The following is a 230,686-nucleotide window of genomic DNA, read 5'->3' on the forward strand; positions in this document are numbered from 1 at the left end:
GATAGGTGAGCCCCATCTGCTGCAGCCCCGCCAGGACCTTGCCGATCTCCTTGGTGAGCACCAGTCCCGGCAGGTGGATGAGCACCGACGCCCGGAGCCCCGTCCCCGCATTGGTGGGACAGGCCGTGAGAAATCCGAATTCACGGTGGAACGCATACGGCACCTGCCCGCCCAGTTCCGCATCGAGCCGCTGCACGGCCTCGAATGCCTCCGGCACGCAGAACCCCGAGCGCAGCGCCTGCAACCGGAGATGATCCTCCTCGTTCACCAGCAGCCCCACCGACTCACCCAGAATCACCGCCGCCCCACTCCGCACCGGTTGCTGTGGATCGAGGCCGGCCAGCTCTTTGCTCACGAGATGACGCTCGTGCAGGAGCTGTCGTTCCACGGCGGGCATCGATTCGAGCGTGAGCAGCAGACTGCCCTGCAACGACGGCACCTCGGTCAGCGCGTCCCGCACCTGGGCCAGCATGCGCAGGCGTTCGCCATCCCGCGCCCGCCCCGTGAACGCATACCCCGACACGTTCCGGGCCAGACGCATGCGCGTGGAAATCACGATGTCGCTGTGCGGACCGGACGCGTCCAGCCACCGCACGCCGCCATCGGGCAGCAGCGACAGATCGAGTGCCGGCCGCGCGGGCCCCGATCCCGGTCCAGGACGGGGGCCGCTCATTCGAGCACCCGGATGCGGTCGCGCAATTCGGCCGCCAGTTCGAACTGTTCGGCATCGACGGCACGCCGCAGCCGGTCCCGAAGATCATGCACGGTGTCCGCCTTCTCCAGCAGGTGAGCCGCCGGGGGATCGTACCGCTTGCCCACGTGCCGGGAGCTGCCATGCAGCCGACGCAGCAGTTCCCGCAGGCTGTGTTCCATGGCGTCGTAGCAGTGCGGGCAGCCCAGCCGTCCCGTGGCGCGGAAATCGCGCGCCGTGGCGCCGCAGAAACGGCAGCTCAGCGCGTCCTCGCCCGTGGACGCGGCCTGCTGCTGCACCGCCTGCAGAATCTCGCCCAGCGGATGCTGCGGGACCGACAGCGTCGTCTCCACACCCTTCGCCGCGGCGCACTTCTCGCACAGGTGGAGCTGCGTCACCGCGTTCTCCACCACCCGTGTGACATGCACGACCGCATCGCGTTCCTGACAGTTATCGCAGAGCATCAGCTCTCCGTCTCCTCGACGTCCGGTCCGACCGGCGGCATCACCAGTCGTCCTCCCTCCAACAATAGTGTCCGGTCCGCCCTCGCGGCCAGCGACTGATTGTGCGTCACGACCACCAGTCCCAGCGACTCGTCACGCGCCAGCTCGGCGAACAGATCGTGCAGGCGTTCGGCGTTGTGCCAGTCGAGATTCCCGCTGGGTTCATCGGCCAGCAGCAACGCAGGCCCCGTGGCCAGCGCCCGCGCCACCGCCGTGCGCTGCTGCTCCCCACCCGACAGCGCACTGGGACGGTGCTGCAGACGGGATCCCAGCCCCACCCGGTCCAGCAGATGCCCCGCACGCTCACGGGCCCGCCTGGCGTCGATACCCGCGATGAGTTGCGGCATCATCACGTTTTCGATTGCCGAGAATTCCCGCAGCAGATGATGGAACTGGAACACGAACCCAATCACGCGATTGCGCAGCGTGTCGAGCCCCTGCTCCGTGAGTCCTTCCACCGCCTGGCCCGCCAGGGTGATCCGGCCGGCCGACGGCTGCTCCAGCGCGCCCAGCACATGCAGCAGCGTGCTCTTGCCGGAGCCGCTGGCCCCCACGATGGCCACCATCTCGCCACGTCGCACGGTGAGTTCCACCTCATCGAGCACGCGGATGATGCCGCCATCGCCGCCACGGAATTCCTTGACCACGCCTTCCGCCTCGACCACGGTTTCCACCGCCGTGGCCGCACCGGCGACGTCACCCGGCGCGTCAGGCAGCGCTTCAGGCAACACGTCACGCAGCGCGTCACCCCGGGTCTCACGCGTGATGTCCTTCACGACGTCACTCATGACGGATGGCCTCCACCGGATACAGCTTCGCGGCCTGCGAGGCCGGGTAGAGCGTGGCCAGCGTGGACACGAGCATGCTCGAGACCAGCACCGCCGCGATATCGAAGAACTCGAGTCGCACCGGCAGATGATCGATGAAATACACCGAAGGGTCGAGCGAGATCAGTCGGTATTTCTCGAGCAGCAGCGCCACGACGAGTCCGATGAGCAGTCCGCCGAAGGTGCCCACCGCGCCGATCACCATGCCCTGCAACAGGAAGATGCGGCGCACGCTCTTCGCGCCCAGGCCCATGGCGCGCAGAATGCCGATTTCACGCGTCTTGTCCACCACGACCATCGTGAGCGTACTCAGGATGTTGAACGCGGCGACGAGCACGATGAGCAGCAGGATCACTCCCATGCCCAGCTTCTCGAGCTTGAGCGCCTGGAAGAACGAGCGGTTGTTCTCCTGCCAGTCCACGGCACGCACCGGCGCCTGCAGCGCGGCCTCGAGGGAATCGGCCAGTTGTGGCGTCGTCCAGCGATCCCGGGTGCGCACTTCGATGCCGGTCACGTCCTCGCCCAGTCCGGCAAACCGCTGCGCCGCATCGAGGGAGAGGAAGAGGTAGGCGTCGTCGTATTCGTACATCCCGGTCTCGAACACCCCCGTCACGACGACGCTGTCGGCCCGTGGCACGATCGCCCCGGTGGCGGCATTCATCTCGAGTCCGGCGGCCCCCAGCAGCACGATGGTGTCGCCGGGAAACGCATTCAGCTTGGACGCGAGAAACTTGCCCAGGGCGGCCCCAGGCAACGTCACGCCTTCGCGCCGGAACGTGAAGTCCCCGAAGATGAGATGCTGACGGATGCTGGTGACGTCGTCGCCCGGTTCGCCGGTGTTCACCACGCCCACGACTGCCGTCCCTGTCCTGTACCCGCTCAGATTGCGCACCAGCCCCTGCGTGGACACGAACGGCGCCGCGCTCACCACGCCGGGAAAGGCGCGCACCTTGTCGAGCAGCGGCTGCCAGCCGGTCATGCGCATGTCGTCGCCGTAGGGCAACACCCGCACGTCGGGACTGCCCACCAGGATCTTCTCGCGCATGTCGGTCTGCATGCCCGTCATCACGCCCATGATGACGATGAGCGCGCTCACACCCACCAGCACCCCGCCGATGGCGATGACGCTGATGAGCGACAGCAGGCGCGAACCGCGGCGACTGCGCAGATAGCGCCAGGCGATCGAGAGTTCGAGTCGCGTCACGCGGGTCCCGTCACTCGGGACGCATCGTGGGGAACAGAATCACGTCGCGGATGTTGGGCGTGTCCGTGAGATACATGAACAGACGGTCGAGACCGATGCCCACACCGCCGGTGGGTGGCATGCCGTACTCCATGGCCCGCAGGTAGTCGTCGTCCACCCCGCTCGCTTCGTCGTCGCCCGCATCGCGCAGACGCGCCTGCGCTTCGAAACGCTCACGCTGGTCGATGGGATCGTTGAGTTCGGAGAAGGCGTTGGCCAGCTCCTTGCCCTTCGCGAACAGTTCGAACCGTTCGGTGATGCCCTCGGGGCCTCCGCGCTTGGGCTTGGCCAACGGTGACAGTTCCTTGGGGTAGTCCAGCACGAAGGTGGGCTGATCGATCTTCGATTCCACCAGCGCCTGGAACATCTCGTCGAGCACCTTGGGGCGACTCAACGTGTTCACCTTCTGCACGCCGATACGCTCGGCCATGGTGCGAAGTTCCGCGTCGCTCACCTGCATGACATCGACGCCCGCGGCCTGCGACAACGACGGCACCCATTCGATGCGCGGGAACGGCGTCCGGAACGACGGCACCTTCTCTTCCATGCCCGGCAAGGCCCGGATCGCGTCGGCGGCCGCCACGATGAGCGACTCCACCCGCGTCATCATCGTGGTGTAGTCGGCAAACGCCTCGTAGAACTCGAGCATCGTGAATTCCGGATTGTGCGTCCGGTCGATGCCTTCGTTGCGGAAATCGTGGCCGATTTCGTACACACGCTCGAAGCCGCCCACGATGAGACGCTTGAGATACAGCTCGTCCGCGATGCGCAGATAGAGCGGCATGTCGAGCGCATTGTGATGCGTCACGAATGGACGCGCCGCGGCGCCGCCATAGAGCGGCTGCAACACCGGCGTCTCCACCTCGAGATACCCCAGTCCGTCGAGATGGCTGCGGATGGCGCGCGTGAGCACCGAACGGGCGCGGAACAGCGCCCGCACCTCCGGATGCACGGCCAGGTCGGCATACCGCTGCCGCGCGCGCTGCTCGGTGTCGGAGAAGGCGGAATACCGCACGGTCTGTCCGTCCACCACCTGCTCCTTGCCCAGCGGCAGGGGGCGCAGCGACTTCGACAGGAGTTCCACCTGCGTCACTTTCACCGTGGCTTCGCCCGTGCGCGTCCGGATCATGCCGCCGCGCACGCCCACCCAGTCCCCGAGATCGTACTCGGCGAGTTGCGCGAACACGGCATCGCCCAGTTCGTCGCGGCGGAAATACAACTGGATGCGGCCGTCCATGTCGACCAGATGCGCAAACGCCGTCTTTCCCTGTCCCCGCCAGGAGACCAGACGACCGGCCACACACACCGCGGGCCCTTCATCGCCGTCTCCCAGCGCCGCGATGGCCTGCAGCGAGCTGTGCGTGCGATCGAACGCGTACGCGAACGGCTCGACACCCGACGCGCGCAGACGCTCGAGCTTCTCGCGACGGGCCTTCATCACGAAGTTCAGCTCCTGTTTCTGCTCGCTGCCCTCGGCGTCCCCACCGGGTTCCTGTCCGTCGCCCGCAGACGGACGCTGCTGCTCGTCACTCATGACACGTTTCCTTCGGCGCCGGTGGCGCTCTCCTGCTTGAGGTACGCCTGGATGAACGGATCGATATCGCCGTCCATCACCTTCTGCACGTCGGCGATCTTGAGTTCGGTGCGATGGTCGTTGACCATCGTGTACGGCTGGAACACGTAACTGCGGATCTGACTGCCGAACGTCACATCCTGCTTGTTCGCGTCGAACGCCGCCTTCACCGCCTGCTGCTTCTCCACTTCCAGCTGATACAGCCGGTTCTTCAGCATCTTGAGCGCCGTCGCCTTGTTCTTGAACTGCGAACGCTCCTGCTGGGAGCTCGTGACGATGCCCGTGGGGATGTGCGTGAGTCGTACTGCCGACGACGTCTTGTTGACGTGCTGCCCACCGGCGCCCGACGCGCGGAAGACATCCATCCTGATGTCCTCGTCGCGGATCTCGATGTTGATCTCCTCGTTCACCACGGGATACACGAACACCGATGCGAAGCTGGTGTGCCGGCGTGCCTGCGAGTCGAAGGGTGAGATGCGCACCAGGCGATGCACGCCCGATTCGGGGCGCAGGAAACCGTAGGCATACTGCCCCCGGATCTCGAGCACCGCACCCTTGATGCCGGCTTCTTCCCCTTCGCTCAGGTCGAGCACTTCGAGATCGAATCCCTTGCGTTCCGCCCAGCGTGTGTACAGACGGAGCAGCATGGACGCCCAGTCCTGCGCTTCAGTGCCGCCGGCACCCGCCGAGATTTCGAGCTGGGCATCACGATAGTCGTCGTTTCCGCGCAGCAGCGACTTGAGTTCGAACGCATCGAGCTCCGACAGAATGCGCTGCACCTCCTGATCGAGGTCGGCATCCATGGACCTGTCGGATTCGAGCGCGAGCAGCTCATCCATCTCGCGCGCACTCTCGATGCGCGACTGCAGGGTGTCCGCCGGTTCGACCCAGCCCTTGAGGACCTTGACCTGCTGGACGATGTCCCGCGCGTGTTCCTGATCGTTCCAGAAGGCCGGATCGGCCATTTCCTCTTCGTAGGCATTCAACGTCAAGCGCTTGGCTTCGACGTCAAAGATACCTCCGCATGTCCGCGAGCCGTTCTTCCGACCGCGACAGCACCTTCAGGCGTTCACCGTCCTGCATACATCCTCCACGGACCACTCCACGTACGACGAAAGCCGCCTTCCACACCGGAAAGCGGCCCGAGATGTCTCACTGTATCGCCAACATCCGAGACTGGGAAAGGTATCGGGTCGTGGAGGGGGAGAACAGTCGCGTCGGAGGAACTCGAAAGAACGGGGTGAGGACGTCAGAACAACCGACGGCCTCCGGCGAGGATTTCGTTGAGGGCTTCCTGGAAATAGGGTGCCCCTTCGGCGGACTCACGTCCCACCTGTTCGACGTATTCCTCGTAGCTCTTCTTGATCTCTTCCCGGAAGAGCTGCCGGAGCGTGCCGTCGCGCAGCCCCTCTTCGCGCTTCTGCGGATGATAGGCCACGAGATCGGACACCAGCGCGCGGGCCAGCCGACGGGCGCGCTGCGCGGGATCGGCACGCAGGAACGGGTTGATCGGACGGCGGCCTTCGGCGGGGGTTCCCGGGGAACTTCCCGCCGGGGCCCCCGTGGGGACGATGCCCGTGGCCACCGGCGTGGGCGTCCGGGGAGCGACAGGGGCCTGGGGAAGCGCTGGCGTCCGGAGCGGGGTGACGCGCGCGGCCGGCAGGGCGCCCGGTGCCGCAGGTGCGGCGTGGGCGGCCGCGGCAACGGGCGTTCCCCGCAGAGGCGTGGCCCGAACGGGAGACGCTCCGGCCGGTGTGGGCTGTGCTGGAGCGGCCATCGGAGCCTTCACGGCGGGCGCCGCTGCGATGGGTGTTGCCACGCTTCGTGCGGCCATCGGTGTCGCTCCGGACGCCACGTGTGCTCCAGGGGCTGACACGGCCGGCGCGGGCCGAGCCGGTGTCGGACTGGCCGGCACCGCTCGCGCCGGTGTTGGCCGCACCCGTGAAACGGCGGGCATCGCCGCGGCAGTCACGGTCGAGGCAGCCTGCGCAGCCAACGATCCCGCCGCGATCGCCCCGGTGGCCACCGGGGTGACCGACACCGGCAGCGTACCGCCGGCGATGGCGATGATGCCGCCGCACACCGAGCAGCGTGCACGCACTCCGGTGGCGGGCACCTTGGCCGGGTCCACCCGGAACACCGACTGACATTCGGGACACGACACCGTCATGACGCCTCCCCGGCGGCCCGTGCCGTCTCACGCGCGTCATCCAGCCGCGCGTGTTCGACCGCACCACTGGCCGTGGTCGGTGTGCTCTCGTCACGACGCCGGTCCACGGCCCATACCGATCCCGGCAGCGTCTTCGCGTAGCTCTTCATTTCCGTCGCCAACTCGCTGACCTCGATTGCCCGCGTGAAGTGGCGTCGCTGATTGGTCACCACACCCACCGACAGAGTCATCAGCGGGACGCGGTGCAGCTGGCCACGGCGATCCTTCCCGAAGAAATATCCCACGCGGCGATCCTGCTCGGAATACTGCCACGGCACCAGTTCGTCGAAGACGTGCACGATTTCGTCGCAGACCCGCGGCACGGCCGCCAGGGGAATGGTGAACAGGAAGTCGTCGCCGCCGATGTGGCCCACGAATCCCTCCGTGCCGCAGAGCCCCTTCACCACATCGTGCAGAATGCGGGCGAGCAGCCGGATCACCTGATCACCATGATGATAACCGTAGCGATCGTTGAATTCCTTGAAATGATCCAGGTCGGCGTAACAGGCCGCGAACTTCTCGCCCGATTCCACCCTCCGGCTCAATTCGGCACCGATCTCGCGGGCGCCGGGCAGACGGGTGGACGGATGCACGTCGGTGTCCCGATCGCTGCGGTGCAGCATGGCCGAGAGCCGCGCCACGGCCTCCACTTCGTCGACGCCGCTGCGGAGCACTTCGTCGGCACCGGCCGCAAACGCGTCCGCGAAGGCGTCGGACGGCACCACCACGAGCACGGGCACGATGCCGGTGTAGGGATCACGTTTGAGGCGTTCACAGACCTGCAGCGCGGTCGTGGTCCACGGGCCGGATACCGTCATGGCCGTGCCCTGCTCCGTCTGACCCACGTCGGGCTGGCGCGCGTCGATGATGATGAGACGGGGACGATCCTTGAGCGCCGTGGTGATCACCGTTTCGGGGCTGTCCGTGACCAGGCGTTCACCGGGGAATGTCGTCCACCACGACGCCAGCCACGCGGGGTCCGGAAGCCCCGGTGACAGGTGCATCGCACTCTGTTCGATGGTGGTGGTGATCATCCGTGAATCGGCAAGGATCGACAAGGGTACGGCGTCCATCTGGCCTCCCTCCTCACGTCCGACCGCGTGTCGGCAACGTGGGATGAAGAGATGATGGCTCAACCCTCTGACGATCAACTTCGCGGGCAGGGCACGGCGTGCGCTGCGTCACAGAACGTGACGGGCCGGACCGTTTCCGGGCCGGCAGGATTCGTATCGATGCCGTCTCAGGGCCGCTTCAGGGCCGCTTCAGGGCCGCTTCAGGTCGCGTCAGCGCCGGCTCACGCCGTCAGCGCTCCTGCCCACTCCTCGCCGCGCCTCAGCGCGAGCCGCCCACCTGCACGCCGGCGCGCCATTGGCCCTGGCGATGCAGCGGGTCACCGACCGGCTCGTAGCGTGCCTCGATCTTCTGCACCTGCAGCGGTCCCAACCCCGCTCCACCAAAGCGCCGCACACGCACACTCACGTAGGCATCGATGAGCGACACCAGATGATTCACCACCAGCACGCCGGCGTAGTTCACCGCGCGTTGGTAGTTGCGGTTCGCACTGGCGATGGTGTTCTGATACGTGGTCTGCTCGAGCGTGGCATCGCGCCAGCTCCAGCGGAAGTCGTCGGGCACCGCCGTACGCTGATAGAAGGCGATGGCCTTCTGGTATTCACTGCTCGACCGGTCCGGCTCGACATTCGGATCACGCCAGTAGGTGTCCCGGGCATACCGCCAACGATTCCCATTGTAGGTGGACTCGTCGGTCTCGGGTTCGAACGCACCGCTCGGATTGCGATTGTAAGCGCCGCTCTCCGGGAAGTACTCCATGCGTTCGTAGTACTCCCACGGCCCCACCGCGAGGTTGCCACCGAACTGACGACGGGCGACGTCGACGGCGAGTTGCCGGTAGGTATTCCGATCCCGGTTGCCATCACGATGCGCGCCCAGATACTGCAGCAGCAGATACCCCTCGGCGACCACGTAGGCCGCGCTCCGTTGTTGCTTGAGCGCGAACTGACCGGCTCCGGGCACGAGGCCCGACACGATGGGGGCCCACCACTGCGCGCGAAGATTCGACGGCTGGAGCTGAGCCTGAGCACCTCGTGCTCGGCCATGAGCGACCGTCGTGAGCGAGCCATCCCCTTCCGTCATATCGGTGTGCGGCGCGACACTGCCCATGGGACGCAGGGCCACCGGCTGCGGGAATTCGCCCGCCGCAGCCTTCGACACAACCACTGCTTGCGCGTGCAGCGGGGCCGCCGCCAGCAGAAATCCCCCACACGCCACGACCATCGTCCAGTGTCGTCGCACGTTCAAAACCGCGCCCGGAGCATGACATAGGTGGGCGGACTCGAGAGATCGCGTGAGAAGGAGTCGAAGCGGCGCGCGATATCCAGACCGAACCCTCCACTGCGAAATCCAACGCCGATCGATGGTCCGGCCGTGAGATCGGAACCCGTCTTGTATCCGCCTTGCAGGAAGGCGATCTGGCGGTACCCCAACGTGACGCCTGCCCCAACGACCGCCTCGCCCATACTGTTGGTACTGAAAAAATCCGTCGCCAGCTCGAGGGAGGCGTTGTTTCGCTCGAGTGCGGCCAGCGGGACCTGCACCCGGGCACCCACCTGCACGAGGCGCGGCAGCGGGTCTGCCTGAGCGGCGTCCTTGACCTGCATATCCGGCCCGATATTGCGAATGGCCAACCCCAGCGAGACGGGGAGTTTTGTCGGTGTCAGATATTGCACACCAAGATCGACGGCACTCGTCGACGCCTTCCTATCCGTCCAGGTCGGGCCGCAGTAGCCGGAACAGGGGTTTCGGAGCATGATGAATTTGTACGTCACCCCCGCATTGAACCGCTTCCCCATCGGGCTGGCATACGATGCCGCGAGGATGTAGTTGTATACGCCCAACGTGCCGCCCGACGGCGACTCGGGATCGGGGCCCGTCTGGGGCACGCTGCCGAAGTCGACGATCGTTCCGGAGACCGCCAGCGTGCCGAGTACCTTCGACGGCACCGCCAGCGCAATCGTGTTCGCGTCGAACGCGAGGGACTGGGTGTTGTGCACGGCGATCTCCCGCTTGGGCAACCGCGCAAGCAGCGCCGGATTCCACCACATCGCCTCCGTGCCAAGCAAGGTATCGGCCACCGTGGCATCACCCTGCCCGATCGCGCGCGCCCCGGGCGGCATGTTGAGAAAGGCCACGCCTTCGTTCTGCGCCATCGCCCGGTCCGGCGCGAACGCGAAAAGCAACGCCCCCGCCATCGCGAAACGCAGATGACGCCACAGGCTTCCCTGCCTGCCCATTCGTGCGCAGCTCACGCGCGCGTGTTCGGGTCGCCGTAACCGAGCCGCATGACGGCCGCACGATTGCGGCGCCAATTCGGCAACACCTTGACCCAGAGGTCGAGGTACACGGACTGACCGAGGAAGCGCTCGATCTTCTCGCGCGCCACCCGTCCGAGCTTCTTGATCTGCTGCCCGTTCGCTCCGATCACGATGCGTTTCTGGCTGTCACGTTCGACATGCAGGACCGCACGAATGTACAGCGGTGAACTCCCTTCGCGGAACTCCTCGATTTCACACGCCAGCGCATGCGGCAGTTCATCGCCCAGTTGTTCGAGGGCGGTCTCGCGCACGAACTCGGCGCAGAAAAACCGGGTGGGCTGCGTGGAGAGCTCGTCATCCGGATACAGATATGGGCTTTCCGGAAGCCGCTCGGCGATCGCCTGCACGAGGGCCTCGATCCCTTCTCCGGTGACGGCCGAGCAGAAGACGGCTTGGGGATGCAACACCCGCAGCGCATCGCGACGTTCGGCGTCGAGGAGATCGGCCTTGTTGAGCGCCAGCAGCACGGAGGCGCGGGGCGCCTGGTCGAGTTGTGCGGCTTCGGCGAAGGATGTGGGAATGGCCCGCGTCGCGTCGACGACATGCACCAGCACGTCCGCGTCGCGGACGGCGGCCAGTGCGGCGTTGCGCATGGCGCTGTGCAGCGTGTCGCGGGGCTCGAGCAGTCCGGGCGTATCGAGAATCACCATCTGGGCGTTGTCGGCGGTACGGATGCCGACGACGCGGTGGCGGGTGCTCTGCGCCTTGCTGGAGGTGATGGCGAGGCTTTCGCCGACCAGCCGATTGAGGAGGGAGGACTTCCCGGCATTGGGGAATCCTGCGACGGTGACGATACCGGCCCTGGTGGGAGCAGTCATGGGATCACTCATGGGGACTCGGTGTGCGCGCTCGGTGTGCACGCGATGAGCGGGATCGAGTGGCAGGTAACAATGACGAAGCCCCCGCCACCGGGACAGTGTCCAGTGTGACGGGGGCTTCAAAGGGTGCCGGCAACGGCCTACTCTCCCGCGAGCTCTCGCCCGGAGTACCATCGGCGCTATCAGGCTTGACGACCGTGTTCGGGATGGGAACGGGTATGGCCCTGACGCTCTAGTTGCCAGCGAAACTTCAGTTGTCAAAATCGCTGTATGCGACTGCGTAGACGCAGCGCGAATGCAGCTGACAAACGGATGGGAGTGATCATGGGGCTTCGTCGCCGTGCGAGGCGATGCGAAGCATGACGTGCGTGTGCTCTGCGGGATTGCTTAACCATGGAAAAACCATGGGGGAGTCAAGCCGCACGGGCGATTAGGACGGCTGCGCTCGGAACGTCTTGCAACGCTTCCACGTGCCGCCTATCGACGGAGTAGTCTCCTCCGGCCCTTCAGGGAGCTCAAGGCTCCAGGGAGAATTCATCTTGGGGGGCGCTTCCCACTTAGATGCTTTCAGCGGTTATCGCCACCGACCATCGCTACCCGGCGTTGCAGCTGGCGCCACAGCCGGGACACGAGCGGGTCGTCCGACTCGGTCCTCTCGTACTAAAGTCCGCTCCCCTCAATTCTCCAACGCCCACGACGGATACAGACCGAACTGTCTCACGACGTTCTGAACCCAGCTCATGTGCCACTTTAACCGGCGAACAGCCGGACCCTTGGGACCTTCTCCAGCCCCAGGATGTGACAAGCCGACATCGAGGTGCCAAACCGCGCCGTCGATATGAACTCTCGGGCGCGATAAGCCTGTTATCCCCAGCGTACCTTTTATCCGTTGCGCGATAGCCGATCCACACCGGGCTACCGGATCACTACGGCCGACTTTCGTCTCGGCTCGACCCGTCGGTCTCGCCGTCAGGCTGGCTTCTGCCGTTACACTCTATAAGCGCGATTACCGACCGCGCTGAGCCAACCTTCGCGCGCCTCCGTTACTCTTTCGGAGGCGACCGCCCCAGTCAAACTGCCCACCTGCCACGGTCCCGGATAGGGTTTGCCTACCGCGGTGAGGCGTTCACACAGCACAGGGTGGTATTTCACTGATGCCTCCACGAGAGCTAGCGCCCCCGTCTCAACGGCTCCCACCTATGCTACACAGTCCTATGCAAACGCCAATGACAAGCTACAGTAAAGGTGCATGGGGTCTTTTTGTCCTGTCGCGGGGACTCGGAATCCTCACCGAGACTGCTATTTCGCCGAGCGCGTGGTCGAGACAGTGCCCAAGTCGTTACGCCATTCGTGCAGGTCGGAACTTACCCGACAAGGAATTTCGCTACCTTAGGACCGTTATAGTTACGGCCGCCGTTTACCGGGGCTTCGGCTCAAAGCTTCGGGATTGCTCCCTAACCTCTCCCCTTAACCTTCCGGCACCGGGCAGGCGTCAGTGCGTATACGGCGCCTTACGCGGCTTGGCACGCACCTGTGTTTTTGCTAAACAGTCGCTTGGGCCGATTCTCTGCGGCCTCCTCGAGCGACCAGAGCAAGTCTGGCTACCAGAGGGGGCATCCCTTCTTCCGAAGTTACGGGATCATTATGCCGAGTTCCTTGACCACGTTTCACTCGTTCACCTGAGGCTACTCGCCTAGCCCACCTGTGTCGGTTTGCGGTACGGACGTCCTATATCCTCCACAATCAGCTTTTCTTGCCTGCCGACTCTACACGACTTGGTGTTGGGTTGCCCCGCCACCTCGTACTCGGGTCTCGATTGCTCTACACCCTTGAACGGTCATCCACAAGACCGCTCGCGCTTCGTTCCAGGGTCCCTGATTGCTTCAACGGATACAAGACGGGGCCGGAATTTTGACCGGCTGTCCATCGGTTACGCCTCTGGGGCCTCACCTTAGGGTCCGCCTCACCCTGCGCTGATTGCCATGGCGCAGGAATCCTTGGGCTTACGGTGTGCGGGGTTCTCACCCGCATTTGCGCGTACTCAATCCGGCATCCTCACTTCCCTTCGCTCCACGAGTATCGTTTCCACGCTCGCTTCAACGCACAGGGAACGCTCCCCTACCCCTGCAGCAAAGCTGCAAGACCAAGCTTCGGCGGGCCGCTTAATCCCGACCATTCTCGGCGCCATCACGCTGGACTGGTGAGCTATTACGCACTCTTTCAAGGAATGGCTGCTTCTAAGCCAACCTCCCAGTTGTCTCTGCACGACGACATCCTTCGCTATACTCAGCGGCCACTTCGGGGCCTTAGCTGTGGTTCTGGGTTCTTTCCCTCTCGCCGCTGGACATTATCGCTCAGCGACTGCCTCCCGAGGTCCATCAGTCAGGTATTCGGAGTTTGGTAGGGGTTGGTAGGGTCTACGACCCCCCGCGCCCTTCCAGTCGCTCTACCCCCTGCTGACACGCCTCGAGGCTCTACCTCAATAGATTTCGGGGAGAACCAGCTATCTCCAGGCTTGATTGGCCTTTCACCCCTACCCACAAGTCATCCGAATGGTTTTCAACCCACACCGGTTCGGGCCTCCACTAAGTGTTACCTCAGCTTCACCCTGCTCATGGGTAGATCGCCCTGGTTTCGGGTCGTACCCCCAGATACTCATGCGCCCTCGTTACAGGACTCGCTTTCGCTGTGGCTCCGGTGCTGAGCACCTTAGCCTCGCATCTGAGGAGTAACTCGCCGGATCATAATGCAAAAGGCACGCAGTCAGCCGTGACCGGTTGCCCGGTCCAGCCTCCTACCGCTTGTAAGTATGTGGTTTCAGGATCTCTTTCACTCCCCGCACAGGGGTGCTTTTCACCTGTCCCTCACGGTACTCGTCCACTATCGGTCACATAGGAGTCTTTAGGCTTGGAGGGTGGTCCCCCCGGTTTCACGCCCGATTACTCGGGTCGGGCGTTACTCAGGAACTCTACTACAACCAGTACATCGCCTTCGCCTACCGGGCTATCACCGTCTTTGGCGCTCCGTTCCAGGAGACTTCGACTGACTTCGCTGATTGCGTGTGTAGGTCCTACAACCCCGCTCCCACAAGGAGAACGGTTTGGCCTGTGCCCGTTTCGCTCGCCACTACTCAGGGCATCTCGTTTGATTTCTCTTCCTCAGGGTACTTAGATGTTTCAGTTCCCCTGGTTTGCTCCACTTGCGTGGTAACCGAACTCGCGCTCGGTTGGGTTTCCCCATTCGGAAATCTCGGGATCAATGCGTGTGTGCCGCTCCCCCGAGCTTATCGCAGCTTACCGCGTCCTTCATCGCCTCTATGTGCCCAGGCATCCCCCACATACTTTCGTTCGCTTGACTCTTTCCCAACTGTTCAAGCAAAGCACGCGCTTTCGAACGAGTGAGCGTTTACAGAAGCACGCCTTTCGACGTGCAATCGGTACTACGTCTCACTGAGGTTCTTCGTCCTAGCAGCAGTGCGCCCGGCCGATGGCCGCACACATCTGCTGTAGTACCCACGATCACTACCCACATCCGTTGTCAAACAGCATCGACCCTTTCGGATCGAAAGAATCGACAATCGTTGTTGAGATCGAGAATGTGCAGAGCGGACGACTTGCTCCGGGACTTTCGAACCGACGCCCGAAGGCCGTTCTACTCGTCGCTCCGGAAAGGAGGTGATCCAGCCGCAGGTTCCCCTACGGCTACCTTGTTACGACTTCGCCCCAGTCACTGCGCTCGCCTTAGGCGGCTTGGCCCCTTGCGGGTTCCGGCACCGACTTCGGGCGCTCACAGCTTCCATGGCGTGACGGGCGGTGTGTACAAGGCCCGGGAACGTATTCACCGCGGCGTCGCTGATCCGCGATTACTAGCGATTCCAGCTTCATGCCGTCGAGTTGCAGACGACAATCCGAACTGAGGCCGGCTTTAGGGATTGGCTCCAGATTGCTCTTTCGCAGCCCTCTGTACCGGCCATTGTAGCACGTGTGTAGCCCCAGACGTAAGGACCATGATGACTTGACGTCGTCCCCACCTTCCTCCGGTTTGGCACCGGCAGTCCCCCTAGAGTCCCCGACTTTACTCGCTGGTAACTAAGGGCAAGGGTTGCGCTCGTTGCGGGACTTAACCCAACATCTCACGACACGAGCTGACGACAGCCATGCAGCACCTGTGAATGAGCTCCGAAGAGGGGCCCCTGTTTCCAGAGGCTTTCCCATCCATGTCAAGCCTGGGTAAGGTTCTTCGCGTTGCGTCGAATTAAACCACATGCTCCACCGCTTGTGCGGGCCCCCGTCAATTCCTTTGAGTTTCAGCCTTGCGGCCGTACTCCCCAGGCGGGGGACTTAATGCGTTAGCGCCGGCACTCGAGGGGTCGCTCCCCCAAGCACCTAGTCCCCATCGTTTACGGCGTGGACTACCAGGGTATCTAATCCTGTTTGCTCCCCACGCTGTCGCGCCTCAGCGTCAGCTACTGCCCAGCAGGCCGCCTTCGCCACCGGTGTTCTTCCGGATCTCTACGCATTCCACCGCTACACCCGGAATTCCACCTGCCTCTACAGTGCTCTAGTCCACCAGTTCGCACGGCAGACCCGGGGTTGAGCCCCGGGCTTTCACCGCACGCTTAGCAGACCGCCTACGCGCCCTTTACGCCCAGTGATTCCGGACAACGCTCGCACCCTCCGTATTACCGCGGCTGCTGGCACGGAGTTAGCCGGTGCTTCCTCACCCGGTACCGTCAGAGCAGAAAAATCTGCTTGTTCGTCCCGGGCAACAGGGGTTTACACACCGAAATGCTTCATCCCCCACGCGGCGTCGCTGCGTCAGCCTTTCGGCCATTGCGCAATATTCCCCACTGCTGCCTCCCGTAGGAGTCTGGGCCGTATCTCAGTCCCAATGTGGCTGGCCATCCTCTCAGACCAGCTACCCGTCATTGCCTTGGTAGGCCGTTACCCCACCAACTAGCTGATAGGCCGCGAACTCCTCTAGATGCCCCGGAGGTTTCCTCACCAAGTGATGCCACCCGGTGAGCGTATGCGGTATTACCCGGCCGTTGGGCCGGCTATCCCCCACATCTAGGCAGATTGTTCACGTGTTACGCACCCGTTCGCCGGTTGCCCTTGCGGGCCCCCGTGACTTGCATGTGTTAAGCACGCCGCCAGCGTTCGTCCTGAGCCAGGATCAAACTCTCCAATAGTTAAAAACCTTGAAGGTTTCGATAGGCTCTTCGCATGATCCGACCGGATCAACCGGTCGATCGAAACGCGAATCACAGAATCATCAGGTTGATCTCTCGCTGCAGCCCTGAAGAAGCCGCAGGTCATAGAGACCGCCCCGCACATCCGTCGATCTCAACATCGATTGTCAAACAGCGAACCTGCTATGTTTTCGCAACCGCTTGCGGCTGCGTAACTTACATCTTTTTGTTTTGCCACCGTTTCGGCGGCAGTCTCTAAGCTTAACCTGCTGTCTTCGCTTCGTCAAGGCCTCGCTTTCGGTGTCTTTTGTCGCGACGTCAGTCGCACGCAACACACTTTCGAGACCCTCCGGACCGCCGCGCAACTCGCGTCGCGTCGTGCATCGTCCGACGAAGGGGTGGCGAAGTTATGTGTTCAGGGTCAGGAGCGCAAGCCCCAATCGCGATCTTTTTCAGGGATCACCGCCCGCCTTTCGACAGGCCCCACCAACCACATCACCACACCGGAGACAGCAACGGCGGCCAGGGAACCCCTGCCGCCGCGGTCAGGTGGCCGAAGCCACCAAGAAGCATCACCGGGAATCGAACCCGATCACCACCGAGAGAAAACCGTGAAAGCCTCGAAGAGTTGAGATCCGTTCCAGCGAGCACCGAGATCGGCCTGCAGAACCACGACCAACAACACCAAACAGCCTTACCGACTTCACCAGCGTTTGCAGCCCGGCCCGAAGACCCGCCGCCATGCCATCGAAGCAGGACTCAATCGTGACACGATTGCGACCGCGTTTGCTCCGAGTCTCACTATTTAATCGGGCTGGCTTGGAAACACAAGGGGTGTTTCGAAACTTTTTACCCGATCCGTCCGTGAAACTGGACGCCCTGCAGTGCACCCTCTAGGACTCGAACCTAGAACCTACTGATTAAGAGTCAGCTGCTCTACCATTGAGCTAAGGGTGCATGACTCGCGTGTATCCGAGACTTCGACCAACCCAGCGCGCCAGGAGGGATTCGAACCCCCGACCAACAGCTTAGAAGGCTGCCGCTCTATCCATCTGAGCTACTGGCGCCTACCCGTCGCAACTGGTCACCCTCCCGGGCACCTTGCCACCCTGCCGAAGCAGGCCCTGCTCCGCTCGCATGAAATCGAACGGTCCCACCTGCCAGCCGATCGCCGCAGATACCCCGGCGTTCCACCGGCACCGCATGGATCCACCGATTCGACACCACGCCTACGACACCAACGGATCGGGGCGGCCGGATTCGAACCGGCGACCTCCTGCTCCCAAAGCAGGCGCGATACCGGGCTACGCTACGCCCCGTACATCAGGAGCCGCGCAGTATACCTTCGCACCCCGGTCAGGTCAACGGGGGTGCCGCACCGGCTTCGCAGCGCCTGCTCCCAACCGGGCCCGCACCTCCGCCAACAGCGCCCGGAAGGCCGCGCCCCGATGACTCACGGCCGCCTTCTCCTCCCGGGTGACTTCCGCGAACGTGCGCCCGCCCAGTGGGGTCGACGCGAACCAGGGATCGTAGCCAAAACCACCCACCCCCCGCGGCGTCCGCAGAATGGTGCCCGCGCTTTCGCCGATCGTGGTGAAGCCGGTGACACGGCGGCCCGCCTCGCCTTCATGGCCTGGCACTCCCGCCGGCCAGGCGCAGGCCGCGGCACAGACATAGTGCGCGGTCCGTTCCGGACGGCCCCGCGCAGCCGCGTCCTCGAGTGCCGCCAGCAGCAGCCGGTTGTTCTCGGCATCCAGCGCCTCACCCTCGAGATCGGTGCGCCCACTCCAGCGTTTGCTGTGCACCCCGGGACGCCCGTCGAGCGCGTCCACGCACAACCCGGAATCGTCGGCGAGCACCACCCGTCCACTGCGCTCGGCGAACCAGCGCGCCTTGGCGAGCGCGTTTTCCGCGAAGGTGGCGTGCACTTCGAGCCGCTCCTCCTCGGGCGACTCCGCCAGGCCCGCATCGGTCAGCGTCTCCGCGGCGATGCCGGCCTCCACCAGCAACGCCGACAGTTCATGCAACTTGCCCGCACTGCGCGTGGCCAGCAGCACGGGGCGTGTGTGGTTCAACAGCGCATCGCTCATGGTGCATCGCTCAACGACGCGACTCGACACTGAGGGCCTGGCCGAGGATGCGCGACTGCTCGGCGAGCAGCGTCTCGATTCCCGATACCGCGGACCGCAGCAACGCATCGAGTTCCTCACGGGAGAACGTGCCGTGCTCGCCGGTGCCCTGCACCTCCACGAACCGGCCCTCGCTGCTCATGACGACGTTCATGTCCACCGCGGCGCGCACGTCCTCCTCGTAGTCGAGATCGAGGCGCACCTCGCCGTCCACCACGCCGACACTGATGGCCGCCACTCGTCGCTTCACCGGCGACGAGATAATGCGCCCCGTGCTCACCATCCAGGCGAACGCATCGTGCACGGCCACGCAGGCGCCGGTGATTGCCGCCGTGCGGGTGCCGCCATCGGCCTGCAACACGTCACAATCGACCTTGATGGTGAACTCGCCGAAATGGAAATCGTCGAGCATCGCGCGCACGGAACGTCCGATCAGGCGCTGGATCTCCTGCGTGCGACCGCCGAGTTGCTGACGCTCGCGGGAGGATCGCGTGCGCGTCGCCCGTGGCAGCATGGCGTATTCGGCGGTCACCCAGCCTTCCCCGCTGCCCTTCTTCCAACCCGGCACACCCGCCTCCACCGACGCGGCACACAACACCCGCGTGCCGCCGAACGACACGAGACAGGAGCCTTCGGCGTATCGCACCGCGCCACGCTCGAGGGTGACTGCACGCAACGCATCGTTCGTGCGTTCGGTACGCGCACGGGGAATGGAAATCTCAGGCACGCAGTTTCTCGATGATCGAGGTAGTGGACTGTCCCGCCACGAGCGGGACGACGACGACGCGCCCACCGCGCGCCGTCACGAGATCGGCCCCAACGATCGTCTCGGGCGAATAGTCGCCGCCCTTGACGATCACATCCGGCTGCAGACAGGCCACGAGTTGCTGCGGCGTGTCCTCGCCGAACACCACCACGGCATCGACGGCTTCCAGCCCGGCCAGCACCAGCGCGCGTTCGGCGGTGTTGCGCACCGGACGCGTGGGCCCTTTGAGACGCTGCACCGACGCATCGCTGTTGATCCCCACCACGAGCGCGGCCCCTTCACGGCGCGCCGTGTCGAGCACCTGGATGTGCCCGGGATGCAGCAGATCGAACACGCCGTTGGTGAAGACCACCGGTCCGTGCACCTGTTCCCGCCAGGCCGCGGCCTCGTCCCAGCTCATCACCTTGCGTGCCGGATGACGCGGCGTTTCGCCGTCCGCATCACTCGTTGCATCATGCCTCGCTTCACGCATCACCATTGCGACTGCAGCCCCTCGACGATGTCGTTCATGAGACTCTCGAGTGCATTGCGTCGCCCGGTCTTTTCCGAACCTTCGGCGTACTGCCCTTCACGCTGCAGGCCGGTCTTCTTGTACAACTCGCGCCCCGTGGCCTGCTCGATGATCTCCACATCGAGCGAGAGCTGCAGTCGTCGCCTGGTCGTGGTGGTCTGCCGGCCATCGGCGCTCGCACCGGCCGGCAGATCGACGTCGTATTTCGCGACGACGCCACGCACCACGAGATCGGCGCGCGCCTCGGGCGCTTCGCGCAGGTTGAGCCGGTCCCGCATCACCTTGCGCAACTCGTCGAACACTTCGCGTTGCAGTTCGGGTGACGCCGTCTGATTGTCGAAGGGCTGGATGGCCACGGTCTTGATACTGCGCGGCAGGCCACCACCGCCCGAAAAGCTGTAACACGCGGGCAACACACTCAGTGCGGCCGACGCCACCAGCGTGCGCACGGCCATGCCATGCACCGCGCCGGTCACGACGCGCTGCCAGAAATCCCTGCGCGTGATCCGCTGCGCCTTATGATCGGCGCCAGATGGCTGCATCGAATCCCTCGACGAACATGGTATCGGTCACGGCGATCGTCAGACGACGTTTGCCGCGTTCATGAACATACTGCACGCGCCACTGTCCGTCGGCGCCGCGCTGACGATCGAGCCACTCCACGACCTTGCCACCTTCGATGCGTTCCACGCGCTGCAGGTCGGTGCCCGTAATGGCGAGACGCCACGCCCGGCCATCCGCCCCCGACGCGTCCTTGCCACGCAGGACACCGAGGTCGGCGCGCAAGATCGCCCCGTCCATCCGCGCCGTGGTATCGGGGGTGGCCGGCACGGCGAGACGGCCGAGCGATGCCCACAGCAGCGGCGGGGGCGGCAGCAGACGTTTCACGAAATCCGCGCCGGGTGTCACGAGTGAATCACCCAACAGAATGGCATATCCACCGGCCATGCCGTTGCGCAGGAAAAAATCCAGCCGTGCACGATCGGGGCCCTGCACCCGCACGGCCCCATCGCCGTTGGCTTCGAACGTCTCGTCCTTGTACGTCCAGGTGAAGCGCAGCACATGCGGTCGGCTGTCGATCGACAGCGCGGGCAACTTCGCCGGTGTGGGTGTTCCCACCAGGGGCTGCGCTTTTGGCGCGCAGGCCGCGAGCCCCACGGTCAGCATCACCGTCGTGGCCACTCTGATGGTCACTCTCGTGATCACTCCCGTTGTCACCATGTTGCCACCATTACGGAACCCGGACCCGAAGCATGCGATCTCCCTGGACGATGCGATCCATCACCTCGTACCCGTCGATCACACGACCGAACACGGTGTAGCCGCCGTCGAGATGCGGCTGCGAGGAGTGGCAGAGGTAGTACTGACTGCCACCGGTATCGGGCCCGGACGTGGCCAGTCCGAGGCATCCACGTTCATGACGTTTGCGGGTCCAGCTCTCACGAAGCGTGAAACCGGATGCCCCCGAACCATCCCCGCTGGCGTCGCCATCCTGCACGACGAAATTGGGTACCACGCGGTGGAACCAGGTGTTCCGATACGTGCCGTTCTGCGCGAGACGCACGAAGGCTTCGACCACCAACGGCGCCTCCCGTCCGAAGAGTTCGAGTGTGATGGTACCCCGGTCGGTATCGATGAAGGCGCGGGTGGGTGTGCTGTTCAGCACATATCGCCGCACCAGCGCCTCATAGTCGGCCAGTGGTCTCGGCTGCGGCGTCGTGGAACGTGCATTCGCACCGCCCGCGGCATTCGCCGCACCATTGGCCGTGGAGTCACGCCGGCCCAGACGCATGCGCGCCGCGCGCTGTACCCGCGGATCGCGATCGGCGAGCAGACGGATCGCCACGGCCGTGTCCCGGCGCGCGGCGGCCGATTCGCGATCGACGGCGGCGACCGCGGCCACGCGATACTGCCAGTCGGTATTGCCACTCCACTCGGTTTCGATCTCCGGCGCCAGATTCACGTCGAGACGCCGGGCCTGTCCGAGCAGGAGACGGCGCACGGCGAGTGCCGTGTCGGCATTCCATGCCCGTTGCCATCTGGCGAGATCCTTGCCCAGCGGTTCTCCCGCCACTTCCGCAATGGCGACGCGCACATTGGCCGCAGGGTCGCGGAACAACGGGTCGACCTGATCGGCCACCGCGGGTCCGAACGATGCCAGACTGCGTGCGGCGTTCACTCGCACACGTTCACTGCTGTCCCTCACCAGTACGCGTAGCGCTTCACGGGCTGGCGTGGCCAGTGAATCCCCCACCGTGGCCCTGGTCAGCGCGCGTGCCACGTGTTGCCGCACCTCTTCGTCGCGATGCGCACGCACGGTCATGACGGCACGTGCTCCCGCCGGTGCGCGCAATCGTCCGATCACGTAGGCGGCCGCCCGTACGACCTCCGCCGATGTATCGGCCAACCATGGCGTGACGAGCGGGATCGGCGCCGGACGCAGCTTCACCGTGGCCAGCAGCAATGCCGCGCGCACGGCCGGCGCGCGCTGCGCCGCGGTACTCGACACCAGCGGCCGCGCCTGCCCTTCGCCCAGCGCCACCGTGAGCACGGTGCGCGCCGGTTCGCCGATCTCGCCGAGTGACCACGCGGCTTCACGCGCCACGGGATCGGGAGCGCCGGCCACGGCACGAGCCAGCATCACGAGTGCGGCGGTGTCTTTGCCAATGCCGAGGGCATAGGCCGCGTTGGCCGCGATACTGGTGTCGCCATCGACCAGCAATTGCCGCAACACGGGGTAGCGCGCTTTCATGCGCACCTGTCCGATGGCCAGCGCCGTGCGGGCCCTCCGCCCTGCATCGCCATCACGCAGCAAGGCATCGACGAGCAGGGTATCGGCCTGTCGTTGATCGACCATCGACAGAAGACGCGCTTCCCGTCGCACGACGCTCTCCGCGCCATTCTCTTCGCCCGCCCCTGCTCCCGGCCCCATTGCAGCTCGTGCGCAAGCCGAGAACAGGATCCCCACGCAGCCGGTCAGCAGCAGTCCGAGACATTTCCGCATGCGTCACTCCTTGCGAGGTGGTGTCGAAGTGGTCGACGCGGCCAGCGCCGCATCGTCCGTGCCCTCGGAATCATTCGCGGCGGCGGCCAGCCAGTCGCGCACATCACGCGGCAGTGTGGCGAGTCGTCCTTCGACGTTGGTGCACACGAGCGAGGTGGTGGCGCGCACGAGTACGGTCTCCTGCCCGTCGTCGTCCACGCGCATCACCCGATAGGCGAAGGTCATGCCGCGTGATCCGACGGCCGCGATGGTGGTGTACACCCGGATGCGGTCGTCATAGCGCGCCGAGGCGTGAAAGCGGATCGTGGCTTCCGAGACGGCGAGCCGGACGCCGTCACGTTCGAGGTCGGCGTACGAACGTCCGGCCGCACGAATGAAGTCCGTGCGCCCGATCTCGCACCACACCAGGTAGTTGGCATGGTACACCACGCCCATCTGGTCGGTCTCGGCGTATCGCACGCGGAGTTCGGAAATCGTCTCGAGAGGCATGCGGGGAAGATGTCGGCGTAACGGGACGCCGCCAAGCAACGTGGACCGGGCAGCGATACGGTCCAACGTCGATTTGTCCACCGACCGCGGACGGGTTAGACTGCCCTCGTGCTGCCCACCCCTTGCTATGTCGTCGGCGATGCGCATCTCGGCGTGGCTTCCCGAGAGGCCGAGCGCGGATTGCTGCATCTCCTGCGAACGGTGCCGGAGGACGCCCGTTCGCTGGTGATCATGGGCGATCTGTTCGACTTCTGGTTTGCCTGGCGCCATGCGATGCCGCGCGTGGGCTTCCGGGCGTTGGCGGCGCTGGCCGATCTGCACGACGCCGGCATCCCCGTGCTATGGATCGGCGGCAATCACGATTGTTGGGGCGGAGAGGCCCTGCGTGCCGAAACGGGGGCCGAGTATACCCTCGACCCCTGGCGGGGCCTGATCGGCCCGTGGGACACGCTGCTGGCGCACGGCGACGGCCTGCGTGACAAGGAAGACGCGCCCTACCGCCGTTTGCGCACCGTGTTGCGTCATCCGCTGTCGATCACGGCGTTTTCATGGCTGCACCCCAATCTGGCCACCTGGATTGCGGCCCGATCATCCCATACCAGCCGCAAGGCGCGCGCGCGCGACGGTGGCGCAGGACTGCTCGCGGTGGGGAGTGCGGCTCTTGCCGATCCCGATGGCCCTCGGCTGGTGCTGCATGGGCATTCGCACGTGCCGATGCTGCGGCAGACAGGGCGTGGTGTCTACGGCAATGCGGGGGCCTGGTATCTCGATCAGCAGTATCTGGTGATCGATGACGCCGCGATCACCCGGCGGCAGTGGAATGGCGCGACACCGGCGACGGTGCTGGACCGGATCGAACGGCAAGCCCTCTGAGGGCTACCGGGTGATCGCTCCAATACGCCGCTAGAACCGCACCGAAACGACGAACATCGGCCCCTGCGTGGTGGGCGCCGCGCTGAGCTGCACGGGCATATCCCACAGCTGCGCCGACACGAACGCATCGGCACCGGCAAAGAGGTGATTGAAGGCAATCACCGCGATCCAGTCCTCGGCGTGCAGCCGACGCGCCCGCACGAGATCGCTGGTGTACGGCCCCACGATGGTGCCGCTGGCCGTGACTTTCGTTTCCGTACCAGTCCCGGACGTGGACACCACGAATTCGTCGGGAATGGTGTCGGTCAGATAGCGGCGGGCCTCGCGTACATCGGCGGCGGTGCGCCGCAGCATGACCAGCGCCGCCAGTTCGACACTGGCGAACAGGGCACCCGACGATCCACGGTCGAGTCGGGACTGCCCCAGGCCCGGCAGCAGCACCGAGTTCAGAAACGCACGCTTGGGGGTGAGCGGCGCCTTGCCCCGCATTCCCAACGTGGGCGCAACGGTGCGAGCGGGGGGCTGCGCGGGAATGCTGGGCGTCGGCATCGGTGCTCCCGCCGGCGGCGTGGGCGGAGTCACCCGCGCGCTGTCGGTGCGCTGCTGAGCGTGCAGAAGTCGCGGCGCGATCGCCATGGACAGAGTCAGGACGACCGCAGCCACGGCGCGTTCGATGCGCACGCTCGTCCGCCGGAGGCGCATGTTCACGCGGTGGGCAGCGCGGCCACGAGTTCGATCTCCACGCGGACGTTGCGTGGCAGTCCGGCCACGGCCACCGTGGAGCGCGCCGGACGGGCATCACCCAGCACCCGCGCGTAGACCTCGTTCATGGCCGCAAAATCGTCCATGGTGCGCAGAAACACCGTGGTCTTCACCACCGAAGCCCAGGTGCAACCCGCTTCGGTGAGCACGGCTGTCAGGTTGGCCAGAACCCGATCGGTCTGCGGCCCCACGTCCTCGCCCACGATCTCCATGCTCACCGGATCGAGTGGAATCTGTCCGGCGGTGAAGAGAAATCCGTTCGCCCGGACCGCCTGGGCATACGGCCCGATGGCCTTGGGAGCATGGTCGGTGTGAAGCGACGTGACGGTGGTCATCGTGAAGGAATTCCGTTCAGGAAGTGGCAGGCGACCGCAGCGCGGATGCGTCGTCGGACGGCAGAGCAAAAAAACGGCGGGTGTTCCGCAACGTGATCGCCGCGAGGTCCCCGGCGGCTATCCCACGAACCTCCGCCAGGCGCCGCACCGTGAGCGGTACCCACGAAGACTCATTGCGTTTCCCGCGATACGGTACCGGGGCAAGATAAGGGGCATCCGACTCCACCAGCAGACGGTCGTCCGGCACCAGACGCAGCAGCGTTTCGTCGGTCCAGTTGCGGAACGTGATGATACCGCTGAACGACACGTGCCAGCCGGCCGCGAGTCCGGCTTCGGCCAGACCTGGCGTACCGGTGAAACAATGCAACACGCCGCGAACACCGGCCGCCTGCGCGTCGCGCAGCATGTCGCGGGTATCGTCCTCGGCCTCCCGTGTATGCAGCACGATGGGTCGGTCGAGCTCCGCCGCGAGACGCAATTGTGCGTCGAGGGCCTGGCGCTGCGTGGCACGCGGGGAGTGATCGTAGTGATAGTCGAGTCCGCACTCCCCGACCGCCACCGCGCCAAGCGTCACGGCTTCGCGCACGGCCTCGGCATCGCGGACATCGTCCCATGCCGCCGCATCGTGGGGATGCACGCCGCAGGTGTGAAACACGAGCGAGGGATGCCGGGCGGCAATGGCCCGGGCCCGCGCGGCCGCGGCCGGTGACTCCCCGATACAGACGAGGGCCCGCGCTCCTGCAGCGCGGGCCCGTTCGATGATGGCCTCCACGTCGTCCGCGAAGGCCTCCGATGCGAGGTGGACATGACTGTCCGCAAAGTCGAATGCGGAGGCCGATGCCACCTCGTTCATCGTCGCAATGACAGGGGTGCCGACGCTCAGCGCGTCGACACCTTCCCGGTGCCACGCGCCGGCGCGGCGGCCACGGGTTCACCCGCACGCACGGCGCGGGCCGTGGCCGCATCGTCGAGACGCGGCCACTTGTGCTCGATCCAGAGCAGCAGCGGACCGGCCACGTAGATGGACGAGAACGTCGCCATCACCACACCGAACGCCATGACCCACGCGAACGGCCGGATCACTTCACCCGCCAGCAGCAGCAGCGCGAGCGTGGCCGAGAAGGTCGTGGCGTGCGTCATGATCGAGCGCGGCAGCGTCTCGTTGATGGAGCGATCGAGAATGTGCGACAGCGACTCGCCCTTGTGCGGCTTCTTCAGGTTCTCACGCACACGATCGAAGATGATGATCGTGTCGTTGGCCGAGTAGCCGACGAGGGTGAGAATGGCGGCCACCACGGTCAGCGAGACTTCGATATGGAAGATCTTGATGAACGCGAGCGTGATCAGGATGTCGTGCGTGGTGGAGAGCACGGCGGCCAGACCGAAGCGCCAGTCGAACCGGATGGCGAGGTAGATGAGCGTGAAGATGGACGCGATCAGCATCGCCATCGCGGCACCGGTGCGCAGTTCGGCGCCGACCTTGGGGCCGACGGCTTCGGTGCGCACGATCGTCACGGCTCCCGCACCGAACTTGGCGTCGAGCGCCGTCGCGATGGTCTTGGAGATGCCTTCGGCACCGGCAGCCTGGGCTTCCACCTGCTTCTCGTCACGCGCGCGGATGGTGAAGTCGGTGGCGGTACCGTACTGCTGGATTTCCGCGCCAGTGATGCCCGCGGCGTCGAGCGCGCCACGGACCTCAGCCACATCGGGCGGCGTCTTGAACTGCACCTGCATCAGCGTGCCGCCGGTGAACTCGATGCTGTAGTTGACCCCACCGGTCACCGCGAAGCTGATGAACCCGGCGGCGATGAACGCCAGCGTGAGCCCTGCGGCCACACGCCACCAGCGCACGAACTCGTACTTCGTATTGTGAAAGATGCGCAGCATGGTGGCCTCAGATGCTCAGCGCCTGCGTACCGCGCGAGCGGTTCAGCCAGACGAGGAAGAAAGTCTTGGTCACGAAGATCGTCGTGAAGAGCGCGGCCACGAGACCGGCGATGAGCGTAACGGCGAAGCCGCGGACCGGTCCGGTGCCGTACTGGTACAGCACCATGCCGGAGAGAATCGTCGCGGCCGAGGTGTCGATGATGGCGCCGAGCGCGTGCCGGAAGCCTTCGTCGATGGCGAGACGCGTGGATTTCCCGTGATCGAGCTCTTCGCGGATGCGCTCGAAGATCAGCACGTTGTTGTCGACGGCCATACCGATGGAGAGCACAAAGCCGGCAAGACCGGGCAACGTCACCACCGCATTGAAGCCGGCGAGAATCGCCAGGGTATACACGAGATACAGCAGCAGCGCGATCACGGCGAGCACGCCGGAGAAACGGTAGTACACCACCAGGATCACGAGCACCAGCGCAAAGGCGACGCCCAGTGCGAGCACGCCCTTGGTGATGGAGTCGTTCCCGAGGCTGGCACCGATCTGTCGCACTTCGGCGACCTTGAGCGGTACCGGCAGTGCACCGGCGCGCAGGACGAGTGCGAGGTCCTGCGCCGACTGCAGCGTGCCGCCGCCGAGGGTGATCTGGCCGTTGCGGCCGATGGCGCTGTTCAGGATGGGCGCCGTCACGACCTTCTGGTCGAGCACGATGGCCATGTTGTCGCGCACATGCTTGCCCGTTTCGGACTTGAAACGACGCGCGCCTTCGTTGTTCAGCGTGAACTGCACCACGTTGCCTTCCACCGGATCGGTGGCCGGACGCGCGTCGGTCAGCACTTCACCCGTGATGATCGGACGCGCATCGAGCACGTAGAGCGCACGGTAGCGCTGCGTGCCGGAGACCAGCGAATCGACGCCCCAGCGGATCACCTTGCCCGGCGGCACCGCGGCCTGGAGCGCGGGGTTCTGGAGCGCGCGGTCGATGGCCGGATAGGCCGACTCGGGCACAATGTACTGTCCGGGAATCTGACCGGCCTGCACATTCGAACTGAAGAGACCACCGACCGGCGCCTTGGCCGCGCTGTCCGCGCCCGTGGTGCCAGCCACCGCCGTGGAATCCTTCGCACTGTCGCTCTTCTGCGTGAGCAGCGCACCGACCGACGTGGCCTTCGCGGAATCACCCGAGGCCGACGCGGCACCGGACGCCACCGAGATGCCCTGCGCCTTGGCGATTTCGTCGAAGCGCGCGATCACCTTCTCCAGCGCCTGCGTCTTGTCGGTGATCTGGAATTCGAGGAAGGCCGACTTCTGCACGACGTCCTGCGCGCGTTCGGCATCGTCGATACCAGGCAGTTCGACGATCAGCCGTTCGGCGCCCGCCTTCTGCACCACGGGTTCGGCCACGCCGAATTCGTCGATGCGTTGACGCACGACCTTGAGCGCCCGGTCGAGCGCTTCCGATTTGTCGGCGACGGTCTGCTTGGATTCGTCGACTTCGAGGGTGAGATGCATTCCCCCCTGCAGATCGAGTCCACGCTTGAGCGGGACACGGCGTACGGTATCGTAGACGAACACGCCGTCGCGTTTGACGCGCTCGACGACCGTGCGCGGGAAGAGCGCGAACACGGACGCCGCCAGGAGCCCCACAATGAGCAGGATGCGGTACTTCAGGTTTGCCATCGATGCCGGTGGCCAGAGGAAATGTCGACGCGCCGGACCGAAGGGGCGCGGGAAACACGGCAAGCGCACGCGAAGTGCACCAAGCCCCTAAACTTAGGTGCGCTCGACGCGCGGCGGTAGCCAGTCAGGGGCCGTGCGCGGGAAGATCGGGCAGGGATCCGGCAGGAATCAGGCGGGAAATTCCATGGGAGACTCGCCACCGGCCTGACGCAGGGCGTCCCTGGCCTGCCGCTCGTCATCCGCCAACTGCGCCCGCAGCGCGTCGATGCCGGAAAACGGACGGGTGCCCCGCAACCGTCGCACGAAATCGAGCCGGATGTGGGCACCGTACCAGTCCCGGCCCGCATCGAACACATGGGTCTCGATACGACGGCCGGCATCTCCGAAGGTCGGACGGGGGCCCAGGTTCAGCATGCCGCCGAACGGGCCCTCGGGCAGCTGGACCCGCACCGCGTACACGCCGTCCGGCGGCAGCAACTTCCGGGGAGACGGCGCGGACAGGTTGAGCGTGGGATACCCGATGGTGCGCCCCCGCTGATCGCCCCGCACGACCACACCCGACACGCTGTACGGCCGGCCAAGACCGGCGGCGGCCCGATCGAGATCGCCCTCACTGATGGCCTTCCGGATGGTGGTCGAACTGATCGCCGTGCCATCGGCCGCGTGCACCGGCGACAGCACCGTCACGCCGAATCCACGCGCGGCGCCCAGCGCCCGCAGCACCGTGATGTCACCCAGACGTCCGCGGCCGAAGCCATGATCGTGGCCCACCAGCAACTCGGCCATCGCAAAACGTTCCCGCAGCACGTGATCGACGAAGTACTCCGCTTCGAACGCGGCCAGCGTGGGCGTGAACGGCAGGACCGCCACGTACGACACCCCCGACTGCGCCAGCAGCTCGAGCTTCTCCTGATGCAACGTGAGCAGCGGCGGAGCGACGGCCGGATTCACCACTTCGAGCGGATGCGGCTCGAACGTGATCACCACGCTGGGCAATCCACGCGCCGTGGCACGCTGCACCAGACGCTCCAGCACATCGTGATGACCGCGATGCACACCGTCGAACGTGCCCACGGTGACCACCGCGCCTTCCGGCGGCACGGGCAATCCACATTCGATCGGAGTAATGTCGGGCATCATTCGTTTGCTCCGCCGTTCGCGCCGATCAGCACCACGCGTGGCTGCCACCGATCCCCCGCGCGCACGGCCAGTGCGGCGACCGCTCCATCGTACACGAGCGCAGCCTGCGATCCCGGCAAGGTGGCCGGCAACGTGCGACCGAAACGCAGTGCCTGCACGCCGTCATCATCGATGACTTCGCGCGCGATGTCGCCGAGCAGATCGAGTGGCGAACGCAGGGTCAGGTCGCCGTCCGCCACACTGCCGGGAACGAGCTGTTCATAGGGCACGGCCTGCTCCACCGTGGCGGGGCCGCTGGCCGTGCGTCGCAGCGTCGCGCAGTGCGCCGCGCTGCCCAACGCGCGACCGAGATCGCGCGCGAGGGCACGGATGTAGGTGCCTCCGCCACAGGTGATGCGGACATCGAGGGTCTCTTCCGTGGCGCCGAGCCACTCCCAGCGATGCACCTCGACGTCCACCGGCGGCAGGACGACCTCCTGTCCACGCCGCGCCAGATCGTAGGCCCGCTGACCATCCACATGTTTCGCGGAATACTGCGGAGGCACCTGTTGAATGCGGCCCGTGAGCTGGGACTCGGCCGCCACCCGCGTTGCATGTGCCGGCTCACCCAACACGTCGCGGGCGGGCACCGGCGCTTCACGGATGGTCCGACCGGTGCTGTCGTCGGTGTCGGTTTCGCTGCCGAACCGGATGGTCGCCTCGTACACCTTGGGTTCACCGACGATGTACGGCAGCAGTCGTGTGTACGGCCCAATGGCCACGACGAGCAATCCCGTCGCGAACGGATCGAGGGTACCCGCATGCCCCACGCGGCGCGTGCGGGCGGCTCGGCGCACCAGGCCGACCACATCATGAGACGAACGACCGGCGGGCTTGTCGACATACAGAACGCCCGACCGCATCGGAGCGCCGATCATCCCGTGCGCTCCGTTGTCCATGTCATTCGGCTCCGTCGGCGCCATCGGGCGTCTCTGCCGAGGCGTCCCGCTGCTCCCGTTCATCGCGGATCTGCGAGAGGAGCTGTTCGATGCGTGAGGCCCGTGCCACGCTTTCGTCGGTCCGGAAATGGATCTCCGGTGCCGAACGCAGACGCAGGGAACGGCCCAGTCGCGAGCGAAGGTGACTGGCCACGCTGGCCAGCCCCTCCGTCGTGGACTTCTTGTCGGCCTCGTCGCCCATCAGGCTGACGAAGACCGTCGCGTGCCGAAGATCGCGCGTCACATCCACCGCCGTGACGGTGACGAACGCGCGGATCCGCGGATCCTTCGCGCCTTCCGACAGGAAGGTCGCGACCTCTTCGCGGATCGCTTCGGCGACGCGGTCAGGACGCCGCGGTTCGCCCATGATTCCTCCTCAGGACTTCGCGGCCTGATCGAGTGTGCGCGCCACTTCCTCGGTGCGGTAGCACTCGAACACGTCGCCGACCTTGATGTCGTTGAAGTTCTCGATGCCGATGCCGCACTCGTACCCTTCCTTCACCTCGTTGACGTCGTCCTTGAAGCGACGCAGCGAGGAGATCGCGCCATCGTACAACTCGACACCATCGCGGATGACACGCACCCGGCCCTTGCGGTTGATGATCCCCGACCGGACGATGCAACCGGCGATGGTCCCGGCACGCGGCACCTTGAAGGTCTCGCGCACTTCGGCTTCGCCGAACACCACCTCGCGCTCTTCCGGACGCAGCATGCCTTCGAGCGCCGCCTTCACATCGGCCACGGCTTCGTAGATGATGCGATAGAGCTTGATGTCGACGCCTTCGCGTTCGGCCGCCGCCCGTGCGTTGTTGTCGGGACGCACGTGGAAGCCGATGATGATCGCTCCCGATGCCTTGGCGAGCAGGATGTCGCTCTCGGCAATCGCACCGACACCACGATGGATGATGTCCACCTGCACTTCGGGGTTGGACAGCTGCCCGAGTGCGTCGGCGAGCGCTTCCGCCGGACCGCCCTGGTCGGCCTTGATGACGAGACGCAACTGACGCTTCTGGCCAGCCGACGCCTGCGACATGAAGTCCTCGAGCGACACCACACCACGCGTGGTGCGGCGGCTCTTGGCCTCGCGGTCGAGCCGTTCACGACGCTGCGCGATTTCGCGCGCGGCCGTGGCGTCGTCGACCACCAGGAGCTGATCGCCGGCCATGGGCACGCCCGTGAGACCGAGGATCTGCACCGGAATGGCCGGACCGGCTTCCTTCACCTGCTTGCCACGCTCGTCGAGCATGGCGCGCACGCGACCGGAATGGATACCGCAGATGTAGTCGTCGCCCACCTTGAGCGTGCCGTTCTGCACGAGCACGGTGGCCACGGGGCCCTTGCCCTGATCGAGCTGGGCTTCGACCACGGAGCCCGTGGCGCGACGCTTCGGATTGGCCTTGAGTTCGAGAATGTCGGCCTGCAGCAGGATCTGGTCGAGCAGATCGCTCACCCCGGTTCCCTTCTTGGCCGAGATCTCCGAATGCAGCACCGTGCCGCCGAACTCCTCGAGCACGACCTCGTGCTGCAGCAGGTCCTGCTTCACCTTCGGAATGTTCGCCGTCGGCAGATCGACCTTGTTGATGGCGATGATGATCGGCACGCCGGCGCTCTTGGCGTGCGAGATCGCTTCCACCGTCTGCGGCATGACCTGGTCGTCGGCCGCGATGACGATCACGACGATGTCGGTGACCTGCGCACCGCGCGCACGCATGGCCGTGAAGGCCTCGTGACCCGGTGTGTCGAGGAACGTGATCTGTCGCCCACCGGCCACCTGCACATGGTAGGCACCGATGTGCTGCGTGATGCCACCGGCTTCGCCGGCGACCACGTTGGCCTTGCGGATGTAGTCGAGCAACGACGTCTTGCCGTGGTCGACGTGACCCATGATGGTCACGACCGGCGGACGCGGCACGAGATCTTCCGCGCGATCCACTTCTTCCGAATCGGGCAGATCGGCGGCGTAGTCGCTTTCCTTGACGGCCTGGAAACCGAATTCACCGGCGATCAGTTCGATCTGATCGAAGTCGAGACGCTGGTTGATGGTGACCATGAGGCCGAGCGTCTTGAACGCGAAGCCCACGATCTGCGTGGCGGAAATGCCGAGGATCTGCGCGAGTTCGGATACCGTGATGAACTCGTTGACGCGCACGGTCTTCCGTTCGCGCTCGGCCGCGGCCTGACGCTGCTCCTCCATCTCGGCGCGCATTTCGGCACCGAAGCGACGACCGGCGCGGCCGCGCTGCGGCGCACCGCGCAGGGCGGTCATCGTCTTGGTGATGTTGGCCGACACCGCTTCCTGATCGACCGCTCCCCGCTTGTTCTTCTTGCCGCGGCGCTGCTGGTTCTGCCCGCCCTGCTGGGGGGCGCCACCGCCCTGCTGGCCTCCGCCGCCACCGTGACCGCCATGGCCACCCGGACCACCGGGACCTCCCGGTCCCCGACGATCATCGCGGCGCTGACCCTGCTGCAGGCCACCGCCGGGCGCTGCCGACGCGATGGGACGTGCCGACCCGAAGTTGGGCGACGCACTGGCCACCGGCCGGGGCCGCGGGGCACCCGGCACCGCCGGACGCGGACGCGGCCGGTCGGCGGGCAGCGACGCCGTGGGAGACGGGGCGGGCGCCGACGCAGCCGGCGTGGCTCCCGCCGATGCGGCGGCTCCCGGAGCCGATGAGGCCACCGGCGCCGTACCGGCAGAGCCGGTACCCGAAGCGGCTCCGCTGCCGGCCGCGGGGGCCGATGCGGATGCGGCGGGGCGCACGGTCGCGGCGCCAGTGGGCGGCGTCGCGGAGACCGGTGTGCCGGACACCGGCGCAGCCGGAGTCACGGCCGGCGTTCCCGCCGGCGGTGTCGCCGCGGACCGGGCCGTTTCCGCCTCGGGAGCGGCCGACGGTGGCGCCGGGGCCGGCGAGGTGGCCGGTGTTGCGGCCGGGGTCACGACAGGAGCCGTGGGCGCTTCCGCCGGCTTCGTCTCGGCAGCCACGGCCGCGGCCGGCTTGCTCTCCGCCGTCGGTGCCGTGGGAGCTTCGGCGACCGGTGTGGGCACCAGTGCAGGTGCCGATGCGGGCGCCGATTCGACGGCCGGTGCCGCCGAGGCCGTCGAGGCCGCAGGTACCGGCGATGCGGTGGGCGCTTCGGCTGCCACGGTCACGGCTTCCGCCGCCCGGGGCTGCGCGGGAGCAGCCGACGGTGCTTCGGGCGATTCGACCGGCTCGTTTCCGTGCGCGGTGTCGTGGGCCTCGTGCGCTTCGGCCACATCGGCCGCACGACGGCGGCGGACCACCGGTGCGGGCGCGGCCGCCTCCGGTTCCGCGGCGGGCGCCGCATCGGCAGCCCCCGGACGCCGCCGCCGCGGCGCAGCCGCAGGCGCCGGCTGCGCCTTTTCGGCACGCAGTCGCTTCTCGCGCTCCCAACGGGCGCGAATGCGGGATACCTGATCGTCGGTCAACAGCGACAAATGGCTGCGAACCGGCACGTCCATCTGGCGCAGCAGTGCGATCACCTCGTCCGCCGAGATGCCGAACTCACCCGCCATGTCATGCACACGAAGCTTGCTCAACCCGTCCTCCTACCGCGATACGCGCGTCGCGTCGCCCGCCGGGGCTGCCCCGGCCACGGCGCCACGGATTCCGCGCGCCAGCGCCTGATCTACGATCCCGATCGCCGCCGTCGTTTCCCGCCCGACAGCGCCGCCCAGCTCGGCCGCACTTGGCCACTCCACCACTTCAACGTGCCGCGCCCGGAGGAGCGGCACCACCTTCTCCAGCGAGTGCCGCGAGATGTCACTCGCGACCAGCGCCAACTGCACCGTCCCTTTCTGCGCGGCGATCCGCACCTGCTCCGCACCGATCACCACCAGGCGTCCACGCGCCCCCAACCCGACCAGTCCGAGCACCTTCCGGCGCACGGACTCGTCCAGTGGAAGAGGCTCGCGGGCACCATCGGTCACGCGCCGCGACCTCCCTCGCCGTCGTCCTCGGTCGTGAGTTCGTCGATGATGGCCATGATGCGATCGGCTTCCTCCGGCGCAATGCCGGGCAGACGCAACAGGTCATCCCGATCGAGATCGAGAATGTCGTTGAGGGTCCGGTATCCGGCCTCGGCCAGCACGGCCACCGTGGCCGTCTCCAGTCCCTCGATCTCGTTGAGCGGCACATCGGCCTCGGCATCCTCGGGGAGCGGCGCGAAGAGTGGCGCTTCGCCACCCTTCTCCAGCCACTCACGGCTCGAGTAGAGGTCGATCTTCCACCCCGTCAGCTCCGACGCCAGCCGGACGTTCTGTCCGTTGCGCCCGATCGCCAACGACAACTGATCCTCGTCCACCACGGCCTGGATGGTACGCGACGCCGCATCGCTGAACACCCGCGCCACCCGCGCCGGCGCCAGCGCCAGCTTGGCGAACCGCTCCGGGTCGGGCGACCAGGGCACGATATCGATACGCTCGCCCCCCAGTTCGTTGACCACGGCCTGTACCCGGGCGCCCTTGAGCCCCACGCACGCGCCCACCGGATCGACGGCGTCATCGCGCGAGGTCACGGCGATCTTGGTGCGGCTGCCCACTTCACGCGCGGCGGCCTTGATCTCCACGATCCCCTGCTGGATTTCGGGCACTTCGAGCTTGAACAGCGCCTGCACGAACAACGCATCGGACCGGCTCAGAATGAGACGCGGCCCCTTGGGCGTGTCCTCGACCCGCTTGAGCACCGCACGCACCGGTTCGCCCTGATGATAGTGCTCGCGGTGATTCTGTTCACGATACGGAATGATGGCTTCCGCTTCACGGAACTTGTTGAGCATCACCACCAGCTTGCCCCGCTCGATCTGCTGCACTTCACCGGACAGCAGGTCGCCCACCCGGCCCGCAAATTCGTCACGGATGCGCGTGCGCTCACCTTCGCGTACCCGCTGGATGATGCGCTGCTTGGCCGCCTGCACCGCGGTGCGGCCGAACTCCATGAAGTCGACCGGGATTTCCATGACGTCGCCGACCTGGAATTCCGGATCCATGAAGCGCGCTTCCTCGACCGTGACTTCACGGGATTCGTCCGTGACGTCTTCCACGACGGTTTTGAGCAGCACGATCCGGATCTCACCGCGGGCTTCGTCGATTTCGACTTCCGCCTGCACGTTGGCCCCGTGCTTCTTGGCCAGGGCGGCATGAATGCCGTCCTGCAGAAGCCCGTGCAACTCCTCGCGCGTGATCTGCTTGAGATTCGACAGCTCGCGCAGCGCCATGAGAATGTCCGCCGATCCGGCCATCCGTCTCCCCTATCGTTTCCAGTTGAACGCCAGTCGCGCCTGCGAGACCTCACGAAGGGGGACGTGGACTTCCCGTCCCTTCGGATCGCGCACCAACGCCACCTCAGCGCCGTCTTCGCCCGTCACGGCGACGATTTCGACTTCCTGCTTGCCTCCAGCCAGCAACCCACTGGTCACCGTCGCCCGCTGACCCACGAACCGCCGCCAATCGGCCGCATGACGCAGCGGCCGGTCGACACCGGGTGAGGACACTTCGAGCACATACTGTTCGCCGACCAGCGCCGCGGATTCGAGCCGGGCTTCGAGGGCCCGTGAGACGCGCGCACAGTCGTCGATGGTCACTTTGCTTTCGTCCCGCCGATCGATCCGGATATCGAGCACCGGGCGACTCCGCGAGCCCCCACGCCGCAACTCGACCAGATCGAATCCGAGACGGTCAAGTTCCTGTGTGACAATGGGTTCGATCGCCTCGCCCACCTACCGACCTCCAGAGCGTCCACACGGCCGATCCACTCCATGCCCAGCCGCCGGCCCACCCCGCACACCCCCGAACAGGGGCCGACGGAAAGTCCGGAGAACAAAAAAGTGTGGGGGCCATCCCCACACTTCATCACCCGCCGAGGCGGGTGCGGTCACGAAGAGGTTACTTCTGAGATTTGCAACCTAGGGACCGCCAGGGAAGAGGTCAAGATCGGCACTCGTACTTCAGAGTTCCGACCGTCAGAGGGCAGACATCAGAAATCAGAAGGTCAGAACTGAGACGGATATAGGAAGCAGGAGGAAGTGGCCAGATGTCAGAGGTCCGAGCACTGCGTCCGCGGGTGGGGTGCTGACGCGAGAGATCCGCGTGTTGTGGGGCGCTTCGCGCCCCGGGGCCCTGCGGGCGCCCGGCGGCAAGCCCGTGGCGCGACTCCCCCCTCGACCGCCAGTGCTCAGACTTCTGACCTCGTAGTTATCTGATCTCTCATCATTCTATATCCGTCTCAGTTCTGACCTACTGATCTCTGACCTCTGACCCTGTCTGAAAATCTGACATCTGAATCAGGGCCGCAACACGATCACGCCGAGCTGCCTGCCCCCATCTCCTCCCCGGTGACTGAAGAAATGGCTGTCGCACCGCGTACACGCCGTTTCGACCGTCAGCGCTGCCACCTGCCGTGCCCGCGCCTGATCGGCCAGAATGGCACGCACGTCCAGGTGGCCCTTGGCCGAAGCCGGTTTGCCGGTCACGGCTGTCAGCACCTCCGGGCCCACCTCGTAGCAGGGACCGCAGATAGCCGGGCCGAGATGGACCGAGCATTCCTGTGCCGGGAATCCCAGCGAGGCCAGCAGGTCGAGCCCCACATCGAGGATGCGGGCGGCCGCGCCGCGCCAGCCGGCGTGCAGGGCCGCGATGGCGCCCCGGGGGTGACCGATCAGCACCGGCGTGCAGTCGGCAATCGTCACCGCCAGCGCCGTGCCGGGAACGGTGGAGACATGACCGTCCACGCCCCGCTGCCGGAGCCAGCCGTGCCAGTCACCCTCATGCAGTGCTACCGCCGCGCCGTGGACCTGATGGGCACTGGCCAGCCGGTGCACGCCGCGTGTGACCAGCGCCTCCTGCAGCGCCGTCCATCGCGCCATGACCTCCCCCACCGGCTCGGCGGCGCCCAGTCCGAACGATCCCTGGGACCGCGTCGTGGTCCACCCGTGAATGCCCGCCGGCAACCCGGTCGCCGGCCACACGGCGTCGAAGAACGTCTCCGCCGAAAGCGGTTCCCCTCTGTCAGCGCGCACTCAGCTCCACCCGACGGATGCGCGCGCCCAGGGCGCCCAGTCGCGCTTCGATGCGCTCGTATCCCCGCTCGATCTGCTGCGCGTTGTTGATCACGCTGGTCCCTTCGGCACACAGCGCGGCCAGCAGCATCGCCATGCCGGCCCGGATGTCCGGCGACTCCACCGTGCCTCCGCGAAGAGGGGTCGGCCCCGACACGATGGCGCGATGCGGATCACACAACACGATGCGCGCGCCCATGCCCACGAGCTTGTCGGTGAAGTAGAGCCGCGACTCGAACATCTTCTCGTGGAAGAGAATCATGCCCTCGCACTGCGTGGCTGCCACGATCGCGATGGACATGGTGTCCGCCGGAAACGCGGGCCAGGGCTGATCCTCGAGCTTGGCGACATGGCCGCCCAGGTCGTTCTGGATACGGCGCTCCTGTGCGGCCGGCACGATGAGATCGTCGCCGTCGATCTCACAGCGGATGCCCAGTCGTTCGAATCCCATCAGCGTGCTACGCAGGTGTTCCACGCCGGCCTGTTCGATGCGCAGCGTGGAGCGTGTCACCGCCGCGAGCCCGATGAACGAGCCCACTTCGATATGATCGGGACCGACGGTGTGCGTGGCCGCGCCCAGCGGCAACCCGCCTTCGATGGTGTACACATTCGATCCGATGCCCTCGATGCGGGCGCCGAGGGCGACGAGGAACCGCGCGAGATCCTGCACATGGGGTTCACTGGCGGCGTTGCGCAGCACGGTGCGCCCCTTCGCCGCCACCGCGGCCATCAGCGCATTCTCGGTGGCCGTGACGCTGGGCTCGTCGAGAAAGACATCGGCGCCCACGAGACCGGCGGTGTCGAAACGGAAACGGGCCCCGAGTTCGTACGACGCGCCCAACGCCTGCAACACATGGAAGTGGGTATCGAGGCGGCGTCGACCGATCACATCACCGCCGGGCGGGGACAGCGTCACCGACCCACAACGGGCCAGCAGTGGCGCCGCCAGCAGAATCGACGCCCGGATACGGGCACACATCGCCGGATCGAGATCGCCGGCCTGCACCTGTTGCGCGTGAATGCGCAGCGCATTCCCGTCCGTCCACTCGCAGTGCGCCCCGGTGGTGCGGATGAGTTCCACCAGCGTCTCGATATCGCGGATGCGCGGCACATTGTACAGCTGCACCGGCTGATCGGTCAGCAACGCCGCGGCGACGATGGGCAGCGCCGCGTTCTTGTTGCCGGCAGGACGAATACTCCCCTGCAGATGATGACCGCCTTCGACGATGAATTGAACAGCAGACATGCCAGTGGGGTTGAAGCAACGTGCGGCTGTCGAAAAACCGTGAAACAGCCGCACCGCAGCCTTGCAGATGATGGTCCGGTGATTCTCCGGGAAGCGTAGCCGAAGCATAGCCGCAAACACTTGCCCTCGCCTCCCCGCGTCGAAGGCGATGGGCGGGCGAATGCGCGGCGCCCCTTCCCGGTCCGGTCGTGAACCCTTAGATCACATTTCATGCCGATTGCGAGCGCGTGGACTCCATTCCTCCTGCAGGCGATCACCCTGCCGGACACCATCGTGGCCAGAACCATCCCCGACCGGGGGTTGCTGGACTGGACGAACGGCATCCTGCAGTTGGTCGTGCTGCTGCTGGCCGTGGGCACGCTGGCAGTCCTCATCATGCTGCTGCTCACCGTCCGCGAGGCAGTCAGGAGCCTCACCGGCACCGTCGATCGGCTGGCCAACGAAACCCGGCCGCTCGTAGAGAAAGCCACGGCGCTGGTGGGTGATGCCCGCGAGACCGTGAGCCTGCTCCGCGAGGATGTGGAACGGGTCACCGATGCGGCCGCGGCCATCTCCGATGAACTGCTCAATGCGGCGGAAACCACCGCACAGCGTGTCGACGAGGTGAATGCCGTGCTCGACGTGCTGCAGGCCGAGCTCGAGGATACGGCCATCTCGGCCGTGTCGGCCATCCGCGGCGTGCAGGCCGGCGCCAGCGAAGCGGCTTCCCGACTCGCGCCCGGACGCCGGCGCCGATGATGCTGCTGGGCGGGGTGCTCGGCGCGCTCGTCCTGCTCGTGGTGTTTCCTTCCACGGCCTGGGCATGGACGCCGGGCACCCATGTGTTTCTCGGCGACGCGGTGCTGAACCACCTCTCGCTGCTGCCGGCGCATTTTGCCGCGCTGCTGGCCGCACATCCCGCCGATTTCCTGTACGGATCGATCGCGGCCGACACCAGCATCGCCAAGAAATACGCCGAAGTCGGACGCCACTGTCATTCGTGGCATGTCGGAATGGAGATCCACGACGAAGCGGAACCGCCGGCGTTGCAGGCGTTCGCGCTGGGCTATCTGGCCCATCTCGCGGCCGATGTGGTGGCGCACAATTTTTTCGTGCCCCGGCAGCTCGCGGTGACGTCGAGTACCACCGCGCTGGGACACAGCTATTGGGAAAGTCGCATCGATACACACATCGGTGATCCCTGGCCACGCCGGGCGCGCGAACTGCTCTTTCTCGACCATTCGCGCTCCGATCAGCATCTCGACCGGATTCTCAGTCCCACGCTGTTCGGCACGCCCACCAATCGCCGCATTTTCCGGGGCATGGTGTACGTCACCGACACCGATTCGTGGCAACGCATTTTTCAACTGGTGTCCGAGAACAGCCGCTGGGATCTGCACGACACCGATGTGGCGCGCTATCTCTCGCGCTCCTTCGACTACATCATCGACCTCTTCCAGTCGTGGGATCACAGCGAACCGTTCCGCTTCGATCCTTCAGGCGACAAGCCGCTGCGCGAAGCCAAACAGGTGCGCCGCCTCGCCCGTCGCCAGGGCGGCGACATCCGGGCGGCGCTCGAAGCAGACCGCATGTTCGGCATGCCGGCGACGCCACTGCATCACGCCGCCGACTTGTCCGCGCCGCTCTTCACCCCACGCGTGCGCCAAGCAACTGGTTGACCTTCTTCGGATCGGCCGATCCTCGGGACTTCTTCATCACCAGGCCGACCAGCACGCCCTGCAATTTCTTTTCGCCGCCCACGAAACGCGCGGCCTCCGCCGGGTTCTCGGCGAACACTTCGTCGATCCACCCCACCAACGCGGAATCGTCGCGCACCTGCAGCAGGCCCTCACGCTTCGCCAGTTCGAGGGGTTCCCCGCCCTCCTCCTCCATCAACCCGAACACCTGACGCGCGGCCGTGTTGGAGACTTCGCCGGCCGCCTCCAGTTTGATGAGTGCACCGAGGCGCTCCGCGGAGACAGGATGCTCGCCGAGTGAGCGCCCGGAGGCGTTCACCGCCGCGAGCACGGTGCCCAACATCCAGTTGGCGGCGCGTCGCGCATCACCCGACGCGCGCGCGACCAGTTCGTAGTGCGCGGCCAGCGTCTGATCGACGATGAGCTGTTCGATCTCGACATCGCCCAGACCATACTCGGTCGCGAACCGACGCCGCTTGGCTTCGGGCAACTCGGGCAGCGCCGCACGCTGCGTCTCGATGTACGCCGCGGAAAGACGCAGCGGTGGCAGGTCGGGCTCCGGGAAATACCGATAGTCGTGACTGCCTTCCTTGCTGCGTGCCGGCCGCACCTCATTGCGCTTGTCGTCGTACAGCATGGTCTGCTGTTCGATGACACCGCCGCTTTCGAGCACACGACACTGCCGGGCGAATTCGATCTCCACGGCGCGCTCGATGGCCGAAAACGAATTGAGATTCTTGATCTCGGTCTTGGTGCCGAAGGGACTCGTGCTGGACGGCCGGATGGAGATGTTCACGTCCACCCGTAGCGAACCTTCCTCCATGTTCGCGTCGGAGACGCCGGCGTACTCGAGGATCTGCTTCATGCGGCGCGCGTAGGCACCGGCTTCCGCCCCCGAGCGGATATCGGGCTCCGACACGATCTCGACGAGCGGTGTGCCGGCGCGATTGAGATCGATGGCCGAGACATCGCGAAAACGATCGTGCACGGATTTGCCGGCGTCTTCTTCCATGTGCACCCGATGCACACGGATCACCCGCGGCGTCCCGTCGGCCTGCGTACCGATCACCAGCGATCCGTCGGTGGCCAGCGGCCGATCGAACTGCGAGATCTGGTACCCCTTGGGCAGATCGGGATAGAAGTAGTTCTTGCGGGCGAACACCGACGCCTCGTGCACGGTGCACCCCAACGCCAGCGACGCACGCGTGGCAAGTTCCACCGCCTCGGCATTGAGTACCGGCAGCGCGCCCGGCAGACCGAGACACACCGGACAGGTGTTCGTATTCGGCGCCTCACCGAACGAGGTGGCGCATCCGCAGAAGATCTTGCTGCGCGTTCTGAGCTGGCAGTGCACCTCGAGACCGATGACGAGTTCCCAGGTGCCGTTCGTGGTGCTCGTGGCGGTGTTCGCCGCAGTGCTCATGGTGATGCTCATGCCGTCACCCCGGCTGCACCGGCCGTCGCGCCCAGCGCGGCTTCGAGCGCCGCCGCCGCACGCAACATCGTGGGCTCGGCAAAATGCGGCGCCATGAACTGTCCGCCAACGGGCAGGCCGTCCACGAGGCCGATGGGCTGGGACATGGCGGGCACACCAGCGAGGTTGGCGGTCACGGTGAAGATATCGCTGAGATACATCTCGTACGGATCGCTCAACTCGCCAAGCCGGAAGGCCGGCGTGGGCGTCGTGGGAGTGAACAGCAGATGCACGCCGCTCGCGAAGACATCGGCGAACTCGCGCGTGATGAGCGTGCGCACCGCCTGCGCGCGCTTGTAGTAGGCGTCGTAATAGCCGGCGCTCAGCACATACGTACCCAGCAGAATGCGACGGGTCACCTCGTCGCCGAATCCACGGGAGCGCGTCCGTTCGTACATCGAACGCAGATCACCGGCCTCGGCACGTGCGCCATACCGCGCCCCATCGTAGCGCGCGAGATTGCTCGACGCTTCGGCGGGCGCGATGATGTAATAGACCGGAATGGCCAGATCGGTGCTGGGCAGCGACACCTCCCGCACTTCGGCGCCCAGCGCCGCGAGCTGGGCGAGTGCACGCTCGCAGTGCGACGCGATGCGCGGATCGAGATTCGCCGGGAAGTATTCGCGCGGCTTCCCGACCACGAGCCCGCTCAGCGGTTTTGCCACATCGTCGTGCGCGCGCGCCGGCAGCATCGGCGGCACCGGGACATCGGCGCTCGTGGAATCGAGCGGATCATGCCCCGCGATGATCTCCAGCGCGGCCGCCGCCTCGGCGACCGTGCTTCCGAATACGCCCACATTGTCGAGCGACGAAGCGTACGCCACGAGACCGTAGCGGCTCACACGGCCGTATGTGGGTTTGACGCCGACGATGCCGCAGAATGCCGCGGGCTGGCGTACCGATCCGCCGGTTTCCGAACCCAGCGCGATACGCACCACACCCGCCGCAACGGCTGCCGCCGAGCCCCCGGACGATCCTCCCGGCACCCGATCGCGATCGAGCGGATTGCGCGTCGGTCCGTACGCGCTGTTCTCGGTGGACGACCCCATGGCGAATTCGTCCATGTTGGTCTTGCCGATCACCACGGCACCGGCCTCGCGCAGTCTGCGCACGGCCGTGGCTTCGAAGGGGCTCACATACCCTTCGAGAATCCGCGAAGCACAGGTGGTGGGCAGTGTCAGCGTCGCGAGGTTGTCCTTGATGGCCACGGGCACACCAGCCAGCGCGCCCGTGCCTGTCAGTGCGCCCGTGGTCGTCGCGTCACGATCGAGCGACAGAAACGCGTTGAGACCGGCCACGTCGTTGCGGTCGAAGCACTGCCAGGCGTCGGCCACGGTGTGTGTACGCAACGAAGACGGAATGGCCGTCTCGTGCATCGGGGTCGGCGAATTCGTTTCGCTCATGCGGCGTCGCCCTCATCGGCCGAGGCCCCCTGCGCGCCGTGCGTGGTCAATCGCGGCACGAGGAAGAATCCATCACGCATGGCCGGCGCGAACGACTCGCGGGTGCGTTGCAGCGCATCGGCCGGTCGCGCATCCGGGCGCAGCGGTGCCGCCTGGTCGGGCGGGGTGAGCGGTACGCCGGACACATCCACCTGCTGCAGCACATCCATGTGCGCGAGAATGCCGTTCAACTCCCCGACGAGCGCCGGAATGCGCTGCTCGTCGAGTCCAAGGCGGGCGAGTGTCGCCACGTGCCGCACATCATCCGGTGTCACCGACATCAATCCCACCCTCGTTCGAGCTTTGCCTGGGCGAGAACGAGCGTCTTCCGCCCGATCTCCTCATCGTCGAAATCGATACGCACCTTGGTATCACGACCGCTGCCGGTGAGCTCCGCGATGGTTCCGGTGCCGAATCTGGCGTGTTTCACGCGCTCTCCCGGCTGGAAGAGTGGTGTATCCTGCGATTCATCCTCGGGCTCCGGCGGTCCCTTGGGCTGCTCACGACGATTGGGTGTACTGAAGCCGGTGGGTGCCTTGCCAAAGGGAATGTCGCGACTGTTGACGCCTGTACCGGTCCCGCTCCGGTACCCCGCCGAGCCGTAGGGGCCAACCGATCGTCGGCCTCCCGCTCCGCCCGAGGCGCCGGAACCGGTGCCGTTGTAGCCACTTCTCCCCCAATCGTCACCCGAACGCCGGCTGCCGTAGCCACTGCCCGCGCTCCCATAGCCGCCAAATGTCCCGCGCCCCTCGGCCTTGGCGCGCGCCGTCTTGCCGCGTTCGGCCAGCGAGGGGGTGATGACATCGAGGAAGCGCGACGGCATGGAGTACATCAGCTCCCCATTGCGCCGGCGCTGCTCCGCGCACGTGAGGTACAACTTCTCCTCGGCGCGCGTGATGCCCACATAGAACAGCCGCCGTTCCTCTTCCAGCTGCGTGGGTTCCTCGGCCGCGCGCGCAAGAGGAAAGAGACCGTCTTCGAGACCACACACGAACACCAGCGGGAATTCGAGTCCCTTGGCATTGTGCATCGTCATGCAGGTGACGGCATCGGCATTGGGATCGAGCCGATCGACGCCGGCCACCAGCGTGGACGACTGCAGGAAATGATCGAGCGGCGTGAGTCCCACCTCACCGCCCTCATCGGCCACCACTTCGGCCGCGCCGGCGATGAGTTCGCGCACGTTGTCGATACGCTCGATGCCTTCCGGCCCTTCGGCCCGCAGGTGATCGGTGTATCTGATGGTCTGCACGAGTTCGCGCAGCAGTTCGTCGACCGCGGCGTCCGTGGCCATGGTGCGCAACCGCTGCACGAGCGCGACGAACTCGCCGAGCGCCGTCCGCGCGGCCGGCCGCATGTCGGTCACCACGTCGAAACGTCCCGCCATCTCCAGCATCGGTTTGCCTTCGATCTGCGCGCGCTCGGCGAGCAGCGCGATCGTGGCATCGCCCAGGCCGCGCTTGGGGACATTCACCGCGCGTCGGAACGCTTCGTCGTCGGCCGGATTGGCGATCAGCTTGAGATACGCCATGAGATCGCGGATTTCACGCCGGTCGTAGAAACGCACGGCGCCTACGAGACGATACGGCATGTTGCGCCGACGGAAGGCATCTTCGATGGCCCGCGACTGCGCATTGGTGCGATACAACACCGCACAATCGCGCCGCGAGAGATCCGAACGCGCCATGCGCGTGAGAATCGTCTCGGCGATGAAGTCGGCCTCGTCGCGTTCGTCGAGCGACTCGATAAGCGTGACCGCCTCACCGGCCGGACGCGTGGCACGCAGCGTCTTGCCGCGACGTTCGCTGTTCTCGGCGATCACCGCGTTGGCCAGCGCCAGGACATTTGGCGTGGACCGATAGTTTTCCTCGAGACGCACCACGCGCGCGCCGGGGAAGTCGCGCTCGAAATCGAGGATGTTCCGGATATCGGCGCCGCGCCATCCGTAGATGGACTGATCGTCGTCGCCCACCACCATCACATTGCGGTATCCGCCGCCCATGAGCTGCACGAAACGGTACTGGGCGGCGTTCGTATCCTGATACTCGTCCACCAGCAGATAGCGGAAGCGACGCTGATAGTGGGCCCGCAGCGCTTCGTCGGTTTCGAGCGCCCGCACCGGCAGGACCAGCAGATCGTCGAAGGTCACCGCGTTGGCCTGCTGCAGTGCCGTTTCGAGATCGGTGTAGACACCGGCCACGGCCGTCGCGAAGGTGTCGCGTGCCGCCCGTGCATACTCCGACGGGGATACGAGGGCGTTCTTGGCGCTGGAGATCGCTCCCAGAATGGCGTTGGGCGCGAACTGCTTGGGACTCAGACCACGCCGCTCCATCACGCGCTTCACGGCGCCGATGGCGTCGTCTTCATCGTAGATGGTGAAGTTCTGTTCCCGTCCCACGAGCGGCGCCACACCACGCAGCATGCGCGCCCCCAGCGCGTGGAAGGTACCGCACCACATGCCCTTGGGTTCATGTCCCAGGAATCCGGCGATACGCGATCGCATCTCACCGGCGGCCTTGTTGGTGAACGTCACCGCCAGGATCTCGTGCGGCGCCACGCCGTTCGCGCCGATCAGCCGCGCGATGCGTGTGGTCAATACGCGCGTCTTGCCCGAACCGGCACCGGCCAGCACGAGGGCCGGCCCATCATCGTGATACACGGCCTCCCGCTGCGCCGCATTGAGCCCACGCGTGATCGCGTCGAGATCAAGTGCCGGCTTTGCAGGAATGGCATCGAACAGCGAACCCGCCCAACCCGTCGTCGTCATCCATGCAAGATAATGTCGAAGGCCGCGCCACGGTCGGTTTCGGCGAGCAGCAGTTTGCCGTGATGATTCTCCTGCACGATACGGCGGGCCAGCGAGAGACCGATACCCCAGCCGCGGTCCTTCGTGCTGAAACCGGCGTCGAAAATGCGCTTGCGCAGATGCCGCGGGACGCCGGGACCGTCGTCCTGCACACGGATACGGACCCCGCCTTCGGGCAGCGTGCGTGCCGACACCACCACTTCCCCATCGCGGCCGCCGAGCGCGTCGATGGCATTCTTGATGAGCACTTCGAGCACCCACTCCAGCAGCACCCGGTCCCCCCGCGTGCTCACCGGGCCGTCCGGGTGCTCACTGCGGATTTTGACCGTGCGCGAGAGCGTCGGCGCGCGGGCGGCAAAATACGCAGCGAGACGATCCACGAGCGCGCTGCAATCCACGTCTTCGTCGCGCGGCGGCCGGCCGATGCGTTCGAAACGATGCGACACCCGCTCCAGTCGCTGCAGATCCTGCCCCATGGCCTCCACGGCCCGCGCGGCCGTACCGCTGGTGGTCGTCTCGCCGAGCAGTTCGATCCATCCGGCCATCGACGAGAGCGGTGTGCCAAGCTGGTGCGCCGCTTCACGCGCCATGCCCGCCCATACTTTCTCCCGCTCGGCGCGCCCGCGTTCGACGAGCCCATACACACCGAAACCCACGAGCAGGAGGAGGCCCAGGACCTGCATGACCGGAATGACCTGCAGGCCGGTCACGATCGCGCTGTCCCCCAGATGCACGGCCCCCACCGTCGGTTGCACGATGGGCGGGTTCTTGCTGTCGAGCTCGACGAGGAACGTGCGCAGGCGCGCCGTGTCGGCCAGGATCTCGGGCGGAATGTTGGCCGTGCCGGTGATGCGCCCCAGGCGATCGGTGACCACCAGCGGCAGCCCCGATTCGCTGATCTCGCGCGCCAGATCGAGCAGCACGACCGCGGGGTCGGCATCGACCGTCGTGTCCTGCAACGCTTCGTAGATGCGCGCGTACATCCGCCCCTGCACGGCCGCGGCTCCGCGCAACTGGGTCACGATATGGCGGGTGTACAGCACATACCAGCCGACGAGCGCCAGCACCCCCAGCACCATCACGAACACCGGCCACCGGCGACGTTTCATGAGAGGAGGGAGAGAGTGCTGGCGACGCCGAGCGTTGGTGCCCGATCGGCGATCCGATCAGGCCAGAACGGCCCGACCGAAATACGGCTGCAAGGCGTCGGGAATGCGCACCGAGCCGTCAGCCTGCTGATGATGTTCGATGATGCTCGCGATGATGCGCGGCAACGCCAGCGCCGATCCGTTGAGTGTATGCACGAACCGTGGCTTCTCACCGGCGGCGGGACGGTAGCGGATGTTCGCGCGACGCGCCTGGAAGTCGGTGAACACACTGCAGCTCGAAACCTCGAGCCACTTGCCCACCGCCGGCGCGAACACTTCGAGATCGTACGTCATGGCGCTCGAGAAACCGGTGTCGCCGGCGGCCAGCAGCAACCGACGATACGGCAGCTCGAGACGCTCGAGAATGATCTCGGCGTGTCGCGTCATGACTTCGAGTTCGTTGCGCGAATGCTCCGGAGCCGCATACCGCACCAGCTCCACCTTGTCGAACTCGTGCACCCGCAGCAGACCGCGGGTGTCCTTGCCCGCCGCCCCCGCTTCACGACGGAAGCAGGCGCTGAACGCGCAGAAGCCGCGCGGCAGATCGGACGCCTCGAGAATCTCGTCCCGATAGAGATTCGTGACCGGCACTTCCGCCGTCGGAATGAGGAACATCCCCTCTTCCTGGAGGGCGTACATGTCGTCCTCGAACTTGGGCAGCTGCCCCGTGCCGGTCATCGTCGCCCGGTTCACGACCAGCGGCACCCAGCACTCCTCGTAACCGTGTTCGGTGGTGTGAATGTCGAGCATCATGTTCATCAGCGCGCGTACGAGCTTCGCCCCCGCGCCACGGAACACGATGAACCCCGACCCGCTGATCTTCGCGCCACGCGCCAGATCGAGCACGCCCAGTTCCGCGGCCTTGTCCCAGTGCGGCACGAGCGAGGCCCCGTCGTCACGCGGGGTACCCCAGCTCGAGACCACCGTGTTGTGCGTCTCGTCGCCCTCGGGCACTTCGGCCAGCGGAATGTTGGGCAGCTCGTACAACATCGCCTGCACCGCCGACTCGGCTTCGGCGCGCTTCTGGTCGAGCACAGAAATCTGCTCACCGATGGTGCGGCCTTCCGCGATGAGGGCGGTGGCATCCTCACCGGCCTTGCGTCGCTGCGCCACTTCCTGCGTGACCTTGTTGCGAAAGGCCTGCTGCGCTTCGAGATCGGTGATGGCCGCGCGGCGCGCCTGCTCGAGCGATTCCGCGCGATCGAGCAGGGCTCCGAGTTCGGTCAGCTTGCCCCGGCGGCGCATCCCCTCGCGCAACACGTCGAGCTGGTCACGCAACAAGCGAATATCGTGCATACCTGGCGGTGTGAAGATCAGAACGTCAGTGGCGGAACATCAGCTCTCGGGGATCCCTTCGGCGAGCGAGCGGTATCCGCAGTTGCGATTCACCAGCGAGCGGATCACCATGCGCCGTTCGGCCGCGATGATGCTGTCCACGATGACTTTCGCGTAGTAGGGATACCCGTAGACACACCCCGAGCCGTGCAACTGCAGCAGGACGGTCTCTCCCACACCGGCGACGATGGTGGTATCCGCCGCATAGCCCTTGTCGGGCGCGCGGGTCAGATTCGCAAACGGCGTCTCCGATCGCAGCGTGCTCACGGCCGGCGCGCCGAGCGGCGGTGCCGGAACGATCACCCGCACCGGAATCATCGCCACCTTGCCATCGCTGGTCAGATCGAAGGCCACGTCGAAATTCACCGCGCCGTTGGAAAGAACCTGCGGACGCTCGATGCTCTCGGTGACATAACTGTACGCGGCCGGCAACAACCCCGACGCGCCGCTCAGCGCGTACACGGAGTAGGTGCGGGTCGTATTCTCGACCGTTGCGGGCGACAGTAGGTTACTGTCGCCGCAGCCCGATACCACCAGCGCCGCGAGCGACAGGCCACAAAACGACAGAGCGCGCCGAGCTTTGCGGGGCGCGCCGGACAGACGGGCAAACAGGGTCTTCCCCATGACTGGTACCAGAAGGTGCATCGGAACCGCAGTATCATACGACATCGGAGGTTACCGCCCAACTCATGCTGGGGCAAGCGGTTGACACCAGTGTAGCCTGGCCGGGATCGCTTGACTTCACCCGGTGGTCCAGACAGCGTTCCGCCATGCCCACCATCCGCGATCTCGTGACGGCGCTCCGGCGCCGCGATGGCATCGATGCAGCGATCGTCCTCGGCCGGGACGGCCTGCTGATCGATGGCACCAGCAATGGCGCGCTCGACCCGGAGGGGCTGGCCGCGCACGTACCACCCATGGCTCTGGCGGCGGTCGAGATGGGACTGGCCTCACAGCGTGGGGACTTCGGTCTCATGGTCCTCGAATACTCCGGGGGTTCGGTGGTGGTGACATCGCTTTCGCCCGATGCGCTGTTGCTCGTCCTGCTGCGCCCCGAGGCCAATCTGGCCGCCCTGCTGTTCGAACTGCGCCGGCACCGGTCGCAGCTCTCGGCCCTCGTCTGACCTTCACGTCCCTGCCGGAGATGCCCGGGGACGCACCGGCGCAGGTGACGGTGCTGGTCGTGGACGACGAGCCCCACATCGGTCTCATCATTCGGACCCGTCTCGAGCAGGATGGTTTTCGTGTCCTGCTGGCCGAGCATGGCCCGGAGGCCCTGGCCCTCCTGCAGGCCGAGCCCGATGTCGCGCTGCTGGTGCTCGATCTGATGCTCCCCGGGATGTCCGGAATCGATGTGTTGCGTACTGTCCGTCATGACACGCGATGGGCCGCACTCCCCTGCATCGTGCTCACGGCCGCCGGTCAGGATGCCCAGCTCCGGGACGCGGAAGCCCTCGGCGTGGCCGAGATCATGACCAAACCCTTCAGTCCACGCGGGCTGCTGGGGCGGGTGCGCCGCTATACCAACCGCTATACCACGGGCGACCACAGTCCGTGACGGGCGCCAGGGCGATGCGTCCGCTGGATAGCCACCCGGCAATAGCCATCATGGATAGCCATTTTTCTTCCTTTCCCGATCCGTCATGAACCGTTGGAACGTGGTGCTGGCTGGTGGCATTGGCTCCCGATTCTGGCCGTTGTCCACTCCGGCGCGCCCCAAGCAGCTGCTGCCGCTCGTCACCGAGGCGCCCATGCTGCAGGACACGCTCGATCGCCTGCGCCCTTCGGCTCCTCCGGAACGCACGCTGATCCTCACGAATGCGGAGCTGCGCGCTGCCATCCTGGCGCTCGAGCCCACGCTGCCGGCGGAGAATGTGATTGCCGAACCCCGGCCCGCTGGCACCTGCGCCGCACTGGCCTGGGCCGCCGCGCTGATCGCCGAACGGGATGGACCCGACGCGGTCATGGTGTGCACACACGCCGACTGGTCGATCGGTGATGTCCCGACCTTCCGCGCCACGCTCGACCGCGCCGCGGCCACGGCCGCATTCACGCATGCCCTCGTGACCGTGGGCATCGTACCATCACGGCCGGACACGGGCTTCGGGTATATCCAGCCCGGTGAGGCGGTGCCCGATCTCGATGCGGCCCTGGGCACCGTACAGCGCGTGGCGCGATTCGTGGAGAAGCCCGATCAGACACGCGCGACGCAGATGGTGGAGGCCGGATATCTCTGGAACTCCGGCATCTTTGCCTGGCGCGTGGGCGATCTGCTGGACGAACTCGCCGCGCTCACGCCGGAAGTGCATCCGGCGCTCGTCGCCGCAGGTGGCGATCTCGAACGGTTCTTCGCGCAGGTGCAGTCCATCGCCATCGACGTGGGTGTACTGGAGCGGAGCCGGCGCGTGCTGGTGCTGCCCGGTGCATTCGGTTGGGATGACGTGGGCACCTGGGCCGCGCTGCATCGGGTGCGTGCGCACGACGTGCATGCAAACGCGATGTCGGGACCCGCATTCGCGCTCGGTGCCGCGGGCAATGTCGTGCACGCCGAAGGTGTGCAGGTCGTGTTGTATGGCGTGAACGATCTCGTGGTGGTGGCGCGGGACGGCCTGGTGATGGTCACCACGCGCGAACACGCGACGAATCTCAAGACGTTGCTGGATGCACTGCCTGCCGAGGTGCGGGAGCGGTGATCGTCTTTCTCGACGATCACGCAGCGCGGCGTTTCGAGCCGTTTGCCACCACGCGCCCGTTGTGCGAGATGCGCGCCGGTGCACTGCTCATCCGCGAACGATGGGAGCATGTGCTGGGCCTCGCATCGACGGGATTCATCGCAGCCGCCCATCTCGATGGGTTCGCGGAGTTCGACGCCCCACCGGCATGCGCCGGAGAGATCGCCGCCGGCACCTGGGTCGTGAACACGCGGGCTTTGCCGACGTTGCAGCGGGCTCCCGTACCGTCGGTGGCGGGAGCCGTGTTGTTGATAGGCGATCAGGTGGCCGCCGTGTGCCTCGATCGAGCGGTGTCGGTGGAGTCCCTGCGTGATGATCCCGATGCGTGGCAGGCGCTGACCGCCGAGGCCGGGTCCGATGCCGTTGACCACGTCGTTCATCGCATCGACGGACATTGGTTGCGCGAGATCTGGGATCTCATCGGCACGCTCGTGGAGCAGCTCAAGAGCGACATTCCGCTGTTGGGCAGTGCGTGGCATCTGGAGACGTTGCAGGAAACGTTGGCGCCCGGCTCAGCACCAGTTCCCGCACCCGTGGTGTTCGGCGAACATCCCGTGTACGTGGAAGCCGGCGCCACGGTGGAACCGCTGGCCGTCTTCGATGTGTCCATGGGTCCGGTGCTCATCCGCCGCGGCGCGACCGTGCAGGCATTCACGCGGGTGGTGGGCCCATGTTATATCGGCATCGGCAGCACGGTCACGATGGACCGTGTCGCCGCCTCGTCCATCGGTGATGTGTGTCGGGTGCATGGTGAACTGTCCATGTCCATTCTCGTCGGGCATGCGAACAAGGGGCACGATGGATTCGTGGGGCATTCCATTCTCGGCCGCTGGGTGAACCTCGGCGCCGGCACCATCACGAGCAATCTCAAGAACACGTACGGGCCAGTGGCGTTGTGGACGCCCGACGGCGTGCGCGACACAGGCCTGCAGTTCCTGGGGACGCTGTTCGGCGATCACGCCAAGGCCGGTATCGGTCTGCGCATCTCGACCGGGTGCGTGATCGGCGCGGGCGCGAATGTCTTCGACACCATGCCACCCAAGGCGGTGGCGCCGTTCTCCTGGGGCGCGCGTGCGCCCTATGCGACGTTCGACGTGGATAAGTTCATCGACACGGCATCGCGCATGATGGCGCGCCGTGACGTGGCGCTGGAGGCACCGTCCGCTGCGTGGTGGCATCACATCCACGCCATGGCCACCGCCGATCCCCGCTGGCCCAGAAGCTGACACGGGTGCATCCTTCGGGGATGATTCGGGTCACGGTCCTCGGCAGCGGCAGTCGCGGCAACGCCATTCTCATCGACGGAAGCGCCGGCACGGTACTGGTGGACGCAGGCTTCAGCGCCCGCGCGCTCGCGCAACGTCTGCAGGCCGCCCAACGGCAACCCGAATCGATCGACGCGCTGCTGCTCACGCACGAGCACGTCGACCATGCGTGTGGGGCCGCGGTGAGTTCGTCGCGTTGGCAGTGGCCGGTGCTGGCATCACAGCGCACGCTGACGGCACTGGAGGACATGGCTGGCGGTGCCCCCACCCTGACGCAGGCGCTGGCGAGTGAGGCACCCACGGCGGTGGCCGGCTTCTCCATCGAACATCACCACCTGCCACATGACGCGGCCGATTGCCGCGCGTTGGTGCTCACCGACACGCAGAGTGGCGCACGCGTGGGCGTGGTGCTCGATGCCGGACACGTACCCGAAACACTGCCGGCGTTTCTGGCGCGTCTCGATCTACTAGTGCTCGAATCCAATCACGACACCACGATGCTGGCGAACGGCCCCTACCCGCGTGCGCTCAAGGCGCGCATCCGCGGAGGCAGCGGGCATCTGTCCAACACCACGTCCGCCGCACTCGCCGCGGAGTGTGCCCATCGTGGTCTGCGTGGCGTGCTGCTGGCCCACCTCTCGGAAACGAACAATACGCCGGCCATTGCGGTCGCCACGGCGCGTGATGTGTTGCGTCGATGCGGATGGCACGGCGACGCGCTGTGGGCCTGTCCGCAACGCGAGCCCATGACACCGGTGGACCTCGATTCGGCGCGTCCCTCGTGGCACGGCGGCCCTCGAGTCACGCAGTTGGCGTTGTTTTAGGCACGCGGGAACTGGCTCTGGGCCGTTGTCTCGCCACCTCCATCCTGAACAGCTCCCTCCTGCTTTCTCTCCCGTTGTCTCGCGGTCGTCCCAGGCGTCAACAGCAACTGCGTTGACGCGGATCACGCGGATGTCACGGATCCACGCCGATCAGAAATCCTTCGGCGCCTCACGACGCAGTCCCGCCATGGCGCAGGCGCTGCCAGCCACGATGAGACCGATTCCAATCCCTTCCATCAGGAGCTCCCCACGAGGATGGAGGGAGAACCATGCCGACAGACAACTTCCACCAATCAGCGTGGATATTCCCGCGAGCACCAACATCGGCTGATGTCGCCGCCTCATAATTGTCAGGAGCGCAAACGCCGAAGAGATCAGCAACACCCAGAATCCATACTGCACCACACGAGTCACCAACGCGTCCTGCCCCGCCCGAAAGAAGTAGAAGCTTCCCAACATCAGACAGAGAAGGACCAGATGTCTTTGTATTGCTCCAGACATCGTTCTTCCGGCGGCTGCGCGCATTTTTGGTTCTCCGGGATGATCTATCGTTGAAACCCGCGTGATATCCTCGTTCCACGCTTCCCGTATTCCTCAGCAGACCTCGCAATTCCCTCGAGCATGTCACCCTCCGTTCAGAACATCCAATAAATGAAATATGCAAAGCGGGCGCCCCCGAAAGAGAGCGCCCGCTCGCACATCTGCCCTGCACGGAATCCGGGGAGTCGGTCTGCAAACCGCAAAACCCACTCCCCGTAACCGTTGCTCAGTACATGCCGCCCATGCCCGGGCCGCCGGCCGGCGCGGCCGGCTTGTCTTCCTTCTTCTCGACGATGAGCGCTTCGGTCGTCAGCAGCAGACCGGCGATCGAGGCCGAGTTCTGGAGCGCGGTACGCGTGACCTTGGTCGGGTCGATGACACCCGCCTGCACGAGGTCTTCGTACGTGTCGGTCAGCGCGTTGTAGCCGAAGCTCGTCTCCTTGGCCGTGCGGATCTTCTCCACCACGATGGAGCCTTCCCCACCGGCGTTGGCGACGATCATGCGGAGCGGCTCTTCGATCGCGCGACGCACGATGTCGACACCGATCTGCTCGTCGCGCTCGGCCGTCTTCACGTCCTTGAGCACGTGCTGCGCGCGGATGAGGGCCACACCGCCACCGGGGACGATGCCTTCCTCGACGGCGGCACGCGTGGCGTGCAGCGCGTCTTCCACGCGAGCCTTCTTCTCCTTCATCTCGGCTTCGGTCGCGGCGCCGACGTTGATGACGGCCACGCCACCGGCGAGCTTCGCCAGACGCTCCTGCAGCTTCTCCCGATCGTAGTCCGACGTGCTCTTGTCGATGGCCGCACGGATTTCGCGCACGCGGCCTTCGATGTCCTTCTGCTCACCGGCGCCGTCGATGATCGTGGTGTTGTCCTTGTCGATCACGATGCGCTTGGCCGAACCGAGGTCGGTGAGGACCGCGTTCTCGAGCTTGAAGCCGACTTCGTCGGAGATGACCTGACCCTTGGTCAGCGTGGCGATGTCCTGCAGCATGGCTTTGCGACGATCACCGAAGCCCGGGGCCTTCACGGCGCAGATGCGCAGCGTGCCGCGGAGCTTGTTGACCACCAGCGTGGCCAGCGCTTCGCCTTCGACGTCTTCGGCGATGATGAGCAGGGGCTTGCCGAGCTGCGCCACCTTCTCGAGGACCGGGAGCAGGTCCTTCATGGCCGAGATCTTCTTGTCGTGGATCAGGATGAGCGCGTTCTCGAGAACGGCTTCCATCTTCTCCGGATCGGTGACGAAGTACGGCGAGAGGTAGCCGCGGTCGAACTGCATGCCGTCCACGGTTTCCAGCGTGGTCTCGAGACCCTTGGCCTCTTCGACGGTGATCACGCCGTCCTTGCCCACCTTCTCCATCGCTTCGGCGATGAGGTTACCGATCTCGGGGTCGTTGTTGGCCGAGATGGTACCGACCTGCGCGATCTCCTTCTTGCCGCTCGTCGGGACCGAGATGCGCTTCAGCTCCTCGACGATACCCGCGACAGCCTTGTCGATGCCGCGCTTGAGCGCCATCGGGTTGGAGCCGGCGGTCACGTTCTTGAGGCCTTCCCGGAAGATGGCCTGCGCGAGCACGGTCGCCGTCGTGGTGCCGTCACCGGCGAGATCGGAGGTCTTGGTCGCGACTTCCTTCACCATCTGCGCGCCCATGTTCTCGATCGGATCGGCCAGTTCGATTTCCTTCGCGACGGTCACACCGTCCTTGGTGACCGTGGGGGCGCCGAACTTCTTGTCGATGACGACATTGCGACCCTTGGGGCCGAGGGTGACCTTCACCGCCTCGGCGAGCTGATCGACGCCGCGCTTCAGACCCGCGCGCGCGTCAACGTTGAAATGCAGTTCCTTGGCTGCCATGGTAGCTGATTCGGTTGAGGGCGGTTCAGTTGATCACGGCGAGTACATCCGACTCGCGCAGGATGAGGAGGGCCTCACCCTCGATCGTGACTTCGGTGCCGCTGTACTTCCCGTAGAGGATCTTGTCGCCGACCTTCACGTCCATCGGCACACGGGTTTCCTTCTCGAACCGGCCGGGGCCGACGGCGACAACGGTGCCCTGCTGCGGCTTTTCCTTCGCCGTATCGGGGATGTACAGCCCACCGCGCATCTGTTCCGCTTCTTCGAGCGGCTTCACGACGACGCGATCGGCCAGAGGCGCGACCTTCTGGTTGGCCATGAGTACTGGTCTCCTGCGATGTGTCAGGGGATCAACTAAGAAATGACAGAGAGAGTGTTAGCACTCACCAACGATGAGTGCCAGCATGGGAAACCTATGCATATCCGGAAGGCACGTCAAGGCCGGATTTTTTCACCTAAGTCAATACAATGCAACAACTTACAGACGGCCATATTGGCGGGACGCCTGCCGGTCCAGCATCATGCAGGTGTGGTGGCTGCGGTTTTGGCAGGCCTGGCCTATGCAAACACCAGCGAGCCACTGTGTTGTGCATGCAGGATGCCGGCGGCATCACGAATGAGGACCGCCCCGGCCGGAGAAATCCCCTCCACATGGCCGGCCACCGGCGCGGTCACGGCGCGTCCCCGGGCAAAATCGCGTGCCGCCCAGGCTTCACACTCCTCCGCACGCAGTGGGCCCCTGCCCGCCGCCGCACGCCGGAGCGCCGGAACGACCGCCAGCAGGAGTGCATCACGCGACACGTCGCTGCGCACATGCGCGGCCTGATCGAAATGCGTGGGCACGCGGCGATTGATGCCGACGCCGATGGTGACCCACTCCGGACGGCCGTCACGCCAGCGCACTTCGATCAGAATGCCGGAGAGCTTCCGCTGCCGCACATACAGATCGTTGGGCCATTTGACCTGGATGTCGCCATCCACGAGCGGCGACAATGCGTCCGCGAGTGCGAGGCCGATACGTAACGACAACACATCGAGCGCGCGCAGATCGTCGGGGCGCTCGATCAGCGTGAGCCAGAGCCCCGCGTCGGCCTCTGATTGCCACGCGCGCCCGCTGCGGCCACGCCCCTGCTCCTGGCGCGCGGCCAGCACCGCCGTGCCCGCCGCGGCGCCCTGCTGCGCGAGGTCGTGGGCGACGTCCATCGTGGAGGAGACGACGTCGTGGTAGACGAGGGCGGAGAGGCCGGCGGCGGAGATGACTTCGGGAGAAGGAGGCAGAGACACGAAGGGGCTGGGGACTACGGTTGCTGGGACTACGGGGGCTGGGACCACGGGGGCTGGGACCACGGGAGCTGGAACTACGGGAGCTGGAACTACGGGAGCTGGAACCACGGGAGCTGGAACCACGGGAGCTGGAACCACGGGAGCTGGGACTACGGGGGCTGGGACTACGGGACACACGTTTCCGGGTACTCGGTACCCGGTTGTTCACCCCAAACCCACTCTCCCAAACCTACGACTACCCCCGTGCGACCAACGTCGCGAACACGACGATTCCCAGCAGCACACGATAGACGGCGAACACGCCGAAGCTGTGGCGGCTCACATACCGCAGCAGTACGGCGATGGCGAGCCAGCTGCTCACGGCCGCCGCGACCACACCGGCAAGCAGGGGCCATGAGGCACCGTGTTCCCGCACGGCATGGGGGACTTTCACGATCACCGCGGCGAGCGTGATGGGCATGCTCATGAGAAAACTGAAACGCGCCGCGCTCGGGCGGTCGAGCCGCAACAGACGCCCCGCAGTCATGGTCGAACCCGAGCGCGAGACACCCGGTACGAGCGCGAGCACCTGCGCGCAGCCCACGATGATGGCATCACGCAGCGTGATGTCCTCCAGGCCCCGCGCACGCACGCACCACCGATCGACCACCCACAACAGGATGCCCATCACGATGAGCGATGTGGCGATGATGACCGGCGACCGGAACGTGGTCTCGGCCAGATCGTTGAGCAACAACCCGCCGATACCGCCGGGAATGGTGGCCACGATCAGATAGAGCACCCGCCGGTCGTGCACCGACTCGATGCGCCGGGTGGTCACGATGCGCCACGTACTCGCGATCATCTCCAGCCATTCCTGCCGGAAGTACCAGATCAGCGCGAGCAGCGTGCCGAAGTGCAGTGCCACATCGAACGCCAGCCCCGGATCGGACCAGCCGAGGAAATACGGCGTCAACGCGAGATGGGCCGAACTCGATACCGGCAGGGGTTCGGTCAATCCCTGGACGATGCCCAGAACGATGGCTTGCCAGACGGTCATGACTGAAGCGTGCGGAGATAGAGGGATTCGTACTGCGCGACTATGGCGTCTTCGCTGAAACGGCGACGGGCATCCTGCGCTGCGGCGTCACTCATGGCTTGCCAGTGCGCGGGGTTCTGCAGCAGCCGCACACCGGCCGCGGCCAGACCTTCGATGTCACCCACCGGTCGCAAGTAACCGGTGACACCCTCGGTGACGACTTCGGGCAGACCACCGGCATCCGCGCCGACCACGGGCACGCCGCTGGCCAGGGCTTCCAGCGCACTCAATCCGAACGACTCCTTGTCGCTCGTCATCAGGAACAGATCGGCACCGGCCAGGAGAGGCGCGACCGCGTCGATCTTGCCGAGGAACAGCACGGCATCGGCCACCCCGAGTTCCCGCGCCTCGGCTTCGGCCTCGACACGCTCCGGGCCGTCACCGACCATCACCAGCACCGCGGGCACTTCACGCGCGATGCGGGCGAAGGTGCGGACGATGTCCCGCACGCGCTTGACCGGACGGAAGTTCGAGATGTGCATCACGACCTTGCGTCCGGCGATGACCTCGGCCGGGATGGGGCACACGTGACTGGCCCGGTCGAACTGCCGCGGGTCGATGAAGTTTGGGATCACTTCGACATTGCAGCCCACACAACCGAACGCACGATAGGTCTCGTCGCGCAGATACTCGGAGACCGCCGTGACGGCGTGCGACTTCTCGATCGAAAATCTGGTGATCGAAAAGAACGATCGCTCCTGTCCCACGATCGTGATGTCGGTGCCATGCAGCGTGGTCACCACTTTGACGTCGCGGCCTTCCTCCCGCAGCATGGAACGGGCAATCCACGCACTAGTGGCATGCGGAATCGCGTAGTGACAGTGCAGCACATCGAGTTGATGATCACGCACCACCTCGTGCATGCGCACCGCCAGCGCAAGATCGTAGGGTGGGTATTCGAACAGCGGATAGCGACCCACATCGACTTCGTGGAACCAGACCCGCGGCAGAAAGCTCGGCAGACGGAATGGCTGCTGATAGGTGATGAAGTGGACGTGATGCCCACGGGCTGCCAGTGCGATGCCCAATTCCGTGGCCACGGCCCCCGAGCCGCCGTAGGTGGGATAGCAGGTGATACCGATCTTCATGACAGGGGCTCCTCGAGGACGTCCGTGACAATATCCGCGGTGACATCGGTGTCCCACCACGCAAGCACACGTGCCAGTGCGTCCGGGCCGGTGGGATCGATGCGTGTCACCTGTGTCTCCGGCAACTGATGCCGGAACCAGGTGCGTTGACGTTTGGCATACTGCCGCGATTCGACGATGGTGCGTTCGATCGCGGCATCACCCGACATCCGGCCATCGAGCGCATCACGCATGCTTCGATAACCACAGGCATTCCACGCCGGTGCGTCGTCCGGAATCCGTTCGCGCAGCGCGGCCACCTCTTCGAAAAACCCCTCCTGCACCATCCCCTGCACCCGGGCGGCGATGCGCGCGGCAAGTGGCGGCCCGGGGTCGACCACCAGGTACCGTGCCGTCAGCCCGGGCTCCGCCGGATGGCGTGCCGTCGATCCGGTGGCCGGCGCCGAGGTGCGCAGCCGGTCACTGATGCGCGTTCCCGACAGCAGCACCGTTTCGACGGCGCGCAACAACTGCGTACGACCAAGATGCGCACGCGCCGGATCGAGGCGTGTACACCAGCGGATCAACTCCTCACGGTCCAGTGTGGCCAGCCATGGTTCGAGTCGCGCCCGACGCCCGGCATCGAGTTCCGGAACGGGGTCGAATGGCTCCACGAGCGCGCGGATGTAGAGCCCCGTGCCTCCCACGATGACTGGCGGCGTACCCCGGGCCGATGCCACGGCGCACCAGTGAAGCGCGTCCGCTGCCCAGCGATGTGCGGAATACCGTTCCGTGGGCTCCGCGACATCGAGACCAAAATGCGGCACACGGGCCTGTTCGGCACGGGTGGGTTTGGCGGTCCCGATATCGAAGCCGCGATACACCTGCCGTGAATCGGCGCTCACGATGGACAGCCCCCGCTGCTCGGCGAGGGCCATGGCCAGCGCGGACTTTCCGGCGGCCGTGGGGCCGACGATACAGCGCACGCCGCGCATGTCATGCACGCTATTTGCGCCCGAACCGGCGATCGAGTTCATCCCACGACAATCGCACGATGGTGGAGCGTCCGTGCACATCGTGGGCGGGCAATCGCGTGTCCGCGAGCGCGCGATACAATGCCTGCATCTCGCCAGGTGACAACTGATCGCCGGCCTTGATGGCAGCCTTGCAGGCGAACGTGGCGGCGAGGCGTTCGTGGCGCGCGGCCGCGCTGGCGGTGCGGTCCCCCACGAGGGCGGCCAACGTGTCACGCAGGCAGCGTTCGGCGTCGAATCGCGGATGTGGCATCGGCACCGCCTGCACCAGCAACGACGTACCGCCAAAGTGATCGATCTCGAAACCGAGTTTGGCGAATGTCTCCCGATGGGCGTCGAAGGCGTCGGCTTCCTGCGGCCCCAGATGCAACGTCATGGGGAACAGCAGACGCTGCGACGGGGCTTCTCCGCGTTCCAGCATGCCCATGAAACGTTCGTACAGCACCCGTTCGTGCGCGGAATGCTGATCGATGAGCACCACGCCGTCCTCGTGCTCGAACATGAGGTAGGTGCGCCGGAGCTGCACGAGTGGCGGTACGACGAGAACGGAGTCGTGGGTGGTGAGTTCCGTGTCCGGGGTGGAAGCCACCATCGGATCGACGCTCGAATCGGACGGCGGATCGACCGCCGGATCCACATCCGAATCCGCCGCCGCATCGATATCGGCGGCGAACAATCCTGTCGGCTGCGGTGCCACACGCAGCGCCGACGGCTCCAGCGGCACGCTGCCACGCAGCAGTGCGTCATCGCTGGTGTTGCCGGACACACCACCACCCGGTGTCCATGTGCGCCAGCCGATGCCCGCCGAGGCGTCGAAAAGTCCCAGGGCCCGCCGCACGGCCTCTTCGACCGCACGTTCGAGCGGCCAGCGATCCCTGAAGCGCACCTCGGCCTTGGCGGGATGCACATTCACATCGACATCACCGCCCGGCAGATGCACCTGCAGCACGAGCGATGGACGATGACCGCTGGGAATGGTCGACCGATACGCCGCTTCGGCGGCACGGACGATGCCGTGATCGCGAACCACACGTCCGTTGACGATGAGCAGCACGCGGCGCGTGGCCGTGCCCACGTCGGCCGGCCGCTCGGCCAGACCGGAGACATGCACCACTCCCTGCACGTCGTCCACGTCGACGAAGCGGTGCACATCGTCGGCGCCCCAGAGCGCGGCAAGCCGCGCGCGCAACGTGGTCACGGCCGGCCAGTCGAGCATGACCCGTCCATCGTGCCGCACGGTGAAGTGCACATCGCGACGCAACACACCGATGGCCTGCATGGTGTCCACGATGCCGCGCCATTCGGAACGCGCGCTGCGCATGAACTTGAGACGCGCGGGTGTGTTGTAGAACAGCCGATGCACCGACACCGTCGTGCCCCGTCGGCGCGCGACGTCCCGCGTTTCGAGCAATGCGCCGCCCGACACACGCACCAGCGTCCCCGCCCCATCCTCAGACGCGGTCTCGATCTGCAGCTCCGACACCGAGGCGATGGCTGGCAGGGCTTCACCACGAAACCCGAAACTCCGCACACCCACGAGCTGTTCGGCACTCGTGATCTTGGACGTGGCATGACGGGACAATGCCAGTTCGGCGTCGGCACGGTCCATCCCGCTGCCATCGTCGGCAATGCGGATCAGCGCCCTGCCACCCTCTTCAATGGTGATGTCGACGGTCTTCGCGCCGGCATCGAGCGCATTCTCGACCAGTTCTTTCACGACCGAGGCCGGGCGTTCGACGACCTCACCAGCGGCGATCTGGTCGGCTACGGCACTCGGAAGGATGGCAATCCGCGACATCCCGAATGCTATCGAGGCGATCCGTCAGGCACGAGTCGTGTCAGGCGCTCGGCTGGCACCCACCCGAAGCGGCCATCGGCGTGTTCCACACGCGCCCACTGTTCATGCGCGCCGGCAAGGCGCACGATATCACCCGTGGCCAGCCCGCCGGCGGTGTTGGCGTCGGATGCCGGCTGCACACGCATGGCCTCCGGACGTCGGACCACGGCCAGTCCTTCGGGATCGAGCGCACGGGCCCCCCACCACGCGGAGAGCGCGAGCCCCGTGGCCACCAGCATGGCCGCTCCACCCACCGAAGTCCGGAAAATGCCCCGGTCGTTCGTCGAGCCGCGGGTCCATACCACGATGAGCACCACGATGCCCAGGCACCAGCACACCGTGGCGATCACGACCAGCAGGGCCACGGGCACCATGGGGACTTCGGCGATGCCTCCCCGCGCCCCCGGAGGCAACAGGCCCAGTCGCTCCTGCACATCGATCGCCAGCGGTTCGAGCCGCGCGGCACGCTGCCATGCCACCACGGCCGATACCGTATCGCCCGCGGACCAGGCGGCGGTTCCCCAGTTCACGAGCAGATCCACATCGCGCGGTCGGCGCGCAGCCGCTTCGGCAAACCGCTCCGCGGCGGTGGAATAACGACGGGCCTCGTACGCGGCCGTGGCTTCGCGCACGAGCAGCGGCACATCCACGCGGACGCCGGTCTCGACGGCCTGCTGCGCGACACCACGACGCGCCGATGTCATCGATGCGGTCACGGTCGTCAACAACAGCATCGCACGAAGGCCGCGTCGTGTCAGCCAGCGCGAAACCGGAGAGAGCATCGCTTCATCATCGACCAGCTTGAACACCCGTTCCACACGCGCGCGAAGATCGCTGTCGTTCGCGGACGATCGTGACGAGGGTGACGAGAACTGCGATGCCGATCGATCGAGCGATTGCCCCAATGATCGATCGAGCCCTGGCCCGAATCCTTCCACGGCCAGATGATCGAGCAGTTCGAGCACTTCACGTGTGGACTGCCTGGTCACTCCGCGGCGTCGCAGAATGCGCTCCACATCGCGGCGCACCACCAAGGCACCGGCGGGTACCTGCAGACGTCCTGCCAGTTGCCGCAGCAGCGTGCGGCGCAGATCCCGCGCCATCGCACCCGGCGATTCGTCGACGGTAGCAGGCACAGGCGCCGATGCGGTCATCCGCGTATCGCCCCGCATGCGAGCGGCACGCCGACGACGCCAGCCGGCTCCCGCGGCCAGCGCGGTCGTGCCCAACCAGATGCCAAGCAACACCAAACGTTCCGTGGGCGACCAGACATATCCCGGACGTGCCTCGTGCACCTGCCACGAACGCAGCGGCAGTCTGGTGGACTCGTCGATCTCCGAGGGCGCCACCAATGCGCCGTCGGCGATCTGCAGATCGGCGGGCATCGATTCAGCCCACGCATACTCGGCGCGATACGGATCGAAGTACGGGTAGTGAATGATGGGCAGGACCACCGCGCCGGCACGGGTGGGCGTCAGAATGAAATCGAACTCCTTCGCACCACGCACGAGCGCACCGGAGGAGTCGATCTGCACCCGTTCACTGCCCGCCACCACGGAGGCCCACGGCAATTCCACGACGGGCCGCGGCAGCAGCTTCACATTGCCCGTCCCCTCCAGCCGCACGGTGAGCATGAGCGGATCGCCCACCCGCGCCGACGTTTCGTCGAAACGCACCCTGGCCTGCAGCACCCCCACCGCGCCGGAGAAGTCGACGGGACGTCCTTCGTCGGGGAGCGGCTTCACCACGAGCTGTGCGCTCTCGGCGTGCACCACATTGCGCTCCTCACGGCTGAAGTAGCTGGAGGACTGCGACAGGTAGTACGTGAGCTGGGGCGCGGGAACCGTGAGCACACCCGGCGCAATGCCGAACAGCGCCCGCTGGAACACGTGCGCTTCGTATCGTCGTCCATCGTATTCACGCGCGGGCACGCGGCGGGGAGTTCCGAGTTCGTAGGCGAGCAGTCCACGCAACTCCGGTGGCCGGAATTCGGGATCACGCCGCAGACGGGTGCGGGCGTCCTCGCTGAGCAGCACGGCCACCTGATAGGTGATCTGTTGCCCGACATAGACCGATTCCGGAAACGCCGCCGCATGAAAGTCGATGGCACGCGCGGTGTTCACCCGCACACGATCCACGATCGCGGTGGGCGACGGTTGTGCAGCAACACCGTCCGCACGCAGGCACACAGCAATGATCAGGCCCAGCATCATGACGCGGAACGACGTCACCAGTCCTTGCCTCCTGGTGGGACGCGGCTCTGTCGCTGTTTGCGTCCCTGCACATCCCGCTCTTCACGCGCGGCGCTGTTCAGCAGCGCTTCGGCCTGCTTCTGATCCAGGCCGCCCTGTCCCTGCGGTTGCTGCTGTTCGTTCTGCTGATCGTTTCCGCCACCACCACCGCCGCCTCCACCTCCGCCACTCGGTGGCGGCGTTTTCCGCAGCGCGAGTTCGTAGTTCCATTTCGCATCGGCATACCCCGGCCGGTCGGTGAGCAGGGCACGGTAGGCCGCGCGCGCGTCAGCCAGTCGCTGCTCCCCTTCGGGATTGCCGGGTTGCCGGCCGAGGATGAGCGCGGCCAGACCAGCGTTGAAGCGCGCGCGAAAGCGGACTTCCCCATCGGCGCCACGACGCACGGTCTCCAGGCGCTCCGACGCTTCGGACAACGAGTCCACGGCGATGAGCGTGGTGCCGAGATTGTAGGCCGTCTGCATGGTGGTGTCCCCTTGGGCCACCATCTCGCGATACGCACGCAACGCCGCCGGCACATTGCCTTCGGCAAAGAGCGCCGCGGGATCGGGCGCTTTGGCGCACGACCCCAGAAAGCCGGCCAGGACGATGCCGGGAATCTCGGGACGACGGCGCCCCGTGCCACCGCGTCGCACGAGCCGCCAGGAGTCCCAGGCCAGCAGGATGAGCGCCGGCACCACGAACCAGAGGAAACGCGCCACGTGATCTTCACGGGTATCGACCGTGCGACGCGCCGTGCGCAACGAGCGCAGCGCCCCGCGGATGCGCGCCGCTTTGTCCGAGGCTTCGGCGGGAATGAACGTGCCATGTGCCGCTTCGGCGGCCTTGGCGAGCAGATCGGGGGAATAACGCGTCACCACGATCTGCCCTTCGTCATCCCGCTTCTCGCGCACGATCGTCCCCTCACGCACGGGAATGGTGGCACCATTCGGCGTGCCGAAGCCCACCGTGACCACGCTGATGCCCTTGCTGCCGGCTTCCGATGCCGCCGATTCGATATCCTCCACAGAGTCGAACGACTCACCGTCGCTGAGCAGAACCAGGGCACGGTCGGCATCACCATCGCTGGCCATCAGCAATTCGCTGCCCTGACGGATCGCCCGCGACAATGCGCTCCCTGCCTGCCCCACGACACTGGGGTCGAGATTGTCGAGAAAGAGTTCGAGCGCCCCATCATCGGCGGTGAGCGGTGTCAGGATGTAGCTCCGGCCCGCGAAGGCGATGAGTGCCACCCGGTCGGCCGGTGACATCGCGCGCAAACGGCGCACCTCCTGCTTCACGCGCTCGAGACGCGAAGGACGTTCGTCCTGCGCCAGCATCGAGAGCGATGCGTCGATGGCGATGGCCATGTCGATACCGCGCGAACTCATCGGTCCCCGGGCAAGGCCCCAGCGCGGTCCCGCCAGCGCCACACCGAGCAAGGCTCCCACCGCCATCAGACGTACGGTGCGGCGTGTGGCTTCCGCATCCTGCGACACCATCAGCCGCGTGAGCGCCGCCATCGACGCATAACGCGCGAGGCGTTCCGTGCGACGCACCTGGCGCTGCCGACGCAGCCACCACACCAGCAGCGGCAGCACGATGACCAGCACCAGCAACCAGGGTGTATCGAACAGGAGCGGCGGAAGATTGGGGAGCGGAATCGTCATGGCAGCACCCCGCGACGCGCGCGCAGTATCAGTTCGAACACCAACGCCGCCAGCCCGATGAGCAACGGCCAGCGAAACCGCTCGGTGTACCGAATGTAGGCGCGTGCTTCCACCGCCGACCGTTCGAGACGATCGATCTGCTCATAGATGCTCTGCAACGCCGCCGCGTCCCTGGCACGGAAGTATCGTCCGCCGGTGCTGTTGGCGATTTCCGTGAGCAAGGCCTCGTCGATCTTCACGGGGCGGTTTTCATACCGCAACCCGAAGAGCCCACGTCCGACGGGCACGGCGGCCATGCCTTCGGTTCCCACACCGATGGTGTAGATGCGGATACCGAACGTGCCCGCGGCCTGCGCGGCCGTACGCGGATCGATGGCGCCGCGGTTGTTCTCACCATCGGTGAGCAGCACCATGACACGCGAACGTCCGGGGGAATTGCGCAGACGGTTGGCCGCGGTGGCGATCGCCGTGCCGATGGCCGTGCCGTCCTCGAGCTGGCCCACCTGCAGGTTGTCGATCGCCGCCAGCACGACCGGATAGTCGGTGGTGAGGGGCACCTGGGTGAGTGCTTCTCCGGAGAACGCCACCAGTCCCACACGATCGCTGGTGCGCCCCATGACAAAACGTTTGACCTTCTCTTTCGCGACTTCCATGCGGTTCTGCGGCTGGAAATCCTCGGCCAGCATGGAGCTCGAGATATCGACGGTGAGGGCGATATCGATGCCGTCGCTGGACACCCGTTCGGCCCGCGCTCCCGAGCGCGGTTGCGCGACCGCCACGATGAGACCGGTGAGGGCCAACGCACGCAGCCACGGCAACCAGCGCACCCACGCGATACGCGGCTTCGGTCCCCTGGCCAACAGACCGGCGCGCGAGAAGGTGATCGTGCGTTGCGTGGCTTCGCGATGCCACCACCACCAGAGCCACAGCGGCACGGCCAGCAACAACAGCAGCACTTCGGGGTGCGCGAAATTCACACCGAACAGCGACACCAGGGTGGACCGTGCACTCCACCACTCGCCGTTCATCAGCGTGTCCAACCAGCCGCGCCACGTCGTGCCCATCATCGCGCTCCAGCGCGTGGACGTCGTGACGCGCGGCGCGCCTGTTCCTCGGCGTCCTTGCGTTCCCGCTCCACCGCCGCGGCCGCCGCGGCCCGCGCCGCTTCCTCGGCCGCCCGCCGCTCACGATCGGTGCGTTCGATGTGATCGACGATCGCCCGCGCTTCCGCGCCGATCTCCCGGGCGCGTGGTGTCGACACCCGACGCGCTGCGAACTTGATGCCGTCGGCATCGGCCAGCAGCGACACCAGACGATCGCGCGGAACGCGGGGATCGTCGGCCACGGCGCCCAGCAGTTCGGCACTCGTCAACGACAACGTGGCCTCGGGAATGCGCGCCGACACATACAGACGCAACACATCCAGGGCCAATGCGACATACCGCCCGCTCTCTCCGGCTTCGGCCAACGCGAGCCGATCGAGACGTTCGAACTCGTGCACCGCGCGCGCGTACGGATCGGTCGGAGGTGCCGCCACCCGCTCGGCGCCATGACGCCGGCGACGACGCCAGAGCCACCACAACAAGCCCAACGCGGCCAGGACCAGCAGGGCTGGCCACCATCGCTCCCACCATGGATCGACACGCGGAAACAGATCGCGTGCCGGTTTGGGCACGTGCAGGGTGGTGTCGCCCGGCAACACACTCTTCACCTGCACACGCGCATCGGCGAGCGGCACGCGCATGGTGACATTGCCGTACCGCACGACCGCATCACCAAGTCCGATGGGCAGCGCACCGATGTCCCAGGCGCTGAGGGTGTATTCGGCCCGCTCGCGGCGACCGCCCGTCATTCCGCCTTGATCGATGACCTTCACCGGCTCGCGCATCACCACCACGGCGGTGGTATCGGTGATCGTCGGCCACTCCACGCGCGCATCGCTGGGCACCACCACCGTCACGATCAGCCGGAACGGATCGCCGATCTCCACGGTGTCGGGAGACACCACCTTGCCCGCCTGCACACGGGATCCCGTCTGCCGCGTGAACAGCGTGGTGTCGAGAGAAGCCGGCGGTTGCACGGATTGCATGGGCCTCACCGCGTGCCCACCGGCTGCAATGCGGCGTCACCGAGCGTCCCTCGCGGACCGGTGCGCACGGCCCCGTGCGGACGGCGCGCGCGCGCGCGGAAGAAAGCCAGCAACGCATCCACGTACCCGTATTCGGTGTGCACCACGATCTCGTCGAGACCGAGCCGTCCGAACAGTTTGCGTCGCGATTCATCCTCCGCCGCGACCCGCGCCGCAAACGCGCGACGCACCAGCGGATTCGAGGTGTCGATCTCCACGATCTCGCCGGTTTCGGGGTCCTCCAATCGGGCCGGGCCGATGTCGGGCAGTGCCCGTTCCGCGGGATCTTCCAGCGTGATCGCAATGACATCGTGTCGCTGCGCGAGACGCGCCAGCGGTTTCTCCAGATCGTCCGCGAGAAAGTCGGACGCCAGGAAGATCACCGACCGATGCGGCAGGAGTCGCATGAGCCGGTCGACCATGGCCGACATGGAGGTGCCCCGTCCCGCGGGACGCACGGTGAGCAGATCACGAATGAGACGCAAGGCATGTTTGCGTCCCTTGCGCGCGGGGAGGGCATGTTCGACCCGATCGGTGAAGAGCATGAGTCCCACGCGGTCGTTGTTGCGCACCGCGGCCAGCGACAGCACCCCGGCCAGCTCGATGGCGAGATCGTGCTTGAAACGCGCGCGCGTGCCGAAACGCGACGATCCGGAAAGATCCACCGCGAGCATGATGGTGAGTTCGCGCTCTTCGACATATCGCTTGACGAAGGGGCGTCCCATGCGCGCCGAGACATTCCAGTCGATCGAGCGCACCTCGTCGCCGGGCTGATATTCGCGCACCTCCGCGAACTCCATCCCCTGTCCCTTGAACAGCGAGCGGTATTCACCGGCGAATCGCGAGTCCACCAGCCGGCGCGTGCGCACTTCGATGCGACGCACCTGGCGCAGGACATCGGCGGGTGCGATCGCCGCGATGCTCACGGCGCGTTCACCACCGTGAGCAGCCGTTCCACGATCGTATCACTGGTGACGCCCTCGGCGTCCGCTTCGAACGACGTGAGGACACGATGCCGCAACACGTCGGGCGCGATGCTCTTCACGTCGTCGGGAGTGACAAAGGCGCGGCCACGGAGGAAGGCGTGGGCACGTGCCGCCTGTCCCAGGGCGATGGTCGCGCGCGGGGACGCGCCGAACTCGATGAGCGCGCGCAGATCGGGCGCCCCCACTTCCGCCGGATGACGCGTGGCGTGCACCAGTTCGACGATGTAGTCGACGATGCGCTCGTCCATGTACAACTCGGAGATGCGGCGACGGGCTTCCATCAGTTCTTCGGGCGACGCGACCGGCGCCACCGTGATGTTGTCGCCGCCGGCCATGCGCCGCAGAATCTCCTTCTCCTCCGCGCGCGTGGGATATCCCACGCGGAGCTTCATCATGAACCGGTCGACCTGTGCTTCGGGCAGCGGATACGTGCCTTCCTGCTCGATCGGGTTCTGCGTGGCGAGCACCAGAAACGGTTCGGTGAGCCGATACGTGGTGCCACCGATCGTGACCTGCTTTTCCTGCATGGCTTCGAGCAGCGCCGCCTGCACCTTGGCCGGCGCACGATTGATTTCGTCGGCCAGGATGATGTTGGCGAAGATCGGTCCGTGTTTGACGCGGAATTCGCCGCTGGGCTGATCGAAGATCTGCGTGCCGATGACGTCGGCCGGCAACAGGTCGGGCGTGAACTGGATGCGCTGGAAACTCGTGCGCACCGTTTCGGCGAGCGTCCGCACGGTCAGCGTCTTGGCGAGTCCGGGCACCCCTTCCAGGAGCACGTGCCCGCCGGTGAGCAGACTGATGAGCAGTCGCTCCACCATGTATTCCTGTCCGACGATGCGACGGGCGACCTCACGCAATACGCCCTGAACCAGAGCCGCGTCCTGCGAAACGCTCGAGCCGGTGACACTCGTAGTCAACGCTGAATCCCGTGTCTGAGAGAAGCTGTCATGACGCTGTCATACCGCTGGCCTGCCGGGGACATGCCGCGTCATGATGTCGTCATTGCGGCCAGATACCCCATGTGACCCCGATCTGCTCCACGACCCTCACTCCCCCTGCCCGATCAGGGCGTCCAGCACCGTCCGTTCGGTATTGGTGAGGGCACGGGCCGCGCCCGACGGCAGATCGCCGAGCCGCACGGGACCGAATCGGGTACGCACGAGACGCTCCACCTCGAGGCCCAGCGCGTCGCAGATGCGGCGGACTTCGTGCGTGCGTCCTTCGGCGATCGTGAGTTCGAACGCCCAGCGCCGACCGCCAAGCGGATGCGCCAGGACTTCGATGGGCACGACCAGCCCGTCTTCGAGCTGCACACCGCGCCGCGCCTCCCGGGCCGCCGAGACCGCATCGCCGCGCACGGTGGCCACGTAGGTGCGCTCCACCTCACGACTGGGGTGCGTGAGCGCGTGAGCGGCCGTGCCGTCGGTGGTGAGCAGCAGAACCCCTTCGGTCATGAAGTCGAGGCGTCCGACGTACACCAGTCCCGGCGCATCGTCGACCAGATCGAAGACGGTGGGGCGACCGGCGGGATCCTTGCGCGTGGTCATCACGGCGGCGGGTTTGTGCAGCACGATCCACCGATGACTGGTGACCTGCGTGACCACTGGTGTGCCATCGAGGGTGATGCGGTCCCGCGCCGGATCGACCACCTGGCCGATGACCGCGGTGGTGCCGTTCACCTGGACCCGTCCATCCGCCACGGCGCTGTCGGCCTCCCGACGCGACAGCACGCCCGCGCGGGCCAGGGCCCGCTGCACGCGCATGGGCCCTTCCTCGCGGGCTTTGACGGTGCTGCCGCCCCTGGCCAAAGGCGGGCCGCCGGTGGGCCGGGTGGACTTGGCGGACCTCGCGGGGCTGGTTGGCTTGGCAGGCCTGGGGGGCCGGGCGGGCTTGCTGGAATCGGCAGACTTTCGCGCCGACGCCGCCGACGTGGTCTTCTTCGCGTGCGGCGCCTTCGCTTGGGCCTTTCCAGGCGCCTTGCCTTGCGCCTTTCCAGACGCCTTCCCCTTGCCGGCCGCGCTGTCCGGGCGACGCGGCCGCGTCACTCCGGAACGACCGTGGCGTTGCCAGCGCCGCGCAGCGCGATCGCAAGTTCGTCGGCCCGCGGCAGCTCCTCGAGGTGACGCAGCGCGAACTGCTCGAGGAATTGTGGCGTGGTGCCGTACAGCAACGGACGGCCGATGCCTTCACTGCGTCCGACGATGTCGATGAGACCACGTTCGTGCAGCGACTTGAGAACGGATCCCACGGCCACGCCGCGGATCTCCTCGATCTCCGCGCGACCGATGGGCTGCCGGTAGGCCACGATGGCCAGCGTTTCGAGCGCCGCCGCCGACAGGCGCTGCGGACGCACCGCCACCTGCGCCCGCTCGATCGCCTCGGCGAATTCGGCACGCGTGAGGATCTGCCAGCCCCCGCCCTGCTCCACGAGTTCCACGCCGTGACCATCCACGTCGTAGTGCTCACGCAGTTCGTCGAGGGCGGCGCTCACCGCGGCTGGACTCGCCTCCGCATCGAGAGCCGCCAGCGCATCGAGAGAAATCGGTCGGGGCGCGGCGAAGAGCGCGGCTTCAAGCAGCTTCGCTAACGGCGTCACGACGGATCTCCACGGAAGCAAACGGCTGGCGCTGCGCGATGTGCAGTTCACCCAGCTTGGCCATTTCGAGCAACGCCAGCAGCACGGACAACACCTGCCACGGCTCGGCGTCGGCACTCACCAGATCCGACCAGCGGCAGTGACGACGCATCGCGATCACCGAACGGATGGTGGTCATGGCGCCGGCCACGTCCAGCGCCCGCGGCACGACTTCGTGCAGCGTGGGCTCCTTGCTCGTGCGCAGCACGCGGTCCACCGCGGCCAGCAGATCACCCAGCGCCAGCGCGAGCGGCGCGTTGATGGGCGTGATGTCGACGGACGCCGGCACGAAACGTCGCGCGAACTGATGACGGCGTTCCTCCCCACGGTGTTCGAGCAGGTCGACCACTTCCCGCATCTGCTGATACTCGAGCAGACGACGGACGAGTTCGGCGCGCGGATCCTCCCACGCCTCCTCGCCGTCGGCGCGCGGCAGCAGCATCTGCGCCTTGATGCGGAGCAGACGCGCGGCCATCTCGAGATAGTCGGCGGCTTCGTCGAGTCCGAGCGTGCTGATGCGCGCGAGGAACTGCTCGGCGATACGGGCGATGGGGATGTCGTAGATGTCGACCTGTTCATCGCGGATGAGCGACAACAGGAGATCGAGCGGGCCGGTGAACTGGCTCAGCTCGACGACAAACGACGGCCCCGCGGCCTCGACGGTGCGGAAGTTGGGAGCGATCACGCGGATTACGCGAAGGGGTTGGGCAACAAGTATGGAAAGTACACCCGTTCGGCCATGATGCGCAGGACATAGACCGGCGTGAGCCAGGCATTGATCAGCGGCCGACCGAACGAGAGCATGGCGAACAGGATCAGCAGCCCCGCGCCGCCGAGTCGCTGGTATTGCAGCGCCCAGCGCGGGGGGAGCAGGTACTTGAAGACGTGTGATCCATCCAGCGGCGGAATGGGGAGCAGATTGAACGCCGCCAGGAACAGGTTGATGAGAATGCTGACTTCAGCGATCCGCTGCGCGATGGCCAGCGGCCGTTCGAGCCCCGGTATCTGCTGTCCCAGGAATCCAAGAAGGATGATGACCGGGATACAGGCTATGGCGATCATCACATTCGTGGCCACACCGGCCAGCGACACGATGATGTCGCCCTTCTTGTAGTTCCGGTAATTGCGCGGGTTGACCGGCACCGGTTTGGCGCCGCCGAAGATCGGTCCGCCCATGGCCCACAGCACCAGCGGAAGGATCACCGTCATGAACGGATCGATGTGCTTGAGCGGATTGAGGGTCAGCCGCCCGAGCTGATAGGCTGTCGGATCCCCCTGCTTCAGCGCCGCATAGCCATGCGCGTATTCGTGCGCGACCATCGCAAACAGCAGCCCGGGGGCGATGAGGGCGAGTTGCTGGAAGTCCACGATGGAAGGGGCCGGGAGTGGGACGCGAATGCAAGCAAATCCGGACCGGAAGGTAGCCGGCGACGGGAGGGGTGTCAAAAGGCCGTCGGCCACGGGCGCGGACAACGGGCGGTCCGGGCAGGGCTTCTGACGAGTGCTTGTACCGCTTGACCGGCGCCCGGGTCCCGGATATGTTTTTCAGTCTGTTCCGCCACGCGTGTCTAGCGTTGTGCTAGACATATGCTATTGGCGTGGCCCCGTATCGTCTCGTACCATACCAGCAAGCAGGACCAGGAGCTTTTCGTGCCGAATATCAAGTCTGCCAAGAAGGACCTCCGCCGGTCGCGTGCGGCTGCACTCCGCAATCGCGCCCAGCGCTCGGCGTTGCGTACCGCCGTGAAGAAGGCCCGCGTGGCGACTGCAGCTGCGGCCGATCGTCTCGCTGCCGTCTCGCTGCTCGATCGGGCCGCCCGCAAGGGCCTGATCCACAAGAACGCGGCGGCGCGCGTGAAGAGCCGGCTGGCCAAGCTCGGCGTCAGCGCCTGATCCGCACGTCACGATGCGGTGAAAAAGACCGGACTCGATGAGTCCGGTCTTTTTTTGTTGTCTCTAGGCCATCGATCTCCTTCCGCTCGGCTTTCGACGGTTGCGCCGGCGCTTCGAACCGTGAACGCATCCGTAATTACGACAATATAAATCGGTATTAATTCAGAGTTTATCTATCGGCTTTCGCTGCACATCATGCGGCATGAGCCTCCCCATCATCATTTCACGAACGACGACGACGCTCCTGACCGTCGTGACGTTCGTTTCGATCGCGAGCCCGCTCGCGGCCCAGGATCCCACGAAAGTCGACACCACCCGCGCCCAGAAGCTCGAGGGCATGCGCGTTCTTGGAACGGCCGAGGAAGAGAAGAAGCAGGCGCCCGGCGTTTCCATCATCACGGCCAGGGACATCGAGCGACGGCCACCGGCCAACGATCTGTCCGAACTCATTCGCACCATGCCGGGTGTGAATCTCACCGGCAACAGCTCCAGCGGCGCCTACGGCAACAGCCGTCAGATCGACCTCCGGGGCATGGGTCCGGAAAACACGCTCATCCTCATCGACGGCAAGCCGGCCACCTCGCGCAATTCGGTGCGCATGGGGCGGAACGGTGAACGGAACGGGCGCGGCGACAGCAATTGGGTTCCCGCCGACGCCATCGAACGCATCGAAGTGCTGCGTGGCCCGGCTGCCGCACGATACGGCTCGGGCGCTTCGGGTGGAGTGATCAACATCATCACCAAGCGTCCCAGCGAACGCCTGTCGGGCTCCGTCACCGCCTATGGATCGATGGCGGAGAACGGCGACGAAGGCGCAAGCCGCCGCATCGGTTTCAATCTGGCCGGCCCCATCGCCTCCGCGTTCTCCTACCGGCTCTACGGCAATCTGGCCAAAACCGATCCGGACAAGCCGGGACTCAACGCCGAAGCGTCGGGTGTCACCGCCGATTCGGCCACCGTACCCCCCGCGGGACGCGAAGGTGTGCGCAATCAGGACATCAACGCCCTGCTCCGCTTCGATGCCAGTCGCAAGCACATCGTCGAACTGGAGAACAGCTACAGCCGCCAAGGCAATCTGTACAGCGGCGAACGCCTGATCGGCAACGGCACGGTGCTCCTGAGCAGGCTGGCAACGGAGGGCGCGGAGACCAACGTGATGGAGCGACGCTCCAGCGGTCTGACGTATCGCGGCACCTACGCCCACAATCGCCGTGCACGCGTGTATGCGGCCTACGAAGGCACGACCAATACGCGACTCAATGAAGGATTGGCCGGCGGTGTCGAAGGCAGCATTCAGGATTCGGTCTCCTGGTCCACCAGTCGTCTGAAGAATTTCGTGGTGAACGGCGAGTACAACGCGGCCGTGCAATTCCTCGGTTTCTTCCAGACCGTCTCGCTCGGCGCAGAATTCAACGACAGTCGTCTCGACGATCCGTACGCCACCCGTTCCGGCATCGCCGTGTCGGGAGACTCCACGTCGGTCAATGCGGCGAGCACCTCGGCCGTGTATGTCGAAGACAACATCGGGCTGCGGCACGATCTGACCCTGACACCCGGCATCCGCTTCGATCACCACTCGCTGTTCGGCGCCAACTGGAGCCCGAGCGTCAACATCTCCTATGCGATCACACCTGCCTTCACTCTCAAGGGTGGTATCGCCCGGGCATTCAAGGCACCCAATCTGTATCAGTCGAATCCGAACTACATGTACACCACGCGCGGCAACGGTTGTCCATTCCCACCGACTGGTGGCGGCACGCGCGTGAGCGGGCCGTGCAACATCTTCGGCAACGCGGATCTGGCCCCGGAGATCAGCATCAACAAGGAAATCGGCGTGGGTTACAACAGAAGCGGCTGGAATGCCGGCCTGGCGTACTTCCACAACGATTACAGCAACAAGATCATCGCCGACATGGGAACCCAGACAATACCCGACAAGGTCACGGTCGGCGGCTCGACCTTCCGTCCGTTCCGTTGGGTCAACACCGGCAAGGCCGTGGTGCGCGGTATCGAGGGGAACCTCAACATTCCGCTGTATGGAGAGTCCGGCAATATGCTGCGTCTGACGAACAACCTCACGAGCATGTTCGAGAACAAGAACGTAGTCACCGGCCAGCCGCTGTCGATCATTCCCGACTATACGATCAACAGCATGCTCGAATGGAATCCGTCGCGGGTGTTGTCCATCATGCCCACGGCGGCCTTCTACGGCCGGCAGCAACCACCCACCTGGGATACCGGCACGAATGCACAGCGGACCGGTGCTCAGCTCACCAGCGTCGATCCCTATGCCATCGTGGGGATGAATATCGGCTTCACGCTGCGTGGCACCTCGGCGCGCCTCGGCGTGAACAATCTGGCCAACACCCGTCGCTTCCGTGAAGCCGTCGGCAACGCGCAGGGCGCCGCTACCTACAACGAGCCGGGACGTTCGTTCTTCCTCACGGTCACGCAGCGCATCTGAGTCTTCTCACGCCGAGTCTTCTTTCCTTCCATGCAAACAAAAGGTCCGCGTCATCACGACGCGGACCTTTTGTGCTCCGGACTCTCATGCGCCCAGCGATGATCTCAAAACGCGGCCAGCTCTCCCCCGCACCGCTCGCAGTACCACTCCGTGGGCAGGTTCATCGTGCCGCATTCGGTGCAGCGCAGCGTCTTCTGCGGCTCACCACCGGCCTGACGCGCACTCGACGAAGCGGCGGATGAGGACGAAGCCACGGGTGCCGGCGGCACCACATCCGGCGTGCCGCCCGGATCGATGACGGAACGCAGAAACGCGAGATCGTCGAACGGGTCGGCGGTATTGGATGGCGGCGTGGCCGTTGCCGTGGACACATCGGGCACACCCTGCGTCCGGCCCTTGAGCGGTGGATCGATCTCCACTTCGATGCCATCCAGCGACTTCACGAAACCGGGATCGGCCGGAACGCTCTTGTCCGAGAACAACGCGAGCGCGTCATCGTATTCCACCGACGGGGCGCCCAGTTCGGCGGCCGAGGGGGCCGGTGGCGCAGCCGGTGGCATCTCGCTGACGAGGTTGATCTCGGCGGCCGGCAACGAACGCGATGGCAGGGCATCGGGCACATCGAACAGCGCACTCACGTCTTCGAACGATTCTTCGTCCGCTCCGGCATGCTCCGGCATCGCGGGCAGCGCAGTCGGTGTGGGAGTCGCGGGAATCACGGGTGCCATCATCGGCGGCGTGCCGAACGGGCCGATGTCCACCGAGACACGCAACGCGCCTTCGAAACCGGCAGGCGGAGCACCCGCGTCATCGGATGCGACGACGGGCGCGGCATCGATGGGTGTCGGTGCATGCGCTTCCGTCCCTTCGGCAACAACATCAGCGGCATCATCGACCACAACGTCGGTGACGACGGAAGCCGTGGCATCACCTTCCACCTGCACCGCAGACGCCACGATCTCCTCCGGCTCCGGCTCCGGCTCAGGCTCCACGCGCGCACTCGCCAGCAGCGTGCGCACTTCGTCCACTTCGGTGAGCAGGCCATCACGCTCCTGCCCCAGCGACGCGATGCGCTCCTCGACCTGCGTGCGCACTTCCTCCCAGCGATGGTCGTCGAATTCACCGACCGCCGTACGCAGCATCGCTTCCACCCGCTCGTCCTCGAGCGAGGCCAGCGTGCTTTCCAGTTCGGCCAGCCGTTGATCGAGCTGCGTGCTCAGCGTGGTCAATCCGCCGACATGCGTATGCAACCGCGCCAGCACATCGGCCCGTCGGGCGCCATAGTCGGCATACACCCGGTCGAACACCCGCGCCGGCGTCTCCGCCCGCCGCGCTTCGAGGGCCGTCAACCAGTCGTCATAGCGCTGTCGCTCGGCAACGAGGACGCGCACCTCTTCGATGGACACGACGTTCTGCTCCGTCATAGGGAACGGGGGGAAGATCCGGTGGGAAGCTCGTGTGAACGATGCAGTGAGGCAAGCGCCGCCGCCTCTCCTGCGGGCAGACGCTGTTCACCGCCAAGGAGACGCGCCACGGCCACGATCCGGGCCGCCTGCTCGACGCTCTCCATGCGCAACAGGGCATCGGTGAGTGTCCGTCCCACCGCCGTAACACCATGGTTCGCCAACAGAAACACCTCGTGTGCTGCAAGAAAGGGTTGCATCGCGGCCGCCAGCGCCGGGGTGCCAGGACGTCCATAGGGCACCAGCGCCACCGGACCCACCACCACGGGAACTTCCGGCAGCACGTCCGCCGGCAACGGCAAGCCCGCCGTGGCAAACCCCGTGGCCGCCGGGGGATGCGCATGCACGATACCTCGCACGTTCGGACGTGCTGCGTAGCAGGCCAGATGCATCTCCAATTCCGACGAGGGGCGGAGCGATCTGTCACCGTCTTCATGGCCCGTACCGTCATGCAGCGGGCACGCGGAGGTGAGCTCGGGCACACCATGCGACACACCATACGGTGCACCGTCCATCACGCGCCACCACACCCGCAGCACCTGCCCTACCCCGATGCCCGCCTTGTCCACGCCCGATGCCGTCACCAGCACCGTGTCGTCCGACAGGCGCACCGAGAGGTTCCCCTCAGCACCGGCCAACAGCCCACGGGCATGCAAGCGACGACAGGCCAAGGCAAGAGCCTCGGCCTGTTCGGCGATTTCCGCAACCGGCGATGTGATCACGCTCACATCCCGCTCACGTCAGCAAACCTGCCGCACACCGGTCATCCGGCGCGATACACCACACGACCACCCACCACGGTGAGACGCGCCTGGCCCGTGAACGTATGGCCGCCATACGGCGTGTTGCGGCCCTTCGACTTGAACTGCCGGGCGTCCACCGTCCACTGCCGCGACGGATCGAACACCGACACGTCACCCACCGCGCCCCTGGCCAGCGTACCACCGGGCAGATGGAACACCCGCGCAGGCTTGCAACTCATCGCGTCGATCATCTGCGACAGGGTGAGCACGCCGGGATGCAGCAGATACGTGCAATTCACGCCGAGCGCCGTTTCGAGACCCACGATGCCATTGGGCGCGTCGGCAAATTCGCGTTCCTTCTCGTCGTAGTGATGCGGCGCGTGATCGGTGACCAGCAGATCGATGGTGCCATCGGCCAGCCCCTGCTGCAGTGCATCGATGTCTTCCTGCGTGCGCAGCGGCGGATTCATCTTGGCGTTGGTGTTGTAGCCATCCACCGCCGCTTCGGTGAGTGAGATGTGATGCGAACACACCTCGGCGGTCACGTTGACGCCACGCTCCTTGCCCCAGCGCACCAGTTCCACCGAGCCCTTGGTGGAGAGGTGACACAGATGGATATGTCCGCCCGTGCGCTTGGCCAGCAGGATGTCCCGAATGACGTAGATTTCCTCCGCCTCGCCGGGAATGCCCTTGAGGCCGAGCTTCGCGCTCATGAGCCCTTCGTTCATCGAACCGCCGCGGGCGAGTGTCATGTCCTCGCAGTGCTCGGCCACCGGCACGTTGAACGCCCGCGCATACTCGAGCGCCGTGCGCATGAGATGCGCACTTTCCACCGGCTTGCCGTCGTCGCTGAACGCGACGGCGCCAGCCTGCACCATCTCCCCGAATTCGGCGAGGGTCTCACCCTTCTGCCCCAGCGAGATCGCCCCATACGGATACACCCGCGCGAAACCCGCGGCCTCACCCTGGCGCTTCACGAAGCCCACCGTGGCCTGATTGTCGGTCACCGGTCTGGTGTTCGGCATGGCACACACGCCGGTGAAACCACCGGCCACCGCGCTGTGCGCGCCCGTGGCCACCGTTTCCACATCCTCGCGACCGGGCTCGCGCAGATGCACGTGCACATCGATGAATCCCGGCGCGACCACGAGGCCGCTCACATCGACCACCTCGGCACCATCAGGTGTACCGATGCCCGCGCCTGCGTGTTCGATCACGCCATTGCGTACGAGCACATCCCCCACCACATCGATCCCCTGCGACGGATCGACGATACGACCGCCCCGCAGCAGCAGATCACGCGACTGTGCATGTGACGACATCACGCCACCCCCTTCTGTGCCGCGTCGGCGAGTTCCGGCTTGCCGCCGGCCAGCAGATAGAGCACGGCCATGCGAACGGCCACGCCGTTGGTGACCTGATCGAGAATGACCGAGTGCGGGCCGTCGGCCACGTCACTGTCGATTTCCACGCCGCGATTCATCGGGCCAGGGTGCAGGATGAGGAGATCGCGCGAGGCTCGTTCGAGTCGCGCACTGGTGACGCCGAAGACACGGTTGTATTCACGCAGCGACGGAATGTAGCCGGCCTGCATGCGTTCGAGTTGCAGACGCAACACGTTGAGCGCATCGGCCCACTCGATGGCGGCTTCGATGCGATCGAACACCGTCACGCCCATCTCTTCGATGGCGTTGGGCAACAGGGAACGTGGGCCGCACACGGCCACTTCGGCGCCGAGTTTCGTGAGTCCCCAGATGTTGGAGCGCGCCACGCGGGAATGCAGCACATCGCCCACGATGCAGATACGCTTGCCGGCGAGATCGCCCAGCCGGCTGCGCAGCGTGAGCATGTCGAGCAATCCCTGTGTGGGATGTTCGTTCGTGCCGTCGCCCGCGTTGATGACGTTCGATTCGATGCGTTCGGCGAGAAAGCGCGCCGCCCCCGACGCGGAATGCCGGATGACGACCATGTCGATCTTCATCGCTTCGAGATTGCGGGCCGTGTCGACGAGCGTCTCGCCCTTGGACACGCTGGATCCCGCCGCCGCCACGTTCACCGTGTCCGCACTGAGACGTTTCTCGGCGAACTCGAAGGAGATGCGCGTGCGTGTGGAGGCTTCGAAGAAGAGATTGACGATCGTGGCGCCACGCAGCGTGGGCACCTTCTTGATCGCGCGTTCGGAGATCTCCCGGAACGGGATCGCCGTGTCGAGCACCAACCGGATCTGCTCGGCCGACAGCGGCGCGAGTCCCAGCAGATCCTTGCCGAGGGGGCCGGCCATCCGCTCAGCCCTCCTCGTCGCGGCTGGCGATCACCACCTCGTCGCGCCCGTCGAGCTCCTCGACGAACACATCGACCCGTTGTCCGGCCGTGACTTCGATTTTCCGTCCCACGACATCAGCGTGGATGGGCAGCTCCCGTCCGCCCCGGTCGACCAGCACGGCAAGGGCGATGCGCGACGGCCGGCCGAAGTCGGCCAGCTCGTCGAGCGCGGCCCGCACCGTGCGCCCGGTGTACAGCACGTCGTCCACGATCACCACACGCTGGTCGTCGAGGGTCCAGGGCAGCGAGGTGGCGCCCACCACCGGACGCGGACCGACGGTCTGCAGGTCGTCGCGGTAGAGGGTGATGTCGAGGGCCCCGCTGGGCACTTCGACCCCTTCCTGGGCCTTGATGATGCGCACGAGGCGGTCGGCGAGCTGCACGCCGCGGCGCTGGATACCAACCAGAACCAGGTTGTCGGTTCCGGCATTGAGTTCGACGATCTGATCGGCCATGCGACGCAGCGTCCGATCGAGAGCACGCGCATCGAGCACGACAGCAGGCTTCTTGGGCATGGCTGGCAATATAGGGACCGGGATACAAAAAGGGCCCGCGATCACTCGCGGGCCCTTCTGGAATTCTGCGCAATCGGTGGAAGAATCGCCAGCGATTTCAGAACGCGCTTCACCACTCCCGGTGACTGCGCGGCTCCCCGGTCTCGCCGGGCTTTGGCGTGAACAGGCCATGCAACGGCGACAGGTGCCGGGCCGCGGTGCGCGCCGCACGGAGACGGGCGCGATCGACCGGGGGGACCTGACCGGATGCCGCGTACATGGCGATATCCGCCGACGCCTCGAGGGTGGCCGCGGCAAAGCCCTGCGACCAGTCGGGACCGTACGGATGGCTCTCGGCGCGTTCCTCGACGCCGCGGCCGAAGGCCACACACTTGTCGGCCGCCTCACGCAGCGACCGGCTGGACGCCAGATGCGCCACGACCACATGACACCCGTCGCGACGGCCCATGTGATAGTTCGGCGTGTATGCCCCATCGACGGCAGAGGGGTGGACCACCCCGGTGGCGACTCCGGTGAGCATCACACACAGCTGGGAGAAGTAGCTGCGGATGGGATCGACCGAGGGCTCTTCGATGATTCTGGACATGGCGCCTGGTGGGATGGAGGAGCGACGTGGACCGCCCCCCGGCAGTCCACGCCTCCCTGCAAGGGCAAACCGCGTGCCGCGGCTCCGATGCATTCACGCGCCCGGATTCCCTCTATGGCGAGCCCGACCGTAGCCTGGATTGGCGCGGTCCGTTGCAGCGCTCCCACCCCGATTGCTGCGACAACGCCACATGACGGGACATTGCCGCAGCCGCAAGATGCTCCTCAGCCGGCGTACAGGTGCAGGTCGGTACCGACAAAATCGGCCATCGCCTTGGTGGTATCCCAATCCGGGTGCCGGATGGTCACGTATCCATCGGACAGCAGCGTGCTCTTCCAGTCCCGACGGGGCGAACCGATCGGCAGCAGATCGATGGCGCAGATGCCGTCACCGCACCGGGCCTTGATACGATCCAACCCTTCGATGCGCCGGATGCGTCCCTGGCCATGGGCCCGCTTGGTGATGCAGGCGGCGTTGTACTTGCGTTCGATGTCGAGGGAGAACGTTCCGTGCAATTCGGCTTCCGCCCAGCCCGTGAACAGATCGACATCGCTGGCGAAGTTCATGAGGTCCACCGTGCGTGCGCCGGGTGGACGGGCCGCGATCTCGCCGAACACAACTTCCCCGTCGGACTTGCGATACCACTCCATGTGCGTGAAGCCGGTGTCGTACCCCAGCACATCGATGACCTGCTCGCCGAGCGCCCGCCCGCCGGCCACCCACGGATCGTCCACGTGACGATAGCTCAGGGTCTGCGGCGAGATCCATTCGTTGGTACGGGCGGTCAGCGGTCTGGGCCGATAGTAACCCACGTGGAAATACTTGATGTCACCGCCGGCACAGATGGTGTCGTACGTGAACTCCTCACCGTCGATGAACTCCTCCACGTCCACGGTGTCGATGTGCCCGAGCTGCGAGATGGCCGCCTCGACCTGCTTCGCGTTGTCACACCGGAAGGTGTCCTGTGAGCCGGCACCGGCGATGGGCTTGATGATGAGCGGATATCCCACCTGCTCTGCCGCCGCCCACACTTCGGCGGCGTTGGTGGCCACGGCATGGTGCGGCACGCGCACGCCACCCGCGGCCAGGGCCTGCTTCATGAGGTCCTTGTTGCGAAAACGCAGAGCCTGTTCATACGACTGTCCCGGCACGCCCAGCGCTTCGCGGATCTCCGCGGCGACTTCCACACCCGGCTCCCACAGACAACACACCCGATCGAGCGTGCGATTGCCCAGCCATTTGCGGATCTGCGCGATGGCCGATTGGGGATGCGAGAAGAGATCGGCGATCTGCAGATAGTCGCTGAGATGATGGCGCGCCATCTCCGGCAGTTCGTGCGCGGGCCCGTTGGCCACACCCAGCACCGTCGCACCATGCTCGGAAAGACCTCGCGTGAAGTGCGGCATCTCGCCGGGATAACCCGGCGTCAGCATCAGAACGGTCTTGGACATCGATGACAGGGGTTGGAGGAACGCGCCTATGCGCCGAGATGAACCCGGACCGTGGAGACGATGCGGGTGAGTGCGTGTTGCACGACAGCCGTCTCCGGATGCCGCACGATGAGGAAGCCTTCGCCTTCGTAGCTGCCGGTGGGCGTCTGTCCGTGATACGGCAGACGGGCGTCGCACACGAGCGCACCGAGTTCACGCTGCACCGTGTCGAGTCCTTCGATGTGTGTGACACGTCCGCGGCCCTGACCGCGCAGATAGGCCGTGCCCACGGCGTACTTGCGCTCGGGCAGCGCGAACGCACCATGGATCATGAGGCGCATCCAGGCCTGCACAAAATCCATGTCGTTGGCGCGCGACATCATGGTGGTCATGTTCGCGCCCGGCGGACGCGCCGCGATTTCACTGATGGCCACCGACCCGTCGGTGCGGCGGAACCACTCGCAGTGTGAGACGCCGGTGGTCATGCCGAGTGCCACGAGCGCCTTATCGCCCACGGCGCGGATATCGTCGTACTGCGCATCGTCCACTTCACGCGGCAACAGCACCGTCCACTGGATCCATGGATTCTCGATCACTTCGAGCGGTGGGGGTCCGTATCGCGTGAGCGAATGCCACACGGGTTGCCCTCCCACGGACACCGTCTCGAGCGAGTGTTCGGTGCCCTGCAGAAACTCCTCGGCGAGCATGGGATCGGTCCCGCTGGGCGCATGGCGGGCGAGTGCGGCATCGAGTTGCGCGGCATCCCGAATGCGTTCGGTGGCGCGCGCACCGGCTCCGGCCGGTGGTTTGATCACGATGGGGAATCCCACTTCGGCCACGAAGTGGCGGGCGTCGGCCGGCGATGTGATGAGGCGATGACGCGCCACGGGCACACCGGCGGCACGCAGCACGTCCTTCATGCGGGCCTTGTCGCGGAACTGGTGCGCCGCGTGACTGGAAAGCCCGCCGATGCCGAGTCGCTCGCGCACGATGGCCAGGGGCAGTTGTGCCTGTTCGTAGGCACCGAAGCAGCGGGCGATGGCCCCATGCCGTGCCCCAAGCTGGCGGACGGCATGTTCGAGTTGTGCGGCGTCCGTGACATCGTCCACGCGCCAGTGCGCCACGAGTCGATGCGCGAGCGCGGCAGGCAGGTGATCGAGTGATTGTTGGCTGATGACAGCCAATCCGACGTGCGGGATGTTCAGCCCGGCCTCGATCATCTGCGTGGCGGCGGGCGAGAACATCGGAGCAACGAATATCACGAACATGCGGCGGATCCCGGGTGAGCGAAGGACTTCCGCCCGAAATAAGAGGCGTGCACCGCGTCGCGCCACTCTCCGCCGTCATCGAATCGTCCGCTATGGCGCCCGGTATTGTCTCAGCGCGAAGGGACGTAGGTCCTAAGGGCATGGCGCGCCACGTCGGTTTCCGTGAAACGCACCGGCTTGAATTCGCCTCGCGCGAACATCGCCGCCTGATCCTCGTAGTAAGGCGACTGGGGCTTGTTGCTCTGTCCATACGACAGTACCGAATACGCGCGCGGACCCTGCGCGCCGAATTCCACCGCCAGCACCCAGCCATCACCGCTGTTGGCAACACGAATGCCATCCGCCTGCTCCTCGTAGCTCAGGACGCGGAAACATCCGAGGGCCCCACTGCATCCACCGACCGGCACGTCCACCGATCCCCGTCGCACGCGATGGATGTCACCCCAGGCCACGTTCACCGCACCGTATCTGTTCTGCATTTCGGCCAACGCCCACTGGAAGGCCTCGATGGCATGGGCCGGCTGTCCCACGCCCCGCGGCGTCTGTGTCATGCGTGCCCACGACCATCGCTCGGCGAACGCCGAATCCCGCGCCTGCGATTGATAGCGGCGCCACCAGGTCTCGAACAGCAAGCCACCACGACTCGCAGGCGCCACGGTATTGTCCCATCGGTCCAGTACACGCAACGCCTCCGTCATCGCGGGGGGCGTCGTATCCGCCTGCGCGCGCAGAATGCGCAGCAGATCGGGTTTCACACGATCGGCGAGCAGCATGCGCATACTGTGCTTGCGGCGGATCACCTCCTCGAGCGAGAACCGCTCGCTGGTGGCGATCAACTGCAGGGCATGTTGACTGCGCAATCGCAGTTCGCCGCGCTCCACATTGTCGGGATATCGCGCGGTATCGAGCAGCGCGCGGAGATTGCCGAAATGCGGTGCATCGTTCTCGTTGTGCACGTAACCGCCCGGCGGATTCTGGATCTGCGGCAAGGAATCCAGCGTGATGAGCCGTGTCCAGATATCGGCCGAGCCTCGCGCGGGAATGGGCATCGAGTCCCGCCCCGAGGGATGGGGCAGACGCGGAATGCTCGCCATCCAGATCGTGAGGATGTTTCCTGCCCGATCGGCGTACGTGAGATTGGACGTCGAGCGGGCGCGCATGGCGAGTGCGCTGCGCCATTCGGTCAGACTGCGCGCCCGCATCATGGCGAGGAACTGTGCTCCCGCGCGGTATTCTCCATCCGGCCCGGCACGCACGATGTAGAGATGGGTTGCCGTCCGATGGGCGACGGGACCGAGTGGCGTCGTGGCGATCCGTCGCGTGATCTGCACGAGGGTATCACCATCCCGATACGCCGCACGCACTTCCTGCCAGCGAATGGGCACGCTCGTGCTGTCGAATCGATAGTGATCGGGGAGTGCCGGATCGAGCTCGAGCTGATAGACCTCCTCGAGATCGGGCGCATTGTTGGTCGTCGCCCATCCGAGGGCCGCATTGAAACCGCCGACGACGGAGAATGCGGAGCCAATGCGGAAGTCGCCGTAAAAATCGAGTTTTCCGGGAACGGTGACATGGGCCTCCCAGTAGCCCGCGTTCCAGGCGAGATGCGGGTTGCGAAGCAGGATCGCCCGGCCCGAGCTGGTCCGGCTCGGCGCCAGGGCCCAGGCGTTCGATCCGACATCGGCATCGGCGCCCATCCGTGGCAATTCCGCGGCCGCGTCCATGGCGGCCTCGTCCCGCGTGCGCCCTCCGCCGACACCGCGCGTGGAATCGCGAGCCAACCAGCGCGTCACCAGCGTGCGTCCCCCATTGACGTTGGCGGTGCCGATGTCGCCGGCCGCCACATCGTGTCCGTGAAAGACCGGCTGCACCCAGGCCGGCAGATCGGTCCGGTGTGAGACGATGTAGCGATTGACCCCTTCGGCAAATCCATCGTACATCGCCCGGGTGTCGGCATCGAGGAGATGATACGTCTCCTGCACCCGGGCCTGAACGCGCGCGGCATTGAAGTCCGACTCCATGCTGTCGCGACCGAAGGTGCGCCCCATCCACCCCTTGTTCTTGAGCAGCGCCATGATGACGCGCTCACCGTAGTCCTCGGTTTGCGCATAACCGAGTCCGATTCCCACGCCGCGGAAGTTGGTGGCAGTGATGTGCACCACGCCGTATTCGGTGCGCCGGATGACGGGTGACCCATCAGGATCGTCGGCGCGGGCTGCGGTCAGCAGGAGCAGCGCCGGGGCGAGCACGCCGAACAGGACACGTCGGACGGGAGCGGGGAGAGGCATCGTCTGGAACGACGGGAGGGAGGAGGGACGAATCGCTCCGGTACACCCACGAGAGGATTGCCGGAAGTGATCCCATGCGTACGTTAGCCCTGCCCACGCGTTCTTGCACGCGGACGCAACGCCCTCCCACGCCCCGAACCGAGAGGTCCCGCATGTTCATCCGACGTCTGACCCGCATGGCGCTCGTGCTGCTGGCCGGATTTGCACCTCCAGTCAGCGCGCAGACCGGTGGCACGGTGACCGGCAGAATCACCGATGCGAGCAACAGCCAGGGTATTGCCGGCGTGCAGGTGACGATCGTCGGCACGACGATCGGCGCCCTCACCAATCAGGACGGGCAATACACGCTGCGGGCCGTGCCCACGGGCCTGCAGACGGTGCGCGCGATCCGGATCGGCTTTTCCGAAGCGCGGGCGTCGGCCACCATCGTGGCCAGCCAATCGGCCACCGTCAATCTGACATTGCGGGCCGTGCCCGCCACGCTCAATCCCGTGGTCACGACGGCCACCGGTGAGCAACGGCGTATCGAGGTCGGCAATGCCATCGCGCAGGTGAACGCCGCCGAACTGGTACAGACGCGTGCGGTGGCCAACGTGGCCGATCTGCTCACCTCACGCGCCGCGGGGGTGATGGTGATTCCCGGCACGCAGACCGGTGCCGGCGTGCGCGTGCGCATCCGCGGAACGAGTTCGATGGCACTGACCAACAACCCCATCTACGTGATCGATGGCATTCGTGTGGAGGGCACCACGGGCTCCTCGACACTGAGTGTGGGTGGCACCACCCCGAGCCGCGTGGGCGATCTGAACCCCGAGGAGATCGAATCCATGGAGGTCGTGCGCGGTCCGTCGGCGTCGACGCTGTACGGCACGGACGCGGCCAATGGCGTGATCGTCATCAAGACCAAGCGCGGCACGGCAGGGCGACCGCAGTGGACGTACTACACCGAGCAGACCGGCATCCAGGACCGCAATACCTATCCCACGGCCTATCGGGCCTGGCGGACCGGAACCTCGTCCACCACCAACTCCACGCCCGCAAACACTGTGCAGTGCCTCATCACGCAGAAGGCGTCGGGGGCCTGCGCCATCGACAGTCTCACGTCGTTCAACCTGAACGATGATCCGGAGACGACGCCGTACGGCACAGGCTACCGGTATCAGCACGGTCTGCAACTCAAGGGCGGCACCGAGACGGTGCGCTACTTCCTGCACGGCGAGATCGAAGACGAGGACGGGGTCACCAAGGTTCCCGAATTCGAGAAGCGGTATCTCGCGACACGCGGTCTCGTCCTGCTGCCCGAGCAGGAGAGCCCGAATCACCTGCGCAAGATCACGACCCGCGCCAACCTGAACATCGCCCTGTCGCAGAAGGCCGACATGACGGTGAGCGCCGGATACACGAACCAGAATCTCCGGCTGCCCATGAGCGACGACTCGGGCACGGCCGGCATCGCCGCCAACACCTATGGCGGCCCGGGCATGAAGTACAACCTCAATCCGGCCGGTGACACGTTGTACGGCTGGCGACAGTTCACACCGCGCGACATCTACCAGGCCACGTCGGAGCAGGCGATCAATCGCATGATCAGCTCCATCGGCACGAACTACCGGCCGACGAACTGGCTGGCCCTGCGCGGGAATTTCGGCGTCGACTTCATCGACCGGGTCGACCTGCAACTGTGCCGGTTCCAGAATTGCCCCGACATCGGCACCGATCGGCAGGGCTACAAGCGCGACAACCGCGCGAACTTCTTCATCTACACCTTCGACGCGGCGGGCACGGCCACCAAGCGCGTCACGACCAACATCGAATCGAAGACCACCGTCGGCGTTCAGACCTATCGCAACGTCTTCAACCGCAACGGCGCCGTGGGTCTGGTCCTGCCGCCGGGCGCGACCACCGTGACGGCCGGCGCGACGCAGCAGGCCGATGAGACGACCAGTGAGAGCCGCACGCTGGGCGCGTTCGTCGAGCAGAACCTCGGCTTCCGGGATCGGTTCTTCCTCACCGCGGCCGTGCGGTCCGATCGCAACAGCGCGTTCGGTGCCGACTTCAAGACGGTATTCTATCCCAAGTTCTCGGGTTCCTGGGTCGTCTCCGACGAAGGCTTCTTCCCCGACTGGTCGTGGGTGAGTCAGTTCCGCCTGCGTTCGGCGTACGGCGCCTCCGGCGTGCAACCCGGCACCATCGATGCCGTGCAGTACTACTCAGCCACCACCGGCCGGCAGGAAAGCGGCGACACCCCCGCCCTCGTGTACTCCACGCTGGGCAACCGCAACCTCAAGCCCGAGCGCTCGACCGAACTCGAAATCGGCTTCGACGGCACGTACTGGACGGGACGCGTCACGACCGAGTTCACGTACTATCGCAAGCTCTCACGGGACGCGCTGGTGAACAAAGTCATTCCGCCGTCCATTGGTACCGGTGCCACCTCGCGCCTCGAGAATCTGGGCGAAGTCAGCAATCGTGGCATCGAGGCGCTGGTATCGGCGCAACTGATCCAGCGATCGGCGTTCGGCCTGGACATGACGCTCAACCTCTCGCACAACGACAACAAGCTGCTCAGCCTGGGCGGACAACCCACGATCGGCACCACGCAGCAGCAGCGCGAAGGATACCCGCTGTACGGCTGGTGGTCGCGTCAGCTCACGGGCTGGGAGGACAAGAACGGCAACGGTATCATCGAATACAACGCCAACAGCGCGTTGAGCGAGATCACCGTCACCGATACGTCGGTGTTCATCGGCTACTCCACGCCGCGCACCGAATCGGCGCTCACCACCGGCATCGATCTCTTCAACAAGGCCCTGCGCTTCAGCGCGATGGTGGACTACAAGGGCGGCATGAAGGTGTACAACAACACGGAACGCATCCGGTGCGCCAGTCGCCTCAACTGTCGCTCGCTGGCCGACGTCACGGCTCCGCTGTGGCAGCAGGCCCGCACGGTGATGGTGCGTGAACATCCGAGCCGGTCGGTGGCCGGCTTCTTCGAGGACGGGGATTTCATCCGTTTCCGCGAACTGTCCGCGACGTATCAGGTGCCGCAACGTCTCGGCGGCCGCTTGCTGCGCGGCCGCTCGCTCTCCGCCACCGCCTCGGTGCGCAACCTGGGCGTCCTGTGGACGAAGTACACCGGCGTGGACCCCGAAGCGTTCGGTACGACCGGCGATGCCCCGTCGGAGTTCCAGGCGTTCGGCCCGCCCACGTATTTCGCGTTTCGCCTGACCTTCGGCTTCTGAGGAAACCCACCATGATGCCCAATCGTTTCCGATCCGTCGCATCGTGCACGGCCCTCGCCACCGCACTGCTGACCTCCTGTTCCCCCACCGAGTTTCTCGAAGTCACCGATCCGGATATCATCAACCCGAGTGATGTCACGAGCGCCGCGGGCGCCAACGCGGTGCGCATGGGTGCGATCGCGCGCCTCAACGTCGCCACCAGCGGCGGGGAAAGTCTGCTGCTGCTCGGCGGCCTCTTCGCCGATGAATGGAACAACGGCGACTCCTTCATCGCGCGTCAGGAGATCGACCAGCGCGTCATCACGCCGCAGAACAGCTTCCTCACCGACGCCAACCGCGCGCTGCATCGCGCGCGCCTGTCGGCCGAGCTCTCGGTGGACCTGCTGCGCCGATACAACACGGCGGCTCCCGGCTGGCAGCTGGCCGAGATGTACTTCGTGGAAGCCTACGTGGAGAACCTCGCGTCGGAGCATTACTGCAGTGGCCTCAACTTCAGCACGGTGATCGACGGTCAGGAGCAGTACGGCACGCCGATGACCAACACGGAGGCCTACACACGGGCGCTCGCTCATGCGGATTCGGGACTCTCGCTGATTCGCGGCACCACGGCCGACGATATCCGCGTCCGCAGTGCACTGCAGGTCACCAGGGGACGTATCCTGCTCAACCTCAACCGGCCCGCGGATGCAGCCGCCGCGGTGAACGGCGTGGCGACGACGTTCCAGTACCAGATGTATCACTCGTTGAACACCAACAGCAATCAGTACTGGAACTTCAACAACCTCAACGGACGCTACAGCGTGAGCACCGGCGAGGGACGCAACGGGATGGACTTCGCCGCCGCCAACGATCCGCGCATCCCGGTCTGTTCGGGTGGCGATGCCACCTGCCGCGCCATCGGCGTGACCAAGGCCACCAGGGACGACCTCACGGCGCCGTACTATGTGCAACGCCTCTGGCCCGCCCGCGAGAGTTCGGTCGCCATCGTCTCGGGCCCGGAAGCCCGACTGATCGAAGCCGAAGCGCAACTCCGCGTGAACAACACGGCCGGATCACTGGCCACGCTCAACGCGCTGCGGGCAACCTACACCGGCCTCGCACCGCTCGCCGACGCGGGCACCGAGGCAGCCCGTGTCGATCAGTTGTTCCGCGAACGGGCGTTCACGCTCTTCGGGCGTGGTACCCGCACCGGTGATCTGCGCCGCCTGATCCGCCAGTACAGCCGTTCGGCGGAGACCGTGTTCCCAACGGGCGCGTGGCACAAGGGCGGCAACTACGGCACCGATGTGACGCTGCCGTTGCCGCTGGCGGAAACGAACACGCCCATCAGCGGTGCGGGCGTGTGCATCGATCGCAAAGCCTGACGTCACCCGGGATCGGCTGAAGGAACGCCGTCGATGCGGACAGTCCGCATCGACGGCGTTTTTCATGCCGGCGGCCGCCCACGGGGCCCAGGTCGCGGCCCCCCGTCCACCTATCGTTCCAGCCTGAACCCCGCATCGATCGCCGGGCGCTTGGGTGCGTTCGCCACGAACCATCCGGTGAGGTACATCCACTTCGTCATCCGCGTGAGCTTGGCGTAGTCGATGCGTTCGGGTTTGTCGCGCGGTGTGTGATAGTCGGGGTGCAGGTTGGTGCTGTACATGACCGCCGGAATGTTCAGGCGTGCATAGGGCACATGATCGCTGCGGAAGTACCAGCCTTCCGGATGCGTGGGGCGATCCCACAGCGAATCGAGTACGAACTTGCCGGTCAGCGCATTGGCACGCAGGGCCATGTTCACGAGATCGGTGGAGTTGCGATGCGGTGGCTGGATGCCGAGCAGACTCGCCGAGTCGGGGTGATTGCGTCCGATCATATCGCCGTTGAGTACGGCCACGATCCGTTCCCGCGGCACGACGGGATGCGCTGCATGGTAGCGCGATCCGAGCAGCCCCCGCTCCTCGGCGCCATGAAACACGAACAGGATGGAGCGCTTGCCGGGCTGCTTCACGAACGCCCGCGCCGCTGCGAGCAGCGCCACGCTCACCGATGCGTTGTCGTCGGCGCCCGCCCACACCGAGTCGCCATTGATCGCGTAACGCACCCCATCGTGATCCTGATGGGAGCTGTAGAGCACGTATTCGTTGCGCAGCGTGGGATCGGTGCCGCGAACGACGCCCACGATGTTCACCGACGGTGTTTCGAACCGTTCGAGGCGGACCTGCCAACTGCTCGTCGGCTCCGCCCGTAGCGCGGCGAGGCGCGACGCCCGCACCAGAAACGCCGGCGGCGTGCCATTGACCGCAGTGGTGATGCGTCGGACCGCTGGCAGAGGCGGCAGGCGCTCGGGCTGACCGGCAAAACGCGGCGCGGCGCGGTCCACATCGTACGTACCCCGGGCGCGAAGAACCGCCAGATCATCGAACGCGGCATCGGTGATGGAATCGGCCACGAGGATCACCGCCAGCGCTCCCCGTCTGGCAAACCGCTGCTGGGTCGCGATGAGCGCGGCATTGGCGTACCGCACGTCTTCGCTGTTGACCGTCGTGCGAATGGCCGCACGGTCGGGCGTGAGCACCCGCACCGCCACCACGCGTCCCTGTACATCGATGGTGCTGTCGGCGGCATTGTTCACCCACAACACCGGACCTTCGACATCGAGCCCCGTGTTGCCCAGCGGGATGAAGTCGCGCCAGACGCGCAGACTGTCGGTGCCCAGCACCGCAAAACTCGATACCGTGGACACACGGGTGCGCGTCATGTCGAACCACTGGAAGTAACTGCCATCGTCACCGGCAGGCTTCACACCGATCCTGCGCATCTCCTCGGCCACCCATATCGACGCCCGCATCTCGTCGGGCGTTCCGGCTTCGCGGCCGCGCATGGCATCACTGGCCATCGCGTAGAGGTCGCGCTTGAGATCGGCCTGACGAATCTGCGCCATGGCGGCGGGTACGTCTCCCGCACGCGCGGTGGTGCGGGCAGCCGTCTGCGCCTGTACACCGGAAACCGCGGCCGCGAAAAGGACCGTCGCACCGGTGAGTGCAACGAAGGGATGGGATATGCCGAGCATGGTACGTGAAGACATGAGCGGAAACGGAGAGAGTCCGACGACCCGTGGACATCGACCGGATCTTCCGTGGACACCGCGTGGACACCGCACGAAGGCGATGCCCACGTCATTCTTCAAGCTACGTTCCCGTTCAGGACCGTGTTGCCGCCGCGGCGAGTGCTGCGGCCACCGGCACGGCAAGCGGCGTGGTGGGCCGGCCGATCAACGCCGAGAGTTGACGGCTGTCGTCGAAGAGCGCGCCATTGGACGCGTCCACATCCCAGCCGGCGATCGTCTGCGCCAACCCCTCAGGCAGTCCGAAGCTCGTGAGCAGGCGGGCATATTCCGCGGCAGGCAGATCGCGATACGGAATATCCCGACCCGTCTGCTTCGAGATCTCGGCGGCAAGATCGGCGAGCGTGACCGCCGTATCACCGGCCAGTTCGTACACCCGTCCGATATGACCGGCACCGGCGAGCACCGTGGCAGCCGCTTCGGCATAGTCTGCGCGCGTGGCCAGCGCCAGCAGCCCCTGCCCTGCGCTGCCGATGAACGCCCCACCGGCAAGCGCCCCACCGATGGAGTTCGTGTAGTTCTCGGTGTACCAGCCGTTGCGGAGAATGGTGGCGGGGATGCCCGCATCCTGCAGCTCCCGCTCGGTCTGCCGATGCTCCTCGGCGAGATCGATGGGTGAACGATCGGCGTGCAGCAGGCTGGTGTAGACGATGTGTCGCACGCGGGCCCGCTTGGCGGACTCGATCACGTTGTGGTGTTGCGCGGCGCGCTGGCCGATCTCGCTGGACGAGATGAGCAGCAGCGTGTCGATCCCCTGCAGCGCGGCGTCCAGTGCCGCCGGGTCGGTGTAGTTGGCCTGACGCACGGCAACACCCAGCCCTCCGGCCTTTTCCGGATTGCGCACGATGGCCACGAGCTGCGAGCCCAGGTCCTTCGCGACCAGCTTTTCGACGACCAGGCGGCCCAGTTGCCCCGTGGCCGCGGTAATTCCGATGGACATCCCCCACTCCTGTGCAGACGGTGAACGGGATAGATTGTCAATTCACAAACTTTTCGTAAGTACACACACAAAGGTAAGTGTCATGAACGTTGCAGCCGCGATGGAAACGTCGGGGACCCTCTCGGAGAAGATCGCGCGGGGCGATCTGCTGGCAGCCGACTGTCCGTCGCGGGCGGTGCTGATGCACCTCACCAGTCGCTGGGGGGTGCTCGTGCTCATCGCGCTGCAGGGCGGAACGCTCCGGTTCAGCGCCCTCCGGCGGCAGATCGGCGGCGTGAGTGAACGCATGTTGGCGCAGACGTTGCAGGCACTGGAGCAGGACGGGATCGTGCACCGTGAGGCCTTCGACGTGGTGCCTCCGCACGTGGAATATTCGTTGACGCCCCTGGGTGAAGAAGCCGCGGAGCATGTGCGCGCCCTGGCCGACTGGATCGAGGAACATCTGCCGCAGATCGCACAGCGTTGGGAGCGTCGATCGGGACTTCGATCGGAACGTCAGTCGGTTCCGTCCGGCGAGGTGACGGCACGTTCATAGACCTCGAGGATGTGCCCACGGTCGATGATGCCGAGCACGCGACCGGAAACTTCGTCGACGACGGGCAGCGCGGAATGTCCACGCACGCCCATGCGTCGAACCGCGACCTGCAGTGATTCCGAGGGAAGCACGTGTTCGCTGGGCACTGCCACGTCGGCGGCCAGCAGAATCGCATCGAGCGAGGGAGGCGTGCGCGCCATGGCTCCCAGTTCCGCCGACGTCAGCACACCGAGGAGACGTTGTTCCTCGTCCACGACGGGCACGAGGGCGGGCGACTTCGATGCGAAGAGTTCGAGGATCTGGGGCACGGTGGCCGTGGCCGGCAGCAGCGGGCTCTCGCTGGCAAACGCCTGACGCACCGTGAGGCGCTCGAGCGCCGCGTGATCGCTGCCGCGTGAAAGATGTTCACCGCGGCGGCGCAGCCATCCGCTGTAGAGATCGTCGGGACTCAGGCGCCGCAGCATCAACTGACTGATGGCCACCGCGATCATGAGCGGTGGTACGATGGCGTAGTCGCCGGTGATTTCAAAAACGAGAAGCGTGGCGGTGATGGGTGCAGCCGTGGTGGCGGCCACCACCGCCCCCATGGCCACCAGGGCGTAGGCCTCGGGGGCCGATGTGAAACCCGGCAGCAGTTGGTGCAGCAGTACCGCGAACGCACTGCCCACGGCAGCGCCGATGTACAGCGATGGCGTGAAGAGTCCACCCGATCCACCAAGCTGCAGCGTGAGCGAGGTCGCGACGATCTTGCCGACCGCCAGTGCCAGCAAAGCGGGCCATGCCATCTGCGCAAAGGTCGGCAGCGGAATCGCCAGATGGCCCACACCAACCAGCAGCCCATTCGACAGCAGCACCATGGCTCCGACCACGGCGCCGGCCACCCATGGCATCAGCGTACCGAGACGCGCGAGCGCGGGGCGCAGGCGTTCGGCCATCCAGAAGTGCGTGCGTACGAACGCCACGGACATCACACCACAGAGCAGCCCCAGCAACGGAAACGCCCACAACACTTCGAGCGCGTGATCGTAGTTGTAGGTCTTCGGCAATTCGAACGCGGGGTGATTGCCGAAGACCGCGCGTGACATCACCGCGCCCGTGACACTGGCCACGACCACCGGCGCAAAATGTCCGCCACGAAAGGCGCCAAGAATTTCTTCCAGCGCGAAGAACGCCCCCGCCAGCGGAGCATTGAAGGCGGCACTGATACCAGCGGCGGCACCGGCGCCGACGAGCACGCGCACCCGGTCGGGCGAGAAACGAAACACCCGCCCCAATGTCGATCCGGCCGCCGCTCCGAGCACCGCAACGGGGCCTTCGGAACCCGCTGATCCGCCACCGCCGATCGTGATGGCACTCGCTGCCGTCCGGGCGAGTGCGCCGCGCATGGACACCCGTCCGCCACGGTGCACCACCGCCACCTGCACATCGGGCACCGTGATGCCATCGGATCCCCGTCCCACCCGTTGCCACAACCACGCCGCGGCGGCGAGTGCGGCCGCCGTGGCCAGGGGCCGATAGAAGATCCACGGCAGTTTCGCGAGCGCGCGCTCGGGCCAGTGGAAAAACGCCGTGTAGGCGAGATCGATGCTCCAGTAGAATGCAATCACGCCGCTGGCCGAGAGGGCTCCACCAACGGCGGCAAAGAGCAGCAACATGGCCTGCTCGTCCACACCACTCCGATCGAGCCAGACGGGGATGTGCTCCCACAACCCGATCGAGCGGCGCCAGAGGCGCAGGAACCAGCATCGCATTCACCAACATACATCGGGGCTTCGTCCGAGGAACCGGGCGGCCGACCGATGAGTCCCGCGATTCGTCAATGCTGTCCCGTCAGTGGAGACAGTTCAGGCGGCAGGAGGGTGCTGTTGCTCCCCGATCCATCGAGTCCGAAGTACCCGATGCCATCCTCCACGAAATACCGGAGCCGGTCGAGGATGGTATCCGGTTCCACCTCGCTACGGGCGATCGGTGGCAGGAAATAGGCATGCGGCAGATTGCTGGGTGCCCCGGTGAACTGGGCCCGGAAAGCCAGTGTATCCGGTGCGACATCGATCACCAGCGTTCCTTCGGCCGAGGCTCCCTCCGGCCATGTGGTCGGCAGGAAGGAAAGTCTGATGGAATCGCCGGACCGGGTGGTCCGCAGTTGCACGCGGTAGGTGGCGGCACGTTCGTGCGACGTCAGAAACGATCGTACGACCGGCAACGCCTGCTCCCGCAAGACCTGACGATGGGAAAGGGTGCGTCCTCTTGGCATCGGCGCTCCTTTGGCGGAGTCCCCTGTCGGCTGAGCGCGAAGTGAGGGGGTGAACCCGCGTGATGTGCAGCGTCGCACAGAGAGGAATCGACACCCGACGCGGGGTGTGCACCATTTCCCGAAAGGGGTATTTGTGGGTGGTGCTTGGGTGGGGATTGAATTCAATCATCCACTCAGAAGAGCCGTGCTCCATTCGGCACCGGTTGCGCCGGCATGGCCAGTACCACGCGTCCGTCTGCATCCGGGAAACCCAGTGTCAGCACTTCCGATTCGAATGGACCGATCCGGCGCGGTGGGAGATTCACCACGCAGGCCACCTGGCGTCCCAGCAGTGCGTCCGGGGTGTACAGATCGACGATCTGCGCGCTGGACCGCTTCATCCCGATGTCGGGTCCCAGATCGATGGTCAGTTTCCAGGCCGGTTTGCGTGCTTCGGGAAAGGCCTCCACCGCGACAATGGTCCCGACTCTGATATCGACCTCCAGAAACGTTTCGATTCCGATGGTCTTCGTCATCACGCTCTCTGTCGTTGATTGGTCCTGCACGGCGTTTCGTCCGCTCACAATGCAAAACGGGCAACGACCGTGTAAAGTCGTTGCCCGCTCAACGGATGGGGGGGGATTCGAACCCCCGAGACGCGTTAACGCCAACACGCTTTCCAGGCGTGCGCCTTAAACCACTCGGCCACCCATCCAACTTCCACACCTCTCGTGAAACACGACGCGCCGCCGCAGTCCTGCCACGGTGGCGCGCCTCTACCTGCACCGGGTGGAAAGTAGTGTCGGGTAGAGTGGCAATCGACCCGAAAACGCTTCCCCGCCAGTACCGGTCATCATAACCGGGCTGTTTGGACGGCGAAAGTGTTTTCCCGAGTTTTGGGGGATTCACGCATAGTCGGGCGGAAATTCGACCGCCACATTCTCCAGGTCCGGATGGACTGGAGCATGCAACGCGACGCTCCGCCTATCCAGGACAGCACAGCTGACCAATCCATTCAGTTTATTTCAGTGCTCGTCAAGGCTTGTCAGAGCTCGCGAAACCCGCGCCCCGCCTATTCTCAGTGCTGGTCGGGAATCACTTTCGGTTCGGGATTCTTGTCGGGCTCGCCGGCGGTCAACGGCGTGGTTGAAGGTGGATCGGAAGCAGGAAACGAGTCTTCCGATTCACGATCGACGATTTCATCAGCGGTGCTCGGTCCCGGCTCCGGCTTCGATTCTTCACCAACGGGATCTTCGTCCGCTGGCTGATAGCCCGGAAAATCCAGAGGCTCGCGCTTCTCCGTTTCGGGCTGCTGGGGTTTGTTGGGATTGGTCATGACGTACGGTGCAACAACCCATGCATGCGTACCATTGTCCAGAAGAGATATCCGTCGACTCCGCTGTGACCGATGGCGCGGTATCGAGTCATCGGTCATCTACGCCCCCTGCGGTAGATCCAGACCACGCTGACCACTGCCGCGATCAACAGGTACAGTCCGGTCCCGCCCCATTGCAGGAGATTCATGATGCCCGCTCCTCTGTCTGCACGGCCCAGTTTGCGGCCGCCACTGTCTGGTACTCAGTGTGTCTCCCGGGCACCGCGATGATATGCAGGCCATGTGGCGACTTTGCCGCCCATATCAGTCTGGTCATATCGATACCCCTCCTGGGCTATCGCGGGCACACCTCCGGTCACAACGACACAGAACGGCGTCGTTGCACCACATCTCTGTTGGTCGGTGAGGTGTTCCGAAAACAAAAACCCCCGACACTCGTGGCGAGCGCGGGGAAGACGGAACCAGTCCGGGCCTATGCCGAGACGCTATCCACCCCACAATCAGAACGGGAACAACACGCACACCACCACGCCCACCGAGGGCACCGTTCCCGAATTGTGAGAGGTACAGCTTGAACATGAACAATGGCACCAAAGGCCTAGAATAGCAATACGATTCCAATCCGGGTCACTTCGGAACCGCACATCCTGTGCTTCGCAACTGCGAGCGAAGCCAGACTTGCAAGCGGACAGGGTGAGATTCGAACTCACGATACCGTTGCCGGTATGCCGGTTTTCGAGACCGGTGCCTTCAACCACTCGGCCACCTGTCCTCGGGAATGGGCTCCATCCGCGCTTGGCTCACACCAAGGCCGCCAGACGACGCCATGCTCCGGGAGCCGTGATAGGTAACCGGACGCAGCCGCGGGATCAAGTCCTGAGCGACCCGTGGTAGCCCGCCGCGCGCCCGGGCTGACGCCCCGCAAATCGCCGGCAAATCGCCGGTAATTCGCTACTCTTTCAGTACCCTCTCTCCGGCTTTCCGTCCCTCGCCCGCCCGCACTATGCCGCACCCACTGACACTGCCCTTCGCGCCGCGCCGCATCCTGGTTGGCGGTCAGGATCACGTCGCCATCGCCGAGTCCATCCGCCAGGCCCGGCCCGATCTCGAGGTGCGCAACGCGGCGCCGGCGCAGATCACCGCCGCGGACCTCGAATGGGCCGAGTGCTTCGTGGGCTTCCGGCCGCCCCGCAGCACGCAGGCCATGGGCAATGTGCGCTGGGTGCACAGTACGGGCGCTGGGGTCGACGCGTGGCTCAATGACCCCGCGCTCGATCCCGCTGTCCTGCTCACCCGGTCGGCAGAATCGTTCGGACCGATGATCGCCGAATGGGCCGTGGCCCGCGTGTTCGCGATCCAGCAGCAACTGCCGTCGCTGATGCGCGCCCAGCAGGCGCACGAATGGGCGCCACGCGACATCGCCCAGGTGGCCGGCACCAGAGCGCTCCTGCTCGGCACCGGCGACATCGGCCGCGCCATCGCGACGGCTCTGCGTGCACTGGGCTGCGAGGTGATCGGCGTGTCCCGCTCGGGACAATCCACGCACGCCGCATTCACGCGTGTGCACACCACCGACGCCCTGCCCTCCCTGGTCGGTGACGCGGACTGGATCATCAGCAGCCTGCCGGATACGCCGGACACGCGCGGTCTCGTTTCACGCGACGTGCTCTCCCGCTGCCGTGGCGCGGCGTTGCTGAATGCGGGACGTGGAGCGGTGGTCGAGGAGGCGGCGCTGCCGGAAGCGCTCGAGCGCGGCTGGCTGCGGGCCGCCGCGCTCGATGTCTTCGTTCGGGAGCCGCTGCCGGTCGGTTCGCCGCTGTGGGACGATCCCCGCGTGATCGTGTCGCCGCACATCTCCGGCCTCACCACCACGGCCGGCGCGGTGGCGGGCTTCCTCGAGTGCGCGGAGGCGCTGGGCCGGGGCGAGTGGCCGCGGTGGGTGGTGGACCGGGAGCGGGGGTACTAGGAGAAGCGGCTATGGGTTTCCTGGTTGTGGGTTTGGGGATGAACGGCAGGGTTTCGGACACGAGTCCCGTGACGCGCGACCCGCCACTCGGCGGTTCACCCCCAAACCGTAGACCCACAACTCCAAACCGCGCCCACAGCTCACACCCCGGAACCGCCCACAGCCACGGAGTCCTTCCCCACCCGCGCCAGTTCGGCTTCCGACGCGATCGACCCGAACGCGCCCCATTGCCCCGCCCCGACGATCCGCCGCCAGAGTGCGATCGCATCGGCACGACGTCCGTTGTACCAGTGCCAGTTGGCGACCCCGTAGGCCGCCGAGGCATCACTCACCGAGAGCTCGCCACCCGGGCCGACGGTGAGCACCGAGTCGGGCGGCAGAATGCCCTTGTACAGCAGCATCAGCCGATGATAGGCGTGGTTCTCGATGATGTTCATGTCGCGCGACATCGGCGCGATGACCACGGCGGCCGCGGAATCCTTGCCCTGCCTGCGCAGCGCCATGTAGAGCCAGTGACTCATCGACACGCGACGATCGTCGTTGTTCGCGGCGGACACTTCACGCTGCGCCACTTCGGCGGCTTTGTCGAAGTTGCCCTGCAGATAGTACGCGAGAGCGAGATGGTAGCCGATGTTGGAATGCAGTGTGCCGATGGGCGTGTTCTGCGCGTTGGGCTGTCCATCGGGCTCGACTTCATCGGGCTTGCCAGCCACGAGCGCAGCGGCCTTTTCGAGATCGGCCACGGCCGCATCGAAGTCACGCACGGAGATGTAGCGATGTCCGCGGTGACGATAGAGCCACGGATTGTCGGGATACAGCGCGATCCCGCGCGTGTAGATGTCGATCGCCTCCCGCTGCTGTCCGAGATATCCGAGTCGTCGGGCGTACCAGATGATCGAGTCGACATCGGTGGGCGTGTGTTCGTACGCCGCACGCGCCTCGGCGAGTTGCGTCTCGTACTTCGCCCGCGTTTCGGCCGACAATGGCAAGGTGCGCAGCGTGTCGCCGATCAGTGAGATGGTCTGGAACGGTGGTGACGGCGGGGGCGCAGGCGGTCCGGCGGCACGATCACAGGCCGAAGACACCAGAACGGCGGCGGCCAGCGTCGCCGAGAGCACGGTCAGGGAGCGGGACATGACAGGGCGGTGAGTGGGGAGAACAACGGGGCCCCTTCTCTTACCACGATGGGCTTCCACTGTCCACCCCTCAGGGGTGGACCGGCGCACGGCTTCAGACGCACGACCTGAGGCGCTACCTCAGGCACACGACGTCAGCGCCGGTCTTCGAAGAACCGGTGCAGCAACGCGCGGCTGGCGTCGGCCTGCACGCCACCCTGCACGGCGGGGCGATGATTGAGCCGCGGGTGTCGCACGAGATCGCCCACGCTGCCGCACATGCCGGCCTTGTCGTCCCAGGCACCGAACACCAGGGCGCCGATACGCGACAGCACGATGGCGCCCGCACACATGGCGCAGGGTTCGAGCGTCACGACCAGCGTACACTCGCCGAGTCGCGCGTCACCCACCACACGCGCGGCTTCCCGCAATGCCAGCACTTCGGCGTGTGCGGTCGCATCCGCGTCGCGGCGCATGCGATTCTGCGTACGCACGAGAATGTCTCCGGTATCCGATCGCATCACCACCGCGCCCACGGGTACCTCACCGGAAGCGGCCGCCTGCTTCGCTTCGAGCAGCGCCGCCTGCATGGCCTGCGCGATGATGCCGGAAATCGGAGTCGTGCTCACGGTGTCGACTGCCAACCGTAGTGTGTGGCGAGATAGACCCGGAGGACACGCACCAGCGCATCGGCAAAGCGCGCGCGATTCATGTCCGTGTCCCGCACACCGGCATTGGGCGCCTCGATCTGGATGGCGTCGATCGCACCGCCGTTTGACGACCCGTGGCGCTGTGTGTTGTAGCCACCATCGAAATACGGCTCGCCCGGTCCCGGAGCCCGATCGCCGACCGAGGGCACGGCCGCATATCCCTCTCCGGTCAGCAATGTCCCGAGGCTTCGTGGACCGCGCAGCAGGGGCACACCCCGGTCGGACAGACTGTGCGTCTCACGCGCGAGCCGCGCCACGCTGGTGCGTTCCATCGCGCCCGTGAACGACAGCACACTGTCCGCATTGCGCAACGCCGCTCCGTCGAGGAGATAGCCCAGTTCCAAACGGGCGATCGCATGCGCGTGCCCGTGCAGATCGATGACGAGTCCGCGGGTGCCCTGACGCGCGATCATCGCCTCCGCCGAATCGACGGCGGCATGCATCCAGGTCCACGGCGCACGCAACGCCGCGGTGCCGTCGGTGGCCTCGTCGATATCCCGGTTGGCGTCGAACTTCACGCGATGCAGACGATTCACCACGAGATGCGGGCGCGCGCCGGTCGCTGCGTGAAACCGTTCGACGATGAGCCGGGCCAGCGCCTGTGTCTCGAGATCGTTCGTCGTCTCACAGCCGCTGCAACGGCGATCCGGAAGCTCGGCCGGCCGCAGGGTACCGCCGTGCGGCGCGATGATCACCAGTGGCGCATCGCCCGGCGTGTATTCGATGTACGCCGACGCATCGGTCTGCATGCTGCCGACACGCAGCGGCGCCACAGGCCCCGATGGACCTGTGGCACCACTGCCGGGCCCCCCAGGAGACTCGGGTCCGTCCTCATGTCCACTGCCCCCACACGCTGCGGCGAGGAGCAGTGCCAGCGCCGATGGCCGCACCGGCAACCGCAATGCCAACCGCAACGGCGACCATTTCGGCCACCGCGTCGACGCCGGCATTCGATGTCCGATGCGGAGCGGGCTCACTGCGTGTCGGCGCCGGCGACCCGTGAGAAGACCAGCGCGTCGTCTCCATCCTGCACATCGGCCACGATGGTATCCCCATCCTTGAACCGGCCTTCGAGCACGGCGAGCGCCAGTGGATTCTGCAGCAGTCGCTGCACCGCCCGCTTGAGCGGACGTGCGCCGAACACCGGATCGTACCCCGCATCGGCGAGATACTGCCGGGCGGCGTCGGTGAGACGCAGCGACAGTTTGCGTTCGGCGAGCAGCTTGCGCAGATGCGCGAGCTGGAGGTCGACGATGTGATCGAGTTCGCCGCGTCCAAGCGGATGGAACACCACCACGTCATCGATGCGGTTCAGGAACTCGGGCTTGAACACGCCGCGCAGCGCGCTCAACACCTCCTGCTCCACATGCTCCCACGATGTGCCTCCGCCCTGCCCACGTTCGAGAATGAGCTGGCTGCCCACATTGGACGTCATGATGACCACCGCATTGCGGAAGTCGACCGTGCGTCCCTGCGAATCGGTGAGCCGGCCATCGTCGAGCAGTTGCAGCAGGATGTTGAACACATCCGGATGCGCCTTCTCGATCTCGTCGAACAGGATCACCGAGTACGGGCGACGCCGCACCGCTTCGGTGAGCTGTCCACCTTCTTCGTATCCCACGTATCCCGGTGGTGCGCCGATGAGTCGCGCCACGGCGTGTTTCTCCATGTACTCCGACATGTCGATCCGCACCATCGCGTGTTCGTCGTCGAACAGGAACTCGGCCAGCGCGCGCGCCGTTTCCGTCTTGCCCACGCCGGTGGGCCCGAGGAAGATGAACGAGCCGATGGGGCGGTTGGGATCCTGCAGCCCCGCGCGCGAGCGACGCACCGCGTTGGCGACGGCCCGCACGGCTTCCCGCTGACCGACGACGCGTGTGGCCAGCACGTCTTCGAGCTTCGTGAGACGCTCACGCTCCGATTCGAGCATGCGCGTCACCGGAATACCCGTCCACCGCGCCACCACTTCGGCCACATCGTCGGCGCCCACTTCCTCCTTGAGGAACTGCGGACGACCGGCGTTGCTGGCGAGCTGCGCCTCGGCCTCCTTCATCTGCCGTTCGAGTTGCGGCACGGTGCCGTACGTGATCTCGGCGGCCCGATTGAGGTCGCCGCTCCGCGTCGCCTGCTCGGCGGCGATCTTCGCCTGCTCGATCTCCTGCTTGATGCGACCCACCGCACCCAGCGTGTCCTTCTCCTGCTGCCACTGCGCGCGCATGCCGGCCGCCTGCTCCTTCTTGTCGGCCAGTTCGCGCTCGAGATTCTGTCGGCGTTCGAGCGAGGCGGGATCGCTCTCCTTCTGCAGCGCCGCCTTTTCGATCTCGAGTTGCACGATGCGCCGCTCCACCTCGTCGATCTCCTGCGGCACCGAGTCGATCTCGATGCGTAGACGCGACGCGGCTTCATCGATCAGATCGATGGCCTTGTCGGGGAGGAACCGGTCGCCGATGTAACGATTGGAGAGCGTCGCGGCGGCCACCACCGCACCGTCGGTGATACGCACACCATGATGCGCCTCGTACCGCTCCTTGAGGCCACGCAGAATCGCGATGGTGCTTTCCACGCTGGGTTCGCCCACGAACACGGGCTGGAAGCGGCGCTCGAGGGCGGCGTCCTTTTCCACGTGCAGCCGGTACTCGTCGAGCGTGGTGGCGCCGACCACGCGCAGTTCACCACGCGCCAGCATGGGCTTGAGCATGTTGCCCGCGTCCATGCTGCCTTCGGCCTTGCCGGCGCCGACCAGCGTGTGCAGTTCGTCGATGAAGACGATGTAGAGCCCTTCGGCGCTCGTGATCTCCTTGAGCACGGATTTGAGGCGCTCTTCGAATTCCCCGCGGAACTTGGCGCCGGCGATGAGCGCGCCGAGATCGAGGGAGACGAGCTTCTTGTTCTTCAGCCCCTCGGGCACGTCGCCGCTCACGATGCGCTGCGCGAGGCCTTCGGCGATGGCGGTCTTGCCCACGCCGGGTTCGCCGATGAGCACGGGGTTGTTCTTGGTGCGGCGCGAGAGCACTTGGATGACACGACGGATCTCCTCGTCCCGTCCGATCACGGGATCGAGTTTGCCCTTGCGTGCCGATTCGGTGAGGTCCCGCGTGAACTTCTGCAGCGCCTGGTACTGCTGCTCGGGGCTCTGGTCGGTGACCTTGTGTGCGCCGCGCACGAGCTTGAGCGCGTCCAGCAACGCCTGCCGGTGCGCACCGGCGGCCGTCAGCAATCGGGTGCTGTCGGTGCCCTTGGCATCGGAAAGCGCGACCAGGAGATGTTCGGTGGAGACGTATTCGTCGCCGAGTGTCTTGGCCTCACGTTCGGCGGCATCGACCACCTGGGTGAGCTCCCGGCTGAAGCTCGGCTGTGCGTCTGACTGTTTCGCGTAGCGGCCGGCTTCCTGCTCGGCGCTGGCGCGCAGACTGGTGACATTCACACCCACACGCTGCAACACCGGCACGACGATCCCTTCGTCCTGCGCCAGCAATGCGAGCAGCAGATGCAGATCGTACACGAGCGGGTTACCGGCCTTGCGAGCCAGGGCCACGGCCTCGTTGAGCGCTTCCGCGCTCTTCACGGTGAGACGGTCAGGATTGATCATGCTGGAGATGCAGGCAATGGGGATGCCACGCGTGAGATGCCAAATGTGCAGGCGCCGGTGATTGGACGCCCGCATGAATGGTACACGTCGGACAATCCTGCAGTGTCCGCATACAATGGCATACAAAGTGTCAGGCAAAAAAATAAGAAGGCGCGCCGGGTCCGCTCACCCAGCGCGCCTTCTTTCGATGTCAAACGGGTCTCGTGGTGCTCGAGCAGGCCCGAGCTCACTTCATGTTGACCATCTTTCCCACCAGCGGCACGCCATCCACCTCAAGGCGATAGAGATACATCCCTGAGGCGGCCTCCCGCCCGGTTGCTTGGACTTTGCCATCCCAGTAGGCCACGTACTGGCCGCATGTGATGGACAGATTTTCCAGCGGTTGACCACCGGCCACTCCGTTGGATCCACCCTGTAAGACAGGTGTCGCGACGTACCCCGCAATCACGTTGTAGATCTTGAGGGTCACGCGATACTGCCGTGAGGTATTGGAACAGGTGGGCGCATCATCTCCCACGCTGAACGGAATGCGAGTCTCCGGATTGAACGGATTCGGGTAGTTCTGCCCGAGCGTTGCTCCGTTGCGGCGTACCTTGGGGTCTTGCTGCTGGGCCGCCGCGACTCGTGGCATGAACACGCTGAGAGCGAGCACCAGACCCAGTGCTCCCCACAAACGTTTCATGTTGCTTCTCCGACCGACGAATCAGGTTTTGAGTCGAAGTCTCCGTTGAGGGTTCATGAAAGGCCCGCGTGTCGGACCTCTCTATGAACCTAGGACGCACAACGGCATGCGTCAAGCAACATTCCTGCCAGCCCAATGTGACCCGGGACAGCGTCGATAGTCACAAAATCAATTCATCATCAATTACAACAATTACTTACGAGCCTCACTTGAAGTGAAATGTCAACCAAAGTCGCCCTCCCAGGACTGAAAGGCCCGCAAAGGCCGGTTGTCCGGAAGGTATTGCGCCAGGAACTCCCGCAACAATCGCTGATGTGCACGGGCCGCATTGTCCGCCAGGGGAGGCACCTGATTGTCCAGCCAGTGACGCAGGGTGTCCCGTGCGTCGGGGGGCAACAAGCGTCCGCCGGGGTAGTGCCTCGCACAACGATCACACAGGACACCACCCGCCCGGTGATGGAATCGCACCGGCTGACCGGGGTCGAGCGCGACATGGCATTCGGCGCACTGATCGAGGGTGGGTCGGAATCCCACCTCGGCGACCACCTGCCAGAGGGCCCCCAGCGCCGTCGACGCGGCCATCCCTCCCTCTGCCGCGGCCAGCCGATCGAACGCGCCGGACAGACATTCGTACACCGCAGGCGCCGCCTCCTCATGCACCAGCCGCAACACGACCTCGGCGACGGCACTGGCCGCCGCAAAACGCCGGAGATCGAGTGCCAATCCGGCATGCGCACGCGTGACATCAAAACTCACCAGCGTGTGCAAGTCACGCCCAGGCTTGAGCTGGAGCTGGGCCTGCCCTTCCGCGAAGAGATCGACCGCAGCCCCGAACCGTTTGCGCGACGACCGGGCGCCACGCGCGAGCACCGACTGCACGCCGGCGTCCCGTGTGACCAGGCGCAGGATGCGGCTGGACTCGAGATAGTCGGCGACGTGCAATACGATCGCGTCGGTGGCCAGCGTGGTCATGAGTTGGTCCTGTGATGGTGCGGTGCTCCCCGCCTGCCCTACCGACCCCGGCCCCGGAGCGGCAGCAGCGCGGGCGCACCGACCGCCGGGTCGCGTGTCACCACGAGCGGCCATTCGTACACCCGCTCGAGCACTTCGCCACGCATCACCTCTTCCACGTGGCCTGCGGCGGCCACGCGACCGCGGTCGAGCAGCACGATGTGCGCCGCGAACCGGGCCACGAGATTGAGTTGATGGCTGACGAGAAGCACGGTGCGTCCTTCGCGCGCCAGTGTGTCCACGAGTTCGAAGACCGCCATTTCGTGCGCGATATCGAGAAACGTGGTGGGTTCGTCGAGGACCAGCACATCGGTGTCCTGCGCCAGCGCGCGCGCAATACGCGCCCGCTGCCACTCACCGCCGGAGAGCGTGTCGGTGCGACGTCCCGCGCAGTCGTCGATACCGGCCCGGGTCATGGCCTGCTCCACCGCCTCATGATCGGCCGCGGAGAGGGCACCGAACGCGCCGCGGTGCGGGAACCGGCCCAGTCCCACGAACTCCCGCACTTCAAGTGGCATGACAGGCTCCTCCCGCTGCGGCACGACCGCCACCCGCCGGGCCAGCGCCATGCTGTCGAGACGCGCGACGTCGAGATCGTCGAGATGAATGCTGCCCGATTCCAGCGGCACGCGGCGCAGGAGCGCCCGTACGAGGGTGCTCTTGCCGCTGCCATTGGGGCCGACCACCGCGGTGATGTTCGACGGCTTCGCGTGCAACGAGACGCCGTCGAGGGCACGATCGGGGCGACCGGCATACCGCACCCCGACCTCACGAAAGGTCAACGTCGATGCGTGATGCGGGGACGCCGCCGAAGACACGGTGCCGGCCCGGAGTGCGGCGCTCACGTCACCACCTTGCGCAGTCGCAGCAGAAAGAACGGCACCCCGATCAGCGCGGTCAGCGCTCCGAGGGGCAGTTCGACGGGAGCACGCAGGGTACGCGCGGCGATGTCGGCGCCGATCAGCAACACCGCGCCATACAGCGCCGAGAGCAGCAGCATGGGGCGATGCTGTCTTGCGCCCAGGGCACGCGCGAGGTTCGGCACGACCAGCCCGATGAATCCGATGAGACCGGCTGCCGCGACGGTGGCCGCCGCCAGCCACGAGGCCACCAGGAACGTGCGTCGCGCCGCGCGGTCCACGTCCACCCCCAGTGCCGCCGCCGGTTCGGTACCCAGCGCCAGTACATCGAGTTCGCGGGCACGCCACAGCAGCACTGCGCCCAATGCCCCGATGGCCACGGCACTGCGTCCCACGGCCCCCCACGAGGCATCGGCGGCGGACCCCATCATCCACCATAGCGCGCCACGCAATCGTTCTGGCGGCGCCCCGGCCAGCGCCACCAGAATCGCGGCATTGGCAAAAGCGCCCACCACCACGCCGGACATGAGCAGCAAGCGGGTGTCCCCACTGCCGCCGACGATACGGGCCAGAGCGGCCACGAGCACGGTGGCCAGCGCCGCACCGGCAAACGCCGACGCGGTGACCAGCAGCGGTGCGCTGATGCCCATCGCCATGGCCAGCACCGCGCCCACGGCCGCCCCACCCGAGACGCCCAGCAGATACGGTTCCGCGAGTGGATTGCGCAGGGTGCCCTGCAGGGCGCCGCCGCTCATTGAAAGACCGACACCCACCAGTCCGGCCAGCAGCACCCGCGGCAATCGGAGGTCGCGCACGATGGCCACGGTGGAGGGATGCCCCTGCCCCTGGATCGCCGCCACGACATCGTGCACCGAGAGCGGAATGGCACCCACCATGACGCCGAGCACCATGACCACGACGAGCGCCGCAATGCCGGCGCTCCAGACCCACACGCGGCGCGTCACCGCTCAGCGCAGTGAATCGGTGAGTGAATCGGCGAGCGAAGGGTGCATCAGTCGCGCGAGATGCACCGCGGCCATGCCCAGCATCACCGACGGTCGTCCCGTCAGCACATTGTCGATGCGCAGAAAATGGCCGTCCCGCACCGCCGGCAGTACGCGCCACGTCGGCGCCTGCTGCAGCACGGACACCCGATCGGCGCTCGTGACGATGAACTCCGGGGCGCGCCGCACGATCTCCTCGATGCTCACCGAGGGCGACGAGGTGGAGTCGTCGTGGAAGACATTGCGCGCGCCGGCGATCGTGAGCAGTTCGTCCATGTAACTGCCACCGCCGATGACCATCGGCGGCGACTCCCAGACCGGCCACACCACGGTCGGATGCGTCGTCAGCGGTGCGGTGAGCGCGCGCACGCGTTCCAGCGTGCCTCGCACACTGTCCACCACCACCCGGGCCCGCGCCTCGGCGCCCAGGGCCGTGCCAAGGCGACGAGTGAGCGCGTAAAAGCCCGCGATGCGATCGGCCCGCAATGCCACCACACGCACGCCGGCGCGGGTGAGTGCTTCGGCGGCGGACCGATTGTCACCCGTGGCATACAGGATCACCAGCGTCGGCCGTACCGACAGCACCGTTTCGATGCTCGGACGGATGCCGTCGCCCACCGGCATGATGCGCTCGACGCCCTTCGGAAATTCATCCCAGCGGGAGCGGCCCACGAGCAGACTGTCGGCCCCGATGGCGAAGATGATCTCGGTGGCTGCCGGATTGAGCGACACCACCCGCTGCGCATGACGCGCGTCGATGGGCAACGGAACGCCAAAATCGTCGGTGTCCGCCGGCGCGATCGGCGCATTCGCCGACACCTGACCGGAATCGCTTCCGGCACGGTCGCCATCCGCCCGATCGGCCGACGGTGCTCCACACGCTCCCGCGACGACGCTCAGACACAAGGCGGCGGTGAGCACCACCTGCCTACGTGCGGGCATGAAGCGCACCGGCCGCGGGTTGGACGTCATCGATCGTCGACGGGTCGCCCCAGGGCTTCGCCGAGTGCGGCGCGCAGTTCGGTGCGGCGGGCCGCGTAGGCCTGCTGCACACTTTCCGAAGGGTTCTGCTGTCGCGCATACGTGGCATCGAGCGCCGAGATCTCCTGCGCCAGGCGATCCGCCAGCGGGACCGCCGGTTCCTGTGGACGCAGCGTCGGTACCACCGGCGCCCCGACGCGCTTGTTCGCCGCCCGCTGCATGGAGCGCGAGAGCACCAGCAACATCAGAAATCCGATCGCCGCCAGCAGTGCCGCGATGTAGAGATTGCGTCCCGGGGTGCCGGTGGACGGCAACTCGATCACGATACGGGTGTCCGGCTTCACATCCTGCGCGAGGAACCGCCGGAAGTTACGTCCTTCCAGCGACACGGGATCGACCGCCGTGAATCCCTGTCCACTCACCGTTCCCTGCGGTTCCTCCAGCAGCACCTCAAAAACCACCGCACCGGCTTCACTGGTGAGCGCGAGCGGGAAACTGCTGTTGGGCAGTTTGTAGGTGAACGCCACCTGTTTGATGCCCGGTGCGATCGGCGAGTAGATGGACGCCCGTCCATTCGACGCCACGAAGGCGTTGGGGGAGATCTCTTCGCCGTTCACGCGCACGTCGAGCGCGGTGGCCGGAATGCTCACCGACCAGGTGGGACGCAACACCGTCGTATCCACCGAGACGAGCGCCAGGAGACTGTCGTTCGACAGTTCGAACACCTCCACCACCGTGCGCCGGTCGGTGCTGTCTGGGCGGCTCACGATCAGATGGCGTCCCTTCACGCTCAGCGGGAACGTGCGCGACGTGGTATCGAACACCGTGATCTCGGCATCGTCACCGCGGGCATCGACGGCCCGGAGCGGCGCCGTGAAATACGCGATGCCATGCCAGGTGCTCGAAGCGAAATACACCGCGTCGGCAGCACCGAACGTGGTATAGCGCATCGTGTAGCGCCCCGCGGCATCACTGCGTACCGAGTCGACCGGACCGGCCGTGTCCTTGCCCACCCGATGCAACGTCACCCACACCCCCGGCACCGGTCCCATGCCGGTGGTATCGCCTCCGCGCTCCATGGGACGCCGCACCCGGCCTTCCACCGTGCGCGCCGCCGAAGCAGCCGCCGGGGCGGGCGCAGACGCGGTCTGCGCGTGCGCCTCGACGATCGGCAGCGACAACACGGCAGCGAGGAAAGCAAGAACGAAACGAAGGGTACGCATCGGGGAGGGAGAATCGGACACAGGGGCGTTCACGGCAGGTGCTTCACGGCTGAAACTTACCGAAGTCTTCGGGACGCAGTCGTTCGAGATAGGCTTTGAGTTCGTCGGCCGCGAGTTCGGACGATTCGCGGGATCTGGCCCAGGGCGGCGTGCCGGATGAACTCCCCGATGGGTCTTCGGACGCACCGTCGTCGTCGTCATCCTCGTCGAATTCGCTGAGCAGCGATTCGTCCGCGAAGATCGGCGCCGACAGCCGCAGGGCGATGGCGATGCTGTCGGAGGGGCGGGCATCGAATTCCACGATCCCCCGCGGCCCTTCCACCTGCAGCGCCGCATAGTAGGTGCTGGCCCGTACGTGGGTGATGTTCACCCGCCGCAGCGTGCCGCCCATGCCGGTGATGAGCACCTTGCAGAGATCGTGCGTGAGCGGCCGCTCGTGCGTCACGTGATTCATCTGCATCACGATGGACTCGGCCTCCGGACGGCCGATCCAGATGGGAAGGATGCGGTCTCCATCACGTTCGCGCAGCACCACCACGTACGCATTGGTCCCGCTGTCGATCCCCAGGCGGGCGACCGTGACTTCCACCAAGGAGGGTTGTACCATGGGCCGCTCCGCGTCGTGGGTCAGGAGTGCAATGTCCGGGGAACGTACGGCGTGCCGTTGTCCGGGACGTATCCCGGCGGCCGCGCCGTACGCTCTCCAATCATACTCCCGAACCGCTCAGCGGATCGCCTTCCGGAGCGCGGTGACCCGATCGGTGCGCTCCCAGGTGAAGGTCGTACGGGCCCCACGGCCCCGTCCGACGGTTTCCGGCTTGCGACCGAAGTGCCCGTAGGCCGCCGTGGCCTGATAGATGGGCTTGCGCAGATCGAGTGCGGTGGTGATTCCGCGCGGTGTCAGATCGAACACCTCCTTCACGGCCGCTTCGATCACCCGATCGGGAACGGCGCCCGTTCCGAACGTCTGCACGTACACCGACACCGGTTCCGCGACGCCGATCGCATAGGCCACCTGCACTTCGCACCGCTTGGCCAGCTTCGCGGCGACGATGTTCTTGGCCACCCAGCGCGCGGCATAACACGCCGAGCGATCCACCTTGGACGGATCCTTGCCGCTGAAGGCCCCGCCGCCGTGGCGTCCCATGCCGCCATACGTGTCGACGATGATCTTGCGGCCGGTGAGACCGGCATCACCCTGCGGACCGCCGATGACGAAGCGCCCCGTGGGATTGATGTGCGTCTTGAGCTTGCGCCCGATCATTTCCTCGGGCAGCACCGCATGAATGACATCGTCGAGAATCGCGCGACGCAGCCGCGTGTTGCTCACCTTCTCGTCGTGCTGCGTGGAGATCACGACGGTGTCCACCGCGATCGGCTGGTTGTCTTCGTACACCACGCTGACCTGCGCCTTGCCGTCGGGGCGCAGCCACGGATAGGTGCCATCCTTGCGCAACGCCGAGAGCTGATACGTGAGCGCATGCGCGAGCTGGATGGGCATGGGCATGAGTTCCGGCGTCTCGTCGGTCGCGTAGCCGAACATCATGCCCTGATCACCGGCGCCGCCCGTGTCGACACCCTGAGCGATGTCGGGCGACTGACTGTCGATGGTGCTCACCACCGCACAGGTCTTCGAATCGAAGCCGAAGGCCGCGTCGTTGTAGCCGATCCCGTCGATGGTGCGCCGCACGATATCCGGCAGATGCACATACGCGGAGGTCGTGATCTCTCCGGCAATGACGGCGAGACCGGTCGTCACCAGCGTCTCACACGCCACCCGCGCCTTGGAGTCTTCGGTGAGGAGGGCATCGAGCACGGCATCGGAGATCTGATCCGCGATCTTGTCCGGATGTCCCTCGGTGACGGACTCCGATGTGAAGAGATGGCGATCGGCCACGCAAACACTCTGCTTTGAAGGTGATGACACGACCCACCGGCACATGACCGGCATCGCCCGGGCCACGCCAGGGCAATGCCGGTGTCCACCGGTGGATCAGGAACGGTATTCGCGCTCGAGCTCTGCGCGCAACCGACGACGCAGCAGGATCTCGGCTTCACGGGCCGTTCCCGCCTGCATTGCGGCCCGGACGGCGTCTTCGGCCGCTTCGGCCCGGACCCCGCGAATGATGCGCTTCACGTCGGCCACGGCCCGCGGGGCCACACTGAGCTGACGCAACCCGAGCCCCAGCAGCGCGAACACCGCCAGCGGCTGGGAGGCCATCTCGCCACACACGCACACATCGATGCCGTGTGCGGCGCCGGTGGATTGGACCTGCGCCATGAGACGGAGTACGGCGGGATGAAAGGGCGTGAAGCGCGGCGCGAGGTTGGCATTGCCCCGATCGACGGCCAGCGTGTACTGCACGAGATCGTTCGATCCGAGGCTGAAAAAATCGACATCGCGCACGAGCGTGTCACACGCCACCGCCGCGGCCGGCGTCTCCACCATCACGCCCAGGGGCACATCGTCGCGGAACGGCACGCGACGGGCCGACAGTTCGGCCACTGCCTCCTCGAGGAGCTGCCGGGTTTCCCGCACCTCGTCGACAGTGACCACGAGCGGCAGCATGATGCGCAGGTCGCCGTGCACGGCGGCCCGCAGCAGCGCGCGCAACTGCACCTTGAAGAGATCACTCTCGTCGAGACACATGCGGATGGCGCGCCAGCCCAGAAACGGATTGGCCTCGCTGGGGAAGCCGCCGACAGGCAGCTTGTCGCCGCCGATGTCGTAGGTGCGGATGACCACCGGGCGGCCATCGAAAGCCTGCAATACCCGCGTGTAACTGCGGTACTGCTCTTCCTCGTCTGGCATGCTGGCGCGCCCCACCACGAGGAATTCCGTGCGCATGAGGCCCACGCCATCGGCGCCACTGCCGGCCGCGAGGTCGGCGTCTTCGGGAATGTCGACATTGGCCCGCACCACCAAGCGGATGCCGTCGCGCGTGACGGGTTCGCTGAGTGCGAGTTCGCGCAGGGCGGGCGCCTGTCCCTCGGCATCGGCAATGCGACGACGGGCCGCGCCGATCTCGCCTTCGGACGGACTGACGACGAGCGTACCGTCGGTGCCGTCGAGAATGACCGTCTCGCCGCCATGCAGCACCGACAGCGCGCTGCGCAGACCCACCACGGCGGGCAGCCCCAGCGAGCGCGCCAGGATGGCCACGTGCGCGGTGGCGGTGCCCGCCTCGGTGGCGATGGCGGCGATGCACTCGCGGTCGAGTTGCAGCGTGAGCGACGGCGTGAGATCGTGCGTGACGAGAATGGCGTTCGCTCCACGCGGCACGTCCACCGGATCGTGATCGGGCAGATGCAGCAGGATGGACAGCACACGGATGTGCACGTCCATCAGGTCGCCCACCTTCTCGCGCAGCATGGGCGCGCTGTGGCGGGCGAAGTGCTGACGCCATTCGAGCAGCACGAGGTCGAAGGCTTTTTCGGCGCCGAGGTTCTGTCGCACGAGCGCCGTGGCGCTGTTCATCAGCTCCTGATCGTCGAGGATCGAGAGCTGCACGTCGAAGATGCCGGCTTCCTCTGGTCCGGCCTGCACTTCCGCGCGGGCGCGGAGCGTGCGCAGACGCTCACGCGCCTGCTCGACGGCTTCGTGCAGGCGCGTGACTTCGGCTTCGATCTCGCTGTCGTCGATGAGCCGATGGCGAACCTCCGGCACCTCCCAGCGCAGGAGATGCACCGGACCCACGACGATTCCCGGCGAGGCGGGAATGCCGCGGAGGATGGAATCCACTAGGCCTCTCCGAACCGCGATGCGACGAGCATGCTCAACGCCTCGAGCGCGTCGTCGGCATCGGGGCCGGTGGCGCGCAACGTGATCGTGGCACCGTATTCCGCCGCCAGCATCATGACGCCCATGATGCTCTTGCCGTTCACTTCGAGATCGTCACGGCAGATGGTGATGTCGGCCTTGAAGCGCGACGCCGCCTTCACCACTTCGGCCGCGGGACGGGCGTGCAGCCCGTGCTTGTTGACGATTTGGACGGAGCGTTCAGCCATCAATGACCACCGAGTAGAGGACGAAAGCCGCGAGCAGCCACAGGACCACACGCCAGCCCTCCGTGCGTCCCTGCATACGCACGAGGAGCACGGCAAGAATCGGCGTCGCCACCGCAACGCCCATGGGAATGGGCGTCAGTGGAGGCTCGCCACCGATGGCGCGATGCACCGCCAGCGGTAATGCCAATCCTCCCAACACTGCCGACACCCGACCAATGTAGCGTGGACCGTGCTGCAACACCGGATGTCCCAGTGCCGTCGCGACACGCAGGCCGTGATGCCACCCGGCGCGCAATGCCCAGTCCCGAAGCCCCAAGTGGCCCAGGTTGTAGAGTATCAGGAACCCCGCCACGACTCCAAGCGGCGACCAGCCGAAGCCGAACAGCAGGATGGCCACCAGGGAACACGCCGGCAGCCATGCCGCCCACACCAGCCGGTCGCCCACGCTGCCCAGCGGTCCGCACAACGCCGTCCGGAATCGTTCGATCCGGGCGGGCGGCACCTGTTCGAGCTCGGCCCGGGCCAGCGCGCCGACGGCCAGACCGGCCAGGTACGGGTGCGCATTGAAGTACACCGCCTGCCGCGCAAGCGCACTGCGATAGGCTTCACCGTCCACCCCGCCGGGCAGCCGGCGCAGTGCCGGTTCGATGCAGAACCCCATCCCGTTGCCCACGAGGATCTCGTAGTTCCACGACCCCTGGATGCCGAGCATCCGGAGGTACATCGACGCGTGCAACGCGGGATCCAGGGGCGGGGCTTCGCCGACCATCTGATGCGCCCCGCTCATCCCGGGCAGGCCGGCGTCCGTAGCGCCGCCAGGCAGAGATTCAGGCGCCAAGGATCACCACCACCGTACCGATGGCCAGCGAGATCAGGAACAGCCGCCGCGTGCCCGAAATCGCGTGAAAATCCTTCCAGACCGATGCCGCCGCCACCGCGGCCACGCAGGTGACCACGATGGCCCGCGACAGATCGTCGCGTACCGACCAGCGGGCATCCACCACCGCCACCACCGGAGCCGCCACCAGCAGCATGACGAGCCCCACCAGGGCGCCACGCAGCAGGTCCGCGGTCATGCCGAACACCTGCAGACCGATGACCGTGCTGCGACTGCCCGCCGCGAGCTGACCCAACCGTGGTCTGGCCACCCGTGCAATGAGCTGCCGGTGTTTGACCATGCTGATGCCACCCAGCCACGACGCGAGGATACCGACCACCACGGACATGGCGAAGGGCCCCACGGCGGGCAGACCCGTGGGAGTGACGTGACTGGCCGCCACCGCTCCGGCCACCACCGACGCACTGCCCCATTCGGGATAACGGGACGCACCCACCGGCAAGGATTCCAGGGCGAGACACTCCAGCGCCGCGCCGCAGGTGAGGCCGGCCAGAGGCTCCCCAACGAACGCCCCTCCCAGCGTGGCTCCCACGATGGGACGGGAGAACATCGCCTGGGGAAAACTCACCACGTCGAGACCGACCACGCCCGCCAGCAGCACCAGCGGCAGCAGATCACCAATCGACCAGGAGAGCACGCCTGCTTCCAGCATGGGAATCAGACGCCCACGGTGGAGGCGAGCAGTTCGTCGAGCGGCACCGGGCGTGCCGAGGGCACATCCTGTGCCGTGACGTCCACCCCCTGCGCGGCGATATCGCGGAGCCCCTGCTCTTCCTCCGGCGTGAGGTAGACATAACGCAGGCGTCCGCTGCGTCCGGGCACATGGTGGACGCCGCCCACGTTCACGGTGCGGATCCGTCCACCGGCCCCCGCCACGAGACGCTGCATGGTGGGAATGTCCCCCACCAGCACGATGCCGGGCTCTCCGTGGCTTTCGAACCGCGCGAGATTGGCGGCCGCGTCCTCCACCGTCGAAAAATGCACGGTCATCTCGGGAGGTACGCCCATGCGATAGAGCTCCTGCTCCCACTCGCTCGCGGCCACATCGTCGTCCACCAGCACGATGAAGCGCATTTCGAGCGGTTGTCCCCAACCCACGACCACCTGCCCGTGAATGAGGCGGTCATCAATGCGATAGAGCGCGATGGGCATGCCGGCGTGCGAGAGCGGGAGCGAAAGCGAGTGGAGAGGAACGAACCAGGGCGGGGAGCGGACTGCGAACGTGGCGGGGCAACACCAGAGGGGCAATACCAGAGGGGCAACACCAGAGACGATAGCGCGCCTCTCAGGCGCCGTACACCGCCATCGACGCTTTTCCGCGATCGAGCGCGCTCTGGACCGCCAGGGCGGGTTCGACATCGTCCTGCATGGCAAAGTCGAGGAGGAGCGAGAGATTCGCCCCGGTGACGAGCAACACCCCCGGCCGTTCGCGGATCATGCGCCGGACCGCCATCGTGCAGCTCCCGGCCGGCAGATCGGTGAAGATCACCCGGGCTCCGGTTTTGTCGAGCGCCTGCGCCAGAGTGCCCTGGATGTCGTCCAGGCACAGGCCGGCATTGGAGATGGGCAGAAACACCGCGCCCCGCCCCGTGATCTGTTCGACGGCCGAAATGATGCCCGCGGCAAAGGCTCCATGCCCCGCCACGATGGCACGCACTGCCGGGTCCGCCGCGTCGGTATCCACCACGCTGCGGCCCGAATCGCTTCCGGGGTTGTCGGCGGGACCGCGGTCTTGATGGTGGTCCTGATCGCTCACGGCGTGGTCCCCACTACTCGTCATCCTCCTGCAGATACCGCTGGACATCCGATTTCCGGCGCATCCGGTCGATCAACTGTTCGTTGAACGCGGTGGCCGTATCGTATCCGCGATAATATCGCAGGAGATGATTCATCGCGATGACTTCGGCGATCACCGTGATGTTTTTGCCGGGATTCAGATGCACCGTGATTTTCGGGATCTCCACACCGAGGATCTCGATGGTCTGCACGTCCAGTCCGGTGCGGTCCACCTGGGCGTTGCCGTCCCATTCCTCGAGGATCACCATGACCTCGAGCCGTTTCTGCTGACGCACGGCATGGATGCCGAAGATGGCCGGGATGTCGAGCAGCCCGACTCCGCGGATTTCCATGAAGTGGCGCTGCAGTTCGTGTCCGCGTCCGATGAGCACATCGTTCCCTCGACGGGAAACGAACACCAGGTCGTCGGCCACAAGCCGATGACCGCGCTCCACCAGATCGAGCACACACTCGGACTTGCCGATGCCGCTCTTCCCTGTGAAAAACAGCCCCACGCCGTACACGTCGGCCAGCGATCCGTGCAACGTGGTCGTGGGCGCGAACTGATCGGCGAGAAAGGGCTTGATGAGCCGGTAAAACTCGGCCGTCTTGAGCCGCGAGCGCAGCACGGCCACACCGGCTTCATCGGCCAGACGCATCAACGGCGCCGGGGGTTCGAGCCCCTTGGTGATGAACGCACAGGGCAGCGGAAACCCGAAGAACTGTTCGAGGTTGGCCGTGCGTTGTCCCTCACTCAACGACTGCAGGTAGGTGATCTCGGTTTCGCCGAGCACCTGGATACGCTGGTACGGAAAACGATTGATGTAGCCGGCAAGGACGAGCCCCGGGCTGGATGCCTCGGGGCTCGTGATCTCACGATCGAGACCGGTGGTGGGGCCCAGCAATTCGAGTTCGAGCGTGTCCTTCATGCGTTCGAACAGGGTACCGACCGTGAGACGCCGATTCACGCGGTCAGTCTCCTGGGCGAATATCGGTACGAGAGGCGCGCCGCGAGCGGCGCGTGCGGGCTACCTGAGTTTCGAGTCGCTGCACAGCGGCAGACAGGGCGGGAGCAAATGCGCGGGCATCGGCCTGGGCGAACAGTTCGCCATGGCTGCCGGCGCGGAGCACGATTTCGACCCGACGGGTGGGCCCGTCTTCGACGAATCGGACGATGGCATTGACCACGCGTTTGACCCGCGAGGCAATGCGTTCCACAGCGGCCTGTGCCTGCGCACGAAGTGAATCGGTCACTTCGGCGTGATGCGCGTGCAGGATGATCTCCATCAGCGACCTCCCTCCTTTCCCACCACCTCGCGGAGATGGGCTTCGGTCTGATCGGCGGCGTTCGCCCAGGTGAATCCTTCGGCGAATCGTCGCGCCGCGACGCCCAGGTGTTCGACGAGCGCTCGCTCGCCGCTGAGACGTCGCATGGATGCAGCCATGGCAGCCACGTCCCCATGTGGCACGAGGAAACCGGTCTCGCCATCGCGGACCGACTCGCGGATTCCGGGAGAGTTCGACGCAATCACCGGAGTTCCACTCGCTGCTGCCTCCAGATTCGTGATGCCCCAACCCTCCTTTGGAGATGCAAAGACGGTCGCCCATGCCCGTCGAAGCAGGGCGCACTTCTCAGTCTCGTCAATACGACCTAGAAACCGTACCCGCGACCCCACCCCAAGGGTTCCGGCCAGCCGTTCGAGTTCGGGACGGAACTCCCCCGCTCCCGCAATTTCCAGCGTGGCTTCGGGAACCCCGCAGGCAGCGAATGCCCGGACGACGAGATCCACCCCTTTATACTTCTTCAGACGACCGAGGTACGCAAACAGGGGCTGATCCGCCCGTTGCGAGGGATCGGGCGTGTAGTGCGCACTGTCGATGCCGGGAAAAATCACCCGGATGTGTTCCCGGGGGATGCCCCGTCGCACCAGATCGTCGCGGGTGCTCTCGCTGATCGCTTCGAAGGCATATCGGCGATAGAACCACGGAAGCGGCTTTTCAGCCAGCCAGACGGCCGTGGCCAGCGGCGCCGCCAGTTCCTGAAACGCGGTGCCGCCGAAGAGATGCGGAACCAACCCCACCAGCCGGGGCACCCCCTCGGGCCTCCGCCAGGTGGGCGTGAACAGCGGGACTTTGTTGATGTCCTCCACCAGCACGTCGAATCCGCGCGGCGCGAGCGTGGTGTGCCAGTAGCTCCGGGCCAGGAATGGGAACGACTGTCGGGTGCCCACCCGATGCACGTCGATGCCATCGAGCGTGGCGCGGGGAGGACATCCGGGCCAGCCGCCACACAGCAGCACGACCTCGTGCCCGGCCTGCGCCAGGCGTCCGAAGATTTCGTGCAGATGGATCTCGGCCCCACCAGCCAGCGGATTCTCGCGGCACTGCCAGTTCACCACGGCAATGCGCATCCGTGCGCGGCCCTGATGATCCGTCACAACCGTCCGAGACGACGGGCGTAGGCGTCGAGCACGCCATTCACGAAACGCGCCGACCGCTCGGTGCCGTACCGCTCCGCGAGTCGCACCGCTTCCTGCAGCACCACCTTCACCGGCGTTTCCTCGCGCGCCAGTTCGGCGGCGGCGAGCCGCAGCACACTGCGTTCGATGGCGCCGAGCCGCTCCAGCCGCCAGTTGGCCGTCACGTCGGACAGCGCGGCATCGAGCGCCGCACCACGATCGGCCACCGTGGCCACGATGCGTGACGCAAACAGCCGTTCGGCCGGATCGATGGCCAGATCGTCGAACACGGTGGTGGCGATGCGCTTGATCTGTCCCAGGTCGCGCAGATCGGCGGCGTAGAGGGCCTGCAGCGCGCGCGCGCGGCCCCGTGTTTCCAGGCGCTCCTCGCGCGTGGCCGGACGGTTGCGGCCACGGCTGCGGCGTCCCTGCCGGGGCGCCAGCGGCTCCTGCATCGGCGCTTCCCAGAAGGCATCATCACGAAGATTCGCCATCAGCCGAGTTCCTCGTCGTCGAACTCGGACATGGGCAGCGCCCGATCGAACAGATCGAGCAGTTCCAGCGCGGCCAGTGCGGCGTCCACGCCCTTGTTGCCGTGCGCGCCACCCGCCCGCGCCTCGGCCTGTTCGAGCGTATCGGTGGTGAGCAGGCCCAGTGTCACCGGCACGTCGAAATCGCGCGAGGCTTCCATGAGCCCGCGCGCGGCTTCACCGGCCACGATATCGAAGTGCGGCGTTTCCCCACGGATGACCGCGCCCAGCGCCACGGCGGCATCGTAGCGTTCACTGCTCAGCGCCCGCCGCACAGCCACGGGCAGTTCCCACGCCCCGGGCACCCACAACACGTCGACGTTGTCGAACGCCACGCCCTTTTCGACCAGCGTGCTCACCGCGCCCTCGGCCAGCGGCACGGTCACACCTTCGTTGAAACGACTGACGACCACCACGATGCGGCGTCCGGCACCGCGCGGTTCTCCACTGAACTCGGCCACGTCGATCTCAGACGGCGAAGAGGTGTCCAAGCTTGGTGCGCTTGGTTTCAAGATAGGAAGCGTTCTCATCGGTCGAAGGCGCCTCGATGCGGACCCGGCCGGCAAATGCCAGCCCGTATCCTTCGAGCCCCACCAGTTTGCGGGGATTGTTGGTCATGACACGGATGGAGCGCACGCCCAGGTCGAGCAGAATCTGCGCGCCGATGCCGTAGTTGCGAAGGTCGGCCTTGAAGCCCAGTTGTTCGTTGGCTTCGACGGTGTCGGCCCCACGATCCTGGAGTTCGTAGGCCTTGAGTTTGTTGAGCAATCCGATGCCGCGCCCTTCCTGATCGAGATACACGATCACCCCGCGTCCTTCGGCCTGGATCATGGCCATCGCGGTCTCGAGCTGCCAGCCGCAGTCGCAGCGACGGGAATGGAACACATCGCCCGTGAGACACTTGGAATGCATGCGCACCAGCGTGCTGCCATCTTCGGCGACATCGCCGAACGTGATCGCGATGTGCTCGCGGCTGTCGACGTCGTTGCGGTATCCGTAGATCCGCCACTCACCGAACTCGGTGGGCAGGCGCGCTTCGGCCACCCGATGCACCAGACGCTCGTGCTTGAGCCGGTACGCCACGAGCTGCGCGATGGTGATGAACGTGAGACCGTGCTGACGGCAGAACTGTTCGAGCTGCGGCCGGCGCGCGGTGGTGCCGTCCTTGTTGAGCACCTCGCAGATGACACCGACCGGACGACATCCGGCGAGACGCGCGAGATCCACTGCGGCCTCGGTGTGTCCCACGCGCTGCAGCACCCCACCGTTGCGTGCCCGCAGCGGATGGATGTGGCCAGGCACCCGGAGGTCGGCGTCCGTGGAGCCGGGATCGGCAGCCACACGAATGGTGGTCGCCCGATCGGACGCACTGATGCCGGTGGTGACGCCATACTTAGCCGCCGCGTCGATCGACACGGTGAACGCGGTGCCCATCGCTTCGGTGTTCCGCTCCACCTGCATGCCAAGCCCCAGGCGGTCGGCCCAGGCATTGGTCATGGCCAGACAGATCATGCCCTTGGCTTCGAGCATGAAGTTGACCATCTCCGGCGTCACCAGTTCGGCGGCGCAGACGAGATCGCCTTCGTTCTCCCGGTCTTCGTCATCGGCCACGACGATGAACTTGCCCGCCGCGATATCGGCCAGCGCCTGTTCGACGGTGCCAAATACCGGCCCGCCGGCATCTGTGGCCTCCGCGGTCGCCTCTGCCATGACATCGGCTGTCGCGCCTGATGTGGCGCCCTGCTCTGTAGTCTGCATGACGTGTAGTCGTTCGGTGTCACTCACGGTGTTACTCACGGTGTCACTCAGTAGTGGGCGCGTTCGCCGCCGGGCACGCAGACGTCCGCGCCCGCGGCGTCACCGACGATATGGCCAGCACCGTTGCGCACGGCTTTGCCCGCATGGGCCGTCATCAACCGCTCGACGTGCTTGGCCAGGATATCGGCTTCGATGTGCACACGGTCACCGGGCGTCAATTCTCCCAGTGTGGTGTGACGCTTCGTGTATTCGATGATCGAGAGTTGAACGCCCGTGGCCAGCATCTCGTTCACGGTGAGGCTCACGCCATTCACGGTGATGGAGCCTTTATCCACCGTGAGCGGCCGCAACGCTGGCGGCAGTTCGACGTCGATCAACCACGCATCACCCGCCGTGGCGGTGCGCAACACGACGCCCAGATCGTCGACATGCCCGAGCACCAGGTGCCCGCCGAGGCGGTCCCCGAGGCGCATGGCGCGTTCGAGATTCACGCGCTGACCGACGGTCCAGTGCCCGATGGTGGTGCGGCCCAGCGTGGTGCCGATGGCGCCGACGGTGAACCAGCCCGCGAAGGTGTCGCCGGCATCGGGGTGCGCCGCAGAATGTGCGGTCCCACCACCGGCCTCCAGACGACCGTGCTCGCGCACGGTGAGACAGGCGCCGTTCACGGCAATGCTCTCGCCATCGATCAGGTCGGTATACCGCGTGCGGATGCGCAATTCGCGCCCCGCCGGCGTATCCGCGACAAGCTCGATGAGGCCGACGTCATCCACGAGCCCCGTGAACATCCGTTCTTCAGTCTCCGGAAACAGCGTAACGGGTCATCAGGTCGGCGCCGAACACGCGGCGCTCGAGCACCCGCAGTCGTGGCGCCCTGGCGGCTTCCACGGAGGGGTATGCGGCAAACGCCGGTACGGCGCCTGCCCCCAGAATGACCGGAGCCTGAAAGATAATCAGGTGATGGACGAGTCCGGCGGCGAGCAATGTGCTTCCCAGCTCCGCGCCCCCTTCCACCAGCACGTGCCGCACGCCCACCGCGCCAAGTTGCAACAGAGCGTCCCGGGCGGAGGTCGCCTCACTCACGGTCACGCCGGCCTCCTCCAGAGCCGCCACCCGACTGGGAGACGCCCGATGGGTCATCACCCGCACCGGCACATCCCGCGCGGTCCGCACCAGGGTGGAATCGAGTGGCAGGCGGGCCTGCCGGTCGAACACCACCCGTAGGGGAGCTATCCGCGGCGCCGGCACCAGGCGCACGGTGAGCGATGGGTCGTCCGCCAGCGCCGTGCCAATACCCACCGCCACCGCGTCGGCCTCGGCTCTCAGCGCGTGCACCGCCCGATGAGCTTCGGGTCCCGTGAGCCAGCCGCGGCGATGCGAGGCGTCGACGATGGCGCCGTCGATCGAGACGGCCAGCTTGAGCACCACGAATGGCAGTGCCGCATCCGCGCCCTTCGACGCGTGCGCCGGTTGGGGCTGATGCTGGCCGTGATGTTGTTCCTGATGTTGCCCCTGGTGTGGTTCCTGGTGTTGCGCCTGCCACCGCGCGTGGTGAAAGAACGCCGCGTTCGCGAGCAACGCGTCCTCCTCACAGACACCGGTGTGCACCACGATGCCGGCCGCCTGCAGGCGTTCCATGCCACCCGCGGCCTTGGGGTTGGGGTCGCGGACGGCACAGACCACGCGCACCACGCCGGCCTCGATGAGAGCCTCGGTGCACGGGGGGGTCTGGCCGTGATGATTGCAGGGCTCGAGGCTCACGTATGCCGTCGCCCCACGCGCCGCGCGGCCCGCCGCCTGCAAGGCATGCACCTCCGCATGCGGCCCGCCGTAGCGCTGATGCCATCCTTCCCCGACGATGCGACCGTCCCGGACGATGACGGCGCCCACCTTGGGATTCGGGGCCACCTGCCCCGCCCCCTGCTCGGCCAGCTCGAGGGCACGACGCATGAAGCGCACGTCATCGGCGTCCACCGACACGTGCGCTCCCTGGCGACTGCCACCACGCGATGTGGACATCACGACATCAGAACCTGGCCGTCACTCCCAACGAGGCATACCGATACGCTTCGTTGGCGCGTCGACCGCCGAACTGATTGATGGTCTGTTCGATCGTGCCCGCACTGGACCAGCCGTACTCGCCGACGATGCGCGCCGCCGAGATGCCGAACGATGCATTCACGAATGCGGTGTTCCGCCTGGTCTTGGTGCGTACGTCGGAGAGCGTCACGGCGCTGCGCAACGTGGCCCCGCCGAGCGATTCGTTCACCACGCCGCTCATGCTCGACGTGCCTTCGATGTCGTCGCGCCCCACACCCGCGGCCAGCCCCACCACGGCAATGCGCTTGCTCGCCACCAGCCGCCACGTGTTGGACGTGATCGCGATGTTGTTCACGTTGAGCGTGTCGTTGCCGGGCGTGTAGGCGATGTTCTCCGTGGGCAGCTTGCGGCGCATGTAACTCAGGCTCACGCCGGGCACGAGCGAGGATTCCTGCAGCGCTCCCACGCGGAGGCCGTAGGAGAACGCAAACGCCGACGTCGTGGGCTCGATGCGGAAGGTGCCCTCCGATGCCTTGGGCACATACGTCACGCCCAGCAGTGCATCCACACCGCCCACGTTCGTGAGACCGGCGGGTACTCCGGAAAAGACACCGACCGCCACATCGGCCGAAGGGATCGGTACGTAGGTGCGTTCGGCACCGAAGTCGCCGGGTTGCGGATTGAGTGCCGTGGTGATCGGCACCGAATTGCGCGGCAGATATCCCTCGACGGCCGAAAGCCTGAAACTGAGCGCGCGCCTGCCCCAGCCGCCCATCGTTCCACCCTCGCCGAGAATCGGATTGCCCGCCGACAGTGCGACACCCACCTGCGGTGCCACGAAGGCAAACAGATCCCGTCCCTTCTGACAGGCATCGGCCGCGGAGCCGTTGAACGTGGCCATGTGGCACTCGCCCACCGTTGTCTGCGCATACCCGACCGATGCGGCGATCATCGCGGCAATGGTCGCGGCGGTCACGATGGCCCCCCGCCCCGCGCGCATCACGCGGACAGTCCTTCGAGACGGACTTCACCCGTACCCTTCACCACGGAACCCAGCTCCCACGCTTCGATGCCACACGACGACGCGCGCGACAGCAGTGCGGACACCTGGTCCTTCGATGTGATCACCACCATACCCACCCCCATGTTGAAGGCACGGAACATCTCCATCGGGCTCACCTGCCCCGCTTCCGCGAGTACCCGGAAGACGGAGGGGATGGTCCACGTGGAGGTGTCCACGGCGGCATCGAGGGTGTGAGGCAGCGCACGATTCAGGTTGCCCGGCAGCCCGCCACCGGTGATGTGCGCCATCGCATGAATCGAACCCAGCAGTGGTTCGAGACAGGTGAGATACGAGCGGTGCACCTTGAGCATCACGTCGGCCACGGTCGCGCCGTTCGCGTCGGGAAACGCATCGTGCACGCCGAGCTTCATGCGGTCGCTGATGATGCGGCGCGCAAGCGAATACCCGTTGGTGTGCAGTCCATCGCTGGCCAGGGCCACCAGCACATCGCCTTCCTGCACGCGCGCACTGCCCAGCACCTGGTCCTCTTCCACGATGCCGGTGATGAAGCCGGCGAGATCGTAATCGGGCGGCGTGTACACCCCGGGCATCTCGGCCGTTTCTCCGCCGATCAGCGCGCACCGATTTTCGCGGCACCCCGCGGCCACACCGGCCACCACGCCTTCCACGACGGGCGGTTCGAGTTTGCCGAACGCCACGTAGTCGAGGAAGTAGAGCGGCACCGCCCCCTGCACGAGGATGTCGTTGGTGCAGTGATTGACGAGGCAATGCCCGATGGTGTCGTGACGGCCCGCTTCGATGGCGATCTTGATCTTCGTGCCCACGCCATCGGCACTGGCCACGAGCAGCGGCGCCTTGTACCCCTCGGGCACACGGAACATGCCGCCGAATCCACCGAAGGCCCCACGCGCACCCGACGTCATGGTCGACTGCACCAGTTTTGCGAGCCGGTGCTTGGCATCGTCGGCCGCCTCGATGTCGACGCCCGCCGAGCGGTAGTCGAGCGGCGTGCTGTTGGGACCCGTCATCAGGTCAGCTCCGTATCGAAGGCCACGAGCTGACGGAACTCCTGCACGCGGGCGTCGATGTCCCCGCGCGTGATTTCGAGCAGACGGGCGTTGGAGAACTTCTCCACGGCGAACGAGCCCATGGCCGATCCCACCACCACGGCACGGCGCATCGCGCGTTCGCTGATGTCGCCGGTGGCCGCGAGGTATCCCATGAACCCGCCGGCGAACGAATCACCGGCGCCCGTGGGATCGAACACCGTTTCCAGCGGATACGCAGGCGCGTAGAACACACTCTCGCGATTGAACATGAACGCACCGTGTTCGCCCTTCTTGATGAGCACGTGCTTCGGCCCTCGGTCCAGGATCCAACGCGCGGCCTGCACGAGATTGGTGTGTTCGGTGAGCTGCCGGGCTTCGGCGTCGTTGAGCGTGATGAGATCGACGTGCTTGAGCAATTCGACGATGTCGGGGCGCCGCGATTCGATCCAGAAGTTCATCGTGTCGCAGGCCACCAGGCGCGGCTTCTCCACCTGCTCGAGCACCTGGAGCTGCAACCGCGGATCGATGTTGGCGAGGAACACGAACGGCGCGCGGCGGAACTGCTCGGGGATCTTGGGGCGGAAATGCGAGAACACACCGAGATGGGTCTCGAGCGTCTCCGCCGAATTGAGATCGTGCCGGTACCGGCCGCGCCAGCGGAAGCTCGACCCTTCGGTCTTCTCGAGACCGGTGAGATCGACCCCACGCGCGGCCAGCGGTTCGAGTTTGTCCACCGGATAGTCGTCACCCACCACGCCCACCAGTTGCACGGGCGCGAAGTGCGACGCCGACGACGAGAAGTACGTGCCGGATCCGCCCAGCACTTCATCGGCCTTGCCGAACGGCGTCTCCACCGAATCGAGCGCCACCGAGCCGACGACGAGCACGGGGCTCGCCGGGGAAGAAGAGGATGTCACATGCGCTCCGGCGCGGTCAGTCCGAGGATGCGCAGGCCGGCGGCGATGCCGAGCTGCGTGGCACGCGCAAGCACGAGACGCGCGCGCGTGATGGCCTCGGGTTCACCGAGGACGTGATGCTTGTGATACCAGGTGTGGGCCGTCCGGGCCGTTTCGAGCAGCCAGCCGGCGATGCGATGCGGCTCGAGGTTCTCCGCCGCGCCTTTCACGATCGCGGGGAAGTCGAGCAGCTGCTTGATGAGTTCCTGTTCGGCGGGCTCGCTGAGCACCCCGAGATCGACGCCGTCTGGTGTCACCGACAACGGATCGATCTCACCCACGCGGAAGATGCCGCACATCCGCGCGTGTGCCATCTGCACGTAATACACGGGGTTCTCTTCCGACTGACTGCGCGCGAGATCGACGTCGAACACGAGCTGCGAATCGCCCTTGCGCATCAGATAGAAATACCGCACCGCATCGCGTCCCACCTCGTCGATGAGATCGCGCACGGTCACGTAGGAGCCGGCGCGCTTGGAGATCTTCACCTCCTCGCCGCTCTTCATCACGGTGACCATCTGATGCAGCACGTAGTCGGGATAGCCCTGCGGGATGCCGATGCCCAGCGCCTGCAGACCGGCACGCACACGCGTGGTGGTGCTGTGATGATCGGCGCCCTGCACGTTGATCGCGCGGTGATACCCACGTTCCCACTTGGTCACGTGATACGCGACATCGGGCACGAAGTAGGTGTAGTCGCCACCCTTGGCGTCGCTCTTCTTCATCACGCGGTCCTTGTCGTCGCCGAAGGCCGTCGTGCGCAGGAAGACCGCGCCATTCTCCTCGTAGGTGTACCCCGACTGCTTCAGTGCCTCGACGGTCTTGTCGACCCGCCCGTCGGTGTAGAGCGAGCTCTCGAGATAGTAGGTGTCGAACTTGACACCGAAGGCCTGCAGATCGAGGTCCTGCTCGTGACGCAGCGCGGCCACGGCAAACTGCCGCATGGCATCGAGGTCGTTGCCGTCGCGGTCTTCCGGGTGCTCCTGCACGTAGCGTTCGGCGATCTCGCGGATGTACTCCCCGTGATAGCCGCCGTCGGGAATCTCGAGCGCGTGGCCACCGAGTTCACGCACCCGTGCCTGCGTGCTCTTCGCGAGATTCGCGATCTGCGCGCCAGCGTCGTTGTAGTAGAACTCCCGATCCACGTTCCAGCCGGTCCATTCGAGCAGCGTGCTGATGGCATCTCCCAGCGCCGCCTGACGACCATGCCCCACGTGCAGCGGACCGGTGGGATTGGCCGAGACGAACTCCACCACCACCCGCTCCCCGCGGCCGAGGTCGTGACGTCCCCATTGTTCGGGCGCAGCGAGAATCTGCAGCAGCCCGCGCGCCTGAAATCCCGGATCGAGACGGAAGTTGATGAAGCCCGGCCCCGCGATCTCGGCGGCCTTGATGCCTACCCGCGTGGTATCGAGCGCGGCGATGAGCGCCTCGGCCAGATCGCGCGGCTTGCGTCCCAGCGGCTTCGCCAGCGTCATGGCCAGATTGGTGGCCCAGTCGCCGAACGAGGGATCGCGCGGACGCTCGAGCACCGGGTGTACATCGTCGGGCGCGCCAAGGGTACGCGCCGCGCGCACGAGTTCGGCGCGCAGCGCGTCGGCGTGACTGACCGGTTCGCTGGTGGAAGGGCCTGTGTTCTGGCCCGCACTCTGGCTCGCGTCCGGCGGCGTGCCGGACGCGTCACCGTCGACCGCGCTCACTCGGACTTCGTCGAGGACGTGGAACCGCCTGAGGAGCCGCTGGTCGAAGAACCCGACGAGGCACTGGAGGAGCCACCGGACGCCGAACCCGACTCACTCTTGGCCGCGCCGCTCTTGCCATCGCTCTTGGCATCGCCAGCCGCGCCACTGGCCGCCCGCTGGTCCTTCTTGCCGTCCTTGCCGTAGTCGGTGATGTAGAAGCCCGACCCCTTGAAGAGCAGACCGGCTCCTCCCGAAATGATGCGCGTGGCCATGCCATCGCCGTTGGGCGAAGGAATGGCGTCGGGGACTTCGGAGATCTTGAAGATGCGCTCGATGATCGTCCCGTCCGGACAACGGAACTCGTATGTCGGCATGGCTACTGCGGGCAAAAGGGAGCTAAGGTCAAACAGCCCCTCAAGTTAGCGGTGCCGACGGAGGCGGACAACATGAACGGCGGTGGAGGGTGGTGGGTTTGGAGTTCCGGGGGGGTGAACAATTGGGTGGTGGGTCGCGCGACCCGGGACTCACGTCCCGTAACCCGGCTTTTCACCCCCGAACCCATATCCCCACCACTACCCAAAACCGCCCCTCAGGACACCACCAGCGTCCCCGCCCCCGGCACATAGGTGACCGTGAGCGGCGTCAGATTGTCGGTGAGCTGCGGTGAACTGGGCAGGTTGTTGCCGGCATTGTCGAAGAGCGCGCCGTGGTTGGGGCAGCGGAAGCTGCTCCCGTTCACCACCTGGACGATCCCGCCCTGATGCGGACAGCGCATGGAGAACGCGGCAAAGCTGCTCGTGCCGGTACGCACCACGGCCACCGGTCCGCCGTTCACATTGCCGACGCTGCCCGCCGCACCGCCGATGTTGGCGAGCGCCGGCCAGGCGCCGATCGTGACCTGGAGCCCCGGTGGATTCACCGTCAGGGTGACCGTGATGGCGCGCGAGGCCACGCCATTGGCCGACACGGTGACCGTAGCGGTGTAGGTGCCCACGGCCAGTCCGGTCAGCGTCGGACGCAGCGTGAGGACGGCGGGCGCGCTGGTCTGGCTGAGTGAGGCCGTCAGCCAGCCCGAGCCGCCGGCGCCATAGCTGATGGCCGCGGCGAGCCCCAGCAGGGCTCCCCCGCCCCCGTTGTTGCACTGCACCGTCTGGGCAACCGGCACGATTCCCTGCGGTGCGACGAACGCCAGGGCATTGGTGGAGAGCAGCAGCGACGCGGGCGAATTGGGATCCTGTACGAGCAGCGTGACGGCCACGGTCTGCGGACCATTGGCGAGACCGGCCGCGGACACCGTGACCGTGGCCGTGTACGTGCCGGCCGGAATGGTCCCGCGCTGCGCCGTGAGGGTGAGCCTGGCCGGCGCCGAGGCCTGATCGAGCGCGACATCGAGCCACCCGCTGCGCTGATTGGCGCCGTAGGTGAGCGACACCTGCAAACCGGTGATGAGCCCGTCGCCGTCGTTGCCGATGGCCACCGTCTGCGGGGCCATGGCGCCTCCGGTCGTGCTGGTCACGAAGACGGCGGACGTGGCCCCCAGCGCCAGCAACGGCGGCGTCGGAACGCCCCCGATGGTCAGCGTGCCATCGGCGTTGCGGCGAACGGCCACCGGGGCGAGGCTGCCGGTGTCCTGTCCTCCGGCCCATGCCCCGTCCAGCGCGAACCGCGCGCCATGGTTGGGGCACACGAACCCCGACGAGGTCACGTCGACGATGGTGCCCCGGTGCGGACAGACCAGCGACAACGCCCGGTATTGCGTGGCGCTCATCCGCTCCAGGAGGATCGGCGACGTGAGCCCCGAACTGACCACCACCCGGCCGCCGATCTGCTGCAGCGCCGGGACCGCCCGGGGGTCGAACGCAAAGGGTCCGGTCGGGAACTCCGGGATGACAGCCGGTCCCGAGATGACCCCGTCACCGCAGGCCGCCGTCATGAGCGCGCCCAGAGACAACACGGACGCCGACGCAAGGAAGCCGCGCCGGTCCACGCCCGGGAGCCCACCCGGCGGGCCGGCGGACGTGCAGGAACGGCAGGAGGTGTGGCAGATGCGGTCGGAGGAGCACGCGGGCGACATGGCGGACGTATGGCCGAAGCGGGGGAGTGAGGCACACAGCGGGATTTCCGAGGACCATCCGGCTTTATCCTACCGGCTTGATCGACGGGGCGGGTGTGTCCGACGTCACGGTCGCGCGCAATTTGCCGATGGCCAGATTGTGACGAAATGTGACTGGCCCTGAGAATGTCACGACTGAGACACCGGGGACATCGTGAGGCCGACAGCAGACGAAACATCGCAGTCCCGGGGTCCCGCCTGTTGTCCCAACCATTCGCGTGACGCCACCTGTCTCTGTGCTGTTCCCTGTTTACCTTTGCGTCATCCTCGACGGTTCTGTCACCATCCTGTCACGGCCGACTCCCGCAGCGCCTGTGACGGGCGGTCCGTCCTCGGTGACGGAATGGTCGAGAGACCCCGCCGCAGTAATCCCCTCCATCGGAGACCCTATGGGTAGGTTCTTCAAGTTCGTGGCCGCGGCCGCCATGGTTGCCCTCCTGCCGTTCCGTGCGGACGCGCAGACCCGTGATGTCACGGGCAAGGTGACCATGATCGGTACCGGTCAGCCCCTTCCGGATGTCACTGTCAGCATCGTCGGCCAGCAGGTCGGCGTGCGTACCAACGAGCGCGGCGAGTATCGCATCCGCGTCCCGGCCGGCGAAGTCTCGCTCATGGCCCGCCAGCTCGGCTACAAGCGCGGCACGGTTCGAGTCGGTCCGAACGAAACCACGGCCAACTTCGAGCTCGACAAGGACGTGCTGCAGCTCGAAGGCGTGACCGTCACGGGTCAGGCGACGACGGTCGATCGCCGCGTGGCCGCCACGGCCGTGGCCTCGGTGAACGCGGAAGAACTCAATCGCGTGCCGGCCCGCTCGGTCGAAAGCAACCTGGCCGGCAAGGTGGCCGGTGCCCGCGTGTTCGAAAACAGCGGCGCGCCGGGCGGTGGTGCCCAGGTGCAGATCCGCGGCGCCACGTCGGTGCTCGCGCAGGGCGATCCGCTCTACGTCGTCGACGGCGTGATCATCTCGAACCAGGGTTATTCCTCGGGCGCCAGCGCCGTGTCGCGCGCCTCGGGTTCGACCGGTTCCAACCAGGACCAGGTGGTGAACCGTCTGGCCGACCTCAACTCCAACGACATCGAGAGCATCGAAGTCCTGAAGTCGGCGGCGGCGACGGCCATCTACGGATCGCGCGCCACGAACGGCGTGGTCGTGATCACGACCAAGAAGGGTCAGGCCGGCCAGACGCGCTGGAACCTCACGCAGCGCGTGGGCACGCAGCAGATGTCGCGCTCGCTGGGCCAGCGCACCTATGCCACGCTCGACGATGTGCTGCCGTGGGTCGATGGCCCGATCGGTGAAGCCGCCGCGCGCGCGGTCTGCACGCCCAACTGCACCAACTACGACTGGCAGGGGCAGCTCTACGGCCGCACCGACCCGTCGTGGGAAACGCTGCTGTCCGCCTCGGGCGGCGCCGGCAGCACCCGCTTCTTCGCGTCGCTCAACGACCGTCAGGAATCGGGCATCATGATCAACACCGGCGCCCGTCGCACCGGTGGTCGCATCAACCTCGACCAGACCATCGGCTCGAAGCTCACCGCGAGCATGGGCCTCGACGTCACGCGCAACTTCCTGCAGCGTGGTATCGGCAACAACGGCAACGCGGGTATCAGCCCCACGTACGAACTGGGCTACACGCCGGCCATCATCGATCTGCAGAAGCGCGGTGAAGACGGTCTGCTGCCTCGCATGCCGTTCCACGGCGGCGGCGCCAACACGGCCAATCCGTTCGACGTGATGGAAAGCGTGCAGGGCGACGAAACGGTGTACCGCCAGGCGGGCAACCTCCGCCTGGGCTACTCGGCCATCAGCTCGGCGCACCACAGCCTCCAACTCTCCATGCTGTCCGGTGTGGACCGCTTCCAGCAGGAAGGTGTGGTCTACTCGCCCAACCGCATGCAGTTCGAGCCCGCCGACGGTTACAACGGCACGGCGGCCGAGAACAACATCACCAGCCTCCAGACCAACGCCGGCCTCAACGCCGTGTGGACCTGGACGCCGGGCAATTCGCTGTTCACCTCGTTCACGACGTCGGTCGGTGGCACGTACGAGCGTCAGTACGTCTCGATCTATCGCATCCGCGGCCGCGGCCTGATCCCGGGTGTGCGCGTCACGCCGAACACCGGCGCGCAGGACCTCGCCGTCGAGGATACGCGCACGGAATTCCGCGACCAGTCGCTGTACGTCAACGAACAGGCCCTGCTGCTCGACGAAAAGCTGGCCCTGAACGTCGGCTTCCGTGCCGACCGTTCCAGCGCCAACGGTGACCGCGAGAAGTACTACCTGTTCCCGAAGTACTCGGGTTCGTACCGCTTCGTGAAGCCGTTCACCGACAAGCTCGACGAAGTCAAGATCCGCGGCGCGTGGGGTCAGTCGGGCAATCGCCCGCGTTACGGCGACCGCGACGTGTTGTACGCCGTCCCCGGTCAGATCGGTGGTCAGGGCTCGCTCACCTCGGCCAGCCTCGTCGGCAACCCGGCCATCAAGCCGGAAATCATGAACGAGCTCGAATTCGGTGCGGACGCCACGCTGTTCGGCGGCCGGGTCGGCATCGAAGCCACGCGCTATCAGCGCAAGATCACCGACCTGCTGCTCACCTACCCGCTGCCGCCGTCGTCCGGTCTGGCGAACAAGATCATCAACGGTGGTCAGCTCTCGGTGCTGGGAACGGAAGGCGTGCTCTCGCTGGTGCCGATGCGTCGCGGCAGCTTCGAATGGACCAGCCGCATCATCTACAACACCAACAAGCAGTACACCAACAGCCTGCCGGTTCCCAACTTCTTCGCCGCCGGCAGCTTCGGTTCGGCGTACGGTCGCAACAAGATCGGTTCGAACAGCATCTCGACCAAGATCTGGTCGAATGCGCCGCTGCGTTGGAACAAGAGCACGAACGCCTATGTGGTGGCCGACACCATCACGGGCGACGCCAACCCGATCCACACCACCACGTTCAACAACGACTTCTCGTGGAAGCGCCTCACGGTGTCGGTGCTGCTCGACTGGCGTGCGGGTGGTGCCGTGTCGAACATGACGAACAACCTGTGGGACGAAGGTGGCAACTCGCGTGACTTCGACGATCCGGCGCCCACGCAGATCATCGCGCCGAGCGGCTCGGGCAATCCGGGCGATGCCTCGTACATCCCCGGCTCCATGCTGTGCGGCAACCGCACACTCGGCGACTGCCGCTACGAGACGTTCAACGGCAACGACACGCGCGTGTACATGCAGAACGGCTCGTACGTGAAGGTGCGCGAAATCACGCTCAACTATCAGGCGCCGGATTCGTGGGCGCAGAAGTTGAAGGCGAAGTCGATGCGCTTCAACGTCAGCGGCCGCAACCTGTTCATGTTCACGGATTACTGGGGCTTCGATCCGGAGTTCAACAACTTCGGCAACCAGAACTTCAACCGGTTCATCGACCTCGCGCCGTATCCGTCGAGCCGGCAGTTCTTCCTCAGCGTCGACCTGGGGTTCTGATCCCATGACGACTCCCTTCAACGCCGATTCCCGGATGACCCGGTCGACTCTGCGCACCGTCGGTGCGCTGTCCCTCGCGTCCCTTGCGCTGGCGGCCTGCAGCCAGGACACGCTGAACATCACCAACCCGAACAGCCCCACCGTCGCGGGAGCCAGCGCCGATCCCGCGGCGCTGCAACTGCAGGCCAACGGCCTGCTGCGGCAGCACCGTGGCGACATGACGTCCTTCATCAGCAACGCGGGCGTGTTCGGGCGTGAGCTGTACAACTACACGCCGGCTGAAGGCCGTAACACGTCGGCCTATCTGATCGGCATCCCCGGTCAGAACCGCCTCGATCCGTCGGGCTTCGCCAACGGCAACTGGGGTGGCCCGTACGGCAACCTCCGTGACGTGTTCAACTTCAAGAACACCGTCAGCAGCTCCACCTCGCTGTCGGAAGCGCAGAAGAAGGCCGCCATGGGCTTCGCGCGGACGATCGAGGCGATGGAGTTGCTGTACGTCATTGCCTCGCGCGATTCGCTGGGCGGTATCGTGCAGATCAACGCCGATCCGCAGGAGCTGGCGCCGTTCGTGTCCCGGGATTCGATGTACAAGTACATCCTGAACACGCTCGACGGCGCCCAGACGGATCTGGCCGCAGGTGGTGCGGCCTTCCCGTTCACCATGCATTCGGGGTTCGCGGGATTCAACACGCCGGCCAACTTCATCCGGTTCAACCGGGCGATCGCGGCGCGTGCGGCGGCCTACTATGCCACGGCGGAAGGTGGCGCCGCGGCCTGGGCCCGGGCAAAGACCGCGCTCGATGCGTCGTTCATCAACACGGCGGCGACCACGGCAGCGCAGCTCAACGCGGGCCCGTTCCATATCTTCGCGGCCGCCCCGGACACGCCCAATCCGTTCTCGCAGTCGAACAACACCACCGCCTACGCGCACATGTCGATCCAGGCCGACGCGCCGCGCAAGGCCGATGGTTCGTTCGACAACCGCTACCTGGCGAAGATCGGTTCCCGTCCCCAGGGCAACGCGCCCCAGGGTCTGGGTATCCCGTCGACGCTCGGCTTCAACCTCTACCCGACGATCACGTCGTCCATCGGAATCATCCGTAACGAGGAGCTCATCCTCCTCCGCGCGGAGATCCTGCTCGCCACCGGCGACAAGCAGGGTGCGATCGACATGATCAACGTGATCCGCGTGAATTCGGGCGGCCTGGCGCCGACCACGCTCACCGCGGCGTCGGCGAACAACGACATCCTCACAGAGATCCTCCTCCAGAAGCGTTACTCGCTCCTGCTGGAAGGTCACCGCTGGGTGGATATGCGTCGGTATGGCCGTCTCAACTTGCTGCCGATCGACATCACGGAAGGCGTGAACAAGCACTTCGTGGCGAAGGTCCAGCCGATCCCGCAGGCCGAGTGCCTGCAGCGCGTCGGTCTGACGGGCGCTCTCGCGGGCCCGGGCTGCTGATGCAGTCGATGTGACGGGTGGTGCGTTGGATCCATCGACGCACTGCCGGTCACGGTGGGTTTAGTCCTGATCCAGCATGAAAGAGGTATGACAAAGGCCCCCGGATGCTTTCGCGTCCGGGGGCCTTTGTCATCGGTGTCGCTGTTCGACGTCCTGTTTGTCGCTACAGCGATCTCAGTTGTACCCATCCCGCGTCCAGACCGCGACCACACCACACCGGCGATCGGGACCACCGAATTGCGGAGGGATCGTGGCCGCACCGGAATACACTTCGATGCCTGCAACCTGCTTGGGCGGTGGCAGCAGATCGAGATTGAAATTCTTCGGCAGAATGATGCCGTCCAACAGCACCTGCATCGCGCATCGCGAGCCTGTCCCGTCACTCAGACCGGCGCCTTCCCGGCGCGAATACACCTGCGTGCCGGCAAAGAGATTCGACGTCACCTGTGAGACTTCCACGCCGCGCATGTAGCGCAGGAAATCGGACGTGGCGATTGAACCGCGTCGGTCGATTTCCTCCTGCGTGATGAACTGTCCGATCCCGAGCTGACGCCGGTGGTCGAACTCGCGCATGCGCATGGTGACCCGCGTGCCGCGCACCTGCACGGTGTCGAGGATATTGCTGGAGCGATCGAGCACATAACTCAACCGCAACGTATCGCGCGCCGGCACCTCGATCATGCCCGAGGTCGGCGCGTAGCCGATGCGGCGGACGATGAGCAGATACTGCCCCGGGGGCACTTGCAGCATGCGGAAACGACCATTCTCGCCGGTCACCACCCGTGCGCCCGTCCCCACCACCGTGACGTCGGCGGAATTGAGCGGCCGGAGCAGCGAATCGGTGACCACGCCATCGAGCACCGAAAAGCGCGAGGCATCGGTGGTGGCTTCGCGCACCGCTTCCTGACGGGCGCGGTCGCGGATGGTGGTCTTGCTCTGGGCGGCGAGCACGCCGGGCAACAGCAACGGCGCCAGCCCCGCCAGTACCAGTGGCCGGAGCCCGGTGCGCGGGAAACGAACGGCAGCGCCGGTGGCAGAACGGGCGTCAGCCACCATGCGGCGCCGCCCGGGAGGCAGTGAAGTGTTCATCAGGGAAATCTACACAGGAGAGGGAGCACAGTTTCGGTTTCCACCGAATACCCGTCTCCCCCTGCAGCCCGTGACATCATCCGCACCCTACCCCATCTAGTGTTTCGCCAGATCCCCGCACGCCACGACGATGCCCATCGCCGCCGCCGAGTCGTGGATGTTCACGTTGTACGACCCCGTGTCGGCGGGCACTGCGGGCACGGTGACTTTCGCCTCACCATGGCCCTTGGCGTCGATGGCAATGGGCGTATAGGCGCGCGGTCCGCCGAAGACGGCGATGCCATTGGCACAGGTCCCGGTATGGATGTGCCAGGGACGGGTGGCGCCGGGTGTGTCTCCATCCAGCGTCACATGCACATCGATCCCCTTGCCGTCCGCCGTCGGCTTGACGGTGGCCGAGCCGGTGACCTTGCGACCCTCCTTCCCGGCAATTTTGGCGGTCCATTCCGTGAGCGGTACGCGGGTCGCGGCAATGGAGGAGATCAACACGGCCGGAATCAGCAGTCCGGCAAGGCGGGAGGTCGAGCGCATGACGACTCCAGATGGCGCAGAGATGATGCGTGTGGTGGGAGGCCGGGGCGCCGCGGGCGCTGGCCGATCGATGCGAGTGTCAACGTGATATGCTATGATATGCAGAGAACCCGTTCCAGACCAAGGCGTTCCCTGCGTCCCGCCAATTCAATGGCCCGTTCGCGATCGTCCCCGACTCGTGCCTGCGCCTTCCTTCTGGCGCTTGGCGTCCCCAACACGGTCCTCCACGCGCAAGCCGGGCTACTCCGCGGTGTGGTGGAAGACAGCATCGGTGTGCCGGTGTCGGGTGTCGATGTCTCGGTGGCGGGGTCCTCACGGAAACTGCGTACCGACTCGCTGGGACGTTTCACGCTGACCGCGCTGGGTCCGGGCACCCATCGCGTCACGCTCCGCCGTTTCGGTTTCGAATCGCTCACCTCACCGGTCGCGATGACGATGGACGACACCCTGGCGCTGACCTTCGAGTTGCGCGCCATGCCGGCCCTGCTCGGCGAAGTCCGCGTCAATGCGTCGCCTACCACCCCCAAACTGCTCGCGGTGGGCTTCGATCGCCGGCGAAAGCTGGAGGGGGTTCCGAGCCGGCAGTTCGTCACGCGCGCCGAGATCGAGCGCCGCAATCCGGTGGTCGTGAGCGACCTGATGAAGCGCATGAGCGCTCGCGCCAGCGGCGCATCGTGCATGGACCCGGTGCTCTTCGTGGACGGGGCGATCCGCCCCCGTCTGGGACCACCGACGCAGATGCGACGTCTCATCACCTCGCGGGGCGAGGCGCTGACCTCCGTCACCGGTAGCGTCAGCTCCTTCCGCCCACCGGTGGACGACATCGATCCGTCGGAGATCGAGGGCATCGAGGTCTATACAGGGCCCGCCCAGATTCCCGCGGAATTCAAGGCGGCAGGACGGGGCTTCGAGTGTGTCGTGGTGATCTGGACGCGGAGTGGTCCGGGATCGTAGCGACGCGTGCCGGGCCTCCACTTGGGGAGGGAGCCGAGAGTTGTGGAGGGCGCCCCGCGGGCGGCCCCGTACAGTCAGTGAATAGCCTCAATCCGTGGGAGTCCCATGGCGATTTACTGCCGCTCCACGATGCGGTCGATCAGGAAGCTCGACTGTTCCAGCGCTTCCGCCGTGAAGTCGCCGAAGAATCCGCGCACGTCCTCGAACAATCGCGTGAACGCGGCCTGATCCCCGTCGGCAATCACCCCCGCCAACTCATCCACGGCAGCGCCGAAGGCGGCCGTGACTTCGCCGGTGCGTGGATTGCGCATCTCGATCGATCCGTACAGCGCCGGATCCTGCGCAAAATGCCGCGCGGCCACGTACAACTCCAGCAAATACGCCGGAGACGTGAATGGCAGCGTTTCCGACAGCGGTACACCCATGCGTGCGAGCGTGAGTCCCAGCACCTGGGTCTGGAAATGCGTGAGGACCTGCACCACCGACATCGCCCGGTCATGCTGTTCGGCCGTGGTCTCGGTCACGACGAGTCCACGCGCGGCAAAGGTGCGCGCCACCCAGTCGGCCCACACATCCCCACGCCCGCGACACAGCACCAACCGCTGCCCCTGCAGCGTGTGCACGCTGGGGCCGAACATCGGATGCGTGCCCACCACGCTCGCCGTCGTGGATTCGAGCATGGCGCGCATCGGCGCTTCCTTGATGCTCGTGACGTCCATGAGCAGCGCATCCGCGCGCACATGCGGCCCCAGTTCGCGAATCACCTGCTCGGTGCGTTCGATGGGCACACTCACCACCGTGACATCGGCGACCCGCGCCGCCTCGGCGCCGCGCAACGCCGTGTCGGTATCGACGATGAGCAGACGATGCCCGAGGTCGGCGAACAGGCGGCCGACGAGTCGTCCGATCTTGCCGTGCCCGCCGATGATGGCCACCGTGCGCGGCGTCTGATCGATGGGCACTTCCGCCCGCAACGCGGCCTGCTGGTCGCGGCTCGCGCGCAGCAGCAGCCGGAAGATCGACTCCACTTCGCCCACCGGAAGTCCGAGTTCTTCCGCATGCTCCTGCCGGTCACGCAGCACCTGCTGCTCACGGGGCAGGTCGCGGATACGCATGCCATGCTGCCGCTTCCACGCCGCCACTTCGGCCACGAGCGCCTTGCGCCGCGCCATGATCTGCAGCAGGTCGCGATCGAGCGCGTCGATCATGGCCCGCACGACGGACAACGGCCGCGGATTTCCCGCGGCGGTGGGATCGGAGGGTGTGCTCAGGGGTTCCTCTGGTCTTGTAGTTTCTGATCCCTGGCCTCTGGGTCTGGCTTCAGATTTTCAGACGGAGTCAGAGGTCAGAAATCAGCCGGTCAGAACTGAGACGGCAATAGAGGTAATGAGAAATCAGACAACTACGATGTGAGAGGTCAGAGCACTTCGTCCGCAGGCTGGGTACTGACGCAAGGGCTCGCTGTCTTGCGGGGCGCTTCGCGCCCCGAACCCTGCGGGCGCCCGGACGGCAAGCCCGTGGCGCGCACGAACGGTCGTCGTCGTCAGCGCTCAGATTTCTGATCTCGTGGTTGTCTGATCTCTCATCATTCGATCGCCGTCTCAGTTCTGACCAACTGATCTCTCATCTCTGACTCCGTCTGAAAGTCTGACCTCTGAACGGTGATTCACCCACCCGGCTGATATCTGCCCCACACCTTCTCCAGCGTATCCGCGATTTCACCGACCGATGCGCGGGCTCTCACCGCGTCGATGATGAGCGGCATCAACTCCGCGCGCGGACCGCTGTGGCCGCTGTCGTATTGCGGCGCCACTTCGGCGAGTCGTTGCAGTGCCGTTTCCACCGCGTTCGGATCGCGCTGTGCCCGCACCGCCGCCAGCCGCGCAACCTGGTCGCGCTCGAGGGCCGTGAAATCGGGAGCGGGAATGATGGGCGGGTCCTGGCCGTCACCGAAGCGATTCACGCCCACGACCACCGTTTCTCCTGCTTCCACCCGCAACTGGTATTCGTACGCGCTGCGTCCGATCTCCTCCTGGAAGAACCCGGCGCGGATGGCCTCGGCGGCACCACCCAGTTCGTCCACGCGCATCAGCAGTTCGAGCGCGCGCCGTTCGATTTCATCGGTGAGCTGCTCCACGTACCAGCTGCCGGCCAGCGGATCGACCGTCTGTGCCACGCCGCTTTCATAGCCCACGATCTGCTGCGTACGCAGGGCGAGCGTCGCCGCTTCGGCCGTGGGCAGGGCGAGCGCCTCGTCGTACCCGTTGGTGTGCAGCGACTGCGTGCCGCCCAGTGTGGCGGCCAGCGCCTGCACCGTCACCCGGACGACGTTGTTGAGCGGCTGCTGCGCCTGCAATGTCACACCACCCGTCTGGGTGTGGAAACGCATGCGGCAACTCGCATCGTTGCCATCGAACCGTTCACGCAGCAACCGCGCCCACAACCGGCGCGCCGCGCGGAACTTGGCGACTTCCTCGAACAGATCGTTGTGGGCCGCGAAGAAGAACGACAGCCGCGGTGCGAACACATTCACATCGAGCCCCGCGGCCACCGCCTGCTTCACGTATTCGAGCGCATCGGCGAAGGTGAACGCCACCTCCTGCACCGCCGTCGACCCGGCTTCGCGGATGTGATACCCGCTGATGGAGATCGGATTCCACTGCGGCACCTCGGTGGCGCAGAAGCGGAACATCTCCGCCGTCAGCGCGAGCGACGGCACGGGCGGATAGATGTACGTGCCACGCGCGATGTATTCCTTGAGGATGTCGTTCTGCACCGTGCCCGACACCTTCGCGCGCGGAATCCCCCTCTCCTCCGCCACCACGATGTACATCGCCAGCAGCGTGGACGCGGTGGAGTTGATGGTCATGCTCGTCGACACCTTGTCCAACGGAATGCCGTCGAGCAGGACGTGCATGTCGTCGACCGTGTCGATGGCCACCCCTACACGTCCCACCTCGCCCAGCGCCCGCGGCGAACTGGAGTCGATGCCCATCTGCGTGGGCAGATCGAAGGCGACCGACAGACCTGTCTGTCCGGCGTCGAGCAGCAGTTTGAAGCGCTCGTTCGTGGCCTTGGCGGTACCGAAACCCGCGTACTGCCGCATGGTCCACAGACGCCCGCGATACATCGTGGGCTGCACGCCGCGCGTGAATGGGAATTGCCCCGGATCGCCGAGGTCGCGCGGATAGTCGGTGGTGACATCGGTGGGACGCACCACCGCTGCCACGGGGATTCCTGAGGGGGAGAGTCGGTCGCTCATGCCGACAATGTAGCGGACCGGCGGTTATGGGTCTTGGGGTGGTGGGTTTGGAGGTGAACTGCGCAGTGGTTATGGGCCCTGGGTGGTGGGTTGGGGGTGACCTGCCGGATCACGGGACTCGTGACCTCTGACCTACGACCCGGCTGTTCATCCCCAAACCCATCCCCCCGAAACCCACAACGGCGCAGCCTCAGGAAAGCGGCGCCGGGGGCGTGGCCCGATTGCCCGAGCGCCGCTCCGGAATGCCCGGCGCCACGAACCTGGGCAGCGGGAACTCACTCACCAGCTCCACCTCCTCTCGACTGCCGATATACAGCGGCGTGCGCTGATGCAGTTCCGTGGGCTCCACATCGAGAATGCTGCCGTAGCCGTCCGTGGCCGCACCGCCGGCCTGTTCGGCGATGAACGCCAGCGGATTGGCCTCGTACAGCAGACGCAGCTTGCCACGAGGCGACTTGGCGTTCGCGGGATAACAGAACATGCCGCCACCCAGCAGGTTGCGATGGAAGTCGGCAACGAGTGATCCCACATATCGCACGTTGAGCGCCTTGCGTTCACCGTCCAGCCCGCGATACCGACGCATCAGCGCCCGGGTGGGCTCGGGCCAGTCCTGCTCGTACGCATCGTTCACCGACAGATACCGCGCATTTTCGGGGATGCGGATGTGCGGATGCGACAGCAGAAACTCCCCGATGGACGGATCGAGCGTGAAGCCGTGGACGCCCTGGCCCGTGGTGTACACCATCATCGTGCTCGAGCCATAGAGGATGTAGCCGGCCGCGACCTGACGGCGACCCGGCTGCAGCAAGTCCTCCATCTCACCGTGCGAACCGCGCGTGATCTTGCGGAACACCGAGAAGATCGTGCCCACCGGCACGTTCACATCGATGTTGGACGATCCATCGAGCGGATCGAAGAGCAGCACATACTTGCCCGGACGGAATCCCTCCGGAATGTGGATGATGTTCTCTTCCTCTTCCGACGCCATCGCACACAGACGTCCGCCATGATCGAACGCCTTCACCACGATCTCGTTGGCGATCACATCGAGCTTCTGCTGCACCTCACCCTGCACATTGGTATCGCTCGTGGCACCGAGGATGTCGGCGAGCCCCGCGCTGCGCACCTTGTTGGCGATCATCTTCCCCACGAGGGCCATGTCATAGAGGATGCCGGACAACTCGCCGGTGGCATCGGGAAACAGGCGCTCCTGTTCGATGATGAAACGCTCGATGGTGACAACGGACGTCGCTGTATGCTTGACCACGGCAGACTCCCAGGTGAGGACATCGGTGGGACTGTCGGGCCGTCACGGGACGAAGGACGGCTGACAGTTCCCATAAGCTCGCCCCGCGCTGCAAGCTCGGGCAAGAGCGTGCGCGGGGGGAAGTGGTTCGAGCGCAGGCAATGTCCATCGCTCATCACCGGATTCCACTTCCAACGTGCGTCCGTTGGAACGGACGATGACCGTGCCCTCGTGGTCGGTGCGCAACAGCGGCACGCCGCGTTCGAGGAACGCCTCGACCGTTTCGGTAGCGGGATGGCCATACCGATTGCCGGCCCCGAGCGATACCACCGCCACACGCGGCATGACCGCGTCGAGAAACGCCGCCGAAGAACTCGTACGGCTGCCATGGTGCCCCACCTTGAGCACATCGGCCCGCAGCATCTCCGGCGGCCATCGTGTGCCGAGCCACGTCTCCTCTTCACGTTCGGCGTCCCCCGTGAGCAGGAATCGATGGGCGCCATAGTCGACACGCAACACGACCGACGTTTCGTTGGCATCGTGCTGAGCCGCCGTCCATATCGAGTCGGGCGCGAGCACCGTGAACGTGACGCCGTCCAGATGCAGCGCCGCACCCGGCCTGACGCGCTCCCAGCGTGTGCCCGATTCGGCGACGGCCTCGAGGGCGTCGCGATACCCCGGACTCGTGGTCACGAACGCCGGTTCCCACCAGAGCGTGGGCCGCAATGCCCGCACGAAGGTCGCGGCGCCGCCCGCATGATCGTCGTGGGCGTGCGAGAGCACGAACAGCGCCACCTCACCTCCATGTCGTCGCACCCAGGGAATGATCACGCGGCGCGCGGCATCACCACCCTGCCACCGCGGACCGGCGTCCACGACCACCCATCGTCCACGTGGCGTACGCAGCGCAATGGCATCACCCTGGCCTACATCGAGCACGTGCATTTCCAGCATGCCAGAACCACCGCGCAGCAGCGACAGCCAGAGCGACATCACCAGCGCGGCCGCGCCGCCCAACCACCATCGCGTGGCGCGCGGAGAAGCGGAGCCACGTACGAAACAGGCCGCCGCCGCGCCCGCCCCGATCACCGTGGTGAGGGAGGGTGTGACGGGCAACACGGCGCCCGGCACCGCGGCCGTGAATGCCGCCAGACCATCGAGCAGCGCCATGAGCGGTTGCGTGGCATCGGCCACGAACGCCGCGGCCCCGGGAATGGGCGTGACCAGGAGCGCGAGAAACAACGCCGGCTGGAGCAACGCGATGATGGCCCCACCGGGGAGATTCGACAACGGTGCGATGAGACTGAGGCGCCCGAATGTCCATGCGATCACCGGCGCCGTGACCACCGTCGCCACGACGCCGGTGAAGATCTCCTGCACGAACCAGCCGCCGACACCGCGTCGTCTGCCCAGCCAGGCGGCGATGTTCATCACGATGTTCATGACGATGTTCATGACGGTGCGCATCGCGGTGTTCATGATCGATGCCGGCCATCGCGACGCGATACCGGCGCCATGGGGTGAGTGACCCTCGCCATGTATGTGCCTCTGCGCAGGCGAAGCACGACCGGAGCGATGTCGCATCGCCCACCGCCGCCATCGGCGTCGCAGCGCACGGGCAGCGACCAGCGCGGCCATGCCGCCCACACTCAACTGCCATCCGAGGTCGGTCACGATGAGCGGGTCGATGGTCGGCACGACGGCGCCGAGCGCGAGTGCCGTCCATTCGTGGACAGGACGCTGGAGTTGTGCGGCGATCGCCACCACACCCAGCATCACCGCACTGCGCACCGCCGGCGCGGGAAAACCCAGGAGCGCGACGTACAGCGCGACGATGACCAGCGCCACCGGTTCCAGTGTGGCGCGCGGAAGACGCAGCAGGCCGCCGAAGGCCAGCAACGCCGAGGCGATGATGGCCACATGCATGCCCGACACGGAGAGCATGTGCACCAGCCCCGCATCGGCGTAGCGGTCGCGCAGCTCGACGGGAATGCCATCCTGATCGGCAATCAGCAGGGCCCGCACCAATGGAGCGCGTGACCGGAACAGGGTGTCGATGGTGCGCCCGATGTCCGCACGCCACCCCAGGAGACGATCGTGCCCCGCGGCCTCGTGCAGACGGACCTGTTCGACACGAAGACCACGACTGGTTGGCATGGCGACGCCCGTGATGGCCGCCATCATGCCGGCGCGCACGTCGTCTACAGGATGGAGGCGGCGTTCGTGCAGGCCGGGCGCATTTCGGGGCGCGGCGAATTTGAGCCATCCCGGCACACGACAATGTGGATGCTCCGGCCGTTCGGACAACACGGCGCGGACCGATGAGATCGTACCGGACGAGGCTTTTCCGGACGATCCCGTCCGCGGTTCACCCAGACGCGCCCACACGACGACGGAATCGCTCATCCTGCGCAACAGCAGACGTCGACAGGCATCCTGCTCGCGCGCGGCATTGCCGGCCGCCACGAGCCCGGCCAGCGCCAGCAATGGTGCGAACGACACGGCATTCGACGACCCCGCGGACGGAGACCGGCTTCGTCCGGCATGGACACGGTCTTCCCGCGACCTCCAGGCCATCCACCACACGATTGCCCCGACCACGGCGAGCCACGACCAGGCCCACGCGGGCATCCAGGCAGGCGCCCGTGCAGTGCCCGCGTAGAGCCCCAACAGCCACCAAGCGGACGCGTGAACGAGAAGAGGCATGCCACACACTAGAACCGTGTGGTCATGCCTCCGTCATCGAATCACCGCAGACATACCCGAAACGTCGCGCGACTTCACACCGCCAGCGGCAGCGGTTTGCGCTCGGGCTGGCGTGAGACCGGCGTTCCCGTGAACGTCGCCCCCGTGGTACCGGTGAGCTGCACGGTGAGATAGTCGCCGATCTTCGCCGCATCGGCGGGCACCATGATCGTCTTGAAATCGCGAGAGCGGGCCTGCAGCAGTTCCCCGTCGCGCGCGACCTTCTCCACCAGCACTTCGAGCGTGTCGCCCAGTCGCTTGAGATTGTTCTCACGCGAAATGCCGCGCACGGTCTGCACCAGCCGATCGAACCGCTCGGCCATCACCTCGTCGGTGATCGTCCATTCGGGTGGCATGCGCGTGGCCGGCGTGCCTTCCCGCGGCGAGAACTTGAACATGAAGGCATCGTCGAAGCGCACCTCGCGGCACAACGACAGCGTGTCCTCGAATTCGGCGTCGGTCTCACCCGGGAATCCGACGATGATGTCGGTGGTGAGCGACAACCCCGGAATGGCCGCGCGCATGCGGGCCACACAATCGAGATACTCTTCGCGGGTGTAGCGGCGCAGCATGCGCTTCAGCATGCTCGTCGATCCACTCTGCATGGGCAGGTGGATGTGCTCACACACCGTGGGCACCGACGCCATCGCGTCGATCACGCGGTCACTGAAATCGTTCGGGTGCGGACTCGTGTAGCGCACGCGGCGGATGCCGTCCACCGTGCCCACCGCACGCAGCAGATCGGCAAAATCGTGCTGGCCATCGTTGTACGAGTTGACCGTCTGCCCCAGCAACACCACCTCGCCGAGCCCCTGCTCCACCACCTGCTGCACCTCGCGCACCACGTCGCTCAACTTGCGGCTGCGTTCGGGGCCGCGCGTATACGGCACGATGCAGTACGTACAGCGATAGTCGCAGCCACGCTGCACCGGGATCCAGGCTTTCACGCCTTCGAACCGGCGGGCCACCACGTCTTCGTAGTGTTCCTCGAGATCGAAGTCGGTGGACGAGAATTTCTCCCCGCGCCGTGCGCCATCGAGCAGCGAAGGCAGTGCGCGATACCCGTCCGGTCCGACGACCAGCGAGACATGCCGCGCCTGCTCCAGCACGCGGGCACCGAGTCGTTGCGCCATGCACCCCGTGACGCCCACGATCGTGTCGGGCTTCATGTAGCGCCGCAACTCGCCCAACCGGCCGATCACCCGTGTTTCCGCGTTCTCGCGGATGGCACAGGTGTTCACCAGAATCACGTCCGCGCCTTCCGGTGCATCCACCGGATCGTAGCCATGCGCGGCGAGCTTGCCGTACATGAGCTCCGAATCGGCCACGTTCATCTGGCAGCCGTAGGTCTCGATGTAGACGGTGGGTTTTGGCATCGTCGTATTCGCCCCGGCGTCAGCTCCGGACATCAGCGCATCCCCGTCGGTCACGGGCGGATCTGCAGTCCGATCCCGAACAGCCATGCCGACTCCTTCACGTTGGCGCTACCCAGCACCCGATTGGCACGCTGCAGGGAGAGGTCGAGTGACGCCGCATCGCGCGCCACCGGCAAACCGATGCCGGCGGAATACCGGGTCTCCTTCACTGGATCGCTCGTGACACTGAAGGGCAGTTCGTTGCGCGCATAGCCGCCGCGGAACGAGATGGGCACGCCGCGGAACTGCGGCCCCTGCACCTCGATGCCGGCCCGCACGTTGAGTGCATCGTGGGCGGTGGTGAGTCCCGTGCCGAGTGCGGCCATCTTCGACCAGTTCACCTGCTCGATCCCGAGGGAGAACGTGGAGCCGGCGATGCCATCGTACCGCAGCGCGGCCCCCAGACGATCGGGCACATGCGCCGTCGTGCGGACGGTGTCACGGATCCGCGCATCGAGCGATTGTCCCACACGATACGAACCCACCACCGCGAGTCCGGGAAGCAGGCGCACCTCCCCTCCGATCGACAGCCCGGTGCCGAAATACGTCACCCGCGACGAATCGAGCACGCTGCCGAAGAGCAGCGTGTCGGCGAAGATGCGGGAACGCACGGCGATATTCTCGCCGGTGAAGAGATGACCGCCCACACCGACCTTGAAGCGCGGGTTGATCTGCCAGCCGACCGCGGCACGCATCTCACCGATCCCGCCACGAATGTCGAGACGATCGTTGGTCGCGACCGATTCGCCATCGAGGATGGCGGATCCGGTGGTCAGCAATGAGTAGGAACGATCGAGAAAACTCGACGCACTCAGCCCGAGCGCCAGACCGCTGCGGAACGGAAAGAGCACCGCCAGCAACGGAATCCGCTGAATGGTGGTCCGCTCGTTCGTGCCGTTGGCCAGACGCAGGCTGCGGTACTCGGGTTCGGCCTGCACGCCCATCACGATGCGCTCCAATCCCCCGATCGAGGCCGGATTGAGGGGCGAGAGCGCATCAAAATCGCCGAAGGCGCCGGCCGTGCCGGCCGCGCGGGTACTCATCCCGCCCACCGGATAGCCGAACCCGAGACTGCCCAGGGAGCCCTGGGCACCGAGGGGAGCGGATGCGGCCAGCGATCCGAGCACTCCCGCCATCAGCGCCGACGTGAACAACGAAGAACGTGGCATCACGGCAGGGCGAACTCCGAACGCGGGAGATAGGTGATACGCAGACGCGGACGCAGCGACGGCGTGGACGTCTTGCTGCTGAAGAACCGCAATTCGGCCGCCTGGGCACCTTCGCGGTTGATCCGGAACGCCAGCGCCCGCGGCACATTCCCGGGCAACAGCCTCCAGTTCCGCGCGAGGGTCAGCACGTTGATGGCCTTGAGCCCGCTGTCCCGCGGTACCAGACGCGTCGTGTCGATGGACGCAAACACGCCGTCGGCCGACAGGTCGAGCACCCGACGCATGTCGGTCACGGATTCGGTGGTCGTGGGCACGAGCGCCGCGATGGCCACCGAATCCCCCGCATCGGCAAACGTGCTCGGACGCTGCGTCAGCAACAGCTCCGCGCGTACGATGGTGCTGGAGTCGGTGATGTACGACGGAATACGGAACCGCAGGTACGATCGGTAGGCGGGAAATCCGCCCACCACGAGCGCGTCGGCACCGACGGCGGGCGACGTGTGGTCGATGATCGAATACACCTGATAGGCGAGATTCACATCGGCGATGGCGTTGGCCAGCGACGTGTTCGTCCCCACCACGATCTGCGAATAGACGGTATCGGAAGACGCGTCATAACGCAGCGTGGGCGCGCCCGCATCGTAGGTGAACGCCACGATGCGCAACTGTCCGGTGCCCCCCGTCATGCGGAGTCCCACCCGCAGCGGCGCCTTGTCGGCGATCTTCCGTTCGAGCACCGTCCGACTGAGCGGGATGCGCAGCGTGTCCGAGGTGAGACTCGGAACCACCGTCATCGATCCGATCCGGCGATCGGGGCGGAACAGGGAGGACACCACCGCGGTCACCGTATCGCTGGCCGTTGTATCGACATCGAACACCTCGATGGTCACCGGCGCGCTGCCGCGTCGTCCGGTCGTGTCGAGCGGCAACGTCAGGTAGACGGAATCGACGGTGGTGATGGAATCGAGCGGCCCCACGCCATTCGGCAAGAACGACGTGGCCAGCACATCGAAACGCAGCACCCCGCGGGTCACCAGCGTATCGGGCCGGTTCGCCAGCAGCATCATCGCGGAGAGTCCGAGACTCGGGAAACCCGACACCGACGTATCGAGCATGACTGCCTCGAACGTGGTGTCGCGGAAATTCTGGGTCTGCGATGGACAGAGCGATGGACAGGCGGCACCGCCATCGAGGGATTCACCGCAGGCAGCCGCGGTGACCATCGTGGCGATGAGCGTGAGCAACAGCATCGGGCCGCGCCAGTGCGGGGCCTTCGAACGGACGCCCTCAAACATTCTCGAGCGAAGCAGGCGTGAACGGCGCTGGCAACAACTCCGCCAGCGACCAACGGGCCGCGCGTCCATCGGGCGCGACGGCAAAGATTTCCAGCGCTGGGGCGAATTCCACCAGTGCCTGACGACAGATACCACAGGGCGGCGTGGGATCCTGCTGCTGCGACGTGATCACGAGGCGCACGAACTGCCGCGCGCCGGTGGCAATGGCCGTGCCGAGGGCGACGCGCTCCGCACAGGTGCCCGCCGGATACGACGCGTTCTCGACATTGCATCCCGCAAAGATGCGTCCGTCGTCGGTTTCCAGTGCCGCGCCCACGGGGAAATGGGAATACGGCGCCCAGGCATGCGCCCGCGCGGTTTCCGCGGCGCTGAACAGCGGAGCGTGCGCCGATGGCAAATGGTCCAGCACCATACTCACGGGTGCAGCAACTCGGGCAGGAACGACGTGCCGCGCCCGCGCCAGTCGAGACCGAACCAGTGGGCCACCGAGGCCCCCAGATCGGAGAACGTGTCGCGAACGCCCAGGTCGCCGCCACGGACACGCGCGCCCACCGCCAGCAGCGGCACACGCTCGCGCGCGTGATCCGTGGACGGGGTGGTTGGATCGTTGCCGTGATCGGCGGTAATGAACAGCAGGTCGTCCTCCTTCAGGGCAGAGAGCAACGAAGGGAGCGCACGATCGAACGCCTCGAGCGCCCCCCGGAAGCCCGGCACATCATTGCGATGGCCGTACAGCTGATCGAAATCTACCAGATTGGCGAAGCAGAACCCACGTGGGGCCGTGGCCAGCCACTCCTGCAGGGCCGCCACGCCCGCGGCGTTGTCCGCCGTGTGCTGCGAGGCGATCCCGCGTCCGGCGAACAGATCGTCGACCTTTCCGATTCCGTGACGGGGCACGCCCGCTGCTTCCAACACGTCAAGCAGCGTATCCCCCGGCGGTTGCAGCGAAAAATCCCGCCGGTTGGCCGTCCGTCGCCAGGTTCCGGGCTGTTCCCCGTCCACGAACGGCCGGGCAATCACCCGCGACACATCGTGCGGCGCCACCAGCTGCCACCGGGCCAGCTCACAGGCGCGATACAACTCGTCGAGGGGAATCCACGCCTCGTGCGCCGCCACCTGGAAGACGGAATCGGCCGATGTGTACACGATCCAGGCCCCGGTCTGCCGCTGCATTTCGGCAAATTCCGCGATGACGGCCGTCCCGCTGGCCACGCAGTTGCCGATGACCGGCCGCCCCGTATTCCGCGCGAAGGTGTCGATCACCTCGGCCGGAAACCCCTGCGGATAGGTCGGAAACGGGCGCGCGAGATGCAACCCGGCGATCTCCCAGTGCCCGGTGGTTGAGTCCTTGCCGCACGACCGCGGCAGCATCACGCCGAACCCGCCCACCGGATGCGCCACCGGAGCCACCCCCGGAATGGGCGTGGCATTCCCCAAGCCAAGTCGTTGCAGATTCGGAAGATCCAGCCCGCCGACCGCACGCGCGAGATTCCCCAGGGTATCACTGCCCTGATCGCCGTACGCCGCCGTATCCGGAGCCTCCCCACAGCCGACTCCATCGAGCACGACGATGAGCGCGCGCTTGGTATCGGTCATGATTCGGACGACCCGGATGACGAGGTGGAAGGCAAGATGCTATGGTAGATTGGTGGAACCCTCAGGCGGAGACCGACCAGCAGTTCGTACGGAGACACGCCAGCGCGCGCCCCCACCGCCTCGGCAGTCAACGTGCTCCCGCCATCGGTGCCGAGCAGCGTGGCGACGTCCCCGGGCACACAGGATACCCCGCTGACGTCCACCATGGTCATGTCCATCGTCACCCGGCCGACCACCGGACAACGTGTCCCCCCGATAAGTACCTCGCCGACGTTGGAAAGATGCCGTCGATAACCATCCGCATACCCGGCAGAGAGCGTCGCGATGCGATGGGCCCCCGGCGCGGTCCAGGTGGCGCCATAACTCACCGACTCGCCGGGCAGCACGTCGCGCACGTCCACCACCCGGGCCCTCAGATGCGCCACCTGCCGGAGCCCCAGCTCGGCGGTGAACATACCCGCGTAGAGGGCGATGCCGGGGCGGGCCAGATGCCCGGGCGATCCGCCAGTGCGACTCACGATGCCGCCGCTGTTGTCCCGGTGCAGCAGCACGCCCGGGGGTAGCACGTCGTGCAGCACCCCCAGTGCCTGTTCGAAACGCGCGTCCTGCTCGTCACGGGAAGGGAGTGACTCGTCGGCGGAGTGAAAATGTGTGAACACGCCTTCCGGCGGCGCCTTGGCCACGGCCTCACGCAGCGACGCGACGGCGTCCCAGCGGATACCGGCGCGGGCCATGCCCGTGTCGATCGAGAGATGCCAGGGCGCATGCCGGGGCGTGCGTCCCTGGCCCAGCGTCCACCACTGCGCGATGTCGTCCGGACGATGCAGCGCCGGTCGCACATCGAGCGCCAGAGCGCGCGGCAGTTCATGGGCGAGCAGCGGCGTGGCGCAGAGAATACGACCGGCACACCCGGCCTCCCGGAGCGCCTCCGCCTCGTCGAGCGAGGCGATGCCCACGCCCCAGGGCGCATCGGACGGCGGCGCCGGCGACTCCGCCCGGGGCGTCTCGTGCGGCCCGCGGAACGGCACTCCCAGCGCCCGGGTCACGGCGACGGCGCCGATGCCGTAGCTGTCCGCCTTGACCATCGGCAGCAACGGCACGCGGGCGCGCTGCCTGAGCGCCGAAAAGTTGTGTCGCAGCGCGTCGCCATCGACATCGAGCCACGCGCGGTCCCGGTGAGTCATGCCCAATGGTAAACGCGCCGGCGGGGGTGGGCCACTGTGCGAACGGGGAATCGGCGTGAAGGGTATCGGGAGGTACCCCGGTAACGCGATTCATACCGTATCGCCGCACTGGAATGATGCGTTGCTGACGCCTCGGGACAATCGTAGGTTCCAACATACCCCTTCGCTCATCTGCCCAAGGAGCAGCCATGGCCAAGCCTATTCCCGCCACCCCTCCTGCCTATGGTCAGGATGCTCGACGTATTCGTGAAGAGATGAGTGCGGACCGTCCAGCGAGTGAAGCGCAGATCGAGCACAACCGAAGGGCATTGGAGGTGGCGAAGACCATGTTCCGCGACCTCAGCAAGCCGCTTGCGCGGAAAGTGCCCCCGGCACGCTGAGACGTCGCATGTCAGCGTCCCCTCTCTTCACGATCGAACCGATGCCCCCGGGATTCCGTCTCGGGGGTTTTCGTTGCGAGCCCGACGGGATTGAAGACGAGATCGGCGAGTATCTCGCAGATGGTGACGCCGCGCGTGACCAGGAGGTCGGCTATTCCCGCACCTATCTGGTGCGCGACGATGCATTCGAAGTCATTGCCTACTTCACACTGCTGGCCGATGCCATTCGACTCGACGACGGAGAAGCCGACTCGACGTGGGCCTACAGGAGTGCTCCCTGCATCAAGGTCGCGAGATTGGGGGTTCGCATCGATAGAAGACGCCGAGGGATCGGAGAACGGCTCCTTCAGCTCATCAGGGTGCACGCGTTCGAAATCGGCGAGCGCATCGGCGTGCGATATCTTACGCTGGACGCGATTGGCCCACGGGTAGGATGGTACCAGAAACAGGGATTCGTATTCACACAGCTCGCGGACCAACCCAGCACGGAAGCAGACAAGGCCAACGGTGATCGCGGCCTGGATCTCGGTCCGATTTCCGCACGCCCCTCTCTCGACTCCTAGTCCGCTCGCCTGCGGCTTCTCCAGACCCCCAGCCAGCGTCTCACGTGAACGTTCCCCCGGAATCATCTGCGCCCGCACCACGCTCGCTGGACGACGCGCTCGCTCTCATGCGTGATCTGCGCGCCCGCTGCGAGTGGGATCGCGCGCAGACGCATGCCTCGCTGCGGCCCTACCTCATCGAAGAAGCGCACGAGGTGGACGATGCGATCGCCTTGGGCGACGATGCGGTGCTGCGCGACGAGTTGGGCGATCTGTTCCTGCAGGTGCTCTTTCACAGTGTGGTGGCCGAGGAACGCGGAGCATTCGGCATGCAGGATGTGGCGGGAGCATTGATCGCGAAGATGCATGCGCGGCATCCGCATCTCTATGGCGACGGTGTGAAGCGTCCGTGGGAATCGATGAAGGCGGCGAAGGCCAAGCGGTCCACGCTCGAGGAGGGCCTGCCCGCGGGCCTGCCTTCCCTGCACCGCGCGCATCGTCTGCAGGACCGGGCGGCAGGCGTGGGATTCGACTGGCCCGACGCCCTCGGGCCGCTGGCCAAAGTGCGTGAAGAGATGGAAGAGGTGGCCCGCCTGATCGATCCGTCCACCGGTGCCGTGGCCGATCAGGACGCGCTCGAGGCCGAACTCGGCGATCTGCTCTTCGCGGTGGTGAATCTCTGCCGGAAGACAGGGGTGCACGGAGCGCTCGCGCTCGATCGCACCAATGCCAAGTTCGTACGCCGGTATGCGGCGATGGAGCGCTTGGCTGAAGCCGATGGTCGCACACTCACGAACCTCACGCTCGAAGAGCAGGACCGGTACTGGGACGCGGTCAAAGCCGCCGAAAGCGGTGAGGACAGACGGTCAGAAATCTGATGTCAGAGATCCGAGGTCAGAACTGAGACGGAGATAGGAAGCAGGAGGGAGTAGTCAGAAGTCAGAAGTCCGAGCACTTCGCTCGCGGGTTGGGTGCTGACGCGAGGAACTGGTGTGTTGCGGGGCGCTTCGCGCCCCAAGGGCCCTGCGGGCGCACGTCCCGCAACCCGTGGCGCGCACGTCCCCTCGACCGCCAGTGCTCAGATCTCTGATATCTGACCCCTTCCTCCTGCTTCCTATCTCCGTCTCAGTTCTGACCTCCGATCTCTGACATCAGACATCCGACCTCCGACGCCATCAGGGCGCCAGCCGCCCCATGAGCCTCGGAAACGGAATGCACTCGCGGATATGCTCGATCCCGCAAATCCACGCGATCGTCCGCTCCAACCCGAGCCCGAAACCGGAATGCGTGAACGTTCCGTAGCGGCGCAGGTCGAGATACCAGCCGTACGCCTCCACCGGCAGGCCTTCGTGCGTGAGACGGGCGAGGATCTTGTCGTAGTCGTCTTCACGCTGTGATCCACCGATGATCTCGCCGCGGCCTTCCGGCGCGAGCAGATCGGCGCACCGCACGGTTCGCGGATCGGCGGGGTTCTCCTTCATGTAGAACGCCTTGGCTTCCTTGGGATAGTTCACCACGAAGACCGGGCGCTCATGATGGTCCACGATGAGCGCTTCGTCGGGCGCGCCGAGGTCGTCGCCCCACTGGATGTCGCTGCCCTTGCTCTGCGCGAACGCGACGGCGTCGGTGTAGTCGAGACGCACGAACGGCTGCGACACACAATCGAGCTTGCTGGTGTCCCGCTCCAGCACCTTCAGTTCCTCCTGCCGACGCTCCAGGACGCGCTCCACGAGATAGCGCACGAACTCTTCCTGGAGATCCATGTTGTCGTCCTGATCGTACCAGGCCATCTCCGGCTCGATCATCCAGAACTCGGTGAGATGCCGGCGCGTCTTGCTCTTCTCGGCGCGGAACGTGGGGCCGAACGTGTAAATGCGTCCGAGAGCGGCAGCGAGCGCTTCGCCGTACAACTGCCCCGTCTGCGCGAGATATGCCGTGCCTTCGTCGAAGTATTCGGTGCTGAAGAGCCCCGCCCGTTCGCCGATGGCAGCCGTGAGAATGGGCGTGTCGCAACGGACAAAATCGCGCGCGTAGAAAAAGTCGTGGATGGCCTGCTCGAGTTCACTGCGCACACGCATGATGGCCACCTGACGCTGACTGCGCAGCCAGAAGGTGCGGTTGTCGAGCAGGAAGTCGATCCCGTGTTCCTTGGGCTGAATGGGGTAGTCCTGCGGACTCGTGCCGATCAGCTCGAGCTGCGTGACACCCATTTCATAGCCACCGGGAGCCCGGGCGTCGGCCCGGACTTCTCCCGTGAGCGCCACGCTGCATTCCTGCGTCAACGTGCCGAACACCTCCCATGCCGCTTCGGAGACTTCGGCTTTCACCACCACGGCCTGCAGGATCCCGGTGCCATCCCGCACCACGGCAAAGCCGATCTTCCCTTTCGAACGCAGGTGGGTGATCCAGGCACGAACGGTGACGGATCGACCTACGTGGTGTCGCAGGTCGGCAATACGGGTGGAGTCGAGTTGCATGAGGCGTGGGTGGAGGTCCGAGACGAGGCAAGCTACGAGCGGCACCGGGACACTTCAACGCAACTTTGCAAAATAAAGGACTTGCAACCAGGATCGCCCACCGTCAGCTTCCCTCCATGGCTTCCGTGTCCTCGCTGGGCGGCCGGGCCGCCGACGATCTCGCGTACGTCCGCCAGGTCCTCGAACGGACCGAACACTTCTCCGCCGTGCCGGGCGCCGGAGGCATCGGCATGGGCGGTATCGCCTTCGTCGCAGCCTGGCTCGCGCATCGGCAGCCCTCGTTCGAACGCTGGACGCTGGTGTGGGTCGGCGCTGCCGTGCTGGCGTTTGTGATCGGCGCCATCACCCTGGTGCGCAAGGCCCGCATTCACAACCTGCCCCTCGACGGGGTGGCCGCCCGACGCTTCACGCGGGGCCTGTTGCCGCCGCTCGCCCTGGGCGTGGTGCTGACCATCACCGCCATGCGCACCGACAGCTGGTCCATGCTGGTCCCGCTCTGGCTGGGGTGCTACGGCGTGGCCATTCTCGCCGCCGGTGCCGTATCGGCGGTGCATATCGTCCCGCGCTTCGGCGCATCACTGCTGCTCCTCGCAGGACTCGCGGCGGCGCTGCCACTGGCGTGGCGCGACGTGGTCATGGCACTCGGCTTCGGCGCAGGACATCTGATCACCGGCGAGATCGTCCGTCGCCGGTATGGAGGCTGATCATGGGCGCACGCGCCAATCGCAAACCTTCGCGGCCCCCCGTGTCCGTCGTCGAGACACCATCCGCGCCCGCGCTCGAAGCCATCGCCGGTGAGGCCGCCGGACAGATTCCGGCCCTCGATGCGCTCATTCACGAACGGGCGCGACTGGCCATCATCACGGCGCTCGCCAGCGGCGAACCGCGCACCCACACCGAATTGCGCGATCTGCTGCAACTCACCGACGGCAATCTGAGCGTGCATGCACGCAAGCTCGAGGAGGCAGGCTATCTCACCTGCACCAAGGAGTTCGCCGGTCGTACGCCGCGCACGTCGTACAAACTGACGGCCGCGGGTCGTCGCGCCTTCGATCGGTATCTCTCGCACCTCGAACATCTCGTCACCGCGCTGCGACGGCGGTGAATCGGGTCGGAGTCCGCGCATCGCGGATCACGCATCGCAACTTGAGCATCACGCCAGGCGCGACAGCGGGAGATGTCGTGGATATCGCGCCCGTCAGATGCGCGTGACGAGCACCTTCCGCACGCGCGACACCAGCGCCTCCGGCGTGAACGGCTTGCCGATGAAAGCGTGTTCCTCGTCGTCGGGCAGCTCCTCACCGGCCTGATAGCCGGACATGAAAAGCACGGGAAATTGCCAGCCGTGTTCGACGATCGCGTCGGCAAGTTCGCGGCCCCCCATGCGCGGCATCACCACATCGGTGAGCACGAGATCGGGTGTGAATCCCGCCGCCAACTGCTCGAGGGCGTCCGCCCCATCCTGCGCGACCTGCACCTGATAGCCCTTGCGGCGAAGGATCTCCGACACGAGGCGGCGCAATCCCGCTTCGTCTTCCACGACCAGAATGACCTCGCCATCCGACGTGCCGGTCACGGGCGGCGCCTCCACGACATCACCAGGCGTATGCGCCAGCCGCGGCAGCGCGACGGTGACGGTCGTGCCCCGCCCCGGGGTGCTGTCGCAGAACACATGTCCACCCGCCTGGGTGACGATGCCGTACACCGTGCTGAGGCCAAGTCCCGTCCCATCTCCCAGTTGCTTGGTCGTGAAAAACGGCTCCCACATGCGGGCCACGATGTCGGCCGGCATCCCGATCCCATCGTCTTCCACCGACAGCAACACCCACTGCCCGGCCGGCAATCCACCCAGGAGCCCCTCGGACACGGTATCCGTATCGAGCGCCGTCGTGGTCACCCGGATGGTACCGCCATTGGGGAGCGCATCCCGGGCGTTGACCACGAGATTCACCACCACCTGGGCCAGTTGACCACCATCGGCCATGACCGGTAACGGCTGCGGAGTGGCTTCCGTCACCAGCAGCACCTGCTCGCCGATGAGACGGCGCAACATGCGCTGAATGTCGTGGACGATCCCGTTCATGTTCACCCGAGAGGGGGTGATCGTCTGCCGTCGGCTGAACGCCAGCAACTGCGCCGTCAGCAACGACGCCCGGTCGGCGGCCTTCAGAATCTCCGTCAGATCCTGACGCAGATCGACCAGACTGCGGGACTCCGCGGAGCCGGCCAGTGCGTTCTGCAATCCCATCACCTGCTGCTCGGACAATTGCGCGAATCCGACGATTGCCGTGAGCAGATTGTTGAAATCGTGCGCGATCCCCCCGGCGAGGGTGCCCACGGCTTCCATCTTCTGCGAATGCAGCAGACGTTCCTCGAGTTGCAGGCGTTCTTCGCCTTCGCGGCGCAGATCGTCGTTGGCCCGCGCCAGCTCGCGTGTCCGTCCCGTCACCGCTTCACGCAGCGTCTCCTCGCGGCCGACCACCCCGAAGGCGAGTGACGTCAACAACACGATGATGACGAGGGTGGCCGCGCGCGTGGGACGCAGATCCGCCTCGACCGATTCGCCCCACCCGCCGACCGGCGACGCGAGAACGGTCCAGTCTCCGTCACCGATACGCACCGGGGTCATGGTGGGCTCACTGACGTCCGCGGGCTCTCCCCGCATCGACTGGCCCCGACGATCGAGCAATACGGTGCGCACCGTGGCCGGCACCGCCGCCCCGTCCGCTTCTTCGAACACCGGACCGAGGTCGAGCACCATCGTCACCAGATCGGGGAATCCGGCGCGCACATTGGACACACGCTGACGCAGGATGAGTCCGGTCCCTCCTTGCAACAGTGCGATGGGCCCGGTGATGATCATGTGTTCGGCGTCCATCGCCCGCTGGACGCCATCACGAATCTCGGCGCGCGGATCGCTCAACAGATCGTAGCCGAGCAGGCGGAGGGAATCTGCCGCGGGATAGGTGGCGACGATGCGCCCTTCGCGATTGAGCTGGATCGCGCGTAAACCGGTGGCCGCCGTGCGCAATCCTTCGGCGATGGTGGGGAATGCCGTGCGCATGGCCTCCACCGACGGCTGGGCATCGACGAAGGCCACCAGCCCCGCGAGGCGCCCCACATGGCGATTGAACACGCCTTCGATCGCGACGGCATACGGCGCGACATACGAGCGCACGCGCTCCCGTTCCCGCTCGATGAGCGATTCGCGATACCATCGGTCGAACGCGATGCCAAGCAGCAGCGCCCCGACAAACGTCAGCAACGCTGCCACGATCGATCGCTTTCTCAACGCGGACGGAACCGACACAAGCCCTGGGACAACCCCTGACACAACTCCTCAGATCGCGCAATTCGTCGTTCCGTGAGCGAGCGACATCGCACGACTCAACTGGCACGCCAGCAGCCCCGCAGTACGGGGTGAAGCGGGCTAAGCAGGCAGCCCGCTAATTTCACCCCCGGCACCCGGGTCCGCCATGGCTGGCTTCCCGACAAGGACGACTGGCCGCACAAAAGGTCTTCCCGCCCCCTCCCCTCGCGGTGAGGATCGTCACCCCACCCGGAACAGGTCGAGCGCGCGGGCATAGCCCACCGTGAGCAGATGCCGCAGCCCTTGGTGGGCCGGCCGTTCCAGTTCGGGGTCGGTTGCCAGGAGTTCATCGGCCAGCGCACGGGCGGTGTCGTTCAAGGCCTCGTCGCGAAGCAGGTCAGCCACCCGGAACGCCGGGTCCCCGTGCTGACGGGCGCCGAACAGGTCGCCCATGCCCCGCAGCGCCAGATCGGCACGGGCGATGGCAAACCCGTCTTCCGTGGACGCAAACAGCTCCAGGCGCTCCGCCGCTTCGGCGCCGACGTCGCCCAGCAGAATGCACCAGGAGCGCGCCTGCCCCCGCCCCACGCGCCCGCGCAACTGGTGCAGTTGCGACAGTCCAAAACGCTCCGGGTGTTCGATGATCATCACACTGGCATTGGGCACATCGATGCCCACCTCGATGACGGTGGTGGACACCAGCGCGTCGAGATCGCCATCGCGAAACCGACGCATGATCCCGTCGCGCTCCTCGGCCGGAATGCGGCCGTGCAGCAACGCCACCCGTCGGCCCGCCAGCGGACCGGCCGTGAGCGTCTCGAACATCGTAGTGGCTGCCTTGAGATCGATCTTCTCGCTCGTTTCGATGAGCGGGTACACCACGTACAACTGCCGGCCGGCATCGAGTTCACCGGCCGCAAACGCGAAGACCTTCTCCCGCGCGCTTTCGCGGCGCACCACCGTGGTGACCGGCTGTCGGCCGGGTGGCCGTTCATCGAGCATGCTGACGTCGAGATCGCCGTGCAACGTGAGCGCGAGCGAGCGGGGAATGGGCGTCGCGCTCATGAGCAGCACATCGGTGGCCGCACCCTTGTCGCCGAGTACGGCACGCTGCTCCACCCCGAAGCGATGTTGCTCGTCGATGATGGAGAGGCCGAGGTTTCCGAACTGCACATCCGACTGCAGCAACGCGTGCGTGCCGATGACGAGCGCGGGTTCGGTGCCGGCGATGACCGCGAGCGCCGCACGACGTTCGGCCGCCGACAGACGTCCGGTGAGCAGCACCGGCGTGATGCCCATGGGTGCGAGCAGCGCGCCGATGCTGCGCGCGTGCTGCTCGGCGAGCAGTTCGGTAGGCGCCATCAGTGCCACCTGCGCGCCGTTTTCCATGGCCACGAGCGCCGCGAACAGCGCCACCACCGTCTTGCCGGCACCGACATCGCCCTGCAGCAGACGATGCATGCGCCAGTTGCTGCCCATGTCGGCCACGATCTCGCGGATGGCGCGCACCTGCGCACCCGTGAGTGCATACGGCAGCTGTTTGCGCAGCGCCGTGGTGAGTGTACGCCGGCTCCGCATCGCGCGTCCCGTGCGCGCCTGCCGCGCGAGTTGATTGGCCCGACGATGCAGCAATTGCACACACAACAGCTCTTCGAACGCCAGACGGGCGCGTCCGCGCACGGCTTCCGCCACCGACGACGGACGATGCACCATGCGTAGCGCTTCCCGCAGCGGTGGAACGTCGGCCGCGGCCAGCAGCGATGCCGGTAACGGCTCCTGCACCTGCGTCAGCAGTGCATCCAGATGCTGCTGCACCAGCGCCCGCAGCATCCGCACCGACAACCCTTCGGTGGTGGGATACACCGCGAGCACCCGCCCACCGGTCGTTCCCTCCTCTTCCGGACCGAGGTTCACATACTCCCGCGGTTGCAATCGCCGGCCGTGAAAGAAACGCACGGGTCCGGTGCACAACAGCCAGTCGCCCTTGTCGATGGTGCGATCGAGGAACGGTTGCCCGGGCCAGGCAATCTCGATCATCCCCGACGCATCCTGGATGACGGCCTGAAAAACACGCAGCCCCTTGCGGGTGGGCAGGACGCCCTTGGCGATGACCTGGCCCAGCACGGTGACATCGGCACCGATGGCGGCATCGTCGATGGGCGTGACGGTGGTCGCGTCTTCGTACCGATGCGGCACATGACGCAGCAGATCGCCCGCCACCGAGATGCCCAGCCGCGCGAGCATGAGCGCACGCGCCGGCCCGACACCTTTGAGGTACGTGACCGGCGTGTCGAGTGTCAGGCGGGGAGCACGCGATGTGGTGTTGCGCGATGCGCTGTTGCGCGATGACGACTCCCCCACGGTGACTCCGGAGATCAGGCCTCGACCAGTTCCTGCGCGTACACGTCGGCGTCGAACGGTTCGAGATCCCCCACCTGCTCGCCCACGCCGACGAACTTGATCGGCACATCGAGTGCTTCGTGCACCGCCACGACGATTCCGCCCTTGGCCGTGCCATCGAGTTTGGTGACCACCACGCCGGTCACCGGCACGGCCTTGGAGAACGTGCGGGCCTGTGACAGCGCGTTCTGCCCGATCGTGCCGTCCAGCACCAGCAGAATCTCATGCGGTGCCGACGGCATGCGCTTGCCGATGACCCGATGAATCTTGCGCAGCTCCGTCATCAGATCGTCACTTGTGTGCAGACGTCCCGCCGTGTCGACGATGATGAGATCGACATTGCGCGCGATGCCGGCATCCACGGCATCGAACGCCACCGAGGCGGGATCCGATCCGGGCAGTCCGCCCACGAACTCCGCACCGGCGCGTTCGGCCCACACCCGCAACTGATCGATCGCGCCGGCGCGGAACGTATCGGCCGCTCCCACCAGCACCCGCTTGCCCTGCGCGCGATACTGCGCCGCCAGTTTGCCGATGAAGGTGGTCTTGCCCGCACCATTCACACCGATGACCAGCAGCACCGTCGGCCCCGAGGGGGCCACGGCCATCCGCGGATCGGCATTGCCGGTGCGCAACGCATTGGCCACCCCGTCAGCCAGCGCCTGACGGAATTCCGCCTCCGTCTTCACCTCGCCGCGCTTGTGCCGACGTTCCACCTCGGCCACGAGCGCCAGCGACGTCGGCACGCCAAAATCGGATTCGATCAGCAGCGTTTCGAGCGCTTCGAGCGAGCCCTCGTCGACGCCTTTGAACAATACCGTGACATCGGTGCGGACCAGATCTTTGACACGTTGCCAGAGCGAACGTTTGGGAACGTCATCCTTGCGGCGAAAAAGGCGAGACACGGGAGAGAGTTTGGAGTTTCAGGTTTGGGGTCGTGGGGTGAACAACCGGGTTGCGGGACCCGGGACTCGTGACCCGGCTGTTTCTCCCCAAACCCACAACCCCGAACCCACGACTGCGGTTCAGCTCACCGCTGGCCCGTCACACGACGCCCGATCCACTCGGCGCACAACAGCAACAGCGCCAGCACGAACGGCCAGCCCGAATCGACGAGGCGGGGGGCATCGGACGCGGATGCGGTGCGCGAAGCAGGCCCCGCGGTGACGGCCGGCGCACGCGGCACCCATTCGCGCGAGGCGTTCACCACGAGCACGCTTGGGCCGCCACGCGTCTCCACATCGTACACCCCGGGCGGCAAGGTGGACGACGTGGTTTCGAAGCTGCGCGACGCAAACGCCAGTGTGATGGAATCACGCGCGCGCGCGGCAGAGGGACTGCCTGCGACCCGACGGGAAATCGTGGCTGCCACCAGCGTGTCCGCCCCACCCCGTCGCCACGACACGGGGTCACCGGCGCGTACGAGACCGGCCACCGGTCGTGCAGCCCTCGCGTCTCCACGGCCGGCGGCGACCCAGTCGAAGATGGCTCCCCACAGCGCCGTGAAGGCCTCTTTCGGACGCCCGCCCCGCAGCGCCCATCCGGCATAGCCCGAGCCGGAGATGATCACTGCCCGGGTACCGCGCTCCTCACGGGCGGCAATGGCAGCGACCGGATCGCCACGCTTGCCCAGGCGGGCCGTGAGCACGGCGTCGACGGTGCCGCTCGATGTACCGGCATTCGCCGCGGCATTCGCGCCAGTGGCCGGCCCGGCCAGTGTGATCGGTGGCAGGGAGTCGAACGGCAATGCCACCAGCGCCGACATGAGCGGCGACGCCGGGGCGCCGGCCACATACCACTCGGCCGTGCGCGTGAGTTCACCCGCGCGCGCGACCAGCGTCGGTGGCGCTGGCACCCACAGGGCGCGCGCCGCCGCCGACGTCACCGTCGCCGATCCCGTCGAGACGCCGGGGGCCGCACGTGGGGACATCCAACTGGTGTCGCCGTGCAGAATGAGCATGCCCGCGGCGGCGGCGCGCGCCCGCACCTCCGCTTCACTGATGGGCGCCAACGTGCCTTCCACGCGCCACACGTTGGGAGCGACCCGCAGATACGCACGCGTCGGCACGTCCAAGGCACCGCGCAACACTGTGAGCACCTCGCGCACATCGAGGTCGGGCGAGGTGGACACGAACACCGCCGTGGGGCGGTCACCCACATCGATGGCCACGGTGAGCGTATCGTTGCGCGGTTCGGCGTCAGCGGCCACACGCACCACCGATTGCAACAACACGATGCGGGCACCGCGAGGCATCGTCACCCCCGCCGTGACGCGCGTGCTGGCATACGGCGCCAGCGCGGGCACCGGTACGGTCGCGACTTCGGCGCCATCGAGCAGCACGGCCATGGTGCCATCGGGCGTGGCCGTACCACCGGCCACCAACGTCGCCGACACCGATATCGTATCTGCCGCCGTGGCCGACGCCGGCACCGACAGATCCGCCATCGCGACGTCGCGTCGCGCCGCGCTGCCTGCCACATCGGCCATGGTCACCACGCGCGAACCGGCCGGCGCTTCCGTCAGTACGTCCGCATCATCGAGTTCACCATCGGTGACCAGCACGAGCGCCCGTCCCATCGATGCCGCGCGGTCGACGGCGGGACGCACACGCGATGCCATATCGCCGGGCACCCAGTGCGTGAGATCGTCGCGTGTCCCGTCGCGCAGTGAGTCGCCGACCAGCACGAGCGGCGCGTCGGCACCAACGGTCGGCATCACGCTGTCGACGAGTCGCTGACGCCATCCTCGCACGGCCGTGCTCTCGTCACCCACGGCCCGTCGCCACGACGCCGAGGCATCGATGGCCAGCAGTGGTGGCAAGGGACGCGCGCGTCCCGACGGTGCCCCGAGCATCAACGCGGCCACGATGGTCACCGCCAGCATGCGCAGGACCGCGAGTCCCCATGCGCTCGTGCGCGATGACGAACCCGCTCCGACACCGCGGCCCCGCCCATAGGCGAGCCACGCGGTCAGAAGACCCAAGGCGATGGCGATGACCCAGCGAATCACGCAGGTAAGCTCACGAGGAGAGCGGTCGGATAAAAGGGGATGGGGCGGGAGTTGAACGTCGCTCCCGCCCCATCCGATGAATTACGAAGTCTGTTGGAACATCGCGTGGCGCGCTACTCAATCCTACTCAATCGCCAGTGATGCGCGCTCCATCGCTCCGGACGGCGATGCTGGGGATCGCCGCGTCGAGTTGCGCGAACAGACGCGCCTTGAGGGCGGCAAACTCCGCCCGCTGCGCAGCGGCCAGCGGCTCGCCGGTCACATTGCGCAGAGCCACCCGCGGATCACGATGCTGTCCGCCCACCAGCACTTCGAAGTGCAGATGCGGGCCGGTGGCGAGGCCGGAGGCGCCGACATATCCGATGGTGCGTGAAATGGGCACGGACACACCGGCCTTGATCCCACTGGCAAACCCTTGGAGATGCCCATAACGCGTCACGTACCCGTTGGTGTGCCGGATCTCGATGACGCGTCCATATCCGCCCTTCCAGCCGACAAAGACCACGCGGCCATCGCCGAGCGCCCGCACCGGCGTACCGGCGGCAGCCGCGTAGTCCGTGCCCTGATGCCCGCGCATGATGCCGAGAATGGGATGCCGCCGCTGTCCGAACACGCTGGAGATGCGCCGGAAGGCCAGTGGGGCGCGCAGGAAGGCCGCGCGCATGGACTTTCCTTCGCCATCGAAGTAGGACACTCGCGTGCCCTGCGCGAATCGCATGGTCTCGACCGAGCGGCCATCCACCTTGAGACGTGCGGCAATGATGTTGCCGGGCCGCACCAGTCCATTGGGAGCCACCTGCCGCTCCACGAGCACACGCACCGAATCGCCCTTCTTGAGATCGCGGCTCAGATCGACGCGATATTCGAGGATGTCGGCCAGCGCGTACGCCAGCTCCACACGCACGCGCTCGGGGAAGGCTTCGGCACCGGCGGCAATGGCTTCGGTGAGCGTGGCATTGACCACACCGCCCACGACGACCGTATCGGTCTGCCAGGGGAGCAATTCTTCTTTCTCGACCCAGGCCCGGGAACCAGGCTCCGCACGCGTCAGCCGGACGATGCGATCGATGGCCAGCTGGAAGATGATCTCCGACGTGCCCGAATCGGGCTCCACCCGCGTCGTGATCTGGGTGCCCGCACGGATGCGGCGGGAATCGATGGCCGAAGCGGCCTGCAGGGCCTGCGCAGCTTCATCGGGCGAGACACCGGCGCGTTGCAACGCGACCGAGAGCGCCTCGCCCTTGCGCACCGTGTCGACCATGGTGCGCCACCGGGAGGAGACACGAGGCCCCGCGGCCAGCACTTCAGCAGCGGGGCGCTCTTCGACGACGGGACGTCCCAGCGCGATGACCGCCGCTCCGATCCCCAGACACCCAGCGGCAACGAGCAGCGTACGCGTGACGGTCAATCCATCTGTCTCCGTATGAACGTCGGGATTTCCATGTCGTCGAGTTCAGCGCTGGACGATGCGGCTGGCGGCTGAACCCGTGGCGGGCGGGGTGCGGCCCCCTCCCAGGCGGGACGCGCCGGCGGCTGCACCGGAGGCCGGACCGTGGGTCGTTCGCGGGCCGGGAAGGGGAGCACCGACGGCGCCTTGTGGGCAGCCGCAGCATGAGAAGATGCGGCCGATGGCGCGCCAGCGGAAGGGGCAAATGTGCTCTGGGACGACCCGTGACCGGCGACATGTCCACCCTGGACGATCCGGTCGAACCCGGTGGCGATGACCGTCACCCGGATCTCGCCCATCATGGCCGGCTCGTGCACCGCACCGAAGATGATTTCGGCTTCGTCACCCACGGCATCGTGCACGATGTCATTGATCTGGTGCACTTCACCCAGCGTGAGGTCCTCGCCGCCGGTGATGTTGACCAGCACGCCCGTGGCGCCCGACACCGATACGTTGTCCAGCAGCGGCGAGGCGATGGCCTGCTGCGCGGCTTCGCTGGCCCGGTTCTCCCCGCGGCCGATGCCGGTGCCCATGAGCGCCGAGCCCCCGTTCTGCATGACGGTGCGCACGTCGGCGAAGTCGACGTTCACGAGGCCGGTCTCGGAGATGAGCACCGAGATGCCCTGCGTGGCGTGCAGCAGCACTTCGTCGGCCTTCTTGAGGGCTTCGTGGAACGGGATGCCCTTGCCCACCACCGCCAGCAGCCGCTCGTTGGGCACGATGATCATCGTGTCCACGTGCTTGCGCATCTCGGCGATGCCCTCTTCCGCCTGCCGCATGCGCTTGCGGCCTTCGAACAGGAAGGGGCGGGTCACGATGCCGACGGTGAGCGCGCCGGCTTCGCGGGCGAGCTGGCAGATGACCGGCGCGGCGCCGGTCCCGGTGCCACCACCCATGCCGCAGGTGACGAACACGAGGTCGGCGTTGCCCAGGACACGCTTGGTGTCCTCGCGATTCTCTTCGATGGCCTGGCGTCCGATCTCCGGCCGCGCACCGGCCCCGAGGCCGCGCGTGAGCTTCTTGCCGATCTGGATCTTCACATCGGCCTTGGAGTTCATCAGCGCCTGCGCATCGGTGTTCACCGAGATGAACTCCACACCCTCGAGGTGCTCCTCGATCATGCGGTTCACGGCGTTACCGCCGCCGCCTCCCACACCCACCACTTTCATGCGGGCGTTCTGGGAAGCGCTCTCTTCGAACTCGAAGGTCATCCGGGGGAGCTCCATACGGGGCTTTGGCGGCACGGGGTGAAAGTCGCAACGCTCCCGGGCGGTACGGAAACGCTGGTAGTCGAGTGCCGCGAGCACCGCCGGCATTGGCGGTCCGCGCTCCCGACCGATGTGCAAATGTGGATCAAACCGGAACTGATGCCGTTACTCCCCTAGAATACACTTTCGACGGAATCCCGCAACCCGTGGATTCCTTTACACTTGTGACGTCACAGTCCGCTCCGCGAACGCTCCGCGTTATCCACATTTGAGCCGGCCGGCGCGAGGATGTGAGATCCCAGAGCGAGGATCCTGCCAATGGGCCGGAAACGCCTATTGAACTGCTTCCTGGAGGCTCCTTCCGGCTCTCTCTTGATATTGTGACACGGTGGAAGCGGACGGCGGGACCGCGCCTGCGGCGCGGTCCCGCTTTTGTATCAAGAGGGAGCAGGAGGGAGTGTCCAGGGAGCAGTGCAATAGCTGAGGGCTCGACTCTTCGTTGTTTCCCCGCTGCCTTCTGCCCTTCGATTCTTCACTTCCCCGCCAGCCGCGGCTTCACCACCACGCGGCCGGCGGCCTCGAAACGACTGTCGTCGTCGAGTACCGGCCTCGTCACCCCCTCCCAGGGCTCGCGCGGGTCCCCGGCCACCGCTTCTACCACGAACTGTGCCCGCGGGACACCGCAGAGGATGAAGTGTCCCGTCGGACCCGTGACCGATTGCGCCTCGTGAGTGGTGGCCGAGAGTCGGTCGCCGCGTTTGGTGGTGGGCAGCCGGACACTGCTCACCCACTTGGCCGAGACTGCGGCGCCCGGAATGGGCTTGCCCAGCGAGTCCGTCACGATGCCCCAGACGGCCGCCTGACGCAGGCGGGCCGGTTCGGCGCCGCAGAGGTGCTTCAGCAGCTGGTCACCCGTAGGCGTGCGCAACCGGTCGTCGCCGGTATCGGTACGGGTCGCGACGGCGGTGGCCAACGCCCAGGGCACGATGTCTCCTGCCCCCTCGGCACGACCAAAGGGGAAACGGAGCACGACATCATACCGCCCCTGCGGCACCGGAATCACCGTGCGGCCCGCGCTGTCGATGGGCGTATCGATATCCGTGCCCTTCACCGACACACGGGCCGCGGAAAACCATTCGGCGCGGCGATCGAATCGCATGCGCAGCGTGGGCAGCACGGCGTGATAGGGCGGTGTACCGGGTGTCTCCGCGGCCAGCACCACTCCGCCCTCCTCCTGCACTTCGGCAACCGCCCGTTCTTCGAGAGCAAACGTGGTACGCCGCAGATTGTCGCTGCTGCGACGTTCCCGGGCCCCGATCCGCGGCATGCGCAGCGTCCACTGCGGAATGAACCAACTTCCATCGGACAATTGCGCGAAATGCACACTACCCCGGGCCTGGGTTTCGGAGACGAACGCCGGCAGTCCGACATAGCGGAACTGCACACTGTCGAGACGCGCGGTGCGACGGTCCACCCAGAAGCTGCCGGCAATGTCCACCACACGGTCGCGTGGAGACGCCGGTTCGAACCGCACGATCAGTCGATCACGATTGCCATCGGGCCGATCGACGAGCTCGAAACAGTGGGTGCGCAGAAACGACGGGGAGATCAGGGTGCTGGCCGTGGGCGCGTAGAATGTGCTGCCCGTTTCGTCTTCGTGCAGATATCCATGCAGCGCCAGACTGTCGGCGTCCCACGCGCGATAGCTGTTGATGGACGTGCCACGTGTGCGTTGCTGCGTGATGCCCCGCACCACGCGCCCATCCGCATCGAGACGGCGCACGAAGGCGTAGCGTTCGAATTCCCGCGGCGTGGCTGGTGCGTCGTTCGTGACGCCGAGTGCCGTGCCGATCTGCTCCCAGACCACGGCCAGTGTGGCGCCCTGTGCGCGTGTGAGATCGCAGTTCTGCCGTTCGCGGGTGATGACCTGGGGCAGTGCCACCGGCACGCCCTGCCATCGGATCGACACGGTGGTGCCGGCCTCGGGGAGCGTGATCGACCCGGCATCGAAGGGCGCGAATCCCACGCGCAAGACACGCAGCCGATAGCGCCCCGCCGGCAGTGGCACCGCGAAACGGCTGCCCGCGTTCACCACCACGCGTGCCCGCTCGATCTGCTGTTCATCGAGCACCACCAACACCGATGGCCCGGCGGCGCGTCCCCCGTCGACAGTGGTCACGGTGCCGGACAATGTCTGCGCGGCCGCGCGCTGTGGAGCACACACGGCGCCCGTCGCCAATACCATTGTCATCAGACCCGCGAGGGTGGCCCGGTATCCGGTCGGTCCCATAACGCTCGAATTTAACTCGGAACCACGCGCACCACGGAACATGCAATCCGTCCCGATGGGGCGCGCATTGGCAGGTGGTTTCGGGTCACCCGTAACGGGTTCGGGGGAGAACAACCGGGTCTCGAGTCGTGGGTCGCGTGTCACGTGACCCGGTACTCACCACCCGGCTGTTCCCCCCCGAATCTGTTACGCGCTACCCGGAACCCTTACGGTACGATCGGCTGCGTCGGCTTCTGTTCCTTCGCCCCACCCGCGTCGTTCCAGTTGATGATGCTGTTGAAGATCATCCCGAACTCGCCGTGGTTCTGCCAGCGGTACACCGGATTGTTCGCGAACATGATCACGCGTCCCTTGCCCTTCACGGCATTGGGCACGTCCACGGCGAACGGCCGCGCCTTGAGCGAATCGGCGCCGGTCATCAGACCGGAGATCACCGACTTCTCGCCACCGACGTAGCGGGCCAGCACGTTGTTCTCGTTCGCGATGCCCACCTTGAACGGTGTGCCGCCCACGTACTTCACGGGGATGGTCGTCTTGCCGAAGCCGTAGAACACGGGATGCTCGGGGCGCGTGATCTCGGCTTCCACCAGCGGACGCTGCGCCGTGAGACCCGGCACCGGCGTCTTGTCCACCGTTCCCGCCCAACCGAATTCGATGGGCAGACGCGCCGATTCACCCACCGCGATCAGCGTGCCACCGCCTTCGAGGAAGGCCTGGAACGCATCCACGCCCTTCTGACCGAAACCGCCGGTGATGTCGGGCGACGATCCGTACACACCCAGGAACTTGTACTTGGCACTCTGCTGGTACGGCACCGGCCGTGCGGCCGGGGCCTGCATGACCGTCTGCCGCGACAGATTCTGCTCGGCGATCAGGATCACGTCGTAGTCGCGACGCAGATTGCCCTGCACCACGCGTTCCTTGTAGATCAGATCGTACGGGATCTTGAACTCGTCGAACGTGAGACGGTACCAGCCCAGCGTCTGGGTTCCCGTCCACTGCGTGTAGATCGCGATGCGCGGCACATCGGCATCGTGCATCGTCACCGACGGCGCGCTGGGCAGCATGGTCGCGGTGAGTCCGAGCGAATCCACCAGACGGCGCACCGCCGAGGCGTGCTTCGCGTCGATGATGAACGAACCGGCGGGATACGTGGTGTCACCGGCGGCAAAACTCTGCTGCGCCACCTTCATGGGCACATTGCGCAGCAGATAGCGGAACGTGACCATGTTGTTCGAGCCGAGGTGCGCGACGGCGATGCTCGAACCCGACGCGCCCTTGAGCGTTCCCTTGAGCACGACCTTGTCCACCGGCGTGACCGGTGCGTCGAGGATGGACTTGTCGGCCACTTCGACCACGTCCACGCCCATCGCGAAGCCCATCGACCAGCCGCTGTCGTCGTACGTGTTCAGCCGCGCGTCGGGATAGTCCTGCTTCTCGAGCAGGTTCTTGGCCAGACGGCCGTACGGCTGGTTGCGCTTGATGATGTACGAACCCGCGGGATACGTCACGTTGCCGACCTTCACCGGCTGCGTGGCCTGACCGATCTCGATGCGCTGGATGCGCAGCAGGTTGACCATCTCGGCCACGCGCGTCATGTCCTTCTGCAACGGCAGCACGAACGCGTAGGGGGCCTTGGTGCTGCCCTCGTCGATGCTGTTCTTCGTCTTGATGTAGAAGTTCTCGAGCACCGTCTGCGGGAACATGCTGGCGAGCTGCAGGGCGGAGAGCACGCCCGACTGCATGTAGTTGGCGTTCGCACGACGCGTGAATGTCGCGAGATCGTTGAAGCCGATCGGATTGCCGCGATACCATTCACGATCCTGTCCACCACCCTTGCCGGTGGGGATCGGACCACCGCGGCCTCCGCCGAAGCCACCCGGGCCACCACCCGCGCTCACTTCCTGACCGGCGCGCGCCTTGGCCATGGCGGTGCTGTCGAGATCACGGCCCGACTGCGTCTCGTACATCTTCATGAGGCCGTTGTGATTGTACGCCACCGAGCCGAGGTAGCCGGGCGACCAGCCGTCCATGAATGCGTGCGTGTAGACGCCGGGCATCCCCCACTTCGTCATCTGCGCCATTTCCCAGTTGCCGAACCACGGCAGTTCGGCGAAGAGAATGGGATCGAGGTTGGGATTCTGCGGCGGACCGCCCGTGTACGTGTACATCAGCGGCATCGCTTCATGCAGATCGTGCATGATGGGCGGATACGCGGTGAAGTACCAATCGATGATCGCGCGCATCTGCACCAGCTTGATGTTGATGTCGCGATTGTTGTCGTGATACACGTACTTGCCCCAGTACGGCACGGCGCCACCGGCCCCCGGACCACCCTGCGGCGGCGCGGCCGGACGGCGCGTGGTATCGCCCGGCGCCGACGCACTCGGCGCCTGCGGCGTGGTGTTGGCCTGCTGGGCTTCGAGACCGCGGAAGAACCAGTCCACATTGCGGTCACGTCCGTCGGCGTCGGCCGCCGGCGTGATGGACACGTAGAGCTGATCGCGGATCTGGTTGATGATCGGCGACGTCTCGACCGCGAGACGGTACGCCAGCTCCATCAGCGTTTCCGACGGGCCGGTCTCCCCCGAATGCAGACCACCCATGAGGTGATAGTGCGGCTTGGTCTGCGAAAGCAGCGTCTTCACCTGCGCTTCGCTCATGCCGCGGGGATCGGCGATCTTCGCCAGATTTTTCCGGTTCTGCTCGAGCTTCGCCATGTTGGCTTCCGACGAGATCCAGACGACCACGAGTTCGCGGCCTTCGTCGGAGGTGCCGATGGTTTCGATCTTCACACGCGGCGACGCGGCCGCGAGCGCCCGATAGTACTTGAGCTGATCGGCGTAGTAGGTGAGCTGACGCGGGGCGCCGATGTGATAGCCCAGGACATCACGCGGCGTGGGCACCCCCGGCACGACCGGCAGGTGATCCACCAGCGGACTGCCGTGGCGGGGCGTGGCGAGCCACTCGAGGTAGTTCTTGGCGTAGGTCTCGTCCTGCTTCTGGTTGGGATCACGCGTGTCGAGCGAGGACTGCTGCGCGGACAGGTGTCCCGGCAGGAAGGCCGGAGCGAGGGCGAGCGCCGTCAACAGGCGTCGGGCGGTTCGTCGCATGGGGTGACCGTGGGAAGGCCGGGGGCCAGCGTGCATCACTGAGCAACTCCGAAGGGTCGGGTCCGGGAATCGGGAAGATGGCAAACTACCACGCTTACGCAGCACGGGGATGAGCCGTTCGGCAAGGCTGCCCGACCACGGGTCGACGGCAGTTTTGACGGTTTCCGGACATTCCGGCCTCCCGGCCGGGCAACGAGGCGGTGCTAATTGCAGCAGGGCCCGAATGGGCCGACCTGTGCGGAGAGATCATGCTGGTTCCGAGAGCCCAACCGACCCGTTCCCCCGCGGCCGACTTCACGGTGCTGATCACGCTCGTGGTCGGCCTGCTGGTGTGGCTCGTCCTGGCCTGCTTCGGCGTGGCGAGGGCGCAGCGCGAGGCGACGGCGCGCCTGCAGCGCGAAATGGCCCACCTGGTGGCCACACAACTCGCCACACGCATCGCGACGCCGGATACACCTGCCCGCGGCGCCACCGCCCAAGCCGGCACCCCGCAGGGCGGCACCCAGCAAAGCACCGCTCCACCCGGGGAGCCCCTCACCCCCGCCCTCTCCGCGGCGTTTCACGCCTCGCCCGAACTGGCGCGCCTCGTGGACAGCGCGGGGCTCGCCGTGGAGCTCGTCCGCGCGCACCCGGTACTGGCACCGGCGCTGGTGGAGGTGTCGACTCTGGTGGACGGAGCGCCGGCGCTGATCGCGGTGCGGGCCCGCAACGACGCGCGTATCCCCCCGGTGCTCCTGGCCATCGTGGTGGCGCTGCTCGCCGTGACTACCGCCCTCACGGGCGTGCTGCTCTGGCGCCTCCTGCGGGAACACGCGGCGTCTCACCAGCGGTCCGCATTTGCGTCCACCGTCTCCCACGAACTGCGCACCCCACTGGCGCAGATCCTGCTTTTTGCCGAGACGCTGCAACTGGGTCGTGCACGCACGAGCGGCGATCGCGCGCTCGCCCTCGGCGCCATCGTGCAGGAAACCCGCCGTCTCATGCGACTGGTGGACAATGTCCTCCGGTTCACCCGTCTCGAGCAGGGGGCACCGCAGTTGCGACAGGAGCCCGTGCACGTGAGTGCTCTCGTCGTCGAAACCGCGGCGCAGTTTGCGCCACTGGCCCAGACGTCGCAGGTGTCCATTGCCGTGGAGTCGAACGCCGCGGCCGTGGCACTGGCCGACGCCGACGCGGTGCGTCAGGTGTTGCTCAATCTGCTGGACAATGCGGTGAAACACGGCCCTCCCGCGCAACACGTGACAGCACGCGTGGAGGATGACGGTGTGCAGGTGCGTCTCATCGTGGAAGACGAAGGTCCCGGCATTCCGCCGCAAGACCGGGAACGCATCTGGCATGCGTTCGAGCGGGACATCGGACGCGACCCGTTCCGGCGTGCCGCGCTCCCGACCGATGCGCAGCCCATGCCCCGTGGTGGACAGGGCGGCGGAGCGGGCCTCGGTCTCATGATCGTGCGGGCACTCACCGAAGCCATGGGAGGAGATGTCCGCTGCGAGCCCGTCGACGCGAGTGGACGCGGCGCGCGATTCATCGTGGGACTGCCCGCCCTGCATCAGGAACCGGCATGACGACATCCGCGATGTCGCCATCGTCCGCCAATCCCTGTGGCGTCACCCGCATTCTCGTGATCGAGGACAATGCGCTGCTGGCGGCGGGTGTGCGCAGCAATCTCGAATTCGAAGGCTATCAGGTGGAAGTGGCCAGTACCGGAGGCGAAGGACTCCATCTGGCTCACGACCGCACGTTTGCCCTCGTGGTGCTCGATCTCATGCTTCCCGACATCGATGGTTTTCGGGTGTTGCGCGAGTTGCGTGAACAGGGCGTGGAGACACCCGTGCTCATTCTAACGGCGCTCGGCGATGAGGCCGACAAAGTGCGGGGATTCCGGTTCGGCGCCGACGACTACGTGACGAAGCCGTTCGGACTGATGGAGTTCCTCGCGCGTGTCGAGGCGCTGTTGCGCCGGAGTCGTCCGACGCCCGCAGCCGCACTCCCGCTCACGTTCCGGTTCGGGGCGGTGATCATCGACACCACCACACGCGCGGTGACGCAGAATGGTGCGCCCGTGACACTCCGCCCACGTGAATACGATCTGCTCGTGGCCCTGGCGCGTCGCGAAGGCGCGATCGCATCGCGTGAAGACCTGCTGCGTGAAGTGTGGGGCTACGACGACTCGGTGGTGAGTCGCACGGTGGACACGCATATGGCGGAACTCCGACGGAAACTCGAAGTCGATCCGTCGGAGCCCCGCTGGTTGCTCACGGTGCGGAAGACGGGATATCGACTGGCGCGGTGAGTCCGCTCGCGTCGGCGCGTTGTTGCCGACGCGCACCCGCCGCGCGCTGCCGGCTGTAGGCGAAATACACCACGAATCCCAGCGCCAGCCACACCACGAGACGTACCCACGTCTCGAAGGGCAGACTCACCATCTGCAACAGACAGGTGGCCATCGCTCCCATCGGCACCCAGGGTACCCACGGTGTGCGGAACGGTCGCGGCACGTCCGGTGCCGTCCGGCGCAACACGATCACGCCGAGCGACACGAGCGTGAACGCCAGCAGCGTGCCGATGCTGGTGAGTTCTCCGAGCTTGCTGATGGGCGTGAGTCCCGCCACCAGGGCCACCACACAGGCGGTGAGCGACGTGCTCAGATGTGGCGTGCGGAACTTCGGGTGCACCCGCGCGAAGAGCGGCGGCAGCAGCGCGTCGCGGCTCATGCTGTAGAAGATGCGCGTCTGTCCGAGCATGTTCACCAGCATCGTGCTGAAGAGACCGAACAACGCACTCACCTTGATGAACGGGCTGAGCCAGCGGGCGTCCGTGGCGTCGATGCCCACGGCCAGCGGATCGGCCACATTGAGTCGCGCATACGGCACGATACCGGTGAGCACGATGGCCACACCGATGTAGAGCACCGTGCAGATGGCCAGCGATCCGAGCATCCCCAGTGGCATGTCCCGCTGCGGATTCTTGGCTTCCTGCGCGGCTGTGGACACCGAATCGAAGCCGATGTACGCGAAGAACATCACACCAGCCCCACGCAACACACCGCTGAGACCGAACTCCCCGAAGTGTCCCGTGTTGGGCGGAATGAACGGCGTGAGATTGGCGCGTTGCACATACCCCGCGCCCACGCCGATGAAAATCACCAGCACCGTGCACTTGAGCAGGACGAGCGCCGTGTTCACCCCGGCAGACTGGCGCACACCACGAATGAGCAACGCAGCGACAGCCATCACGATCAGCGCCGCCGGTGCATTGAACAGCGCCACCGTGGTCCCGCCCAGTCCATCGGGCACGATGGTTCCCGGCGACGCCGTGAGCACCGGTGGCACCGGCATCCCGAGATCCCGCGTGAAACTCGCCAGATATCCTGACCACCCCACGGCCACCGTGGCCGTGCTCAGCGCATACTCCAGCACGAGATCCCAGCCGATCACCCAGGCGAAGAGTTCACCGACGGTGGCATAGGCGTACGTGTATGCGCTGCCGGCCACGGGCACCATGGCCGCGAACTCGGCGTAGCAGAGTCCCGCCAGCGCACAGGCCACGGCCGAAAGCACCATGGACAGCACCAGCGCCGGCCCGGCGTGCTGCGAGGCCGCGACGCCGGTGAACACGAAGATGCCGGTGCCGACGATGGACCCGATGCCGAGCGCCGTGAGATCGAGTGGACCGAGCGAGCGACGCAACAGACCACGGTCGGCTTCGGCCGTGAGCTCGGCGATGGACTTCCGATGCAGAAGGGACACGGGGCTCCTGAGTGGAGGAGATGCCCCGTGACCGATGCGTCACGGGCGCCCTCGCATGGTCTGCAAAAGGCGCCCGTTGGAACAGCGATGGGATGTGCGCGTCGCGTGAAGAACGCGCGCGGAACGTGGATGTTCCGTCAGCGTGTGTCAGAGTTTCGTGAAATCCCGTCGAGTATCGCGAAGTCTCCTGAAACGTCCGGCCAAGCGAAGACGGAACGTATCAGAAGAAATCCTGCAGCCAGGTCTTCACGCGGTTGGCCAGCTTGTCCACACCGCCGCCCCCGAGACCGGTGCGGCGTGTCACCGCGCTGCCGCTCTGCGCCAGACGATGCGCGCCGTACAACGCGAGACCGGTCACCGTGGCGAAGCGCGGATCGGATACCGACTCCACGAGTCCATCGAGCTTGCCGCCGGGCACACCCACGCGCACCCCGAGTCCGAAGACATCGACCGCGAGTTCGGTGATGCCTTCCAGTGACGCGCCGCCGCCGGTGAGTACGATGCCGCCATTGAGCTTCCCGGTGTAGCCGGCACTCCGGATTTCGCGCTGCACCTTGTCGAAGATCTCGTCCATGCGCTGATGGATGATGTGCGTCATCAGCTCACGGGAAATATGACGCTCGCCATGGGAACCCGACGCCGGCATGGCGATGACCTGTTCCGGATCGACCAGCGGCTCGTAGGCGCAGCCGTACACTTCCTTCAACTGTTCGGCGTCGTTCTGCGTGATGCCGAGCCCCTGCACGAGATCGCTGGTGACGTTGTTCCCACCGTATGCGATGGTACCCAGATGCCGGATCTTGCCTTCGTGGAAGATGGCGAGATCGGTGGTGCCGGCGCCGAGTTCGACGAGCACCACTCCCAACTCCTTCTCTTCGTCGGTGAGCACCGAGAGCGCACTGGCCAGCGATTCGAGCACCAACTCGCGGGTCTTGTATCCAGCCCGCTCGATCGCTTTGCGCAGGTTCATCGCCGGCGAACTGCCGATGGTCACCAGGTACATCTCGGTTTCCAGGCGCGTCCCGATCATACCGACCGGATCGCGGATCCCTTCGGCCTTGTCGACCCGGTATTCCTGCGGAATGGCGTGCAGGAGTTCGCGGTCCTGCGGAATGGCCATGGCCCGCGCGACATCGTTCACACGGTCCACGTCCGCGCGCGTGATCTCGTCGCCACTGATGGCCACGACGCCGCTCGAGCCCATGGCCCGCACGTGCTCACCGGCGATGCCCACGTACATCGCATCGGGCACGACACCCGCGACCCGCACGGCCTCCTCGACCGCCGCCCGGATGGACCGGGTGGCCTCCTCGATGTCCGAGACCACACCGCGCCGGAGTCCCATCGTGCGCGTATGCCCCAGTCCCAGGATTTTCAGACGTGGTGCCCGGGGCAGATCGCCGTGCACCGCCGCCACGAGGGCCGTGGTGTGCGCGGTGCCAATATCGAGGGCTACGACGATGGGGTCTGCTGTCATGGCTGTCGGGCGATCACCTGGTCACGAAAACGCAGATCGAGTTCCACCGCGCGCAGGCCGTTCCGCGCGAGATCTGCTTCTACTGGTAATATGTCCTTGAAGCGCGCTGCGGTCACGTCGGGAGTGGTCCGGATCGTGACATCTCCCAGCATGAACTGCAGTTCGTTCTGGCCGGCGCGTGCCGCGGACGTGACTCGCGCATACAGCGACGCGGCCGACTGGCGCAGTCCTTCCAACGCCCGCATGAGTGCGCTATCGGGGCTGGCGGCGATGGGGATGTCGAGCGGCACACGCGATGGATCGATGGGCAGCGCATGGCCGCTGCCGTCGGTGGGTTGCAGGCGCCCCTTGGTCTGCACGAGTGCGACCGGCTCCCGTTCCACCACACGCACCACCAGGGTGGACGGCAACCGGCGCGTCACTTCGGCCGTGGTCACCAGCGCGTGGGTGGCCACACGCTCGGCGAGTGGTTCCAGCGGTTGCCACACCGACTGCAGGGTGTCCACCGCCAACAGAGCGACCAGCTCACCGGCGCGCGCATACCGCACCCCTTCGAACTCGACGCGCCGCACGTGGAAAAAATCCAGCCGCGAAAGCGCCGGTGGCCCCCACCAGGGTGAAGCCACGACGGTGATCACGCCGAGGGCCAGTGCGAGCGCGCGCAGCCACCGCACCCACCGCGGACGCTCCGCAGGCCGAGCCACCGAACGGGTCTCTGAACGGGCCACCGGGCGGCTCGGTGCCGACGCCTGCCCCTCCCGACCGGCCGGCCCGGAGGCGCCGGTTATTTCCGGTGGGGTCAATGCGACGACGCGCCCCGCAAGGCATCGAGCAGCGCCGGACCGACCCGGGTGATGTCACCGGCGCCCATGGTCAGCACCACGTCACCTTCCCGCACGATGGTCCGCAGCGCATCGACCACTTCGGTGCGCGGCCCCCGCCACTGCACGATGTCGCCCGGAATGCGATCGGCGATGAGCGCCGAGGTCACCCCCGGCTCCGGCGTCTCGCGGGCCCCGTAGATGTCGCACAGCATGAGAACATCCGCTTCACGCAACGCGTCGGCAAACTCCTGCTGCAGATCGCGGGTGCGCGAATAGAGATGCGGCTGGAAGGCCAGCACGAGACGACGGCCCGGAAAGGCATGACGGGCCGCGGCCAGCGTGGCCCGCACTTCGGTGGGGTGGTGGGCATAGTCGTCGACCACGTCCACACCGGCGGCCTGTCCGAGACGCTGAAAGCGACGCTCCACGCCCCGGAACGCCGCGAGCCCCGGCGCCATCTGCGGTACGGTGCAGCCGAGCGCGAGTCCGGCACCGATCGCGGCGAGCGCGTTGCGCACATTGTGCACCCCGGGCACGGCCAGTGTGATCTCTCCCAGCGATTCTCCGTCGAACACCACCGTGAAGCGCGATCCCGACGCGTCGAGCGTGAGATCCCGCGCCACGAGACGGGCATCGGAGGCATGTGCCGACGGAGCGCTGCCCGGTGCGGTCGCCGAATAGGCGATGATCTCCCGGCTGCTCGCCACACGCAGCGCCATCGCGCCGGCGTCGTCGGCGCATCGCACCAGCGTGCACGCCTTCGACACGTACACTTCGAACGTGCGTGTGATGTCGTCGATGTCGCGGTAGATGTCGAGATGATCGGCTTCGACGTTGAGTACCACGGCCACGGTGGGATCGAGCGCAAGGAACGACCGGTCGTACTCGTCGGCTTCGACCACGTACGTGTCACCGCCCAGTCGCAGATTGCCTTCCCATCGCCCTACGCGCCCACCCACCACGCCCGTGGGATCGCGGCCCGCGCTGCTCAACGCTTCGGTGGTCATCACGGTGGTGGTGGTCTTGCCATGCGTGCCCGCCACGCCGATGAGCGTGCCGCCACTCACCGCATCGGCCAGCGCTTCGGCCCGACGGATGATGGGAATGCCCGCCGCGCGCGCGGCCGCCATCTCGGGGTGGGTGGCTGGAATGGCCGACGAATACACCAGCGCCCGCGCATGGGCCACCATCGCGGCGTCATGTGCCGACACCCGAACACCGAGCGCCGCGAGATCGGGCGCACCGGCGGGATTGGCATCGGTGCCCTGCACCGCCACACCCCGGCGCACCAGCAGTTCGGCCAGCGCGCTCATGCCCGCACCCGCGATACCGACAAAATGCACGGGCCGGGGATCATCGGTGGCGAGCAGCACCAGGCGCGACGCCGGAGTGCCGGCGTCGGCATCATCCGCGACGCGTTGGCTGTCCGGACGGACGTCGTTGGCTACATCGTTGGCTGCGCCTCTCGCTGCGTCTTTCGCTGCGTCCTGCGCCGCGTCGCTCATTGCGTCGCTCGCCGCTTCGTTTGCTGCGCTGTTTTCTGCGTCGTGGCCGGTCATACCTGCAAATATGGCGAAACGGCCGTGTCGAGCGGGGGAATCCCCGGCATGGGAATGCCCAGTATTCCGAGCAATGAGCGGGCGATGGCCTGGGCGGCATCGGGACGCGCGCGGTCCAGCATCGCCGTACGCATGTGCTCGAGACGCGCCGGATCGGTCATCAGCGCGCGCACCTCGCTGTCGAGACGCGCCACCGAGAGTTCGCGTTGCGGAATGTGCAGCGCACCGCCCGATTGTGCGGTCGCGCGGGCGTTGTACGTCTGATGATCCTGCGCCGCGGTGGGCAATGGTACCAGCAACGCAGGAATACCCCAGGCACAGAGCTCGGCGATGGACATCGCCCCGGCGCGGGCCACCGCCACATCGGCCACCGCATAGGCCTCGGTGATGGGCGAGAGATAGGGGCGCACCCGCACCCGCGCGCTCTCCCGATCAAGCCACGCGGCGGCCTGCTGCCGGCCCGTGGACCAGACGAGACACACCCGCTCCGGCAGCCCCAGGTCGATCCATGCGGCGATGATCTCGTTGATCGCGCGCGCCCCCTGACTGCCCCCCATCACCAGAACGACAAACGCATCCTCCGGCAGCGCCCAGCGCGCACGGGCCTCGGCGCGCGTCGGACGAATCGCCGGCGGCGGTTCGATGGGGCATCCCAGTGGCAGAACCTCAGTGCGTGTGCCGGGCGAGAGACGTTGCCGCGCCTCGGGAAACCCCAGATAGATGGCCCGTGCCCCATGTGCAAACGCGCGCGTGGTCAATCCGGGATGACTGTCGGGCTCGTGCAGCATGGTGGGGATGCCGTGGGCGCGTGCCCACGCGAGCGCCACGCCGGCGGCATATCCTCCCGTGCCCACGACGGCGCGGGGTGGCTCACTGCGCGACAGCGCGGAGATCGCGCGCCACGCACTCACGGCACCCACCAGCGTGCGCCAGTTGTTCCACGGCGTACGTCGATACAGCGGATGCAGATCCAGCAACGTGTGGGCGAACTCCGTGCCGGGCAGGATCTCACGCTCGATGCCCCGCTGAGCGCCGATGAAATGCGGCACCACCTGCGGTGCGAGCCGGACCACGGCGCGCGCGATGGCCAGCCCGGGGTAGAGATGTCCTCCGGTGCCACCACCCGCGAAGTAGATACGCGTGGACTCCGACGCGGTCATACCGCCGTCACGGCGCGGGCGGTGAGGTCATGATCACGGCGCATCGCGATGTCATCGCGTGCTCATCGTGCAGTCATGACCGGATCACCGGCGGGGACCGACACCAGCGGATCGGTGGCCGATGTACCGAAGACCCGCTCCCGCATGCTGCCGATGTTGACGAGAATGCCCGTCATGGCCAGCGTGAGCACGAGATTGGACCGGCCGTACGAAACGAACGGCAACGTCAACCCGGTGTTGGGCAACAACCGGATCACCACCCCCAGGTGGATGAACGCGGTGAACACCGTGGTGAAGGTGAGTCCGATGGCCAGCAAGGTCAGATACGAGGATCGTGCCTGTCGGGCGATGCGGAAGCCCAGCCATCCGTACAGCGCAAACGCGAGCGTGAGACCGGCCACCCCGATGAAGCCGAACTCCTCGCCCACGATGGATCCGATGAAGTCGTTGTACGCCAGCGGCAACCAGCCGCGCTGCTGATTCCCCTGACCAAAACCCACGCCCACGAGTCCGCCGGCACCCACGGCCACGAGCGACTGATACTGCTGATCATTCACCGGAGAGCTGCGTGACTGATCGCGCCCGTCGTCGTGCAGAAAGCTCTCCACGCGGGCACGCACGTACGCGCTCTGTGAGGCCTGATATCCCACCAGCAACAGTCCTACGATGCCGAACAGCAGGAAATGCGACACCCGGGCTCCACCCACGAACAACAGCACGGCCATCAGGAGACAGAACATCATCGCCACCGACAGATCCGGCTCGAGTGCGGCCAGCACACTGAGCGCGCCGATGACCACGACGAAGGGCAACAGTCCCTTGCCCAGTCGCCGCACCATCGTGCCCTTCTTCACCAGCAGCATCGGTGTCCACACGAGAATGGCGAACTTCGCCAGCTCCGATGGCTGGATGGATCCGCCGAACAGATACCGACGCGAACCATACACCCGCGTGGAGATGCTTTCGGTGCCCGGCAGGATGATCACGAGCATCAGCAGCAGACTGATGCCCATGATGGGCCACGCCCACCCGCGCCATCGTTCGGCGTCCATCTTGGCGAAGATCGCGAAGGCCACGATGCCGGCCACCACACCGGTGGCCTGACGCAACACGAAAAAATGCCCCGGGCTACCGGCCGACAGCGCCTGCAGCGCACTGGCGCTGTACAACACGGCCAATCCGAAACACACCAGCACCGCGGTCACGAGCAGCAGGGCACGGGCTTCGAGGCCCATGCGCCAGCGTTCACGCACGCCTGCCTGGATGGCCGGTGCCGTCACGTCAACGACTCCGCGAGCCGCGCGAACTCGCGTCCGCGTTCCTCGTAGTTGGTGAACATGTCGTAACTCGAACAGGCGGGTGACAGCAGCACCACATCGCCCGGCGCCGCCAACGCCCGTGCCCGTGCCATCACGTCGGCGAACGACGCCGAGGGCATCGCTTCCACCGGGACGGTGCTGGCGAGCGCCTCACGCAGATCGCCCACGATATGACCGGTGGCCTCACCGTAGGCCAGCACCACCTTCGCCACACGCTGCAGTTCGGGCACCAGCGCCGTGTACGGTTCTCCCTTGTGACGTCCGCCCAGCAGCACGATGGTGGGACGGGTCATGCCCGCCAGCGCCACCAGGGTGGATGCCACATTGGTGGCCTTGGAATCGTCGAGCCACAACAGCCCATTCCGATCGACCACCGGTTCCAACCGGTGCGGCGGTGCGCGGAAGGTGCTCACGGCCTCGGCCAGTTGCGCACGCGCCTGCGGTGTGGTGTGCGCGGCATCGGCCACCATGACCGCGAGCACGGCGGCGAGTACGTTCGCGACATTGTGATCACCCGTGAGCGTCACCCGATCGCGCGGCATGAATGGCGCGCCGAGCACGTGCAGCATGCCGGTGTCACGATCGTACCAGGCGTCCACGCCCGTGGCCTGCTGCGTGGAAAACCGGTAACACGTCCCGGCAACTCCCTGCATCATGAGCCGCACGGCGTCGTTGTCCGCGGTGACGACCCATCTGGACTGTGGCACGGCATTGAGAAAGAGCCGTTCCTTGTCGGCGTAGTACTCGTCGACGTCTGTGTACCGATCGAGATGATCGGGGCTCAACGTGGTCAGCACGCCCACGTCGGGATAGAGCCCCGGCGTGTCGTGCAGTTGAAACGACGACATCTCGAGCGCGGCCCAGGCAGGCGGCTTGTCCTGCAATGCCAGCGCCGACACCGGCGTGCCGATGTTGCCCACGTCGGCCGCATCGAGCCCCAGGGCCCGCAACAGATGACCGATGAGCGCCGTGGTCGTGGTCTTGCCGTTCGTGCCGGTGACAGCGATGTAGTGCAACGCCGGCTGCAGCCGCAGGGCGATCTCCACCTCGCCCACCACCGGCACGCCGGCAGCACGCGCGGCCTGCAACGGCGCGGCCGTGGGTGGCACCCCAGGGCTGGCCACCACCACGGCCGCCTGCGCGATGCGCGCCAGATCGTGCGTGCCCACATCCACGTCGACACCCTCGGCACGCAATCGTTCCGCGTCCCGCTGCACCGCCTCCCCCGACGATCGGTCGGAGGCGTAGACACGCAATCCCCCACGTCGCAGCAGACGCGCGGCCGCCACACCACTGCGACCCAATCCGATCACGGCAAACTCGCCCGTGTGTTCGGCCAGCCGGAGGGCCACCACCTGAGCCACCGTGCGGGCTGCCGACTGCACGGCGGCACGTGTTTCTGCACGTGTCTCTGCACGTGTTTCGGTACGCGCCTCGGCATGCGTCTCAGCACGCGCCCCGGCCTGTGCCGAAGTCCCTGGCGACGACGTGGAATCGATGGTCATCGGACGCGTGAGCCGGTCAGCGCAGCTTGAGCGTGCTGAGCGCCAGAATGGCGCACAGGATGCCGATGATCCAGAAGCGCACCACCACCTGCGTCTCGGGCCAGCCGATCATCTCGAAATGATGATGCAATGGCGCCCGCCTGAAGACGCGATGTTTCTGCGCATACTCGAGCCCGTAACGCTTGCGGCGATACTTGAACACACTGCGCTGCAGAATCACCGACACCGTTTCGGCGAAGAACACGGCGCCCACGAAGAGCAGCAGGAATTCGCTCTTGAGCAGAATGGCGATGGCGCCCACGGCACCGCCGAGTGCCAGCGAACCCGTGTCGCCCATGAAGACCTGCGCGGGGTGGGCATTGTACCACAGGAAGCCGATGCAGGCTCCCACCACGGCCGCGCAGAACACGGTCAGTTCGCCGGCGCCGCGCAGATAGAACACCTGCAGATACGCGCTGGTGTCCACACGACCCAGGAGGTAGGCGAACAACCCCAGCGTCAGCACCGCGATGGCGACGAGTCCGGAGGACAGTCCATCGAGTCCATCGGTGAGATTCACGGCGTTGCTCACACCGGTGAGAATGAACGTCACCCAGGGAATGTAGAGCCACGCCGCCCAGGCCACGGCCGGCACCACGAGCACGTACTTGAAGAATGGCAGGGTCGTGCTCGCGCCAGGCAACGTGGAAATCGGCGACAGCAGGAGGTACGTGCCCAGACCGAGTCCACAGAGCACCTGTCCGGCGAGCTTGTAACGCTCCACCAGGCCTTCGTTCTTCCGGCCCTCGCGCTTCTGCTTGAGCTTGAGATAGTCGTCGAGAAAACCGATCACCCCCATCCACGCCGTCACGGCCAGAGCCAGCAACACATAACGGTTGCTGAGACGGGACCAGAGCAGCACGGGCGCGAAGGTCGCGGCCAGGATGATGAGTCCACCCATGGTGGGTGTCGTGCCTTTGCCGGCGTGCGTGTCGGGTGTGCCTTCACGCACCACCTGGTGCACGGCCATCGCCCGCAATCGTCGGATGATGGCGGGACCGAGAATGAAACAGACCAGCAACGCCGTCACGAAAGCCGCGGCGGCGCGGAACGTGATGTAGTTCAGGAGATTGAACAGGCGCACGTCGCGCGCCAGCGGCTGGAGCAGATAATAGAGCACTAGGTCGTGGCCCAGGTGGTGAGCTGGGGGAGAAGACGCTCCAGACGCACGCCACGCGAGGCCTTGAGCAGAATGACGGCATTGCGCGCCAGTCGCGGTTGAGCAAGCTGCCACGCCCGTTCGGGATCGTCGGCCGTGATCACCCGGGCGTTCCCGGTGTTCACAGTGATGTTTCCGTCGGTGCCGGCGATCGCGTGGAACGCGGCATCGAACTCGCCCACGCCCACGATGAGATCGGCCGACGACGCGAGCGCGGCACGGGCGATGGCTTCGTGCTGCGCAGCGGCGTGTGCCCCAAGTTCCCGCATGGTGCCCAGGATGGCCACGCGCTGACGTCCGGCACCCACCCCATCCAGCAACGCCAGCGCGGCCCGCATGGAGGGTGGGTTCGCGTTGTAGGCATCGTTGATGATCGTGGCCTGTCCGATGGTCTCCCAGACCCCGCGCATGTTGGGAACGGGCATCGTGGCCATGCCGGCCGCCGCGCTTTCGAGCGACGCGCCACAGGCGCGCGCAACAGCCACGGCCAGCATCGCATTGGCCGCCTGATGCGCGCCACGCAACGGGAGCGTGAAGTGCACACCGTCCACATCGAACCACGGACGACCTTCGTCGTCGAGCCCCCACGCACTCGGCATGACCTGTGCATCGGTCAGTCCGGCCGTGACCACGGCCTGCGCACGGTCTCCGGCGAGTGTGACCACCTCGGGGTGTGCCGCAGGTGCCACGGCCAGGGTGACACCGTGAAACACCTCGCACTCCTCGCGCAGCACGCCCGACAGATCACCCAGCCCTTCGAGATGCTCCTCGCCGATGCTGGTGAGGACCGCCACGTCCGGTGCGGCGATCGCGCGCAACGTGGCCACTTCGCCGGGTGCATTGGTGCCCAGCTCCACCACGGCGATGTCCGCGTGTGAAGAAATGGCCAGCAACGTGAGCGGCACGCCGATGAGATTGTTGAGATTGCCCGCCGTGGCGTGCACCTCGAACGTGCCACGCAGTGCGGCCCGGAGCAGTTCCTTGGTGCTGGTCTTGCCGTTCGATCCGGCCACGGCAATGACACTGCGTCCCCACGCCTTGCGCCAGGCGGTGGCCAGCTGGCCTAGTGCAACCAGCGTATCCGGCACGACATAGACCGGCAGCCCCAGTCCCACGGCCGGGAGTGGATCGCTCACCACGAACGCCGCGGCACCGGCATCACGCGCCTGCGCCAGGAAATCGTGCGCGTCGAACCGCTCGCCGCGCAGCGCAACGAAGACATCGCCACGGACCAGATGCCGCGTGTCGGTGGAGACACCGGCGAGAGGCATCGGCATGGAAGGACCGGTGCCCAGCGCCGCGGCCACGCGCTCGAAGGTCCAGTAGGGATGCGCCCGTTCCGGCGCAATCGCAGGGACCGCCGCGAAGGCTGTCCCCGCCATCGTGAACGGCGTCGTGCCTGATGTCATGTGGCGTTCATCCCGGGTTCGCGGGCAGAGTCCCGAGCGGATTCATGGACCAGCTCCTGTACGATTTCCTGCACGATCTGACGCTCGTCGAACGGATAGGCCGTGGTGCCGCGGATCTGATATGTTTCGTGTCCCTTGCCGGCCAGCACCACCACGTCGTGCGGTGCGGCGAGACGCAACGCGGCAGCGATGGCTTCGCGCCGATCGACGATGCGCAGATGATCGGTGCGGGTCATGCCGGCTTCGATGTCATCGAGAATCTGTCCGGGATCTTCCGTGCGGGGATTGTCGCTTGTGACGATGGTCACATCGGCGAGCCGTTCCGCGATCGCGCCCATCACCGGCCGTTTTCCGCGATCCCGGTCGCCTCCACATCCGAAGAGCACGATCAGACGGCTGGGTGCCCCGTCGGGACGCGTCGTGAACGGGCGGACCGCTTCCAATGCACGCTCGAGCGCATCGGGAGTGTGCGCGTAGTCGCGCAACACGGTGGGCGCGGTGTGCAGACGTTCGAGACGGCCCGGCACCTGCGGAGCCTGTGACAGCTTCATGGCGATCTCGGCAACCGTCAGGCCAAGCGCTTCCGCCGCGGCGGCGGCGCCCAGTGCGTTGGCGACGTTGAAATCGCCGATGAGTGGCAGCGACACCTCGTGCTGTCCCATCGGGGTCGTCAGTGTGAAACGGCTGCCCGTCGCGCCGAACACCACATCGCGTGCACGCACATCGGCATCGGCTGCGGTGCCGAACAGGACCCGCCGAACCGGTCCGTTCACGCCGCGCCACGCGGGATCATCTCCGTTGAAACAGGCCACGCCATCCGGAGCCAGCAGCGCCAGCAACTCCAGCTTGGCGTCACGATAGGCGTCCATCGTGCCGTGATAGTCCAGATGATCGCGTGTGAGATTGGTGAACACGGCCGCGGCGAACAGCACACCGTCCACACGATGCTGATGGAGCGCATGCGAACTCGTCTCCATCGACACGGTCTTCACGCCGCGATCCACCAGGAGACGCAACAGCCGCTGCAACTCCACCGGCCCCGGTGTGGTGAGTCCCTGTCCGCCGGGCACTTCCACGCCGACGCTGCCCAGCAGCACCCCCAGCGTACCGATCGATGCCGCCGGTCGCTCCGCGCTGTCGAGAAGATGCCGCAACAGCCCCACGGTCGTGGTCTTGCCGTTGGTACCGGTCACCGCCACCAGGGTGAGCGATCGCGCGGGCCAGTCGTGAAAGGCGGCCGCCGCGATCGCCGCACTGCGCCGTCCGTCCTGCACCACCAGGGCGGGCACACCTTCCGCCAGCGCGGCATCGCGGTTCTCCACGATGAACAGGGTGGCGCCGGCTTCACGTGCCTTCGGCAGCCAGGCATGGCCATCCTGCGTGGCCCCCTGCACCGCCAGAAACGCCGATCCGGGCGTGACACGCCGGCTGTCGTCGACCAGATCGAAGACGGCGTCGGGTGGCGTACCGACGATCCCGTGCAGCTGACCGGCTTCACGCAGCGCATCGACGAGCCGGGACACGGGCACTGGCCGCATGCGGGCAGCGGTGGCGGATGGGGAAGCGGATGTCGTCGCAGTCATCGTGAGGGCTTCGTGGATTTTGCTGCGAGTTTCCTCACGGATTTTTCCGCGGACTTCTCTGCGGGCCGCACCTCCGTTCCCGCACCGGTCGTCAGTCGCGGCACTTCGAGTTGCACCGTGGCCCCACTCCGGAGCGCCGTGCCGGCCGCGGGACGTGTGCGCACATCGGCGCCACGCACGACGCTCACCTGGAACCCCGCCGCGTACAGTGTGCGTGCGGCCTGACGCGCATCGAGCCCGTACACCGAGGGCACCAATTGCAGATTCCCCTCCTCCGTCACGCGCCGACCCGGTGCCCGCTGCGGATCGAAGGGCAGATCCACCACCACACGCGCCGGTTCCGCCAGCGGTTCGGCCTTGGGAGGCGGCGCGGCGCGCAACGAATCCCGGCGCGCCGAATCCCGCGCCGCAAGACGCTGGGCTTCGGGAGAGAGGGGCCGTGGTGGCGTCACCGGCATCGGACGCGCCACCCGGGCGAGCGCACCACGATCGAGCGAGGCGTCACGCGTGGCCAGTGCGTTCTGCAGAATCATGTTCGCCATGGCGCCCGAGACGATGCCACCGAAGTAGGTGCCTTCGGGATCGATCAGACGCGCCACGATCACGTACTGCGGATCTTCCGCCGGGAACATGCCCGCGAAGCTCGCGTTGTATCGACCGCGCACATATCCCTGCCCCGGCACCAGACGACGCGCCGTGCCGGACTTGCCCGCCACGTCGAAGGTGGTGAGGTTGGCGGCACGCGCCGTGCCGCTGTCCACCACACTCTTGAGCATCGTGCGCATGAGCGCCGCCGTGGCCGGTGACACGACCTGCCGCACCGGACGCTTGCGATGCTGGAACACGACACGGCCTTCGCTGTCCCGCACTTCCCGCACGAGCACCGGCTGCAACAGTTCCCCGTCGTTGGCGATCGCCGCATAGGCCGTGGCGATCTGCAGGGGCGTGGCCATCATCTCGTAGCCGATGGCCACCGAGGCCGGCGTCATCTTGCTCCATTCCGTGGGCAACGACAGACGCCCGCGTGATTCCGCGGGATACGGCACACCGGTGAAGTTGCCGAAGCCGAAGTCGCGCAGGGCCGCATACTCTTCCTGCTGATTGAACCGCAACGCGAGCTTCGCGGTGCCGATGTTGCTCGAGAACCGGATGATATCGCGCACCGACATGCTCGCGGCCTTGTGTTCATCGCTCAACGTGCGTCCCGATATCGACCAGGTTCCGTTCTCGGTGTTGAGCACCTCATCGGGGTTCGCACGCCGCGCGTCGAGCAATCGCGACACCACGAACGGCTTCATCACCGATCCCGGCTCGTACGCTTCCGCCAAGGGCGTGCTGGTCAACGCGGCGCGGCCGTCGCGCACACCGGCCAGGGCCAGAATGGCCCCGTCGCGTGGGTCGAGGATGACGACATCCCCTCCGCTGGCGCCCGTACGTTTGCGCGCGTCGGCCAGCGCCTGCTCGGCGATCTCCTGCAACGACTGATTGATGGTCAGCATCACGGTGTGACCGGGACGGGCTTCCACGGGCGTCAGCATGGGCGAACCGATGCGTCCCCCGCGTCCGTCAAGCACCACCGGGTTGTGTCCCGCTTCCCCACGCAGAAACGGATCGAGTTCCATCTCGATGCCACCCACCGGCGCGCCATCGGCGTCCAGTGCTCCGACGATCCCGCGCAGGCCCTCGGGCGTGGCATTGACCCGCGTGAGCACCGGCAGCGTCTTCACACCGGGCAATCCCTTGAACCGATCGAGATCCGCCGGCAGAAAACGGTACGGCAACTCCACCCAGCGCGCCTTCGGATTGTTGAAGACCCGACGCAGGTTCGCATCGGACACGCGCAATTCGCGCAATCCACGCCGCACGACGGCCCGCGTATCGATCGTACGGATCTCGCCGTCCTTCCCCTTGCGACGCACGGTCGTCAGGTTGTGCGGCTCGATGACGAGCTTCACCTGCTCGCGGGTTTCCACGAGCACGTTGCCGGTGGCATCGAGAATGGCGCCCCGCGGTGGCGCGACCGTGAGGTCTTTCACATGCTGCCGTTCGGCGACACGCTGCCACGTGGCCCGCTCGACGAGTTGAATCTGCGCGGCCCGTGCCACGATCGCGGCGGCGAAGAGCACCAGTGTGACATGCACGAACGCCGCGCGCCCGCGGCTCACCGGCAGCGGACTCGCCTCCTCGGCGGTGGACGACATGCCTCCCGTGGCCAGCCCGGGCTCCAGTCGCGGATCGGCGCCCGGACGCGGAGGCATCGACTCCGGCATGCGTGGGGACATCATGGACATCACGGCTCGCGCGGCTCCGCGAGGAAGCGCGTCTGCGCTTCGGTGGCGACATGCATGCCCAGTCTCCGCTCGGCTTCCTGCACGACCTGCCGGCGACTCATGGCACGCCGGAGATCGTTCTCCAGCGTCACCCGCTCCGAACGCAGCGCGCGGCGCTCCGCTTCGAGTCGCTGCATCTCACGCGCCGTGCCCACGCCCACACTGCGGCGCCAGACCACGAGGGCCGTCACGACCACGAACACGCCCAGGGCGATCGCGACCAGCGAGCGCCCGGCGAGCGCCCGCTTCGAACGGCGCGTCGCGGCCATCACTCCCCGCCAGCCGCGGAACGCCAGGCGCGCAACCGCGCACTGCGAGCCCGCGAGTTCACTTCGATCTCTTCCTCACTCGCGCTCACCGGCCGCCGGGTGAGCGTCTCACCGAGCGGGGCGCCGCGACACGTGCAGATCATCTGCCGGGGTGGGCAGACACAGGCCGCGCTCCAGTCGCGGAAGGCATTCTTCACCAGTCGGTCTTCGCCCGAATGGTAGGAGATGATTGCCAGGACCCCACCGGGCGTGAGACGATCGCGCAACGCCGGCAGCGCACGCTCCAACCCCGAGAGTTCGTCGTTCACCGCGATGCGCACGGCCTGGAAGATGCGCGCAAAATCGGGCGCACCGCTGCGCGGACCGAGCACGGCACGGATGGCATCGACAAGATCGTCCGCCGTGGCGAACGGCCGACGCTCCCGGCGGCGGGTGATTTCCCGCGCCAGACGCGCCGCACGCGGTTCGTCGGCATAGGCACGCAGCAACGCCGAGAGATCGATCTCGTCGATGGTGTTGAGCAGTTCGGCCGCATCGATATCGGCATCGGTGCCCATGCGCATGTCGAGCGGCGCACCTTCGCGGAACGTGAAGCCGCGGGACGGATCGTCGAATTGATGCGAGGACACACCGAGATCGAGCAGAATGCCGTCGAATTTCTCGGCGTCGGCGAGACCGGCCACACTCAGTTCGGCGTAGTTGCCGAGCAGTGCGCGGAACTGTCCGGAGCGTTCGTAGTCGGCCAGACGCTCACGGGCGGCCGCGAGCGCGCGCGGATCCCGGTCGACACCGGTGACCCGCATACCGCGTTCGAGAAATGCGGCCGTATGTCCACCGCCACCCAGCGTGCAATCGAGCACGGTCTGAGCGTTAACCAGCATCGCCTCGATCTCGGCGAGCAGGACGGGGACGTGGTACGTACCGACGCGACCCGTAGGGGCGGAACGAACCGGGGTCACGTGCTGACGGGAAACACGTTGTGGCGCCACATGGACGAAAGATGCAACGGGCAGCGCGCGAACGGAGCGCGTCAGTGGGGGGTCATGTTAGCGGAAGCAGTGGAGCAGCGTCAAGCGAAGCCATCACGCGCGGAGATGTGCATTATTCGCAACCCGGCACGGATGTGATACCTCCGTCGTACAGCGAAGGCAGAGAGGTGAAAACAAGCGGGCCCGCCGTCCAGGAGGACAGCGGGCCCGCTGCGGTCTCACGGTGTGTGAAGCGTTACTTGCAGTACGCCTTGACCATCTGGTCGGCAGCCGGGTCGAGCTGCATGACGAAGCCCATGTACTGACGCATCGCATCGGGGGCGAACGAACCGCCCTTCGGCAGCAGGATCTGCGCTTCGACGAACATGTCCTTGGCCTTCTTGGACAACGCGCAGTCCTTCGACGCCTGCGCGTTGGTCAGCAGCATCTGACCATAGGGCACATAGGCCGCACCGAGCAGGAACTGCGACTGCGCCTTGAGTTCGTTCGGCACCACGGAGTCGGCGTACTTCAGGGCGTCGATGGCCGCTTCGTAGTCCTCGGGGGTCTTCGAAGCACCGGCCTTCTTGGTGAGGTCGTTGGCCGTCTGGAGCGCCAGCACCTTCAGGTTGGACGAGGTGTCACCGGCCGCGATGGAGCTCTTGATGGCCGGCATGATCTCTTCCGTGCGTCCCAGATCCTTGAGGAGCAGGATGCGCATGGTCGAGCTGTTTTCGACCGGCACCTTGGCCGCGAGCGCCTTGTCGAGCGCTTCCAGCGCCGGCTGGAGCTGGCCGGACTTCTGGAGCGACAGGATGTGCTCGTACACGAGCGCCGGCTGGTTCGGGAACTTCTGGAGGCCCTTGGCCGCCGTCTCCGCCGCCTTCTGCGCCTGGCTGTCGGCGGCGTAAGCACGCGACGTGCGGATGAAGTAAGTCGTGTCGGCGAACGAGGTGTCGAGCTTCACCAGCTCATCACCCTGCTTGAACGCCTCCTTGAAATCGCGCTGCCCGAGCAGGATGAACCAGCGCGCGCGGAGGAGCTCCGGGTCGCCCGGGTTGCTGGCCACGGCTTCGTCGATGATGGGACGCGCGATGGCCGGGTTGGCCATGGCCGTCAGGGCGTCGACGACGTCCTTCTGCAGACGCGGGTTCTTCGGATCGGTGGCCAACAGACGGGTCAGCGTCACCACCGACGAGTCCTGCTGGTTCAGATCGCGATATGCCTGCGCCAGGATGGCGAGGCCCTGCTTGTTCTTCGGATCGAGATTCACGATCTCGCGCGACACCTCGAGCATCTGCTGCGCGGGAGCCTTCTGCGAAATCAGCACCTGCGCCCAGCAGGTGCGGGCCAGCGTAGCCTTGGGATAGGCAGCGATGCCTTCCTTGGCGGCCGCGATGGCCTGATCGTACTGGCCCTGGCGTCCGAGGCTGGTGCACTTCTTCTCGAACTCGAGCTGCTTGCGGGCTTCCTTCAGTTCGCGCGAGATCTCTTTGGCGGCGTCGCCGACGCTCTTCGCCTCGTAGGTGCCGAGGGGCTGCACCAGCGTGTTGTCGCGGGCCAGCACGAGCTGCGCGTCCACCTTCACGCCCGTGGCCGTCTTGGATACCGTGCCGGCGAGATACTCATCGGCGCGGAGAATGGTGGCCAGGGCCTTCTGGTCATGCGGTTCGAGCGCATCCGCCACCGGGAAACCGGAGGCTTCGAGCGTCGCCACGATATCCTGCTTGGGCAGGACATACACCTGCTTGAACGGGAAATCGCTGCCCATGCGCGAGCGCAGTGCGTCCGCAGCCTGCACCCCCAGCCCCTTTTCGGCGGAGCGGAACACCGCGACCATCACGCGCGTGGCGTTGGGATCGGGAACGCGATTGTACTGCGCCGAAGCCACCGAAGGCACGAGCGTGCCACCGAGGGCCAAACCGATCCCAGCCAACGCCTGGAAATGCCGTGACATCAAAGTCGTAACCTCCGCACCGTGAACCGTGGGACCCGGGATATCCGGGCATCGGAAACCCGTTGGCCGTGCGCGAGCCACGCGGGTCTGGGGGGACAAACGAAGGGGAAAGAACGAAAGTGCGACATCCGACCCGTGGTGGCAAGCAGTGCTCGTCACAACGACCCGGACAGTATGGGCGAAGAGGGATTCGAACCCCCGACCCCCTGTGTGTAAGACAGGTGCTCTAACCAGCTGAGCTATTCGCCCGCAGCTACGCCCTGTCCGAACCGTCCGTTGAATAAACTACATCGGTTCGGCAACGCCGTTCCTGCCGGTACGAGAAATTAACCGGAATATCACGTTCGACAGAGACATGGTCCCTGGTCGAGTCCGGTTCCCGCGCCGTGTGGCCGGGCCTGGTCTACCCTTTCAGGATGGCCAGCGGCACCAGCACCACGTAGCCGATCACCAGCAGCAGCGGAGCGATGGTCTCGCCCCCACGCCAGAGATCCAGATAGCCCAGCAGCAGCGAGAGCGCAGCCGCCCCCCAGTACAGGAGGGCGCGGGAACGGGGATTGTCGGTCGCGGTCATTGCGCAGGATACCGAACGTCGGGGGCGGGCGGCAAGGGTTGGTCGCCCGATCTCCGGTTTCTTGCCCCATTCTCCGGCGGACCAAGGCTCCTCGTCGTGCCGATGTCCTCCAAGCCACTGAAACGCCATCCCTTTTTCCCGAACAGGTCGCATCCCATGCCTCCGAATCCACGTCCAAGACTCGATCCTCTGACGGTGGAGCAGCGCAGCGAGCGAATGGCGAGCATACGGAATAAAAATACCGGTCCAGAACTCACGGTCCGGCGTTTGGTTCACCGACTGGGCTATCGCTACCGCCTTCACAGCCCTCAATTGCCCGGACACCCCGATATTGTCTTCACGAAACGCCGGAAAATCATCTTCGTACACGGATGCTTCTGGCACCAACATGGTTGCGGAAAGTACAAGATGCCGCGAACTCGTTCGGCGTTCTGGGGGGCGAAGCTCGGCCGGAACAGACAAAGGGACCGGGAAGTGCGCCGTCGCCTTGGTGCACTGGGCTGGAAAATCCTTGTCGTTTGGGAATGTCAAATCAAGAATCTGGTGCGCTTGGAAGAGCGGCTGGATACTTTTCTGGGAACCCCCAACTGAGACCATGCGATCGATAGAACTGTTCACGGGCGCCGGCGGACTGGCTTTGGGCCTCGAGAGAGCGGGATGGAGGCACGATACGTTGATCGAGCGCGATGTCCATTCGTGCTCCACCATCCAGATGAACCAATCCGGCGGCCATCCCCTGACGGCTGGTTGGCGGTTGTTTCATGAAGATGTTCAAAATGTGGACTATTCGAAGCTCAAGAAGACCGTGGAACTGGTCGCGGGAGGCCCACCGTGTCAGCCCTTCTCCTTGGGCGGGAAGCACCGTGCGAACATGGACCGACGTGACATGTTTCCGGAGGCGGTAAGAGCCATTCGCGAAGTGAAGCCACGGGCATTTCTGTTCGAAAACGTCAAGGGGCTGCTCAGGCAAAGTTTTGCCACATACTTCAACTATGTGTTCCTTCAGCTCAGCTATCCGCTGGTTGGAAGGCTGAAGTCCGAGGATTGGGAGTCTCACCTCGCTCGACTCGAGCGCGTTCACACCAGTGGCAAGGACGAAGGTACTTCGTATCGGGTGGTGTATCGTCTTTTGAATGCTGCGGACTATGGGATCCCACAGAATCGATATCGGGTCTTCATGGTCGGCTTCCGATCAGACCTGGAAAAGGAATGGTCATTTCCCAAACCCACGCATTCGCTTGATCGTCTTCTTTGGGAGCAGTGGGTGGAGGGCTCATACTGGGATGTCCATGAGGTTCCCCAAAAGCGGCGACCGGCGCCCGCGATGCGCTACAAGGCACGTATTGACCGCTTGGCCACTGATCATCGTCTATCCGCACCGGATGGAGTGCGCTATGAGACGGTTCGAGATGCGTTCGTTGGACTTCCGGATCCACGAAGCAAGCGGCACGCCTTCTTCAATCACGAATTCAGGCCCGGTGCACGCGCATACCCCGGCCACACGGGCAGTTCACTTGATGAGCCTGCGAAGGCCCTCAAGGCGGGCGATCATGGAGTTCCCGGGGGGGAAAACATGGTTGCATTGCCTGATGGATCGTGCAGATACTTTTCGGTCCGGGAGAGTGCGAGGCTACAAACATTTCCTGATGACTACCGCTTCTCCGGCTCATGGACGGAAGCCATGAGACAAATTGGCAACGCAGTGCCCGTGGAACTGGCCAGAGTGGTAGGCCAGAGCGTGCTTGAACAAACGTTGCCGAGGCGCAAATGAGCAACGAGATGCCACTGCGGCCCGCACCATTCAATCCGCTCGACAAGAAGAATCTCGGCACGAGCGTCGCGGAAGCGCTGCTGGCTCAGCCAATAGGTCCGTTGCCACCCACATCGGCATTCATTGGAGCCGGCGTATACGCGCTCTACTATACCGGTGAATTTCCGCACTATGAAGCGATTTCGGCTCTCAACAAGAGGAAGCCCAGCAGTTGGCCCATCTATGTCGGAAAAGCCGTACCTGCTGGGGCCCGAAAAGGAGGATATGGTCTTGGAGATGACGCAGGTCCGGTCACGTTTCGTCGACTCGTTGAGCATGCAACGTCAATCCAAAGTACAAAAAATCTGTCAGTGAGCGACTTCCAATGCCGTTTCCTGGTTGTCGATGATATCTGGATTCCTCTCGCCGAGTCGTTGCTCATCGAGATGTTCTCACCATTGTGGAACAAGAAGATCGACGGGTTTGGCAACCATGATCCCGGGAGAGGCCGACATGGACAGAAACGGTCTCCTTGGGACGAACTTCATCCCGGAAGACCATGGGCGGAGATGTTGCAACCAGCCCATGTCCAGAAGGTCAAGGAAACGACGCAGGAGTATCTGGCTCGTATCAGGTCCGTTCTGTTCCCGGACCTCCCACCAGACATGGGGAATCATTCGTAGCCTAGCAAAGTTCGACCTGACTCATTGCGCAGGATACCGAACGTCGGGGGCGGGCGGCAAGGGTGGGTCCTCGTCCGTGACGTCGGGGGCATGGGTGACATCGGCCATTTGCTCACCCGCTTCGGCCCGCTCGGCGGCATCGAGCAGCGCCTGGAGGGCACTGGCCCGTGCGGCGGCCTCCTGCTGCGCGTCCACCACCCGCATCGCCTCCAGCCGGCGCCGGTCGCGGCGGCGTTTGCTGATGAACAACGGCACGAGAAGGATCGCGAAGAGGCCCACGGCCGCCGAGACGTTCGTCACCACCGACAGGGCCCCGTAGCGTCGCCGCGTCTGCTGTTGCCAGTGTTTCTCGAACGCCTCGCCCGTGATGCCGTAGGCCTCACGTACGGCCTTTTCGAAAGAGCCCGTGGCCTTCCAGTACCGGAAGAAGTGATCGAGCCCCTGAGGACCGCCCAGCGTGGTGAGTTCACTCACGATCCGATGGGCCATGGCATAACTCCACGAGGCCTCCATGCCACCGCCCTGAAAACCGTGTTCCAGCGCTTCGAGGGACGGCAGGGTGCGCCACACCATCCCGATGGACGTCTCGAAGATCTGCTCCCGCGTGAACTCGCCCGCGGCCACACTGGCATACCCTTCATCGAACCAGCGCGGAGGCAGTGGTCCCATGGCCTCGTGCAGTGCGAGATGGGCCAGTTCATGGCGCAGGACCACCAGAGGGTCGCCCGCGTCCGCGCCGGCAAAGCTGCCCTGCATGATCACGCGCTGCTCGTCGGGGATGGCGATGGCCGCGCCCCATTCGGGAGCAAACGGCCCCACCCAGGCGCGGAACGTGGCCTGATCGGGGGCGACGGCCACCAGCACGTGCGCCGTCGGACGTGGCAAACCCGGAAAACTGTCGCGGGCCTGCGCGGCGGTCAGGAGCGACCGGGCCAGCCGCTCGTCGCGCCGATCGGCCACCACCGTGAAACGACCGGCATCGAGACGTACGCCCGCGGAAGGCGTCGAGGGGACCGGCTGCGCCATGGCCGGCTGCGCCATGGCGGGTTGTGTCATGCCCACGCCGGCCATCAGGAAGCAGAGGCACCAGAACAGGCGCAACGGACGGCGCCACCGGGCGATCAGTCCTCGCGCGGTGGTGCGCCTCCTCCCTCGATGATCACCAGCATGTTCGCGCAGCGCTTCCCCCATGGGCTGAACTTGTTGGCCGCGGCGCCACTTTTCCACGCCGCCATGGCCTCAGCCTGGCGTCCGCCGAACCAGTACGTCCGTCCCAGCTCATACCAGGCCTGCAGCAGATTGGGTCCGCGCTCCAACGCGCTCCGGAAATGGCGTTCGGCGTCCTCGTACCGGGCCTGCTCACGATGCACCATCCCGAGATAGAGCAACGCATACAACGTGGCTTTGCGGTCGGTATCCTGGCGAACCACGGCGGCGAGATGTTCGATCGCCGCCTCGAACTGCCCCTGTCGCAGGCACACATAGCCGACATTCGTGCGGGCCAGCGCGTGCTGCGGATCCCGCGCGAGCACCCGCTGCAGCGTGGCCAGCGCCGTGTCGAGCTCTCCCTGCAGCATCTGCGTCCATCCCAGCAGGGTCTCCGCCTCGTTGCTGCCGGGCGCGAGTTCCAGCGCACGAAACAAGGCGGCCTCCGCCCCATCGAGATCGCCCAGTGACAACCGCGACCATCCCTTCTCGATGAACGTCGACGCGCCGAGGTGATCCACGCGTGCACTCGCCGCACGGGCACGCGTCGGTCCGGCAGACGACGGAGAGGCTGACGCCGAGGCCGACGAAGGCGACCGCCCGCCATCGAGCTGTTTCCACTGCTCGGCGAGGCCCTTCACCGCGTCCTTGAGCGCCTGCGCTTCCTTCAGCGCGACATCCGCATCGCGAAAGAGCGCGATGATATCCGCCTTGAGCTGCTCCTGCGCCGGACGGGCGACGCCGCCGGCGGTGGCACGGGCCTCTTCGAGCAATGCCTGCAACGCGTGCAGACGCTCGCCGAGGCGGCCCGTGTCCGTGTGTGAAGACACCTGTGTGTTCATGGGGGCGTTCATGACTTCGCGCCGATGGACGTGCGACACCTCCGCCATCTCCGGCACCTCACGTGCGGGCACGGGCGGCCGCCGTGCGCGACAGGATGCCCAGCGCGTCGATCACCGGGATGGTGTGCTCCTGTCGTGCGAAACAGCCAGGAACCCCTGCAACATGCGCATCGGGATGTTCGACGGGAACGGGCAACACGAGAGCCGTTTCCACCGTCACGACTTCGTTCACCGCATCCACCGGGGCGGCCCAGCGTCGTTCCCCATCGGTCAGCACGAGCACCCGACGCTGATCTCCCTCTCCCAGGCGCAGCGTGCGTCCCAGAGGGCGGGCGAGATCGGCAAAGGGCAACTGCCGCCCTTCGTAGAGGATCACCGGCAGACTGCTGAATGGACGGACCACGCGTTCGACGCCCTCAACGGGCAGGGCCATGCGATCGCCGCCCAGTGACACGATGACGAACGTGCTGCGTTCGACGAGCGGACGCGCGCGCCGTCCCCCACGACGGGTCCGGGCATCACCCGCGATCTCACGAACCGAACGAAAGCGTGATGTGTTCATGAGGAGGTCATGGCATGCTCATACGTGTGGAACGCGGGTGGAACGCACGCGGCGCGTCGGCACATGGGCGGCGATCACACCGGCAAGGTCCTTCAATGTCGCAGTGGCATCGGCGCCCGCCATACGGCTGGCCGCATCGGGCATGCCCGACACCACGCAACTCGACGCCTCCTGCACGATGCCCACGCCGCCCGCCGCGCGCAGTTCGCGCAGGCCTTCCGCGCCATCACGCCCCATGCCCGTCATCACCACACCGATCGTGGCCGCACCGAAGCAGCGTGCCGCACTCGTGAACAGATGATCCGCAGCCGGACGCACGCCCCAGAGCGGCGCGGCGGCGTCGAGCACGATTCCGGGTGCCTCGGGGGTCCCGGCGATGCGGAGATGCAATCCGCCCGGCGCCACATAGACCTGTCCGGCGCGCAACGGTTCCCCATCGACCGCTTCGTGCACCGTCAGTGCCGCGCGGGCATCGAGACGCCGTGCGAAGCTGGCCGTGAATCCGGCCGGCATATGCTGCACGATGAGCACCGCCACGTCACGCCAGGCGGGCAGACGCGGGATCACCTCGGCGAGCGCCGCGGGCCCTCCGGTCGACGCCGCCATCACCACCACGATCTGCGGCGGTTGCGTTGCCCGCGCACCGCTGGCCCGGCGACCGAGTGTGGAAAGCGGCTGCGGAAACACGTCGGTCGCTTCGTGGTGCATCGCCGGCGGATATGTCGCATGCGAATGTGCCGACGGCGAATGTGCCGACGATGGCAGTTGACGCGGCGCGGACCGCAGCGCGCGCGATTGCGCGAGCAATTGGGCGGGCGCGACCACCGCCGCGGCACGCAGTGCGTCGAGCAACTGATCGCGCACCAGATCGAGATCGAGGCTGATCGCTCCCGACGGTTTCCGCACGAAGTCCACGGCCCCGCGCTCCAGGGCCCGCAGCGTGGCGTCCACACCACCATCGCTGCCGCCGGCGCTGAGCATGACGACGGGCCGCGGCGCGTCCCGCATGATGGCTTCGAGAGCCGCCAGACCATCGAGGCCCGGCATGTCGACATCGAGTGTGATCAGTTCGGGATCGAGCAGCGTCAACTGTCGCAGGGCATCATGTCCATCGCGTGCGGTGCCCACCACCTCGAACTCACCGCTCGAGGCCACGATGTCGGAGACGAGACGACGCATGAAGGCGCTGTCGTCCACGACGAGCACACGCCGGCGCGGTCCACCCGATGCCACCGGCCGCCTGCCGAATTCCCGCTCAGAGGACGACATCGGCGCTCAGCACGGTCCGCACCTGAATGCGTCCGGTGCGCACATCGAAGTAGACGGATCGTCCAACTTCTCCCCCCACCGCCTCCGCGGTCACCGGGATCTCGTGTGCGGCGCAGGCCAGCCGGCAGGCCTGCACATTGCGCGCGCCCAATCCTACGGCTCCCGACGGCAGCAGCGGAGCGAACATCGATGCGCCGCCCACGAGACGTGCGCGCAGTTCACCGGTCGATCCCATGGCCCGCATGCGCGCCACCATGGCTGGCACGGCCGATGACGGCACCTTGCCCGGTGGGACGGGGCCGGCACTGTGCGCGGGATGCGGCAGCAGAATGTGCGCCAACCCGCCGATGCAGCACTCCGCATCGTGCAGCGCGATGGCCACGCAGGAGCCCAGGCCGATCGTGATGAGCGTCAGATCTCCCGCGCCCACGGCGAAGTCCGCGATGCCGACGGCGATCTGACTCATGACTGGCTCATGACGGACTCATGGCTGTTCATACCCGCTCGTGTTCGACTCGCGCGCTCATGCGGACACGGCGCTCAGTCGCTCGTCGGCGGACGTCAGAACATCACATGCGACCTCGCCCGGCCCATCGCCCGACACCTCCCGCGTCGGCAAGGCCGCAAGATTGGCCAGCACGATGCGATTGTCCGGTTCGAGGGCGATGGCCTGTTCCCAGGCGGCACGGGCGTCGTCGAGCGCACCGCGGCGGTAGTGCACGTTTCCGAGTTTGAGATACACATCGGGGCCATGCCGCGGCGCGAGTCTGACCACACGCATGAAGGCATCGAAGGCTTCGTCGTACCGCTGCGCGCGATAGAGATAGTCGCCGAGGTTCTTGTGCAGATGGGCGCAGTTGGCGTCCTCGAGCAGGGCATGCTCGACGGTGCGCGCCGCAGCCTCGTAGCTCCCGCGCCGTTCCTGTACCACCGCCAGATTGTTGTGCAGTGTCGCCGCATGCGGATGCAGGGCCAGTCCTTCGTCCAGAATTGCCATGGCCCGCGCACTGTCGCCACCGATGGCGGCGCACAAACCGGCCATGTGGAACCACGCCGCGGACGGCTGACGGGCGCCCCACTGCGCGCGCGCGCGAGAGAGATGCTGTTCCGCATCGTGCACATCACCATCGGCGAGCGCGAACTGGGCCGCCGTGAGCGCGAGGCGTGGATCGGGGCTGTTGCCCGCGCGTCGCTCGGCTTCGGCGAGATATCCGGCGGCCTGCGCCAGATCGCCCAGACGCGCCGTGCAGAACGCCAGATTGTGAAACACGGCGGCCGGTGCTTCCGGCGCTTCGGCGGCCCGCATGAATGTTTCCGTGGCTTCCCGCCACGCTCCGCGGCGGGCCTGCACCAGGCCGAGGTGGAAACGCGCAATACCATCGCCTTCGCGCAGTTCGAGTACACGACGGAACTCGCGTTCGGCTTCGTCGAGCATGCCCGTACGATAGAACGCCACGCCAAGATTTCGATGCTCCGCCACCTGGCTCTCGGGCGGCGCCTGCCGACGGGCGGCGCTGCGTCCCACCCGCTGGACGTAACCGGCCGTGAGCAGACCGTACAACGCCTTGCCCACGTCGAACTCCCCCAGCCCCGACCGTTCGACGATGGTGGCCACATCGTGTGTGCCATCGAGCATGGGCAGGAGACGCTCCTGCACTTCGCTCAGCGGCACCTCGCGCTGCGCCACCCGCGGGCCATCCACCTCGAAGATGAGGTCGAGACTCGGAATCTTCTTTTCGATCAGCGCCCACTCATCGACACGGCGGGCGCCTTCAAGCAGCAGCGAATCGGCACTGACGGAGAAGAGTGGCGACTCGCCCCGCGTGTCCTCGTCGGGCTCGAACGTGAACGTACCGTGCGTCCATCCGAACAGATGGTAGACGGCTTCCTCCACCTGTTGATGATACTCGGCCAGCACCGTGTCCCGCGGAATGGTGCCCAGGGCGAGCAGGGCGTGCGCCAGTTCACGATCGTCGTGCGACGAAACGCCGGCCTGCAGACGCGTGAGATCGTCAGCCGCGATCACCCCCAGGCGCACGAGACGATCGCCCAGCCGGTCACGACGATTGACCAGGGACGCATGCACGACACGACCGTCGGCGAAGTGGATGGTGCCGAAGCTGCCTTCCCGCGCGATGCTGAGGCAGCCCGTCTTCTGTCCGAGCGCGAGCAGTTGCAGGACATCCGCGAGGCTCGCTTCACTGAGATTGCCACGAATGGCCATTCAGCAGATCCTCATCAGCGGTATTCCTCGATGAGGCGTCCGCCGAGTTCGGGCCAGTCCCACATCGTCTTCTCCCGATCCTCGTAGAACCGATCGAGTTCCCCCGGAGCACGGGTCACGAGTTGTTCCACGCGCATGCGTTCACGCGCCGGCAACGCCACGACCAGCCCACCTTCGAAGCGGGAACGCAGCCGATCGGCGAGTCCGGCAAGATCGCGGGGCGCCCGGTCGCTGGTGAGCACCACCTGGCTGCCGCGGCTCACGAGATGATTGAAGAGATGGAACAGCTCGTCCTGGGTGCGTTCCTTCCCGACGAGATGCTGAATGTCGTCGAGAATGAACACGTCGGCCGAGCGATACCGGTTCCTCCAACGCTCCATGCCGCCCTCCTGCATGGCGGCCACGAGTTCCTCGACGAATACCTTGGCCGACAGGCAGGCCACGACACGCCGCGCCGTCGTGTCCTGCTTCATGGCGTTGCCGATGGCATGGGCCGTATGCGATTTGCCGCTGCCTGCGGGACCATGCAGCAACAGGGGGTTGTACCGTCGACCGGGTTCCTCGAGCACGGCATCGACGGCCCGCAGCGCCAGTTGATTGCCGGCGCTGATCTCGAGTCCCTCGCGGGTGAATGCAGGCGACGGCGCCGGCAGCGGAATGGCCGCCGCCAGCGTGTCCTGCACCAGTGTCTGCGCGGCCGGAATGGCCTCGGGATCGCGGAAAGCGGCGTGTCCACGCAGTGCGGCATCGACGGCCACCGCCTGCATCTCGAGCTGACGCAGACGTTCCACCGCCACCGCGTAGGCGCGCAGCAGACCGTCCACATCGGGCGCGGTGGGCAATGCCATGGCCCGTTCCAGCACACTCACCACATACCCCTGCGGCCGCCACTGGGCGATGGCTTCGCCGAGCTTCACCCGCCACGGCTCCACGCGCGATTCGACTTCCTGCAACACATCGGCGAGGAAACCATCGTAGTCGGTGCCGGCGGGAATGATGGCTTCGATGCGCCCCCGCAGGGGAGACGGACGACGCTCGACGGCCAGCGATCCACCGGGCGTACCGGCAGCACCGGCCCGTTCGCCGAGCACGGCGCGCACATCGGCGGCTTCCACCGGCTGCCCTTCGAGTTGCTGATAGGCCGACAGTTTGTTCAGCGCGCCTTTCAGTTCCCGCACATTCGCAAACGCCAGACGCGCGACTTCGTCTAGCACCCCCGGTGCGAACTCGATCTGCCGCCCGGCCGCCACATTGCGCAGAATGGCGAGGCGCATCTCGAAATCCGGCGCGCCGACGTCCACCACCAGGCCACCCGACAACCGCGAGAGCAGACGCTGGTCGACGTCGGGGATGTCGGCGGGCTGCCGGTCACTGGTGAACACCAGTTGCTGACCGCCGCGCATGAGCGCATTGAGCAATCGCAGCAGTTCACTCTGCGTCTCGCGTTGCCCGGTCAGGAATTGCACATCGTCGAGGATGAGCAGACCGGCCTGCTGATAGTACTCGAGAAACTGCTGCGGCTGCCCCGACGCGATGGAGCGATGCAGATGTTCGGCGACCTCCTCTCCCGAGGAGAACAGCACCCGCGTGGCCGGCTGCATCTCCTGCGCGCGATGTGCGATGGCCGCCACGAGATGCGTCTTGCCGCGACCCGATTCGCCGTAGACGAAGAGCGGGTTGTACGCCTGCCCGGGCGCCTCGGCCACAGCCCGCGCCGCCGACACCGCCAATCGATTGGATGCCCCCACCACGAACGTGTCGAAGCGCAGCGCCTGGTCCACCGCAACGCTCATGCGGCGGCTCCGGCCGGTACTTCGGCGGGGCTCGCGGGTGCCATGACGGTCGTCATTTCTGCCGTCATGCCTGCTGCCTGCACCGGGGTGTGGAGGGGCGTGCGCATCGCAGCCGCGGCGCGCTGACCCGCGGGGGTGCCATCGTCCGCACCCAACCGGCGCAACACCCGCATGCCCAACGATCGCAGCGTATCGAACACCCCCATGCCCGTGAGGGCATCGGCCGCGAACTCGGGCACGGCGCGGAAGTTGAGCGCCACCGACAGCTCGGCCACACTCGCCGCCAATGACGGTGGCAGGTCCTGTTTGTTGTACTGCATCACGATGGGCAGATCACGCGCATCCACGCCGTGTTCGGCGAGATTCGCATGCATGTCCTGGAGGCTTTCGATGTTGTCGTCCCAGCGATGCCGCTGGCTGTCCGCCACGAAGGCCACACCGTCGGCACCCTGCAGCACGAGCTGTCGGATGGCCCGGTAGTACGGCTGCCCCGGCACGGTGTAGAGCTGAAAACGCACGCGATATGCGCCCACCGTCCCCAGATCGACCGGGAGATAGTCGAAAAAGAGCGTGCGATCGCGGCGGGTGGCCAGGGATGTGAGCGAGCCCACCTGCCCGCTCGGCAGCGCCGAATGCAGATAGGTGAGGTTCGTCGTCTTCCCGGACCGTCCCGGACCGTAGTAGACCAGTTTGCAGGTGATCAGCCGCGTGGCGTGATCGACAATGGGCATACGCCCGCTCCTCTTCGGTGCTACGCCTTCGCTGCTACGCTTTTGCTGCTACGCAGTCGCTTCCACGCCTTCGCGGTTTCCGGGTGCGGTCGATGCGGCCGGCCACAACAGGTCGTGCAACCGATGCGCGAGCGCGATTCGCTCCCGCAACCGGTCGGCATCGTCGCCGGAGATGGTCACATCGAGCGCACGAACCCACTGTGCGATCGCTCCCGGCAGGTCACCGCGCCGGGCACATTCATCTCCGAGGCGCTGCAGCATCAGCCCGTTCCGCGCCTCTGCCACATCACCCGGCACCCTCCCGTCCAAGGACGGCTCAGGAAGTGGTGGGGCAACGCGCGGCGGCGGCCAGGGCGTGGCACGTCGAGGCAGACCTTCAGCGGTGAGAACGCCCCACTGCACTGGATCGAAGACCTGATCCTCGTCCTCATCGAGATAGCCGGCATCCAGTCCGGCGTCTTCCCCGTCGGGAATCCAGAGATCCCCGGCCGGTGGGATGGCCGGGCTCACGGGCGGCGTGGGATTCCGTCGCGGAGCGGCCGGAGCGTCCCGCAGCACGAGCAGTCCCGCCACGATGAGATCGTGCACGAGTTCCGCGACCTCGGTGAGCTCCTTCTGCATCGCGTCGGCCAGCGCGATCAGATCCCGTTGTCCGTCGACACCGGTGAGGATCTCCCACTGCGGTGGCGTGAGCCGCAGCAGCGGCAGTTGCTGCGGTTCGATGTCCGCGAACGCAGGCACCACGCGGGCATGCGGCACCCGGGCTTCGATGCGCGCCCAGACCTCGGCCTGCTGCGCCCCGTCCATCAGAATGGGTTCGACGGCCAGGCGCAGTGGTGATGCCGCGTCGGGCACATCGGCAGGGGCAAACCGGAAGGTGCCGTCCCGCCAGCGCAACATCTCCTGCACCACCTCGCGCACCTCGGTGGTATCGGCGACGGGGGACGCACTGTCGTACATGGTGGCCTGCACGATCATGCCCTGCAGGAACCCGATGCCACCGCGCCGGCCGAGCAATGGGGCCTCACAATGCAGGGTGCCGTTCTTCCGGCCCACGGCAATCAGTTGCAGGACCTCGGTCAGCCCCAGGTCACGGAGTCGTCCTTCGATACCCATGGCGTGCGACTCAGGCGACCTGACAGGTCGCGTCCTGCTCGACGTGCGCCTGCGCGGTGTGCGCCTGCGCCATGTGCGCCTGCGCGGCATGTATCGCAGGCACGGGCGCAGCGTGCGTCTGCCCGGTCGCGTTCTCGCCGACCGTGTCAGGCGATGTCGGATCGTCACGCAACGTGCGGGCCCGCTGCATGGCCTTCCGTGCCCGGTCACCCCAAGCGCCCGCTTCCGGATCGTCCGCCACCTGGGCCCAGCGCGCGAGCGCCTCGCGCAGGCGCGCCTGACGCACCAGCAGGACGCCGTCATACCAGCGAGCGGCGGCACGCGACGGATCGTGCCGCAGCAGACGATCGACCGCCACCCGGGCATCGTCCGCACGCTCTTCCGTCACCAGCACGCCGGCGAGCAATTCGAGCGCGTCGAGATCGGTGGGCACTTCGGCGAGGCAGGCGACCAGCAGCACTCTGGCTTCGTCCGGACGACCGGCATCACGATGCAGCCGTGCCAACTCGAGACGCGCTTCGCGCCAGGCAGGCGCCGCGGTGAGCGCCGCCACGATCTCCAGGCGGGCCGCGAGCAGGTCGCCTTGTTCCCGCAGCAGGCGTGCAATAGCAATGCGCGGGGTGGGGCGCATCGGATCGCGGGCCAACGCACGTCGATAGAATCCGAGGGCGAGCACCCGATCGTCGATCTTCATCGCGACATCGCCCGCGAAGTGCAGGAGCGCGGCGCTGTCGACCTGCTGGCCCAGCAGACGCAGCAAGGTCGAGCGCGCGGCGGCGGTGTTGGCAGCGATGTCACCGCCCGGTGCGCCATCGCCCAGGCTCGCGGCCATGAGCGCGAGCACTTCGGGATCTTCCGGAGATACCGTGGCGAGCGTCTCGAGCAGAACGCGGGCCGATGCCGCCTGATTCAGCAGACAACGCGAGCGCGCTTCGCCCACCGCCGCACGACGCCACAACCGGCGCATCACGTCTTCGGCGGGCGCCGGGGTCACCGGCTCGTCCTGCATCAGATCGCGCGCCCGCTGATACCGCTCCACCGCTTCACCATGCAGCGTGCGTTCGGCAAAGGCATCGGCCTCCTCACAGGCGGCAATGGCCCGCTCGATGATGCTGCGTGGCGCGACCGCGCTCACCTGCTCCGGCAGCAGATGGTCCACCGCGGCCGCGTCCAGCGCCACACCAACCAGCGGCGCCCCGCCCACCAGACGCAGCAGGTCCACCGGTCCCACGGCATCCGGGCACTCCCGCTGCAGATCGATACCCACCGCCAGTCGCGCCTCGGCCCGCACCGGAGCGATGGCCAGCGCCTGCTGCGTTTCACGCAGTGCCCCGTCGTGATCTCCCAGCCGATCGAGTACGGCCGCCAGCGCGAACCGGGCTTCGGCGTGCGCGCTGCGCTGCTCGATGGCCTTCACGAAGGCATCGCGCGCGTCCTCGAAACGTTCGAGCGCCGCGAGCACCGTGCCAAGGATGTGCCACGCCTCGGCATCGCGCGGATGGAACTCCACGAGTTCGCGCAACAGCGCCAACGCCGCCATGGCTTCACCGTGCCAGGCGAGCAGGCAAGCGAGATTGCGACGGGCCCGCACGAGCGTAGGATCGAGTTCGGCAGCGCGGGTGAGTGCCTCGCGGGCCGCTTCCACGTCACCTCGATCGGCCAGGGCCACGCCGAGGTTGTTGTAGGCCAGCGCATGACGCGGATCGATGCGGAGCGCGCGCCGGTAGCTGTCGGCAGCCGCGGCGACATCACCGGCCTGATGCAACGCGACCCCGTGCTCGTTCCACCAGCGCACCGTTTCCTGACTGGTGAGCAGTTGTTCGTAGCGATGCCGGGCACCGGCGGAGTTGCCGTCGAGCAGATCGAGTTCGGCCAGCGCGTGCTGCACGAGGCGCTCGTCTTCGCCCTGGGCCAGCGCGCGCTCGAACTCGCTGCGGGCCTCACGGAAATAGCCACGTTGCCGGAACGCGAGCCCAAGGCCATACCGCGCCAGGGCGCCCGCGGGATCGACTTCCATCACCGAAGCGTGACCGGCAGGCACATGTGCCGCGATGGACAGATCGCTCTGCACCGTCTCGAGCGCGGGATTGAGTTCGGCCGCACGGCGTGTGGCCTGCATGGCGAGTTCGTGATGCCCCATGTCGCCCAGCAGGAAGCCGCGCAGCAGGTGCGCGTCGGCATGGCGCGGCGACTCGTCGAGCAGATGATCCAGCAGATCGAGTGCCTGTTCGTTCTGTCCGCGCTGATAGAGTACTTCGGCCAGATGCAGACGGGCGTCGGATACCGCACCCGCATTCACCGCGCGTTCGAACCAGCGCTGCGCCCGGCGCAGATCACCCGCCCGCTGCTCGATGAGCCCGCGCTCGAACAACGCTTCGGCGTCTTCGGGATCTTCGGCGATCAGGGCATCGAGTTGGCGGATGGCCTCGGGCAAACGGCCGATCAGTCGGGTGAGATGCGCGCGCGCCCGGATCGCCTGTCGGTCGTCGGGATCGGCGGCGATGCGCGCTTCGAGTGCCGCGAGGCGTTCGTCACACGCGCCCGGGCACGTGGCCGCCACTTCGAGATTGCGCGCCGCCGTACGCATGCGCGGATCGAGCGCGAGCGCGCGGAGAAAGGCATCCACCGCCTCGGCGTGCAGTCCACGCGCATGATAGAGCACGCCGAGATTGTTGAACGCGCCCGGATCCTGCTGGTCGATGCGGTCGCGCATCGCGCGCAACAACTCGACATCGCGGCCTGCCGATGGCGGAGTTCCCTCCGGTGTTACCGTGGGCCGGGAAGACACACCGGGTTCCGCGAACATCGCCTGCGTCCGCCTGCTCAGGCGAGCCGCAGCGCGCGCAGCATCACCTGCAACGACGCCGGATCGGGCAGCAGCAGGAAGAAACCGCGCAGCGTCTGCGCCATCTCGGTGAGCAGAAACTCGCTTTCCACGCAGAGCACGGCATCGGGATCGACGGCGAATTCGCCGAACGCGCTGGTCAGCACGGCCGTCGACATGTCCACCACCATCGTGGGCGGGGACGGCAGCAGCAGCATGCCCAGAAAATCGCTGAGCGCGTTCATGTACGCACCGCTCAGGATGTTGCCGGCTTCCTTGATGGCCGATGTCTCGAGTTCACTGAACGCCACCGACGATCCCACGGGACGGCGCAGCATCAGTTCGGCCAGGCGCATGACCGTGGGCTTGGGAAACACCAGCAGTGTGCGTCCCGACAGATCGCCGAGCATGTGCATCATGACGGCGGCCACGGGCTCTTCGTCGGGCGTGAACTGCGTGGGCAGTTCCTCGATACTCGCCACACTGATGGCGGGCACCTTGATCATGATGGTGCTGCCCGTCATCTGCGACAACGCCGTGGCTGCGTGACCCGCGCCGATATTGGCCGTTTCACGCAGGGCGTCGAGCTGGATGGTCTTCAATGACCGGATGACACTCATCTCGATCCTACCGCCGTTTCGTCTCGTTGCACTGCCGGATCCCGGAAAGGTCGTGTCGTCGCGTTTCGGCTACACGACACTCGATACATCGACGATGAGCGCCGGAGTCCCGTCACCCAGCACGGTGGCCCCGCTGAACCAGGGTGCGGCCCCCTGCACGGTATCGAGCGGCTTCACCACGATGTCCTGCTGCGCCACCAGCGTGTCCACCAGCAGCGCGGCCCGCCGCCCACCGGCCTCCACGATGGCGAGATGCTGCTCGGTTTCACGCTCCCGTTCACGCTCGTCGTCCCACTCGCCTCCGGCTGTTGACGATCGATCGAGACGGAAGTACTCCGCCAGCGCCACCAGTGGAACGACCTCGTCGCGGACGGTGACGGCGCGGGTGATCGCGGCCGGTCCGCGGGGTGCGGGGACCTCCAGCGATTCGTGAAAGGCCATCGCCTCCTCCACATTCACCGCCGGCAGCGCGAAGGTGATGCCCTGCACTTCCACCAGCAGCGCCCGGGTGATGGCCAGCGTGGCCGGCAGGCGCAGGGTGAATACGGTGCCCTCGCCTTCGAGCGTCTCGAGTTCGAGCTGTCCACCCAGTGCCCGCACACGAGTGTTCACCACGTCGACGCCCACACCACGGCCCGACAGATTGGTCACCGCCCGCGCCGTGGAGAAACCCGCACGCGACACCAACGGCAGCAGTGCCTCGTCGGTGAGTGTGGTGAGATGCGTGGGCACCAGCCCCTGATGCTGCGCACGACGCAGGACGGCCAGGCGGTCGATGCCGCGCCCATCGTCCTGCACCTGGAGCACGACCGACGACCGGTCGCGCGCCGCTCGCAGAATGAGTTCACCGGCCGCCGGTTTGCCCGCCGCGCGTCGCGTTGCGGCGTCCTCGAACCCATGATCGAGCGCGTTCCGCAGCAGATGCAGAATGGGTTCGCTGATGGCATCGAGCAGGGCGCGATCGAGCTCGATCTCGCGTCCTTCCATGGAGAACACGACGTCCTTGCCGAGTTCGTGGGCCACATCGCGCACCAGTCGCGGAAACCGGTCGAACACCTGGGACACCGGCTGCAGACGGGTCTGCAGCACTTCATCCTGCAGTACACCCACGAGTCGCGCGGCGTCGCGCGCCGCCGCTGTCACCGCCCGATCGGGCCGTTCCATCGATTCGATCGCGCGCAGCAGACGATCGCGCGAAATCACCAGTTCGCCCACGAGATCGAGCAGCGTATCGAGTCGATGGGCATCGAGCCGCACCGTGCGGACCGGCGCGGTGGTGACCGGTGCTTCGGGGGCCTGTGCCCGCACCTGCACCCGCGCCACGTCGCCCGCGCTCTGCACGGCATCGATCAGCGCAGCATCGGCCGCCTCGGTGGCGATGTGCACCCGGAAGGCGCCATCGAACGTGTCGTCCTGCCAGCGCGCTTCGGGAGGTTCGATGCGTTGCACATCGCCCAGCGCACGCAACCTGGTGACCACGATCAGCGCCCGCACCCCCTTGAGCGGACAATCATCGGCCAGACGCACATCGACGACACGCGCCGGTGCGGCGGTCGATGTCGCAGCAGGAGCATGTACCGAAGCCAACGCTGGCGTGACACTCGCAGCGACGGACGACGCTTCGTCATTCGCGCGCAGGTCATCGGTTCCCGATTCCTGCGTGGATCCCTTCGCGGACTCCTGCAGCGGGACCGTTCGCGCCAGCCGTTCAATCAGGGCCTGGGTGGCGTCATCATCGATCGCGGTGCGGCCGAGCGCCGCGTGATCGATGGCCTGCCGCAGTGCGGCCGTTCCGTCAAACAATAGTGCCAGCACATCGGCGCGCAGCGGCTCGATGCCACTGCGCAGCGGTTCACACCGCGACTCCAGGGCATGCGCCAGCGCTTCCACACGCGTATAGGCCATGGCCGCGGCCATGCCCTTGATGGTGTGCATGCTGCGGAACAGCGTGGCCAGATGGCCGATGGCCTCGGCGGAATCCGGCGCCTGCTCGAGCGCGAGCAACGCCACATCGAGTTCGTCGAGATGCTCGCGCGATTCGCTCTGAAAGAGCGCGGCATACCGCGCCGCGTCCATGAGACCGGAGCTCTGCGATGACGGGAAAGATGCCGCGAAACCTGACGACGTGCGTCAGGCCGCGAGCACGCGGTTCACCGCCTCCAGCACACGACTCGGCTGGAACGGCTTGACCACGAAGTCCTTGGCGCCCGCCTGAATGGCTTCCACGACGAGGGCCTGCTGTCCCATGGCGCTGCACATCAGGATCCTGGCCGTGGGGTCGTGCTTCGTGATTTCGCGGACCGCGTCGATGCCGCCCATGTCCGGCATGACGATATCCATCGTCACGAGATCGGGACGCAGGTGCTTGTACTTCTCCACGGCCTGAATCCCCGTCTCCGCCTCGCCCACGATCTCATAGCCCGCCTGCGTGAGGATGTCCCCCACCATCGTGCGCATGAAGATCGCGTCGTCGCAGATCAGTACTGTCCGGCTCACCGTTTCCTCTCCTCGCATGTGCTTCGTGTCGCCTTCGCGTACGCTTCGCACCTGCCTGACATGTGCTTCACATGTGCCGGGCGCACAGCGCGACGGCATCCAGCGGCTCGATGGAGTCGATCGGCGTGAGTCCCTCCGGCCCGGAAGCGGAAGAGTCCCCGACGACCTGACGCACGTCGTGCACGGCATCGACGGTCAACCCGAGCATCCGGGCACCGTACTCGAGCAGGACGATCGAGGCCGGTGCGACGGCACGCACGCCGGTCCGGAGCGCCAGCAGGTCCAGGACGGTGACGATGGCGCCCCGCACATTGACGATGCCGGCCTGGATGACCGGCGTGCCCGGCACGGGGCAGATGCCGGCGGCCCGCACCACCTCACGAACCTGCGCCACGGGAATTCCCAGCAGGGCACCTCCCGAACGCACGACCAGCCATTGCGGATGCGGGTCGTCGTCGAAGGTGCGGGCGTCAGTCGTCGTGATAGAAGTGGAAGACATCGAGCGGGTCCTGGTGGGTCGCCAGTTCGGGCATGTCACTCAGCGCGGCCAGCGAAGTGCGCAAGTCCGCTGGCAGCGGGGAGCGGAGATCGAGGACATCGCCGGACATCGGGTGCCGGAACCGCAGCCAGGCGGCATGTAGGAAGTGCCGACGTGGTGGCAGCGCGGCCAGTCGCCGCCCACCGCCCCCGCCATAGGTATCGTCACCGATCACCGGATGGCCCGTGGACGCCAGGTGCACCCGGATCTGATGCGTGCGTCCGGTATGCAGGTGCGCGCGCAACAGATCCACGGCATCGAAACGGGCCAGTCGCATGAAATCGGTGCGTGCCGCCTTTCCCGTCTGGACGATTGCCATGCGCGTCCGGTCTCGCGGATCCCGCGCAATGGGTTTGTCCACCGTGATCCGGTCCTCCGCCAGGTGCCCCCAGCACACGGCGGCATACCGCCGGGTCACCTGACGCGCGGCGAGCGCGCCGCTCAGAATGCGGTGCGCGGCATCACTCTTGGCCACGACGAGCAATCCCGACGTGTCCTTGTCGAGACGGTGCACCAGCCCGGCACGGTCTTCACCGCCGCCCTCGGCCAGCGGTTCGCCACGACCCAGCAACGCGTTCACGAGGGTGCCCGTCCAGTTGCCGGGTGCCGGATGCACCACCATCCCGGCGGCCTTGTCCACCACCAGCAGATGTTCGTCCTCGTACACGACGTCGAGGGGAATCTGCTCGGGGATGATGTCCCGGCCGGGCGGCGGCGGAATGGTCACGCGGATGACATCACCGGACTCGCCCTTGTACGAGGCCTTCTCGCGTCCGCCGTTCACCAGCACATGCCCATTGGCGATGAGCGTGGCCGCCTGGGTGCGGGACAGCGACGCATGATCAGCGACGAGCAGATCGAGTCGCCTGCCCGCCGCAAATCCGACGGTGAATTCGGAGACCGAGGCCCGTTCGTCCGACATGATGGAGCTATGGTCCTCAGGATGTCGAGGCGGCCTGCTGCTGCCGGTCCTGCTCCCACAATGCCAGAATGAGACACGCCGCGCCCACCGTCACCGCGGTATCGGCCACGTTGAACGTCCAGAAGCGTGTCGTGCCGATACCGATGTCGATGAAGTCCACCACACCTTCACGCATGCGGATGCGGTCGATGAGATTGCCGATCGCCCCACCGACCACGATGGGCACACCCACGGCGGCGAGGCGCGACAGGCGCGTGAGATCGGCGGTCGCCTTGAGCAGCACGGAGACGATGACCAGCGCCAGCGTGGCGAAGATCCATCGCGATGCCGGCCCCAGATGCATGCCGAACGCCGCACCGGGATTGTAGGCGAGCGTGAATCGCACGACATCGCCGATGATGCGATGCGGGATGTGCCGCGGCGTCAGATGTTCGACGGCGAGCGACTTCGTGACGAAGTCGATGGCCACCACGACGGCCACGATGATCCAGAAGGGCAGCGTGGTGGCCGCCACGGGGGCGTCGGAAAGCACCGCCGATGCCGCGGCGGCTCTGGGATGGGGCTTCATGCGCAATGCCTGGGAAACGACCTACGACACGTTGGCCGACACGTCGGCGAGGGCCGCATGCTCGCGCTCTTCGCGCCACAACACCAGCGCGAGCAGCAATGCGCCGCTGCTCACGGCCATGTCCGCCACGTTGAACGTGGGCCAGCGATGCACACCCACGCCGATGTCGATGAAATCCACGACACCGAGTTCCGAGCGGATCCGGTCGATCACATTGCCGATCGCTCCGGCGGCCACGAGCGAGATCGCCAGCAGCCGACGGATGTCCTGATCCGCCGATTGCCGGAAGAGACGCCACAGCACCACCAGCGCCACGCCGGTGAGGGCCATGAACAACCAGCGGGAATACTCTCCGAGATGCAGCCCGAAGGCCGCCCCCGGATTGTACACCAGCGCAAAACGGAACCACTCCCCGATCACGGGCACCGGTGCGCCGGACGGTGCCAGGACGGACACCGCCACGGCTTTGGTGATCAGATCGAGGATCAGCACGACCAGAAAGACCGGAACCGCCACAAAAAGCTTCACGTCAGCTCTTCTTGGAGTCTTCCTCACGCTGCTTGCACGCGATGCAGTACCGCGCGTTGGGCAGCGCATCGAGTCGTTCGAACGCGATGTCCTCGCCGCACTGATGACACTTGCCGAACGTCTCCGGCGCCTTGTACAGCCGCCGCAACGCCTGATCGATGTGCCACAGGAACCGGCCTTCCTTCGATGCGAACAGGAAAGCCTTTTCGCGTTCCATGGCATCGGTGCCCTGATCGGCCATGTGGAACGAATAGGCGCTGGTATCGCCGCTGTCCGATTCCCCGTTGGGTCCGAACGCCTCACCGTGATGCCCGAGTTCCTTCAGGACGCGCTTCCGTTCGTCGAGCAGCCGCTTCTCGAAGTACTGGAGCTGCTTCTTCGGCATCGGCTTCGACTTCTTCACGTCCTTCGTCGACGTCGTCTTCGATTCAGCCATCACGACCCTTCCTTGGTAAGCGCCAGCCGCAACGGATGTCCATCGACATCCGCGGCGAGCGTTGCAGTCCACGTGCTGCCGTCCCCATCCGCGAGGAACGGCGATCCGGGTTCCCCGCCGAGCAGCAATCGCACGGCGAGCACTTCCTGGGCGATGTGCTCGCGATGCGCGAGCACAGCACCTTCCAGCTCCTCGTCACCGGCCACGGCCACCGCAATGCGGTCGCTGACGGCCAGTTGCGCTTCCTTCCGCAAACGCTGCACGCGGCTGACGACCTCACGCGCCAGTCCCTCGGCACGCAGTTCGGGTGTGATGGTGGGATCGAGCGCCACCCCATACCCCGCATGTTCCTGCACCACGGCGGCTCCCGAAGCGCGCCGGATGATGGTCACGTCCTCGGGCGCAATCAAGCGCGCGCTCCCGCCGACCTCGATGGACACCGATGCGCCGGCCGCCAGCTGCCGCAGCAGCTCCGCCGGCATCACCGCCACCGCCTCGGCCACGAGCGGCGTTTCCTTGCCGAACTTCTTGCCCAGCGTACGGAAATTCGCCTTCGCCTCCAACGAAACGAGCGCGTCCGTGGAGGTGACGAATTCCACCTGTTTCACGTTGAGTTCCGCCGCCAGCAGGGCTCCCAGCGAGGCCACCGCCGCGGCGTCTCCCGGCACCACGCACTGCAGCGACGGAAGCGGTTGACGCACCTTCACATCGGCCACGTCACGCGCCGCATGGGCCAATCCCGCCAGCGTACGCAGGTCGTTCATGGCCGTCTCGAGCGTTTCGTCCACCGGTGTCGGTGACTCCCGCGTGTAACTCGCCAGATGCACGGAGGTTCCCGTGAGCGGGCGATGCAGCGCATCGGTCATGAACGGGGCGAACGGGGCCAGCAGGCGGCAGGTGACCACGAGCACCTCGTGCAGCGTGGCAAATGCGGCCCGGTTGTCGGCCCCCTCCACCTCGTAGAAACGCGCCCGCGACAGACGCACGTACCACTTGGAGACATCGTCGTCCATGAACTGCATGACCCGACGGGCCGCCAGCGTGGCGTCGTAGTTGTCCATGTGCGCGTTCACCTCACGCTCCACCTGCGTGAGACGCGAGAGCACCCATCGATCGAGCGCGGGCCGGTCTTCCACTTTCGGATCGAGCGCACCCGGCTGCCATCCGAAGTTCGCGTACTGCGCGAAGATGCCGTTGTAGACATTGCGCAGCGTGAGCAGGAAGCGACCCGCCGTCTCACGGATGGCGTTCTCGTCGAAACGGCGCGGCACCCACACCTGACTCGAACCGATGAGGAACAGACGCACCGCGTCGGCCCCGTGGCGTTCGAGCACCTCCCACGGGTTCACGACATTGCCGCGACTCTTCGACATCTTCTGCCCCTGGGCATCGAGCACCAGGTCGTTCACCACCACGTTGCGATACGGCGCGGCCTGCCCTTCGGCGTTGTTGGGCAGCGCGTCGCCCAGCGTGGTCGCGATCGCCAGCAGCGAATAGAACCAGCCGCGTGTCTGATCCACACCTTCGCAGATGTAGTCGGCCGGATACTGCGCCTGCACCTTGTCGTGGTTCTCGAACGGGAAGTGCCACTGCGCGAACGGCATCGAGCCCGAGTCGAACCAGGTGTCGATCACCTCGGGCACCCGACGCATCGTGCCCTTCCCGCTCGGCGCCGGCCACGTGTATTGATCGACGTGCGGCTTGTGCGGATCGAAGTCGTCGGGCAACGGCCGGCCGATGCGCTGCGCCAGATCGGCATAGCTGCCGATGACATCCACTTCGGACGGATCCTCGTCGTTGATCCACACCGGCAACGGCGTGCCCCAGTACCGATCGCGCGAGATGGCCCAGTCGACGTTGTTGGACAACCATTCGCCGAACCGTCCGGACCCCACTTCGGGCGGATTCCAGTTCACCTGCCCGTTGCGCGCCAGCAGTTGCTCCCGCACCGCGGTCGTCCGCACGAACCACGATCCACGCGCGTAATACAGCAGCGGCGTGCCGCAGCGCCAGCAGTGCGGGTACGAGTGCGTGAACGCGCTCGCCTTCCACAGCACGTCGCGCTCCTTCAGCACTTCGATGATGCGTGCGTCGGCCTGCTTCACGAACACGCCGGCCACTTCGGGCACCCCGTCCACGAACTCGCCGCGCGCATTCACCGGCTGCAGGAACGCGAGCCCGTGCCGCTGTCCCGCGGCGTAGTCGTCGGCGCCGAACGCCGGCGCCATGTGCACCACGCCCGACCCGTCTTCGGCCGAGACGAAATCCTCACCCACGATGATCTCGTGCCGCCCCTCGTCCGGGTACGGCACCCAGTCGAGCGGGCGACGATACCGCCGGCCCATGAGGTCGCGGCCGCTGAGCGTCTGCACCACGTCCCAGCGATCGGCCCAGTCGGCGCCGAGCACACCGGCGGCCCGCGCTTCGGCCAGGATGATGGTCCACTCCGCCCCGCTCTTCTTGCGCAGCTCCACGTAGGCGAGATCGGGGTGCACGGCCAGCGCGGTGTTGGACACCAGCGTCCACGGGGTGGTGGTCCACACCAGGATGCGGCGACGCATCGCCGGCGCATTGCCCGCTTCGTCGAGCAGATCGAGTGCCACGTAGACGCTCGGGTCCTCCACGTCTTCGTAGCCCTGGGCAACTTCGTGGCTCGACAACGCCGTGCCGCAGCGCGCGCAGTAGGGCAGGATCTTGTGGCCGCGCGTCAACAGTTGTTTGTCGTGCAGCGTGCGCAACGCCCACCACACACTCTCCACGAAATCGTGGGAGTACGTGACGTAGGGGTGCGCATAGTCCAGCCAGTATGCCGTGCGCTGCGACAGCTTTTCCCACTCGCCGCGATACTTCCACACGCTCTCGCGGCAGCGGCGATTGAACTCCGCCACGCCCACCTGTTCGATGAGCTGCTTGCCCCCGAGCTTCGCGATCTCGCTGGGATCGACCCCCAGACGCGCGGCCTCTTCACGCTGCAGTTCCTTCTCCACCTCGATCTCGACCGGCAGGCCATGCGTGTCCCACCCGGCCTTCCGCGGCACGAAGTATCCCTGCATCGCACGATGGCGGCAGAAGAGATCCTTGATCGTGCGCGAGAACACGTGGTGAATGCCCGGACGTCCGTTGGCCGTCGGTGGGCCCTCGAAGAACACGAACGGCTTTCCGTTAGCACGCGCAGCCTGCGTCTGCTCGAACAACCGCTCGGATTCCCACTGGGCGAGCAGGCCGGTTTCGAGCGCGTCAGCGCTGGTCTCGGGGAGCAACGGAAACAGTACGGCGTCCTGCGGCACGGTCATGTACGCTGGAGATCCTGGAGATCGATGAAAGGCGGAACTGCAGAAATGGTGATCGGGGAAACTACAACGGCGAGGAAGGCGCGGACGTTCGTCGAGATCAGAGGCGCGCCAGCACGCCGGCCACCACGGCCGAGAGTTTGGGCTCGGCCCCACGCGCCACGGCGATGATGTCCTCGAGACTGGCCGGCTGCAGCGCATCGGGGAGGCAGCTGTCGGTGATGATCGACAGGCCCAGCACCTTCATGCCGCCGTGTACGGCCACGATCACTTCCGGCACCGTGGACATCCCCACCACATCGGCACCGATCCCGCGCAGGAAGCGGTACTCGGCACGCGTCTCGAGATTGGGGCCCTGCACCGCCACGTAGACCCCTTCGCGCAGCGTCACGCCGTGCGACAACGCCACCTCACGGGCCACGATGCGCAACCGCGCATCGTAGGGCTCGGACATGTCGGGAAACCGCGGCCCGAGCGTGTCGTCGTTGGGACCGATGAGCGGATTGTCGCCGAGCAGATTGATGTGATCGGCGATGAGCATGAGGTCACCCGGCGTCCACAACGGATGCATGCCGCCGCAGGCGTTGCTGACGATCAGCGTTTCCGCCCCGAGTGCGCGCAACACGCGCACCGGAAACGTCACCTGCTGGAGTGAATATCCCTCGTACCGATGGAATCGCCCCTGCATGGCGATCACCGTCTTGCCACTCAGCGTGCCGCACAACAGCCGTCCGCGATGCGATTCCACCGTGGAGAGCGGGAAGTTGGGCAGGTCGTGATAGTCGATGACCTGTTCCACCTCGATCTCGCTGGCGAGCGCGCCGAGACCGGTACCGAGGATGATGGCCGCATCGACCGTGCGCGGGAAACGCTTGCGTACCGCCTGGGCGCAGGCTTCCACACGCTCGCGCGCATGCAATCCCAGCGCGGGGTGCGACAGCGAGACCGCCGTGTGCTCCTGCGTGTACTGCAGCTGCGGGCGCGCACCGGGGGTGAGCGTCACTGGCCTTCCTCCACGGCATCGAGCCACGAGGGCGTCGGCGCGGCCGGACGCGGCGGCATGTCCCGCAGATCGCGGAGTTCGCGCGCCACGGGTGGATCGTTGCGCTGCGTCGTGGTCGACCGCGGCGTGGAGAAGTCGGGCATGGCCTCCGATTCGGCCGCATTGAGATCGCTCAGCTGCCGCTCGAGATGATGACGCAACTGCGCGAGATAGCTGCGACGGGTGCGCCAGAGCGCCTGCAGTTCCTCCTCCGCCCGCCGCACTTCGTCGCGGACAGCCTGCAACTGGCGCTCCGCCTCCCCCTGCGCTTCACGCACGATGAGCTGGGCCTCGCGCTCGGCCTGCTCGCGGATCTCCCCACGCAACTGCTGCGCGCTCACCAGCGCCTCGTTCAGCGCCTTGTCGCGATCGCGGAACGACTTGAGCTGCTCGTGAAAATTGCGCGCCTTGGTCTCGAGTTCCTGATTCACCCGCGCGAGACGCTCGAACTCCTCGGCCACCTGCTCACGGAACTGATCGACACGCGCGCGATCGTACCCACGCAACGCATTGCCGAAGTCGTAGCGTCGCACGTCGAGTGCCGTGAGGTGAAATCCCTGGAAGTGCTCGTCGGTCATTCCCGATCCCGTACTGGGTATGCTTGCGTGTGCTCTTGCGCGCGTTCAGGTGCGGCTGCCGAAGAGCACCGTTCCCAGCCGCACATGGGTGGCGCCTTCCTCGACAGCGATTTCGTAGTCGCCGGACATCCCCATACTCAACCACTCGGCCGGATGGCCGCCCTGCTGCAACGCCGAGCGCGCCGCGCGCGCCCCGCTGAACACGGTCCGCAACGCCGCCTCGTCCGCTTCGAACGGCGCCATGGTCATCACGCCGCGCACCCGCAGCCGCGACAGACGCTGCAGTCGCTCGGCCAGCGCCGGCACGTCGGATGGCGCCACACCGCCCTTGCTCGCTTCACCACTCACGTTCACCTGCAGCAACACCTCGAGCGACTGGTCGGCCTTCTCCGCCGCGTCGTGCAGCGCCACGGCCAGCCGTTCACTGTCCACGCTGTGGACGAGGTCGAAACGCAACGCGTTCCGTGCCTTGTTGCGCTGCAGATGTCCGATCAGATGCCACCGCACCGGCACCGAGACCTGCGCCATCTTGGTCTCGGCCTCCTGCACCTTGTTCTCGCCTACATCGGCCACTCCCGCCGCCCAGGCGGCTTCCACCGCCTCAGGACCGTGCGTCTTGGTCACGGCAATGAGCGTGACCTCCTGCCCGTGACCGCCACGCGCCCGGGCCCCGGCGATGCGCGAACGCACCTCCAGGACTGCCTCCCGGACGTCCGCCAGAAACTTCGGCGGAAGGCCCGGAGAAACGTCCGGATGAAGCTCCGCATGACGCTGCGAATCGGAATCTGGACCGGGTGTCACGATGTGGCCCGAAATTGGCATAGCACATAAGGTTAGAACCCGTTACACCCCGACACAAGTAACGAGTCCGTCAGGCGCTCTATAGTATTGCAGCGCAGCAGTTCCTGGGTGGTCTGTTGGGCCGCATCGGCACCGGCCGGCAGAGGTGCCAGCGCTGAGCGGGGGGTGGCGTCACGGCTGCGTTGCATGGCGGCGAGATCCAGTCCGGTCGCGCCCGGGGCCAGCTGCTCCGACGGCGCATACACCAGCCCCTCCAGCGCCCAACCCCGCGTGGGGTCCAACCGCAGGCGCTCATGCCGCTCGAGCAGCGTACTCACCCGTACCGGACGTTGTCCCCGTTCGGCGTGCGCCATCACCGATCGCAGGGCCACGGACAACCCGGGCCAGACTTGCACGGCGTCCCGTCCCAGCAATTCCTGTCCGGCCAACTGGGCCCGATACCACTCCGCGCCCAGCAGCGGGACGGTCACCACCGTGACATCGGCCCGATAGTCCTCCACCTGCTGCAGGTACCACAGCGGGAAGGTGTCGTTGTCTCCCGCGGCCACCAGCACCCCGTGTTGAGGCACCGCATCCAGCAGCAGCCGGGCGTAGGTGCGCGGCATGGTGGCCGCCGGCTCGCGGGTGCGATCGATGACGGCGCGGTTCACCACCATGGGGATGGCCGCGGCCAGCAGCGGCAGCATCGCCAGGCTGTCGATCACTCTGTCGATCACTCTGTCGATAGACACCCCGGACGGCCTCGCACGCCGCAAGGCGGCACTCACCGCCGTCAATCCGACTCCGGCCAACATCCCCCACGCCCAGAACGCCAGCGCGAAAAAATAGTCCCGCTCGCGCGCTTCATGGATGGCGTTGGCGGGAATGAGATCGCCGCCGTAGGTGGGGCCGAGGCGCATGTTGAGCCACACCACCACGCCGAACGACGCCGACAGCACCAGCAGCAACATGGCGCGCCCCACCCGGGCTTCATGTCGCCACAGACGGCGCACCCCCAGTATCGCCAACCACACGAACAGCACGGTCAGTCCTGTCCGCGCCAGCGACGGGACGGGTCGGGGCTGCACTCCGAAGCCCACCTGCCAGTCGGCCCACTGCAGCACGTTGCCGAATTGCAGCCAGAGCGGCGCCTGCCTGGGCCACATTCCGGCCACCTGATACTGCTCGCGACGCAGCACGGCGAGCACCGCATCGAGCGTGACCGGATTTCCCGAGTTGAGCGCCGGGTCGTGCATGGCCATCAGCGGCATCGCCATCACCGCGGACGCGCCGAGCAGCGCCAGCAGCACCCACCCGACGAGTTCACCACGGCCCGGACGGACGCCGGTCGATGCGTGGCTCTGCGATGAGCGGCCCTCCGTCCTGTCGCTCGACGAGGCTTCCCCACGCCGGACGCCGGGCCAGGCAAACGCCACCGCCGCCGGCAGCGCCACCCACACGCTGAGATGCAGCGGGATCGCGAGCCCCACGACAAACGCCATGACGCCACGCAATCGCCGACGCTGCGTTTCGTCGATATCCGCGCGGCCGGCGCGTTCGGCCACCAGCAGCAGCAGCACGCTCGCCAGCAGCGTCACGGCGTACACTTCGGTCTCGGTGGCGTTGTTCCACACGGTGTAGAAGCTGCCCGCCAGCACCGCCGACACCACCGCGCCCCGGGCGCCCACCCAGCGGGTGGCGAGCCACGCGCCCACGCCGCCGGTGAGCGCGCCGGCCACCACCGACAGCATGGTGATGGCCCGCGCCGGATTGACCGACTGAAACACCAGGGCGCATACGTGGCCCAGCAACACCCAGAGCGGCGTCCCCGGAGGATGGGGAATGCCCAGCGTGTGCGCCGCGGTCGTCAATTCACTGGCGTCCCAGAATGTGAGATCGGGCGCGGCCGTGGCCAGGTACAGCGTGAACAGCACCATCGTGGTCACGCCGGCCGCCACCGCCGACGAGGGCAATCGCACACCCCGACGACGCCGTCCGCCGCGCGCGCCTGCGGTCACCCGGGCTCCCGCGGTATGCGATAGGTGCCCGAATACGTGCCCGACGACACCCCACTGCGTGTACCGGGCGGCACCCCCATCACCAGCTCACGCACCTGCATGGGACTGAGCCCCGACTGCATCTCGCCGTGCTGCGCCACGGAAATCGTGGCGGTTTCCTCCGACACCACGATCACCAGCGCATCGGTCTCTTCGGCCAGCCCCAGTGCGGCCCGATGCCGCGTGCCCATCGAACGGGAACTCACGTTCCCCTGCGACAGCGGCAGAATGCATCCGGCTCCCACGATCCGGTCACCCCGCACGATCACCGCGCCATCGTGCAGCGGCGAATACGGCGTGAAGATCGTGGCCAGCAGATCGGTGGTGAGACGCGCTTCGAGCGATGAACCGCTCTCCACGTATTCATCGAGCGGCAGCTCCCGCTCGATGGCGATGATGGCGCCCACGCCACTGCGCGAGAGGCGCTCCACCGCGTCGGCAATCTCGTCTTCGGGTTTGCCCAGCGACTCTTCGCGGCGAAAGAGTTTTGTCACCGGCGCCTGACCGAGGTGCGCCAGCGCGGCCCGCAACTCCGGCTGGAAGATGATGACGAGCGCGAAAAATCCGTACGTGAACAACAGACCGAGCAACTGCCGGATCATCGTCAACTGCAGCCAGTTGGCGAGTCCGTAGATGGCCACGAGCACGATCACGCCACCCAGGATCTGCAGGGCACGCCGGCCCTGCACGAATCCGAGCAGCCGATAGAACACCAGCGCGACGACCCCGATTTCGAGACCGTCGCGCCAGGTGAACGTGAGCGGAACGCTCAACGGGTCGATCACGCCACGTCCGTGGCGGCCACGTGCGTGGCGCGAGCCGCCCGCGCCTTACGCAGGGGCGACCTCGGGACCGCCGAGCAGCGGCGGCGTCACCGGACGCGCCGTGCTCTGGGTCGGATTGGCGGCCTGCGCCGGAGACGAGGGCAGCGTGGGTTCGATGCGCGGGGGCAACGGCTTGCCCTCCTTGAGCAGCAGAATGTCGTCACGCGTGAGCGTTTCCCGCTCCAGCAGCGCGCCGGCCACGGCATCGAGTAGCGGACGATGCTCGGTGAGCACCGACACCGCACGGGCATGCGCTTCGAACGCCACGCGCTTCACTTCAGCGTCCACCACCTGCGCCGTCTGCTCGGAGACTTCGCGACGCGACTGGATCTCACGACCGAGGAAGAGCTCCTGCTCGTTGTCGCCCACGAGGATCGGCCCGATGGTATCGGACAGGCCCCACTGCATGACGTAACGTCGGGCGATGTTCGTGGCCTGCTGAATGTCGCTGGCCGCGCCGGTGGTCACGCGATTGTGGCCGAACACGATCTCCTCGGCCGCACGTCCGCCGTACGCCATCACCAGTCGCGCTTCGAGCTGTTCACGTGTCACCGAGACACGATCGTCCTCGGGCAGTGTGAAAGCGATACCCAGCGCACGACCGCGCGGCACGATGGTGACCTTGTGCAGCGGATCGTTGCCCGGCACCATCATCGCGCACACGGCGTGACCGGCTTCGTGGAACGCGGTGAGACGGCGCTCTTCGTCCTTCATCACCAGCGACTTGCGCTCGGCGCCCAGCATGACCCGATCCTTGGCTTCCTCCAGATCGCTCATCCAGATCTTCTCGTGATTCTTGCGCGCCGCGAGCAGCGCGCCTTCGTTCACGAGATTGGCCAGATCGGCGCCGGCCATGCCCGGGGTGCCACGTGCCAGCGACGTCACGCTCACGTCGTCGGCGATGGGCTTGTTGCGCAGATGCACCTTGAGGATGCCTTCGCGGCCGCGCAGATCGGGCGCGTCGACCACGATCTGCCGGTCGAAACGGCCCGGACGCAGCAGCGCCGGATCGAGCACGTCGGGACGGTTGGTCGCCGCAATGAGGATCACCCCATCGTTGGACTCGAAGCCGTCCATCTCCACGAGCAGCTGATTGAGCGTCTGCTCGCGTTCGTCGTGCCCGCCGCCCAGGCCGGCTCCACGATGGCGACCCACGGCGTCGATTTCGTCGATGAAGATGATGCACGGCGCATGCGCCTTGCCCTGTTCGAAGAGATCGCGCACGCGCGAGGCGCCCACGCCGACGAACATCTCGACGAAGTCGGAGCCCGACATGCTGAAGAACGGACGGCCCGCTTCACCGGCCACGGCCTTGGCCAGCAGCGTCTTGCCGGTGCCCGGCGGGCCCACCAGCAGCGCGCCCTTGGGCAGACGACCACCGAGCCGCGTGAACTTCTGCGGGTCCTTGAGGAACTCGATGATCTCCTGCAGTTCGACCTTGGCTTCGTCGGCGCCCGCCACATCGGCGAACGTGATCTTCGGCGTGTCGCCGCTCAGCAGCTTGGCCTTGCTCTTGCCGAACGAGAAGGCCTTGTTGCCGCCCGCCTGCATCTGCCGGAACAGGAAGACCCAGAAGCCGATGAGCAGGATGTAGGGCAGCATCGTGATGAGGAAGCTGCCGGCGTTGAAGCGCGGTTCCTGCGACGCGGTGCGCACACCGCGGGCATAGAGACGATCCTGCTCCGCCGCCAGCGAGCCCTGCACCATGCGCACGGTGAAGCGCTTGGCCTCGTGGTTCTGCACCCGCACGGGCTGATTGAACTGCCCGACGAGCACGTTGTCCGACTGGAACGTGGCCGACTTGATGTTTCCCGCCTCGAGCTGCTGGCGGTAGTCCGAATAGCCGATTTCCGGAGCCTGCGCCTCGCGTCCGTTCCCGTACGACAGGAAGGCCACGGGGATCAGGATCACGAGAATCCAGAACGAGAGCGTCTTGGACCAGCGCCCCCAGTTGTTGGGCTTCTTCGGCGCGGGCGTCATGTTGGATGCCATGGGTGACCGCCTTACTGCAGACTGGCGACGTACGGGAGATGCCGAAAATTCTCGGCATGATCGAGCCCGTAGCCGACGAGGAATTCATGCGGGGCGTCGAACCCGACGAACCGCGTGGGATGACGAAGCTCGATGGCGATGTGCTTGTGCAGCAAGGCGCAGATCTCCAGCGAGCGGGGATGACGTTCGCGCAGCAGCTCGACGAGCCGGTTGAGCGTGCGACCGGAATCGACGATGTCCTCGACGAGCAGGATGTGCTTCCCTTCGAGTTCGGTTTCGGGATCGTAGAGCAGCCGGACCACACCGGTGGATTCCATCGCGTCGCCGTATGACGAGGCCACGAGGAAATCCACCTGCAGCGGACGATTGATGTGGCGCACCAGATCGCTCAGGAAGATGAAGCTCCCCTTGAGCAGTCCGAGCACCAGCAGATCGCCATCGGGATAGGCGGCCGTGATCTCCGCGCCCAGCGCTTCGACGCGTGAGGCGATCGCGGGGGCGTCGAAGACCACGCGCTTCATGGCGCGGCCATCGAGCCGGGGATCCGGACGGACATCCTGTCGCTGTTCAGTCAAACTCGCGCTCACACCGATACCAGATCAGTTCCGATCGACCGGATCGGGACGGGACCGCGAGGCCGCGGCACACTCCTGGAACCCACGCCAACTCATCGTCGACGAGTACCACCGGCCACTGCGACCGATCGGGGACGGGAACCCGGAACTCCGTAAAATACCGCGTCACCCGTCTCCCTGCTGGAGCCCCCGCACTGCGAATGCGGTCCCCGTCTCTCCATGGGCGGACGACGACCGGCATGCCGGCGGGCAACCCGAAACACCAGACATCGGGTGCCGACGGCGGCGTGGTCAGACGACGGAAGCGCCAGCGACCGATCCGACGCGGCACCGCCGCCGCATCACCGGCCCATTCTCCCGCTGTTGCAACGGCAGCCGGGGATCGCACGGCAAACACGTCCACGCCGCCTTCGCGTGTCCGCATGATCGTCGCTCCCCCGGCTATCGTGATGTACGCCCCCCGACGTTGGCTGCTGGTAAACCGGACCGCGGCACGGGTTCCGTGGGCGTCGAGCGTCACGCCTGCCCGTGCACACAGCGCCGGCCAGAGCACGCCCCAGCCGTCTTCGGTGGTCCGTTCGAACACCGCCACCGGCAGGCTCGCGCGGTGTCCCGATTCCCCGACCTGCACGCCGCAGCTGTCGAGATACCGCTCCACCTCCCGCCGCCACCGGGCGGCCCGCTCGCCCAGCTCCAGCATGGCGTCGCGGAAGCCGGGCGACGCGCTCTCGAGAGCCGGCAGCAGCTCATGCCGGACCCGCGCGCGCAGGAAGTATCGCGACGCGTTCATGGGGTCTTCGAGGAACGGGAGCCTCTCCCCTTCGAGCCATCGCGCCAGTTCGTCGCGCGACACGCCGAGCCAGGGGCGCACCACCGGTGAGGGCGCGGCCAGCGCGGCCAGCCCGCGGGCCCCGCTGCCCCGCAGGAGACGCATCACGATCGTTTCGGCCTGATCGTCGCGGGTGTGCGCCGTGGCCACGCGGGCGTGAAAGCCCCGCGCCACCCGATGCAGGAAGCTCCAGCGCGCCTCCCGCCACGCGGCCTCGCTCGACCCGATGCGGCGGGCCCGCTCGCGGATGACCGTCAGCCCCAGCCGCCGGCCTTCGGCCGCCACCAGCGACGCGGCGTCCGTGGCGTAGCTCCCGGTGCCATGATCGAAGGTGGCCACGGCGGCGATCCGCGCGGGCGCCCAGCGCACCATGGCAAAGAGCAGCGCCATCGAGTCGCTCCCACCCGACACGGCCAGCACCAGTGGCTCCGCCACGCCGTCGAGCGCCACCTCGATGGACGCGCGCAACAGATCGTCAGCCGAAATGCGCTCGGCCGGCGCCTCGAAGGCGACGTCGTCGGGGAAGGCGTCAGGGAAGTCGTCGCGGGCGGACCTCATCTCCGGACTGATGCCTTGAGGCTGCTGCTTCGTCAACACCCCACGCGCCTGCGAAAAGAGAAGCGGTGTCCACGGACCGCCGCCCATTCCCTTCGCGGGTCGCGTCGACTACTCTTGTAGCGCGTCGTACAGCGTCGCAGCAGGTCTGTTATGCACCGGGCGACCGCCTGATCGCTGGTCGCTCACTTTCGTCTCCGGAGAACCACTGTGGAATCACACGGCACGCTGGGAACCGTCTGGGCTTCCCTCGGCATGACCGCCTACTGGATGGCGCTCATCTGGATCAACATCCTGCTGGGGTTGTTCCTCTCGCCGTTGTTCATGATTCCGGTGACCTGGGTGCAGGACGCCCTCAAGAAGCGTTGAGGCGCGGGGCTGGCTCCGCGGTAACCGAGATGTCAGAAGCGCTCACCGAACGGTGGGCGCTTTTTCTTTGGGGGTCGGAGGTCGGCGCGTCTCCGGCGAGAGAGGGGCGAGTCACCGGCCGTGAGGGGCCGCCTGCGGCGGCGATACCTGCAGGATGAACGGCAGGATACCAGCAGGATTGGTACGAGGCGGGCGGCGAGGATGTCGAGGACATCGGAGACGTCACCGTCGTCGGGGCACGACGATCATCACGGATTGGGGAAATGGCGCCTGGGGCGGAGGGGCAACGTGCACCCAGACGGGTTGTCGATTTGCCTGCCGCGAACCGTCGGGGAGGGTGTCCGCGACGCGCATGGACGTGGCCTGGAGCACGCCCGCCACGGAATCGCCCGGTAACCTGGCAGCACGCTGCTCGACGGCAACCAGAAACTGGCCATCGCGCCCGGTCTCCGAACTCCGGACGAAATGGAACGCGAAGGGCGACGCGATCTGTACCGTCACGTGAAAGGAATCCCGCGGCTGCTGCAGGCTGTCGACGACCATACCGGAAAGGGAGGCCCGTCCCGTCACCCCAAATTCTCCGGTTTCGGTCACGCCTGGATCGCTGTTGTTGCACCCCAGGGTCGACATAATGCCGATGGCGAGGATTCCACGCACCGCTCTGGCCGGCTCAGGCATTTTTGCACCTCCCATGTTCTGCAATTCTTGCTGGTTGCCGACACCACGGTGCAATCTCACTGAGATGCGTTTCGCGATGCCCACATGCGAGCCGAGAACGTCTCATGAAAACGTCTCATGAAAGCGTCCCATGAATCGGAAGAATACTATGCGGGAGAGTCGACCACGTTCCTCCCGGCGCGGGCAGAGGCAGGGCGTCGTCGTTCCCCAGGCCGGTGGGGTGCTCGCATTGGTGATCATCCTGATCACGCTTGCGGCCGTCGTGCTTGTTGGACGCGGCGTGCAGCCGACGATCGTGGAGACCGCCGATTCGCTGACGGTGCGCGCGTGGACCTACCGGCGATCGATCGCGTACGCC

At 66.2% G+C, this 230,686-nt stretch carries 196 protein-coding genes, 6 tRNA genes, 3 rRNA genes and 1 pseudogene (2 of these 206 only partly in view); 29 read left to right on the top strand and 177 right to left on the bottom strand.

From position 1 onward, the window contains the following. The 24 genes and pseudogenes from WG208_RS07535 to WG208_RS07650 all read right to left on the bottom strand — a co-directional run. Positions 1–673, bottom strand: partial view of a protein arginine kinase gene (locus WG208_RS07535; RefSeq protein WP_337170725.1) — the 5' portion only. 455 nt of this gene lie to the left of the window's left edge; only the first 673 of its 1,128 coding nucleotides appear in the window; its start codon is at positions 671–673; its stop codon lies off the left edge, out of view. After that, positions 670–1,155: a UvrB/UvrC motif-containing protein gene (locus WG208_RS07540; protein ID WP_337170726.1), complete on the bottom strand. Its 486-nt coding sequence runs from the start codon at positions 1,153–1,155 to the stop codon at positions 670–672. The genes WG208_RS07535 and WG208_RS07540 overlap by 4 nt, the downstream gene beginning before the upstream one ends. Beyond that, a complete protein-coding gene (locus tag WG208_RS07545; protein WP_337170727.1) occupies positions 1,155–1,982 on the bottom strand; it encodes an ABC transporter ATP-binding protein in 828 nt (275 codons plus the stop codon). The genes WG208_RS07540 and WG208_RS07545 overlap by 1 nt, the downstream gene beginning before the upstream one ends. Then, on the bottom strand, positions 1,975–3,225 hold the full coding sequence (locus WG208_RS07550; RefSeq protein WP_337170728.1) for an ABC transporter permease: 1,251 nt from the start codon (positions 3,223–3,225) through the stop codon (positions 1,975–1,977). Before WG208_RS07550 ends, WG208_RS07545 begins: the two co-directional genes overlap by 8 nt. A gap of 10 nt (positions 3,226–3,235) precedes the next feature. Further along, the gene (gene lysS, locus WG208_RS07555; protein WP_337170729.1) at positions 3,236–4,798 is read right to left on the bottom strand and encodes a lysine--tRNA ligase; all 1,563 of its coding nucleotides are present in this window, start codon (positions 4,796–4,798) and stop codon (positions 3,236–3,238) included. Then, positions 4,795–5,920 (bottom strand): peptide chain release factor 2 gene (gene prfB, locus WG208_RS07560; RefSeq protein ID WP_337170730.1). Its coding sequence is split into 2 segments (ribosomal slippage): positions 4,795–5,856 and positions 5,858–5,920, totalling 1,125 coding nucleotides; the frame shifts between segments, so codons are not numbered across the junction. Before prfB ends, lysS begins: the two co-directional genes overlap by 4 nt. Before the next feature lie 166 nt (positions 5,921–6,086). After that, positions 6,087–7,007, bottom strand: a complete 921-nt coding sequence (locus tag WG208_RS07565; protein ID WP_337170731.1) for a zinc-ribbon domain-containing protein — start codon at positions 7,005–7,007, stop codon at positions 6,087–6,089. Then, positions 7,004–8,119 carry a GGDEF domain-containing protein gene (locus tag WG208_RS07570; protein ID WP_337170732.1) on the bottom strand — a complete coding sequence of 372 codons (1,116 nt, stop codon included), beginning with the start codon at positions 8,117–8,119 and terminating at the stop codon, positions 7,004–7,006. Before WG208_RS07570 ends, WG208_RS07565 begins: the two co-directional genes overlap by 4 nt. Positions 8,120–8,378: 259 nt before the next feature. Next, positions 8,379–9,359 carry a hypothetical protein gene (locus WG208_RS07575; protein WP_337170733.1) on the bottom strand — a complete coding sequence of 327 codons (981 nt, stop codon included), beginning with the start codon at positions 9,357–9,359 and terminating at the stop codon, positions 8,379–8,381. A 2-nt stretch (positions 9,360–9,361) separates the two neighbouring features. Continuing rightward, the gene (locus WG208_RS07580) at positions 9,362–10,372 is read right to left on the bottom strand and encodes a PorV/PorQ family protein (RefSeq protein ID WP_337170734.1); all 1,011 of its coding nucleotides are present in this window, start codon (positions 10,370–10,372) and stop codon (positions 9,362–9,364) included. After that, positions 10,369–11,268: a GTPase Era gene (gene era / locus WG208_RS07585; protein ID WP_337170735.1), complete on the bottom strand. Its 900-nt coding sequence runs from the start codon at positions 11,266–11,268 to the stop codon at positions 10,369–10,371. Before era ends, WG208_RS07580 begins: the two co-directional genes overlap by 4 nt. Positions 11,269–11,383: 115 nt before the next feature. Further along, a 5S ribosomal RNA gene (gene rrf, locus WG208_RS07590) occupies positions 11,384–11,500 on the bottom strand. 165 nt (positions 11,501–11,665) lie between these two features. Further along, positions 11,666–14,613 (bottom strand): 23S ribosomal RNA (locus WG208_RS07595). Positions 14,614–14,923: 310 nt separating this feature from the next. Beyond that, positions 14,924–16,447: ribosomal RNA gene (locus WG208_RS07600) — 16S ribosomal RNA — on the bottom strand. Together the 16S, 23S and 5S rRNA genes form the textbook arrangement of a ribosomal RNA operon. An 885-nt stretch (positions 16,448–17,332) precedes the next feature. Next, positions 17,333–17,404: transfer RNA gene (locus WG208_RS07605), tRNA-Lys, on the bottom strand. 36 nt (positions 17,405–17,440) lie between these two features. Beyond that, positions 17,441–17,514: transfer RNA gene (locus WG208_RS07610), tRNA-Arg, on the bottom strand. A 178-nt stretch (positions 17,515–17,692) separates the two neighbouring features. After that, positions 17,693–17,766, bottom strand: a tRNA-Pro gene (locus tag WG208_RS07615). 42 nt (positions 17,767–17,808) lie between these two features. Then, positions 17,809–18,537: a non-canonical purine NTP pyrophosphatase gene (locus tag WG208_RS07620; RefSeq protein ID WP_337170736.1), complete on the bottom strand. Its 729-nt coding sequence runs from the start codon at positions 18,535–18,537 to the stop codon at positions 17,809–17,811. A 10-nt stretch (positions 18,538–18,547) separates the two neighbouring features. Next, complete coding sequence (gene rph / locus WG208_RS07625) at positions 18,548–19,303, bottom strand: ribonuclease PH (protein WP_337170737.1); 756 nt, start codon at positions 19,301–19,303, stop codon at positions 18,548–18,550. After that, positions 19,296–19,694: pseudogene (rfaE2, locus tag WG208_RS07630) on the bottom strand (D-glycero-beta-D-manno-heptose 1-phosphate adenylyltransferase); the annotation flags it as partial. The pseudogene rfaE2 and the gene rph, both read right to left, overlap by 8 nt. Before the next feature lie 119 nt (positions 19,695–19,813). Next, complete coding sequence (locus WG208_RS07635) at positions 19,814–20,395, bottom strand: LptE family protein (RefSeq protein WP_337170739.1); 582 nt, start codon at positions 20,393–20,395, stop codon at positions 19,814–19,816. Further along, complete coding sequence (locus tag WG208_RS07640) at positions 20,370–21,047, bottom strand: hypothetical protein (RefSeq protein ID WP_337170740.1); 678 nt, start codon at positions 21,045–21,047, stop codon at positions 20,370–20,372. The genes WG208_RS07635 and WG208_RS07640 overlap by 26 nt, the downstream gene beginning before the upstream one ends. Positions 21,048–21,084: 37 nt before the next feature. Beyond that, positions 21,085–22,857 (bottom strand): peptidylprolyl isomerase, encoded by a 1,773-nt coding sequence (locus WG208_RS07645; RefSeq protein ID WP_337170741.1) that lies wholly within the window; start codon positions 22,855–22,857, stop codon positions 21,085–21,087. A gap of 3 nt (positions 22,858–22,860) precedes the next feature. Continuing rightward, a complete protein-coding gene (locus WG208_RS07650) occupies positions 22,861–23,346 on the bottom strand; it encodes a thioesterase family protein (protein ID WP_337170742.1) in 486 nt (161 codons plus the stop codon). Between the two features lie 108 nt (positions 23,347–23,454). Here WG208_RS07650 and WG208_RS07655 point away from each other — a divergent pair, with 108 nt between their 5' ends. Then, positions 23,455–24,219, top strand: a complete 765-nt coding sequence (locus tag WG208_RS07655; protein WP_337170743.1) for a UDP-2,3-diacylglucosamine diphosphatase — start codon at positions 23,455–23,457, stop codon at positions 24,217–24,219. Between the two features lie 30 nt (positions 24,220–24,249). Here WG208_RS07655 and WG208_RS07660 read toward each other — a convergent pair whose 3' ends face one another. The 14 genes from WG208_RS07660 to murA all read right to left on the bottom strand — a co-directional run bounded on the left by WG208_RS07660 (position 24,250) and on the right by murA (position 39,312). After that, positions 24,250–24,927, bottom strand: coding sequence for a hypothetical protein (locus WG208_RS07660; RefSeq protein WP_337170744.1), 678 nt, complete (start codon positions 24,925–24,927; stop codon positions 24,250–24,252). After that, positions 24,924–25,316 carry a RidA family protein gene (locus tag WG208_RS07665; protein WP_337170745.1) on the bottom strand — a complete coding sequence of 131 codons (393 nt, stop codon included), beginning with the start codon at positions 25,314–25,316 and terminating at the stop codon, positions 24,924–24,926. The genes WG208_RS07660 and WG208_RS07665 overlap by 4 nt, the downstream gene beginning before the upstream one ends. 16 nt (positions 25,317–25,332) lie before the next feature. Continuing rightward, positions 25,333–26,169: a TatD family hydrolase gene (locus WG208_RS07670; RefSeq protein ID WP_337170746.1), complete on the bottom strand. Its 837-nt coding sequence runs from the start codon at positions 26,167–26,169 to the stop codon at positions 25,333–25,335. 26 nt (positions 26,170–26,195) lie between these two features. Then, positions 26,196–27,203: a protein translocase subunit SecF gene (secF, locus tag WG208_RS07675; protein WP_337170747.1), complete on the bottom strand. Its 1,008-nt coding sequence runs from the start codon at positions 27,201–27,203 to the stop codon at positions 26,196–26,198. A 7-nt stretch (positions 27,204–27,210) separates the two neighbouring features. Beyond that, complete coding sequence (gene secD / locus WG208_RS07680) at positions 27,211–28,875, bottom strand: protein translocase subunit SecD (RefSeq protein ID WP_337170748.1); 1,665 nt, start codon at positions 28,873–28,875, stop codon at positions 27,211–27,213. A 168-nt stretch (positions 28,876–29,043) separates the two neighbouring features. Next, a complete protein-coding gene (locus WG208_RS07685; protein ID WP_337170749.1) occupies positions 29,044–30,012 on the bottom strand; it encodes a bifunctional riboflavin kinase/FAD synthetase in 969 nt (322 codons plus the stop codon). Then, positions 30,012–30,932, bottom strand: a complete 921-nt coding sequence (gene truB / locus WG208_RS07690) for a tRNA pseudouridine(55) synthase TruB (RefSeq protein ID WP_337170750.1) — start codon at positions 30,930–30,932, stop codon at positions 30,012–30,014. The genes WG208_RS07685 and truB overlap by 1 nt, the downstream gene beginning before the upstream one ends. Before the next feature lie 22 nt (positions 30,933–30,954). Continuing rightward, positions 30,955–31,359, bottom strand: coding sequence for a 30S ribosome-binding factor RbfA (gene rbfA, locus WG208_RS07695; RefSeq protein ID WP_337170751.1), 405 nt, complete (start codon positions 31,357–31,359; stop codon positions 30,955–30,957). Positions 31,360–31,368: 9 nt separating this feature from the next. Further along, a complete protein-coding gene (gene infB / locus WG208_RS07700) occupies positions 31,369–34,551 on the bottom strand; it encodes a translation initiation factor IF-2 (RefSeq protein ID WP_337170752.1) in 3,183 nt (1,060 codons plus the stop codon). Between the two features lie 9 nt (positions 34,552–34,560). Next, positions 34,561–34,941, bottom strand: coding sequence for a L7Ae/L30e/S12e/Gadd45 family ribosomal protein (locus WG208_RS07705; protein ID WP_337170753.1), 381 nt, complete (start codon positions 34,939–34,941; stop codon positions 34,561–34,563). Then, positions 34,938–36,251 (bottom strand): transcription termination factor NusA, encoded by a 1,314-nt coding sequence (gene nusA / locus WG208_RS07710; protein ID WP_337170754.1) that lies wholly within the window; start codon positions 36,249–36,251, stop codon positions 34,938–34,940. Before nusA ends, WG208_RS07705 begins: the two co-directional genes overlap by 4 nt. A 9-nt stretch (positions 36,252–36,260) precedes the next feature. Further along, on the bottom strand, positions 36,261–36,728 hold the full coding sequence (gene rimP / locus WG208_RS07715; RefSeq protein WP_337170755.1) for a ribosome maturation factor RimP: 468 nt from the start codon (positions 36,726–36,728) through the stop codon (positions 36,261–36,263). A gap of 564 nt (positions 36,729–37,292) precedes the next feature. Further along, the gene (locus WG208_RS07720; protein WP_337170756.1) at positions 37,293–38,027 is read right to left on the bottom strand and encodes a polyphenol oxidase family protein; all 735 of its coding nucleotides are present in this window, start codon (positions 38,025–38,027) and stop codon (positions 37,293–37,295) included. Further along, positions 38,017–39,312 carry a UDP-N-acetylglucosamine 1-carboxyvinyltransferase gene (gene murA, locus WG208_RS07725; protein WP_337170757.1) on the bottom strand — a complete coding sequence of 432 codons (1,296 nt, stop codon included), beginning with the start codon at positions 39,310–39,312 and terminating at the stop codon, positions 38,017–38,019. Before murA ends, WG208_RS07720 begins: the two co-directional genes overlap by 11 nt. Before the next feature lie 210 nt (positions 39,313–39,522). On the opposite strand from murA, the gene WG208_RS07730 reads away from it, so the two are divergent. Together WG208_RS07730 and WG208_RS07735 are read left to right on the top strand one after the other, a co-directional pair. Beyond that, on the top strand, positions 39,523–40,050 hold the full coding sequence (locus tag WG208_RS07730; RefSeq protein WP_337170758.1) for a hypothetical protein: 528 nt from the start codon (positions 39,523–39,525) through the stop codon (positions 40,048–40,050). Further along, positions 40,047–40,970 carry a zinc dependent phospholipase C family protein gene (locus WG208_RS07735; protein ID WP_337170759.1) on the top strand — a complete coding sequence of 308 codons (924 nt, stop codon included), beginning with the start codon at positions 40,047–40,049 and terminating at the stop codon, positions 40,968–40,970. The genes WG208_RS07730 and WG208_RS07735 overlap by 4 nt, the downstream gene beginning before the upstream one ends. On the opposite strand, the gene gatB is transcribed toward WG208_RS07735, so the two are convergent. Genes gatB through WG208_RS07770 form a run of 7 tightly spaced genes read right to left on the bottom strand, consistent with a single transcriptional unit; the run spans position 40,939 to position 49,817 of the window. Beyond that, complete coding sequence (gene gatB, locus WG208_RS07740; RefSeq protein ID WP_337170760.1) at positions 40,939–42,411, bottom strand: Asp-tRNA(Asn)/Glu-tRNA(Gln) amidotransferase subunit GatB; 1,473 nt, start codon at positions 42,409–42,411, stop codon at positions 40,939–40,941. The genes WG208_RS07735 and gatB overlap by 32 nt on opposite strands. Before the next feature lie 8 nt (positions 42,412–42,419). Next, the gene (gene gatA / locus WG208_RS07745; protein ID WP_337170761.1) at positions 42,420–43,865 is read right to left on the bottom strand and encodes an Asp-tRNA(Asn)/Glu-tRNA(Gln) amidotransferase subunit GatA; all 1,446 of its coding nucleotides are present in this window, start codon (positions 43,863–43,865) and stop codon (positions 42,420–42,422) included. Further along, the gene (gene gatC / locus WG208_RS07750; RefSeq protein ID WP_337170762.1) at positions 43,862–44,185 is read right to left on the bottom strand and encodes an Asp-tRNA(Asn)/Glu-tRNA(Gln) amidotransferase subunit GatC; all 324 of its coding nucleotides are present in this window, start codon (positions 44,183–44,185) and stop codon (positions 43,862–43,864) included. Before gatC ends, gatA begins: the two co-directional genes overlap by 4 nt. Continuing rightward, positions 44,185–46,671 (bottom strand): UvrD-helicase domain-containing protein, encoded by a 2,487-nt coding sequence (locus WG208_RS07755; protein WP_337170763.1) that lies wholly within the window; start codon positions 46,669–46,671, stop codon positions 44,185–44,187. The genes gatC and WG208_RS07755 overlap by 1 nt, the downstream gene beginning before the upstream one ends. Beyond that, positions 46,668–47,819 (bottom strand): HAMP domain-containing sensor histidine kinase, encoded by a 1,152-nt coding sequence (locus tag WG208_RS07760; protein ID WP_337170764.1) that lies wholly within the window; start codon positions 47,817–47,819, stop codon positions 46,668–46,670. Before WG208_RS07760 ends, WG208_RS07755 begins: the two co-directional genes overlap by 4 nt. Before the next feature lie 57 nt (positions 47,820–47,876). After that, complete coding sequence (gene serS, locus WG208_RS07765; RefSeq protein ID WP_337170765.1) at positions 47,877–49,154, bottom strand: serine--tRNA ligase; 1,278 nt, start codon at positions 49,152–49,154, stop codon at positions 47,877–47,879. A gap of 39 nt (positions 49,155–49,193) precedes the next feature. Continuing rightward, positions 49,194–49,817: a hypothetical protein gene (locus WG208_RS07770; protein ID WP_337170766.1), complete on the bottom strand. Its 624-nt coding sequence runs from the start codon at positions 49,815–49,817 to the stop codon at positions 49,194–49,196. A 146-nt stretch (positions 49,818–49,963) separates the two neighbouring features. Between WG208_RS07770 and WG208_RS07775 the strand changes: the two genes are divergently transcribed. From WG208_RS07775 to WG208_RS07795, 5 genes are all read left to right on the top strand, one after another. Beyond that, positions 49,964–50,317, top strand: coding sequence for a roadblock/LC7 domain-containing protein (locus tag WG208_RS07775; protein ID WP_337170767.1), 354 nt, complete (start codon positions 49,964–49,966; stop codon positions 50,315–50,317). Between the two features lie 20 nt (positions 50,318–50,337). After that, positions 50,338–50,751, top strand: a complete 414-nt coding sequence (locus WG208_RS07780; RefSeq protein WP_337170768.1) for a response regulator — start codon at positions 50,338–50,340, stop codon at positions 50,749–50,751. A gap of 85 nt (positions 50,752–50,836) precedes the next feature. Continuing rightward, positions 50,837–51,886, top strand: coding sequence for a sugar phosphate nucleotidyltransferase (locus tag WG208_RS07785; RefSeq protein WP_337170769.1), 1,050 nt, complete (start codon positions 50,837–50,839; stop codon positions 51,884–51,886). Further along, positions 51,883–53,151 (top strand): putative sugar nucleotidyl transferase, encoded by a 1,269-nt coding sequence (locus WG208_RS07790; protein WP_337170770.1) that lies wholly within the window; start codon positions 51,883–51,885, stop codon positions 53,149–53,151. The genes WG208_RS07785 and WG208_RS07790 overlap by 4 nt, the downstream gene beginning before the upstream one ends. 20 nt (positions 53,152–53,171) lie before the next feature. Beyond that, positions 53,172–54,014: an MBL fold metallo-hydrolase gene (locus WG208_RS07795; RefSeq protein WP_337170771.1), complete on the top strand. Its 843-nt coding sequence runs from the start codon at positions 53,172–53,174 to the stop codon at positions 54,012–54,014. 150 nt (positions 54,015–54,164) lie between these two features. Here WG208_RS07795 and WG208_RS07800 read toward each other — a convergent pair whose 3' ends face one another. From WG208_RS07800 to WG208_RS07885, 18 genes are all read right to left on the bottom strand, one after another. After that, positions 54,165–54,539, bottom strand: a complete 375-nt coding sequence (locus WG208_RS07800) for a hypothetical protein (protein WP_337170772.1) — start codon at positions 54,537–54,539, stop codon at positions 54,165–54,167. Between the two features lie 241 nt (positions 54,540–54,780). Next, the gene (gene groL / locus WG208_RS07805) at positions 54,781–56,412 is read right to left on the bottom strand and encodes a chaperonin GroEL (RefSeq protein WP_337170773.1); all 1,632 of its coding nucleotides are present in this window, start codon (positions 56,410–56,412) and stop codon (positions 54,781–54,783) included. 25 nt (positions 56,413–56,437) lie between these two features. Beyond that, positions 56,438–56,731: a co-chaperone GroES gene (locus WG208_RS07810; RefSeq protein WP_012683024.1), complete on the bottom strand. Its 294-nt coding sequence runs from the start codon at positions 56,729–56,731 to the stop codon at positions 56,438–56,440. A 239-nt stretch (positions 56,732–56,970) separates the two neighbouring features. Further along, entirely contained in the window at positions 56,971–57,696 is a 726-nt protein-coding gene (locus WG208_RS07815) for a biotin--[acetyl-CoA-carboxylase] ligase (protein WP_337170774.1), read from the bottom strand. Positions 57,697–57,931: 235 nt separating this feature from the next. Continuing rightward, entirely contained in the window at positions 57,932–58,735 is an 804-nt protein-coding gene (gene uppP, locus WG208_RS07820; protein ID WP_337170775.1) for an undecaprenyl-diphosphatase UppP, read from the bottom strand. Further along, entirely contained in the window at positions 58,732–59,862 is a 1,131-nt protein-coding gene (gene bshA, locus WG208_RS07825; protein ID WP_337170776.1) for an N-acetyl-alpha-D-glucosaminyl L-malate synthase BshA, read from the bottom strand. Before bshA ends, uppP begins: the two co-directional genes overlap by 4 nt. Then, the gene (gene miaA / locus WG208_RS07830; RefSeq protein ID WP_337170777.1) at positions 59,859–60,878 is read right to left on the bottom strand and encodes a tRNA (adenosine(37)-N6)-dimethylallyltransferase MiaA; all 1,020 of its coding nucleotides are present in this window, start codon (positions 60,876–60,878) and stop codon (positions 59,859–59,861) included. The genes bshA and miaA overlap by 4 nt, the downstream gene beginning before the upstream one ends. Beyond that, positions 60,847–62,673 (bottom strand): DNA mismatch repair endonuclease MutL, encoded by a 1,827-nt coding sequence (gene mutL / locus WG208_RS07835; RefSeq protein WP_337170778.1) that lies wholly within the window; start codon positions 62,671–62,673, stop codon positions 60,847–60,849. The genes miaA and mutL overlap by 32 nt, the downstream gene beginning before the upstream one ends. 8 nt (positions 62,674–62,681) lie before the next feature. Continuing rightward, on the bottom strand, positions 62,682–64,943 hold the full coding sequence (locus tag WG208_RS07840; RefSeq protein WP_337170779.1) for an SH3 domain-containing protein: 2,262 nt from the start codon (positions 64,941–64,943) through the stop codon (positions 62,682–62,684). Next, positions 64,940–66,610, bottom strand: coding sequence for a VWA domain-containing protein (locus tag WG208_RS07845; RefSeq protein WP_337170780.1), 1,671 nt, complete (start codon positions 66,608–66,610; stop codon positions 64,940–64,942). Before WG208_RS07845 ends, WG208_RS07840 begins: the two co-directional genes overlap by 4 nt. Then, positions 66,607–67,674: a VWA domain-containing protein gene (locus tag WG208_RS07850; RefSeq protein WP_337170781.1), complete on the bottom strand. Its 1,068-nt coding sequence runs from the start codon at positions 67,672–67,674 to the stop codon at positions 66,607–66,609. Before WG208_RS07850 ends, WG208_RS07845 begins: the two co-directional genes overlap by 4 nt. Further along, a complete protein-coding gene (locus tag WG208_RS07855; protein WP_337170782.1) occupies positions 67,674–68,699 on the bottom strand; it encodes a hypothetical protein in 1,026 nt (341 codons plus the stop codon). Before WG208_RS07855 ends, WG208_RS07850 begins: the two co-directional genes overlap by 1 nt. Positions 68,700–68,704: 5 nt before the next feature. Beyond that, a complete protein-coding gene (locus WG208_RS07860; RefSeq protein WP_337170783.1) occupies positions 68,705–69,664 on the bottom strand; it encodes a DUF58 domain-containing protein in 960 nt (319 codons plus the stop codon). Next, positions 69,661–70,644 (bottom strand): MoxR family ATPase, encoded by a 984-nt coding sequence (locus WG208_RS07865; RefSeq protein ID WP_337170784.1) that lies wholly within the window; start codon positions 70,642–70,644, stop codon positions 69,661–69,663. The genes WG208_RS07860 and WG208_RS07865 overlap by 4 nt, the downstream gene beginning before the upstream one ends. A gap of 129 nt (positions 70,645–70,773) precedes the next feature. After that, positions 70,774–71,490, bottom strand: coding sequence for a pseudouridine synthase (locus WG208_RS07870; RefSeq protein WP_337170785.1), 717 nt, complete (start codon positions 71,488–71,490; stop codon positions 70,774–70,776). 278 nt (positions 71,491–71,768) lie between these two features. Beyond that, positions 71,769–72,323, bottom strand: a complete 555-nt coding sequence (scpB, locus tag WG208_RS07875) for an SMC-Scp complex subunit ScpB (RefSeq protein WP_337170786.1) — start codon at positions 72,321–72,323, stop codon at positions 71,769–71,771. Next, positions 72,298–73,047: a ScpA family protein gene (locus WG208_RS07880; protein ID WP_337170787.1), complete on the bottom strand. Its 750-nt coding sequence runs from the start codon at positions 73,045–73,047 to the stop codon at positions 72,298–72,300. Before WG208_RS07880 ends, scpB begins: the two co-directional genes overlap by 26 nt. A gap of 5 nt (positions 73,048–73,052) precedes the next feature. Next, entirely contained in the window at positions 73,053–73,835 is a 783-nt protein-coding gene (locus WG208_RS07885) for a site-2 protease family protein (protein ID WP_337170788.1), read from the bottom strand. Between the two features lie 177 nt (positions 73,836–74,012). Here WG208_RS07885 and rpsT point away from each other — a divergent pair, with 177 nt between their 5' ends. Together rpsT and WG208_RS07895 are read left to right on the top strand one after the other, a co-directional pair. Next, positions 74,013–74,255, top strand: a complete 243-nt coding sequence (gene rpsT, locus WG208_RS07890; protein ID WP_337170789.1) for a 30S ribosomal protein S20 — start codon at positions 74,013–74,015, stop codon at positions 74,253–74,255. 202 nt (positions 74,256–74,457) lie between these two features. Then, positions 74,458–76,719, top strand: coding sequence for a FepA family TonB-dependent siderophore receptor (locus tag WG208_RS07895; RefSeq protein WP_337170790.1), 2,262 nt, complete (start codon positions 74,458–74,460; stop codon positions 76,717–76,719). Between the two features lie 104 nt (positions 76,720–76,823). Here the strand turns inward: WG208_RS07895 and WG208_RS07900 are convergent, their stop codons facing one another. The 9 genes from WG208_RS07900 to WG208_RS07940 all read right to left on the bottom strand — a co-directional run bounded on the left by WG208_RS07900 (position 76,824) and on the right by WG208_RS07940 (position 87,334). Further along, a complete protein-coding gene (locus WG208_RS07900) occupies positions 76,824–78,143 on the bottom strand; it encodes a hypothetical protein (RefSeq protein WP_337170791.1) in 1,320 nt (439 codons plus the stop codon). Beyond that, the gene (locus tag WG208_RS07905) at positions 78,140–78,904 is read right to left on the bottom strand and encodes a class II aldolase/adducin family protein (protein WP_337170792.1); all 765 of its coding nucleotides are present in this window, start codon (positions 78,902–78,904) and stop codon (positions 78,140–78,142) included. Before WG208_RS07905 ends, WG208_RS07900 begins: the two co-directional genes overlap by 4 nt. 41 nt (positions 78,905–78,945) lie before the next feature. Beyond that, a complete protein-coding gene (locus tag WG208_RS07910) occupies positions 78,946–80,247 on the bottom strand; it encodes a dihydroorotase (RefSeq protein WP_337170793.1) in 1,302 nt (433 codons plus the stop codon). Then, on the bottom strand, positions 80,247–81,206 hold the full coding sequence (locus WG208_RS07915; protein ID WP_337170794.1) for an aspartate carbamoyltransferase catalytic subunit: 960 nt from the start codon (positions 81,204–81,206) through the stop codon (positions 80,247–80,249). Before WG208_RS07915 ends, WG208_RS07910 begins: the two co-directional genes overlap by 1 nt. A gap of 4 nt (positions 81,207–81,210) precedes the next feature. Beyond that, positions 81,211–81,762, bottom strand: coding sequence for a bifunctional pyr operon transcriptional regulator/uracil phosphoribosyltransferase PyrR (gene pyrR, locus WG208_RS07920; RefSeq protein WP_337170795.1), 552 nt, complete (start codon positions 81,760–81,762; stop codon positions 81,211–81,213). Between the two features lie 109 nt (positions 81,763–81,871). Then, entirely contained in the window at positions 81,872–82,348 is a 477-nt protein-coding gene (locus WG208_RS07925; RefSeq protein ID WP_337170796.1) for a hypothetical protein, read from the bottom strand. Between the two features lie 224 nt (positions 82,349–82,572). Further along, positions 82,573–83,799 (bottom strand): ATP-grasp domain-containing protein, encoded by a 1,227-nt coding sequence (locus WG208_RS07930; protein ID WP_337170797.1) that lies wholly within the window; start codon positions 83,797–83,799, stop codon positions 82,573–82,575. A 26-nt stretch (positions 83,800–83,825) separates the two neighbouring features. Continuing rightward, positions 83,826–85,046: an ATP-grasp domain-containing protein gene (locus WG208_RS07935; protein WP_337170798.1), complete on the bottom strand. Its 1,221-nt coding sequence runs from the start codon at positions 85,044–85,046 to the stop codon at positions 83,826–83,828. A 110-nt stretch (positions 85,047–85,156) separates the two neighbouring features. Then, the gene (locus WG208_RS07940) at positions 85,157–87,334 is read right to left on the bottom strand and encodes a penicillin acylase family protein (RefSeq protein WP_337170799.1); all 2,178 of its coding nucleotides are present in this window, start codon (positions 87,332–87,334) and stop codon (positions 85,157–85,159) included. 152 nt (positions 87,335–87,486) lie between these two features. On the opposite strand from WG208_RS07940, the gene WG208_RS07945 reads away from it, so the two are divergent. After that, the gene (locus WG208_RS07945) at positions 87,487–90,576 is read left to right on the top strand and encodes a SusC/RagA family TonB-linked outer membrane protein (protein WP_337170800.1); all 3,090 of its coding nucleotides are present in this window, start codon (positions 87,487–87,489) and stop codon (positions 90,574–90,576) included. An 11-nt stretch (positions 90,577–90,587) separates the two neighbouring features. Next, positions 90,588–91,940 (top strand): RagB/SusD family nutrient uptake outer membrane protein, encoded by a 1,353-nt coding sequence (locus WG208_RS07950; protein ID WP_337170801.1) that lies wholly within the window; start codon positions 90,588–90,590, stop codon positions 91,938–91,940. 110 nt (positions 91,941–92,050) lie between these two features. Here the strand turns inward: WG208_RS07950 and WG208_RS07955 are convergent, their stop codons facing one another. Both WG208_RS07955 and WG208_RS07960 read right to left on the bottom strand, forming a co-directional pair. Continuing rightward, positions 92,051–93,646: a M28 family peptidase gene (locus tag WG208_RS07955; RefSeq protein ID WP_337170802.1), complete on the bottom strand. Its 1,596-nt coding sequence runs from the start codon at positions 93,644–93,646 to the stop codon at positions 92,051–92,053. A 115-nt stretch (positions 93,647–93,761) separates the two neighbouring features. After that, a complete protein-coding gene (locus WG208_RS07960; protein WP_337170803.1) occupies positions 93,762–94,625 on the bottom strand; it encodes an SDR family oxidoreductase in 864 nt (287 codons plus the stop codon). 82 nt (positions 94,626–94,707) lie between these two features. On the opposite strand from WG208_RS07960, the gene WG208_RS07965 reads away from it, so the two are divergent. Beyond that, on the top strand, positions 94,708–95,160 hold the full coding sequence (locus WG208_RS07965) for a helix-turn-helix domain-containing protein (RefSeq protein ID WP_337170804.1): 453 nt from the start codon (positions 94,708–94,710) through the stop codon (positions 95,158–95,160). On the opposite strand, the gene WG208_RS07970 is transcribed toward WG208_RS07965, so the two are convergent. From WG208_RS07970 to WG208_RS07995, 6 genes are all read right to left on the bottom strand, one after another. Further along, positions 95,121–96,911 carry a chloride channel protein gene (locus WG208_RS07970; RefSeq protein WP_337170805.1) on the bottom strand — a complete coding sequence of 597 codons (1,791 nt, stop codon included), beginning with the start codon at positions 96,909–96,911 and terminating at the stop codon, positions 95,121–95,123. The genes WG208_RS07965 and WG208_RS07970 overlap by 40 nt on opposite strands. A gap of 65 nt (positions 96,912–96,976) precedes the next feature. Next, a complete protein-coding gene (locus tag WG208_RS07975) occupies positions 96,977–97,414 on the bottom strand; it encodes a hypothetical protein (protein WP_337170806.1) in 438 nt (145 codons plus the stop codon). Positions 97,415–97,587: 173 nt separating this feature from the next. Continuing rightward, positions 97,588–97,929: a tRNA-binding protein gene (locus WG208_RS07980; RefSeq protein WP_337170807.1), complete on the bottom strand. Its 342-nt coding sequence runs from the start codon at positions 97,927–97,929 to the stop codon at positions 97,588–97,590. Between the two features lie 92 nt (positions 97,930–98,021). Further along, positions 98,022–98,108 (bottom strand) — tRNA-Ser (locus WG208_RS07985). 363 nt (positions 98,109–98,471) lie between these two features. Beyond that, positions 98,472–98,729 (bottom strand): hypothetical protein, encoded by a 258-nt coding sequence (locus tag WG208_RS07990; RefSeq protein ID WP_337170808.1) that lies wholly within the window; start codon positions 98,727–98,729, stop codon positions 98,472–98,474. 685 nt (positions 98,730–99,414) lie between these two features. Further along, a tRNA-Ser gene (locus WG208_RS07995) sits at positions 99,415–99,501 on the bottom strand. Between the two features lie 231 nt (positions 99,502–99,732). On the opposite strand from WG208_RS07995, the gene WG208_RS08000 reads away from it, so the two are divergent. Further along, on the top strand, positions 99,733–100,695 hold the full coding sequence (locus WG208_RS08000; protein ID WP_337170809.1) for a D-2-hydroxyacid dehydrogenase: 963 nt from the start codon (positions 99,733–99,735) through the stop codon (positions 100,693–100,695). A gap of 140 nt (positions 100,696–100,835) precedes the next feature. Here the strand turns inward: WG208_RS08000 and WG208_RS08005 are convergent, their stop codons facing one another. The 32 genes from WG208_RS08005 to WG208_RS08160 form a co-directional block, all read right to left on the bottom strand. Next, on the bottom strand, positions 100,836–101,831 hold the full coding sequence (locus tag WG208_RS08005; protein ID WP_337170810.1) for a hypothetical protein: 996 nt from the start codon (positions 101,829–101,831) through the stop codon (positions 100,836–100,838). 134 nt (positions 101,832–101,965) lie between these two features. Then, complete coding sequence (locus tag WG208_RS08010) at positions 101,966–102,400, bottom strand: nucleoside deaminase (protein WP_345786974.1); 435 nt, start codon at positions 102,398–102,400, stop codon at positions 101,966–101,968. 35 nt (positions 102,401–102,435) lie between these two features. Beyond that, a complete protein-coding gene (locus WG208_RS08015) occupies positions 102,436–103,470 on the bottom strand; it encodes a hypothetical protein (RefSeq protein ID WP_337170812.1) in 1,035 nt (344 codons plus the stop codon). Between the two features lie 23 nt (positions 103,471–103,493). Continuing rightward, positions 103,494–106,109, bottom strand: a complete 2,616-nt coding sequence (gene clpB, locus WG208_RS08020) for an ATP-dependent chaperone ClpB (RefSeq protein WP_337170813.1) — start codon at positions 106,107–106,109, stop codon at positions 103,494–103,496. A 226-nt stretch (positions 106,110–106,335) separates the two neighbouring features. Further along, the gene (locus WG208_RS08025) at positions 106,336–106,791 is read right to left on the bottom strand and encodes a hypothetical protein (protein WP_337170814.1); all 456 of its coding nucleotides are present in this window, start codon (positions 106,789–106,791) and stop codon (positions 106,336–106,338) included. Between the two features lie 222 nt (positions 106,792–107,013). Beyond that, entirely contained in the window at positions 107,014–107,763 is a 750-nt protein-coding gene (gene recO, locus WG208_RS08030) for a DNA repair protein RecO (protein ID WP_337170815.1), read from the bottom strand. A gap of 38 nt (positions 107,764–107,801) precedes the next feature. Beyond that, positions 107,802–108,647: an ABC transporter ATP-binding protein gene (locus WG208_RS08035; RefSeq protein WP_337170816.1), complete on the bottom strand. Its 846-nt coding sequence runs from the start codon at positions 108,645–108,647 to the stop codon at positions 107,802–107,804. Next, positions 108,644–109,627: an iron ABC transporter permease gene (locus tag WG208_RS08040; protein ID WP_337170817.1), complete on the bottom strand. Its 984-nt coding sequence runs from the start codon at positions 109,625–109,627 to the stop codon at positions 108,644–108,646. Before WG208_RS08040 ends, WG208_RS08035 begins: the two co-directional genes overlap by 4 nt. 3 nt (positions 109,628–109,630) lie before the next feature. Then, positions 109,631–110,608: a helical backbone metal receptor gene (locus WG208_RS08045; RefSeq protein ID WP_337170818.1), complete on the bottom strand. Its 978-nt coding sequence runs from the start codon at positions 110,606–110,608 to the stop codon at positions 109,631–109,633. Between the two features lie 26 nt (positions 110,609–110,634). Continuing rightward, a complete protein-coding gene (locus tag WG208_RS08050; protein WP_337170819.1) occupies positions 110,635–111,870 on the bottom strand; it encodes a hypothetical protein in 1,236 nt (411 codons plus the stop codon). Between the two features lie 43 nt (positions 111,871–111,913). Then, positions 111,914–112,477 carry a bifunctional nuclease family protein gene (locus WG208_RS08055; RefSeq protein WP_337170820.1) on the bottom strand — a complete coding sequence of 188 codons (564 nt, stop codon included), beginning with the start codon at positions 112,475–112,477 and terminating at the stop codon, positions 111,914–111,916. A 117-nt stretch (positions 112,478–112,594) separates the two neighbouring features. Then, complete coding sequence (gene metK / locus WG208_RS08060) at positions 112,595–113,767, bottom strand: methionine adenosyltransferase (protein ID WP_337170821.1); 1,173 nt, start codon at positions 113,765–113,767, stop codon at positions 112,595–112,597. Between the two features lie 96 nt (positions 113,768–113,863). After that, entirely contained in the window at positions 113,864–115,612 is a 1,749-nt protein-coding gene (ptsP, locus tag WG208_RS08065; RefSeq protein WP_337170822.1) for a phosphoenolpyruvate--protein phosphotransferase, read from the bottom strand. After that, complete coding sequence (locus WG208_RS08070; RefSeq protein WP_337170823.1) at positions 115,612–115,878, bottom strand: HPr family phosphocarrier protein; 267 nt, start codon at positions 115,876–115,878, stop codon at positions 115,612–115,614. Before WG208_RS08070 ends, ptsP begins: the two co-directional genes overlap by 1 nt. Next, positions 115,871–116,716, bottom strand: a complete 846-nt coding sequence (locus WG208_RS08075) for a PTS system mannose/fructose/sorbose family transporter subunit IID (protein ID WP_337170824.1) — start codon at positions 116,714–116,716, stop codon at positions 115,871–115,873. Before WG208_RS08075 ends, WG208_RS08070 begins: the two co-directional genes overlap by 8 nt. After that, entirely contained in the window at positions 116,706–117,428 is a 723-nt protein-coding gene (locus tag WG208_RS08080) for a PTS sugar transporter subunit IIC (RefSeq protein ID WP_337170825.1), read from the bottom strand. The genes WG208_RS08075 and WG208_RS08080 overlap by 11 nt, the downstream gene beginning before the upstream one ends. A 5-nt stretch (positions 117,429–117,433) precedes the next feature. Further along, positions 117,434–117,928 (bottom strand): PTS sugar transporter subunit IIB, encoded by a 495-nt coding sequence (locus WG208_RS08085; protein WP_337170826.1) that lies wholly within the window; start codon positions 117,926–117,928, stop codon positions 117,434–117,436. Between the two features lie 133 nt (positions 117,929–118,061). After that, positions 118,062–118,532, bottom strand: coding sequence for a hypothetical protein (locus WG208_RS08090; RefSeq protein ID WP_337170827.1), 471 nt, complete (start codon positions 118,530–118,532; stop codon positions 118,062–118,064). A gap of 13 nt (positions 118,533–118,545) precedes the next feature. Next, on the bottom strand, positions 118,546–119,520 hold the full coding sequence (hprK, locus tag WG208_RS08095) for an HPr(Ser) kinase/phosphatase (protein WP_337170828.1): 975 nt from the start codon (positions 119,518–119,520) through the stop codon (positions 118,546–118,548). Positions 119,521–119,524: 4 nt separating this feature from the next. Further along, complete coding sequence (locus tag WG208_RS08100) at positions 119,525–119,839, bottom strand: HPF/RaiA family ribosome-associated protein (protein ID WP_337170829.1); 315 nt, start codon at positions 119,837–119,839, stop codon at positions 119,525–119,527. Continuing rightward, on the bottom strand, positions 119,839–120,963 hold the full coding sequence (locus WG208_RS08105) for a glycosyltransferase family 4 protein (RefSeq protein WP_337170830.1): 1,125 nt from the start codon (positions 120,961–120,963) through the stop codon (positions 119,839–119,841). The genes WG208_RS08100 and WG208_RS08105 overlap by 1 nt, the downstream gene beginning before the upstream one ends. A gap of 23 nt (positions 120,964–120,986) precedes the next feature. After that, positions 120,987–121,505: a transcription antitermination factor NusB gene (gene nusB, locus WG208_RS08110; protein WP_337170831.1), complete on the bottom strand. Its 519-nt coding sequence runs from the start codon at positions 121,503–121,505 to the stop codon at positions 120,987–120,989. After that, on the bottom strand, positions 121,505–122,002 hold the full coding sequence (gene ribH, locus WG208_RS08115) for a 6,7-dimethyl-8-ribityllumazine synthase (protein ID WP_337170832.1): 498 nt from the start codon (positions 122,000–122,002) through the stop codon (positions 121,505–121,507). The genes nusB and ribH overlap by 1 nt, the downstream gene beginning before the upstream one ends. 7 nt (positions 122,003–122,009) lie before the next feature. Continuing rightward, on the bottom strand, positions 122,010–123,338 hold the full coding sequence (locus tag WG208_RS08120; protein ID WP_337170833.1) for a bifunctional 3,4-dihydroxy-2-butanone-4-phosphate synthase/GTP cyclohydrolase II: 1,329 nt from the start codon (positions 123,336–123,338) through the stop codon (positions 122,010–122,012). An 8-nt stretch (positions 123,339–123,346) separates the two neighbouring features. Further along, positions 123,347–124,087 carry a riboflavin synthase gene (locus tag WG208_RS08125; protein WP_337170834.1) on the bottom strand — a complete coding sequence of 247 codons (741 nt, stop codon included), beginning with the start codon at positions 124,085–124,087 and terminating at the stop codon, positions 123,347–123,349. A gap of 7 nt (positions 124,088–124,094) precedes the next feature. Beyond that, positions 124,095–125,318, bottom strand: coding sequence for a bifunctional diaminohydroxyphosphoribosylaminopyrimidine deaminase/5-amino-6-(5-phosphoribosylamino)uracil reductase RibD (ribD, locus tag WG208_RS08130; RefSeq protein WP_337170835.1), 1,224 nt, complete (start codon positions 125,316–125,318; stop codon positions 124,095–124,097). A gap of 7 nt (positions 125,319–125,325) precedes the next feature. Next, positions 125,326–126,339 (bottom strand): hypothetical protein, encoded by a 1,014-nt coding sequence (locus WG208_RS08135; RefSeq protein WP_337170836.1) that lies wholly within the window; start codon positions 126,337–126,339, stop codon positions 125,326–125,328. Continuing rightward, a complete protein-coding gene (gene purM / locus WG208_RS08140; RefSeq protein WP_337170837.1) occupies positions 126,339–127,391 on the bottom strand; it encodes a phosphoribosylformylglycinamidine cyclo-ligase in 1,053 nt (350 codons plus the stop codon). Before purM ends, WG208_RS08135 begins: the two co-directional genes overlap by 1 nt. Further along, the gene (locus WG208_RS08145; RefSeq protein WP_337170838.1) at positions 127,391–128,329 is read right to left on the bottom strand and encodes a PfkB family carbohydrate kinase; all 939 of its coding nucleotides are present in this window, start codon (positions 128,327–128,329) and stop codon (positions 127,391–127,393) included. Before WG208_RS08145 ends, purM begins: the two co-directional genes overlap by 1 nt. Beyond that, a complete protein-coding gene (gene argS / locus WG208_RS08150) occupies positions 128,326–130,068 on the bottom strand; it encodes an arginine--tRNA ligase (RefSeq protein ID WP_337170839.1) in 1,743 nt (580 codons plus the stop codon). The genes WG208_RS08145 and argS overlap by 4 nt, the downstream gene beginning before the upstream one ends. After that, positions 130,065–130,424 (bottom strand): hypothetical protein, encoded by a 360-nt coding sequence (locus WG208_RS08155; RefSeq protein ID WP_337170840.1) that lies wholly within the window; start codon positions 130,422–130,424, stop codon positions 130,065–130,067. Before WG208_RS08155 ends, argS begins: the two co-directional genes overlap by 4 nt. Positions 130,425–130,639: 215 nt before the next feature. Further along, positions 130,640–132,004, bottom strand: coding sequence for a Rieske 2Fe-2S domain-containing protein (locus tag WG208_RS08160; protein ID WP_337170841.1), 1,365 nt, complete (start codon positions 132,002–132,004; stop codon positions 130,640–130,642). A 548-nt stretch (positions 132,005–132,552) separates the two neighbouring features. Between WG208_RS08160 and WG208_RS08165 the strand changes: the two genes are divergently transcribed. Both WG208_RS08165 and WG208_RS08170 read left to right on the top strand, forming a co-directional pair. Next, positions 132,553–135,639, top strand: coding sequence for a SusC/RagA family TonB-linked outer membrane protein (locus tag WG208_RS08165; protein ID WP_337170842.1), 3,087 nt, complete (start codon positions 132,553–132,555; stop codon positions 135,637–135,639). Between the two features lie 34 nt (positions 135,640–135,673). Beyond that, positions 135,674–137,104, top strand: coding sequence for a RagB/SusD family nutrient uptake outer membrane protein (locus WG208_RS08170; protein ID WP_337170843.1), 1,431 nt, complete (start codon positions 135,674–135,676; stop codon positions 137,102–137,104). Between the two features lie 174 nt (positions 137,105–137,278). Here WG208_RS08170 and WG208_RS08175 read toward each other — a convergent pair whose 3' ends face one another. Together WG208_RS08175 and WG208_RS08180 are read right to left on the bottom strand one after the other, a co-directional pair. Continuing rightward, on the bottom strand, positions 137,279–138,193 hold the full coding sequence (locus WG208_RS08175) for a carboxypeptidase regulatory-like domain-containing protein (protein ID WP_337170844.1): 915 nt from the start codon (positions 138,191–138,193) through the stop codon (positions 137,279–137,281). Positions 138,194–138,289: 96 nt separating this feature from the next. Next, positions 138,290–138,724: a hypothetical protein gene (locus WG208_RS08180; protein ID WP_337170845.1), complete on the bottom strand. Its 435-nt coding sequence runs from the start codon at positions 138,722–138,724 to the stop codon at positions 138,290–138,292. Between the two features lie 252 nt (positions 138,725–138,976). On the opposite strand from WG208_RS08180, the gene WG208_RS08185 reads away from it, so the two are divergent. Beyond that, positions 138,977–139,678 carry a carboxypeptidase regulatory-like domain-containing protein gene (locus WG208_RS08185; RefSeq protein ID WP_337170846.1) on the top strand — a complete coding sequence of 234 codons (702 nt, stop codon included), beginning with the start codon at positions 138,977–138,979 and terminating at the stop codon, positions 139,676–139,678. Positions 139,679–139,791: 113 nt separating this feature from the next. Here the strand turns inward: WG208_RS08185 and tyrA are convergent, their stop codons facing one another. The 10 genes from tyrA to alr form a co-directional block, all read right to left on the bottom strand. Continuing rightward, entirely contained in the window at positions 139,792–140,895 is a 1,104-nt protein-coding gene (tyrA, locus tag WG208_RS08190) for a bifunctional chorismate mutase/prephenate dehydrogenase (protein WP_337171254.1), read from the bottom strand. Positions 140,896–141,344: 449 nt separating this feature from the next. After that, the gene (locus tag WG208_RS08195; RefSeq protein ID WP_337170847.1) at positions 141,345–142,940 is read right to left on the bottom strand and encodes a methylmalonyl-CoA mutase family protein; all 1,596 of its coding nucleotides are present in this window, start codon (positions 142,938–142,940) and stop codon (positions 141,345–141,347) included. A 190-nt stretch (positions 142,941–143,130) separates the two neighbouring features. Continuing rightward, positions 143,131–144,207, bottom strand: a complete 1,077-nt coding sequence (fbp, locus tag WG208_RS08200; RefSeq protein ID WP_337170848.1) for a class 1 fructose-bisphosphatase — start codon at positions 144,205–144,207, stop codon at positions 143,131–143,133. A 42-nt stretch (positions 144,208–144,249) separates the two neighbouring features. Beyond that, positions 144,250–146,892, bottom strand: a complete 2,643-nt coding sequence (locus tag WG208_RS08205) for a ComEC/Rec2 family competence protein (RefSeq protein ID WP_337170849.1) — start codon at positions 146,890–146,892, stop codon at positions 144,250–144,252. A 74-nt stretch (positions 146,893–146,966) separates the two neighbouring features. Next, positions 146,967–148,340, bottom strand: coding sequence for a tRNA (N6-isopentenyl adenosine(37)-C2)-methylthiotransferase MiaB (miaB, locus tag WG208_RS08210; RefSeq protein WP_337170850.1), 1,374 nt, complete (start codon positions 148,338–148,340; stop codon positions 146,967–146,969). 17 nt (positions 148,341–148,357) lie between these two features. Continuing rightward, positions 148,358–149,515, bottom strand: a complete 1,158-nt coding sequence (locus WG208_RS08215) for a hypothetical protein (RefSeq protein ID WP_337170851.1) — start codon at positions 149,513–149,515, stop codon at positions 148,358–148,360. Beyond that, entirely contained in the window at positions 149,515–150,765 is a 1,251-nt protein-coding gene (locus tag WG208_RS08220; RefSeq protein WP_337170852.1) for a hypothetical protein, read from the bottom strand. The genes WG208_RS08215 and WG208_RS08220 overlap by 1 nt, the downstream gene beginning before the upstream one ends. A gap of 37 nt (positions 150,766–150,802) precedes the next feature. After that, on the bottom strand, positions 150,803–151,222 hold the full coding sequence (gene cdd, locus WG208_RS08225) for a cytidine deaminase (protein WP_345786975.1): 420 nt from the start codon (positions 151,220–151,222) through the stop codon (positions 150,803–150,805). Between the two features lie 2 nt (positions 151,223–151,224). Continuing rightward, the gene (locus WG208_RS08230) at positions 151,225–152,406 is read right to left on the bottom strand and encodes a phosphopentomutase (protein WP_337170854.1); all 1,182 of its coding nucleotides are present in this window, start codon (positions 152,404–152,406) and stop codon (positions 151,225–151,227) included. Further along, positions 152,403–153,590 (bottom strand): alanine racemase, encoded by a 1,188-nt coding sequence (alr, locus tag WG208_RS08235; protein WP_337170855.1) that lies wholly within the window; start codon positions 153,588–153,590, stop codon positions 152,403–152,405. The genes WG208_RS08230 and alr overlap by 4 nt, the downstream gene beginning before the upstream one ends. 188 nt (positions 153,591–153,778) lie before the next feature. Here alr and WG208_RS08240 point away from each other — a divergent pair, with 188 nt between their 5' ends. From WG208_RS08240 to mazG, 3 genes are read left to right on the top strand one after another with little or no spacing between them, the layout of a single operon-like run. Continuing rightward, complete coding sequence (locus WG208_RS08240; protein ID WP_337170856.1) at positions 153,779–153,970, top strand: hypothetical protein; 192 nt, start codon at positions 153,779–153,781, stop codon at positions 153,968–153,970. A 41-nt stretch (positions 153,971–154,011) separates the two neighbouring features. Continuing rightward, entirely contained in the window at positions 154,012–154,533 is a 522-nt protein-coding gene (locus tag WG208_RS08245) for a GNAT family N-acetyltransferase (RefSeq protein WP_337170857.1), read from the top strand. Positions 154,534–154,577: 44 nt separating this feature from the next. Continuing rightward, positions 154,578–155,390, top strand: coding sequence for a nucleoside triphosphate pyrophosphohydrolase (mazG, locus tag WG208_RS08250; protein ID WP_337170858.1), 813 nt, complete (start codon positions 154,578–154,580; stop codon positions 155,388–155,390). A gap of 297 nt (positions 155,391–155,687) precedes the next feature. Here the strand turns inward: mazG and asnS are convergent, their stop codons facing one another. Beyond that, on the bottom strand, positions 155,688–156,989 hold the full coding sequence (gene asnS, locus WG208_RS08255) for an asparagine--tRNA ligase (protein ID WP_337170859.1): 1,302 nt from the start codon (positions 156,987–156,989) through the stop codon (positions 155,688–155,690). A gap of 116 nt (positions 156,990–157,105) precedes the next feature. Between asnS and WG208_RS08260 the strand changes: the two genes are divergently transcribed. Together WG208_RS08260 and WG208_RS08265 are read left to right on the top strand one after the other, a co-directional pair. Then, entirely contained in the window at positions 157,106–157,693 is a 588-nt protein-coding gene (locus tag WG208_RS08260) for a hypothetical protein (RefSeq protein ID WP_337170860.1), read from the top strand. Between the two features lie 41 nt (positions 157,694–157,734). Beyond that, positions 157,735–158,094, top strand: coding sequence for a transcriptional regulator (locus WG208_RS08265; RefSeq protein WP_337170861.1), 360 nt, complete (start codon positions 157,735–157,737; stop codon positions 158,092–158,094). Between the two features lie 93 nt (positions 158,095–158,187). Here WG208_RS08265 and WG208_RS08270 read toward each other — a convergent pair whose 3' ends face one another. From WG208_RS08270 to WG208_RS08305, 8 genes are all read right to left on the bottom strand, one after another. After that, on the bottom strand, positions 158,188–160,263 hold the full coding sequence (locus WG208_RS08270; protein ID WP_337170862.1) for an ATP-binding protein: 2,076 nt from the start codon (positions 160,261–160,263) through the stop codon (positions 158,188–158,190). A gap of 276 nt (positions 160,264–160,539) precedes the next feature. Further along, complete coding sequence (gene recG / locus WG208_RS08275; RefSeq protein ID WP_337170863.1) at positions 160,540–162,660, bottom strand: ATP-dependent DNA helicase RecG; 2,121 nt, start codon at positions 162,658–162,660, stop codon at positions 160,540–160,542. A gap of 14 nt (positions 162,661–162,674) precedes the next feature. Continuing rightward, positions 162,675–163,604, bottom strand: coding sequence for a signal recognition particle-docking protein FtsY (gene ftsY, locus WG208_RS08280; protein WP_337170864.1), 930 nt, complete (start codon positions 163,602–163,604; stop codon positions 162,675–162,677). Between the two features lie 125 nt (positions 163,605–163,729). Then, positions 163,730–165,709, bottom strand: a complete 1,980-nt coding sequence (locus tag WG208_RS08285) for a 5'/3'-nucleotidase SurE (protein WP_337170865.1) — start codon at positions 165,707–165,709, stop codon at positions 163,730–163,732. A 127-nt stretch (positions 165,710–165,836) separates the two neighbouring features. Next, positions 165,837–167,117, bottom strand: coding sequence for a M23 family metallopeptidase (locus WG208_RS08290; protein WP_337170866.1), 1,281 nt, complete (start codon positions 167,115–167,117; stop codon positions 165,837–165,839). Continuing rightward, positions 167,114–168,472 carry a cell division protein FtsZ gene (gene ftsZ, locus WG208_RS08295; protein ID WP_337170867.1) on the bottom strand — a complete coding sequence of 453 codons (1,359 nt, stop codon included), beginning with the start codon at positions 168,470–168,472 and terminating at the stop codon, positions 167,114–167,116. The genes WG208_RS08290 and ftsZ overlap by 4 nt, the downstream gene beginning before the upstream one ends. A 424-nt stretch (positions 168,473–168,896) precedes the next feature. After that, positions 168,897–170,615 carry a carboxypeptidase-like regulatory domain-containing protein gene (locus WG208_RS08300; RefSeq protein WP_337170868.1) on the bottom strand — a complete coding sequence of 573 codons (1,719 nt, stop codon included), beginning with the start codon at positions 170,613–170,615 and terminating at the stop codon, positions 168,897–168,899. A 245-nt stretch (positions 170,616–170,860) separates the two neighbouring features. After that, complete coding sequence (locus tag WG208_RS08305) at positions 170,861–173,767, bottom strand: M14 family zinc carboxypeptidase (protein WP_337170869.1); 2,907 nt, start codon at positions 173,765–173,767, stop codon at positions 170,861–170,863. Positions 173,768–174,015: 248 nt separating this feature from the next. Between WG208_RS08305 and WG208_RS08310 the strand changes: the two genes are divergently transcribed. Beyond that, complete coding sequence (locus WG208_RS08310) at positions 174,016–175,335, top strand: HAMP domain-containing sensor histidine kinase (protein ID WP_337170870.1); 1,320 nt, start codon at positions 174,016–174,018, stop codon at positions 175,333–175,335. Further along, positions 175,332–176,063: a response regulator transcription factor gene (locus WG208_RS08315; RefSeq protein ID WP_337170871.1), complete on the top strand. Its 732-nt coding sequence runs from the start codon at positions 175,332–175,334 to the stop codon at positions 176,061–176,063. The genes WG208_RS08310 and WG208_RS08315 overlap by 4 nt, the downstream gene beginning before the upstream one ends. Here the strand turns inward: WG208_RS08315 and WG208_RS08320 are convergent. The 16 genes from WG208_RS08320 to WG208_RS08395 form a co-directional block, all read right to left on the bottom strand. Next, positions 176,026–177,519 (bottom strand): amino acid permease, encoded by a 1,494-nt coding sequence (locus WG208_RS08320; protein ID WP_337170872.1) that lies wholly within the window; start codon positions 177,517–177,519, stop codon positions 176,026–176,028. The genes WG208_RS08315 and WG208_RS08320 overlap by 38 nt on opposite strands. A gap of 220 nt (positions 177,520–177,739) precedes the next feature. Beyond that, positions 177,740–178,996 (bottom strand): cell division protein FtsA, encoded by a 1,257-nt coding sequence (gene ftsA / locus WG208_RS08325; protein ID WP_337170873.1) that lies wholly within the window; start codon positions 178,994–178,996, stop codon positions 177,740–177,742. Then, positions 178,993–179,724, bottom strand: a complete 732-nt coding sequence (locus tag WG208_RS08330) for an FtsQ-type POTRA domain-containing protein (RefSeq protein WP_337170874.1) — start codon at positions 179,722–179,724, stop codon at positions 178,993–178,995. The genes ftsA and WG208_RS08330 overlap by 4 nt, the downstream gene beginning before the upstream one ends. Before the next feature lie 71 nt (positions 179,725–179,795). Further along, positions 179,796–181,379, bottom strand: coding sequence for a UDP-N-acetylmuramate--L-alanine ligase (murC, locus tag WG208_RS08335; protein ID WP_337170875.1), 1,584 nt, complete (start codon positions 181,377–181,379; stop codon positions 179,796–179,798). Beyond that, positions 181,376–182,539: a UDP-N-acetylglucosamine--N-acetylmuramyl-(pentapeptide) pyrophosphoryl-undecaprenol N-acetylglucosamine transferase gene (locus WG208_RS08340; RefSeq protein ID WP_337170876.1), complete on the bottom strand. Its 1,164-nt coding sequence runs from the start codon at positions 182,537–182,539 to the stop codon at positions 181,376–181,378. The genes murC and WG208_RS08340 overlap by 4 nt, the downstream gene beginning before the upstream one ends. Positions 182,540–182,601: 62 nt before the next feature. Beyond that, positions 182,602–183,819: an FtsW/RodA/SpoVE family cell cycle protein gene (locus WG208_RS08345; RefSeq protein ID WP_337170877.1), complete on the bottom strand. Its 1,218-nt coding sequence runs from the start codon at positions 183,817–183,819 to the stop codon at positions 182,602–182,604. Then, positions 183,816–185,243: a UDP-N-acetylmuramoyl-L-alanine--D-glutamate ligase gene (murD, locus tag WG208_RS08350; RefSeq protein WP_337170878.1), complete on the bottom strand. Its 1,428-nt coding sequence runs from the start codon at positions 185,241–185,243 to the stop codon at positions 183,816–183,818. Before murD ends, WG208_RS08345 begins: the two co-directional genes overlap by 4 nt. Before the next feature lie 136 nt (positions 185,244–185,379). Beyond that, entirely contained in the window at positions 185,380–186,522 is a 1,143-nt protein-coding gene (gene mraY / locus WG208_RS08355) for a phospho-N-acetylmuramoyl-pentapeptide-transferase (protein ID WP_337170879.1), read from the bottom strand. Further along, positions 186,522–187,970, bottom strand: coding sequence for a UDP-N-acetylmuramoyl-tripeptide--D-alanyl-D-alanine ligase (gene murF, locus WG208_RS08360; protein ID WP_337170880.1), 1,449 nt, complete (start codon positions 187,968–187,970; stop codon positions 186,522–186,524). Before murF ends, mraY begins: the two co-directional genes overlap by 1 nt. Then, entirely contained in the window at positions 187,967–189,553 is a 1,587-nt protein-coding gene (locus WG208_RS08365) for a UDP-N-acetylmuramoyl-L-alanyl-D-glutamate--2,6-diaminopimelate ligase (RefSeq protein WP_337170881.1), read from the bottom strand. Before WG208_RS08365 ends, murF begins: the two co-directional genes overlap by 4 nt. Beyond that, a complete protein-coding gene (locus WG208_RS08370) occupies positions 189,550–191,844 on the bottom strand; it encodes a penicillin-binding transpeptidase domain-containing protein (protein ID WP_337170882.1) in 2,295 nt (764 codons plus the stop codon). The genes WG208_RS08365 and WG208_RS08370 overlap by 4 nt, the downstream gene beginning before the upstream one ends. Continuing rightward, positions 191,844–192,152 (bottom strand): hypothetical protein, encoded by a 309-nt coding sequence (locus WG208_RS08375; protein WP_337170883.1) that lies wholly within the window; start codon positions 192,150–192,152, stop codon positions 191,844–191,846. Before WG208_RS08375 ends, WG208_RS08370 begins: the two co-directional genes overlap by 1 nt. Then, on the bottom strand, positions 192,152–193,141 hold the full coding sequence (rsmH, locus tag WG208_RS08380; protein WP_337170884.1) for a 16S rRNA (cytosine(1402)-N(4))-methyltransferase RsmH: 990 nt from the start codon (positions 193,139–193,141) through the stop codon (positions 192,152–192,154). Before rsmH ends, WG208_RS08375 begins: the two co-directional genes overlap by 1 nt. Before the next feature lie 235 nt (positions 193,142–193,376). Then, on the bottom strand, positions 193,377–195,077 hold the full coding sequence (locus tag WG208_RS08385; RefSeq protein WP_337170885.1) for a hypothetical protein: 1,701 nt from the start codon (positions 195,075–195,077) through the stop codon (positions 193,377–193,379). Between the two features lie 175 nt (positions 195,078–195,252). Beyond that, positions 195,253–195,326, bottom strand: a tRNA-Val gene (locus WG208_RS08390). Between the two features lie 154 nt (positions 195,327–195,480). Further along, positions 195,481–195,651, bottom strand: a complete 171-nt coding sequence (locus WG208_RS08395; RefSeq protein ID WP_337170886.1) for a hypothetical protein — start codon at positions 195,649–195,651, stop codon at positions 195,481–195,483. 156 nt (positions 195,652–195,807) lie between these two features. Here WG208_RS08395 and vsr point away from each other — a divergent pair, with 156 nt between their 5' ends. From vsr to WG208_RS08410, 3 genes are read left to right on the top strand one after another with little or no spacing between them, the layout of a single operon-like run. Further along, positions 195,808–196,242, top strand: a complete 435-nt coding sequence (gene vsr / locus WG208_RS08400; RefSeq protein ID WP_337170887.1) for a DNA mismatch endonuclease Vsr — start codon at positions 195,808–195,810, stop codon at positions 196,240–196,242. Positions 196,243–196,246: 4 nt separating this feature from the next. Further along, complete coding sequence (locus tag WG208_RS08405) at positions 196,247–197,422, top strand: DNA cytosine methyltransferase (RefSeq protein WP_337170888.1); 1,176 nt, start codon at positions 196,247–196,249, stop codon at positions 197,420–197,422. Next, positions 197,419–198,084 (top strand): Eco29kI family restriction endonuclease, encoded by a 666-nt coding sequence (locus WG208_RS08410; protein ID WP_337170889.1) that lies wholly within the window; start codon positions 197,419–197,421, stop codon positions 198,082–198,084. The genes WG208_RS08405 and WG208_RS08410 overlap by 4 nt, the downstream gene beginning before the upstream one ends. A 21-nt stretch (positions 198,085–198,105) precedes the next feature. Here the strand turns inward: WG208_RS08410 and WG208_RS08415 are convergent, their stop codons facing one another. The 27 genes from WG208_RS08415 to tilS form a co-directional block, all read right to left on the bottom strand. Beyond that, entirely contained in the window at positions 198,106–199,185 is a 1,080-nt protein-coding gene (locus WG208_RS08415) for a hypothetical protein (protein ID WP_337170890.1), read from the bottom strand. 20 nt (positions 199,186–199,205) lie between these two features. Next, positions 199,206–200,144 carry a tetratricopeptide repeat protein gene (locus WG208_RS08420; protein ID WP_337170891.1) on the bottom strand — a complete coding sequence of 313 codons (939 nt, stop codon included), beginning with the start codon at positions 200,142–200,144 and terminating at the stop codon, positions 199,206–199,208. Positions 200,145–200,190: 46 nt separating this feature from the next. Beyond that, positions 200,191–200,694 carry a chemotaxis protein CheW gene (locus WG208_RS08425; RefSeq protein ID WP_337170892.1) on the bottom strand — a complete coding sequence of 168 codons (504 nt, stop codon included), beginning with the start codon at positions 200,692–200,694 and terminating at the stop codon, positions 200,191–200,193. 18 nt (positions 200,695–200,712) lie between these two features. Further along, positions 200,713–201,963 carry a chemotaxis-specific protein-glutamate methyltransferase CheB gene (cheB, locus tag WG208_RS08430; protein WP_337170893.1) on the bottom strand — a complete coding sequence of 417 codons (1,251 nt, stop codon included), beginning with the start codon at positions 201,961–201,963 and terminating at the stop codon, positions 200,713–200,715. Beyond that, entirely contained in the window at positions 201,950–202,429 is a 480-nt protein-coding gene (locus WG208_RS08435) for a chemotaxis protein CheD (RefSeq protein WP_337170894.1), read from the bottom strand. The genes cheB and WG208_RS08435 overlap by 14 nt, the downstream gene beginning before the upstream one ends. Before the next feature lie 57 nt (positions 202,430–202,486). Beyond that, entirely contained in the window at positions 202,487–204,187 is a 1,701-nt protein-coding gene (locus WG208_RS08440) for a DUF4388 domain-containing protein (protein ID WP_337170895.1), read from the bottom strand. Positions 204,188–204,201: 14 nt separating this feature from the next. Next, complete coding sequence (locus WG208_RS08445) at positions 204,202–205,980, bottom strand: DnaA/Hda family protein (protein WP_337170896.1); 1,779 nt, start codon at positions 205,978–205,980, stop codon at positions 204,202–204,204. Beyond that, on the bottom strand, positions 205,977–206,711 hold the full coding sequence (locus WG208_RS08450; RefSeq protein ID WP_337170897.1) for an ADP-ribosylation factor-like protein: 735 nt from the start codon (positions 206,709–206,711) through the stop codon (positions 205,977–205,979). The genes WG208_RS08445 and WG208_RS08450 overlap by 4 nt, the downstream gene beginning before the upstream one ends. Positions 206,712–206,759: 48 nt before the next feature. Beyond that, positions 206,760–207,827: a DUF4388 domain-containing protein gene (locus tag WG208_RS08455; RefSeq protein ID WP_337170898.1), complete on the bottom strand. Its 1,068-nt coding sequence runs from the start codon at positions 207,825–207,827 to the stop codon at positions 206,760–206,762. A gap of 10 nt (positions 207,828–207,837) precedes the next feature. Beyond that, a complete protein-coding gene (locus WG208_RS08460; protein WP_337170899.1) occupies positions 207,838–210,615 on the bottom strand; it encodes a tetratricopeptide repeat protein in 2,778 nt (925 codons plus the stop codon). Positions 210,616–210,650: 35 nt separating this feature from the next. After that, the gene (locus WG208_RS08465; protein ID WP_337170900.1) at positions 210,651–211,271 is read right to left on the bottom strand and encodes a chemotaxis protein CheC; all 621 of its coding nucleotides are present in this window, start codon (positions 211,269–211,271) and stop codon (positions 210,651–210,653) included. Between the two features lie 69 nt (positions 211,272–211,340). Further along, positions 211,341–213,347 carry a chemotaxis protein CheA gene (locus WG208_RS08470; protein WP_337170901.1) on the bottom strand — a complete coding sequence of 669 codons (2,007 nt, stop codon included), beginning with the start codon at positions 213,345–213,347 and terminating at the stop codon, positions 211,341–211,343. Between the two features lie 54 nt (positions 213,348–213,401). Next, entirely contained in the window at positions 213,402–213,767 is a 366-nt protein-coding gene (locus WG208_RS08475) for a response regulator (protein ID WP_337170902.1), read from the bottom strand. Between the two features lie 67 nt (positions 213,768–213,834). Next, a complete protein-coding gene (locus WG208_RS08480) occupies positions 213,835–214,266 on the bottom strand; it encodes a chemotaxis protein CheW (RefSeq protein WP_337170903.1) in 432 nt (143 codons plus the stop codon). Beyond that, positions 214,238–215,227, bottom strand: a complete 990-nt coding sequence (locus WG208_RS08485; RefSeq protein WP_337170904.1) for an RluA family pseudouridine synthase — start codon at positions 215,225–215,227, stop codon at positions 214,238–214,240. The genes WG208_RS08480 and WG208_RS08485 overlap by 29 nt, the downstream gene beginning before the upstream one ends. Positions 215,228–215,243: 16 nt before the next feature. After that, the gene (gene lspA / locus WG208_RS08490) at positions 215,244–215,795 is read right to left on the bottom strand and encodes a signal peptidase II (RefSeq protein ID WP_337170905.1); all 552 of its coding nucleotides are present in this window, start codon (positions 215,793–215,795) and stop codon (positions 215,244–215,246) included. Positions 215,796–215,816: 21 nt separating this feature from the next. After that, complete coding sequence (lspA, locus tag WG208_RS08495) at positions 215,817–216,323, bottom strand: signal peptidase II (protein ID WP_337170906.1); 507 nt, start codon at positions 216,321–216,323, stop codon at positions 215,817–215,819. Between the two features lies 1 nt (position 216,324). Continuing rightward, positions 216,325–216,759, bottom strand: coding sequence for a TraR/DksA C4-type zinc finger protein (locus WG208_RS08500; RefSeq protein ID WP_337170907.1), 435 nt, complete (start codon positions 216,757–216,759; stop codon positions 216,325–216,327). Further along, the gene (gene ileS / locus WG208_RS08505) at positions 216,759–220,052 is read right to left on the bottom strand and encodes an isoleucine--tRNA ligase (RefSeq protein WP_337170908.1); all 3,294 of its coding nucleotides are present in this window, start codon (positions 220,050–220,052) and stop codon (positions 216,759–216,761) included. Before ileS ends, WG208_RS08500 begins: the two co-directional genes overlap by 1 nt. A 97-nt stretch (positions 220,053–220,149) precedes the next feature. After that, positions 220,150–220,950, bottom strand: a complete 801-nt coding sequence (locus WG208_RS08510) for a purine-nucleoside phosphorylase (protein WP_345786976.1) — start codon at positions 220,948–220,950, stop codon at positions 220,150–220,152. A gap of 98 nt (positions 220,951–221,048) precedes the next feature. After that, positions 221,049–221,669 carry a DivIVA domain-containing protein gene (locus tag WG208_RS08515; RefSeq protein ID WP_337170910.1) on the bottom strand — a complete coding sequence of 207 codons (621 nt, stop codon included), beginning with the start codon at positions 221,667–221,669 and terminating at the stop codon, positions 221,049–221,051. Positions 221,670–221,714: 45 nt separating this feature from the next. Then, positions 221,715–222,359, bottom strand: coding sequence for a YggS family pyridoxal phosphate-dependent enzyme (locus tag WG208_RS08520; protein WP_337170911.1), 645 nt, complete (start codon positions 222,357–222,359; stop codon positions 221,715–221,717). 143 nt (positions 222,360–222,502) lie between these two features. Continuing rightward, positions 222,503–224,467, bottom strand: a complete 1,965-nt coding sequence (locus WG208_RS08525) for a DUF2723 domain-containing protein (protein ID WP_337170912.1) — start codon at positions 224,465–224,467, stop codon at positions 222,503–222,505. Then, on the bottom strand, positions 224,464–225,291 hold the full coding sequence (cdaA, locus tag WG208_RS08530; protein ID WP_337170913.1) for a diadenylate cyclase CdaA: 828 nt from the start codon (positions 225,289–225,291) through the stop codon (positions 224,464–224,466). Before cdaA ends, WG208_RS08525 begins: the two co-directional genes overlap by 4 nt. 45 nt (positions 225,292–225,336) lie before the next feature. Next, the gene (ftsH, locus tag WG208_RS08535) at positions 225,337–227,322 is read right to left on the bottom strand and encodes an ATP-dependent zinc metalloprotease FtsH (RefSeq protein ID WP_337170914.1); all 1,986 of its coding nucleotides are present in this window, start codon (positions 227,320–227,322) and stop codon (positions 225,337–225,339) included. Between the two features lie 11 nt (positions 227,323–227,333). Continuing rightward, positions 227,334–227,909: a hypoxanthine phosphoribosyltransferase gene (gene hpt / locus WG208_RS08540; protein WP_337170915.1), complete on the bottom strand. Its 576-nt coding sequence runs from the start codon at positions 227,907–227,909 to the stop codon at positions 227,334–227,336. Then, the gene (gene tilS, locus WG208_RS08545; protein ID WP_337170916.1) at positions 227,890–229,284 is read right to left on the bottom strand and encodes a tRNA lysidine(34) synthetase TilS; all 1,395 of its coding nucleotides are present in this window, start codon (positions 229,282–229,284) and stop codon (positions 227,890–227,892) included. The genes hpt and tilS overlap by 20 nt, the downstream gene beginning before the upstream one ends. Before the next feature lie 207 nt (positions 229,285–229,491). On the opposite strand from tilS, the gene WG208_RS08550 reads away from it, so the two are divergent. Then, positions 229,492–229,650, top strand: coding sequence for a hypothetical protein (locus WG208_RS08550; protein WP_337170917.1), 159 nt, complete (start codon positions 229,492–229,494; stop codon positions 229,648–229,650). Between the two features lie 222 nt (positions 229,651–229,872). Here WG208_RS08550 and WG208_RS08555 read toward each other — a convergent pair whose 3' ends face one another. Beyond that, the gene (locus WG208_RS08555; protein ID WP_337170918.1) at positions 229,873–230,412 is read right to left on the bottom strand and encodes a hypothetical protein; all 540 of its coding nucleotides are present in this window, start codon (positions 230,410–230,412) and stop codon (positions 229,873–229,875) included. Between the two features lie 46 nt (positions 230,413–230,458). On the opposite strand from WG208_RS08555, the gene WG208_RS08560 reads away from it, so the two are divergent. After that, a protein-coding gene (locus tag WG208_RS08560; RefSeq protein WP_337170919.1) for a PH domain-containing protein crosses the window boundary here: on the top strand, positions 230,459–230,686 show its beginning. 264 nt of this gene lie beyond the right edge of the window; only the first 228 of its 492 coding nucleotides appear in the window; the start codon lies at positions 230,459–230,461; the stop codon falls past the right edge of the window.

This window comes from Gemmatimonas aurantiaca, assembly GCF_037190085.1.
GTDB lineage: Bacteria > Gemmatimonadota > Gemmatimonadetes > Gemmatimonadales > Gemmatimonadaceae > Gemmatimonas > Gemmatimonas aurantiaca_A.

What these genes read in the sequence shown, in the direction of transcription:
- WG208_RS07540 (WP_337170726.1), bottom strand. Translation starts at nt 1,155, where the DNA reads ATGCTCTGCGATAACTGTCAGGAACGCGATGCGGTCGTGCATGTCACA.
- WG208_RS07545 (WP_337170727.1), bottom strand. Translation starts at nt 1,982, where the DNA reads ATGAGTGACGTCGTGAAGGACATCACGCGTGAGACCCGGGGTGACGCG.
- lysS (WP_337170729.1), bottom strand. Translation starts at nt 4,798, where the DNA reads ATGAGTGACGAGCAGCAGCGTCCGTCTGCGGGCGACGGACAGGAACCC.
- WG208_RS07565 (WP_337170731.1), bottom strand. Translation starts at nt 7,007, where the DNA reads ATGACGGTGTCGTGTCCCGAATGTCAGTCGGTGTTCCGGGTGGACCCG.
- WG208_RS07570 (WP_337170732.1), bottom strand. Translation starts at nt 8,119, where the DNA reads ATGGACGCCGTACCCTTGTCGATCCTTGCCGATTCACGGATGATCACC.
- era (WP_337170735.1), bottom strand. Translation starts at nt 11,268, where the DNA reads ATGAGTGATCCCATGACTGCTCCCACCAGGGCCGGTATCGTCACCGTC.
- WG208_RS07620 (WP_337170736.1), bottom strand. Translation starts at nt 18,537, where the DNA reads ATGAGCGATGCGCTGTTGAACCACACACGCCCCGTGCTGCTGGCCACG.
- WG208_RS07635 (WP_337170739.1), bottom strand. Translation starts at nt 20,395, where the DNA reads ATGCAGCCATCTGGCGCCGATCATAAGGCGCAGCGGATCACGCGCAGG.
- WG208_RS07645 (WP_337170741.1), bottom strand. Translation starts at nt 22,857, where the DNA reads ATGCGGAAATGTCTCGGACTGCTGCTGACCGGCTGCGTGGGGATCCTG.
- WG208_RS07650 (WP_337170742.1), bottom strand. Translation starts at nt 23,346, where the DNA reads ATGCCTCTCGAGACGATTTCCGAACTCCGCGTGCGATACGCCGAGACC.
- WG208_RS07665 (WP_337170745.1), bottom strand. Translation starts at nt 25,316, where the DNA reads ATGACCACCGTCACGTCGCTTCACACCGACCATGCTCCCAAGGCCATC.
- WG208_RS07670 (WP_337170746.1), bottom strand. Translation starts at nt 26,169, where the DNA reads ATGAACGAGGTGGCATCGGCCTCCGCATTCGACTTTGCGGACAGTCAT.
- secF (WP_337170747.1), bottom strand. Translation starts at nt 27,203, where the DNA reads ATGCTGCGCATCTTTCACAATACGAAGTACGAGTTCGTGCGCTGGTGG.
- secD (WP_337170748.1), bottom strand. Translation starts at nt 28,875, where the DNA reads ATGGCAAACCTGAAGTACCGCATCCTGCTCATTGTGGGGCTCCTGGCG.
- WG208_RS07685 (WP_337170749.1), bottom strand. Translation starts at nt 30,012, where the DNA reads ATGCCCGACATTACTCCGATCGAATGTGGATTGCCCGTGCCGCCGGAA.
- truB (WP_337170750.1), bottom strand. Translation starts at nt 30,932, where the DNA reads ATGATCGGCGCTCCGATGCGGTCGGGCGTTCTGTATGTCGACAAGCCC.
- rbfA (WP_337170751.1), bottom strand. Translation starts at nt 31,359, where the DNA reads ATGGGCGAACCGCGGCGTCCTGACCGCGTCGCCGAAGCGATCCGCGAA.
- nusA (WP_337170754.1), bottom strand. Translation starts at nt 36,251, where the DNA reads ATGGCCGGATCGGCGGACATTCTCATGGCGCTGCGCGAGCTGTCGAAT.
- murA (WP_337170757.1), bottom strand. Translation starts at nt 39,312, where the DNA reads ATGTCTGCTGTTCAATTCATCGTCGAAGGCGGTCATCATCTGCAGGGG.
- WG208_RS07730 (WP_337170758.1), top strand. Translation starts at nt 39,523, where the DNA reads ATGCCGATTGCGAGCGCGTGGACTCCATTCCTCCTGCAGGCGATCACC.
- WG208_RS07735 (WP_337170759.1), top strand. Translation starts at nt 40,047, where the DNA reads ATGATGCTGCTGGGCGGGGTGCTCGGCGCGCTCGTCCTGCTCGTGGTG.
- gatB (WP_337170760.1), bottom strand. Translation starts at nt 42,411, where the DNA reads ATGAGCACTGCGGCGAACACCGCCACGAGCACCACGAACGGCACCTGG.
- gatA (WP_337170761.1), bottom strand. Translation starts at nt 43,865, where the DNA reads ATGAGCGAAACGAATTCGCCGACCCCGATGCACGAGACGGCCATTCCG.
- gatC (WP_337170762.1), bottom strand. Translation starts at nt 44,185, where the DNA reads ATGTCGGTGACACCGGATGATGTGCGGCACGTGGCGACACTCGCCCGC.
- WG208_RS07755 (WP_337170763.1), bottom strand. Translation starts at nt 46,671, where the DNA reads ATGACGACGACGGGTTGGGCGGGTTCGCTGTTCGATGCCATTCCTGCA.
- WG208_RS07760 (WP_337170764.1), bottom strand. Translation starts at nt 47,819, where the DNA reads ATGAAACGTCGCCGGTGGCCGGTGTTCGTGATGGTGCTGGGGGTGCTG.
- serS (WP_337170765.1), bottom strand. Translation starts at nt 49,154, where the DNA reads ATGCACGATATTCGCTTGTTGCGTGACCAGCTCGACGTGTTGCGCGAG.
- WG208_RS07770 (WP_337170766.1), bottom strand. Translation starts at nt 49,817, where the DNA reads ATGGGGAAGACCCTGTTTGCCCGTCTGTCCGGCGCGCCCCGCAAAGCT.
- WG208_RS07775 (WP_337170767.1), top strand. Translation starts at nt 49,964, where the DNA reads ATGCCCACCATCCGCGATCTCGTGACGGCGCTCCGGCGCCGCGATGGC.
- WG208_RS07780 (WP_337170768.1), top strand. Translation starts at nt 50,338, where the DNA reads ATGCCCGGGGACGCACCGGCGCAGGTGACGGTGCTGGTCGTGGACGAC.
- WG208_RS07785 (WP_337170769.1), top strand. Translation starts at nt 50,837, where the DNA reads ATGAACCGTTGGAACGTGGTGCTGGCTGGTGGCATTGGCTCCCGATTC.
- WG208_RS07795 (WP_337170771.1), top strand. Translation starts at nt 53,172, where the DNA reads ATGATTCGGGTCACGGTCCTCGGCAGCGGCAGTCGCGGCAACGCCATT.
- WG208_RS07800 (WP_337170772.1), bottom strand. Translation starts at nt 54,539, where the DNA reads ATGCGCGCAGCCGCCGGAAGAACGATGTCTGGAGCAATACAAAGACAT.
- groL (WP_337170773.1), bottom strand. Translation starts at nt 56,412, where the DNA reads ATGGCAGCCAAGGAACTGCATTTCAACGTTGACGCGCGCGCGGGTCTG.
- WG208_RS07810 (WP_012683024.1), bottom strand. Translation starts at nt 56,731, where the DNA reads ATGGCCAACCAGAAGGTCGCGCCTCTGGCCGATCGCGTCGTCGTGAAG.
- uppP (WP_337170775.1), bottom strand. Translation starts at nt 58,735, where the DNA reads ATGACCGTCTGGCAAGCCATCGTTCTGGGCATCGTCCAGGGATTGACC.
- bshA (WP_337170776.1), bottom strand. Translation starts at nt 59,862, where the DNA reads ATGAAGATCGGTATCACCTGCTATCCCACCTACGGCGGCTCGGGGGCC.
- miaA (WP_337170777.1), bottom strand. Translation starts at nt 60,878, where the DNA reads ATGAACTCGATCGCCGGTTCGGGCGCAAATAGCGTGCATGACATGCGC.
- mutL (WP_337170778.1), bottom strand. Translation starts at nt 62,673, where the DNA reads ATGTCGCGGATTGCCATCCTTCCGAGTGCCGTAGCCGACCAGATCGCC.
- WG208_RS07845 (WP_337170780.1), bottom strand. Translation starts at nt 66,610, where the DNA reads ATGACGATTCCGCTCCCCAATCTTCCGCCGCTCCTGTTCGATACACCC.
- WG208_RS07850 (WP_337170781.1), bottom strand. Translation starts at nt 67,674, where the DNA reads ATGGGCACGACGTGGCGCGGCTGGTTGGACACGCTGATGAACGGCGAG.
- WG208_RS07855 (WP_337170782.1), bottom strand. Translation starts at nt 68,699, where the DNA reads ATGCAATCCGTGCAACCGCCGGCTTCTCTCGACACCACGCTGTTCACG.
- WG208_RS07870 (WP_337170785.1), bottom strand. Translation starts at nt 71,490, where the DNA reads ATGCGCGTGCAGCGGGCCCTGGCCCGCGCGGGCGTGCTGTCGCGTCGG.
- WG208_RS07895 (WP_337170790.1), top strand. Translation starts at nt 74,458, where the DNA reads ATGAGCCTCCCCATCATCATTTCACGAACGACGACGACGCTCCTGACC.
- WG208_RS07900 (WP_337170791.1), bottom strand. Translation starts at nt 78,143, where the DNA reads ATGACGGAGCAGAACGTCGTGTCCATCGAAGAGGTGCGCGTCCTCGTT.
- WG208_RS07910 (WP_337170793.1), bottom strand. Translation starts at nt 80,247, where the DNA reads ATGTCGTCACATGCACAGTCGCGTGATCTGCTGCTGCGGGGCGGTCGT.
- WG208_RS07915 (WP_337170794.1), bottom strand. Translation starts at nt 81,206, where the DNA reads ATGGCCGGCCCCCTCGGCAAGGATCTGCTGGGACTCGCGCCGCTGTCG.
- pyrR (WP_337170795.1), bottom strand. Translation starts at nt 81,762, where the DNA reads ATGCCCAAGAAGCCTGCTGTCGTGCTCGATGCGCGTGCTCTCGATCGG.
- WG208_RS07925 (WP_337170796.1), bottom strand. Translation starts at nt 82,348, where the DNA reads ATGTCCAGAATCATCGAAGAGCCCTCGGTCGATCCCATCCGCAGCTAC.
- WG208_RS07930 (WP_337170797.1), bottom strand. Translation starts at nt 83,799, where the DNA reads ATGTCCAAGACCGTTCTGATGCTGACGCCGGGTTATCCCGGCGAGATG.
- WG208_RS07935 (WP_337170798.1), bottom strand. Translation starts at nt 85,046, where the DNA reads ATGTTCGTGATATTCGTTGCTCCGATGTTCTCGCCCGCCGCCACGCAG.
- WG208_RS07940 (WP_337170799.1), bottom strand. Translation starts at nt 87,334, where the DNA reads ATGCCTCTCCCCGCTCCCGTCCGACGTGTCCTGTTCGGCGTGCTCGCC.
- WG208_RS07945 (WP_337170800.1), top strand. Translation starts at nt 87,487, where the DNA reads ATGTTCATCCGACGTCTGACCCGCATGGCGCTCGTGCTGCTGGCCGGA.
- WG208_RS07950 (WP_337170801.1), top strand. Translation starts at nt 90,588, where the DNA reads ATGATGCCCAATCGTTTCCGATCCGTCGCATCGTGCACGGCCCTCGCC.
- WG208_RS07955 (WP_337170802.1), bottom strand. Translation starts at nt 93,646, where the DNA reads ATGTCTTCACGTACCATGCTCGGCATATCCCATCCCTTCGTTGCACTC.
- WG208_RS07960 (WP_337170803.1), bottom strand. Translation starts at nt 94,625, where the DNA reads ATGTCCATCGGAATTACCGCGGCCACGGGGCAACTGGGCCGCCTGGTC.
- WG208_RS07965 (WP_337170804.1), top strand. Translation starts at nt 94,708, where the DNA reads ATGAACGTTGCAGCCGCGATGGAAACGTCGGGGACCCTCTCGGAGAAG.
- WG208_RS07970 (WP_337170805.1), bottom strand. Translation starts at nt 96,911, where the DNA reads ATGCGATGCTGGTTCCTGCGCCTCTGGCGCCGCTCGATCGGGTTGTGG.
- WG208_RS07975 (WP_337170806.1), bottom strand. Translation starts at nt 97,414, where the DNA reads ATGCCAAGAGGACGCACCCTTTCCCATCGTCAGGTCTTGCGGGAGCAG.
- WG208_RS07980 (WP_337170807.1), bottom strand. Translation starts at nt 97,929, where the DNA reads ATGACGAAGACCATCGGAATCGAAACGTTTCTGGAGGTCGATATCAGA.
- WG208_RS07990 (WP_337170808.1), bottom strand. Translation starts at nt 98,729, where the DNA reads ATGACCAATCCCAACAAACCCCAGCAGCCCGAAACGGAGAAGCGCGAG.
- WG208_RS08000 (WP_337170809.1), top strand. Translation starts at nt 99,733, where the DNA reads ATGCCGCACCCACTGACACTGCCCTTCGCGCCGCGCCGCATCCTGGTT.
- WG208_RS08005 (WP_337170810.1), bottom strand. Translation starts at nt 101,831, where the DNA reads ATGTCCCGCTCCCTGACCGTGCTCTCGGCGACGCTGGCCGCCGCCGTT.
- WG208_RS08010 (WP_345786974.1), bottom strand. Translation starts at nt 102,400, where the DNA reads ATGCAGGCGGCGCTGCTCGAAGCGAAGCAGGCGGCCGCTTCCGGTGAG.
- WG208_RS08015 (WP_337170812.1), bottom strand. Translation starts at nt 103,470, where the DNA reads ATGCCGGCGTCGACGCGGTGGCCGAAATGGTCGCCGTTGCGGTTGGCA.
- clpB (WP_337170813.1), bottom strand. Translation starts at nt 106,109, where the DNA reads ATGATCAATCCTGACCGTCTCACCGTGAAGAGCGCGGAAGCGCTCAAC.
- WG208_RS08025 (WP_337170814.1), bottom strand. Translation starts at nt 106,791, where the DNA reads ATGAAACGTTTGTGGGGAGCACTGGGTCTGGTGCTCGCTCTCAGCGTG.
- recO (WP_337170815.1), bottom strand. Translation starts at nt 107,763, where the DNA reads ATGACCACGCTGGCCACCGACGCGATCGTATTGCACGTCGCCGACTAT.
- WG208_RS08045 (WP_337170818.1), bottom strand. Translation starts at nt 110,608, where the DNA reads ATGCCCGCACGTAGGCAGGTGGTGCTCACCGCCGCCTTGTGTCTGAGC.
- WG208_RS08050 (WP_337170819.1), bottom strand. Translation starts at nt 111,870, where the DNA reads ATGCGTACCCTTCGTTTCGTTCTTGCTTTCCTCGCTGCCGTGTTGTCG.
- WG208_RS08055 (WP_337170820.1), bottom strand. Translation starts at nt 112,477, where the DNA reads ATGGTACAACCCTCCTTGGTGGAAGTCACGGTCGCCCGCCTGGGGATC.
- WG208_RS08070 (WP_337170823.1), bottom strand. Translation starts at nt 115,878, where the DNA reads ATGGCTGAACGCTCCGTCCAAATCGTCAACAAGCACGGGCTGCACGCC.
- WG208_RS08080 (WP_337170825.1), bottom strand. Translation starts at nt 117,428, where the DNA reads ATGCTGGAAGCAGGCGTGCTCTCCTGGTCGATTGGTGATCTGCTGCCG.
- WG208_RS08085 (WP_337170826.1), bottom strand. Translation starts at nt 117,928, where the DNA reads ATGCCCATCGCGCTCTATCGCATTGATGACCGCCTCATTCACGGGCAG.
- WG208_RS08100 (WP_337170829.1), bottom strand. Translation starts at nt 119,839, where the DNA reads ATGGAGATCATCCTGCACGCGCATCACGCCGAAGTGACCGATTCACTT.
- WG208_RS08105 (WP_337170830.1), bottom strand. Translation starts at nt 120,963, where the DNA reads ATGCGCATTGCCGTGGTGAACTGGCAGTGCCGCGAGAATCCGCTGGCT.
- nusB (WP_337170831.1), bottom strand. Translation starts at nt 121,505, where the DNA reads ATGGCGAATCTTCGTGATGATGCCTTCTGGGAAGCGCCGATGCAGGAG.
- WG208_RS08125 (WP_337170834.1), bottom strand. Translation starts at nt 124,087, where the DNA reads ATGTTCACGGGGCTCGTGGATGACGTCGGCCTCATCGAGCTTGTCGCG.
- ribD (WP_337170835.1), bottom strand. Translation starts at nt 125,318, where the DNA reads ATGTCCACATCGCGTGGTGGCAGTCGCCAGGGAGCGCACGTGTCGGTG.
- WG208_RS08135 (WP_337170836.1), bottom strand. Translation starts at nt 126,339, where the DNA reads ATGCGCGCGGGGCGGGGGGCCATCGTGACCGCCGCGACCATTGCCGCG.
- purM (WP_337170837.1), bottom strand. Translation starts at nt 127,391, where the DNA reads ATGACGGGTCCCAACAGCACGCCGCTCGACTACCGCTCGGCGGGCGTC.
- WG208_RS08155 (WP_337170840.1), bottom strand. Translation starts at nt 130,424, where the DNA reads ATGCCGACATACGAGTTCCGTTGTCCGGACGGGACGATCATCGAGCGC.
- WG208_RS08165 (WP_337170842.1), top strand. Translation starts at nt 132,553, where the DNA reads ATGGGTAGGTTCTTCAAGTTCGTGGCCGCGGCCGCCATGGTTGCCCTC.
- WG208_RS08170 (WP_337170843.1), top strand. Translation starts at nt 135,674, where the DNA reads ATGACCCGGTCGACTCTGCGCACCGTCGGTGCGCTGTCCCTCGCGTCC.
- WG208_RS08175 (WP_337170844.1), bottom strand. Translation starts at nt 138,193, where the DNA reads ATGAACACTTCACTGCCTCCCGGGCGGCGCCGCATGGTGGCTGACGCC.
- WG208_RS08180 (WP_337170845.1), bottom strand. Translation starts at nt 138,724, where the DNA reads ATGCGCTCGACCTCCCGCCTTGCCGGACTGCTGATTCCGGCCGTGTTG.
- WG208_RS08195 (WP_337170847.1), bottom strand. Translation starts at nt 142,940, where the DNA reads ATGAGCGACCGACTCTCCCCCTCAGGAATCCCCGTGGCAGCGGTGGTG.
- WG208_RS08205 (WP_337170849.1), bottom strand. Translation starts at nt 146,892, where the DNA reads ATGCCTCTTCTCGTTCACGCGTCCGCTTGGTGGCTGTTGGGGCTCTAC.
- miaB (WP_337170850.1), bottom strand. Translation starts at nt 148,340, where the DNA reads ATGTCCGGAGCTGACGCCGGGGCGAATACGACGATGCCAAAACCCACC.
- WG208_RS08215 (WP_337170851.1), bottom strand. Translation starts at nt 149,515, where the DNA reads ATGCCACGTTCTTCGTTGTTCACGTCGGCGCTGATGGCGGGAGTGCTC.
- WG208_RS08220 (WP_337170852.1), bottom strand. Translation starts at nt 150,765, where the DNA reads ATGCTGTTGCTCACGCTCATCGCCACGATGGTCACCGCGGCTGCCTGC.
- cdd (WP_345786975.1), bottom strand. Translation starts at nt 151,222, where the DNA reads ATGGTGCTGGACCATTTGCCATCGGCGCACGCTCCGCTGTTCAGCGCC.
- WG208_RS08230 (WP_337170854.1), bottom strand. Translation starts at nt 152,406, where the DNA reads ATGACCGATACCAAGCGCGCGCTCATCGTCGTGCTCGATGGAGTCGGC.
- alr (WP_337170855.1), bottom strand. Translation starts at nt 153,590, where the DNA reads ATGACTCACCGGGACCGCGCGTGGCTCGATGTCGATGGCGACGCGCTG.
- WG208_RS08240 (WP_337170856.1), top strand. Translation starts at nt 153,779, where the DNA reads ATGGCCAAGCCTATTCCCGCCACCCCTCCTGCCTATGGTCAGGATGCT.
- WG208_RS08245 (WP_337170857.1), top strand. Translation starts at nt 154,012, where the DNA reads ATGCCCCCGGGATTCCGTCTCGGGGGTTTTCGTTGCGAGCCCGACGGG.
- asnS (WP_337170859.1), bottom strand. Translation starts at nt 156,989, where the DNA reads ATGCAACTCGACTCCACCCGTATTGCCGACCTGCGACACCACGTAGGT.
- WG208_RS08260 (WP_337170860.1), top strand. Translation starts at nt 157,106, where the DNA reads ATGGCTTCCGTGTCCTCGCTGGGCGGCCGGGCCGCCGACGATCTCGCG.
- ftsZ (WP_337170867.1), bottom strand. Translation starts at nt 168,472, where the DNA reads ATGCCGGCGGTGCTCGCGGCACTCGACTACCAGCGTTTCCGTACCGCC.
- WG208_RS08300 (WP_337170868.1), bottom strand. Translation starts at nt 170,615, where the DNA reads ATGACAATGGTATTGGCGACGGGCGCCGTGTGTGCTCCACAGCGCGCG.
- WG208_RS08305 (WP_337170869.1), bottom strand. Translation starts at nt 173,767, where the DNA reads ATGCGACGAACCGCCCGACGCCTGTTGACGGCGCTCGCCCTCGCTCCG.
- WG208_RS08310 (WP_337170870.1), top strand. Translation starts at nt 174,016, where the DNA reads ATGCTGGTTCCGAGAGCCCAACCGACCCGTTCCCCCGCGGCCGACTTC.
- WG208_RS08315 (WP_337170871.1), top strand. Translation starts at nt 175,332, where the DNA reads ATGACGACATCCGCGATGTCGCCATCGTCCGCCAATCCCTGTGGCGTC.
- ftsA (WP_337170873.1), bottom strand. Translation starts at nt 178,996, where the DNA reads ATGACAGCAGACCCCATCGTCGTAGCCCTCGATATTGGCACCGCGCAC.
- murC (WP_337170875.1), bottom strand. Translation starts at nt 181,379, where the DNA reads ATGACCGGCCACGACGCAGAAAACAGCGCAGCAAACGAAGCGGCGAGC.
- WG208_RS08340 (WP_337170876.1), bottom strand. Translation starts at nt 182,539, where the DNA reads ATGACCGCGTCGGAGTCCACGCGTATCTACTTCGCGGGTGGTGGCACC.
- murF (WP_337170880.1), bottom strand. Translation starts at nt 187,970, where the DNA reads ATGACATCAGGCACGACGCCGTTCACGATGGCGGGGACAGCCTTCGCG.
- WG208_RS08365 (WP_337170881.1), bottom strand. Translation starts at nt 189,553, where the DNA reads ATGACTGCGACGACATCCGCTTCCCCATCCGCCACCGCTGCCCGCATG.
- WG208_RS08370 (WP_337170882.1), bottom strand. Translation starts at nt 191,844, where the DNA reads ATGTCCATGATGTCCCCACGCATGCCGGAGTCGATGCCTCCGCGTCCG.
- WG208_RS08375 (WP_337170883.1), bottom strand. Translation starts at nt 192,152, where the DNA reads ATGGCCGCGACGCGCCGTTCGAAGCGGGCGCTCGCCGGGCGCTCGCTG.
- WG208_RS08385 (WP_337170885.1), bottom strand. Translation starts at nt 195,077, where the DNA reads ATGTCACGGCATTTCCAGGCGTTGGCTGGGATCGGTTTGGCCCTCGGT.
- WG208_RS08395 (WP_337170886.1), bottom strand. Translation starts at nt 195,651, where the DNA reads ATGACCGCGACCGACAATCCCCGTTCCCGCGCCCTCCTGTACTGGGGG.
- vsr (WP_337170887.1), top strand. Translation starts at nt 195,808, where the DNA reads ATGCCTCCGAATCCACGTCCAAGACTCGATCCTCTGACGGTGGAGCAG.
- WG208_RS08405 (WP_337170888.1), top strand. Translation starts at nt 196,247, where the DNA reads ATGCGATCGATAGAACTGTTCACGGGCGCCGGCGGACTGGCTTTGGGC.
- WG208_RS08410 (WP_337170889.1), top strand. Translation starts at nt 197,419, where the DNA reads ATGAGCAACGAGATGCCACTGCGGCCCGCACCATTCAATCCGCTCGAC.
- WG208_RS08420 (WP_337170891.1), bottom strand. Translation starts at nt 200,144, where the DNA reads ATGAACGCCCCCATGAACACACAGGTGTCTTCACACACGGACACGGGC.
- WG208_RS08425 (WP_337170892.1), bottom strand. Translation starts at nt 200,694, where the DNA reads ATGAACACATCACGCTTTCGTTCGGTTCGTGAGATCGCGGGTGATGCC.
- cheB (WP_337170893.1), bottom strand. Translation starts at nt 201,963, where the DNA reads ATGTCGTCCTCTGAGCGGGAATTCGGCAGGCGGCCGGTGGCATCGGGT.
- WG208_RS08435 (WP_337170894.1), bottom strand. Translation starts at nt 202,429, where the DNA reads ATGAGTCAGATCGCCGTCGGCATCGCGGACTTCGCCGTGGGCGCGGGA.
- WG208_RS08440 (WP_337170895.1), bottom strand. Translation starts at nt 204,187, where the DNA reads ATGGCCATTCGTGGCAATCTCAGTGAAGCGAGCCTCGCGGATGTCCTG.
- WG208_RS08445 (WP_337170896.1), bottom strand. Translation starts at nt 205,980, where the DNA reads ATGAGCGTTGCGGTGGACCAGGCGCTGCGCTTCGACACGTTCGTGGTG.
- WG208_RS08450 (WP_337170897.1), bottom strand. Translation starts at nt 206,711, where the DNA reads ATGCCCATTGTCGATCACGCCACGCGGCTGATCACCTGCAAACTGGTC.
- WG208_RS08455 (WP_337170898.1), bottom strand. Translation starts at nt 207,827, where the DNA reads ATGGGTATCGAAGGACGACTCCGTGACCTGGGGCTGACCGAGGTCCTG.
- WG208_RS08465 (WP_337170900.1), bottom strand. Translation starts at nt 211,271, where the DNA reads ATGAGTGTCATCCGGTCATTGAAGACCATCCAGCTCGACGCCCTGCGT.
- WG208_RS08470 (WP_337170901.1), bottom strand. Translation starts at nt 213,347, where the DNA reads ATGGACGCGGCGCGGTATGCCGCGCTCTTTCAGAGCGAATCGCGCGAG.
- WG208_RS08480 (WP_337170903.1), bottom strand. Translation starts at nt 214,266, where the DNA reads ATGTCTTCCACTTCTATCACGACGACTGACGCCCGCACCTTCGACGAC.
- WG208_RS08485 (WP_337170904.1), bottom strand. Translation starts at nt 215,227, where the DNA reads ATGTCGGACGAACGGGCCTCGGTCTCCGAATTCACCGTCGGATTTGCG.
- lspA (WP_337170905.1), bottom strand. Translation starts at nt 215,795, where the DNA reads ATGAAGCCCCATCCCAGAGCCGCCGCGGCATCGGCGGTGCTTTCCGAC.
- WG208_RS08500 (WP_337170907.1), bottom strand. Translation starts at nt 216,759, where the DNA reads ATGGCTGAATCGAAGACGACGTCGACGAAGGACGTGAAGAAGTCGAAG.
- ileS (WP_337170908.1), bottom strand. Translation starts at nt 220,052, where the DNA reads ATGACCGTGCCGCAGGACGCCGTACTGTTTCCGTTGCTCCCCGAGACC.
- WG208_RS08515 (WP_337170910.1), bottom strand. Translation starts at nt 221,669, where the DNA reads ATGACCGACGAGCACTTCCAGGGATTTCACCTCACGGCACTCGACGTG.
- ftsH (WP_337170914.1), bottom strand. Translation starts at nt 227,322, where the DNA reads ATGGCATCCAACATGACGCCCGCGCCGAAGAAGCCCAACAACTGGGGG.
- tilS (WP_337170916.1), bottom strand. Translation starts at nt 229,284, where the DNA reads ATGAGGTCCGCCCGCGACGACTTCCCTGACGCCTTCCCCGACGACGTC.